This is a genomic window from Ruegeria sp. HKCCSP351 (assembly GCF_017872535.1).
In the GTDB taxonomy this organism is placed as follows: domain Bacteria; phylum Pseudomonadota; class Alphaproteobacteria; order Rhodobacterales; family Rhodobacteraceae; genus Ruegeria.
The window spans coordinates 568,690-794,535 of sequence record NZ_JAEDOV010000001.1 but is presented as its reverse complement, the minus strand read 5'-3'; the positions used below and the strand labels follow the sequence as shown (position 1 = coordinate 794,535).

The following is a 225,846-nucleotide window of genomic DNA, read 5'->3' as shown; positions in this document are numbered from 1 at the left end:
GCCTGACAACGGCGGCCAAGAACCCGGTGGTGGCGGTGGTGAACCCAGCGGTGGCGGAGAGCCCGGCGGTGGTGGTGGAGAACCAGGCGGTGGCGGTGGAGAACCCGGCGGTGGTGGCGGGGAATCCGGCGGTGGCGATGGTGAACCCGGCGGTGGCAAAGGCAATAACGGCGGCGGAAAGGGCCATAACGGCGGTGGCAAAGGTGGCGATAAGGGTAACAATGGCGGCGGCAATGGCGGCGAAGGCAGTAGTCCGGGTCGCGGAAACAACGCCAATGACGATGAAGGCGAAAGCGACCGGCCCGGTCGCGGAAAGGGACGTCAGTAGCCGTGCTGATTCCAAAATAGATACGGCCACCCAATCGGGTGGCCGTTTCCTGCTTTGCAATCAAAGGTGAAAGGGGCGTCAGCCCAGTTGCACCAATGCGTGGCGTTTCTTGCCTGCACTCAGCTTGATCGGAGACGTCAATGCACCCGCGTCGATCATCAAGCCCGCATCCGTCAGCGGAGCGTCGTCCAGTTTGGCCCCGTTTTCGGCAATCAGGCGCTTGGCCTCTTTGCCGGACTTGGCCAGGCCTGATTTGACAATGATCTGCACGATGGACATGCCGTCGCCCAGCTCGTCCGCGCTGAGGGTCAGGGTGGGCAGATCGTCTCCAACCCCACCTTTTTCGAACACTTCACGGGCTGTGGCTTCGGCCGTTACCGCAGCTTGCGCCCCGTGGAGAAGGGCTGTCACCTCATTGGCGAGGCGGATTTTGGCCTCATTGATTTCGGACCCGGCAAGCGCGCCAAGACGGTCACATTCATCCACGGGCAATTCGGTATAGAGCTTCAGGAACCGCCCGACATCCGCATCGGTGGTGTTGCGCCAGAACTGCCAGAATTCATAGGGTGAGCGCATCTCGGCGTTCAGCCAGACCGCGCCATCCTGCGATTTGCCCATCTTCTTACCGTCGCTGGTGGTCAGCAGGGGAGAGGTCAGGCCGTAGATTTCGTGATCCAGCACCCGGCGGGTCAGGTCGATACCGTTGACAATGTTGCCCCACTGGTCGCTGCCGCCCATTTGCAGAACACAGCCATAGCGACGGTTCAGCTCCAGAAAGTCATAGGCTTGCAGGATCATGTAGTTGAACTCGAGAAACGACAGCGACTGTTCGCGATCCAGCCGGGATTTCACCGATTCAAAGCTGAGCATCCGGTTGACGGAAAAATGCCGCCCGATGTCGCGCAGGAAATCGAGGTAGTTCAGATCATCCAGCCATTCGGCATTGTTCAACATCAGCGCCTTGTTTTCGGCGTCAGTGTCGTAATCGATATAGGCCGCGAACACTTTCTTGATGCCCGCGATGTTTTCGTCGATCTGTTCGGGTCCCAGCAGGGGGCGTTCATCCGCGCGGAACGAAGGGTCGCCCACCTTGGTGGTGCCGCCACCCATAAGGGTGATCGGCTGGTGGCCGGTCTTCTGAAACCAGCGCAACATCATGATCTGGATCAGGCTGCCCACATGCAACGACTTGGCCGTTGCATCAAAGCCGATATAGGCCGGCTTGCACCCACTGATCAGCGCGTCGTCAAGGCCCTGATAATCGGTGCAGTCGGCGAGGAAGCCGCGCTCGATCATCGTGGCGATGAAATCCGATTTGGGGTGGTAGGTCATATCGTGCCCTCGGGGTTTGTGTTGCGCGGCACTGTATAGGCGGCGCTGCGGATGAGGAAAAGCCACCTTTTCAATCTAAAAGCGCGTGCTGTGATATGCGCGCGCAACTAGGTGGCCGGGGTGTTGATCCTGAGGCGCGAAGTCGGAAAAAAACCGACACCCCCAATCAGAAGGCTTGCCAAGGCGGCATAACAAAAGCACCTTGACCAAGCTGCAACCCAGAGGTGAAGTCCAGAACTCCGGGCACGGCGGAAACAATGCCAGATCAGGAGGCGGGCGTGGGCCAAACCATCAAGAAACACGGAATGGTTCGGGCATTGGGCGCGATGTCCGGTACGTCGCTGGACGGGGTGGACGCTGCGGTGGTGGAAACCGACGGGCATTCCATCGCTGGATTCGGGAAAAGCGGCTATCGCGCCTATACCGACGCTGAACGCGATGTGCTGCGGGCGGCTTTGGGGCAATGGCACGGCCCGCAGGTCGATGCGGCGGCTGAAATGGTAACCATAGCCCATGCCGAGGCGCTGTCCGAGTTCGAAGATGTAGATCTGATCGGCTTTCACGGCCAGACGCTGGTGCATGAACCGCGCGGGCGTGGCACACTGCAGGTGGGCGATGGTCTTGGTCTGGCGCAGGCGCTGGGGCGCCCGGTGGTCTGGGACTTCCGGAGCGACGACGTGTCGATGGGGGGCGAGGGTGCTCCGCTGGCACCGTTTTTTCACTTTGCTTGCGCCAAGTGGTTTGGCGCGGACCGCCCGTTGTGCTTCCTGAACCTGGGTGGTGTTGGTAATCTGACCTATGTGGACCCAAGCTTTGATGGTCCCGAGGCGCTTGGGGCGCTGCTTGCCTTTGATACGGGGCCAGCGAACGCGCCGGTCGATGACCTGATGCAGGCCCGGCTGGGGCAGCCGATGGACCGGGATGGTGCGGTTGCGCGCAATGGCACCGTCGAAATGGGTGCGTTGGAGCTGTTTCTGGCTGAGCCTTTCTTTGCACGTATGCCGCCCAAGTCGCTAGACCGGAACGATTTCTCTGAGATGATCGACCTGGTGAAAGAACTGGGTGACGCTGACGCGGTGGCGACCCTGACCGGGATGTGCGCAGCTGGGGTGGTGCAGGGGATGGAACATTGTCCGCAACCGCCGTCTTGCGTGCTGGTTACAGGCGGTGGACGGCGCAATCCGGTTTTGATGGAGATGCTGCGCGTATCCCTCGACTGCCCGGTCGAACCGGTCGAGGCCGTGGGGTTGGACGGTGACATGCTCGAGGCGCAGGCTTTTGCCTATCTGGCCGTGCGCGTGGCGCGGGGATTGCCAACCTCGTGCCCGGGAACAACCGGGGTGAAAGCGCTGGTGGGTGGCGGCATGGTCAGTACAGTGAACGCTCAACCGGTGGGTTGAGGTTGCATACAGGTAACGGCTAACGCGTTATCGACACACAGGCTTGCCACTGCGACGGGCTGTGTCGAAGTGAAAATGCCCTTTGTGATACCGGTCAGCGTCAGGACCAAGAACAGTTCCAAACAGACCACAGGCTCCGCTGTGCAACTCTCGTAACACGGTGCTTTGATCGGTGTCGCTCCATCCGTCCTGAACGGTGATCTGCGTTCCGTCCTGCAACACGAAGGTCGAGATATCGATGGCCCGACCCCGCGCATGTTCGGAAATGCGCGCATAGGGCTGGTTGTTCTGCGTCTTGCAGGCATAGTGGCCAACAACCCGCATCCCCTTGAGCCCACCTCCCAGTTCGGCGAAGGCGGGTTTGGCTGTGTTTTCGATCCACGTTTTTAGCGTGACGGCTGTCTGACAGTCCATCAGCGAAAACTGGCTGAGCGCAATGTCCGAAATTCTGTAAATCCGGACCGGGTTAGCGATGCCGCAACCCTGCGCTTTTCCAGCCAAAGACGTGCGGGTTTCGCCCAAGATGGTCCAGTCACCACAGACCGCCCCGCGGTCACGCATACGCTGGCGACCCACTTCAAACTGGCGGAACTTGCAAGGGCGCAGCGCAGGGCGTTTCGAGATCAGCACCGCAGGTTCGACAGCCGCGGCAGGTTCGATGTGTTCGGTTGCGACTTCCTCCTCCAGATCGGGTAGCGCCAATTCGGATGAGAGGGGGGATTCTGCACAGGCGATCTCGGCGTTTGCAAGACCGGTGCTTGCGAACAGAAGCAGATGGATCAGGAAGATGCGTTTCACAATCACTCGATGCTCCGATACCTGCGGTTGCGTTTACAGAATGATAAATGCGTAACTTTCTGTAAACTCACCTTTTCAGAGCATTCCAAGATCAGCTTATCCCCGAGGGATATCAAACCCAGGTTCTGCCAGTTGAAACCCATCAAACTGAAATCCGGGAGAAACTGTACAGCTGACCAGTGTGTAATCACCGGTGCTGCGTGCGGCCTGCCAATGGCCGGCGGGAACAATCAGTTGCGGTGCGCCCCGAGACAAATCGGGCGACAGCACATGGTCAACCGCCGGACCCTTGTCTGTTGCGCTCAAGGACAGAATCAGTGGCGCGCCCGCGTGATAGAGCCAGATCTCGGTCGCGTCGACCCGGTGCCAGTGGCTGCTTTCCCCCGCTTGCAGCAAGAAGTAGATGCAGGTGCCGGTCGGGCGGCCCTTGTTCTCGGCGCGCCAGGTTTCCGCGTACCAGCCGCCCTCGGGGTGAGGTTGCAGGTTCAGGCGGTCGATGATCTCTTGTGCGGTCATGTGGCCCCTCGTGTGTTTGGCGCAATTATGCACGGCAAGGTGTGATCCGCTATGGTATTCGTGCGCACGGGGAATATGTTTGCCCCATGACACTGACCATTCCTTTCGATAACTCATATGCCCGCCTGCCGGACGCGTTTTTTGCGCGACAGAAACCGGCGTCTGTACGCGCGCCCAAGTTGATCGCGTTCAATGATGATCTGGCACGGCTGTTGCAGGTCCATCCGGGCGACGTGCAAGAGATGGCGGAAGCCTTTGCAGGTAATCGCATCCCCGATGGTGCGGACCCCATCGCGCAGCTTTATTCCGGGCATCAGTTTGGCCAGTACAACCCGCAGCTTGGGGACGGGCGCGCGGTGCTGTTGGGCGAAACTGTCGGAACGGATGGTGTGCGGCGGGATGTTCAGCTGAAAGGCTCGGGCCCGACGCCGTTTTCGCGTCGCGGCGACGGCAGGGCTTGGCTGGGTCCGGTTCTGCGCGAATACGTGGTGTCCGAGGCGATGCACGCGTTGGGCATCCCCACAACACGCGCACTGGCGGCGGTAGAGACCGGTGAAACCGTGTTCCGGGAGGGCCCGATGCCCGGTGCGGTGCTCACCCGGGTTGCAACCAGCCATTTGCGGGTAGGCACTTTTCAGGTCTTTGCTGCGCGGGGGCAGTTGGACAATCTGCGGCGTCTGACGGACTATGCCATCGCGCGCCACTATCCCGCAGCCCAAGGTCCAATGGGCCTGCTGCGGGCCGTTCGGGATGCGCAGGCCCGCCTGATCGCGCAGTGGATGGGCGTGGGCTTTATCCATGGGGTCATGAACACCGACAATTGCTCGATCGCGGGTGAGACCATCGATTATGGCCCCTGTGCCTTCATGGACGTTTATCACCCCAATACGGTCTACAGCTCGATAGATCGGATGGGCCGTTATGCCTATTCCAACCAGCCAGATATTGCTGTCTGGAATCTGGCGCAGCTGGCAACCTCACTGATCCAGCAGATGGACGACAAGGACGCCGCTGTTGAGGAGGCGACCGAGATCGTGCATGCCATGCCGGATCTGCTGCAACAGAACTGGTTGACCCGGTTCCGGGCAAAGGTCGGACTGACGACCGCTGAAGAAGGCGATCAGGCGCTGATCACCGATCTGCTAAAACGCATGGCCAAGGGGCAGGCTGATTTCACCAACACCTTCCGCGCGCTGGGCAAAGATACCGCGCGTGACCAGTTTATCGACCCGCAGGCCTTTGACAGCTGGGCAGAGGGCTGGCGTGCGCGTTTGGCGCGAGAGGCGTCACCGCATGAAGTGATGACCGCAGCGAACCCCGCCTATATTCCGCGCAATCACCGTGTCGAGCAGATGATCCAATCAGCGGTGGCGGGGGATTACCAGCCGTTCCTTCGGCTGAACGCCGTCCTCGCGCGGCCTTACGACGATCAGGCAGATGCGGAGGATCTGAAACAGCCCCCGGCTGATAACGAGGTCGTGCACGCCACGTTCTGCGGTACGTGACGATCAAACATCTCTGGATATCCCTCGCTGCGGAACGGTTCGCTGGGAGGGGCGAACGGATTTGTCCGGTCCAGATCGGTGTCAGATGCGCTGAGCCTGCGACATTTCCGTCCTTGTGAACCGAAATGATGCAGGTGGGGAACCCATCAGACTCAGGCCGACCACGTGCCGGGTTTTTAAGCGATATACCATGCCAAGGCGACTTCCCCAGTTGCCGTTGTTGCGACGTGAAACTGAAGGGTTGCGTCCGGCGGCAGGCGTGTCACTTTGGGTCAAGCCCACTGGTCAGATCTATATGCAGTTATCTTCCACCCTTCGAATTGCCAGCTATAACATTCAGAAATGCCTCGGGCTGGATTTTCGGCGCCAGCCGCAGCGCATTTTGCAGGTCATCGAACATATGCAGGCCGATATCGTTGTGTTGCAGGAGGCCGACAAACGTCTGCCGCCGCGCCCGGCGGCCCTGCCGCATTTCATGCTGGATGAAGCCGGGTGGCAGATCGTCGATCTGGGCGGTGCCGGCAGTCTGGGCTGGCATGGCAACGCGGTGATCTGGCGCGGCGAGGGCCTTTCGGTCCGGCGGACCGGACATCACGAATTGCCCGGGCTTGAACCGCGCGGGGCGGTCCGTGTCGAATTTGATACCCATATCGGGCCGTTGCGGGTGATGGGAATGCATCTGGGGCTGTTGCCTGCATCGCGACGTCAGCAGATCTCGCATATCAGGCGGTTTGATAAAGAGCTGGAGCAGATGCCGACAGTCTGGGCGGGGGATTTCAACGAATGGTCCCGACAGCCGGTTCTGGATCACCTTGCGCCGGAAATGCGTTTCCTGCCCCCCAAGCCAAGTTTTCCCGCCGCGCAGCCGCTGGGCGCGCTCGATCGGATCGCGCTGGGCGCGGGCGTCAGGGCCACTGCGCATGGTGTCCATGACGCGCGCCCTGCACATATCGCATCGGATCATTTACCGGTCTGGGCTGATTTGGCGCGCGTGGCTTAACTTCAACGGAAAAGAAGAAATCCCTGTGGCGCAAAGTGCGCAGACATACTAAGACAGACACCCGAGCAATTCTGAGGGGCATCATGTCGGAAACGATTATTGGACGTTGTGAGGCCAAGGGTCTGCGCATGACCGGTCAAAGAAGGATCATCGCGCAGGTATTGGAACAAAGCGACGACCATCCGGATGTCGAAGAACTGTACGCGCGTGCTTCTGCCATCGACACAGGCATCTCGATTGCGACGGTGTATCGTACGGTCAAACTGTTCGAAGAGGCCGGTATTCTGGAGCGTCTGGAGTTCGGCGATGGGCGGGCCCGTTATGAGGATGCCGAGCGTGATCACCACGATCACCTGATCGACATGCAGTCGGGCGAGGTCATCGAATTTGTCGATCCCGAAATCGAAGCCCTGCAGGAAAAGATCGCCGCCAAGCTTGGGTACAAGCTGAAAGGGCATCGGCTTGAGCTGTACGGCGTACCGCTCAAGCAGGAGTGATCCATCACAAATCGCGAACGGCCCCAACACGTTAATTCATTGAACGTGTCGGGAAATGGCTTGCCAGACGTCGCTGGTTGCGGTTCATGTGCCCGCATACTGCACCTCAAGTGCCCTTTTCCTGTGGACGCGCGCATGAATAACGTAAACGGCATCCTTTTGCTGATCGGATCGATGGCCGCCTTTTCGCTTGAGGATATGTTCATCAAGTTCCTGTCGGGCGCTGTGCCGACTGGTCAGATCATGGTGTGTCTGGGTGTGTTCTGCGGGCTTGTCTTTGCGGTGATGTCGGTGGTCACACGCAAACGCATCTTCGATCCCGTAGCGTGGAAACTGCTGCCGATGCTGCGCGCAGGGACAGAAGGATTCGGTGCCGTAACCTTTGTCACCGCGTTGTCGCTGATTGATCTGTCCACTGTCGCCGCCGTGTTTCAGGCCATGCCGCTTGCCGTGACCATGGGCGCGGCCCTGTTTCTGGGAGAGCAGGTCGGCTGGCGCCGCTGGAGCGCCATTGGTGTCGGCTTTATCGGTGTTCTGATGATCATTCGCCCCGGACTGGAAGGGTTTCAGCCAGATTCATTGTTTGTCGTGCTGACCGTGTTTGCGATTGCGGCGCGCGATCTGATAACACGCAGGCTGGATGTTCGGGTGGCCTCATCGGTTGTGGCGATGCAGGCGTATATCGCAGTGGCGCTGGCCGGGTTGCTGTTGATGGTTGTTTCAGGAACACCCTTCGTGCCGGTACAAAGCGGCCAGGCAGGGCCGTATTTGGGGGCGATCGGTTTTGGTGTTCTAGGGTATTACGGCATCGTCACGGCCATGCGGGTTGGCGAGGCTTCGGCCATGATGCCGTTTCGCTACACGCGTCTGGTGTTTTCGATCCTTGCCGGAATGCTGATGTTCGGTGAACGCCCGGATGCACTGACAATGGCTGGGGCGAGCCTGATCATCGGATCTGGCCTGTATACCTTTATCCGCGAGCGACGTCTGGCGCGCAATCTGGTCCCGGTGTGAACCTGTTGGCGCAAACAGCAAACTGTTAGCCCTAAAGGTCGGTAAATATACGTGTTAGCGATAACGGAACCGGTTTACTTTTGGTCGGTTGCTGCTATGACGCGTGCAACCGACTGCAGCCATAGGGACAGACCTCATGAGCACCATCATTGACATCCACGCGCGCGAAATTCTGGACAGCCGGGGCAACCCGACGGTCGAGGTCGACGTGATTCTGGAAGACGGCACCATGGGCCGCGCCGCCGTACCGTCCGGTGCGTCCACCGGCGCACATGAAGCCGTTGAAAAACGCGACGGCGACAAATCCCGCTATATGGGCAAAGGGGTTCTGGAAGCCGTGGCCGCCGTGAATGGTGAGATCGCCGAGGAACTGGTGGGTTTTGACGCGACAGAGCAAGTGGCCATCGATCAGGCGATGATTGAACTGGACGGAACCAATAACAAAGGCCGTCTGGGTGCCAACGCCATTCTGGGCGTGTCGCTGGCAACTGCCAAAGCCGCAGCGGATTTCACCACGCAGCCCCTTTATCGCTACGTCGGCGGCACCTCGGCCCGCGTGCTGCCGGTGCCGATGATGAATATCATCAACGGCGGCGAACATGCCGACAACCCGATCGACATTCAGGAATTCATGATCATGCCAACCTCGGCCGCGAATATTCGCGAGGCTGTGCGCATGGGGTCCGAAGTGTTCCACACCCTGAAAAAAGAGCTGTCGGCTGCCGGTCTGGCCACCGGTGTCGGTGACGAGGGCGGTTTTGCCCCGAACATCGCCAGCACCCGCGAGGCGCTGGATTTCATCCTGAAATCCATTGAAAAGGCGGGCTACAAACCGGGAGAAGAAATCCACCTGGCCTTGGATTGTGCGGCGACCGAGTATTACAAGGACGGCAAATACGTTTTGGCGGGCGAGGGGATCACCCTGACATCCGAGGAAAACGCAGCCTATCTGGCGGCTCTGGTCAATGACTATCCGATCATCTCGATCGAAGATGGCATGTCCGAGGATGACTGGGACGGCTGGAGAGCCCTGACTGACGCCATCGGCGACAAGGTGCAGCTGGTGGGCGACGACCTGTTTGTGACCAATCCGGCGCGCTTGGCCGAAGGGATCAAGCGCGGCTGCGCGAACTCGATGCTGGTCAAGGTGAACCAGATCGGATCGCTGACCGAAACCCTGCGCGCCGTCGATATGGCCCACCGGGCGCGATATACCAACGTAATGTCGCACCGTTCGGGAGAAACCGAGGATGCCACCATTGCCGATCTGGCGGTGGCGACCAATTGCGGTCAGATCAAAACCGGCTCGCTGGCGCGGTCGGACCGGTTGGCCAAATACAACCAGTTGATCCGCATCGAGGAATCGCTGGGCGAGGTCGCGGAATACGCAGGCGCGTCGATCCTTCGCAAATAACGCACTTGGTGCTAGGCTGGCCCCTGGGTTTAATCCGGGGGTCGCATTGTGCTGAACATCATCGAACCGGAAACGCCGGACCAGTTTGAAGCGGTTCGGCGTTTGTGTTGGGATTACAGGGATTTCCTGCTGGCGCTGGATGAAAGAACCGCCCAGATTGTGCAGGCTTTCTACCCAAGCGAAAAATACGCCCGTGTAATGGACAACATTGACGCGGAACACGCACCGCCGACCGGTGGGATCAAACTGGCATTGCTGCATGGGGAACCGGTCGGCTGCGGCATGTTTCACACGTACGAGCCCGGTGTGGCTGAAATCAAACGCGTATTTGTAACCGACGCTGCAAGGGGGACCGGCGCAGGCTGTGCCATCATGCTTTCGCTGATCGAAATGTGCCGTGGCCTTGGGTTCGACTGTATTCGAATGGACACCGGCAAACCCCTGGAAGTGGCGACTCGGTTATACCTGTCTTTGGGCTTTCACCTGCGCGACGCCTATTACGAAACTCCTGAAATCGCACGCGATCACCTGCTTTTTTTCGAGATGTCGCTTTTTGAGAAAGACATTGGCTTGCCTGAGAAAAGATAAAACTCTCAGGGGCATGGTCGTCTTGGACGTAGAAATTTGACAATAATTAAGTGGCTTAATTATTCTTATGTGTGAACTTGTTACTTATCGCGTTCACTCGAAATGCCGTAGTCTTTCTTCATCGCAGAAAGGAGACCACGATGTCTGTATCCAAATTCCTTCTGATAATCGCCACAGCGTCCATCACAGTATTGTCCGCCTGCGCGGGTCCAGGAACGTATCCGATAACCGGAGAACAGGTTTCGTCGAATGACCCGGTTCAGGACATGAACCCGGCTAATATCTTCCGTGGCGAGTCGCGCTAAAGTACCTTGCTCATCAGCATATAGCTGTCGCGTTGTCTGAACCCGGTGCGCAGATAGAGCTTTTGGGCAGTTTCATTGTTTCGGTCGACTTCCAGATGAAGAGCCATCAGGCCTGCCCCGGCAAGAGCTTTGGGCAGGTCCAATAGAACCTCGGTGGCGATGCCGCGGCCCCGAACGGCGGGGCGTATATAGATCTCGTCCACGAAACCGTCCATGCCGCCGAACTCGACTGACCAGCCAAAGGTCAGGATGATATATCCCAACGGCGCACGTCCGGGCCCGATCAGATAGACACAGCCATGAGGGATGCCATCCAGCATGGGGGCGAGGGCATTGCGTGTCTTGTCAGCGTCCTGTGTCAGCCCGGCCTCGGTATGAAAGGCGGTGACCAGCGTCATAAGGCGATCCAGATCTTCGGGGCGCGCAAGGCGGAGGGCGGCGCTCATAATCTGGCCAGCCTTTCTGTCAGCAAGGTGAAAAAGCCGTCAGCGTCGATTTCCCCCATGAACAACGCATTTGGTGCGCGGTTGGTGACACCCCACCAATCCGCAACGGTCATGCCCAGGGTCAGGTCGGACCCTGTTTCAATCTCGATATTTACGTGGCGACCCGAAAACAGCTCGGGGCGGATCAGATAGGCAGTGACGCAAGGGTCGTGCAGGGGGGCGCCTGCGCTGCCGTATTTCTCTTTGTCGAAGCGTTCAAAGAAATCCGTCATCTCGGCCACGGCATGTCCAACCTTGCTGTCCAATGCGCGGAACGCGTCGTTTCGTGATTTGGTCACCAGCGCTTTGTGTGTGACATCCAATGGCATGACAACGATTGGTTTTCCGGATTTAAAAACGATATCAGCGGCTTCTGGGTCGACATAGATGTTGAATTCAGCGGTGGGGGTGATGTTACCGACTTCGAAATATGCCCCGCCCATCAAGACGATTTCCTGCACGCGGTCGATAATATCGGGGGCTTTGCGAAATGCAGTCGCGATGTTTGTCAGCGGCCCCAGTGGACACAGGGTCACTGTTCCCGGCTCTTCAGCACGCAGGGTGTCGATGATGAAATCCACTGCGTGACCTTCGGCCAATGGCATCTGCGGATCCGGCAGGACCGGGCCATCCAGCCCGGTTTTCCCGTGCACGTGTTCTGCCGTGACAAGCGCGCGGTTCAGCGGTTTGTCGCAGCCCGCATAAACCGGCACATCCGTACGTCCGGCCAATTCACAAACGATTCGGGCGTTCTTGGCCGTGAGGGCGAGCGGAACGTTACCTGCGACGGCCGTGATACCCAGAACCTCAATCTCGTCCGGGCTGGCCAGCGCCAGCAGGATGGCGACGGCGTCATCCTGTCCGGGATCGGTGTCGATGATGATCTTGCGAGGGGGCATTGGCGTCTCCGGGGGTCGTGAAGGTGGGACACTCGCAAGTGTCGGATCGCTTGTCTACCCGTTTCTGGTCGTCGCCAGTGCATCCACCGGCGGGAGTTTGCCGTTGGCGCGATGCTCTTCAGTTTTGACCTCGTCCCACAGCGCATCCATCTCGGCCAGATCGCTTTGCGAGGGGGTCTTGCCCCGTTCGGCCAGCCGGGCTTCGACCTTTTCAAAGCGACGGGTGAACTTGGCATTGGTGCGACGCAGGGCGGCTTCGGGTTCGATGCCAAGATGACGGCCCAGATTGACCATCACGAACAGCAGATCTCCGAACTCGTCTTCCAGCGCGTCAACATCCATCTTGTCGCGCGCCTCTTCCAGTTCGGCCGCTTCTTCGGTGATCTTGGCCAGCACGTGGCTGGCGTCAGGCCAGTCGAACCCCACCCGAGCGGCGCGCTTTTGCAGCTTATGGGCCCGCAGCAGGGCGGGCAGGTTTGCGGCTACACCGTCCAGCGCACCTTTTTGTTCTTTGCCCGCCCGCTCGGCGGCCTTGATGGTTTCCCAATCTTTGGTTTGCTGATCGGCCGACTTGTCACGGGATTCATCGCCAAACACATGCGGATGGCGGCTGACCATCTTGTCGGACATGGTGCGCACCACGTCCTGAAAGGTGAAATGTCCTGCTTCTTCTGCCATTTGGGCGTGAAACACGGATTGGAACAGCAAATCCCCCAGCTCTCCCTTAAGCTCGTCAAAAGCTTCACGTTCGATGGCGTCCGCGACCTCATAGGCCTCTTCGATCGTATAGGGGGCGATGGTCGCGAAATCCTGTTCGATATCCCACGGGCAGCCGGATTGCGGATCGCGCAGGCGGCGCATGATTTCCAGCAGCCGTTCGATACCTGCATTGCTGTCATGGATCAGAGGATTTTCAGCCATTGCGAACCCTTTCATTCCGGTGTCAGATGCATCCATTCCGCAGTCCCGATCAGGAGTCCACCCCAGATGCCCGTCGTCAACCGAATTGCCGATTTCTCTGCCGACATGACCAGATGGCGCCAGTATCTGCATACCATCCCCGAGTTGGAATTCGAATGCCATGAAACGGCAGCCTTTGTGGCCGAACGTCTGCGTGAGTTCGGGGTTGATGAGTTGCATGAGGGGATCGCAAAGACCGGGATGGTCGCGATCATCAACGGGCAGGGCGACGGGCCGACGATTGGATTGCGCGCCGATATGGATGCGTTGCCAATTACCGAGGAAACGGGCGTTGACTATGCCTCTCAGAACCCCGGAAAGATGCATGCCTGCGGCCATGACGGGCATACTACCATGCTACTGGGCGCGGCACGTTATCTGGCCGAGACGCGAAATTTCAGCGGTCGCGTGGCGCTGATATTTCAACCCGCCGAGGAAGATGGCGGCGGTGCTGGTGTGATGGTCGAAGAAGGCATCATGGACAGGTTCGACATCTCGCAGGTCTATGCGCTGCACAACGCGCCGGGATTTGCCGTCGGGACATTCTATACCACGCCGGGGCCGATCATGGCGGCTGTCGATACATTCGAAGTGCATATTCAGGGTGTCGGCGGCCACGGTGCGATGCCGCATGAAACCCGTGATCCGGTTATGGCGGCCTGTGGGATTGCGCAGGCCATTCAGACCATTGTCAGCCGCAACCATTATGCGTTGGATGATCTTGTCGTCTCGGTCACGCAGATCCACACCGGCACGGTCAACAACGTTATCCCGGATACGGCCTATATCAACGGTACCGTTCGAACGTTCGATCCGAACGTCCAGCAGATGGTGATGCGGCGCATGGCCGAGATTGTCGAGGGGCAGGCCAAATCCTATGGGGTCGAGGCGCGATTGGAATACAATGTAGATTACCCTGCCACCATCAATGATGCCGAAAAGGCGGGCTTTGCGACCGAGGTGGCGCGTGAAATATCCGGTGACGACCGGGTCACCGGCAATACCGGGCGCGAGATGGGGGCCGAGGATTTCTCGTATATGCTGCAAAAGCGCCCCGGTGCTTATCTGTTCCTCGGGCAGGGTGAGGGCGCGGGGCTGCATCATCCGAAATACAACTTTAACGACGAAATTACACCGGTGGGCGCGTCGTTTTTCGCGCGGATCGTGGAAAAAGCGCAGCCGTTGAGCTGAAAAAAGGTTCGGGAAAGGGACTACAGAAGACATGGCACTGGAAGACGCAAGAAACCAGGTGGATGAGGCATTCACCAATCCGGACCTCAAGGGGTTGTCTTATGAAAATACGTTCGGCGGGGCGACGTCTTTTTTGCGGCGGCTTTACACCAAGAACCTGAAGGGCGTGGACATCGCCGTTACTGGCGTGCCGTTTGATCAGGCGGTTACGAACCGGCCCGGCACGCGCCTTGGCCCTCGGGCGATCCGTGAGGCCAGCGCGCTTCAGTCGCCCGATGCGCCTTATGGCTGGCCCTTTGATGCGCTGAGTGAGCTGGCGATCGTGGATTATGGCGATATGGCTTATGATTACGCCAATATCCCGATCTTTCCCGAAACGCTGACCGACCACATCCGAACCATTCTGGGCTCTGATGTGGCGTCAGTCGCGCTGGGTGGCGATCACTATATCAGCTTTCCGATCCTCAAAGCCTATGCCGAGAAATACGGGCCAATGTCCCTGCTGCAATTCGATGCGCATACCGACACATGGGCCGATGATGACATGTCCCGCGTGGATCACGGGACAATGTTCTACAAGGCTGTAAAGTCGGGCATCGTCGATCCGAAACGCTCGGTCCAGGTGGGTATTCGCACCACAAATGAGGATACGCTGGGCGTGAACATTATCGATGCGCGCGAGGTCTATGAATCGGGACCTGCTGTGGTCGCGCAGAAGATCAAAGGTATTCTTGGTGACAGCCCCGTTTACCTCAGCTTCGACATCGATGGTCTTGACCCGGCCTTTGCCCCTGGTACGGGCACGCCGGTCTGGGGTGGGTTAAGTTCGATTCAGGCGCAGATCATCCTGCGCGACATTGCTGGGATCAATATCAAGGGCGGGGATGTGGTCGAAGTATCGCCGCCCTTTGACACCTCAGGTGCGACAGCGATTGCTGGGGCCCATGTGGCGACTCAGATCATTTGCCTGTTGGGGTGGAACAAGCTGGAAAAAGCAGAAGGGTAAACCCGTACGGGTTCACGTTAACCAACAGTTAGCCATGCTTAAGGTATGTGCTGGATCAAGTGACAAACAGGGACGGGACCATTACGCACATGACCGAATTCAACCAACCACTTAGCGGGAATGATCTGGCCCGGTTTTCCGGGCCGAACACATTCATGCGCCTGCCGCAGGCCTCTTCGCTTGAGGGGTTGGATGTGGCAGTGTTGGGGGTGCCGATGGATATCGGCACGTCGTGGCGGTCGGGCACGCGCTTTGGCCCCAAGCAGATCCGCAGCGAAAGCGCGATGATCCGGCCCTATAACATGGCCACCAGAGCGGCCCCGTTCGACAGTTTGCAGATAGCCGATATTGGGGATTTGGCGATCAACACCTTCTCGCTGGCGGACAGCCTCAGGATCATCAAGGAAAGCTATGACGCCATTTTGGCGAAAGGCGTGGTCCCGGTGGCGATGGGGGGCGATCATTCGATCACCCTGCCGATCCTGCGAGCCATCAAGGCCAAACACGGGCCCGTGGCGTTGGTGCATGTGGACGCCCACGCCGATGTGAATGACGAGATGTTCGGTGAACGCGAAACCCACGGCACCGTTTTCCGTCGTGCATATGAAGAGGGGCTGATTGTTCCCGACAAGACGTTCCAGATCGGCATTCGGGGCTCGGGTTATGCAGCCTCGGATTTTACCGAAGCCAAGGACTGGGGCTTCCGCCAGTTCCCCGCATGGGAGCTATGGCAGCAGAATCTGACCCAGATCGGATCGCAGGTTCGCAAGATCATTGGGGACCACCCGGTTTACATCTCGTATGACATCGACAGCCTTGATCCCGCATACGCTCCGGGCACCGGCACGCCGGAAATCGCAGGGCTGACGACACCGCAAGCGCTGCAACTGATCCATGCCCTGCATGGGGTAAACGTGGTTGGATGTGATCTGGTCGAGGTTTCACCCCCTTATGATCCATCGGGCAACACTGCCCTGACAGCGGCCAACCTGATCTATGAGATGCTGTGTATCCTTCCGGGTGTAACGTCGCGGTAAGACGCGGTGGAATGTCTTGCCGCCGGTTTTGTTCCGCTTAGGGTTCACAAAAGGGATGGAGCGGGATGAAAAAGATGGCTTTGTGGGCAGTGGTTGCGCTTGTGGTTGGGGCAGGCGCCTATGTTCGGCTGGCACCGTCAGATCCTGCGCGGTGGCACGTCGCTTTGGTTTCGACCGAAAGCCAGAACTTGCCCGGCGGTGTGTTACGCGTTGTTGAAACCGGCCCCGACGGGTTGCAGCGTCTTGACGAGATTGCCCAAACCACACCGGGCACTAAGGTATTGGCCGGCTCGGTCAGCGAGGGCATGATAACCTATATCACCCGCACGAAATGGATCGGCTTTCCCGACTACACCACGGCTCAGCAGGACGGCGACACGCTGCGCATCCATGGCCGCCTGCGGTTTGGCCGCAAGGATTTCGGGGTAAACAGGGCGCGGGTCGATGGGTGGTTGGCGCAATTCTAGTCGTTGCGCAAACGGTCAGGACGCATCGTCTATATCAATGGGGTCGAAAGGCTCACTCTGTAATTTGGACGACAAACACCCCTCCTGAACCTCGCGCCACATGGGAACGTTCAGGGACATCTGGCATTGCGCGGTGAACATGCGTCCGTCGACCTGAAGGCAGATCATTTCACCCAGTTCGATGCGTGACCCGGATGTGTCGGTGCAATAGCAATCCCGCGTCTTGCCGTCAGGGCCGATGTAATCGGCGAATGCAGGCGTGGTCGTCACCAGCAGAGTAAGAAAAACCCGTTTCATGGCTGCCAGCTTAGCATGACGTTGCCCTTGACCAAAGCCCCCGGATGAGAGACACCGCCGGGATGATCCCCGAAGAACGTCTTGAACAGATCACCCAGCGTTTTCAGTACCTCGAAGCTGCCATGGCCGATGGCGCGTCGGGTGGTGATATTGCGGCGCTGGCCAAAGAATATTCCGACCTCAAGCCTGTCGTCGATCAGATCATGGCCTGGCGACAGCTGGTGGGAGATCTGGCCGAGGCGCAGGCGATGCTGACCGACCCGGACATGAAAGAGCTTGCCGAGGAGGAAATTCCCGAGTTGCAGGCTCGCATCCCCAAGGCGGAAAACGCGCTCCAACTGGCATTGTTGCCAAAGGATGCGGCAGATGCCCGTCCGGCGATGCTGGAAATTCGCCCTGGCACCGGCGGGGACGAGGCCGCTTTGTTCGCGAGTGATCTATTGCGCATGTATCAGCGTTACGCCGAGACGCGTGGCTGGAAATTCGAGATTATCGAAGAGCAGGCCTCGGATCTGGGCGGCATCAAGGAAGTGGTCGCCCATATCAAAGGCGACAACGTCTTTGCGCGCCTGAAGTACGAATCCGGTGTCCATCGGGTGCAACGCGTGCCCGAAACCGAAAGCGGGGGGCGCATTCACACCTCGGCGGCGACAGTGGCGGTTCTGCCCGAGGCCGAGGATGTAGACATCCAGATCGACGCCAATGATATCCGAATCGATACGATGCGAAGCTCGGGTGCCGGGGGACAGCACGTGAACACGACAGACTCGGCTGTGCGGATCACGCATCTTCCGACGGGATTGGTGGTGACGAGTTCCGAAAAATCTCAGCACCGCAACCGCGAAATCGCCATGCAGGTTCTGAAGACGCGCTTGTACGATCTGGAACGGCAGCGGATTGACAGTGAACGCTCGGCAGATCGTGCCAGTCAGGTGGGCTCGGGGGATCGCTCGGAACGCATTCGTACTTACAATTTCCCGCAGGGGCGCATGACCGACCACCGGATCAACCTGACGCTCTATAAGCTGGATCAGGTGATGCAGGGCGATCTGGACGAAGTGATTGATGCGCTGACGGCGGATGATCAGGCCCGGCTGCTGGCCGAGATGGCACTATGACGGGTCTGCAAACAGCGGCACAGGCGATGGTGGCGGCGACAGCGCGCCTGCGTGCGGCCGGTGTTGACGATCCGGCGCGCGACGCGCGTTTGTTGCTGGCCCACGCTGCACGGATTGAAGCCAGCCGCGTGACGCTGATTGCCCCGGAAGAATTACAGCCCGAAATTGCCGAGCGTTATGATCAGCTGATCTCGTTGCGTGCCATTCGGGTTCCGGTGTCGCATCTGTTGGGTGAGCGGGAGTTTTACGGCCGCAGGTTCCGCGTCAGCCGGGATGTCCTTGATCCGCGCCCAGAAACTGAAACCCTGATCGAAGCGGCGTTGAGCGAACCATTTGATCATGTCCTCGACCTGGGGGTGGGCTCGGGATGTATCCTGATAACCCTTCTGGCCGAACGCAGCAGTGCCACGGGCTTGGGTGTTGATCTGAGCGAAGCCGCCTGCCTGCAAGCCAGTGCCAATGCGGTTCAGCATCAGGTAGAGGCACGGGTTGAGATCCTTCGATCAAACTGGCTTGATAACATTGATGGTCAATTCGACCTTATTGTTTCCAACCCGCCGTATATCTCAGTGTCTGAGATGGAAGAGCTGTCGCCCGAAGTGCGTGAGCACGAGCCGCGTATGGCCCTGACGGATGAAGGGGACGGGTTGGGCGCGTATCGTCGGATCGCGGCGGCGACCCCGGATTTTCTGTTTCCGGGCGGGCGAATTCTTGTCGAAATTGGTCCGACGCAAGCGGCAAAAGTATCAGCCCTGTTCGACGCTGCCGGATTGGTGGATGTTCGGGTGATCCATGATCTGGACGGTCGCGACCGCGTTGTCGGCGCGAGAATGCCGGGTTGAGCGGCGGGTTTGCGGCAAAAACCGCCGACCTGAACAAAAAAGCTGGTGAAAACCCGAGATTCCTCTTGTCTGCGCCGTCAGGACATGTTTACTCAGGATTAGTCGGCGAGGTTGACGCTGTTGCAGCGCACCCCTGACGCCAAGCCCAAAAAGTCGACTTCCCGTCACGGCAAACGCCTTAGAGCAGTGCAAAACACGGGTTGAACGACATCGCATAGATAAGGCTGACGTAAAGTAAGATGAGATCTTCCAAACCCCGTTCGCGGGCCAAGAATAACCGCAATCGTCCTTCTGGCGGCAACGTCGTTAACCGGGTTTTTGACAGCTCGGGTCCTGAAGGCAAGGTCCGTGGCACGCCGCAACAGATTATTGACAAATATAACCAGTTGGCACGTGACGCTCAGCTGTCGAATGACCGCGTGGCGGCAGAAAACTTCCAGCAACACGCGGAACACTACCTGCGGATGCTGAGCGAGGCGCAGCGCGAGATTGATGCACGCCGTGAAGAGCAGGAGCGTCAGAACCGCGAACGCCAGGCCGAGCGCGACCGTGAACGTGCCGAACGTCAGGAACGCGAAGCGACCCGTCAGTCTGATCCGGCCGAGGCACCGCAGCCTGATGTGATGGACCTTACCCATCGGGCTTCAGAGCCCGATAGCGGTCTGGTAGAGACCCCGGAAAACAAAGAAACCCCGGCGGCTGAAACACCGGAAGAGGCACCGCGCAAGGAAAAACCCACGCGCAAGCCACGCGCCCGGAAGCCCAAACCAGCACCGGAGGCAAAAGAGGATGCTTCTGCCGACACAGGGGACGCACCGGAGGCGGCTGAATAAAGCCGATGTCCAATGAACCAAGCCCCGAGGTCAAACTCGGGGCCGTTTGTTTGATCAGGTTTTCTTGATTTCTCGCGCCAAAGCGCAGAACGCTTCCAGCGGGATTTGTTCGGCGCGGTCAGTGGGCTTGATACCAGCGGCCAGAAGGCGGTCTTCGATATCCGGGGCAAGACCTTTGAGTGAGGCGCGCAGCATCTTGCGGCGTTGGTTGAATGCGGCAGCCACGACACGTGACAAGGTGGCGGAGTCGGCGGGATAGCGCGGCTCGGGCAGGGCGTTCAGGTGGACCACAGCGCTTGAAACCTTGGGCGGCGGGGTGAAGGCCCCGGGGGGGAGCGACATGGCGATACGTGCCTCGGCCCGCCATTGGGCAAGGATGGCAAGGCGTCCATAAGCTTTGCTGCCGGGTTGGGCAACGATACGCTCGGCCACTTCGCGTTGGAACATCAGCGTCAGGCTCTGCCAGAATGGGGGCCATTCGGGCGGTGTCAGCCAACGCACCAGCAGCTCGGTGCCGACATTGTAGGGCAGGTTGGCCGCGACGCGGATTGGTGGTGTCAGATATTCAAGCGGGTTGATCTCCAGGGCGTCGCCGTTGATTACCTCAAGCCGACCCGGATACGCGGCGGCGATGTCGTTTAGGGCGGCAATGCACCGGGTATCTTTTTCGACGGCCACCACCTTGCGCGCGCCTTCGGACAGCAGGCCCCGCGTCAACCCACCGGGACCGGGGCCGATTTCAAGCACATCGCATTCTGACAAATCTCCGGCCTGTCGAGCGATCTTGGCGGTCAGGTTCAGATCCAGCAGGAAGTTTTGCCCCAGCGATTTGCGCGCTGAAAGCTGGTGGGTTGCGATGACCTCGCGCAGCGGGGGAAGCGTGTCTATAGCGCTCATGATCGGATTACCTTGGCGCCTGTGAAAGGGGCTGTGCCCGAGATTTTTGTGCCTCCGGCGGGGATATTTTCAGCCAGGTGAAGGATCAAGAGTTTTTTACCATCCGTTGGGCAAGTTTCAGGGCTTCGATCAGGCTGGTGGGGTTGGCGATGCCTTTACCTGCGATGTCCAGTGCTGTTCCATGGTCGGGTGAGGTGCGGATGAACGGCAGACCAAGGGTGACATTCACGCCCCGGTCAAAATCCAGCGTCTTGATCGGGATCAGGGCTTGATCGTGATACATGGCGATGGCGGCGTCATAGCGGGCGCGGGCGGCGGCGTGAAACAGCGTGTCCGCAGGGTGGGGGCCAGTAACGGTTGCGCCCTTGGGCTTCAGATCAGCCAGCATCGGAGCAATCCAGTCGAGCTCCTCTGTGCCCATTTTACCACCTTCGCCTGCATGTGGGTTCAGGCCTGCAACTGCTATGCGGGGATGCGCGATACCGAACTGATCACGCAAACCGTGCATAGTGATTTCAATCGTTTCGCGCAGAAGGTCAGGGGTAAGTGCAGCGGGAACCTGTGACAACGGAATGTGAATTGTCGCGGGAACGACGCGCAATTGCTCGCTGGCCAGCATCATGACAACCCGGCGGGCTCCGGAAAGGGCCGCCAGAAACTCGGTATGACCGGGAAAGGTGAAGCCTGCGCCGTCAAACAGGGCTTTCTTGTTGATCGGCGCGGTACAAAGCGCTGCGGCCTCGCCGGTCTGTACCAGTTCGGTGCCGGTTTCGATGGCGTCAACCACCGACGGCGCGTTGGCCGGGTTTGGCTGTCCGAATACGTTCGGGGCGGGAAAGTCCATCTGAAGAACGGGCAGGGCCCGATCACAAGTTTCTGCAACCTGACCGGGATGGTCGATTATTGCAACTGGAGTACCGGCGGGCAGGTGGCTGGCGTCTCCGATATAGAAGAACGGGCACGCATCGCGCAGGTCAGCCCAGGCTTTGGCCGCGATTTCCGGACCGATACCAGCCGGTTCACCGCAGCTGAGCGCGATGGGCCGTATCATTCCTGAGTAATGACAGCGTCAGCCCGCAGCTGCTCCACCAGACTGGCCGCAAACGCCTGAAGACGTTGCTGCGCCAGCGCGTTGGCGACATCGCCCCGAGAGGTGTCTTCACCAAGATCGCGCGTGCGGTTGCATAGCATCAGGAACAAAAGCGTTTGACCATTGTTGCGGGTCAGAGTCGCCGATGCTTCGTTCCGATCCAGCTTGGCCAGTTCCACGGCAATATCACCGGGCACCTCGGAAGGCGCGGCTTCGACCCGGTCCAGAACTTCGGCCGGCTGATCCTTGGCAATGCCATAGAGATCATCACAAGTGTCGATTTCTTCTTTCAGCTTCGCGGCACGTGAAAGGGTTTCGGCGCTGCGTCCGCCTGGCAGGTAATAGGCGGCATAATCCAGCTTTGAAATGCGCGGAGCGCCGGTTGCGACTTCGCGCAAGCCACGCATCTGAAACAGAGCAACCGCGTTCGGCAGGGTGATCGGGTCGGTGATCTCACCGGTCTGAAGCCCCAGTATAACAGGTTGAAGCGCCGGGGGCAGGTTCGAGATGTTCAGCCACTCCAGACGTCCGCCCTGACCCCGTGTTGCGGCTGCGGAATACTGAGCGGCGGCAGCAGAAAACGCGTCCTGCCCTTCAAGGCGCGAGATTTCTTCGGCCAACAGCTCGGTCTGGGCAACCGTTTGCGGGTTTACCGGGATAATGATTTCGGACAGCAAGACCTGCAATCCGCCTCCGCCCGTCTGGCCCAGTGCACGATCGATCTCATCCTCGGTCGGGCGGGCCTGCGAAAGATAACGAGAGCTAATATAGTCGCGCCATGCCAGTTGATCCGCGACATAATCCCGGACCGTTTCAGGGTCGACGCCAGCGTCGCCGAGAAGTTTCAGGAATTGTTCGGATGACAGTTGTCCGCGCGCGGCGAATTCGTCGATGCCCAGCTGAACGGCCTCGGGCGTCGCTTGCACGCCGGCGTCGCGCATGACTTGCTTGCGCAGTTTTTCATCAATCAGGGCATCCCTGACGTCAGCTTCGTTGTCACCGGGCAAACCCAGAACATTCAGGAATTGCAGGCGCTGTTCAAGCTCGTACCAGGTGACAATGTCCTGATTGACGCGGATCGCGGGTGAGAACAGGCTTTGCGTGCCACCCTGATGAGGCGCGATTGCAAAAACTGCGGCAACCAGTGCCGGTGTGACCGGTTTAAGCCAACCGGAACGGAGAAACCTGGAGAAACCTGATATCAACTGCATGTTCTCTTGTATGTCTTGCCACCGCCTTCAAGGGCGTACCCTGTCAGAGAAAGGGTAAAGCCGAATTCTGTCGAAGGCTCAATAGTGGATGTTGAAGTAAAGCGCCGACTTACGGACATGTTAACCCGAACGCATTCGTTCTGATAGGTCACACCCAGACCCAGCCGGATCGGTTCCGACTCGGCCAGATCGTAGCGCGCCAGGGCATTGGTCAGCCAGTTCTGATCGACCTGGTAGCGCCCAAGAAGCAGAATTTCCGAGATTTCTTCGGTGATGTTTTCCGCTGGGTCCGGCTCTTGCCAGATATAGCTGCCGGAAAGGCCGGCATTTTCGGATGCCCATGCGCCGCGCAGCTCGGCTTTGACAAAACTCAAATCCCCGTCTATCAGACCGCGCCCGGCAAGTGACCAGCCATTGGCCGTGCTGATCTGCCCGGCTACCAGCAAATCCGATGATGTGCCCTGCAAGCCCGATGTCAGCGTGAAGTTTGGATCGGCGTCGGCCCGAAACACTTGGCCCACAGTCGCCTGGGCCTGCCAACCACCCGCGCCATACCGGGCCCAGTTCAGGCCAACAACACCTGTGGCGCTGTTCTCGCGCTGATCTTCAGCAGGAAACCGCGAGAGGGACAGAAGGTTGCCCTGATCGAATTCCTGAAACGTGCTTTCATCATTCGGAACATCGGTATCCGATACATGTGTCCATCCGAACTGCGCGATCGGTTCGAGGAACTGAACAGCCCCCGATTCCTCGCGCCGGGTCATTGGATATCGGAGAGTCAAAGCCGCGCGCGGCGTAGATCGGGTCACATTGTTGGGGTAGTTGCTGTCGTGGCGAATGTTGAAAGTGTCAACCGACGCCCCCAGCGTGGTATCGACCCGCAGCCCCGATGAGAAAGTCCAGCTGCGCAGCCATTCGGCATCGAAGGTGGCCCGTGCAATGTCGCGACCAACAACATCTGTATCGCTGGTACGTTCGTGCGCATGACCGATGAAAGCCAGCCGAACCTCGCCACCTAGCGTGCTGGGAAAATAGCGTTTTTCATAGTTGAGATCGAAGACGCGAGACGGAATCTCGTCCTGATTTTCGCTGTCCCTTAGCGTTTTGTAGTAGATCACGCCGGTTTTGAACGCGCTGTCGCGTTTGATCCGCTCCAGCGCGATTTCGCTGCGCAAACGGTCCAGATCCGGCAAGCCATAGTCAGCCAGGTAGGCATCGTCGGATGTGGTTTCCAGATTGAAGGTCAGCCGGAAATCGTTTTTCAGATTGAACCAGCCTTTGGCAAACAGGTAGCCGCGATCCTGGTCGGGTTGCACATCATCCCGTGTATACGCGCCATCCACCTGAATACGTCCGTTTACGAAGGCCTGACGATAGCGGTATCCCAGAGTAGTCGTTTTTGCTGAGACGTAAGGCGTAAGTGTCAGGTCCTTGTGATCGCCAAGCTTGAAGAAATAGGGGACCTGAACCCCAGTGCCCAATTGCGAGGTGCTGCGGATCGAAGGAACCAGAAATCCGGTTGCCCTCTCGAGCGTTGGGTCGGGCAGGCGCAGATAAGGAAAGTAGAATACCGGATAATCCAACACCCGAAGCTGCGCGCCTTCGAAATATAGTTGCCGTTCCAGTTGATCATGCGTGACTTTGCGCGCCCGGATTTGCCAAAGAGGCGGCCTGCCGTCGTTGCAGACATGACAGGATGTGGCTGAAACCTTGCTGAATTGTGTATAACGGCCTGCGGCCCGTTTCGCCTGAACCGAGGCGATCTGTACCTGCTGTTCAAAAACCATGCGCGCACCAACCAGCAGCCCGTTCTGAATTCCGCTGTCCAGTTGCCCTGAATCCGCCAGCAGGGTGGTCTGACCACCCTGATCGATACGAATTGGGCCTTCCAGTGTCAGCTCGCCAGTCTCGCGGTCATATGTGATACGATGGGCGGACAATTTGGTGTCGCCCTGAAAGGCCTCGACATTGCCTTCAGCCACAAGTTTGCGCTCAGGCGTGATGAATACCTTGTCGGCCACCAGCAAGGCAGGCTCTTGCTGCGCTTGTGCGCCCTGTGGCTGTGGTTGGCCTTGAGAGGTCTGTGCCGCAAGTCCCGTCGGAATGGATAAAGCGAGTGCACTGGTAAGCAACACAGGAACGATATGCCGCATCAGCCGTCCTCCGCATGCAGTAGCAGACCAAGAGACAACAGAATTGCGGCAAAGGGCGGTGCCCAGGCAGCGATATAGATGGGCAATTGTCCGTTTTCCCCGAGGATTTGCGCGAAATTGCGCACGAAATAGATGGCAAATCCAAGCAGGACGGCTGTCAGGACGGCGATCCCTGTGCCGCCGAACCGAACGTGGCGCATGGTGAACGCGGCCCCGATCAGAACCATCGAGATCAGAAAGAAAGGCCGGGCCAGCTGTACCTGCAGCCAGACCTCATATTGCTTGGTCGAGAATCCCGCCTCGCGCAGGTCGCTGATCAACTGGGGCAGGTCGTATACCGAAACCGAATCCTGTTGCCCCAAAGTGTCCATGATCCGCTGCCGAGTCAGTGAGGTTGGCAGCTCCAGACGCTCGTGTGCAACCGAGTTGGATTCGGGGTTTTGCCCGTCCTGCAAAGCCCATACCTTTGCTTTGGAAAGAACCCAGTTCCCGCCTTCCAACTCTGCCCGGTCCGCAACAATTTGCTGGGTCGGTTTGCCATCCCGCCCAAAAGTGATGACGGTAACTCCGTCCAGCCGCAGCTTGTCTTGGTTCGACGTTGCCCGGGCGTGGATGACAGCCTGCCCATTCTCGGCAGACTGGCGCAGCCAAAGGCCCTCGCTGCTGATCGAAAGGGCCGAACTGCCGTTGTTTCGGTAGGAATCCGACAAGCGCCGGAATTCTTCGGATGTGGCTGCTGCAATAGGGTTCAGCAGTGCGACTGCCAGCGTGCCGATGATCAGCGACAACAGGACAGGCGCAACCAAGGCGCGGATGCCCGAGCGGCCAGTTGCACGGGTCACCACAAGTTCGGACGTACGTGCCAGCCCGACGAACAGCGCAATGGTGGACAGGATCACCAGCAGAGGCAGCATTTCGCTGATGGCGGCTGGTGTATTCAGCAGTGTGAGGTGCAGCAGCTGGGCAAAAGACAGGTCGAAATCGTCAAAGCGGCGAATCTGTTCGATCAGATCGATGAGAATCATCAAGGTCAGAAAAATACCTCCGATGACCATGAAGCTTTGCAGAAACCGGCGAGCGAAATAACGGTCCAGGATCATGGGCGCGAACCCATTGCGCCTGTAGCGCGAGGGTTCGGGCCGATATCGCGCCTGCGCAATGCTGCGCGCGACAGCGTATGCCTGCCCTGTCGTACCACGTTTTTCTCCCCCGAGCCTGCCGGTCATTTTTTCGGGACCTTAATGCAATTGAAAGGCGGGGAAAACTGCTATCTGGTCAATGCGTGCCCCGCGGGCTAGGTCTTGGGGAACAGAATTCGAGGAGTGTACAATGAGCAGTCTGATACCGATCCGTTTTCAGGAATTTGACCTTGAGGCTATGGCGCAGGCCGGGGGGCGCGTCGCCATCATCATTCCGGATGACGGTAAGATGAGCCCGGCAGCCCGCCGGGCAAACCGTCTGACGAAGGGCGGCTTGGCGCGGCTTGTTGAAAGCGAGAGTTTCAGAAAGTCGAAGACAGGTGATGTCGTCTCGATGGCATGGCCCACAGGGATGGCGGCGGAGGCGCTGGATGTTCTGGTTTTGCCACGTCGCCCCGAGGCCGGCGAAGCCCGCAAGGCAGGGGCGGCGCTGGCTAAGCTGGCCGGCGGCAAGGACATGCTGGTGATGGTGGGCAATCAGGCGCGGGCCAAGGATCTGGCACTGGGGATTGTTCTGCGCAGCTATGAGTTCGACGCGCATAAAACCAAGGAAAGCCAGAAGGCGGGCACAGTGACAATCAGCCACGCAAAGCCTGCGGAGGCCGAGGCAGATTTTGCACCTCTCTATGCAATTGCTGATGGCGTTCGGATGACGCGCGATCTGACCAATGAACCAGCAAATGTTTTGACCACCACCGAATTCGCGGACCGCCTGGTTGAGATGCAGGAGCTGGGTCTTGAGGTCGAAGTACTGGACGAAGACAAGCTGGCCGAGTTGGGAATGCGCACATTGCTAAGCGTCGGGCAGGGCTCGGACAGCCCTTCGAAAGTGGTGGTGATGCAGTGGAATGGCGGGGCCAAGGATGACGCGCCTTTGGCACTGGTCGGAAAGGGCGTGGTGTTCGACACGGGTGGTATCTCGCTCAAACCCGCTGCTGGCATGGAAGAGATGACCATGGACATGGGCGGCGCCGGCGTTGTTGCGGGCACCATGCGCGCGCTGGCCAAGCGCAAGGCAAAAGCCAATGTCGTGGCGCTGGTCGGTCTTGTCGAGAATATGCCATCAGGTAACGCCACCCGTCCGGGTGATGTGGTCAGGTCGATGAAGGGCGATACGGTCGAGATCATCAACACCGACGCCGAGGGCCGCCTGGTTCTGTGTGACGTGATGTGGTACGCGCAGGAACGATTCAAGCCGGTCGGTATGATTGACCTGGCAACTTTGACCGGTGCGATCATCATCGGGTTGGGCCATGAAAACGCTGGTGTCTTTTCGAACAATGACACGTTTTGTGATGCCTTCCTGAAATCTGCCAAGGCCGAGGATGAAGGCGCTTGGCGGATGCCATTGGGCGACGCCTATGACAAGTTGCTGAAATCGCGCATTGCCGACATGAAGAACGTGGGCGGTCGCCCCGCCGGTTCAGTCACCGCCGCGCAGTTCCTCCAGCGGTTCGTGAAAGAGGAAACGCCGTGGATTCACCTGGACATCGCGGGCGTCGCCTCGGTGGCTGAAGAGACCTCTTATGCGCCCAAAGGTGCCACCGGCTGGGGCGTGCGCGCATTGAGCCGGTTTGTGCAGGACAATTTCGAGTAAGCATATGGGCGCTGTCTATTTCTACCACCTGACCCGCCAGCCGCTGGAGCACACCTTGCCCGTGCTGCTGGACAAGGCGCGGCAAGCCGGGTGGCGGATAGCCGTGCGGGGTACTGACCCTGCGCGGATGGACTGGCTGGATGAAAAGCTGTGGCTGGGCCCCGAGGAGGGATTCTTGCCGCATGGTCGCGCTGGCGGCCCGCACGACGCGGACCAGCCGATCCTGCTGACCACCAGCGCCGTGGCGGGAAATGGTGCGACCTGTATCATGGCTGTGGATGGCGCGCCGGTCGAAGCAGAAGAAGTCGCCGCGTTGGAACGGGTTTGTATCCTGTTCGATGGCAATGACGACATGGCTGTACAACAGGCGCGCGGGCAGTGGAAAGCGCTGACGGATGCCGGATGTTCCGCACAATACTGGTCGGAGGAGTCCGGGCGGTGGGAAAAAAAGGCTGAAGCCTGACCGGCCCGCATTTTTCAGGAGATACGACAATGCAGAAAAAGCCTTTGGGCCGTACCGGAATTATCGTGAGCGATCTGTGCCTTGGCACGATGACATTTGGCTCTCAAACGTCTGAAACGGATGCGCACCGTCAGATGGATATGGCGTTGGACGCGGGGATCAACTTTGTCGATGCGGCCGAAATGTATCCGGTGAACCCTGTAGCGAAAGAAACGATCGGGCGCACCGAAGAGATTTTGGGAAACTGGAATGCCGCCAATCCTACCCGCCGGGGAGATTATGTTTTGGCGACCAAGCATTCCGGCGCGGGGCTGTCTTTTGTCCGTGATGGTGCGCCGATCACTGCCCGCACAATACCCGAAGCAGTTGAGGGGTCTTTGCGACGTTTGCAGACCGGGTACATCGACCTCTATCAGTTCCACTGGCCCAATCGGGGCAGCTATATGTTTCGGCAGAACTGGGATTATGCGCCGTCTGGCGAAAACACGGACGAAGTGCTGAGCAACATGCAGGAATGCCTTGAGGCATTGCAGGCTCAGGTGGACAAGGGCAATATCCGTGCCTTTGGCCTGTCTAATGAAAGCGCTTGGGGAACCGCGCAATGGCTGCGGCTGGCCAAACAGATGGGGGCGCCGCGCGTGGCATCGGTGCAGAACGAATATTCATTGCTGTGCCGCCATTTCGACACCGACCTGGGTGAGTTGAGTGTGCATGAAGATGTTGGGCTGATGGCGTTTTCCCCTTTGGCGGCAGGATTTTTGACCGGGAAGTATCAAAATGACTGCGTCCCCGACGGATCGCGTATGTCCTTTGTGCCCGAGATGGGAGGCCGGAAATCCGGTCGTGTTTTCGAGGCGGTTGCAGCTTATCTGGACATCGCCGCGCGGCATGGTCTGGATCCGGTGCATATGGCACTGGCGTGGTGCCGGACGCGCCCGTTCATGATGTCGGCAATCTTCGGGGCCACGACCGTTGCACAGCTGGATCATATTCTGGCGGGCGTGGATCTTGAATTACCCAAGGATGTGTTGGCCGAGATCAGCAGGGCGCATCGGGCGCACCCGATGCCGTTTTAGGGGCTCTGCCCCCGTCGCCTTTGGCGACGCCCCCGGGATATTTTTGGCCAGATGAAGGTGGATTCGGTCAGTGATGGGTGGGATGCGCGCGTTCGTGTCTCAGGTCGCGGGCCGATTGACCGTGGGCGGTGCGGAAAGCGCGGGCAAAGCTGGATTGTGAGGCAAAGCCGGTGGCGAGCGCCACATCCATCAATGGCATATCAGTGTCGGTGACCAGACGACGGGCCTCGGCCAGGCGCAGTTGCAGATAGTGGTCCTGCGGCGTCGTGTTCAGGCGCAGGCGGAATTGTTGTTGCAGCGTCCGCGGGCTGGTGCCTAGGCGATCTGCGATATAGGCCAGCGGCAGGGGATCATCCAGTGACGCCTGCATCATTGAGTTGGCCTTTGCGGTCAGTGCTGTGTGGCGATGTGGCGCGCCTGTGCGGCTTTGCGGTTTTCCAGGGTCCGGAGCGCCATCGTAAAGGAACAGGCCCGCAACACGCGCAGCGAAACTCGCGCCGTGACGGGCGGTGATGATGTGCAGCATCATCTCGACAGCCGGAATTGCGCCACCCGAAGTCAGGCGGTTGCCCGAAACGGTGAAGCGGTCGGTGCGCACATCAACTTCGGGAAACCGGGTGGCGAAATTTTCGAGGTCTTCCCAATGGGTTGTTGCCAGGTGGCCGTCCAGTAGCCCGGCTTCGGCCAGAAGCCAGGGACCGCCATCAATGCCTGCCATCGTTGCGCCGGTGCCGGCGATGCGGCGCAGACCAGCCAGAAGGCTGGGGGTGGCGTGGCGGGCCAGTTGGAACCCGGCGACCACGATCATCAGGTCGCAGGATTGCAGCCGGGCCAGTGGAATACCGGGCACTTGCAACGCACTTGTCAGCATTGCGGGTTCTGGCGTCGCGGTCACATAGTCCCAGTCAAAGGCCGGGCGGTCTGCCAGACGGTTCGCGGCCCGCATCGGATCCACCGCAGAGGCAAAGCTGAGCGTGTTGCATTCGTCCAGCACAAGCACCGCTGTTTTCAGGGCGCGGTGTTCCGGTTGCAGTATGTTTTTTGCGGATTTCATCAAGTTTGATTCGCATATTGCCAAGTGGGTTTTCCAAAGCTGCGCCAGAGTCGGGTCAGAACGCAAATCGGAATCCGGGGAAAAGCCTGGGGAAAACCCTTGGCACAAGCCGGTATAAGCTGGGGAAAACACCATGCCTTTGGAAATGAACCGCGAAGTCTTTATCACCTGTGCCGTAACCGGCTCGGGTGGAACGCAGGACCGCAGCCCGCATGTGCCGCGGTCACCACAGCAGATCGCCGACAGCGCAATCGCTGCAGCCAAGGCCGGGGCGGCAGTGGTTCACTGCCATGTGCGCGACCCCGAGACTGGAGCGCCAAGCCGCAGGCTGGATTTGTACCGTGAGGTGACAGACCGCATCCGTGACGCTGATGTGGACGCCGTTTTGAATCTGACCGCAGGGATGGGTGGCGATATCGTGTTTGGCGGTGTTGAAAACCCGTTTCCTGTGGCCGAGGGCACCGACATGGTTGGCGCTTCGGAACGTGTGGCGCATATTGCCGAGTGTTTGCCCGAGATATGCACCTTGGACTGCGGCACAATGAACTTTGCCGAGGCCGATTATGTTATGACGAATACGCCCGGTGCGCTGCGCGCAATGGGCAAGATGATGACCGATCTGGGTGTGAAGCCTGAAATCGAAGCCTTTGACACCGGCCACCTGTGGTTTGCAAAGCAACTGGTGAAGGAAGGGATTCTGGCGCCCAACGCTCTGGTTCAGCTGTGTATGGGGGTGCCGTGGGGCGCGCCGGATGATCTGAATACCTTTATGGCAATGGTGAACAACGTGCCGGATGACTGGACCTTCAGTGCGTTTTCGCTGGGACGGAACGAGATGCCGTTTGTCGCGGCTTCGGTTCTGGCAGGCGGCAACGTGCGCGTGGGGCTTGAGGACAACCTGTGGCTGGATAAGGGCGTAATGGCCGAGAACTGGCAACTGGTGGAACGTGCGGGATCCATCATCGAGAATATGGGCGCGCGCGTGATAGGCCCTGACGAAGTCCGTGCGAAGCTGGGGCTGACCAAGCAGGCACCGGTTGCAAAATAATGGGCACGCGGAGTTTGGGGGCCAGCCCCCAAGCCCCCGGAGTATTTCTAAAAAGATGAATCATGCGCAGCCAGTAGGTGGGAAATCATGAAAACGGCAGCAATTATTGGGGGCGGAGTTATCGGCGGTGGATGGGCTGCGCGGTTCCTGCTCAATGGCTGGGATGTGCGGGTGTTTGACCCTGACCCCGAGGCGGAACGTAAGATTGGCGAGGTGCTGGACAATGCAAGGAGGTCCTTGCCGGGGCTGAGTGATGTTCCGTTGCCAGCCGAGGGTGTGCTGAGCTTTCACAGCGAAATGGCCGAAGCGGTTAAGGGTGCGACTTGGATTCAGGAGAGCGTGCCGGAACGTCTGGATTTGAAACTGAAGGTTTACAAAGGCTTGCAGGAGGCTTGCGATCCAGGCGCGATCATTGGATCCTCGACCAGCGGGTTCAAGCCGTCCGAACTTCAGGACGGAGCGCTGCGCCCCGAGCAGATCGTGGTGACGCACCCCTTCAACCCGGTTTACCTGTTGCCTTTGATCGAGCTTGTACCAACAGACAAGAACCCGCCCGAGATGATCAAACAGGCGCAGGAGCTGTTGAAATCGCTTGGGTTCTTCCCGTTGCATGTCCGGAAAGAGATCGATGCGCATATCGCCGACCGGTTCCTGGAAGCTGTCTGGCGCGAGGCGCTTTGGCTGGTCAAGGATGGGATCGCGACAACCGAAGAGATTGACGAGGCCATCCGTATGGGGTTCGGCATCCGCTGGGCGCAGATGGGTCTGTTCGAAACCTACCGCGTGGCCGGGGGCGAGGCGGGGATGCGCCATTTCATGGCGCAGTTCGGGCCTGCTTTGAAATGGCCGTGGACCAAGTTGATGGATGTTCCTGAGTTCACTGACGAACTGGTCGATTTGATCGCCAATCAATCTGACGCACAATCCGGGATGCATTCGATCCGAGAATTGGAACGCATTCGCGATAACAACCTTGTTGGTATGATGCGGGCCCTCAAGGCGCAGAATTACGGCGCGGGGGCGGTGCTGAACCAACATGACGCACGGTTGAAACCCGTTGCGTTGCCGACGCTGGATCAAGCGGATCTGAGCCAGCCCATCCTGACCCTGTCGCGTGCCGTTCCGCTGGACTGGACGGATTACAACGGCCACATGAACGAAGCGAAATATCTGGAGGCCTTTGCCGCCGCCACCGATCGGTTCATGGAAATCATCGGATGCGATGCGGATTACATCGCCTCGGGTGGCAGCTATTTCACGGCGGAGAACCACATTCGCTATGTGGATGAAGCTCATGCTGGTGCCAAAATCGACGTGCGCACGCAGATGCTGTTGGGGCAGGGGAAGAAGCTGCATGTGTTCCACAGCATGTATGAGGGCGACAAGCTGCTGGCCACCGGCGAAAGTTTTCTGCTGCATGTCAGTCTGAAAACCCGCCGCCCCAGCCCGCCATCTGCTGAGATTGAGGCGGCGATGGCGCGGGTTGCCGAGGCTCAGGCCGGGTTGCCTTACCCCGAAGGCGCAGGCGCGGCGATCAGGAAGCCTTCATGACGCGCCGGGTTCTGGTGACGGCTGGCGCGTCAGGCGTCGGCCGGGCCATGGCCGAGGCGTTTGACGCTGTCGGCTATGACGTCCGGGTCACGGATATCGATCAGGCGGCGTTGGATTCTTTGCCCGAACATTGGACCAGGCACCGAGCGGATGTTGCGGACGAAGCTGACATGCGCGCGGTATTTGACGCCGTCCAATCGACGGGAGGGTTGGATGTGCTTTGTGCCAATGCAGGTATTGCTGGTCCGACCGATGCTATTGAGGATATCGATCTGGATGCCTGGCGTGCCTGTGTCGCGGTCAATCTGGATGGTGCTTTTCTGGCGGCGAAACATGCAGCGCCGCTGATGAAATCGGCGCGGGCGGGCAGTATCATTCTGACCTCGTCGACAGCCGGGCAGTATGGCTACCCGTTTCGCGCTCCCTATGCGTCGGCAAAATGGGCTGTCATCGGGTTGATGAAGACGCTGGCCATGGAGTTGGGGCCCTATGGCATCCGCGCCAATGCCATTTGTCCGGGCGCAGTTGAAGGCCCTCGGATGGAAGGTGTCCTGACCCGCGAGGCCGCAGCCAAGGGCATGACCCGTGACGAGGTCTATCAGGGCTATGCCTCGGGCACCTCAATGGGGCGCTTTGTTGAAGCGCAGGATATCGCCAATATGGCAGTCTTCCTTGCCTCAGATGCGGCGCGTCTGGTTTCAGGTCAGGTGATCGCGGTGGATGGTCACACGGTCAACCCGGACCCGAAACTGTAACTCAGCCCTGATTTGGGCCACGGATCTGGCGGATGGTCTGACGGACTGCCTGCCAGTCCTGGGCTTCTTGTCGGTTTCCGGCAGCTTCGCAGTCGCGCATTTTTTTCGCGGCTTCGGCTTCGGCTTGGTCTCCATGGGCGTCAAAAAGTGCACGTGCGTATTGAGCGGTTTGAATTGCGTCCATTCCTGTGCTCCTCCGTCTGTGTTCGGAATGCCTTATGGTTCGCGCCAAAGTAAAATAGCACAGGTTGAGCGTTGCTGCATCACCCGTCGCGGGAAACCGCCGTTCTGAGGCGACGCAGATGGTTTGGAAAGTCACGGGCTGCCACGTCGGCCTCACGTACCAGCGTGTCGAAATGGCGTGAGAACGTCTCGATCCGGTCCCGGTCGCGGAAGGCCATATAGTGACTTCCTGCGTAGAAGACACAAAGCAGCGGGCCGAAAATCGTCACCGGTGCCGAATAAAGCCGTTTTGCGTCAAACAGATAGATGCGCATCCGCGGATAGAGCTGTTCGCACAGCGCCAACAGGTGATCGATCTGTTCCAGCCGAACTTCGGGGCTGAGACCCTGATAATACCCGGTCGCGTATGCAAAGCTTTCGATTTCGAATAACGGCATAGCGATCTCATAGTCCGACTGGGCGCTGCGCATCCATGCCAGACGATCCGCCGACGCGCCGATGGCTTGATCAGCGGTCCGACCCAGATGCGGGGCGTATTCCCATTCCAGTATCGCACGCGTCTTCAGCATGTCGGGCAGGGTGGCCGGGACATAGCGGATCTTGTACCCGGCGGCCTCCTGATGCCACTCGAAGATACGTTCATCGACAAGGGCGCGGGGGGCCTCGGTAAAGGTCAGCGAGCTAGCCAGAAGCTCGGCCGCGCTTTCCGGCCTGTCAGAAAGGCTCAGCAACCAGTCAGCCGACACGCCAAGTGCCGCTGCGCATCCGCCAACGACATGCGCGTTGGGCAACCGCGCGCCATGATCTGTCAACAGTTGGGAAACGGTCGAGCGGTCAACGCCAATATTGCGCGCAAGGGCACTTTGGCTGACATGGCGCTCTTCCATTGCACGGGCGAGGCGGAGACGAAACTGGGCGGCTCGGTCGCGCTTGTCGATATTTTCCTGCATGTCGTGTTTTTTATCACATTTGATGAATTTTGTTAATCATATTCAGAATTTCCAATACCGGGGTCCGAATGTAACGCTTTTGAGTAAGAAAAAGAACGGGGTTCGGAATGGAAACGCGGCGAAGATCAGTCGTGAAAGCAATCGTTTGGAATGTGATGGGGTTGGCGATCATGACAGTGGTGGGCTTGATCGCAACAGGCTCGGCCGCTGTAGGAGGGGCGCTGGCGCTGGTGAACACGGCCATCGGCCTGACGATGTACGTGATTTACGAAAGAATCTGGGCGAACATTTCGTGGGGACGCAATGGCTGATCCCACTACACCCAAATCGCCTGAATGGGGTACGTTTTTCCTGATAGTCTTGTGTTATGCCGCGTGGCTTACCGGTCTGTACTGGCTGGCAAACACATCCTTGTGGGTGGCTGTCCCTGCTCTGGGTGTTGTTTCGGCTTTGCATTCGTCACTGACGCATGAGGCCCTGCATGGGCACCCTTTTCGTGCCAAATGGCTGAACGAGGCGTTGATGGCACTGCCGTTGACATTGGCCATTCCGTATAACCGCTTTCGGGACCTGCATCTGGCGCATCATCAGGATGCCACTTTGACGGACCCCTATGACGACCCGGAATCGAATTATCTGGATCCTCATATCTGGTCGGGGTTGCCGCGGCTGGCGCAGATGATCCTGAGCCTGAACAACACGCTGTTGGGGCGGATGGTGCTGGGACCCGTCCTTGGTCAGGTTCTGTTTATGCGGGACGAATGGCGCGGATTGATGCGCGGGGACAGGGCGATCCTGCTGGCATGGGCTGTGCATCTGCCCTGCGCGGTAGTGGTGCTGTGGGTTGTTGCGCAATCGGCCATGCCGGTTTGGGCCTATCTGATCGCGGCCTATCTGGGGTTGTCGCTTTTGAAGATTCGCACGTTTCTGGAACATCGTGCACATGAAAGATCCCGCGCCCGCACGGTAATCATCGAAGATCGCGGGCCTTTGGCTTTCCTGTTTCTGAACAATAACCTGCACGTCGTTCATCATATGAATCCGGCTGCACCATGGTATCGCCTGCCATCGTTGTACCGCGACGGAAAGGACAGGTATTTGGCTTGCAATGAGGCTTATGTTTACCGGTCCTATGCACAGATTTTCCGGCAGTATTTCTTTCGCGCAAAAGACCCTGTGCCACATCCGCTCTGGCCAAAGCCTTGATTTGACGACACAACGGGTGGCATGAGTCTCTGGATCCCTGTCACAATTGCTGCCGCCAGTTTCCAGACTGTGCGTTTCATGCTGCAAAAGTCGCTGGCCAACGTGAAACTATCCGCTGCAGGTGCAACTTTTGCGCGGTTTGCCTATTCCATGCCTTTGGCCGTTGTCGGGCTATATGTTGCGTTGCAGATAACTGGGGCGAGTATGCCTCGGCTTGGCAGCTTGTTCTGGCTTTATGCGGTCATCGGCGGGACAGCGCAAATCCTTGCCACGATCTGCGTGGTGGCGTTGTTCAAACAACGTAATTTTGCCGTTGGAATTACCTTCAAGAAAACCGAAGTGATCCAGACTGCGATAGTTGGCTTCCTGATCCTGGGGGACAGTGTTTCGCGCGGTGCGTTGATCGCGATCCTGTTGGGGTTGATGGCTGTGCTTTTGTTGTCAAAAACACCCGGTGGGGACGGACCCTGGTGGCGCCATCTGACCAATCGGGCCTCGCAATTGGGGCTTGGATCGGGTGTCTTGTTTGCGTTTTCCGCCGTCAGCTATCGTGGGGCTTCGCTGCAACTGGGCGATATCGATGCGTGGTTCCGGGCGCTGGTAACATTGGCAGCGGTGGTGACATTCCAGTTTACCAGCATGGGGATATGGCTGCTGTGGCGCGACCGGGCCGAACTGCATGCAGTCTGGCAAACGCGAAAGACCGGGGTATTTGTCGGCCTGACCAGCCTCGGTGGCTCGTTTTGCTGGTTCTGGGCCTTCACCTTGCAGAATGCGGCTTATGTCAAAGCGCTGGGGCAGGTAGAGCTGATCTTTAGCCTGATGGCGTCGATCCTGTTCTTCCGAGAAACAATCACCCGGCGCGAAATCGCCGGGATGATGTTGCTTGGGTTTTCGATTTTAGCACTTGTGCTGGCAATCTAGCTGGCGCGACGTTCGTCAAAGCTGAGCGCGATGAAACTGGGTAGGTGATCTCCCATGCCCACGACGGCCGGGCCGGTGTCTTCCTTGCGTCCACGACTGCGCCCTTTAGGCTCGCGAACCTTTTTGCCCTCTTTCGGGCTTTCGGGGGCTTTGGTCTTTTTCTCCGGCTTTGGCTGTTCGGGTCTAGGGTCTTCCTGAACCGGGTTGTCTATGCGCGGGATGTCTTTCTGGATCAGCTTTTCGATCGCAACCAGTGCTTTTTCGTCGCGTCCCGAACAGATTGTGATGGCCTTGCCTTCACGCCCGGCGCGACCGGTGCGGCCAATGCGGTGTACATAATCCTCGGGGTGGCCGGGGACGTCGAAGTTGAACACGTGGCTGACCGACGGGATGTCCAGACCGCGCGCCGCGACGTCCGATGCCACCAGCAGGCGCAATGATCCGTCACGGAAACCGTCCAGTGTTTTCATCCGCTGCGACTGGTCCAGATCACCATGGATGGCGGCAGCGTTGTAACCGTGTTTTTTCAATGACTTTGCGCAGATGTCGACATCCGTCTTGCGGTTACAGAAGATGATTGCGTTGGTGCATTTGTCACCTTCGGCATCGATCAGCGCGCGCAGAACCTTGCGTTTGTTGCTGGCCTCGCGGTCCCGACGCCCACTTTTGAACATGACGACGCCCTGTTCGATGGTCTCGGACGCGGTGGCCTGGCGGGCCACTTCGATCCGGGCAGGGGCCGACAGGAACGTGTCGGTGATCCGTTCGATCTCGGACGCCATGGTGGCCGAGAAGAACAGGGTCTGACGGGTGAAAGGTGTCAGTGAGAAGATGCGTTCGATATCGGGGATGAACCCCATGTCGAGCATGCGGTCTGCCTCATCCACCACCATGATCTGCACGCCGGTCAGCAACAGCTTGCCGCGCTCGAAATGATCCAGCAAACGGCCCGGCGTGGCGATCAGAACGTCGACACCGCGGTCGATAAGGGCTTCTTGCTCTTTGAAGCTGACACCGCCGATCAACAGCGCTTTGGTCAGTTTCAGGTGTTTGGTATAGGTGTCAAAATTCTCGGCCACCTGTGCGGCCAGTTCCCGCGTCGGGCACAGTACCAACGAACGTGGCATACGCGCACGCGCGCGGCCACGGGCCAGCAGTGTGATCATCGGCAGAGTGAAGCTGGCGGTTTTACCCGTGCCTGTCTGGGCGATGCCCAAAACATCTCGCCCTTCCAATGCGGGCGGAATCGCACCTGCCTGGATCGGAGTTGGGGTTTCGTATCCGGCTTCCTCAATGGCTTTGAGGACCTTCGGGTTCAGGTTCAGTTCGCTAAACTTTGTCATGTAAGTCCGGTTGAATGCGGACACTTGACCTGGCCCGCGCGTATAAGATGTGCCGGGCCCGGATGGCCATGCGCATGATGCGACATTTCGGCTTGGACGCGGACATAACAAAAACGTTGGTCGGGGTCAAATGAAGACCGCTGCATCCGGGTATCATTGAGACAGGTTCGAGTTTTGCGCAACAATTCAGCAGCTTCCGGGAAAGTGTTTCGCCAATTTCCCGTCCAGATTCAACACGCGGTGGCGGATTAGCCCATTCTGCTCCAGCCGGGCGCGGACATCTGGGTCAGCGCCGCTCATTTCGTTGAAGAACGCGCGCAGCCCACCCTCGCCGTGTTCGCTTTCAATCCAACTGAGCAATTCATTCTTGTTCAGCCCCCCCATCTCGCGCGGGGCATTCGGGGCCATACCTGCCTGATACGAGCCGCGATCCATGCGGAACGGATAATGTGCGATCCAGTGGTCCCAGTCCGGCGCATGGCGGTGGCATAGATCGACCTGCGCAAGCTCGTATTTGCACGGCAGCAATTTCCCGTTCTGAAACAGGTTGTGGATACGAAAACTCAGACGTTTCAATCCCGTGCGCGCAAACAACTTGCCCTGTACATGGCTGAGGAACCCGCCAAGGACGAAGGCCCCATAGTTGGAATAAAGCATCTCAATCAACTCTGTACGGGCCGGGCTTTGCGGCACATGCGCCTTGTACAGGTCGCCGCCGCCTGCCAGCGCCTCGATCGGGCGGACACGGGCGGCGTGAACCTTGTCCGGGACTTCGCGCAACACATCCGAGATTGGGGTCGGCGACCACAAAAACTCGTCAACATCGATATGGGCCAGCCAATCCAGATGCGTGTCACGATAGGCGTATGTGGCGTTGACCGATTGGCGAACCTGGTGCTTGTCCGGTCGCGTGCGTTTTAGTTTTTGCCAATAAGCATCATCGCAAACCTGTACGCAAACACTGGGATGCGCCTTCAGCGCCTCGAACGTGCGCTGGTTCGGCTCATCCAGATAGATATAGATGGTCTCGGCACCCAGATCGAGGTGATAGGCTACGAACCGAAGGACGTCTTCGGTCGGTCCCCTGACCATCGACACGACACCCCATGTGGTCATGTGCGCTGCGCGCGCGCTTCGCGCATGAGTTTCAGGCGGCGAAAGACACCGCCGGGATCACTGTTGAGCTCGGTCATCAAGTGATCGACCAGCGGCGCGATGGTGGTGTCGCTTAGGGCTTTGGTCCAGACCGGAGCAATCAGATTGACGTCCAGTCCGCCACTTCCAAGGGAAAACCCTTTCATCTGATAGGGCAGCGGGACGTGTTTCAATTTTTGATACGGAAATGGTGTTTCCGGGGGCAGCTGCGAAAAGCGCCTCTCGAACTCATAAAGCTTCATCATGCCGAACAACATGCGCAACGCATGACCAACCTCGCGCTGGGTTGCAGTTTGGCCGTGGTCCGCAAAGGTCTGAACCGACGAGACCAGCCACCGCAGATCAAGCGTGGACAGAAGGTGGTCCGGCTGTTCGTCCCAAAGGCGGCAAAACAGAAGCGGGGCGTGGCGCGGGAAGGACCGCTTTCGCAGGTTCGAGATCAACTGGGCATTCAGGAAAGCAAGTTCAGAATTTCCGACAAATTCCCGCGCTATCTGAGCGCGCTTGCGATCCCAGCTTGTATTAGGCTTTGGCGGGGGCACAGTCGCACTTTCGGGCAATGTACGACCGGCCAGTTCAATGAGGTCGATGTCAAGGTCAGGCAACGAGGTGGTGCCGAACTGAAACGGGCTGCGCCGGTTTTCATACCTGTCCAGCATGTCGGGCAGACCGCCGGGGAAAGTCAGTTCATTCTTGCTCATGCGCGCAGAATTGCACAGGCAGACTCGGCTGTGCAATCAGTGAGTTGGATCACACCATCATCTCTTTGGTGGCAGTCAGGTTCAGGGCGGGATAGTCCCGAACCACCCGGTCGATGTCCCATTGCAGCCGGGTCAGATAGACAATGTCGCCGTCATGGTCGTGCGCGATGTGCTGCTTGTTTGCATTCACAAACTTTTCGACCTCGGCCTTGTCACCGCTGACCCAGCGGGCCGAGGTAAACTGAGACGCCTCGAAACGCACGGGCAGGCCGTATTCCATCTCGATCCGGCTGGCGAGCACTTCGAATTGCAACGCACCGACAACGCCGACGATAAAGCCCGAGCCAATCGAAGGTTTGAACACCTTTGCCGCGCCTTCTTCTGCAAACTGCATCAGGGCCTTTTCCAGATGCTTGGCCTTCATCGGATCACCCGCGCGGACGCCTTGCAGCAGTTCCGGCGCGAAAGAGGGGATGCCGGTGACGCGCAGCGCCTCGCCTTCGGTCAGCGTGTCACCGATGCGCAGCTGGCCGTGGTTGGGAATGCCGATGATATCTCCGGCCCAGGCCTCTTCTGCCAGTTCCCGGTCAGAGGCCAGAAACAGCACCGGGTTTGAAATTGCCATCGGCTTTTTCGACCGAACATGGGTCAGCTTCATGCCGCGCTTGAAATGGCCGGAGGCCATGCGCACAAACGCCACCCTGTCACGGTGCTTGGGGTCCATATTGGCCTGCACCTTGAAAACAAAGCCGGCGACCTTCTTTTCATCCGGCGAAATCTGGCGGGGTTCGGCTGATTGCACCTGCGGCTGCGGGCCGTAAGCGCCGATGCCTTCCATCAGTTCCTTAACGCCGAACGAATTGATGGCCGAGCCGAACCAAATCGGGGTCATGTGCCCTTCAAGCACCGCCTGCGGGTTCAGCGCAGGCAGCAACTCGCGCGCCATCTCAACCTCTTCCAGCAGCTTTTCCAGCAGATGTTCGGGTACGTGTTCTGCGAGTTTCGGGTCATCAAGCCCGTTAATTTCGATGCTTTCGGCCACCTTGTTGCGGTCGGCGCGGTCCATCAGCTCCAGCCGGTCGCGCAACATGTCGTAGCAGCCGATGAAATCACGACCTACGCCAATCGGCCATGCTGCGGGGGTGACGTCGATGGCCAGCATCTCCTGAATTTCGTCGATGATTTCAAACGTATCGCGGCTTTCGCGGTCCATCTTGTTACAGAAGGTCAGGATCGGCAGGTCGCGCAGGCGGCAGACCTCGAACAGCTTTTGCGTCTGGCTTTCGACACCCTTCGCACCGTCGATCACCATCACGGCCGCATCCACGGCCGTCAGCGTGCGGTAGGTATCTTCCGAGAAATCGCTGTGGCCGGGCGTGTCCACCAGATTGAACCGGAAATTGCCATAGTCGAACGACATTGCAGACGCGGAAACCGAGATGCCGCGATCTTTCTCCATCTGCATGAAGTCCGAGCGTGTCCGCCGTGCCTCGCCCTTGGCGCGCACCTGACCGGCCATCTGAATGGCGCCCCCGTACAGCAGGAACTTTTCAGTCAGCGTCGTTTTGCCCGCATCCGGGTGCGAGATGATGGCGAATGTCCGGCGACGGGCAATCTCGGGCGGCAGGGCAGGTTGGTTCGAGGTATCAAGCATGAACGCGCGTATAGGCGGGGAATCCTGCCGAGGCAAGACAAAGGGGCTGGTTCGAATCACGGCCTTGTGGCTATAAGAACATATAGTGAACAAATAATGGAGTAATTCGATGGATTTGAAAGAGATTGCCAATGAATTGGTGGCCGGCTGCCGTGAGGACCGCGCCAAGGAAAACCTTGAGAAATTGTATGCGCCAGACGCGGTTTCGGTCGAAGCAGTCGATTACTCAGGCATGGGGCGCGAAATGCAGGGGCGTGAAGCGATCCGCGGCAAACATGACTGGTGGGAAGGCGCGCATGAAGTTTCGGGCGCTTCGGTCAGCGACCCGTTTGTGCACGGCGAGGACCGCTTTGCGGTGATTTTCGAAGTGCAGGGTAAGGTGAAGGAAACTGGCGAAGCCTTTGATATGCGTGAAGTGGGTGTCTATCACGTCGCAGATGGCAAGATCGTACGGGAAGAGTTCTTCTACTGACCCCAAGCCGTTTCTGGTCTTCCGTGTCTGGCCGATGCTAGACATGCGGCAATGACTGACAGGGAGGATCCGATGGACCTTGGAATAAAAGGGAAGCGCGCGCTGGTCTGTGCCAGCAGCAAAGGGTTGGGTTTGGGCTGTGCCGAGGCTTTGGCTGAGGCTGGCGTAAATCTTGTGATGAATGCGCGTGGTTCGGACGCTTTGGAGAGCGAGGCAGCACGCCTCAGGTCAGAGCAAGGTGTCGAGGTACAAACAGTCGCTTGTGACGTGACGACTGCGGAAGGGCAGGCGCAGGTGATCGAAGCAGCGCAGGGCGTTGATATTCTTGTGACAAATGCCGGCGGCCCGCCGCCGGGTTTATGGTCGGATTGGGGGCGTGATGATTTCATCAAGGCGCTGGATGCCAATATGTTGACCCCCATTGCGTTCATGAAGGCGCTGCTTCCTGGAATGATGGACAAAGGTTGGGGCCGGGTTGTGAACGTCACCTCACAATCTGTGCGCGCGCCAATTGCGGTGCTGGGGCTTTCGAATGCAGCCCGCACGGGTTTGACCGGATATGTCGCGGGAACTTCACGCCAGGTTGCACCGTATGGCGTGACCATCAACAACCTGCTGCCCGGCATTCACGCGACGGATCGTGCAGATGCGCTGGACAGCGGTGTGGCTTCACAGCAAGGCATCTCGATCGAAGACGCACGCGCAAACCGTTCGGCAACCATTCCCGCGCGACGCTATGGAACGCGGCAGGAATTCGGGGCAGCCTGCGCGTTCCTGTGCTCTCAACATGCGGGGTTCATCGTTGGTCAGAACATTCTGCTGGATGGTGGCGCAACCAATTTGACGATGTGACCATGGCGCAAGGGTTTTCGTTGAAAGATCAGATGTTCAACGCTGAGAAAGTAAATTATCTCAGTGGTTTGTTTTCCGAGTCTCATGCAGAATTTGATGCCCCGGCATTCCGATCTGCGGTCATGTCGCGATTGCTGGATCTAGAGCTGAAGGATCGGATCATCTGGATCGCCACTTGTCTGCAACAGGCGGTGCCCGGTGACTTGCCTGCTGTTGCCCCGACGATCCTGCGCGCCTTGCCTGCGCCTTTGGACCCAACGAAAACGGATGACGATTTTGGCGATTTCATCTTTGCGCCGGTCGGTGAGTGGGTAGCGGCCATAGGCCTTGAGCATGTTGATCTGGCTTTGGACGTGATGGAGGAACTGACACAGAGGTTTTCCATGGAGTGGGCGATCCGACCGTTCCTGAACCATGACCCGGACCGGGTGTTGCGGCGGATGCAGGATTGGTGCTCTCATGACAGTTACCACGTGCGCAGGTTGGTCAGCGAGGGGACGCGCCCCCGATTGCCATGGGGGCAGGCGGTCGCATTGGGTTTGCAGGACCCGCTGCCGTTGCTGGACAATTTGCACATGGATTCGACGCGGTATGTCACCCGGTCCGTATCCAATCACCTGAACGACATCACCAAGAAAGACCCGGATCTGGTATTGGATCGCCTGAAGGCGTGGCGCAACCAGGGTCATCAGACTCAGGACGAACTGGACTGGATGACGTCACACACCCTGCGCGGACTTGTGAAAGCGGGGCATCCTGAAGCAATGAAGATGTTAGGCTATGACCCGGACGCGGAAATCGAGGTCGCGGTCAACCTGAACTCCGAAGCTCGAATTGGGGACGCTCTGGCCTTTTCGGTCACTTTGAAAGGGGGCGGAGAGCTGCCAGTTCTGGTTGACTATGTCATTCATTTTCAAAGACCTGGCGGGAAAATCTCAGCCAAGGTGCACAAGTTGAAGCAGGCGGCTTTGAAGAACGGGAAACTGACGCTGGAAAAACGCCACAAGTTGAAGGGTGACGCCACAACGTTCAAGTTGGTCCCCGGCGCACATCGGCTTGAGGTTCAGGTGAATGGCAAAATTCGTGCGGGCGTGGACTTCGATCTGCTTGGGTAAAACCGCGCGGGACCACTCACGCTTTCGTCAAAAACGCCTTCGCCGGATTGCGAACTCCCGGCGCTTGCATTAGCTCGGACATGACCATTTGCGAGGGAAAAGCGCGATGAAACATGAATCGGTGCAGAACTATTACGGTGAAGTCCTGCAAAGCAGTGCTGACTTGCAGACCAATGCGTGCTGCACGCCCGACGACATGCCCGGTCATGTCAAAAAGATCCTTTCAAAGATTCATGACGACGTTCTGACTCGCTACTATGGCTGCGGTCTGATTACCCCACTTGATCTGGAAGGCATGTCGATCCTCGATCTGGGGTGTGGGGCCGGGCGGGATGTATATGCCTTGTCCGCCATGGTCGGCGAGACGGGCCGGGTGGTGGGGGTCGACATGACGCCCGAACAATTGGACGTCGCCCGCGCGCATCAGGAATATCACGCCGAAGCATTTGGATATGCCCGCAGCAATGTAGAGTTCCATCACGGCTATATCGAAAAACTGGATGAGCTTGATCTGGAACCCGGATCGTTCGATATCATCGTCTCGAACTGCGTGATCAACCTGGCCACGGATAAGAATGCGGTTCTGCGCGGCGCGCATCGGTTGTTGAAAAAGGGCGGAGAGATGTATTTCTCGGATGTCTATGCAGACCGCCGTATTCCGCAGGCGATGGCCGAAGACGAAGTTCTTTATGGCGAGTGCCTGTCCGGCGCGCTTTATTGGAATGATTTCCTGTCAATGGCTCGAACGGCCGGTTTCGGCGACCCGCGCCGCGTGACGCACCGTCCACTGACGATCGAAAATCCCGTACTGGAAGAGCGTGTTGCGCCATTGAAGTTCCTGTCCGCGACATACCGTCTGTTCAAGCTGCCAGCACTGGAACCGGCCTGTGAGGATTATGGGCAAGCCGTGATCTACAAGGGGACCGTGCCGAGTGCACCGCATGAATTTGTTCTGGATGACCACCACGTTATCGAAGCTGGCAAGGTGTTTCCGGTTTGCGGCAACACCTGGATGATGCTGAAAGACACGCGATTTGCCCGTCACTTTGACTTTTTCGGCGATTTTTCGACCCATTATGGCATTTTCGAAGGCTGTGGTGGCGAAAGCCCGTTTGAGGCCACGGGTGCATCTGTCGCTTCTGGCGGGTGTTGCTGATCCCTTGCGCCTGAGGGGCGGGGTTGCTATCCCCGCTCAAGCCCGATGGATTTGATCGGGAAAGGCAACGGGGTCCATCGGTGACAGGTAACGCAATTCCGCCGCGTCTGGAAATTCGCAACATTATCCGTCGGTTTGAAGGCCGGGTTGTTGTGGATGATGTTTCGCTGACCGTTCAAGCAGGCAAGGTGACCTGTCTTCTAGGGCCGTCGGGCTGCGGGAAATCCACCACGTTGCGCATGATCGCCGGGGTCGAGATGCAGGACTCGGGTGAGATTTACGTTGATGGTAAGCTGATCTGCGACACCGTGTTCCGGGTGCCTCCGGAACGGCGCGAGATCGGTCTGATGTTTCAGGACTTTGCGCTGTTCCCGCATCTGAGCGTGGCCAATAACGTGGCCTTCGGCCTGAAGGGCAGCAAGGACGAAAAACGCGTCCGGGTCGAGGAGTTGTTGCGCAAAGTCGACCTGATGCGGTTTATCGACGGTTTCCCGCATCAACTATCGGGTGGCGAGCAACAACGCGTTGCGTTGGCGCGTGCGCTGGCGCCGCGCCCACGCATCATGCTGATGGACGAGCCGTTTTCCGGCCTCGACAACCGTTTACGTGATGGTATCCGTGACGAAACGCTGGCCATTCTAAAGGAAGAAGATGCCGCCGTACTGTTGGTCACGCACGAGCCGGAAGAAGCGATGCGCATGGCCGACGAGATCGCCCTGATGCGGCGTGGCAAGATCGTGCAACAGGGCGCGCCCTATAACGTCTATACGCGTCCCGCAGACAAGGCAGCGGTAGCTTTTTTCAGTGATGTCAATGTTTTACGCGCACAAGTGAATGGTGCATTGGCGGATACGCCCTTTGGTCAGTTCCTGGCACCGGGCATTCCGAATGGTACGGATGTCGAGATCGTTTTTCGCCCTCAGCACATCAAGCTGGACTTTGACCGCAACGGCAAGGGGCCACTGCCGACGCCGACAGATGGTGTCGCGGCCCGTGGTGTCGTTGAACGTGCGCGATTTCTGGGCAATGAGAGTCTGGTAGAGTTCCGCATGGACTATGATGGTTCGATCCTAAAGGCGACGGTTCCGAACGTGTTTGTCCCCAACCCGGGCCGGGTCATGTGGCTGACCATCCGCCGCGACAGGTGTTTCGTTTTTCCCGAGACTAGGCGCTGATCCTTCGATTTCCGCCCAAGTGGTGCGCGAAATCCTCAGATTGCGGGGCCACGTCGCTTGCCGCAACGCAGGCCCGGGTCTATCAAGAGCCAAACGCGGGGGTAAATCGGGCACATGCGAATTCTTCTGACCAATGACGACGGGATCAATGCCCCGGGCTTGATCACGCTAGAGGCGATTGCGGCCGAGCTGGCCGGACCGGATGGAGAGGTCTGGGTGGTCGCGCCTGCGTTTGAACAGTCCGGGGTTGGGCATTGCATCAGCTACACGCATCCGATGATGGTCGCCAAGCTGGGAGAGCGGCGCTTTGCCGCCGAAGGATCGCCTGCCGACTGTGTTTTGGCAGGGCTTCACGATGTTATGTTGGATACCCCTCCCGATCTGGTTCTGTCCGGCGTGAACAGGGGTAATAACTCGGCCGAAAACACGTTGTATTCCGGTACGATCGGTGGCGCGATGGAGGCGGCATTGCAGGGCGTCCCGGCGATTGCTCTGTCGCAATATTTTGGCCCCCGCAACCTGGGCGTTGACGACCCGTTCGAGGCAGCCGCTCGGTATGGTGCAAATCTGGTGCGCCGGATTCTGGACGCAACTCCGGCAGAACAAGGTGATTACCGGCTGTTCTATAATGTGAATTTTCCCCCGGTTCCGGCAGCCGAAGTGCTGGGCACGCGGATTGCGGCGCAGGGGTTTCGGCGCGACACACGGTTTTCAGTCGAACCGCACAGTTCGCCTTCGGGGCGGCGGTTCCTGTGGATCAAGGGTGGCTATCAGCACAATCCGACCGCACCCGGAACGGATGCGGCTGTCAATCTGGAAGGCTATATCTCGGTCACGCCGATGCGCGCTGACCTGACTGCACATGACATGCTGGAGGCATTGAAGGCGGTCGAATGAGCGGACTGGACCCTGAAACCGTAATGCAATTCCTGTTTGCCCTGCGCAAACGGGGGGTCACGGATGCGCGCGTGCTGGCTGCGATGGAGCAGGTGGACCGCGGTCGCTTTGTCACCGGCCTGTTTGCAGGGCGTGCTTACGAGGACATGCCGCTGCCGATTTCCTGCGGTCAGACGATCAGTCAACCCTCGGTCGTTGGCCTGATGACGCAGGCCCTGAACGTGAGGCCCCGGGACACGGTGCTCGAGATTGGGACAGGTTCAGGTTATCAGGCAGCGATCCTGTCCAAGCTGGCCCGCCGGGTCTACACAGTGGAACGCCACAGGCGGTTGGTGAGCGAAACAAGCAAGCTGTTTGCCGACCTGGGCCTGACGAATATCACGTCGATGTTGTCGGATGGGTCATTTGGCCTTCCGGAACAAGCCCCTTTTGACCGGATCATTGTCACAGCCGCAGCCGAGGATCCTCCGGGCCCGCTCTTGGCGCAGCTGAAAATCGGGGGTATTATGGTTCTACCCGTGGGCCAGTCGGACGCGGTGCAGCAACTGATCAAAGTGACGCGCACCGAAGATGGTCTGGACTATGACGAATTAACGTCTGTCCGTTTCGTGCCCCTTCTGGAGGGGCTTGGAAAGGACGAGGCGTAATAGGCTTAAAGAATTGGTCGCCGGAACTCCGGGCAACAGGGGCAGGCGTTGAGGACAGAATTATGAGAGCAGTATCCAAATCAGCAATGCACCGCTGTGCGACCGGGGTGGCCGCTCTGGCCATTCTGGCCGGGTGCGAGGGGCCTCTGGATTATGACCTTCGCGGGCAGATCGGTGGATTTTCGACCACCAATGCAGCGCAATCCGCGACGGCATCCCGCCCGACACCGGACAACCGGGGCGTCATTACCTATCCGAATTACCAGGTGGTCGTGGCCCGCCGCGGCGATACGGTGCGGGACGTGGCCGCGCGGGTTGGCCTGCCCGAGGGCGAGCTTTCGCGCTTCAACGGCCTGCAGACAACGGACACGCTGAGAGAGGGTGAGGTTCTTGCATTGCCACGCACTGTTGGTGCTGGCAGCGGCGTGGACATCGCGTCGGTTGCCGGGTCTGCAATTGACCAGGTGCCGGCGTCGGGTTCGGTTCAGACCACAACACTGGAACCCGCGAAACCGGCAACAACGCCTGCGCCGATTTCAACAGGACCGGAGCCGGTCAGGCATAAGGTCAAGCGGGGTGAGACGGCCTATACAATCTCGCGCCTCTACCAGGTTCCGGTTGAATCGCTGGCGGAATGGAACGGGCTGGGATCAGATTTTACCGTGCGTGAAGGTCAATACTTGTTGATTCCGGTCAAGAACCAGCCAGCGCCCCGGCAAAATGCGGCTAGTGCCGCGCCCGTTCCCGCCACAGAGGTGACGGAACCGGGGCAGGGTTCTCCGACGCCGACGCCACCCAGCGCTACGCAGCCCTTGCCGGACGAAAAAATCGAGCCGCTGGCCGAGGCCCCCGATGTAACCGCCGAAGCGCCAACCAATACGCGCACAACTGCGCTGTCCCTGCCGGTTGGCGGCACTATCATTCGCGGCTATGACAAGGGCAAGAATGAGGGCATCGACATTGCTGCTGCTCCGGGTACGTCGGTTACAGCTGCCGAAGCCGGTACGGTCGCGGCGATCACCGCGGACGCGGATCAGGTGCCGATCATTGTGGTCAAGCACAACAACGATCTTCTGACTGTCTATGCAAATGTCGACAAGATCACTGTCAAGAAAGGCGATAAGGTACGCCGTGGCCAGAAGCTGGCGCAACTGCGGGGCGGCGACAATGCCTATGTGCATTTCGAAGTCCGCAAAGGGTTCGAGTCCGTAGACCCGGAACCTTATCTGAAGTGAGACTAGATAGCCCGTACCGGGCCATGCCTTCGGCGAGAGTATTTCTGAAAAGATGAAGCCTGTCAGGCGTACGGGTCATAGTCACTCAGGCGTTTTCCGGGTTCGTCGGCGAAGATCTCCGGAAGGGGTGAAACAGCTTCGATCAGGTCAATTCGAAAAACACGAAATCCGTTGCGCAACTCGCACCAGGCGGTAAGGGTCCAGACCCGCCCCCAGTATTCCATATGGAGCGGACGGATGATGCGTTCTGTCAAAACACCGTCAATGCGACGATAGGACAGGTGAAGCTTCTGACGAGATTTGATGGCTGCACGGATCGGGGCCATATGGGCAAGGCCCCTTGCGGCATCGGCAAACGGGTAGACCGCGAATTTCCAGCTGTCCGCCTCGGCCACGACCTGCGTTGGCAAAACAGCGTCGATCTTGTCGGCAAGCGATTGTGCGGCTGCTTTCAGGTCAGTATCCGCAGCCTCGGCCACGATGGCCATGCCAAGGTTCAGCGCCTCAAGCTCGGCTGGGGTCAGGTTCAACGGGGGCAGGGTGATCTGCTCGCGCACCATGTAGCCGACACCGCGCTCTCCCTCGACCGGAACGCCCGAGGCCACCAGCGTATCCATGTCGCGATAGATGGTGCGGACCGACACCTCAAGCCGGTCCGCAATGTCCTGCGCGCGGTGCAGTTTGCCGTCGCGCAGGATCTGGATGATATCGAACAGGCGGTCAGTGCGGCGCATGACATGCCGTTCTGACTGCGTTTAGGCAGTCATGTTCCATAGGACTTTCTCGTGACGCATCTGGATACTATCGGGATTGATGACCGCCATCATGCCTGCTGCACATTCCTGTTGCGGAAACTGCGCAGCAGCGTCCTGTGCCGCCTTCAAATCGGTCCAGACAACATAGTCGGTCCAGCGACCATCTTCTCCCTGGCTAAGCTGCCGATGGGCAAATCCCGGAGCGCTGCGCACAAAGGCCTCAGAGGCCTGACTGAGTTTCACGAACTCTTCCGGCGTGGTGCCATTGGCCAGCGTGAAAGTGACGATTTCAGCAACGTGGGTCATTTATTTCTCCATTGACCTTGTTTCGATGCCAAATCCCTAACGGATAGCAACTGACATAAACCTGTCAGTTGAGAATTGCGACCCCTTAGATCTCACGCGTTTGCTACAATTTTTACCCGCAATCCGGCGCAGATGTCTTTTGAGACCGGCGATCGAGGCGTAAAGACTGAGTCAGTTGATGTTCCCGGCGCGCAAACGTGCCGATGAAAAAGGAGAAAAGACATGCTCAACAATATCGGCCTTCCTGGCCTGCTGCTGATCGCCGTTGTGGTTTTGGTTCTGTTCGGGCGCGGCAAGATCAGTTCGCTCATGGGCGAAGTCGGCAAAGGCATCACTGCGTTCAAGAAGGGCGTAAAGGACGGTTCGGAAGAGCTGGAAAAGGACGCCTCAGAACTGGCCAAGGACGTCACACCTGAAACCGAGAAAGACAAGGCGTAAGCACGGATGTTTGATCTGGGCTGGACCGAGCTTCTGGTCATCGGCATCGTTGCCCTGATCGTTGTGGGGCCAAAGGACCTGCCGGTGCTGTTCCGCAATGTCGGACGTTTTGTCGGCAAGGCGCGTGGAATGGCGCGCGAATTCAGCAGCGCCATGAACGAGGCTGCCGATCAGGCTGGGGTGAATGAGATCAAGAAAGGTCTCAACGCTGCCGTGAATCCAGTGGGATCGGCCATGGACGGTGTCAAGCAAGCCGCGCAGGAGATGGCGAAAAGCATCGATCCTACAAAGTTCGACCCTGAAAGCGAAACGGGTAAACTGGCGGCCGAGCGGGCCGAGCAGGCCAAAAAGGTGCAGGCATCAGCCGCCCGTGCCACCGCCGAGCGCAAGGCCAAAGAAGCAGCCGATGCGCTGGCCAAGGCAGAAGAGGCCGAAGCCGCGCTGAACACTGAAAGCAAGACATGAGCAAAACCGACGAGATTGACGATTCTTCGGCCCCGTTGATTGAACATCTGGCCGAACTGCGCACACGGTTGATCCACTGTGTCGTGGCGTTTCTGATCGGTATGATCATCTGTTTTTCAGTGGCCAAGCCGATCTTTAACTTTCTGACAACCCCTTTGTGTGAGGCTCTTGCTGTACGCGGGCAGGATTGCGGGTTGATATTTATCGCCTTGCAAGAGGGCTTTTTCGTTTACATCAAGGTTTCTCTGCTGGGTGGGTTCGTATTGGCGTTTCCCTATATTGGGATGCAGATGTGGCGGTTCGTTGCGCCGGGCCTCTACAAGTCCGAGAAAAACGCGTTCCTGCCTTTCATGCTGGCTTCACCCTTCATGTTCTTGTTGGGGGCGAGCTTTGCGTTCTATGTCGTCACGCCGCTGGCTTATGATTTTTTCCTAGGGTTCCAACAGTTTGGAACAGAGGGAGAGGCGGTTGTCGATGCTGCAACTGCTGCGCCACATACCGTGGTGTTCCAGGGCTCAGCCCAGGAATATCTGAACCTGACGATCAAGTTCATTGTGGCCTTTGGATTATGTTTCCAACTGCCGGTTCTCCTGACCCTCATGGGTAAGGCAGGACTGGTCAGTGCCGAGGGGCTGGGCGCTGTTCGGAAATATGCGGTAGTTGGCATTCTGGTTCTGGCCGCAATTGTCACACCACCGGATGTCATCACACAGATCATTCTGTTTGTGGTGGTCTACGGCTTGTACGAGATTTCGATCTTCCTGGTCGCGCGGGTGGAAAAGAAACGCGAGGACCAGTTGCGCGCTGACGGTTATTACGATGATGAGCCGGAAGCGGATGATGACCTGATGCAGGAATTCGAAGACGACAAGTAAGTCTGCCGATGAAAACAAAAGGGCGCGCCATCCAAAGGCGCGCCTTTTTTGTTTGAAACTCTTGTTGTGCCAATTGGAACGTGCTTTGACCCCCTCAAGACAAAACCGGAGGCCCACATGGATGACCAAGCCCTGAACCGTATCGCCGAGGCGTTGGAACGCATGGCACCGGCTCCTTTGGCGGCGCCTGATTTCGCCGCTGCTCCGGCTTTTGTGTGGCATGTCGAACCGGATCGACTGGAACCTGTTGCGCATGTCAACCGGGTCGATCTGGACCTCTTGGTCGGCATCAATCGCTCTCGCGACACGTTGTTGGACAACACGCGCCGGTTTGCAGCGGGGTACAAGGCAAATAACGCGCTACTCTGGGGGGCGCGGGGGATGGGAAAGTCCAGCCTTGTAAAGGCGGTGCACGGCTCTCTGAGCGTTGAGTACGCCAACCTTAAGCTGGTCGAACTGCAGCGCGAGGATATGGGCACGGTCGCGCGGCTGCTGAACCATCTGCGCGCCGCGCCCTACAGGTTCATACTGTTTTGCGATGACCTGTCGTTCAGCCACGATGACCAGCACTATAAATCCCTCAAGGCTGTTCTGGACGGTGGTATTGAAGGCAGGCCAGAGAATGTGGTCTTCTATGCCACTTCAAACCGCCGTCATTTGATGCCGCGGGATATGATCGAAAACGAGCGCTCCAGCGCGATCAATCCTTCCGAGGCGGTCGAAGAAAAAGTCTCGCTGTCGGATCGCTTCGGCTTGTGGCTTGGGTTCCATCCCTGCGATCAGGACGAGTATCTGGCGATGATCGACCGCTATTGCGCCGCCTATGGCGTTTCAGTTGATGCAGAGACCCTGCGCGCTGAGGCAATTGAGTGGCAGGCCACGCGCGGTTCGCGCTCTGGCCGTGTCGCCTGGCAATTCTTCGTCGATCTGGCCGGGCGCAACGGCGTTCATATCACCTAATCCCGGCTTCACCTGGCTGCAAATATCCCCGCCAGAGGCATGGCCCGTCAGGGCCATTTCCTAAAGCAGTGCCAGAATCCGCGCAGCTTCATCCTTGGTGCTGTTCAACACGCTCCGGTCTTCCCCGGGATGAAACCGCGCGCGGACGACCGTGGGCATCGGCGCGGGTTCGACAACCGAAACCCGCGGGCCGGTGCGTTCGGTCTCGACGGCCCAACTGCGGGCTAGAGCCATCTGCGCGGCCTTGGTGGCACCGTAGATGCCATAAAACTTCTCGCCAGCTTTCGGATCGTCAAAAAACACCGCATGGCCGCTCTCGCCCAGAAGGGGTGAGACATAGGGGATCAGAACCGAGGTCGCGTTTGCATTTGTGTTGATCGCCTTGGCCCATTCCTTGGGGTCAACAAAATGCACCGGTGTCAGTGCTGATGTGTGGATGGCTGTGTGCATCCACAGGTCGACCTTACCCCAACGGTCATGGATGCCACGACACAGGGTCGCCATGGCGTTTGGATCGGTGATGTCCATGGGGGCCAAGGTGGCTGACCCGCCCTTGGCCTTGATACGGTCGTCCAACTCTTCCAGCCCGCCGGTGGTCCGGGCGACGGCGACGATATGGTATTCAGGTGCCAGCGCTTCGGCCAGCGCAGCGCCCAACCCGCGAGAGGCCCCGGTGATAAGGGCGATTTTTGTCTGATCGGTCATGGCTGCGGTTTGAACCCCTACGCGAGGGGCGTCAAGTCGCGATTAGCTTCCGGGAATGGCGATCCGCTTGGTCTGGCCGCTTTGTCGCAGCATGATGCCCTGTTCGTCGATTGCTATCACTGTACCCGAGGCGACACGGCTTCCGGGTTCAACCTCTTTTATACGGCCCGATGACAGGCGTACCAAGGCGTGCAGTTCGGTTTTGGGCCCGAACACTCCCAGGACAGAAACGGAGTTCTTGTTCAACGCGCCCTGCTGCGTGGCCGCGCTTTTGACATTGGTGTTTGACATGGTCCGTGGCCCGGCGCGAGATCCGAACCCCTTTTTTCGAGTGAGTGGTTGCCGCCCGATAACAAAACGATCAGGTAAGCAAAAGACCCTCACAGACACGGCGCTTCACGACGTAGCGACCTTTTTGTTAGTCCTTGTGATCGTGCAGGATTCGCCGCCGGGTTGTGGCAGATTTCCACTCATCAGTTGAACAGCACAAGTGAATGTCTCTTTGAACGGGGCTGCCCGTCTGCAAGTCGAACGGTTCGATTCGCCGTCCGAACAAAAACAGTACATGCCCTCAGTGGGCTAGGTCTTTCAGCCTGAGGCCAGTTTGGCCGCATTCCAGGACCCGCCCGGAACCTGCATATCCGCGCGTTTCTGGCTGACACGGCTGCTGTTTTCCAGACTGTCCAGATAATCCGCGCTGACGCTGCCAGTAATGTAATTGCCGTCAAAGCAGGAGCAATCAAATCCCTGGATGTCCGGGTTGCCTTCCTGGGCGGCCCAAATCAGGTCCTCCAGATGTTGATAGAACAGCGCATCGGCGCCCAGCTCGTCACGGATCTCTTCGATCTCTTTGCCATTTGCGATCAGTTCGGCCTTGGTCGGCATGTCGATGCCATAGACATTGGGGTATTTGACCGGCGGCGAGGCGCTGGCCACATAAACCTTTTTGGCCCCGGCGTCGCGGCACATCTGAACGATCTTTTTGATGGTGTTGCCGCGCACGATGGAATCGTCGATCAACAGAACGCTGTGGCCTTCGAATTCCAGCGGAACGGCGTTCAGCTTGCGGCGCACGGATTTCTGTCGCTCGGCCTGACCCGGCATGATGAAGGTACGCCCGACGTAGCGGTTCTTCACCAACCCCTCGCGATAGGGGATGCCGGTGATTTTAGCCGCTTCCAGTGCCACGGGGCGGGCGCTGTCGGGTACGGGAATGATCCGATCGATTTCCAGGCCCGAGTCCTGAATTTGTTTCGCCAGCGTCTGTCCCATACGCATCTGGGTTTTATAAACCGAGACACCGTCCAGCAGTGAATCCGGACGTGCCAGATACACATACTCGAAGATACAGGGCGTCAGCTTGCCTTGGACCGCCTGAAACTCGTGCATGTTGCCTTTCAGGTCGATCAGGATGGCTTCGCCCGGGCGCAGATCGCGTAGCTTTTCAAAACTGTTGATGCCAAAGGCCACGTCTTCCGAAGCAAAGGCATAATCGTCCCCCTGACCGTCGACATTGCGCTTTGCGACCGAAAGTGGCCGAATGCCAAATGGATCGCGGAACGCCAGCATGCCGACACCTGCCACCAGACAGATTACCGAATAGGCGCCCTGAACCCGCTCCATCGTCATCTTCACACCGGCAAAGATGTTTCGGATCGGATCCGAATTGCCGTTCACCTTGATGGCGTCAGCCACTTTGTCGGCCAGCACGTTCAGCAAGATTTCCGAATCCGATGTGGTGCGCAGGTGACGGCTGTATTTCCCGGTCACTTTCTCGCGCTGTTCCGCTGTGTTGGTGATGTTGCCGTTGTGAACAAGATAGATACCGTAGGGTGCGTTCACGAAGAAAGGTTGCGCTTCAGCCGCGCTGAGTGATCCGGCCGTGGGATAACGAACATGCCCCATGCCGACATGACCCAAAAGGGTTTCAGCATCCTGGGCGTTGAACACGTCCTTGACCAGACCATTGGCTTTCTTTTCCCGGAAGAATTCGCCGTTGTAGGTCACGATCCCCGAGGCATCCTGACCCCGGTGCTGCAACATCAGCAACCCGTCATAGATCTCAGCAAAGACATCATGTGTCCGGCTTGCGATTCCTAAAATCCCACACATCTACGGGGCTCCAACTTCTATGACGATTTCATTCGAGGATTGGCCGCAGTTCGGCACCGGACTTTCTGCATCTTCAAAGCGGAAATGTTCGCTACACAGGAACAAGACGCCGTTAGGGCGACCATCACTGCGATCAGCGCGCATTCATACAGAAAGGACAAGATCGGTGGCTCCGATTCCGTGGCGGGTTGGCCCCCACATAATGCCTATTGGCGTGGCTGTCATCAAAGGATCACAATAGCCAAATGCCGCAGGCCAAGTTTACGCATGTCGATGTAGAAAAACGAAGATGGTGACATGCGCAAACATATGTGCTGTCATGCATTGGATTGTATACATAACTGCTAAAACTCAGTACCTCGGGGGGACCTGAATGTGGCAACATAAACCTCCTCACAAGAACCAGGAACGGATCAGGCAGCGGTGCCATCGGTGCAGAGGATTGGGACGCGCGTCGTGTCAGATCTGTAACGGAGCGGGCGAGGTCGCCAAAAGCAGAGATATCTTTGGAAAACCAATCTTCAGTCGATGCGACGGGTGCTTTGGCTTGAAAACAATCCGCTGCACGGTGTGTGGTGGCGAGGGGTTTGTCTGATCTGCAACAAAAAAGCCCGGCAGCGCCGGGCTTTAATGAACTGGTGATCGGCCTCTATCAGCCGTTGGAAGGCGCAGTTGTTGTTGGTTCATCGTTTCCAGCCGTGCAACTGGCGACCAGCTCTTCATACTGAGTTGTAACCCACCCCAGAGCTGCCTCGGGGTTTTGTTCCTCAATCTGGCCGCTGAACTGTTCAAACACCTTCGCCGACCGGCTCTCATCAACAATTGTGTAAGACTGGCCGGTCATGACGGTGTCGTAAACGAAGAACGCAATCGCAACCAGAAGAATGCCACGAGCGATGCCGAAGAACAGCCCCAGAGCCTGATCCAGGCCGCCAAGGGCCGAGCGCTGAACCAGCGATGAAAACAGCGGCGTGAAGATACTGACCACGATCAGCGCCACCGCAAAGACCGCCGCAAACCCGGTGATCACAGACAGTTCGCAGCTGTCACGCAGGAAATCTCCGACGACCGGGATTTCCTTGACCAGAGGTACCGCCTGCGGGGCGAAGAGGAACGCCAGAACGGCCGCTGCGACCCAACCCGCGATGGCCAGAACTTCGCGCATAAAGCCGCGCGAATAGGCCAGCAAGCCTGACAGCACGATGATCAGGGCAACCACCCCGTCGACTATTGTAAAACCTTCCATGGCCCTCGCCTGTTCTTTTCTGCCCCTCAAGGCGCGACTTTAACCTGCTCCGAAGGTTTCGCCAACAAACCCCACCAAATCAGAGGGCCGGGTGAGTGTCAGACCTGCCACAGTACCGGTTTTGCCACCTGCCGGAGCTATTGCTGCTGTGAAACCAAGTTTTTGTGCTTCTTTCAACCTGTTTTCTGTCTGCGGAGCCGGTCTAAGTGCCCCGGATAGCGAGATTTCCCCGAAAACGACGGTGTCTGAGGGCAGGGCTGTGTCCTCGCGCGCGCTCAGCAATGCAGCTGCAACAGCCAGATCGGCGGCAGGTTCACTGACCTTCAGCCCTCCGGCCACGTTCAGATAGACGTCGAGACCTGCGAAGGGGATGCTGCAGCGGGCCTCGAGCACGGCGAGGATCATCGCCAGCCGCCCGCTGTCCCATCCCACCACTGTCCGGCGTGGTTGTGAATGGGGGGACGGGGCGACAAGGGCCTGCAATTCGACCAGAACCGGCCGTGTGCCCTCAATCCCGGCAAAGACCGCAGAGCCAGGGCTGGGCGTACCACGTTCCGACAGGAACAAGGCCGAGGGGTTGGTGACCTGCGCAAGCCCTTTGCCTGTCATCTCGAATACGCCAATTTCGTCGGCGGGACCAAAGCGGTTCTTGACTGCCCGCAGAATACGAAACTGATGGCCGCGCTCGCCCTCGAAATACAGCACCGTATCAACCATGTGTTCGACAACACGGGGCCCTGCGATCTGGCCTTCCTTGGTGACGTGCCCGACCATGATGATCGACACACCATGCCGTTTCGCAAAGGCGGTCAATTCATGAGCAGCCGCCCGGACTTGCGACACGGACCCCGGCGCGCTGTCGACATTGTCCGCCCACATGGTCTGGATCGAGTCGATGATCGCCAGACCGGGTTTCTCGGCTTCAAGCGTGGTGAGTATGTCGCGAAGGTTGGTTTCGGCAGCAAGTTGCACCGGAGCATTCTCCAGCCCAAGGCGCCGCGCCCGCATGCGAACCTGTGCACTGGCTTCTTCACCCGAGACATAGATCGTCTTGACGCCAGCACGGGCAAATCGGGCAGCCGCTTGCAGCAGCAGGGTGGATTTGCCGATGCCGGGGTCGCCGCCCACCAACAGGGCGGAGGCCGGGACCAGCCCGCCGCCAAGCACCCGGTCCAGCTCTTCCACTCCGCAGAGCGTGCGGGGTGGTGGCGTTTCCTCGGTTGACAGGTCGGTGAGCGTCATCGACCGCCCGCGTTTCGAGCCCAGCGATTTCTTGGCTGGGCCTGCCGACAGAGGTACGTCCTGGATGATCGAGTTCCACTCGCCGCATCCGTCGCAGCGGCCCGACCAGCGGGAATGGGATGCGCCGCAGGCGGAGCAGGAGAAGGTTGGTTTTGCCATGACGTCTTGGTGCCCGAGGACGGGCGGTTCTTCAAGCCCTTGCAGGGCTTTCTTCGTCGTCAGCGCCCTATGTCCGGGCGTTGGTTTTGCAGTGGCGTTCGGTGAGAAGACCCAAAGCGATGGAGGCAAGGATGCAGGCCGTGAACAGGTAGAGACCCCATGCGGTCTCAACAGTGGCGTAAGAGATACCTTTGGCCAGCGTGATGTAGAGCGCGATCAGGAAGATATCCCCCATCGCCAGCTTGCCTAGGATGTTGAGTGCAGGCTGCACACGGGCATCTAGCAGGTTCCACTGTATCAGGGCGGTGCCAATGGTTTTGATGTAGGGCGCGAAGAGGGCAAAGATGGTGACGATCAGCGCGAGGAAGATGTCGGATTTCCAAAGCGACTGGAGGCCGGTGATGACGCTGATTTCGGTAAGGCCAAAGATCGGCAGGAACCCCGCGCGCATCAGCGGGGCGAACCACGCAATGGGGTAGAGGATCAGGAGGGAGAGGGTGGCGAGGCGGAGGGGCAAATCTACATGCCAATTACAAACAGAAGAAGTGTGAACGCGAGGCTGCCGCAGTCATACTCAAGCATACTGCCGGTCCAGCGCTTTCGGAAGTTATGTCTGGTTTTGATAGCCAACACAAAAAACGAGATTCCGACGATTATATTCGCAACGGGATTCTGTAGCTTATTCGTCAGATACCACAGCAAGAAAATCGTGGCGGCCAGGAGTGCCCAGGTAAGAACACTTATTAGTAGAGAACCGTCCTTTGTCGCCTCGGCATGACGAGCTTCGGCGCCCCAGCCAAATTTCTGTCGTCTGAACGAAGCGACCGCGTCCGAGTACCTCTCGCGTGTGCCGGATGATGACATGAGACCGGGAAGGACACCGGAAGAAGCAAATCCAACACCAGCACAATAATAGATGCCAAGTTCTTTGACAGGTAAAGACAATTCAGCGATTGAGACGACGCCGGTCACCGCACCGCCTCAATCGGCCCCACTGCGCTCCCGCTGATGAACTGCTCCACATAAGGATCACCCGAGGCATCCATCTGGCTGACAGGGCCGGTCCACTGGATCACACCTCCGTGCAGCATGGCCACGTTGTCGGCAATCGCGCGGACCGAGCTCATGTCGTGGGTGATGGTCATCGCGGTGGCGCCCATCTCGGTCACGATTTCGCGGATCAGGTCGTTGATGACGCCGGACATGATCGGGTCGAGGCCGGTGGTGGGTTCGTCAAAAAAGATAATCTCAGGCTCGGCGGCGATGGCGCGGGCAAGGCCCACGCGTTTTTGCATCCCGCCTGACAGTTCCGCCGGAAAGCGGTCGGCCACGTCGGATTTCAGGCCCACGCGGCGCAGTTTTTCAATGGCGATTTCGCGGGCTTCCTCGGTCGGGCGTTTCAGCGAGCCGCGCAGCAGGCGGAAGGCGACGTTCTGCCAGACGGTCAGTGAGTCGAACAGCGCACCGCCCTGAAACAACATTCCAAACCTGGCCAGAAACGCATCCCTGTCACCGGATTGTGCATCTTTGCCGTCCACGTAGATCACGCCACTGTCAGGGTGGATCAAGCCCAGAATGCACTTCAATGCCACCGACTTGCCGGTGCCCGAGCCGCCAATGATCACCATTGAGGTGCCTTTGGGAATCTCAAGGTTCATGCCTTGCAACACACGGTTGTCGCCAAAGGCTTTATGTACGTTCTCCATCCGGATCATAGCGAGAAGAACACCCCTGTGAGAACAAAGTTTGCGGCGAGGATCAACACGGCTGCGGCCTCGACCGACCCTTTCGTAGCGCGACCGACACCCTGTGCGCCGCGGCCCGAATTCATGCCGTAATAGCAACCCATGATAGCCGCGATCACACCAAAGGCTGCGCCCTTGACCAGAGACGATACAATGTCGCGCATCTCAAGGAAATCGACGGTGTTTTTCAGATAGGCCGCCGGGTTGAAGCCCAGATTCTGCGTGGCGACAGTGTACCCGCCCGCAATCCCGATAACGTCACCCACCGCGACCAGCGCAGGTACGGTGATCAGGGCGGCCAGCACACGCGGAGCAGTAAGATACTTCATCGGGTGGGTCGACAGCGTGACCAGAGCGTCGATTTGCTCGGTCACTTTCATCGTGGCGATCTCGGCCGCGATGGACGAGGTCACGCGCGCGGCGATCATCAGGCCGACCAGAACCGGGCCAAGCTCTCGCACCATGCCGATGGCGACGATCTGGGGCACCACGGCCTCGGCGTTGAACCGTGCACCGCCCGCATAGATTTGCAAAGCCAGCGCACCGCCGGTGAAAATGGCGGTCAGGCCGACAACGGGCAGGGACAGCCAGCCGATATTCAGCAGGGCCATCCCGAATTCACGCGGATAGAAGGGTGGGCGCAGGATGTGCGACACTGCATCAAGCGCAAACAGGGCCACCCGGCCAAAGGCCGCGAGCAGGCCCAGCACGGTGCGGCCCAGCCCCCCCAGCGCGCTGATTGGGTTCATTCCACGTAGCCCCGCGAATAGCGATTGCCCATTGATGTCAGGATTTCATAGCCAATTGTACCAGCAGCCTCGGCCAGATCATCAACGGTTTGATGACCGTTGAGAATGCGCAAGCGCTCCGGGTCTTTCGGCAGGTCCGTGACGTCCACGGTTATCAGGTCCATTGAGATACGTCCAACAACCGGGCAGGGTTGGTCGCCCGCAAATGTGTCGATGCCGCCGCCAATAGCGCGATGCAGGCCGTCTGCATAGCCGGCAGCAACGGTGGCGATCCGGGACGGCCGTCGCGCCACCCAGGTGTTTCCATAACCCACGGTCTCGCCCACGGCCAACTTGCGCACCTGAATAACAGGAAGGTCAACGGTTACGACAGGCTTTGCACCGGCAAAGGGCATTCCGCCATAGAGACCGATACCCGGGCGACAGAAGTCAAAATGAAACTCAGGCCCCAAAAGCATCCCGCCCGTCGCTGCCAGAGAGCGCGGCGCAGCGACCCCATTAGTCATCTCGCGGAAGGTTTTCAGTTGTTGCTGGTTCATCGGGTGTTCCGGCTCGTCCGAGCAGGCCAGATGAGACATGATGAGCGCCGGGTTCAAGGCTTCGGCCTTGGGACGCAACTCAGCCCAGTCAGCAGGTTCAAGACCAAGCCGGTTCATACCACTGTCCAGTTGGATACCAAACGGGTGGTCGGGCAGGGCTTCTGTATGGCGTTGAAACTGTTCTGGCGAGTTGATCAGCGGTATCAGGTCGTTGCCGCGCAGCAGATCGGCATCGCCGTCCATATGTCCCGAAAAAACGAAAATCATCGGGCCGGGGCCAACTGCCTCGCGAACGGTTGTGCCTTCTTCTGCGGCAGCCACGAAAAACTTGCGAACGCCTTCTTCTGCCAACATGTCGCTGACAGGTCCTGCGCCCAGCCCATAGGCATCTGCCTTGACCACGGCACCGGTTTCGACCCCGGTTTTCGCGTCGAGTGCCCGCCAGTTTCTGGCGAGGGCCTGAAGATTGATCGTTAAACGTGCAGTACTCATGGGACTGTTCATGACATTGCGCCGTCCAAGGTCAAGAGGGAAAGGGCTTTTTCCGCGACAGATTGCGCCCATCAAACGACAGGTACGGCGGAAAACACCCAAAAAAGCAGACATTTTGGCGACTTACTGCTGTGCTAGGCCGTTTTCGGGATTGTCTTCACATAGGTGTTAAAGTGATCTTGTGAACAAGATCGTCCCATCGCGGCAAAAAACGGTGCGGCGGCATATCCCGAGGAAATCATGGATTTTTATATCGATCAAACGCCAGACCCGTTCGAAACAGCCCGGTTTTTCGCAGATGTGTTTTCGGCGTCGGAAGGCCCGGACGAGGGGACGGTTATCGAAGCTTTTGTTCAAGAGATGATCGATACCACCCCACCACAGGACCTGATGGTGTGCACCGCGCGTCGCGATCAGGTGCCGCTTGGCCGCGCCATCTTTTCCCGATTGCTGTTTCCAGAGGACGCGCGCCGGGTTTTTATCCTGTCGCCTATGGCTGTCAGAACAGACAGGCAAAAAGCCGGGATTGGTCAGGCTTTGATTGCCTATGGTCTGGATTGCCTGCGGGCATCAGGCGTGAACGTGGCGCTCACCTACGGTGATCCCGCTTACTATCGAAAAACAGGTTTCGAACAGATTTCTGAGGCCACTGCACAACCGCCGCTAAAGCTGAGCCATCCGCACGGCTGGCTGGGGCAGTCGCTGGATGGTCAGGCGCTTGCGCCACTCAGCGGCCCGTCGCAATGTGTTTCCGCGTTGAACAATCCGACGCTTTGGTGAGTGCAAGGTTCAAACTGTCAGTGAATAGGCGGGCAAAACTTATTCTTGGTTCGCGCATCAGATCCTGAATCGCGCGAAAGGTTCACAGAACCTTTTTTGCTTTGCCAACAATCAAAAGAAGGTCAGGAAAACCCAAGTAAGGCTGTCCTTTTCGCGATCAATAACCTTCGATTTCACCACCCTGCTGCCAAGGTTTGACAAGATTACCGAACCGGGTGAATTGCGCCTCGAACGACAGCTCGACCGTGCCGATTGGACCGTGGCGCTGTTTGCCAACGATGACCTCGGCCTTGCCGTGCAGGCGTTCCATGGCCTGTTTCCATTCTTCCATCTTCTCAAGCTCGTGATCGCCGGGTTTTTCACGTTCTTTGTAGTATTCCTCGCGGAACACGAACATCACAACATCGGCGTCCTGTTCGATCGAGCCTGATTCACGCAGGTCTGACAGCTGCGGACGTTTGTCGTCGCGGTTTTCGACCTGGCGGGAAAGCTGCGACAGGGCAATCACCGGAATGTTCAGTTCTTTGGCGATTGCTTTCATGCCCATCGAAATCTCGGCAATCTCGTTAACCCGATTGTCGGACATGCCGCGGCAGAGTTGCAGATAGTCGATCACTAGCAGGTCCAGCCCATGCGTGCGTTTCAACCGGCGCGCGCGTGCGGCAAGCTGAGAAATCGGAAGAGCGGGCGTGTCGTCGATAAAAAGCGGGCAGGCTTCAAGTTCTTTGGCCGCATCCACGAAACGGCGGAATTCGGCCTCGGTCATGTCGCCCTGACGGATTTTGTGGCTGGAGATTTCGGACGCCTCAGCCAGAACCCGCCCGGCCAGCTGTTCGGCGCTCATCTCAAGCGAAAAAAAGCCGACGACCCCGCCGTCAATTGCGCCTTCGGAACCATCCGGTTTCAGACCGCGTTTGTACGCTTTGGCCACGTTGAAGGCCACGTTGGTCGCCAGCGAGGTTTTGCCCATCGATGGACGACCCGCGAGAATGATCAGGTCCGAGGGGTGAAGACCACCCAGTTGTTTGTCGAGATCGACCAGACCGGTCGAGATCCCAGCCATGCCGCCACCGCGCTGGTAGGCTTCGTTGGTGACGTTGACGGCTTCTGTGACCGCCTTGAGGAAGGACTGGAACCCCTGTTCGGTCTGGCCCTGCTCGGAAAGCTGATAAAGCTGTTGTTCGGCCTCGACAATTTGTTCTTTCGGTTCGCTGGCTACATCGACCCGCGCGGCCTTGTCGGAGATGTCGCGGCCCAAGCGGATCAACTCGCGCCGGATGGCGAGGTCATAGATCATCTGGGCGTAGTCATGTACCGCAAAGGCGCTGATCGACGCGCCGGCCAGTTTGACCAGATAGGCGGGCCCGCCCAATTCCTTCAGGCCCTCATCCTCGGCCATGAAGGATTTCAGCGTCACAGGCGAGGCCAGCGCGTTCTTTGCAATGCGTGCGGCTGCGACCTCATAAATGCGGGCATGAACCGGGTCATAGAAATGCTCGGACCCAATGATCGAAGCGACCCGGTCGTAAAGGTCGTTATTCGTCAGAATTGCACCCAGAAGCTGCTGTTCAGCCTCAATGGAATGCGGCATGGTTTCGGCGTTCTGAATATGCGCCGCTGCCTGCTCGATACTGCTGATCTCGTTCATCATGTCCCCGCTGCCCGTTCCGAGGTTCTACACGCCACGCCCCGGTTCAAGCTATCTGCAAATGAATGGGGGTAAGTTGGTATAACTGCCCCCCGCCTTGGGATAACTGCCCACCTCAATGGGGATAACTTAGCACCAGTTTTACACGGGCGCAGCGTTATCGCAACATTTGGTGTGGTGGCTGGATATCTTGACTAGATAGGCGTGCTTTGATGCGATTCGAAAATCAACTATCCCCAAGCCGTCCACAGGCTGAAAATCACGATTTTCGCGCGTCCTGCCAGCCTCGCGGATCGTTCAGAAACGCCTCGACCCCGTCAAGTGTTTCCTGATCAAAGGCTTTTTGCGCCTTGGCCTCGGCCAGAACATCCCACCATGTGCAAAGGTGATGCAGCTTTACACCATGGTCGCCCAGCGTCTTCTCGGTTTCGGGGAAGATACCGTAATAGAAGATCACAGCCGTATGCCCGCAGGTGGCACCAGTTTCGCGAATTGCATCGACGAAGGACAGTTTCGAACCGCCATCGGTGGTCAGGTCCTCGACCAGCAGCACACGTTCGCCATCGCTCATCGCGCCTTCAATACGGGCGTTGCGCCCGTAACCTTTGGGCTTCTTGCGCACATAGGTCATCGGCAGCGCCATACGTTCAGCCACCATCGCGGCAAAGGGGATGCCAGCAGTTTCGCCGCCCGCGATATTGTCAAAGGCTTCGAAACCCGCGTCCCGCATTACCGTAACAGTCAGAAAATCCATCAGCGTGGAACGAATGCGCGGGTAGGAGATCAGCTTGCGGCAATCGATATAGGTCGGGCTGGGAAGGCCACTTGCCAGCGTGAACGGCTCGCGCGCGTTGAAGTGGACGGCCTTGATCTCCAGCAGCATCCGGGCCGTCAGGCGAGCGATTTCAGTGCTGTCGGGAAAAGAACTGGGGATCATGGCAGGACCTCGGCGATGAAATGATGTTTCGGGCTGATAGCCCGACCCTTGGCCCGGAGTCGAGAGCTGTTGGAACAAAAGAAAAGCGGACCCCCCTAAGGTCCGCTGTTTCCGGGCATACTGCTATGCGAACACCATCGTCGCTGTGTTACCCTTGCCCGAACATGTTGACCCACCGGATCAGCATTGGTGCCAGACAAATCAGCAATAGGACAGGCATCATGCACATGGCCATCACGGCAGACATCTGCACAGGCAGACGGTTTGCCTTTTCCTGGGCGCGAAGCTCTCGGTCAAGCCGCATGTCAGTGGCGAAGCGGCGTAACGATGCGGATATGCTGGTTCCGTACTGGTTGGATTGCAAAAAGGCGTTCGCGAACGAGTTCATCTCGTCGATACCGACCCGGTTCGCCATGTCCAGAAAGGCGGCCTGACGTTCTTTGCCTGCCTGCAACTCCAGTTGAAGAACCGAAAACTCCTGCGAGATTTCCGGAGCTGCCTTGGCCATTTCATGCGAGACCCGGATCATCGCCGCGTCAAAGCCCAGCCCGGCCTCGATGGCGACTTGCAACAGGTCAAGCGCGTTTGGCAGGCTGTGTTCGATGGCCTGGCGGCGTTTCTTTATGCGACGTCGCAACCACAGTGCCGGGCCATAAAAGCCCAAGACCATCAGTGCCGTCACGACCTGCATCGTGTTAACCCACGTAACACCCTGCAAAAGGTCGGCGATCCCTAACTGAACTTGCGTTTCGATCGGCAAAGCCATGGTTGCAACGAACGCGGCAGGCAACACAAATCCCAGGACGACCCGAAATGTATAATAGGTGCGAATGGCGTGCTTTTGCCGAATTCCGGCTTGTTTCAAAAGCTTGCCGATCCTGGAGCGTTCGCGTTTTGACGACGGGACAAAGGCCTTCAGCAGCCCGTGCGGGTCGCTGTTGTCACCCTGGATAAGGTCAAAATCCTGCCCATGCCCTTGTGAAATCGACCCAACGCGCATGCGACGTGCTGCTGTGTTTTCGCTTGTTGTAAATCCGGCAAAGCCCATGAAGACAAAGAAAACACTAAGGGCGATTCCGACCAACAGGATCAACTGCGGTGTGACGCGCGGATCGTTTAGAATGTCCTGAAGAATATCCATATCCCAATTCCCTTTAGAATCTGAACTTAACCAGCCGTTTCAGGATGAAACCCTGGGCAATTGTCAGGCCAATGATCACTTGGGCGAAGTACGGAAACAGCGGATCGCTGCGTACGTCGCCGTAAAATGTTGGGGTGGAGATCTCGATCGAAAGGTAAATGATGACCGGCAGAATCGTGAGAATAAGGCTGCTCAGGCGACCTTCGGCAGAGATTGCCTTGATCTTCTTTTGCATCGTGTGCCGGTCCCGGATGGTCTGGGACAGAATGCTTAGAACGCGGGACAGGTTGCCGCCGGTTCCATGCTGAATGCCGATACTTACAGCAAGATATTTTGCATCCTCTGTTCCGACGCGGTGCGCAAAGTCGTGAAAGGCGGTCGCGACGTCATCGCCATAGTTGATCTGGTCTTTGATGATGCCAAACTCTGACCCTATCGGATCCGGCAGATCAGAGGCAACGTTTCCAACCGTCACTGCAACAGGGTGGCCCACCTTCAACCCGCGGGCCATCAGGTCTAACGCGTCTGGCAGTTGTTTCGTCAGTTTCTTCGAACGGGCGTCTTTCATGGCGACCAACACGATAACCGGGCCGATGAGGCCGAACACAGCGCTCAGAATGACCGCCAGTTCCGGGGCAAGGAACCGGGAAGCCCCGAAAAAGATCATCAAAACCAGAAGGGAGACGGCGAGCACGACCCAAATCGGGCTGACCGCCAAACCGGCTTGCACAAGCAGACGGCGAAACCGCGTAATCAGCCCAGCTTTTTCACCAGCGGCCATCATTGCGGGATCGCGGAGCAGCTGCAACACCTGATCCGTCGAAGCCCCGTTCTGGATCAGTTTCATGCGGCGGTTTCTGGCTTCGCCATGCGTTTCCTTGCGCGCCAGAAGCTGGTGAACGCCTTCGTAGGCAAGCAGAATACCCAGAAAAATCGACACGTAGATCAGGATGTTCAGTATGTTGGGCTGAAGGTCAATCATGATGCCGTTGCCCCGTGAATAAACATGTTGGTGTCCACATCGACACCAGCCGCCACCAGTTGGTCGAAGCATTTTGGCCGTATGCCGGTCGGCAGGAACTCTCCCAAAACGTCGCCATTCTCAGACTTGCCACGGCGCTTGAAAACAAAGATGTCCTGCATCGTGATCGTATCGTCTTCCATGCCCGTGATTTCCGAGATGCTGACGACCCTGCGTGTCCCGTCGCTCAGTCGGCTGAGTTGCAGGACGATCTGAATGGCCGAGGCGATTTGAGACCGGATGGTTCTGACGGGCAGGTCCGCCCCCAGCATTGTCACCATCTGTTCGACCCGGCTGAGCGCATCGCGGGCCGAATTCGCATGTACGGTCGTCATGGAGCCGTCATGTCCCGTATTCATGGCCTGAAGCATGTCAAAGCATTCGGAACCACGGACTTCGCCGACAATAATGCGATCAGGCCGCATCCTGAGCGCGTTGCGCACCAGATCGCGTTGCGTGATCACCCCTTGACCTTCCGAGTTTGGGGGGCGGGTTTCCAAGCGTACGACATGGCTTTGCTGTAACTGAAGTTCCGCTGCATCTTCGATTGTCACGATACGCTGCTTGCCGTCGATATAGGATGAAACGGCATTCAGCATTGTTGTTTTGCCCGAACCGGTGCCCCCCGAGATCAGAATGTTCAGCCTGGCTTCGACCAGCGCGGCCAGAAGCTTGGCTGCCTGTTCGTTCATGCTGTCCCGCTGGACCAGCTTGTCGATGGTCAAAGGATTGCGCGAGAATTTGCGGATCGACAGCGCCGGTCCATCAACTGAACACGGGCGGATAATCGCGTTGACCCGGCTACCATCTTCCAGACGCGCATCGACCCATGGCTGGGATTCATCAATACGGCGGCCGACCCGGCTGACGATCTTGTCAATGATCCGAAGCAGATGGCGTTCGTCGCGGAAGCGTACGGAGGATTGTTCCAGCAGGCCGAAGCGTTCCACATAGACCTGATCATAAGAGTTGACGAGAATGTCGTTGATCGTCGGGTCTTCCAAAAGAGGTTCCAGCGGGCCCAGACCCATTACTTCGTGAATCAGTTCATCAACTAGGGCTGTAAATGCCTCGGAACGCAAATGCAGGCGTTCGGCCTCGATCAGCCCGGTAACCAGCGCGGCGATCTGACGTTTCAGTTCGGACCGTTCGACCTTGTCGATCACAGACAGGTTCAGACGGTCGAGAAGCTCGCTGTGCAGACGGCTTTTAAGCTCCAGATGCGCTTGCAGGTCAACGTCCACCGGTTCTGGTGTTGCCTTGGACTTTGGTACCTCGATCGGCCGTTCCAGAACCAACACATTCGACTTGGACGCGGCCCGGCGTGATTTGTACTCGTTAAACACGGCGATCTCCCATTATGCAGTTTTTCGTGTGGCTGGCCGGGTGCCTTCGGACATGGACGCAGCCAGTTTCGTCAGAGCCTTGCCAAGGTCCGAATGCGGCTTCATGTCCACAATCGGTCGTCCCAGATCGACTGCGTTTCGTGCAATCTTGGGATTGTCCGGCAGCCAGTGCTTCAGTTTCGTTTCCAGCACTTTTTCGGCCTCGCGTACATGTGCGGGTTTGATCATCGTCTTTCGTTCGCGGTTCACGACAACCTCGACCGGTAGGGCTACGTTTGCCTCGCGATAGAAATCGATCAGGCGCCGGGTCTGGCGAACGCATGGAACCGTCGTGTCAGTAACCAGCGCCAGTTGGTTCGCGCGTTTGAAAATGGGTTCGACCCATTCCACAACGGCACAGGGCAGGTCGATGACAACATAATCGTACCGGCGCTGAAGCAGGTCGAGCATCCCTTCGATCAAGCCCGGTCGTATGGACTGAAGCGGAACCAACGGCGCGGGCGCGCACAACACATCCATGCCGAGCGTGTGGTTCTGAAGGATTGATGTCAGGAAATGATCATCCGGCTCTTCCTGGTTTTCGATGAGCTGGAGGCATCCCCCATTATCTTCAAGATCCAGAAACACGTTCGCGTTTCCAAATTGCAGATCAAAATCCAGAAGCGCGACGCGGCTTTTCGCCTTTTTCCTAAGGAATGATCCTTTTCCGCCCGCCAGCGAGGAGGCAAGGTTTACCGCGACCGTCGACGCTCCAATCCCACCGCGGGATTTTGCAACCGGGATCACTGTACCAAGGGCAGAGGGGCCATTTTGAATGTATCCTTGCGGAAGTGAACGGGACGAAATTTTTTCTGCTACTGCGGCTTTCAGCCCATCCTCGTCAATGGACAGGGGCAGAACCTCGTCAATGCCGATTTTCCGCAACTCGCGGGCGACCGAGATCGAAACGTCATTCTGCGTCAGCGCAACAAACAAGGTGTCGTCTTGTCGATGGGTCAGCAGGTCTTTGACAGCCAGAACCTCGCCCGCGTCGCAGGGGTCGATTTCAAAAATAACCAGGTCATGCTTGAATGCCAGATTGCGCGCCGTGCCGTTCAACGCTTTGAACGAACCCGCATTCTCTGAGATTTCGTTATTTTGACCGGCGGGAAAAGCACTGGCGACCACCTGAGCGACGGTTTCGCTTTCAGATACAAGCATGACGGAATGTGAATTGAGATTAGAAACGTTCTTAACCATTAACCTGACTCTCCTGATGCCAGATCTTCGGCAGGCAGCGAAACGCTGAAATTGGAAAACCCGGCTGTTGAAGGAATTGTGCTGCTGGTTGCGCCCGCAGCGTTTGCAAGCGCGGCCAGCGGCGACACGAACTGAAAATCATTCAGGTTCAGCTCAACCGTGACCATGGGTGTGTAAGGGCCACCCAGGAAGCCCAGATTGGAATTGAAATCATAGGAAAACTGCAAGGCATCAATCGTCGTGCCGGGGGGCAGCAACGGGTTGATGCGCCCCCAGATTTCAGATGCTGTGGTGTTGGTAGCGTCACCCGCACAAGGTGGCGTTACCGGGTCGGCACACACGCCAGTCGACGCATTGCATGGGGTGCCAAAGCGAGGGGACAACGCGGATGTTCCCCGCGTGTGGGTCTGTGGCACACCCGGACACGCCGGAGGGCGCACCACAGCGATGCGCGCCGCCAGCTGTGCCGCCTTCTGCGCGTTCACTCCGCTGTATGACAGCCGACCAAAGTCCAGCAATGCCAGGAACAGGAAGGAAAACAAGGACACCACCACGGCAAATTCGACAAGAACCCCACCATTTTGGTCGCGCATCATCTTGTCCGCGACCTGGCGCCAGATGGCGCGATTATTCCGCAACCTTGTCATTGGCCAAATATCCGCGATGTGTCAGCGACGTCGGTGGTTATCGATGACGCGCCGCTGCCGAAAAGCTTCAGTATGCCCCCCAACGGGAACTGAACGGTGATATTGGCGCTTACCTGACCGACGGGCGCCGGGTTCATGCGATACGTGCCGGACACGCAGGATAGGCTGGGTGTTACCGAGTTGACGGTTATGCTGGGCGGAAACAGGCTGTTGCCATGAATGTCACGCTCGACGATCCCTTTCAGAGTTGTGCTGAGCCCCGCGACTGTTCCGCCAGACGAACAGATATCCGAGGGCGTGACGCGCGACATATAGCGGCTGGCATCCCGGACACCGGCAATGACCGACTGGTACGACCACATAAGGCGTGCGGATTCCAATGTCACCGCCAACAGCAGCAGCATAATCGGCATGACGAGGCCGAACTCGACAAGGATCGCTCCATCGTCGCTTTTGGCGAAGCGCTTGAAAGGGGATTTGAGGCGAATACACATGAACCCTCAGCCCCTACCGATACAACTGTACGACGTCGCGAAAGATGCCGCCAAACCCGTTGCCGCCGCTGCCAACGCCGGTCACATCGGGGAAACCGACGACCTCTCCGTGGATGTCGAAACTGGGGGGTGAGCCACCGTCATCACCGACCGGTTCAGTCAGGAACACGGCAACAAATTTGGTGACCGGAACCCCAGTTGTCGAACCAGATACTGGGTTCAGCGCGCAATCAATACCGGCAGCTGTTACAACGCGCCGTGCCGGGTCGTTGGACATCTGGCTGGAACACATTGGACGGCCGGTTTCGGCAAGTGAAGGGTCAAGAATGGAATTTGCGTTCGGTGCCGCGTAGGGGTTCGTGTTCCCGTAGGCTATTTCCCTCAGATACATTCCATACCGCGTCCCGGAAAAAACGGTATCCGACCCGGACAGTGGTGGCAGATGTGTGTCGCTGCCGATGCCGTCGGCAATCCCATCTGCCAGATCGTGGTTTCGATTAAGGTACCCGGTTCGATCCCAGTTGCCGTCACCGAAACGGTTGTTTCCACCGCAGGTGCCTGCCGTCATGCACAGATCGCGCCCTAGACCGGTTGTATCAGGGGTCGTCTGTTCATTGCCCTGAATGCAAGCGCCGCCACCGTTGCTTTCAATCCCCTTAATAACATTCGGTGCGGGCGCGAAATCGATATTGTTCTTCTCACCGTTGAGAACCGAGCGGTAGATGTCAAAGCGGACGTTGAACGCAGCATTGGTAATGCCGTTTTTCTGGCCGGGTTCGGTGTTCAGACCATTGGTCAGAACACACTGGGTGATCTGGCTTTGCGCCGCGATCAGACAGGCCAGTTTATTGCCCCCTTCGTCGGCACATACACCCGAGCTGTCTTGAAAATTCGCCAGATCAATAAAGCCGAAGTTACCCGGTCCCCAGGCCGTTCCGTTGCCGCCACTGCGCAACAGAATCTGGTCGCCCACAGTCAAAGTGGATTCCCAATTCGGGGGCAGGCAGAACATCAGGGGTGAGATATCGCACGCCGCTTTCGAGTATCCGGCCACTGCCTCGGCTGAAACGCTGGCAGCAGAAAACCCAGCCCCACCAAGCATTTTGTCCAGCGCCGAAGCCAGGCTCATCGTCAGGGACTTGGGTGTCAACACGATCTGCGCGAACCTGGCCTTTCGTGGATCGGTTGTAAGATCTGCGCCAAGCGGGGTCAGATCCGATGCCGGAAGCGCCGAGTGAAACAGGAGGGTATAATCCGACGATCCTGAAAGCGTGGTCGCCCCGTTGGCGAATGTCTGGCTGTCGCTGACAAGATTTGCTGCTGCATTTGTGGCGCGCGTAATCGCGTCCGGTTGGCCATCCAACTCTCCCGCTGCGGCCAAAGCTACGTTGTCGGCGAATGACTGAAGCTCTGCATGTGTCGAATTCAACCGGCCAACGTCCAGTGTGATCGCAAAGAACCCAAGGAATGCGACCAAGGCAGTGCCCCACAGGATCGCGACGGTGCCGTTCTCCTCTTGGGCGAATGCGGATATGATGGCGCGTGTTTGCATGGCTGAACTTATTGGCCAGGTGTCTGACTGACTTTGATTGGGCGAATGCGGGGTTTGACGCGTGGCGTCGTGGATGCCGGCGCAAGCTGCGCATCTTTTTGGGTATCAGGTTGCAATTCGGCGGCGGGCGCAGTTTCTGTTGCCTGTTCCGCTTCTTCCTGTTGCCGCTGGATGGTCACAACCTCGGTCTCGGTTCCCCGGCGCAGCTTTACAGTGGGTTGAATATCAACCTTTTCTACCGGCCCTTCTTCCTGCAACAGATCGCGCAGGCGAACCATTTCCATGGGTTCATCCTCGACGCTGTCCAGGGTGCGCAGTGTCAAACTTAGTGTTCCGGCCTTTTGAGCCAGGGCCAGACGTTGACCTTGCTGCGGGGTCACTTCCACCGTGATTGTGCGGGCGACCTCCGGCTGATCGCTTAATTCTTCCGACTGCTGGTCCACGCCAATGACGCGAATATTCTGCAAGATGGTGACCGCGCGCAGGTCCTGCTTGGCACCTTGGGTCAAGACGATATCAACGTGATCGCCCGGGGTAACAAAACCGCCCACGGCCGTTACAGCATCGACCTCAATCGCCATGGCGCGTGTGTTTTCACCCAACTTCTGAACAAGGGTGACTTTTTCTCCAAAGTTCGAAACCTTGGAAAGAAGCATTACTTCGCCGGGATAGAACCGGCCCTTGGCGCGCCGCAGCTGACGGCGATTGTTTGGAACAAGTACATCAATGTCCGTGAAAACTCCGGCCGGGAGCGCCTCGCGCGGCCAGGGGTGAATTGTGACGTCGTGCGCTTCGATCGTTTGGCCAAAAGCGATTTCTGATCGGGCCACGTAGATCTCAACCAGATCGGCATCTGGTGAGATACCGGCAGTGCTTGTCTTAAACTGAATGTGATCCTTCGCCAGGTAAACGGAACCGGACGCTATCGCAATTCCAAACAGTGTAGAAATGATTGGCCTGATACGCATCACTCTCTCCAACAATTACGTTCTGAAATATGGAACTTCGGTCGTCCTGCTTTCGCGAAATTCCTGGCGGTGAACTCTGCGCCGCAACAGTGGCGCGGCGGCGCAGAACTCTGTATTTTGGTAAGTGTGTTTGGGTCAGCAGGTCGCGCTACCCAGAGCAGCGCATGCACCAGTCACATTTGTGTTGGTAGTGGTGCCCAGGTACGAGAATGCGCCAACTGCAATCGACGCCACGACCAAAAGAGCCAGGCCATATTCGACAATTGCCGCACCGCTTTCATTCTTAACGAACTTCTTCATGAATTTAGTCATTATTTCCCCCAAATAGGTTAGACGTTTTCAGCGCTCTGTATTTCTGAGCGCAAGCCAGGCGAAAATGCATTAGCTCGGGGATCAGAATAGGTTCGGGGGATTTAGGTGCCTTCCTTCAAAGGTAAGTGAAATACACTCTATAATTGAAACATGCTAACAAAAATGCTCTTTGGGGCGAATACTTTTAACCCTGAATTAACAACATATTAACAAATTCCGAATCGCTTATTTTCGGAAACAATGAGAGGCGTGGGATCGGAATTGTGAGCGAGACGGGTGTTGATTTCTGCTGACTGACTAGGCGTTCACTGGATGGCGACGCGAGGTTTAGTGATGATGAGCTAAAGAAAAATATAATAAAAACAAATAACTATTTTGCACTCGAAGACTTTGCCAAAAAATATTGCCCCGCAGACAAGCTGATAATTCCGATTGCTGAGACTACCTGAGGGGTTCAAATTTGTTGTTGTAAGCCGAACCTGTTTGTTGGGTCGGTCTGTTTTGTTGAATGGTTAATTGTTATGAGTGTGAGTTTCTTAAAGAGCGCTCAGGCGAGGGAGAGTCTGAACTTCGTTGTTGAGTGGACTCAGGCCCTATGCGGTAATGGTTCCCTATCAAGGGCTGTAAATTGTTTAATGTGCCTGGCAAACGCTGATGCGGTTCTAATTGTCAGAACGTCCAAAAAGGATAGGAAAGCCAAGCATATTGCGCGCTGCTGCGTCCAGCAGGGAAAAATCTGGCCTTCACAGCCGCATACACAGGCAGAGTTGGTAATTGGGGATAGTATATCAACTGCGAAACCGGGTTCTGTATGGAAACTATCAGATCTGGTGTTTTCCGACACAACATCAATGACCCACAATCGGCTTCAAAGGCCTGAAGGGCTGGTGGAGGTTATACTAATTCCGCTGGACGTAACTGGGGTGCAAGTCGATTACATTGAACTGCATTACAGTATCCGCCCGCAGGCCTGCGAATTGGATCTGCTAACTGCTCTGGCACCAACACTATCTTCTGGCTGGGGCAAACGTTTGCCCGGAACGGTTGCTGCCTGTTCCGAGGTTCTTCGGAGTCACCGGTCCAAATTCAACAGCAACAATCGCTTTGTCCCGATCCTTGATCCACACAATCCGGCCGACCTCAGCAGATGCGAGTTTCGGGTGTGCGCGATGATGAAAGAGGGAATGACTGTGAAGACGATTTCGGAGACTCTGTCTATTGGCCCGACAACAGTTCGTTCGCACCTAAGTTCCATTTTTTCCAAGACAGGGGCGACGAGCCAGGTCGAGCTTTTGCATCTGTTAAACCGAAACGTTGATGCTGACAGGGGTTTTGCTCAGATCGCGGGTTAGTTAACCGAATGTATTGCTACCGGGACGACCTGAAGACCGTTTTGGTTGTCAAGGGATCCATCCGCCGTCATGGTCACGCCCTTAATGGTGCCGCGCAGATCGAACAACCGCTGAACTGTGTCGCAATTTCGTCGGCTGTTTCGTAAATTTCTTTTTCGGCCGCAGTTTTACCCCCTATTTCGGTATAGGAAACCTGACTCGCTCGCCATAGACGTATGTCGCTTTTGCTTGGGTTAAACAACCTTACGGAGTAGGGAGAGAGTGCTTGATTTTTTTGTCCATCCAGCCTGATTGTATCTGTTGGCGAAATAATATCCTTTTTTGTTAATTACTTAGTCGTTGTTCATGATTTCGCGACAACATTAACATAATGTGAACAATGTATTCTCTGAGTGTTCAACTGGTTCGGGGCATACTGATCGCACAGGCCGGGCAAACCACGTCCGGTTGAATGGAAGGGGAACAGCATGATCAAGACTGCTATTGAGGTTGCGCCGTATGCATGTGCGACAATGCAACCCCAAGATCCCGTCATGAACGGTGAAGTTTCAAACAATACGAATTCGAGCAGCAGTCGCTTCCCTCCTATCGAAAATGCACTATCGGAAATTGTTAATAACAAGCGACTTGAAGAGGCGAACCGGGACTTCTGAAAATCAGAACGTCCGATAGGCTTCCAGATCAACAAGGTCAGGAAAATTAGAGCCCGCTCCGAAATGGAGCGGGCTTAATCTTTTTTCAAGTTCCAATGCCAACGTGCGAAGGACATACGTGCCAAGCACCCTGGTGGACCGGTATCTTTTTAAGAAAGTCGGGCCAGCCAAACGGCTGGTAAACACTTAGCTGGCCCGGTCTTTTGCCCACTTCCTAAGAACGAGGACAAAAGCCGTTAGCTATCCAGGCCAAGCATTGACTTTACAGCAGCCTCAACCTCATCGGTGACCGGTTTGTTCGCTGCGTCTTCCAGTGCCGCGCGCTCATCGAGTGACTGTTGCTCAACGGCATCTGCCAGGTCTTCGACGTCTTGCACGGCTTCCTCGTATTCCAAGGCGGCCTGTTTTTCGGCATTCAGGTTGTCTGCCGTGTCTTTTGAAGCCTGCAGATCATCGTTTGCTGCCTGAAGGGCGTCCTCGATATCAGGATCGGTGCCTCCCGCGTCGGCCAGCTGCTGTTCAAGATCATCAACGATGTCCTGCTTTTCCTGAACATCGGCCAGAGCATCCTCTAGGTCGTCGTTTATTTCTTCACTGGAACGATCTGGTGGAGTCATCTCATCCAGAAGCTCTTGTTTTTCAGCAAGTTCTGCGCGGATACTTTCGCCAGCCAGAACTGTATCGCGATAATTTGCAATACGACCGACGCGCGAATTCGGGGCGGCGTTCTGAAGGGCCTTCTCACTTGCGTTGGCTGCGTTCAGTGCGCCCAGTTCCGAAGGGTGGACGCCCAGCGCGGCAGCCAGTTTATTCCCCTTCTTGCGGGTCTCGGTCAGGTCCGTTTCCTCGATCTGAACCTTAGGTTTTTTAGTGTGCGCGGCCGGTGCGGTTTTGGTCTGAGTTTTCCTAGACTTCTTACCGGTAAACAGTTCTTTCAAAGAGAACGATTTTCCCTTCGAGGTTTTTGACTTCGAGCCCTTTGCGCCAGAGGTTGTGCGCCCTGACTTGCCGGCGGATTTCGAACCGCCACCTTTGGTCGCGCCATTACCGCCGCTGTTGCCTTTGCCCTTTCCGGCACTGTCGCTGTTTCCTTTGCCACCACCGTTACCACCGCCGTTTCCGTTACCACCACCATTGCCACCGCCGTTTCCTTTACCGCCGCCTTTGCCATCTTTTGCATAAGCCACGTCAGGAAATGCAATCGCGCCAACAATTGCGGTGGAGCCTAACATTGCGATTGCGAGTGCAGAGGCTTTCAGCAAGCCGGTCATATTGGTTTTCATAGCGTTCCTCGTAAATCGAAGGCGTGTTTCAGTGGTCCGACATAGTTTTCCAAGATTCGCACACAGGGAAACCGCTTGCCGGCATCAAGATCTGACAGGTGCTATCTAAACCGATCATCATTGAACCTACGCCAAACTGGTCGTTCATCCCCAGTTCATGTTGAAATCGGTAGATTGTGTAGGTGGTTGCGCAGTAAAGAGTGCCGAAGATGAGAAAGCTCTTAACCATCATGTTTCTTATTGTCTTTCTCCAGCCCGGAGAAGGCAATTCAGCCGTTCGTGAGCTGAAGCAGGCAGAGCTGCGCAAAGCGACAACGTCTGGCAACGCAATCCGTCTGCAAAAAGTCATCAAAGGGGTCGAGCAGGTCTTTGGCGGCACGCCCATTGATGCGCGTGCTTTTCAGGCCGACAAAGTTTACTACCGAGTACTGGTCAAAAAACCGAACGGGAAGATTGTCAGTGTTATTGTTAACGCAAAAACCGGCGTCGTCGTTTCCAACAGGTCCAAAATCGGAAAACAAATCTCGGAAGCGGCAAAATCTGCGCCTGGAAACTCGGCCAGTGCAAGATCTCAAGGCAAGTCTTCAGCCAAAGCAAATGGTGGTCAAAGCGGCAACCGCGGGAACAGTGGTGGCGGTCGCGGCAACTCTGGTGGCAATGGCGGAGGCAACTCCGGAGGTAAAGGCGGCGGCAACTCCGGTGGTAACGGTGGTGGCAATGGCGGTGGCAATGGCGGTGGTAACGGTGGTGGCAATTCTGGCGGCAACGGTGGTGGAAACGGTGGCGGCAACGGCGGTGGCAAAAAGTAATGGTTAAACTGCCAATCGCGCGCCTATAATTCCCAAGTATGAGAGTCTTACTGGCAGAAGACGAGCCGCACCTTTGCGAGCAGATCAAGAAACTGTTGAACGCTGAAGGTCGGGTCGTGGACATTGTGAACAGCGGCCTAGAAGCTTTGCATCTGGGCGCAACAGAACCTTATGACATGATCATCCTCGATATTGGATTGCCGGAACGCGACGGCATTTCAGTTCTGCGGGAATGGCGCAGTGCGGGTATCAAGACACCTGTGCTGATCCTCACGGCCCGCGATGGCTGGAGCGAAAGGGTCGACGGGTTGGACGCGGGCGCGGACGACTACATGACCAAGCCGTTCCATATGCCCGAACTGGCAGCGCGGGTCCGCGCCATTCTGCGGCGGCAGAGCGGTCAGTTGAATCCCGTCGTTGAAATGGGAAATGTTGTGCTGGACACCCGCAACGGGCGTGTAACGGCGGATGGTGTGCCAATCGACCTGACTGCGCAGGAGCTGGCTGTTCTCACGTATCTCGCCCACAATGTTGGGCGTATGATTTCAAGGACCGAGCTGTCAGAGCATATCTACGAATACGACGGGGACAGGGATTCGAACACAATTGCCGTCTTTATAACCCGTCTGCGCAAAAAACTTGGCCCTGATCTGATCACAACGATTCGGGGCCGCGGATACATGATCGACTCCGCCTGATGTTATCCCTGCGTCAACGGGCTCTACTGGGGGGGACCGCGTCGGGTGCCCTTTCAGTGGGTGTCGGTACGCTGGCCGTGTTCTCGTTCATCAATGCCCGCGTTTCAGACAGGTTTGATACCGCATTGCTTGATCGTCACACGCAACTGGTCGTTGGGTTGAGCGTCACGACCCATGACCCGGATGCGCTGCGCGATTTGATGTTCGATCCAGCCTATGGCACACCGTATTCTGGCCGATACTGGCAAGTAAGCAACAGCGAAGGCGAAATCTTTACGTCGGCTTCCCTGTTCGACGGAGTCATCGCCGAACCCCCTGGCACCCCTGATGTAACGACGCTTTGGAATACTCGTGGTCCAGAAAACGAAGCTTTACGAGGAGCCTATCAGAAAATTACCTATGAGGACGGTACGGTCTGGGGGGTCAGCGTTGCCGAAAGTCAGGCCCAGCTTGTCGCAGAGCGTCACGCTGCACAACAAAGCCTGCTTCCGGTTTTTGCGCTGGTCGGTCTGATCGGTGTCGTTGGATCGCTACTTCTGACGTCAATCATCCTGACACCACTCAGAAAGCTAAGGTCGGATGTGGCGCACCGTTGGGATCGGGACGAAGACCTTAAACCAGGTGATTATCCTGAAGAGGTCTCTCCTCTGGTCGAGGATCTGAACCAGCTCTTGCGCCGAAACCGGGAAATTGTATCGGGATCACGTCGTCAGGCGGCAGATTTGGCTCATGCCCTGAAAACACCTACCGCGATCATGCGCAACGAATTGTTGCTGTTGTCCGAAGCGGGAGGTTCTACGGAGACCGCTGTGGAAGCTCTCGACCGTATTGACGCGCAGCTGGGCCGGTCGCTTGCCCGAATGCGGGCGCTGAATACTGCGGACTTGACCCATTCTCGTACCGAACTGTCTCATTCGATTGATCGACTGGCGCGTCTGTTCACGACCATGGCCGAGCGCGAAGGAAAGTCATTGGAAATTGAACGCGACCCCGGTCTTTGGGTGCGAATGGACGCGCAGGATATCGAAGAGGTCTTGGGCAACCTGCTGGACAACGCGGTCAAATGGTGCAAATCCAAGGTCCGATTGACGGCTGGGAGAACCCAGAACGGGATTGAAGTTGTGATTGACGACGATGGTCCGGGAATTCCTCAGGACGCTCACCGCGAGGCACTGCGATCGGGGGGGAGGCTGGATACCTCTGTCTCGGGCAGTGGCCTTGGGCTGGCCATCGCGGTTGATTTGTTGAAGGCCTATGACAGTCGACTTGATCTGGGTGCATCCAACTCGCTTGGCGGTCTGGAATGCCGGATCGTAATTCCGAAGGGAACCAATGCGCATCCTGCGTCAGGCTGATCATTTGCCCTGAAGGTTCAGGGTGTTTTGGGTGTGTCGTACGTGGACAAGATGCGAAAACAAGAAAAGCGGACCCGTGACAGGTCCGCTTTTGCCCCTACGGGCGATAGGCAGCCAAGGTGGGCTTAGCTGCTCATGTCATAGGCCCGCTCACCATGTACCGAGAGGTCGAGGCCATTTGTCTCGGTCTCGGCGTTTACGCGAAGTGGTGTGATCAGTGCAACCGCCTTGACCAGAACTATCGTGACAGCTGCCGTAAAGACACCCACGATAACCAGCCCGCCCAACTGTGCGGTCCATGTGCCAAGGCCAAACACGGCGATCATGATGGTGCCGAAGATGCCTCCGACGCCATGTACCGCGAACACGTCCAGCGTATCGTCGATATTCAGCTTGTTGCGCACCAGACTGACGGCTTCCTGACACAGAACGCCCGCAACAGCGCCGATGATAAGGGCCTGAACCGGACCCACAAAACCCGAAGCGGGCGTGATCGAGGCCAAACCTGCAATTGTTCCGGTAACAAGACCCACCATCGAGGCTTTGCCAAAGCGGATGCGTTCCCAAAGCGCCCATGTCAGCGAGGCGGTTGCGGCGGACAGGTGGGTAACGGTCATCGCCATCGCAGCACCACCGTCCGCGGCCAGTTGCGAACCGCCATTGAAGCCGAACCAGCCGACCCACAGCATCGCGGCGCCGACCATGACGTAGCCGGGATTATGCGGCGGGGTCGTGCGGTTTCGGCGCGGGCCAAGGATGACGGCGATGATCAGGGCTGCCAGACCAGCGGTTTCGTGCACCACGATACCACCTGCGAAATCACGCACGCCAATGTCGCCCAAAATACCTCCATCGGCCAGCATGCCACCGCCCCAGATCCAGTGAACCACCGGCGCATAGCACAGCAGCATCCACAGCGCCGAGAAGGTCAGCACAAAGCCAAAGCCCACCCGTTCGACATATGCGCCCACGATCAGGGCTGGGGTGATGATGGCAAAGGTCATCTGAAAGGCAAAGAACAGGATTTCCGGTAGAGTGCCAGCAAGGCTGTCCACATCAACACCGTTGAGGAAAGCCTTGCCCAAACCACCCCAAAGCCCACTTTCACCGGGCCCAAAGGCGATGGAGTACCCGGCGACCAGCCACAGAATGCTCATCAAACAGGCAATGGCAAAGCAATGCATAAAAACGCTGAGCACGTTTCGGGCACGTACAAGCCCGCCGTAAAACAAGGCCAGCCCCGGCAACGTCATGAAAAGGACCAGAGCTGTAGCAACAATGATCCAGGCTGTATCGGCTCCATTCATGGGCCGCTCTCCTTTTCCCTGCATGGTTTCCCGGGCAGGTCATCTGACAACGCTCCGGGGTCGAGTGAGTGTATGTGCAGAGCCTTGAAGCGGAGGGCAGGTGAGGAAAAAAGAGGCAACACCCGAAATGAGCGCCTGTTTTGTCACCTTTTGTTCAAGTGATGACAGTTTTGGCGGCTGTGGGCAGATAATGCCTAAAAATCGTGCGTGTTATGAAAGTCCAGTCAGAAGTAACGCCAGCGCATGGTCCCGCGCGGCGCGGCGCACCGCATCCCGCCCTTGCGCGCCAAACTCAATCGTTTCACTCCGGGTTTCCCGGCCTTCTCTGGCCAGTCCGAAACATACGCGCCCTTCGGGTTTAAATTCAGACCCGCCCGGCCCGGCAATGCCGGTAATCGCGACGGCAAGCTGCGCTTGTGAGTTGCGCAATGCGCCTTCGGCCATTTCGCGAGCGACCTGCTCGGACACTGCGCCGAAAGCCTCCAGGGTTTCTGCCAACACACCCAGCATGTCCTGTTTGGCCCTGTTGGTATAGGTGACAAAACCCCGATCCACGACAGCCGAACTGCCGGGTATATCCGTCAGGGCCGCAGCGACCATACCGCCGGTGCAGCTTTCCGCTGTGGCGATCATAACGCCCTGCGCTTTGGCGCGGTTCAGCAGGTCGGGCACGTTCATAGGCCCAAAATCCCGTGTGCGATGCCTGCCAGAACCATCACGCCAATGGCTGCGAGAATACCCGCAATCACGTCGTCCAGCATCACTCCCATAGGATCGCCGCGACGATCTGCCCAACCGACGGGGCCAGGTTTGGTGATGTCGAACAGGCGGAACAGGGCAAACCCGGCAACCCAACCGGGCCAGAGGGCGGTTATGTCGATCCCATGCGCCCAGGACGGATATGAGATCGCCCAGAGTGCAATGAACTGGCCTGCAACCTCATCAATAACGATTTCCGACGGGTCGTGATCGTCCTGACCGTCGGTCATCACGCGCGTGGCCCACAGGCCGCCTGCGAACACCACCAGTGTCGCGATTGCCAGCAATGGGAATCCCCCCAGCGTGTGCAGGCCCCAAGCCATCGGCAGCGCGGCCAGCGAACCCCAGGTGCCGGGGGCAGGGCGCATATATCCGACACCGCCAACGGTACCAATCAACTGCGCCGCGTTCATGATTTCACCAGACAGGCCGTCGCAATCGATGCGATGCCTTCACCGCGACCGGTGAAGCCCAGACGCTCGGACGTGGTGGCCTTGACCGAGACCTGATCGGCCCGCAAGCCCATGATTTTGGACATTTCTTCGCGCATGACAGCGGCGTGAGGGCCAATCTTCGGATATTCACAGACCAGCGTGCAATCCACGTTCGAGATGCGATACCCCATCTGTCCGGCCAGTTCGACCGCGTGACGCAGAAATATCTCGCTGGCGGCACCTTTCCATTGCGGATCCGAGGGAGGAAAATGCTGTCCGATATCGCCTTGCGCCAATGCGCCATAAATCGCGTCGGTTACAGCATGCATCCCGACATCCGCATCCGAATGCCCCTGCAACCCGCGATCATGGGGAACCTTCACACCGCAAAGGACCACATGATCCCCGTCGCCAAACCGGTGCACGTCATAGCCGTTGCCAAGTCTTACATCCATATCCATTCCCATGATGCGTTCCGCCCGGGCAAAATCCTCGGGGTGAGTGATCTTCAGGTTGTCCGCATCGCCCGGTACGATGCAGACATCTACCCCCGCAGCGCGTGCAACCTCAACATCATCGGCAGCACCGCCCGGATGCGCCGCATGGGCGGCGGAGATGGTGTCATAATGAAAGCCTTGCGGTGTCTGTGCCGCAAACAGGTTGCTGCGGTCTTGCGTGCCTGTCACGGCCCCGTCTTGTCCTGTCCACAAGGCATCGGTTACCGCCAGTCCGGGGGCTGCGGCCTGATGTGCATCCAATGCGGTCAAGACATCCTGAATGGTGCGCGACGAAACACAAGGTCGGGCAACGTCATGAATCAAGACGCGCGTCACTTCGAGATGTGTCAGGGCCTTCAAACCGTTGCGCACAGAACCCGCGCGATCCGTGCCGCCCGTCGCGAGGATCAGATCGTTGTTACGAAACTCCTCCCAGGCCAGAGTGTCTTCGTCGGATAAGACCAGAACGATATGGGCGACCTGTCCGCGGAACCGATCGATTGTCCAGTCTGCCACGCGGCGGCCTGCAAGGCTGCGCCACTGTTTTGGGACGTCGCCCCCGGCGCGTAGGCCGCGGCCTGCGGCGACTATGATGGCAGCTGTGGTCATGCCGGGCGCCCTCCATTTTGTTGCGTTTGTTTAGGCGGCGGTGATTGCAGAGGCAATCACCCATGGTCTTGTGATTAAAAAATAGGCATTTGATGGTTTTGCAGGCTTGTTGCGCGTCGTTTTGTTGTTCATATGCGCAGAATTCGATATCAGAACTGCAACTGCCCAAGGATTAAGCACGTTGACTTTGCGCTTCGCTGACAAACTCTTAACACCGCCGGTTTTGCTGGCCCCGATGGCCGGAATCACGGATCGCCCGTTTCGGGATCTGGTTATGCGCTTTGGCGCCGGCATGGTCGTCAGCGAAATGGTCGCCAGTCAGGAAATGGTGCAGGCCAAACCCGGAGTGCGGGAACGCGCCGAACTGTCCGCCGATGTGGAAAACACAGCTGTGCAACTGGCAGGGCGCGAGGCGCATTGGATGGCCGAGGCCGCGCGTCAGGTTGCTGATCGGGGCGCGCGGGTGATCGACATCAACATGGGGTGTCCCGCCAAGAAGGTAACAAATGGGTATTCCGGTTCGGCCCTGCTGAAAACACCGGACCACGCACTGACGCTGATCGAGGCCGTTGTCAGTGCAGTTGACGTTCCGGTGACATTGAAAACCCGTCTGGGGTGGGATGACACCCTGCTGAATGCCCCCGAGGTTGCGCGCCGTGCACAAGAGGTAGGCGTTCAGATGGTTACGATCCACGGACGCACGCGATGCCAGTTCTACAAGGGGCGCGCTGACTGGAGCGCGATCCAGGCCGTGAAACAGGCCGTGTCGATTCCGGTCATTGCGAACGGAGATATTGTAGACACAGCTGCCGCACGAACCGCTTTGGAACAATCTGGTGCAGATGGGGTCATGGTCGGGCGTGGCGCGCAGGGTAAACCCTGGCTTCTGGCGCAGATCAGTCACGACCTTTACGGGGCGGATGCGCCGGATATTCCGGTCGGGAATGACCTGATCGACATGGTGCGCACGCATTATCAGGCGATGCTGGGGTTCTACGGTGCCGATCTGGGCCTGCGTGTCGCCCGTAAGCATCTGGGATGGTATATGGATCAGGCCGCAACCCCTGCGCCGCTGCGCCGGGCGGTTCTGACGTCGCGCAACACGGATGATGTCCTGCGCCTTCTTGGGGATGCAATTGCCGAAACGGGCGAGGCGGCGGCATGAACTCCAACGCCAACATCTGGAACTCTTTGCCGGTTCCGGCTTTCATTATTGATGAAAACGACTGCATCGCAGATGTGAATTCGGCGGGCGAGGGGTTTTTGAATGCCTCGCGCCGGTCGGTAATCGGGCATCCGGTATGGGACCAGATCGCCGTTGACGCGCCGCTTGAGGAAGCATTCCTGCGCGCCCGGTCGCAAGGCACGCCACTGTTCGTTAATGACGTGGATGCGGGTTCTGGGAATCGTGCACCCTTGCAATGTGCGTTGCAAATCGCGCCTCTGGTCGGGCATCCGGGGTCGATGATCATGATCATATCGCCTCGTGAACTGGCGGGCCGGATGACCTTGGGCAACACGGTCAAGTCAGCGGCGCAGTCGGCGATTGGCATGGCCGAGATGCTGGCGCACGAAATTAAGAACCCACTGGCCGGGATTACCGGTGCAGCGCAACTGCTGAGCATGAATATTTCGTCACAGGATCTTGAACTTACAGACCTTATTGTGGCCGAAAGCCGCAGGATCGTGAAGCTTCTGGAACAGGTCGAGCAATTCGGCAACTTGCAGAAACCGGACCTCAGGCCGGTCAATATCCACGATGTACTGGACCGTGCAAGGCGGTCCGCGCTGCTGGGATTTGGCGCGGATATGACAATCATCGAGGATTACGATCCGTCATTGCCGCTGGCCTATGGCGATCCGGACCAGTTTCTTCAGGTGGTTCTGAACCTGCTGAAAAACGCATCCGAGGCCGCGGGGCCTCAGGGCGGAACAATCCGTCTGCGCACGTATTTCGAACATTCCTTCCGCCTGCGCCGAAGTGATGGATCGGGTCATTCCCTGCCGTTGCAGATCGAGATCATCGATGACGGTCCGGGCCTGCCCGAGGATATCCGCGGTGACATTTTTGACCCGTTCGTGTCGGGCAAGGAAAACGGCACCGGTCTGGGACTGGCGCTGGTCAGCAAGATCGTTTCCGACCATGACGGCTGGATTTCGGCCGACTCCGTGCCCGGCCGCACCGTTTTCAAACTGTCGCTGCGCCGCGCGCCGCGAGATGCAACAGAGCACAAGAAGGAGAGCACCTGATGGATGGCACCGTACTGGTTGCGGATGACGACCGCACAATCCGCACCGTTCTGACTCAGGCGCTGACGCGGGCCGGATGCAAGGTGCACGCAACGTCTTCGCTGACCACCCTGATGCGTTGGGTCGGCGAAGGCAAAGGCGACGTGGTGATCTCGGACGTTGTCATGCCTGATGGCAACGGTCTGGAAATGCTGCCGAAGATCGCAAAGGATCGCCCTGGATTGCCGGTTATCGTGATTTCCGCGCAAAACACGATCATGACCGCGATTCAGGCGGCTGAGGCTGACGCATATGACTATCTGCCCAAACCGTTTGACCTGCCGGATTTGATGAAACGCACGGCGCGAGCGCTTGATCAGAAGCAGCACGCACAGCCGGAACCCATACAGGCAGGTGGTGAGCGTCCGGATGAGCTGCCGCTGGTCGGCCGCACGCCAGTCATGCAGGCTTTGTATCGGTTGGTCGCCCGCGTGATGAACACCGACCTGCCGGTTATGATCTCGGGTGAAAGCGGAACGGGTAAATCGCTGATTGCCCGGGCAATTCACGACTTTTCGGATCGGCGTACATTACCCTTTGTCACAGTCACCGCAGCCGACCTAAGCGATCTGGAGGGCCCGGCCCGCGTGATGGCGCGGGTGCGTGGCGGTACGCTGCTGATAGATGAAATCGCGGATATCGGCGATGAAATTCAAGCCCGCGTGGTGCGTATGATGGACACGCCCGGCGATCATGTTCCGCGTTTCATGGCAACCAGCCAGACAAACTTGACCGATGGAATGGAAAACGGCCGTATCCGTCAGGACTTGTACTATCGTTTGTGCGGGGCGACGATCCACGTGCCCTCGTTGCGTGAAAGGGTCGACGATATTCAACTGCTGGCCGAACATTTCCTGGCCCGGGAAGAGAAGGAAAGCGGAAACAAGCGGTGGCTCAGCCCGGAAGCGGTTGAGTTGGTGCGGCGCTATTCATGGCCAGGGAACGTCCGGCAACTGGAAAACGCCGTTCGCCGTTTGGGGCTGACCAGCCGGGCAGATGAGATTTCGAAGGCCGAGGTGGAAATGGTGTTGGGCAGCCAGCCTGAGGCTGCGCCGGTTCTGAGCGGCGGCGAACGCGAGAAGCTTTCAACCTCGGTCGAGCGTCACCTGCGACGGTATTTCGATCTGCACGGCAATATATTGCCGCCGCCGGGCCTTTATCAGCGGATTTTGCGTGAGGTTGAGGCCCCGCTGATCGAAATCGCATTGGATGCAACTGGTGGGAACCAGGCAAAATGTGCTGATTTACTGGGGATTAACCGAAATACGCTGCGAAAAAAGATAACAGATCTCGATATACAGGTGACACGGCGCCGCAAACTGATGTAATATCGCCACACAAACCGTGGCATCCCGGCATCTGTCGGGAAAAGATCACGACATATGGCGGTAAGCCGCACAAGCGGCACATCAGGATGAGGGCAGACGGTGGCAACCCGAGCACAGAGCGGGATGATCCCATCGATTGGTCGATGGCGTAAATCACGGAAACTGCGCAATTTCGGCACCTTTGGGCTGGTCCTCATGGGGCCAGTTCTGGCGCTTGCCACATACCTCGTCATTGGTCCTTTTGACCTAGGTGCGACCGCGCCGACATTGCGGCTGATTCTGCTGGCTGATCTTGTCTATGTTCTGGTTGTGGCAGCTTTGGTGCTCAGTCAGTTGGGCAGCCTGATTGCTGCAAGGCGGGCCAAGTCGGCAGGCTCGCGTCTGCATTTGCGCCTGATCGGGGCGTTTACGCTGCTTGCGCTGGTTCCGACCGTTACGGTCGCCATTTTTGCTGGCCTGACCGTGAATATCGGTCTGGAAGGCTGGTTTTCGGATCGCGTGCGCCAGGTTGTCGGGTCTTCCCTTACGGCGGCAGAGGCTTATGAGCAGGAACATCGCAGCGGTCTGACGCAGGACGCAACCGTCCTAGCGCGGTTCCTGAACAATGCACGCTCAGTGGAATTTTACATTTCTGATGCCGAACTCCGCGAGGTTCTGGCGCAGGGGCAGGCCCGGATTCAGCGCGGATTGCGCGAGGCCTATGTCATCGACGGCACGGGCGAAATCCGGTCGCGCGGGGATCGATCCTATCTGTTCAACTACGAGGCGCCTACAGCGGAACAGATGACCGAAGCGGCAGATAAGGGGCTGCTGATCATTGCCGACTGGCCGAATAATGAATTCCGTGCGCTGGTGCCGCTTACTGCTTATCTGGACCGTTACCTGTATGTCAGCCGCGAGGTGGATGGGCAGTTGTTGACACTGCTGGATGACACCAAGGAAACGGCACAGTTTTATCAACAATTGGAGAGTGAACGGGGCAGGGTGCTGTTCGAGTTCGGCCTGCTGTATCTCGGCTTTGCGCTGATCCTGATCCTGGCTGCGATGTCGTTGGGGATGTGGTTTGCCGAACGCCTGTCGCGCCCGGTAGGACGTTTGACCACGGCGGCGCAGCGGGTCGGCGCCGGAGACTTGAGCGTTCAGGTGATCGAAGAGGCCAGCGACGACGAAATTGCGATGTTGGGCCGATATTTCAACCAGATGACCCGACAACTCAAAGGGCAGCGGGACACGCTGCTGGAAAACACCCAGCAAATCGAAAGCAGGCGTCGCTTGTTTGATTCCGTGCTCAGTTCGGTCACGTCCGGTGTTGTCGGCGTGGATCCCGATGGATGCGTTACCTTCGTCAACCGTTCGGCTGAACGCTTGCTGGACTGGTCGCGGGGCGAAGAACACCTGGCTATCGGCATTGCGGTTCCCGAGTTTCTGCCTTTGTTTGAGAGCCTCAAGGACAGCGGGCAAGAAGCCGTTCAGGGCGAGATCAAGGTCACACGCAAGGGGCGGCTAGAGAACCTGCTGGTCCGCATGGCCATCCGTCGCGGAGAGGATGGCGGGTTGGAAGGCTATGTGGTTGCCTTTGATGATGTAACCGATTTGGTCAGCGCGCAGCGAATGGCAGCGTGGGGTGACGTGGCCCGCCGCATTGCACATGAAATCAAGAACCCATTGACGCCGATCCAGCTCAGCGCAGAGCGCATCAAGCGCAAGTTTGCCCGCAAACTGGATGAGGAAGACAGCGGCAGCCTTGAATCGATGACCGGTGTCATCGTGCGGCAAACAAACGACCTGCGGCGTATCGTGGACGAGTTTTCCAAGTTCGCGCGGATGCCCGAACCCGTTCGCCGCGAAGAGGACTTAGTCGAACTGGTGCGCGAAGCCGTTCTTTTGCAGCACGCGGGACAACCGGACGTACAGATTGACGCTGACCTGCCGCAGCAGCCAATCATGGCGGATGTAGATGCGACCATGCTCAACCAAGCGTTGACCAACCTGATTAAGAATGCCGGAGAAGCTATTGTTACCTTGAAAGAAAAAGGGGCCCCGGAAAACCTGAAACCACAGATCAAGGTGGCTCTTTCAAGCGATGATGCAGGTACAGTCATCACCATTGCAGACAATGGGATCGGTCTACCGGAAGACCGGGCGCGTTTGTTTGAACCTTATGTAACGACACGCGACGAAGGGACCGGATTGGGCCTTCCGATTGTCAAGAAAATCATAGAAGAGCACGGCGGCGCGCTGACCCTTGAGGACGCGCCCGTATTTGACGGACAGGGCCATTTTGGCGCAATGGCTGTGATCCGTTTGCCTGGGGCAAGTATGTCCCCAACCGTTGCGCCACAGAAGCAGGCAATTAGAACCAACAAACTGAAAGCAGGCCAAAGATGAGCGACATTCTGATCGTAGATGACGAGCGCGATATTCGCGAGCTGGTGTCCGACATTCTGGAGGACGAAGGCTATTCAACCCGGCTGGCAGCCAACTCGGACGAGTGCATGGCGTCGATCAATTCCGAACCGCCGGGTCTGTTGATTCTGGATATCTGGCTGAAAGACAGCCGCATGGACGGGATCGATATTCTCAAGGCGGTAAAGCGTGATAACCCGGATGTGCCGGTGGTGATTATTTCCGGCCACGGCAACATTGAAATCGCTGTAGCGGCCATCAAACAGGGTGCTTACGACTTTATCGAGAAGCCCTTTAACATTGACCAGTTGATGGTGGTGATCCGCCGCGCGATGGAGACGTCTCGTCTGCGGCGCGAGAACGCGTCCCTGAAGCGGAAAGAGGTCAACAACTCGGATATGATCGGCAAATCCGCGTCGTTCCGGGCCATGCAGGGGCAGTTGGACAAGGTGACCAAATCAAACGGTCGCGTCATGTTGCGCGGGCCTGCGGGTTCTGGCAAGGAAATCGCTGCGCGTTATATCCATGCCCACTCCAACCGTGCGAACGCTCCGTTCGTGACCGTCAACTGCGCCGGGATTGAGCCTGAGCGTGTGGAAGAAGTTCTGTTTGGTCGGGAATCAGCCGAACGCGGCGTGGAATCTGGATTGCTGGAAGAAGCCCACGGCGGCGTGGTCTATTTTGATGAAGTGTCCGACATGCCATTGGGTACACAGTCCAAAATCCTGCGTGTGCTGGTAGATCAGCAATTCCAGCGCGTAGGTGGCTCGGACAAAGTGCGCGTGGACCTTCGGGTGATCTCATCGACCAACAAGGATCTTGATGATGAAATCGCGGCCGAACGTTTCCGGGAAGAGCTGTATCACCGTCTGAATGTGGTACCGATTACCGTTCCCTCTCTCGAGGACAGGCGCGAAGATATTCCGGTTCTGGCACAGCATTTCATTGAAATGTGTAATGAAACCCAAGGGTTGCCCATGCGGGAGCTGTCGGAAGAGGCGGTCGCTTTGCTTCAGACCATGACCTGGCCGGGTAACGTGCGTCAGCTGAAGAACCTGATCGAACGTGTTTTGATCCTGGGTGACGGCACCGGCCCGATTGAAGCGCGCGAGCTGCCAAACGAAGAAGACAAGGCCGAAGAGTCGGGCCGCGTTGTCTTGTCGGGTGCGCTGGCCACTTTGCCGCTGCGCGAGGCCCGCGAAGCGTTCGAGCGAGAATATCTGCTGACCCAGATCAACCGCTTTGGCGGCAATATCAGCCGCACCGCCAGCTTTGTCGGCATGGAACGCAGTGCGCTGCATCGCAAGTTAAAGTCGCTGGGTGTTGTGACCTCGAACAAATCCGGTGCGCGGGTCGCGCAAATCGACGAACCCGAACCGGCAGAATGAGTCTGGGGTCATAGTTCACGGACAGACGGATGTGTGGAAGTGATGGCGAGAACGGTAAACTCTGATCTGACTGGCCGGTTCGTCGAAGGCTACCCGGCTTTTGGCAGGCGGTTAAAGCGACTTCGACGGTCGATCGGATTGAAACAAGCAGCGCTGGCCGAGGTTCTGGAGGTCGATCAGACCACGGTTTCCAGATGGGAGAACGGGGTTCAGCTTCCAACGCCTGATCTGCAACACTCGGTGTTTGCTGCGCTGGCTCCTTTCAGGGCGGATGACAATGCGTTAAGAAAGCTTGTCGTGAACTCGACCGACTGCATCCATCTGGTTGAGGAGGCCGGCCACATGTGCCTGGCCTATTCCCGCCGGCGGGCGCGGGACTGGAAAACCTCCCAACGGGCACTGCTTGGCGTATCCCTTTGGCAATTTGCGACGGACGAAATCCGCCAGGCTGAGGCCGAGCTACAGGACGAGGGATGGTGGGATTTGCAAGCGCCCAACCCCAAGTCGTTTGTAACCTCCGAAGCGCGGCACGACCGTATCCGGATCAGCGCCGGACAGATCACTTGGGAACGCTTGTACCTGTCGGATGGAACGCCGGTCCGGCTGGTCAGTGGGGCACGGTCGGGACGCGCATAATTTATGCGTATTCCTGTGCGGTCGGGTGCAGTAGAACCGGCTTATGCCCCATCCATTACGCATCTTGTTACAGGTTTTGTTGCTTTGGCTTGCCGGGCTAGGTGCGGCGACCCAATTCGCCAAGATTGCGGTTCCTTTTGCTCAAGTCGCAGCCCTCTATCCTGCGCACGCGGACAAGATTGGCTGGCTTTTGTCAGTCATCAGCCTGATTGGCGCGATTCTTGGTGCATTGTCCGGCGCGATAGCCGGGCGAGTGGGGCCTGTCCGGCTGCTGATGTTTGGCTTGATCCTTGGCGGGGCGGTGTCCCTGTTTCAGGCCAGTATCCCCGGTTTGGGCCTGATGCTGGTCAGCCGCGTTGTCGAAGGGGTCTCTCATCTGGCTATCGTTGTCGCAGCACCAACACTGATTGCGCAAATCACGATTGGAAAATGGCGCAACGCGGCAATGGTTTTGTGGAGCAGTTTCTTTGGCGTCGCCTTTGCCCTGAACGCATGGCTTGGGCTTCCATTGATCTCTCGGGTCGGGCTTCCGGTTTATTTTGCTACCCATGGCGTGCTGATGTTTCTGATCGCCGGCTTGATCGTGTCTTTCCGTCCCAACAGTGCGTCGGCTTTGGCGAACAATCCTTTTTGGAACGTTCGAACACTGATTGACATACACGTAGAGACCTATCGTTCTGCGTTTGTGTCGGCCCCGGCGCTCGGGTGGTTCTTTTACACGCTGACCTTCGTCTCGCTGCTGGCCATTCTTCCGGGAAGATTGCCGGACGATGTCAGTGCGATGATTGCTGGTCTGATGCCGTTGGCCGGGATCGTGATTTCCTGGATTACCGTCCCAGTGTTGTTGAACGTTTGTTCTGCTGTTTTTGTTGTTACCCTCGGTTTCGGGCTGTCTATCCTTACGATAGGCGCCCTGTTTCTTGGCGCCCCGTTGCCCGTTGTCTGCATTGCGCTTTTTGCGGTGCTGGGGCTTGTTCAGGGCGGCAGCTTTGCGGCGGTGCCGCAGTTGAACTCGACACCCGAAAGCCAGGCGCTGAGCTATGGTGCGATGGCGCAGATGGGGAATGCGGGTAACCTATTGGGCACACCTGTTTTGCTTGCAATACTGTGGCGGACCAGTGAAGCAGGCATGTTGATTGCCGTGGTCGGGTTCTATGCTGTTGCCATGGCGCTTCATTTGTGGCTTACCGCGCGGCGCGAACGCGCTTGAACCGGACTGGAATGATCAATCGGAGGTACCGTGGTTTTGCTTACCCGGCTTGCCCCGGAGTGATGATCTGAAACGACCCGTCATCGAATTTCACAAAGCATGAAGCACTGTTGAGGGGCGGCAATGTTGTTGTTCGCGCCAATGGTACACGCGATTTCACATTTTGCTTGCAGGGCGGCAAACTGACAGGGCGAAATCCCTTTTCGGCCATGCATTGCGCCTCAACCGTGTTTCGCAGACCCTGATTCACATCGACGGTATAGACCCTGCCGGGCTGCCACCAGCCCGGGGATTGATAGCAACGACCCCTGCCGTCGCAATACGTGCGCCCGGGCCAATATGTCGGTGGACTTTGGCGGATCTGATTGGCAACTGGCACTTCTTTGACCGCCCTAAGCTGACACTGGGTGGTCTCTTTTTGCAGACGTGACACGGTTTCACCCTCGCGATAGTAAAGCGAGAGCGGCCCGCACGAGGACAGCACCATCAGGGGCACCAGCATAGGAAACAGCGTTTTCATATGCTTATCTTGCCGCAGCTGATCAGCGATGACAATTCAATTGACCGCTTTGGGGGCATCTGTCATTCAATCCTTTCAGGCAGAAGGGCCAGAAACATGAAGGTCATTATTTGCGGCGCGGGTCAGGTCGGCTGGCAGATTGCGCGGCACCTTTCGGGTGAATTGAACGACGTCACCGTTGTCGACAACAATCCCGACCTGGTTCGGCGGGCGACCGAAACGCTGGACGTGCAGGGGATCGCCGGGTTTGCAAGTTATCCCGATGTGCTTGAAAGGGCAGGCGCGCGCGATGCGGACATGATCATCGCTGCGACCCATTCGGACGAAGTGAACATGGTCACTTGCCAGATGGCGCATTCGGTCTTTTCGATCCAGCGCAAGATCGCGCGACTGCGGTCAAAATCCTATCTTGAGGCGATCCACTCGGACCTTTACCGGCGCGATCATCTGCCGATTGATGTGGTGATCAGCCCCGAACGCGAAGTGGCCGCAGCCGCGATGCGCCGCCTGTCGGCCCCGTCCGCCTTCGACACCGAGATTTTCATGGACGGCAAGGCGCAGCTTTTGGGTATTCGCGTGGATGAAGACTGCCCGATTGTGAACACACCCTTGCGGCAATTGACCGATTTGTTCTCGACGCTCAGTTCGATCGTAGTCGGGGTGCGTCGCGATGGCACGCTTTTTGCACCAGAATCCGAGGATCAGTTGTTTGTAGGCGATGAATGCTACGTCTTTACCAATGTAAAAGACGTGGATCGCACCATGGAAGTGTTTGGCAAGACCCAAAAGCGTCAGGATCGTGTGGTGATCGTGGGCGGGGGCAATGTCGGGCTTGAAGTGGCGCGAACTCTGGAAGAACAAAAGAGCCGCGTGCGCGCCAAGATTGTCGAGCGGGATCGGCGGTGTGCCGAGATCGCCGCCGAGGCGCTGGAACGAACGATTGTGCTGCACGGTGATGGTCTTGATGCCGGTTTGTTGAGCGAGGCCGGTATCGACAGGGCGGATGCAATGCTGGCGGTTACGGATGATGACCGCACGAACATGCTGGCCGCTGTACGCGCCAAGTCCGAGGGTTGTGCCCTGGCGATCGCTTTGATCAATGATCCCAGTATGGTGGCCCTGATGGGACCTTTGGGGATTGATGCGTATATCAATCCGCGCGCAACCACCGTCAGTTCGATCTTGCGCCACATCCGTCATGGCCGGGTGCGACAGGTCTACTCGATCGGAGATGCTGAGGCCGAAGTGATCGAGGCTGAGGTTCTGTCAACCTCTCCCATGGCGGGTCAAAGGCTGCGCGACATCGATTTTCCCGAGGGCGTATTGGTGGGGGCCGTGCGCAAAGGAGATGAGGTCATGCGACCGACGGGCAGCCTCAGGATCGATGAAAAGGATGTCGTCGCGATCTTTGCCATGGCCAACGACGTGCCAGAGGTCGAACGCCTGATGCAGGTTTCAATCGATTTCTTCTGATGGCGCGTGCGGGGATACAGCAGATCGGGCTATTGCGGCGGTTGCCGCTGTTTCTTCTGATCTGGGCTATTGCGTCACTGGCCATGTGGGTTCCGGCAGTTTACGCGCTGGCGCTGGATGATCACGACACATCCCGGTCGTTTCTGTATTCCGGCATAATCGGGTTGTTTCTGGTCGCCAGTATCGCATTGGCCTCGTCCAATCGCGTGCCACGGCGCGGGACTTTGGGGCAGTTGGCGGTGATGCTTGCATGTTTCACCATTCTTCCCGTCTTTCTAGCAATTCCATTTCACGATGCGCTGGGAACGACCACATTCCTGAACGCCTATTTTGACATGGTCAGTGCCCTGACAACCACGGGAGCGGATCTGTTTCCAGATCCAGATCGCCTGACGGCCCCGCTGCACCTGTGGCGCGCCTTGGTTGGTTGGATGGGCGGTTTGCTGATGTGGATTGCCGCCGCTGCGATCCTTGCCCCTTTGTCCTTGGGGGGGTTCGAGGTCACGGCCCGTGGTCAGCCGGGTCGCCCCGTGTCGGGTGTTGCGCAAAGCGAACGCGTTGATCCGCGCGGTCGATTGATCCGTGTGGCAAAGGGACTGACCCCGGTCTATGCCGGGCTGACGGCAGTGATCTGGATCCTTCTTCTGATTGCTGGCGAAAATGGTCTGACAGCCGTTTGCCACGCAATGTCGGTCATGGCGACGTCCGGAATTTCTCCGGTGGGTGGCATGGAAGGCGCGCAAGCGGGCTTCACGGGCGAGGCGATCCTGTTTCTGTTCCTGTTCTTTGCCCTTTCGCGCCTGACGTTTTCGACCGACACGGCATCGTCCGGTTATTCCCGCCTGGATACGGACCCGGAGTTTCGCATTGGCCTGATGATTGTTCTGGCCGTTGCAGCGCTACTGTTCTTTCGCGTTATTGCTGGTGTTACGGAAATCGGTGGGCAAATCGAGCCTTTACAGGCATTGCAGGTCATTTGGGGTATGCTGTTCACTGTTCTGGCCTTTTTGACAACCGCCGGGTTTGAGAGCGCAAACTGGGATGATGCGCAGCAATTGTCTGGTCTGGGAACGCCCGGATTGTTGCTGATGGGGCTGGCCCTGATCGGTGGCGGGGTTGCGACCACGGCTGGCGGCGTAAAATTACTGCGGGTCTTTGCCCTGTACCTGAACGGTGCGCGCGAGATCGACCGGTTGATCTATCCCTCGTCGGTCAGCGGGGTTGGGGGCGGCAACCGACGCATTCAAAGGGACGGCGCGTTTATCGCCTGGATTTTTCTGATGCTCTTCGCGCTGACATTGGCAGTGTTCAACGTTTTGCTGGCCGCAATGGGGGCAGGGTTTGAACAGGCCATGGTGCTCAGTGTCGCGACACTCAGCACAACAGGCCCACTGATTGAATTGGCCACTGATGTACCGATCCGGTTGATCGACCTGTCCGCAGGCGCCAAGCTGACGCTGTGCGCGGCGATGGTCATTGGTCGGCTCGAGACGCTTGCGATCATCGCCCTGATCACCCCTTCGCTGTGGCGGGATTGAACCGGTTGGATCCCGTCGTCTTTAGTGCTTAATTTTTCGTCTGGAATATCTTACCGCGGCACTCCATACTTACCGGGAGGGAGCGCGTTGGTCCGCAACGCGTAGCAAGAACAATGGCGAGATTATTAAAATATGGCTTCGGACAGACAGAATCTTCAGGATGCTTTCCTGAACAATGTACGGAAAGCTAAGGTTCCGGTTACAATTTTCCTGATCAATGGCGTGAAATTGCAGGGTGTGATCACCTGGTTCGACAATTTCTGTGTATTGTTGCGCCGCGACGGACAGTCGCAGCTGGTGTACAAACACGCAATATCAACCATCATGCCATCACAGCCGATCAACCTGTATGAGGGCGAAGACGCCTCTTGATGGAACATGACCGGACGCGCACCCGGGCCTGGGTGCTGCATCCCGAAATCAAATCAGATGAACAGCGCCGCGTTCCTGAACCAGCGCTGGCCGAGGCGGTTGCGCTGGCTGCTGCTTTGCCCGATCTGGATGTGATCGGGTCTGAAATCGTACGCCTGCAACGTGCCCAACCCGGCTATTTGTTTGGCAGTGGCAAGATTGAAGAACTGGGTGAGCGGCTTAGTGAAAACGAGGTTGAGCTGGTTCTGATCGATGGGCCAGTGACTCCGGTTCAGCAGCGCAATCTGGAAAAGGCATGGAAGGTCAAGATCCTCGACCGGACCGGGCTGATCCTTGAGATTTTCAGCGACCGTGCGCGTACCCGAGAAGGGGTGTTGCAGGTCGAAATGGCTGCGCTCAGCTATCAGAGGACACGGCTGGTGCGGGCCTGGACCCACCTTGAACGTCAGCGTGGCGGCTTGGGATTTGTCGGCGGACCCGGCGAGACCCAGATCGAAGCCGACCGTCGCGCCATTGACGAACAACTGGTGCGTCTGCGTCGCCAATTGCAGAAAGTGGTCAAGACCCGCACATTGCACCGTGCCGCGCGGGCCAAGGTGCCATACCCGATCGTTGCATTGGTTGGATATACCAATGCCGGGAAATCTACCCTGTTCAATCGGCTGACCGGGGCCGAAGTGTTGGCCAAGGACATGTTGTTTGCCACGCTGGATCCAACTATGCGCCGCGTGCAACTGCCCGATGGCCCGGAAGTGATCCTGTCGGATACGGTGGGTTTTATCTCGAACCTGCCGACCGAGCTTGTGGCGTCTTTTCGAGCCACGCTTGAAGAAGTGTTGGGCGCTGATCTGATTGTTCATGTGCGTGATATCAGCCATGAAGAAACCGAAGCACAGGCGCAGGATGTCGACGCAATCCTGACCTCGCTTGGTGTCGACGAAGAACGTCCCCGGCTTGAGGTTTGGAACAAGACTGACTTGCTGAGCGCCGAAGAAAAAAATGCCACATTGGCGAGGGCGGATCGCGATCCGGCCATATTTGCCATTTCGGCGGTTACCGGCGAAGGCGTGATCCCTTTGCTGACCGAGATTGCGGCAATCCTGCAAGGGGCCCGGCACGAGGTTGTTCTGAACCTGACCTTTGCGGAAGGTAACAAGCGGGCGTGGTTGTTCCGGCAGGATGTTGTACAATCCGAAAAGCAGACCGAAGACGGGTTTCGTATCACTGTCCTTTGGACGGATAAGCAGGCCGCCCAATTTGACACACTATAGAAACGGCGAAATGGCGGAACATGACTGATATATCGGATCAAAGAGTATTTCTGACCGGATTTATTGATGTTCCAGCGGACCGTCTGGACGATGTGCGCGCCGCTCTGCCCACGCATATCGCCCTCACAAAGGCGGAAGAGGGTTGCCTGTCGTTCGACGTTGTCGAGGACCAGATCACACCCGGACGGTTCACTGTATCAGAGGTTTTTGTGAATCAGCAGGCCTTTGATGTGCATCAGCAGCGGACGAAGGCATCCGAGTGGTTTCTGATTACACTGGGAATACCGCGGAGTTACAATATTGAAACCGCTGCCAAAAAGACGACCTAAGTCACGTGCCTTCAAGTTGTCGCTGTAAGTCATCGGTGTCGAACCAGCCGACTGATGACTGTACAAGATGATCGGGCGCAAGTTCCCATTCATCCCATCCGCGCGCGATAACATGGTTGCCAGTCTGAGCATGGTGCCCCTCACGTGTCCAGACAAACAGGGCGTGAGAGCCAGCCCATCGCATCATGTCGCACCGCACTTCCAGATCCGGAAAATCGGAATAGACATCTCGGGCCATCTCAGCAATTGCGGCACGCCCTTCGACAGGCTCACCCCGGTTGGTTGTGATCCGACCGTCCTGCGTGTAAAAACTGGCAACGGCATCGGCGTCACCTGAACTCCAGGCAATTGCGTAATCCCGGGCAAGGTTGTTCAGAGTATCCCGAATGCTGGCCATAGTTTCCCCCTAGTCCGAAACAGTTCGCCCGGTGATGGTAGGCGAAACTGCCGCATGGCGTCCACGGTCCGGGCAAAAAGGGGCGGGGAGTCGCCGAAACCCTGATGCTTAACGTGGGATCAGATTGGTCACTCCGACAGCAGCGGCGCGGGCAAGGTCAAGGTCCAGCGACATGGGAATATATTCGCCACGCCGCCACAGCTGCGCCTGATCATCGTAATAGCGCGACAGGAAATGGCCCGATTGGCCGGTAGCCGTGATAAAGACCGAACTGTTGGGATCAGCAAAGTCATACACACCGCGATAGCCCGCCCCGTGCACATTCTGAAACGGGTCGAGCCCTTCGCCCGACGTGCGCCCGCGCAGCAAGGTGTTGTCGCCGCCACTGGTCGATTGGCGAATGTTCACAAAATACCGAAGTATCGGCACGTTCCCCAGAACCGGATGGTCGTGGGTTGCCTGATGGGCATCACCCCAGCGCAGGGATTCCAGTGCGCTACCGTAACGTTCAGTGATCCAGATCAGGGCATCATCCAGCGCAAGTCGAGCCATTTCGGTACAGGTTTCAACCGGCGCGCTTTGTCGTACATCGCACCAGACACCGGCGCCATCAATGTCACGATAGACCCGCTCGATGAACAGGGGCTCGACATGTTTGAATTCGCTGGCCAGCGGCCCAAGTTCGTCCGAGATCAGGCGGATTTGAAGCGCCCGCACCCAGGCTGCGTAGATCAGCGGTTCGGGCAGGTGCTCGTTCATCTCGCCGTTCCAGTCGGCCAGCAGCGACAGCGCAATCTGGCGCTGGCGTTCGGGCGTCCCTTCGGGGGCCGAAGCACCGGTATACCACAGGTCAGCGCCGATCAGCGGCAGCAAAGAGCGCGCGGTGAAACTGACCGTATCCAGTTGCGCTTCGATGAAACTATCGCGGGTATGCACCTCACGCGATTGCATCAGACGTTCCCAGCGATGCACGCGCTGAGTGTCGCCCCATTCGTAGGACACATGATCCGGGAACGGGCGGTCGATGATCTTGTTGTTGGTGTTACCCAGAACGCCGCCGACGGGGGCCACGAATTCCGGGTTGTCGGCATAGGGCAGGCGGCCTTGCCAGCGATTGGCCTCGATCCAGCCGGGTGTCGGAATGCGTCCGCGGCTTTGGTTTTGCAGATCACGCCGGGGCATAGCGCCGATCAGTTTCATCCCTATTGTCGTTTTGTCGACCAGTGACAAGTTCTGCGAGGGCGCAATGAATTGCCGGGCCACGGTTACGGCGTCCTGCACGTTGTCCGCGTTCATCAGGGCCATGGACGCCGTCATCGAAGTGTCTTGCGGGCTGAGCGCCGTCCAGGACAAAGACGCCACATGGCCGGGCGGTGTGATGGTTTCTAGCTTGTAATCCGTACCGGGCAACACTGGCCCGTTCTCAGTCCAGCGCAGCGTCAGTGTAACCGGAGCTTCCCCTTTGATTTCAATGATCGAAGGACGGGTCTGGAATTCCTTATAGCCATCCGGGGTCAGGTACTCTTCGGGGTTTTCCGGGTTCAGCTGTTCAATATGAATGTCCTGGTCGTCAAGATAAGACGACGTCACCCCCCAACCCAAACGGTCACTGCGTCCGGTCATGATTGCGGGAATACCAGGGATCGAAGCCCCAATGACGCTTCCCTTTGCCAGACCAAGATGCGCCAGATACCACACGCCGGGTGCAGTGAAGCCCAGATGTGGGTCGTTGGCCAGCAACGTCCCACCGCTTGCCGAGCGCGAAGGCGCAGCGGTCCAGGCATTTGATGCGCCCGCCAGCCCGCGTTTGGGAAGGGGTGACAGAGGCGTTTCGGGAAAACTCGTACCAGCGGCATAGCGCGGAAGGTTGGGAAACAGCGAAGCGTATTCAGGCAGCGCAGCAATGCCGGGGCCGGGAACATCGGGCAGAATGTCTGCCAGTCTGTCAGGATTGCTCAGCATCAAAGACGTACGCGCCCGGAGCACCTCGTCTGTCAGGTGACCGGACAGTTGCAGTGCCATAAGTTTGATCACGGCAATACTGTCGCCCGGTTGCCAGGGTGAGACGGGGGCATTGAACAGGAACATTTCAGGCGCGCCGCGCCCCAATGCCTCGTCGTTGATCTCGGTCAGGCGTGCGTTGACCCCGGCCGCATAAGCACGAAGGGCGGCCTTGGTATAGTCGTCCTGTACCTCAACCGAGCGATGGGCAAGGCCGTACAGATCCAACCGGCGCAGCAGCTTGTCAACGCGCAGGGTGCGCGGTCCAAAGATCTCGGACAAGCGACCCTGTGCAGTGCGGCGCATGACCGTCATCTGCCACAACCGATCCTGCGCGTGGGCATATCCAAGACCGAAAAACACATCCGGGTCATCTTGGGCGAGAATGTGCGGCACATTGGCGGTGTCGCGCACGATCTCAACCGGAGCGGTCAACCCGTTGACTTCGAGCGTCTGGTCATAATCCGGCAGGGATTGGCTGGCCAGAAAATAGACAAGGCCCATTGCAGCGAGGATCAGCATGATCAGACCCGACACGATGCGCACCAGCCAGCGGAAAACAAGACCCATTACTGCCCCAAATTCTAGTACATGAAGGTTGCGCGGAGATTAGTGGATGGCGGGTCCAACCGAAAGAGGAACGCGGCAAGAACCTGTGCGGAAAGGATGAAAACAAACACCCCACCGCAGCATTCCGCCGTGATGGGGTTCGTCGGAAGAAGTGGGATGCCCGAATTATGGAATAATGCGGGTATATTTCGTGCCTTCCACGGTCGCACCGATCTGAAGCCCAGCCTGTCCGAAAATGGCAGCCAGAACGGGCGAGCGCAGTGTCGTTGTGTCTGTCGACAGGGAATCGCCCTGATCGCTGACCACATAGCCAATATCCGCTCCGGCTGTCCAACCACTGGAACGACGGAAGTCGTTTAGGGCGTCTTCGGTCATGAAAAACAGAACATGCGCATATTGCTGCGCACCGATCTGTAGCCCGGCCGTGCCCTTGACGGCCGAGTAAAAGTCAACTGTTGCACCGTTGATGCGCAGCGCGCCGCGACCGTAACCGCCACCGAACACGAAACCGGCTTCGGTAATCAGCGGCATGACCAGCATGCCGTTGGCCTTGTTCGCAATCTCAACCGTATTGGGATAGCGGCTGTACATCTCGGTCAGGGTGGCATCGACACGGGCGTCGATTGTTGCTGCGTTGGAATTGCCGACACCGTTGCCGCAGGCGGCGGTCAAGCTCAGACCTGCCATGCCCAAGGCAAAGCCGCGACGATTCAGTCGGGGGGAGTTGGAGCTGCTCATGGTTTTATATCTCTGTAACTGTGCCTGATATGCCGGGTGATCCCGGTCTTGGCGGCAAGGATACGCCGATCAGGGCGATGTGTCACGGGAAAGCTGCCCGTTCAGGCAATCTTATCGGCGAAATATCGCGAAACTTGCGGGCTTTATCCCTGCAGAATGCGTGCAACCTGAGGAGAGAAATAGGTCAGAATTCCGTCGCATCCGGCGCGTTTGAAGGCCAGAAGGCTTTCCAGCATCACCTTCTCGCCATCGATCCAACCGTTTTGGGCTGCGGCCTGAATCATCGCGTATTCGCCCGATACCTGATAGGCATATGTCGGCGCACCGAAACTGTCTTTCACGCGGCGGCAGATATCCAGATAAGGCATGCCCGGCTTGATCATCACCATATCCGCGCCTTCAGTCAGGTCGCGTTCGATCAGGCGCAAGGCCTCGTCCGAGTTTGCGGGGTCCATCTGGTAGGTCTTCTTGTCGCCCGTCAGGGCCCCCGATGCACCGACCGCATCGCGGAAGGGGCCATAAAACGCACTGGCGTATTTTGCGGCATAGCTGAGGATCGTCACGTTGTGATGGCCTGCACCTTCCAGCGCGCGACGCATTTCCCCGATCCGGCCGTCCATCATGTCAGACGGGCCGATGATATCCGCACCGGCGTCGGCCTGCGCCAGCGTCATCTTTACCAGAGCCTCGACGGTCTGGTCGTTCACGATTTCTCCGTCAACGACATATCCGTCGTGGCCGTTGATGTTATACGGGTCAAGTGCCACATCCGTCATTACGGCAATGTCCGGAGCCGCCGCCTTGATTGCCCGAATGGCCCGGTTTGACAGGTTGTCGGGGTTCCATGCCTCGGCGCAGTCTTCGGTTTTCAGCGCAGGGTCGGTATAGGGAAAGAGGCAAATCGCAGGAATCCCAAGGGCCTGGGCCTCGACTGCCGCTTTGGCAATCAGGTCAACCGATCTGCGAACCACACCAGGCATCGAAGGCACGGGCTCTTCAATACCTTCGCCATCGCGCACGAAAACCGGCCAGATCAGGTCATCCGTTGTCAGTGTGTTCTCACGCACCAGCGCACGAATTGCCTGTGATTGACGGGCGCGGCGAAAGCGGGTCATGGGAAATGGGGCAATGGTCGGTTTCATGGCGCGTTCTCCTTGAACATTCGTGCATTGGGTGGCATGAATTCACAAAGGTCTCAAGGGTATCAATGGACGCGCGCCTAGATGGAACCCCCCTGAGTAGTGCGAATAAAGGGTTGGGTTTGGACTGGTACTCTTCGATCTTTGAACTCATCGACATGCGCAGCTTTTCGAATCTGTGGTTCTGGATCGTACTGGCGGTACTCTGGTCGTCGGCCAGCCACTGGGTGATGGGCATCCCATACGATCTGGTTGTCCGCGCCCGCCGGATCGGAGGTCAGGTCGAAACCGATCTGCTCGACATCGTTCGCATCCATACAAACCGGATTCTGCTGATTGTCGACATGTCTGGAACCATCCTTCTGGCGTTTGGATGTTTTCTGTTTACCGGGATGGCTACGCTTGGGTTCTATTATGATGTTGAGTTCGCGCAGGCCCTTTTTTTGCTTTTGTTCCCAATGACCTTGGTGCTTTTGGTGAACATTGCACACGCAAGGCGCCTCAGGCGGCAGGACTTGACGCTCGAAACTGTCTCTAAAACAATTTCCCGCTGCCGACTGTATACCCAGATCATCGGTATGATCTCGATACTGGTCACTTCGTTCTGGGGCATGTATCAGAACCTTTCGATTGGCGTTCTGGGATAGAAGATTCTGAAAGGCGAGGCGATGAAGGCTCCGAACCACGTGACAGTTGGCGGTGCCCCCGAAGGGTTTGACGCGCAGCTGGTGCTGAACGAGATTGCCCGCAGCAAGGGGCCGGTGGCCCATGTCGCACGCGATGACAAGCGGATGGAAGCGATGCGCGCCGCACTGGCGTTCTTTGCGCCTCAGATGCCTGTCTTTGTGTTTCCGGGCTGGGATTGCCTTCCTTATGACCGGGTCTCGCCAAATGCGGATATCTCGGCGGCGCGCGTCGCTACTCTGGTGGCGCTGGTCCACCAGATGCCCCAACAGTATGTATTGCTGACCACGCTGAACGCCGCGACCCAACGCGTCCCGGCACGAGAGGTATTGCGAGAGGCGGCGTTTACAGCCCGAGTTGGCCATCGCATAGATGAAACCGCGCTGCGAAACTTTCTGGTGCGCATGGGGTTCACCCAGAGTCCAACGGTAATGGAACCCGGCGATTACGCCATCCGTGGAGGCATCATCGACATCTTCCCTCCGGGAGAGACGGGCCCGGTTCGGCTGGACCTGTTCGGTGACGTCCTGGACGGCGCGCGCCGCTTTGATCCGGCGTCTCAGCGAACAACCGAAAAGCTGGACATCGTTGAACTTGCACCAGTGTCTGAAGTCATCTTGGACGAGGCCGCGATAACCCGGTTCCGCCAGAACTATCGCATTGAATTTGGTGCCGCCGGTACAGATGACCCATTGTATGAGGCCGTAAGCGCGGGCCGCAAACATCAGGGGATCGAACACTGGCTGCCGTTCTTCCACGAAAAACTTGAGACGCTATTCGACTATTTGCCGGATGCGGTGATCACTGTCGATGATCAGGTGACGCCTGCGCGGCTGGCGCGTTGGGATACAATTGCCGATCAGTACGAAACCCGGCGGCTGGCGCTGGAAAACCGATCCCGCATGGACACGGTCTATAAACCCACACCTCCGGGGTTGCTGTATATTGACGATACCGCCTGGGAGGCAGCTGTCGCGGATCGCCGGGTATTGCAGTTCAGCCCGCTGCCGCAAGCCTCTGGCCCCGGTGTCATCGACGCAGGCGGGCGTATTGGGCGCAATTTTGCGCCGGAACGCCAGCAGGAAAGCATCAGCTTGTTCGGTGCTTTGGCCAGTCACATAACTGCAAAGCTCGACAAAGGCCCGGTGCTGATTGCCTCATATTCTGACGGTGCGCGGGAACGCCTGACCGGCCTGATCGAAGACGAAGGGTTGGCCGAGGCGATACATGTGGCCAACGGCACCCGTATTGGTAAACGCGGCTTGCACCTTGCCGTCTGGGCGTTGGAGAACGGGTTTGAAACTCCTGATCTAACAGTGATCGCTGAACAGGATGTGCTGGGCGACCGGCTGATCCGTCAGCCCAAAAAGCGCCGCAAGGCCGAAAACTTTCTGACCGAAACCCAATCGCTCAGCCCTAGTGATCTGGTTGTTCACGTGGATCACGGCATAGGTCGTTACATGGGAATGGAGGTCGTCACCGCAGCCGGTGCCGCCCATGAATGCCTGTTGCTGGAATATGCCGAACAGGCGAAGCTGTACCTGCCGGTCGAAAACATAGAATTGCTGTCGAAATACGGCCATGACGAAGGTCTGCTGGACCGTTTGGGCGGTGGCGCATGGCAGGCAAAGAAGGCCAAGCTGAAAGAGCGCATCCGCGAGATGGCCGATAAGCTGATCCGCATCGCCGCTGAACGCGCGCTGCGCAAAGCCCCGGTCATGGATCCGCCGCCCCACGCGTGGGAAGAATTCAGCGCGCGGTTCCCATATCAGGAAACCGAAGACCAGTTGCGAGCGATCTCGGATGTGATGGAAGATATCCATTCCGGCGCACCAATGGATCGTCTGATCTGCGGTGACGTCGGCTTTGGCAAGACCGAGGTTGCCATGCGCGCCGCATTTGTCGCCGCCATGTCGGGCGTTCAGGTTGCGGTTGTAGCGCCCACCACCCTGCTGTCCCGCCAGCATGCCGCGAGTTTCAGGGAGCGCTTTCGGGGATTCCCGCTGGAGGTGCGGCAATTGTCGCGCTTTGTTTCGTCGAAAGAAGCCCAGAAAACCCGTGACGGGCTGGCCCGCGGGACAGTGGACATCGTGATCGGAACGCACGCGCTTTTGGCCAAGAACATACGGTTCAACAATCTGGGGCTTTTGATCATCGACGAGGAACAGCATTTTGGCGTGGGCCATAAGGAACGGCTGAAACAGCTGCGCTCAGACATTCACGTGCTGACCCTGACCGCGACACCGATCCCGCGCACGCTGCAACTGTCGTTGACCGGCGTGCGCGACCTGTCGATTATCGGAACACCTCCAATCGACAGACTGGCGATCCGCACCTATGTCAGCGAGTTCGATGCCGTTACAATCCGAGAAGCGCTACTGCGTGAACACTATCGTGGGGGGCAGAGTTTCTATGTTGTACCGCGCATTTCGGACCTGCCTGAGATCGAAGAATTTCTGAAAGATCAACTGCCTGAGCTCACTTACGTGGTCGCCCATGGCCAGATGGCAGCGGGTGAGCTCGATGATCGAATGAACGCGTTTTATGACGGGAAATTCGACGTGCTGCTGGCCACGACAATCGTCGAAAGCGGGCTGGATATTCCGACGGCGAATACGATGGTCGTGCACCGCGCGGACATGTTTGGCCTTGCGCAGCTCTATCAAATCCGGGGCAGGGTGGGGCGCTCGAAAACCCGTGCCTATGCTTACCTGACCACCAAACCGCGTCAGAAATTGACCGCTGCCGCCGAGAAACGCCTGCGTGTTCTGGGCTCGCTGGATACGTTGGGGGCCGGGTTCACTCTGGCCTCGCAGGATCTGGACATACGTGGTGCGGGCAACCTGTTGGGTGAAGAACAATCCGGCCAGATGCGAGATGTCGGCTATGAGCTTTACCAATCTATGCTGGAAGAGGCGATTGCCAAAATCAAAGCCGGTGAAATGGAGGGGCTGTCGGATGCGGACGATCAATGGGCCCCGCAGATCAATCTGGGTGTGCCGGTTTTGATCCCCGAGAACTATGTGCCAGATCTGGATGTGCGCTTGGGGCTCTATCGCCGCCTGTCATCGCTGTCGACAAAAGTCGAACTGGAAGGCTTTGCTGCGGAATTGATCGACCGTTTTGGCAAATTGCCGAAAGAGGTGAATACCTTGATGCTGGTTGTGCGGATCAAGGCCATGTGTAAACGCGCCGGGATCGCAAAGCTTGACGGCGGGCCGAAAGGCGCGACCATCCAGTTTCACAATGACAAATTCGCCTCGCCGCAGGGACTGGTTGCGTTCATTCAGAATCAACGCGGTATGGCCAAGGTCAAAGACAACAAAATCGTCGTGCGCCGGGACTGGAAAAAGGACAGCGACAAGATCAAAGGGGCTTTTGCAATTGCCCGGGATCTCGCTGAAAAAGTGGTCGCGGCGCAAAAAAAGGTCAAAGCAGGTTGAGATGTGAGAGGGGGCTCTGCCCCCGCTGCGTGTTCCGCGCATCTCCCCCGGGATACTTACGGCCAGATGAAGAAGCGGATCCCTGCTTCATCTGGCTAAAAATATCCCCGCCGGAGGCATCGTGCGTCAGCACGATTCCCGCCTAAACACGCATTGCAGCCTGCGCACAGAAACAGGACGCTACAACCGCCCGATCAGCGCGGGCCAGAGTCAGATCCAGACGTTGTTTGACCTGTAGGATTTCAACATCTTCCCCGCGGGCTTTGAGACAATCGTACAGCCCCTTCAGGCTCCACACGTTGTCGGGATGGATCGAAGCGCGGCTGAGCGAGCCGCCAAGGCCTAGATCTTCGCGATAGACGGCCTCCGCTTCTGCCGCATGACCTTGTTCGAACAGCAACGCGCCAAGCGCGTGGCGGGTGGGCTGCATCCATCCCCAGGGTTCGTCATAGGGCAAGGTATCGTCCAGCTCGACCGAGCGGCGCAGATGGGCAAACGCGATTTCAAACTTGCCCTTGCGGTACTCGATCTCACCACGCAGCATTTCCCGCGCAATTTCCAGCAGGTCAATCACACGGTTGTTGTGCAGCCTACGTGTTTCCGGAACGCATTCTTTGGCGGCAAGAAACAGATTTTCTTCGGCCTCGGCATTGGCGATATCACCGGTTGCTGCATGAGCGATGGCGCGCGCGTAGTGCGTTGTGGCCGTCAGGGTGCGGAACAGGTCTGGGTCTGAGGGCAGTTCCAGCGCCTTGGCCTCGTCCCAGCGGCCAAACCGGATCAGGATATGAGGGCCCATGGACATGTAGCTTTCGAAGTAATCGGCCATCGGGGGGCTTTCGATGCGCAGCAATACTTCCGGCGTTGTGTCCCACAATGCCTGATTGGCACGTAGGGCCGGTTCCATCTGTCCAAGAAAAAGCGCACCGTATATGGCAAAGTGATAATTGTGCTGTCGATAGCCTGTGTAGATGTTGAACGCGCCTTCGCGCTCGTAATATTTCAGGTCGGCTTCCGAGGCTTTTTCGTTCCAGTGCACAACGTTGTGGTAATGTCCGCAGAGCACATCGATATGTGTCGGCATATGTACCAAGTGGCCTGCATCCGGAACCAATGTGCGCAGGATATCCCCTGCTTTCAGGGCTTTTTCTGGTGTTGGAGACATCTCCATCAAATGAACATAGAGGTGCAGCAGGCCCGGGTGAGACATCGCAGACGGATCGTTTGCCATGGCCCATTCAAGCGCATCCTGCGCTTCCTTCGTTGCCGCGCCCTGGGCGGGTTGGCCCGTTTTCAAATCCCACATCTGCCATGGTGTCAGGTTCAGCAGCGCTTCGACATAGATGGTACGCAAGTCGAGGTGGTCCGGGTGTGCCGCAAATGCCGCGCGCATCGCGTCGGCAAAATCGTGGTCCCATTGGTGCATGTCCTCCACCGGATCACGTTGCGGGTAACGCGCAGGCAGGGCCTGAATCAGGGCCTGTTCGACGGCAGTGCACCCTGTGAGCAGACCAAGGGCTTTCTGCATCGCGTCGTAAGACCGTGCCAACGCTTCTTCCCGACCTCTCTCATCCAGCAGGTCCCACGGGAGGTTGTAGTTTGGTCCGGCGGCATACGCGACACCCCAATAGGCCATTGCGCAATTCGGATCATGCTCGGCCGCGCGTTGAAAACAGACCACCGCCTCTTCGTGATTGTAGCCGTATGTCCAGTTCAGGCCACGGTCAAACCACAGCTGAGCTTCCGGGCTGGAAGTGGAAACCGGGCAGGAATAGTTGCCCAGATCGTAGTAATCGCACATCGCAGTTCCTCCCCTTAAGCTCTGGGTAGGATAGCGTGTTTCACCCCCGATTCACAGGTCAGGCTGGCAGCCGTTCTTCGATGCGACCCATGTGGATCATCAGGCCAAATGCCAGAACGCACATACTCAGAATGCCGATTGTCAAAGGCGCGATGGACCCGTTGAACAGAAGCCCGATCGGCGCGGCGATTGCCGCAGCCATTACTGTTGAGATCGACCCGACAACCGACGCGGCCATGCCTGCGATGTGGCCCATGGGTTCCATGGCAATGGCATTCAGATTGCCGATTGTTACACCAGCCATGAAAAAGACCATCGTCTGCCAGAAGACAAACAGGGCAAATGACATATCGGGCGAAAGGTTCGCCATGTTCAGGATGATGACGACAGACGTGATGGCTATCTGCGCGCCGAAGGCGAATGTGACCATCCGGCGCATCCCGACGCGCACCACCAAAGCTGCGTTCAAAAGGCTGGCCGAACCTGACATCAGGGCGACAAATCCGAACCAGAAGGGAAAGCTGTCGGCCCGATCATGGATCACGTCATAGACCGGCTGCACCATAGTCAGCATGGTGAACAAGGTCCCCATGCACAAGGTCTGCACGAAGATAGACAAGCGCACGGTGGGATGGGCGAACATTTCGTTCAAGGCCGCAATCATCAGATGCAGACGGAAGGGACGGCGGTTCTCGACAGCCAGGGATTCGGGCAGTCGTGTGCTCATCCACATCACGACGATCAGGGCAAACAGGATGAAGGACATGAATATCCCGCGCCAACCGAAGAGGGCAATAACGCCCGCGCCCAGCATCGGGGCCGCTGCTGGTACCAAAGTGAATATCATCATAGCGATTGAGATGATGCGCGCCATTTCCCGGCCCGAATACAGGTCACGGATGATGGCCATCGCCACGACACGTGGCCCGGCAGCGCCCAGACCCTGCACAACACGCGCAATCAGCACAAGCTCCAGCGAAGAACTAGCCCAGGCCACAGCCGAAGCCGCAATGTACAAAAGCGCACCGCAAAAGATCACTGGCTTGCGCCCCAGCGCATCCGATAGCGGGCCGGTAAAGAATGTACCGATACCCATTCCCAAAACGAAGGATGTCAAGATCAGTTGGGCGCGATTGACGTCATCGGGGCTAAGCTGCGCGCCGATTTCGGGCAGGGCAGGCAGCATTGAATCGATCGAAAACGCGATAGTGGCGAACATCATTGCGATCAGCGCAATGAATTCCGCCTTCGACATGCGGTTGGCCATGAAGCACTCCTAACCTGTTCGCGCTATCACGGTGAATCGGGTTAGACCAGACTGGAAATTCGCACAGACCTCTGTGCTATTCTGCAGGAGAAGCCTCAAGTTGAGACATGATCTCGGCGATCACTTTCTCCCACATTTCAGGCGGTTGAGCACCCGGAACGGCATGTTGGTTGGCAACTATGTAGGTCGGGACCGAACTGACGCCCATTTCGCGTGAGTGGGTGTCGCGGTTTCGAATATCCTCGCGGTCAGCGTCGGATTTCAGCAGCTTCATGACCACTGCGGCGTCCATTCCGGCACTGTCTGCGATGTCGGACAGAACCTCAGGGTCGCCGATATCGCGGGCCTGAACAAAGTAGGCGACAAACAGCGCGTCAACCACGGCATTCTGTTTGCCTTCGATCCCGGCCCAATGGATCAGACGATGTGCATCCAGCGTGTTGGGCGTGCGCTTCATGCCTTCGAAGTCGATCTTTAGACCGGCGTTTTCAGCATGTTCAACCACGGGCGCATAAGCACGCACGGCACCGTCCTTGCCGCCGAACTTGCGTTCCAGATATTCGCGACGATCCATACCTGCGTCCGGCATATCAGGGTTCAACTGAAACGGATGCCATTCGATGACAAAAGGGTGCTCGGGCACATTGGCCAATGCTTTGTCCAGATGCGTTTTGCCGATATAGCACCACGGGCAGATCGGATCGGACAGGATGTCGAGCTTGACGGTCTGGGTCATGTGGCTGGTGCCTCGAAATAGGCCGGCAACGCCCGGCGCAGGAGTTTCCCATTGCCGCCGGTGGGCAGCGCTGACAGGTGGATGAAGGCGCGCGGTTGTTTGTAACGTGCCAGATTGGCCTCGACATAGGCGCGCAGGGCCGCATCGTCCAGCTTTTCCGGGCCGGTATAGAAGGCTGCTATCACAAATGTGTCCGGTTTGACCTCGACCGCAGCCGCGCCGACCTGCGTGATGCCGGGAAAACGGGACAGGGCAGCTTCGACCTCGACCGGGGACACGCGGTAGCCTCCGGCATTCATCATGTCGTCGTCCCGGCCCAGATAACTGATCTGGCCGTCCACTGCCATTGCCCCTTGATCTCCGGTCAGGAACCATTCGCCTTGCATCCGGGTTTCAACTTCATCGGGTGCATTGAGGTAGGTCAGCATCAATCCGGGGTCAGACCGATGAATGGCAATGGTGCCTTCTTGCCCCTGCGGCACCGGGCCGTCCGGGCCCAGAATGGCCACGCGACGACCCGGTTGCGGGTGCCCCAATGCGTCGCCGCGCGCAGGGTGGGCCGGGCTGGAGGATATGAAGGTCGAGCATTCCGACATGCCATAGGCTTCGAACAACTCCGTACCGGTGGCGCTTGACCATTTCTCGTGCAGGGCGCGCGAAAGCTTTTCCCCCGCGCATAAACCGTGGCGCAGGTCAGGCAAGCTGATTTGCTCATACTCCTGCACCAACTTGCGAAAGACCCCCGGTGCCGCAGCAAAGATCGTTGCGCGATGCTGGCGGAGCAGAGCGGGCAAGGCGGAGATGTCCGTGCCCGGTTCCGGGATCAAGGCGGTTGCGCCGATGGTCCACGGGTCCATCAGCCCGGTGCCAAGTGTATAGGTCCAGTTGAACGCTCCGGCGTGACACAGCCGATCGGACGCGCGCAGACCATACCAACCATCGACCATCATCTGCCGCGCCCAGATTGCCCGATGGGCGTGGGCCACGGCACGCGGACTGCCCGAGGTTCCCGAGGTGTAGACGACATATGCCATGCGCTCGGGGTCGCCCAGGTCATAGCTGGCGGGTGGAATGTCGCGCATGGCCTTTAATGCATCCAACTCGATCTGTCTGGGATGAGGCGCGCATGAGACAGCGGGATCACGAAGAACCGCAGCCGGGGACAGATCGTCGATCATTCTGGCGGTTTCGGGTTCCGTCAGTTGCGACGAAGTCGGCACCGGAATGATACCCACTGAAATCGCGCCCAGATAGGCAATCGGGAATTCCACCGTATTGCCGAGCCGCATCAGAACGGTATCGCCGGGTGTCAGACCTGATTGCAGCAACCCCGCGCCTGTGCCCAACACGGCAGATTGCAGGTCGCGATAGGTCCAGTCCTGCGCGCCGTGGGGCATTAATACCGACAAAGCCACTTTGTCAGGAACCTGATCGGCACGGCCAAGGACATGCGCCGCAAGATTGAACGGTGCGGGGCAGGGCGCGGGCGCCCCCTGATCGAAGACAGATAACATGGCCATTGGCTAACGCGGTGTCTGGCGCGTTGCAAGCGCGGCTGGCCAAGCCTATAGAGAATGGCATGAGCACCCAAGATCCCAAATCCCTGATCCGAATTGCCCGCGATTCCGGCGATCACACCGAAGTTGAACCGCTGGACCTTGGCGCGCGCGTGCGCGAATTGCGAAAAGCGCGGAAATGGACGCTGGAGCAGGCCGCCAGTCAGGCCGGTTTGGCCCGTTCGACCCTCAGCAAGATCGAGAACGGGCAGATGTCACCTACCTATGACGCGCTCAAAAAGCTTGCGGTTGGGTTGGAAATCTCGGTGCCTCAGCTTTTCACACCGCCGCAGCGGGACCAGGTCATCGGTCGGATGGCGATTACCCGGATGGGCGAAGGGGCGGCCCATGCGACAACGACCTACGAGCATGAGTTGCTGGCTGAAACCCTGACCAAGAAGCACATGCTGCCCTACCGTGCGCGGGTTCGGGCACGGTCCATGGACGAATTCGACGGCTGGGTGCGCCACGATGGCGAAGAGTTCATGTATGTTCTGACTGGTGTTGTCCGGCTCTATACCGAGTTCTATGAGCCGGTCGAAATGCGTAGGGGTGACAGCGCCTATTACGATGGCAGCATGGGCCATAACGTAATCTCCGTCAGTGACGAAGATGCGACAATCCTTTGGGTCACATCACTTGCTTAGCGAGGCGCGGCAGAATTCTCTGTTCAGACCTTCGGTGAACAGGAAATCTTCGACCTCTTCATGAGCTTCGTTCATGGTTAACTGGTGACGCTCTGCCAGATAGGCTTCGAACCCTTTACGATCTTTTGATACGCGCATCATGTCCTGGTCACGCAAATTCGGAAAACGCCGCTTTGCACGTGCGTAGGCCGCATTCCAGTCTTGTGTCAGATCCGTCCAGTTCATCATGTATGAGCTTTCCTTATGTAGCGTTTAGGACTGCTCTCCCCCTCTTTAGGGTACGTAATGGGTGCCGTTAGGGAAGACATGACAAAATGTCGCAGCATGCCACTGCATTCCTTTTACAAGATTGTGCCTCTGCAATACCTGCCGCAACAGGGCGGCAGGCTTGAAACTGTTTAAAGCACCTGCGGATCAGGAGACCTGTTTGGTGCGGAACCGGGTATTCCCGGCGCGCGAGTTGTAAAGGCGACCTCCATCTTTGGGCTATGTCTAAATACCGCGATTCAATGCAGCTTTTAACGTTGACCGAAGCAGGCTGAAGGTGCGTCTCATGGGATCATCCGGCATCCGATATGGCCTGCATCTGATGCTGCGACCTGCTGTCGCGAAACGTATCCCTAGTGTGACGGCCATGTGCTGAATTCCGCCGACAGGCGTGGTTTTCCGGGGCCAATCGTGCTGGAAGCGCGAAGGAATCGCGTTTTTCAAGGGGTCCGCCAACACCGTGCGGAGAACAGCCGGTGTCGTGCAAAGCCCGGCTGCCCTGATGTTCAAGTGATTACCCGGCGTCGTACCACCACACTTCCGGCATGTATTGCGGTCCGTCGCCATAGATTGGCACAGTCTCAGGGAACTTGAGCTCGCGGATATGGGCAATCCGCCCAACATCAAAACTCCAGATCGGGATGACATAGCGACCGGCCGTCAGAACCCGGTCAAGCGCGCGGGTTGCAGCGGTAAAATCTTCAGGTGTTTCCGAGGCAAGCATGGCGTCAATCATAGCATCAACAGCGGGCGAGGCCACGCCCATCAGGTTGCGTGTACCGGGTGTGTCCGCGTTCTCGCTTCCCCAATACAAACGCTGTTCGTTGCCGGGAGACAGTGAAAGAGCACGCCGGAAAGGCGTAACATCAAAATCCAGTTCCCCGGTGCGCCCGACATACTGCGCGTTGTCGACCTGTTCCGTCATGACCTGAATGCCAAGTCGTTCCAGCGCGCGGGAATAAATCTCGACCACCGACGCCATCTCGCTATCCCCCTGCTGTAGCAAGACCGTCATTTTGAACGGGTCACCATTCGTGTTGCGCAGAACCCCGTCCTGAACGGTCCAACCCGCTTCGGTCAACAGTTTGGTGGCTTTGCGAATATTTGCGCGGTTGCGGGCTGAACCGTCGCCCTTCGGCAGCTCATACCCCTCCAGCGTGCCGGGGATCAGATCCGAGGCAAAGGGTTCCAGCAGGGCTTTTACCTGCCCTTGGGCCGGTCCGGGCTGCATGGCCAAGTCTGAGCCCGAGAAGTAGGACGTAATCCGTGGCTGCGCCCCACCAGTGATCGTGTCGTTGATGAACTCGAAATTGAAGGCCAGCGTCAGGGCCTCGCGAACGCGCCAGTCGTCGAACGGGGCCTTGCGGGTGTTCATCACGAACCCGGTCATGCCTGACGGTTTGCCATGCGGGATCTCGGTCTTGATGACATCGCCGCGCTGAACGGCGGGGAAGCTGTATTGCGTGTCCCATTTGTCGCCGTTGAACTCACGCACCGCTGATAGCTCACCGGCTTTGAAGGCTTCGAACAGGACGCTGCCGTCGCCGTAGAACTCGATCCGCATTTCATCCAGATTCATGGTGCCGCGACGGAACGGGATATCCTGCCCCCAATATTCGGGGTTGCGACGAAGGTTCACATAGCGCCCCGCCTCATAGCTTTCGATCACATAAGGGCCGGTGCCGATTGGGACATCGTGCAAAGCGGCGTCGGCAAATTCCTTGTCCTGCCACTGCGCCTTTTGCAGGATCGGACGCATCCCTGCGAGAAGGGCAAGTTCGCGATCCGGCACGTTGAAAGTAATCCGAACCGAACGCGGGCCAGTCTGTTCGATCCTGTCGATCTTGTCCCAAAAACCGCGATAGCGCAGATGCCCCTGAGTACCGAGCGTATCGTATGACCAGATCACGTCGTCAATCGTGACCGGGGTGCCGTCAGAAAAACGGGCCTCTTCCCGTAGGGTAAATTCAACCCACGACCGGTCCGGAGCCGTCTCAACTGATTCGGCTAACAGCCCGTAAAGTGTGAAAGGTTCGTCCCAGGATCGCCCCATCAGGCTTTCATGGGTCCAAAAAGGCAATTGCCAGGGCGAGGTGCCTTTTTGCAAAAACGGGTTCAGGCTGTTATAGCCGCCGGTATTTCCGAAAACGACTTTACCGCCTTTGGGCGCATCGGGGTTGGCATAGGGTAGGGACACAAAATCCGGTGGTAGGGCCGGGTCCCCATACATAGCTATGCCATGAGACGATTCTGCATGGGCGACAGAGATCATGAAAATGCTGGCGATTCCCGCCACAAGTGGTCGAAACGGTCGGAGAAAATCCGGGCTCATTTTGGAAACAATCCTGCTCTGGCCTTATTTTGTTGGGATTCACCGTAGTGATGATTTTTCATATTATCAAACTTTTAGCTTGGACGAAGGCGTGGAATTGCTTATAAAGGATGCACTGCTCGATAGGTTTCTTGCCTGTATGAAACCTGCCTCAATAACTTAACGCCCGCTTCGTGCGGGCGTTTTTTTTGGCTGCTTGAGAAGTGTCAGGCTGGGATTTCGGACCGGTGTGTTTCCCCGTTTTCTTTGCAGGTGCAGCATGGCATTGTGCACCAAATCATCGCATCAGGGAGAACGGTCATGAGCCTTTCCGGCAAAACAGCAATCATCACGGGATCTAATTCTGGCATCGGTCTGGGGGTCGCGCGTGAGCTGGCGAAGGCCGGAGCGGATGTCGTCCTGAATTCCTTTACGGACCGTGACGAAGATCACGCGCTGGCCGCTGAGATTGCCAAAGAGACCGGAACCAAAGCACGTTACATCAAGGCGGACATGTCAAAAGGTGAAGAGTGCCGCGCGCTGATTGAACAGGCCGGATCTTGCGACATTCTCGTGAACAACGCGGGCATTCAACATGTATCCCCGATCGATCAGTTCCCGGTGGATAAATGGGATGCGATTATCGCGATCAACATGAACTCGGCCTTTCACACGACCGCTGCCGCGCTGCCGATGATGCGCAAGGCGGGATGGGGTCGGATAGTGAATATCGCATCGGCTCACGGCCTGACGGCGTCGCCGTTCAAGGCAGCCTATGTTGCCGCCAAGCACGGGGTGGTAGGGATGACCAAGACCGTTGCACTGGAAACCGCGCAAGAACCGATCACCTGCAACGCTATTTGCCCGGGCTATGTGCTGACGCCTCTGGTCGAGGCCCAGATCCCGAACACAATGAAAGAATATAATATGAGCCGCGAGGAGGTTGTGAAAAACGTGCTTCTGGAACGGCAACCTTCCAAGGAATTCGCCACGGTTGAGCAACTGGGCGGAACAACCATTTTCCTGTGCTCAGACGCGGCGGCGCAGATCACAGGAACCACGATTTCTGTCGATGGCGGTTGGACCGCCTTGTGATTGGCCTTGGGGGCGCTGCCCCCAAACCCCCGGAGTATTTTTGAAAAGATGAAGGGTGAGGGCTGTGATACGGATCAATCTGGCTTTGCAGGGCGGCGGTGCGCATGGGGCGTTCACCTGGGGTGTGCTTGACCGTCTGCTGGATGAAGAAGACATCGAGGTTGCCGCTATCACCGGAACATCTGCCGGTGCGTTGAATGGTGCGGCGTTCAAATCGGGGATGGTTCATTCAGGACGCGAGGGCGCGCGCGCGCAACTGGATGGGCTTTGGAGGCGTATGGGCGCGATTGGTGACATGCGCATTGCCAATTGGTTTCGCGGGTTGGAACCGGCCGCAATCGCGCAGGCGATGGAATATTCGGTGCCGTTTTCCATTGGTGATGCCTGGTCGCGGATGGTGTCGCCTTATGCCTATGGTCCATTCTACAGCAATCCGCTGGAGCCGGTGGTGGACAGGTTCAATTTTGCGGAAGTTTGCGCCGATGCGGGACCCCGCCTGTTTGTGTGCGCCACCTGTGTGAGAAGCGGTAAGATCCGAGTGTTTACCGGCGAGGAGGTCTCGACAGATGCTATTCTGGCTTCGGCCTGCCTGCCGACCCTGTTCAAGGCTGTCGAGATATTTGATCCAAAGACGAACCGGATCGAGGCTTATTGGGATGGCGGTTATACTGGTAATCCGGCGCTCTATCCGCTGTTCAACACTGATCTGCCGGATGATGTGGTGATCGTGAATATCAATCCGTTGGAGCGCGACGCGGTGCCGGTCACACCGCAGCAGATCCAGAACCGGATCAACGAGATCAGCTTCAATTCATCCCTGTTTCGCGAATTGCGGGCAATCAGCTTTGTTCAGCGGCTTTTGAAAGAGGGCAAGCTGAAGGCCGGGGACATGAGCCGCGTCCTGGTGCATATGATTGCGGATAACGAGTTGATGAGCAGCCTGTCTGTTGCCACAAAAACCGTGCCCAACCCGGTTATATTGCACAAGCTGAAACAGGCGGGGCAGGCGGCGGCGGATCGTTTTCTGGCCAAGCATAAGAGCGATCTGGGTCAGACCAGTACTGTCGATCTGCCAGCCATGTTCGGTTAATCACTCGGGCGGTTGCGTGGGGTCTTTTTCGTTGGGATAAACGAGCCCGGCCGAGATCACCAGTTTCGCGGCATCCTCAATTGTCATGTCCAGCATTATGACGTCTTCCGCCGGAAAAAACAGCAAAAAGCCCGAGGTCGGGTTGGGGGTGGTCGGAACAAAGACGCTGAGCAGCTCTCCTCCGGTTTCCGCGCGTTTGCTGATTTCGCCTTTGGCGGTTGTCGAGACGAACCCAATGGCCCAGATCCCACGGCGGGGGTACTGGATCAGGCAAGCCTTTTCAAAAGAGCGTTCAGTTTGGGCAAATACGGTTTCCGAGATTTGTTTGATCCCGGAATAGATCGAGCGGACGACCGGCATCCGATCTACCACGCTTTCAGCGAACAGGATCAGGGACCGCCCCAGGATTCCTTTGGCGATCCACCCTACGATCACGGTAAAGATCAGGAAGATCACCACACCTACACCGCGCAGGTTGATACCAACGTATTGTTCCGGTTGGAACTGATGAGGCACCAGCGGCAGGACCGCGCTGTCGATCCAACCGACAACTGACCAGATCAGCCAGACCGTCAGCCAGACCGGGGCAATGACAACCAGCCCCGTCAGGAACGACGCGCGCAGCCGTGCCAGCATGCCGGGGCGGCGATGATGCGGTTCTTCGTCGAACGGTGTATTCATCTTGGTTCCGAGTGGTTGTCGGGGTTTAGGTAGTCAATCAGTGGCTTTGGCACAATAGGCTTGCGTTATCCCTGTTCTACCAGTGCGCGTGCAATCGCCGCAGCGAGGCGCGCATTGTTGCGCACAAGGGCAATGTTGGCGGTCAGCGAACGGCCTTCGGTCATTTCAAAGATACGTTGCAGCAGATAAGGCGTCACATCTTTTCCGGTAATCCGATGCGCATCTGCATCAGCCTGCGCCTCGGCGATGATGGGGGCCAGTATTTCGGCAGGGATCTGATCCGCGATCGGGATCGGGTTGGCCACCAGCTGCCCGCCGGGCAGGCCCAACGCGCGACGGGTTGCGTGGGCCTTGGCGATAGCTTCTGGCGTGTCCATGCGCAGGGGGGCGGCATAGGGTGATTTTGCAGACCAGAAGGCAGGGAACGCGTCCTGACCATGGGCGATGACGGGCACCCCCAGTGTTTCCAGAACCTCAAGAGTTTTGGCCAGATCGAGGATGGCCTTGGCCCCAGCTGCGACAACGGTGACCGGTGTATGGCCAAGTTCGTGCAGATCAGCCGAGATGTCGAACGTCGTCTCAGCCCCCTGATGCACACCACCGATGCCGCCAGTAGCAAATACCTCGATCCCGGCGTAATGTGCGGCGATCATGGTGGCGGCCACGGTTGTGGCGCCGGTTTCACCGGTCGAGATGCAGGCCGCCATATCCGCGCGCGAGATTTTGGCAACGCCTTGAGCCTGACCCAGCCATTGCAACTGGTCGGGCTCGAGCCCCACGTGTAGTTTGCCTTCAATCACCGCCATGGTTGCCGGAACTGCGCCGGCATCACGGATGTCCTGTTCGACCTGCGCCGCAACTTCGATGTTTTGCGGGTAGGGCATTCCATGGGTGATGATGGTGCTTTCCAGCGCAACGATGGGACGGCCTGCGTCCTTGGCAGCGCGGACCTCGGCTGAATATTGAATGTCGATCACAGTGGGGTTTCTCCGGAAACGTAGGTTGCTGCGGCATGCAGAGCGCGGGTCAGAGCCTCATCACTCGATGCGCCGCCGGATTCGGAGGCGATATGAGCCGCCATGAAGGTATCCCCGGCACCGGTCACACGGGTGACCAGAACGGATGGGGGTGTTTGGGTCAGAATTTCGTCGGAACTGCCGACCGTAGCTGAGTTTCCACCGTCAGTCACCAGCACGCGTAGCGCGCCACGATCCAGAAGGCCTTTTGCAGCAGTTTCAGAATCGGTGAATTCGCGTTGGCAAAGTATTCCTGCCTCTTCCAGGTTCACATAAAGCGTGGCGCGGGCAAGTTTCAGGAAGGGCAATAGGCGCTCGGCCTTGCCGGGAGAGGCCGGGGCAACACGCAGATCGGCACGGGCAAATGCAGGGCTTTGGGCGATTTCTTCCAGCAGGTTCAGGGTCAGGTTGCCGTCAAGCGCAATAGGTCCCTCAAAGGGCGTGTTTTCATAGCCAAGCGGGCCGTGCATCAGCGGTCGCAGGATCTTAGCGCCAGCGGCTTCCAGTGAATGCGCATCGGCAATGGCCGCGATCAACCCGTTGGCACCTTCGACAGCCATATACCGGTCGGTCGGCAGGTCCTGCGAGCGATAGATGTGATCCGTGATCATTCCGAGGCGGGAACAGGCATGTATCAGCTCGTCGCCCTCGGGGTCGCGGCCAATGGCGGTCAGCAGGGTTGGCGTCATACCAAAACGTACCAGCGTCATGGCTATGTTCATCGCAACACCACCCGGCAGGCGGGTAATCCGGCCAGGCACGTCCGAGCCTTGCCGCATGGCACTGGCCGATCGTCCGATCACGTCCCACAGGACCGAGCCGATACACAGGATATTACTGTTCTGAGTCATAAAGGACGTCATGCCGCAGCGGTGATGCCCATGCAAGTCAGAACGTTACCGCAATCAGAGATTTGCGGTGCACAGGTCCCATATGCCCTTTGGGCTTGCGATCTGCGGCCTTCGCGGGAACAATTGAAGGCAATGATTGGTGATTTGATTTTCCTGTTGGAGCTTTTCGTATGAATGGCCCTGTTTTCCGCGCCATCTTTCGAACCCTCAAAACCTGTGCCCTGAGTTTTCTTGTTCTTGTAACTTTGCATCCCGGATCGGGCAGGGCGCAATCCGCCCCGCCGACCGTCGTTGATTTCTGGGTCAAGTCCGACACTTTGTTTCTTGAGTTGAAATGGAATGCCGAGGCTATGTTGACCGGGAACAATCCCGCGCAGCCCGGTTCATTTTCCGACGATCCAAACTACAAATCCTTGCGGCGACTGGTTTCCTCTGAACTGGAGCCCCAGATCAAAGAGTTCGTTCAGCTATGGAAACAAAATCTTGTGGTAGAGGCACCAGAGCGATTGAGTTTGTCTTATGAAGGTGTGCGTATTCCTGTAGTGGGAGATACGGAAAAAGTACGCATTTCCAAACTGTTGCTGACTGCACCTTTACCCGATCAGGTGTCAAACCTGCGTCTGACCTGGCCGTCAGAAAGCGGGCCAATCGTTCTGCGACAGCAAAATGTTGCAGCCCCATACACCGGGTATTTGGCTGCCGGTGAAACCAGCCCGCTGATCCCCTTGCAAGGGGGGGCATCTCTGACAACGCAACAAACATTGCAGACATATTTCACAAAAGGGGTCGATCAGTTTCTCCGAAACCCAATTAAGCCATCCATTCTTGTTTTGGCGCTAGTGTTTCTGTCTTTGAAATTGCGCCCAGTGGTGTCCCAACTGGTGTTCCTGTCAGCGGGCGCCCTGATCGGGCTTGGGCTGGGATTGTATGGCGTATTGGATGCGGGAAAGGTGAACGAGGCCCCGGTTCTGGTGGCTTCGACCATCGTTCTGGCGCTGTGGAACCTGGTTGCCCGGCGATTGCAGGTCTGGCGTTTGCTGGCGGTTCTCGCCATTGGCGGTCTTCAAGGTCTGGTAATTGCGTCGGCCCTGATCGGCATCGGGGTGCCGCCAGATCATCTGCCTCCGGCCATCCTGGGCTTTGGCGCCGGGAATATTCTGCCGCTTGTTGTTGTAGCCTTTGCGGGGCTTGCTCTGGCGCTTTTGTTTTCTGGCGGCTCACACCGTAAACGAGGCCGGATATCGGTTCTGGCCTCGATGCTGATTGCAGGTGCCGGGGTCTATTGGATTGTCGAGCCTTGGGTGCTGGGTTAAGGCAACGCGGCCAGCAGCGTTTTCAGCGCGCCCAGAGGATCGTCACTGCCCCATATCTCATCGCCAATGCCAAAGAAATCGGTGCAGGGGGCTAGGTCGCGGATCAATTCGGGCGTCAACCCACCTTCGGCCACAACCGGAACCTCGATCATCTCGGACCACCATTGGAACAGATCCTTTTCGGCGCGGGTCCCATCTCTCAGTTTGGCCGAGCCGACAGGACCGAAGGCCACATAATCCGCTCCGTTTTCGCCAGCAGTCATACCATCATGGCTAGACGCGCCGCAAAAGCTTCCGACGATTGCATCGGCGCCCAGTTCCTTGCGCGCGGTGCGGACCGAGCGTGCAGCATCATCCAGATGCACCCCGTCCAGCCCCAGGCGCTGCGCCAGCAATACATGGTTCGAGATCACGATGGCCACGTCGCGCGTATGGGCGACTTCGCGGCAGGCGTCCGCCGCGCGGGCGATGGTATCTTCGTCACTTCCGGCCAACGCGAGACGGATACAGGCAATCTCGACCCCGTCCAGAACCGATGCCAGCTTGTTCGTGAATGTGCTCAACTCGATGGTCGGAGGCGTGATCAGGTAAATCTGCGGCTGCTCGGGGGTGTCCATGGGCGCGTCCTTCGGCTTTCAGTCTTTGGCGCGGTTTAGCGGATTGCGGCTGGGAAGCAAACTTTTATGGTCCAGAGCCTGCAAATAACGCTCCTGCGCCTTGCCCTGCAAGAGCCTGCCAATTACAGCAGGCCAAGTTTTCTTAAGGTGAGCCATGCCCAGCGACAAACCCCAGCCTTCCTTCGTGCTTGTGCGCCCGCAGATGGGCGAAAACATCGGTGCTGCTGCGCGGGCGATGTGGAACTTTGGGCTGGACCGGATGCGTATCGTAGCCCCTCGTGACGGCTGGCCGAACCCCAAAGCGGTGGCAATGTCCAGCGGCGCAGGGCGCTTGCTGGATGAGGCGCAGCTGTTTGACGACTTGGCCGGGTCGCTGGCCGACAGCACGTTTGTCTTCGCCACGACAGCCCGTCAGCGGGGCTTGACCAAACCTGTCTACAGCCCCGAACACGCAATGAAGATTGCCGCCGAAAAGATCGCTGCGGGCGAGAAGGTTACCGTTCTGTTCGGCCCTGAACGTGCAGGGCTAGAGAATGAAGACATCGCCAAGGCAAACGCAATCATCTCGGTGCCGGTGAACCCGGAATATGCTTCGCTGAACCTTGGTCAATGCGTATTGCTGACCGCTTATGAGTGGATGCGCCAGACCGGCGATGTGGTGCATGAATCGACCGACCTGGGCAAAGGTGACTGGGCCACTGGGATCGAAGTTGAAAAACTTGTCGAACATTACGAGGACAGGCTGGAAGAGGCGGGGTTCTTCTACCCTCCCGAAAAGGCCGAAGGGATGAAGGTAAACCTGCGCAACCTGTGGTCGCGGATGCGGATGACGCGGGCCGATGTGCAGATGTTGCACGGGATCATGCGTCAGATGGTCCGCTGGAAGGATAAAGGCTGAGGCTGGACCTATCTTTGCCCAAGCCATAGCTTGCGACGAAATCAGGACATGAGGACAGCATGAGCGGTAAGCGCAGCATCTTCGAAGAGGTTACGGACACCGAAAAACAACAGGCGGTTCAACCCGGTATGATCGACCGGGGGCGCGGCGGCGCGCGCAATGCGATCCGCGTCTGGCTGATGATCCTGTTTGCACTGGTCGTTGTGATGATTGCGGTTGGCGGCTTGACGCGCCTGACCGACAGCGGCCTTTCGATCACTGAATGGCGCCCGATCACCGGAGCCTTGCCACCGATGACCGAAGCGGACTGGCAGGCAGAGTTCGACAAGTACAAGCAGATTGACCAATGGCGCATCCAGAACCAGTGGATGGAGTTGGGTGACTTCAAGTCCATCTATTGGTGGGAGTGGGGCCATCGTCAGTTGGGTCGCATGATCGGTCTGGTCTGGGCCGTTGGATTTCTGACCTTTCTTCTCACCCGCAAGATCCCGACAGGGTGGACGGGAAAGTTGATCATTCCGGGTCTTCTTGGCGGTCTGCAGGGCGCTGTTGGTTGGTGGATGGTGGCTTCGGGTGTCACTCAGGGTGAAGGCATGACCGCCGTCGCAAGTTACCGTCTGGCAACACACTTGGGGCTGGCTTTTGTGATCCTGGGATTTTTGGCCTGGTACATCTTTGAACTGGGCCGCGAAGAACGCGACCTGATGCAGGCGCGCCGCGCGAAAGAGGCCAAACTGTTCTCACTGTCCACCGGTCTGATGCATTTCGCCTTTTTACAAATACTCATCGGCGCGCTGGTTGCTGGGATTGACGCCGGGCGGTCTTACACCGACTGGCCGCTGATGGGGGGGCAGTTGCTTCCACCGGATGCGACTATGTTGGAGCCGATGTGGCGAAACTTTTTTGAAAGCCCCGGTCTGGTACAATTTATCCACCGGTGTACGGGGTATCTGCTGTTCATCTTTGCCGTCATAGTCTGGCGGAGTGGTGGCGGCAGCGCGCATCCGCAGACGCGTTTTGCCTTCAACGCTGCTTTCGCCGCGCTTTCGTTACAGGTCGTTGTCGGCATCGTGACCGTGGTTTATGGCGCGCCATGGCAGATCGCTATCTTCCACCAGTTTATAGCGGTTGTCGTCTGGACCCTGATCCTGCGCGCGCGGTTCCTCACGGCTTATCCAGTCGCAACATCTGTGCGCGGAGTTTAAAATTATGACCGCTTTCAACGAACTGATGAGCTTTCAGCGGGAAACTTCGGCTTTGAGCCAGATCGCTGGTCGGCTTGGCTGGGATCAGGAAACCGTGATGCCGCGCGGCGCAGCGCCTCAGCGCGCCGAAGAAATGGCAGCAATCGAATCTGTCCTGCACGCACGCCGTTCTGATCCTCGTGTTGCCGAATGGCTGGATCAGGCCGCACCTCAGGATGAGGTCGGCAAGGCGCAGATGCGAGAAATCCGGCGCGCGTATGATCGCGCGGTAAAGGTACCTGCCGATCTGGCGACGGCGATTGCCCGTATGACGTCCGCTGCGCAGGGAAAATGGGCGCAGGCGCGCGCGGACGAAGATGTCTCGGCCTTTCTTCCGGTTCTGGAAGAGGTCGTATCGCTGAAACGACAGGAAGGCGAGGCGCTGGCACAAGGGGGCGACGTATACGACGCCATGGTCGAAGATTACGAGGCTTACACGACCAGCGCACAGATTGCGGATATCTTCGACCAGATGCGCCCACGACTGGTGGCCCTGCGCGCCGCTGTGCTGGAGCGACCCGAACCCGCTGCCCTGAACCGCAGTTTTGATGAGCAGACCCAGATGCGTCTGACACAAAAACTGGCGATCGCTTTTGGCTATGACCTGAACAATGGCCGCGTGGACAAGGCGGTTCACCCGTTCAGTTCCGGCAGCGGTCTTGACGTCCGCATCACCACGCGAACCAGCGAAACCGACCCGTTCAACTGTTTCTATTCCACCATTCACGAGGTGGGCCACGCCGCCTATGAACAGGGGATCGACAGGAAATACCTGCTGACACCGCTCGGCTCTGGTGTGTCGATGGGCGTGCATGAAAGTCAAAGCCGGATCTACGAAAACCAGTTGGGTCGGTCGCGGGCCTTTACCGGTTGGTTGTTCGAACAAATGAAAGAGGCGTTCGGCGATTTCGGCATTGCCGACCCGGATGCGTTTTATGCGACGGTCAACCGCGTCCATAACGGCTATATCCGCACCGAGGCGGATGAGGTCCAATACAATCTGCACATCATGTTGCGGTTTGATCTGGAACGCGCGCTGATGGCCGGAAACTTGCAGGTCGGCGATCTGGAGGCCGCCTGGAATGATCGGTTCAAGGCAGATTTCGGTTATGCGGTCGACAAGCCCTCGAACGGTTGTTTGCAGGATGTGCACTGGTCGGTTGGGTTGTTCGGTTACTTTCCGACATACTCGCTGGGCAATGTCTATGCTGGGTGCCTCTACCAGGCCTTGCGCGGTTCAGAGCCCGATCTTGACGCGCAACTGGCCCGCGGCGACACCACCGGCGCAACCGGCTGGCTGCGTGAGCATGTGCAGCAGCATGGTGGCCTTTATGCACCGCGCGAGGTGATTGCCCGTGCAAGCGGCATCGAGCCCGGACCGGACCCATTGCTAAGCTATCTCGAGGCCAAGTTCGGCGCGCTCTACGATTTGTGAGTTTCCGAATTGCAGCTCAGGCGTTAGAATCGGTGCACCGATACCATCGCCTGGGAGGCTTCGATGACCGGAAAAGCCCGCAAGAAAGCCAGTGATTTTGATCCGCGTATCCTAGAGATATTCGACGGATATGTGCACGGTACGATGTCCAAGCGTGAGTTCATTTCAAAAGCCGGTAAATACACGGCTGCCGGAATGACAGGCGCAATGATTCTGGACCAGTTGCAACCCAATTACGCCTGGGCGCAACAGGTGGCCCCGGACGATCCCGCGATCCAAACCATGGTGGTCGCATATGACAGCCCGGATGGGCATAGCGAAACCAGCGGCCTGATGGCGATGCCGGCAAATGCCGCGGGTAAACTGCCAGCGGTACTGGTCGTGCACGAGAACCGGGGTCTGAACCCTTATATTGAGGACGTTGTGCGCCGCGCGGCCAAGGCCGGTTTCCTTGCTTTTGGACCTGATGGGTTGTCCCCCCTTGGCGGCTATCCCGGTACTGATGAAGAAGGGCGCGAGATGCAGCGCTCGATGGACCGGGAAAAACTGATGGCGGATTTCTTCGCCGCCTTTGAATTCCTTCGTGATCATGATCTTTCAACCGGCAAAGTTGGCGCTGTCGGCTTCTGCTATGGCGGAGGTGTTTGCAACGCGTTGGCCGTGGCCTATCCGGACCTTGCAGCCTCGGTGCCATTCTACGGTCGGCAACCACCAGCCGAAGATGTTCCGTCCATCGTAGCACCCCTTATGATTCACTATGCCGGTCTGGACGAGCGTATCAACGCTGGATGGCCTGCATATTCAGAGGCGTTGAAAGCCAATCAAAAGAAGTTCAGCGTGCACTTCTATCCGGATGTCAATCACGGTTTTCACAATGATACGACGCCCAGGTATGACGAAGCTGCGGCAAATCTGGCTTGGAGCCGGACCATTGCATTGTTCAATGCCTACCTGACATGAACTGAACCCCGGGAACCGTCGAACCGGTGCCCGGGGTTACTGTCATTCTTCCTCGTCGCCCTGATCGGCGATCCACGCGACGCTGACGACTTCTTCGCCCTTGCCGGTATTGAAGACTTTCACGCCGCCCGCGGAGCGTGAGCGGAAGGAGATGCCATCGACCGGCACCCGGATAGATTGGCCTTTTGACGTGGCCAGCATGATCTGATCATCGATCTCGACCGGGAAGGATGCAACCAGATCGCCACCGCGCATCGCCTTGTCCATCGCGGCCACGCCCATGCCGCCACGTCCGCGCACGGGGTAGTCGTGGCTTGAACTCAACTTGCCTGCACCTCCGGCGGTTATGGTCAGGATCAGGTTTTCGGCCGCCGACATCTCGGCATATTTTTCCTGGCTGAAATCGCTGCTTGCTGCGGCTTCCTCGTCGTCACCGGCATCTTCTTCGGTAAGCCCCGCAACCGCACGCCGCATCTTGAGATAGGCCACACGATCTTCGGGGGTCGCCTCGAAATGGCGGATTACGGACATCGAAACGACACGATCACCGTTGGTCAGCCTGATCCCCCGGACACCTGTGGATTCGCGCGAGTTGAAGACACGCACGTCAGTTGTCCGGAAGCGGATCGCGCGGCCGGAATTGGTGACCAGCATCACGTCTTCGTCTTCCGAACAGATGCGCGCATTCACCAGTTCAACGCCGTCAGGCAGTTTCATGGCAATCTTGCCGTTGCGACGGACATTGGTGAAGTCCGACAACCGGTTGCGACGCACGTCACCTGCGCTGGTGGCAAAGACGATCTGGAGGTTTTCCCATTCCTCGTCCGGTACATCCACGGGCATGATCGCGGCGATGGAAACGCCGGTTGGGATCGGAAGGATGTTGACGATGGCCTTACCTTTGCCGGTGCGCCCGGATTGGGGCAAGCGCCAGGTCTTGAGCTTGTAGACCATCCCGTCTGTTGTGAAGAACAGCAATTGTGTATGGGTGTTCGCAACAAAGAGGTTGGTAACAACATCCTCTTCCTTGGTCTGCATCCCCGAAAGGCCCTTGCCACCGCGTTTCTGGGCGCGGAAATCTGCCAGCGGCGTGCGTTTGATATAGCCGCCCGAAGTGACAGTCACGACCATGTCTTCACGTTCGATCAGGTCTTCGTCTTCCATGTCGCCCGACCAGTCGACGATCTCAGTGCGGCGGTCGACCGCGAACTGTTCACGCACGCTGCGCAGCTCATCAGCGATGATGCTCATTATCTGTTCGCGCGAGGAAAGAATATCAAGGTATTCCTTGATCTTGGCAGCCAGTTCTTCCAGTTCGTCCGTGACTTCTTTGACGCCCAGTTGAGTCAGTCGTTGCAAGCGCAACTCCAGAATGGCACGGGCCTGCACCTCGGTCAGGTTATAGGTGCCATCGTCATTCATCTTGGACAAAGGATCATCGATCAGGCGCAGATAGCCAGCGATGTCGGAGGCAGGCCAGCGGCGGGTCATCAGTTTTTCGCGCGCTTGCGCCGCGTCCGCAGACGACCGGATCGTTGCAACCACTTCATCGACATTGGACACCGCGACAGCCAGGCCACACAGGATGTGGCTGCGTTCGCGCGCCTTGCGCAGGTCATAGGCGGTACGGCGGGCAACGACATCTTCACGGAAATCGATGAACGAGGTCAGGAACCGGCGCAGGGTCAGCTGTTCGGGGCGGCCACCATTCAACGCCAGCATATTGCAGCCAAAGGAGGTCTGCATCGGCGAAAAGCGGTAGAGCTGGTTCAGCACCACCTCGGGCGTCGCATCGCGCTTGAGCTCGACCACAACGCGTACGCCGTTGCGGTCGGATTCGTCCTGTACATGGGCCACGCCTTCGATCCGCTTCTCGCGCACGGCCTCGGCGATCTTTTCAATCATCGCGGCCTTGTTCACCTGATACGGGATCTCGTCCACGACAATCGCATACCGATCTTTGCGCAGTTCCTCGACACGGGTCTTGGCCCGGATGATGACGCTGCCACGGCCTTCCAGATAGGCTTTACGCGCACCGGAACGACCCAGCATCACGCCACCGGTCGGGAAATCGGGGCCGGGGACGTATTCAATCAGCTGTTCTGACGTCAGGTCGGGGTCGTCGATCAGCGCAAGCGTGGCGTCGACCACCTCGCCGAGGTTGTGGGGAGGGATATTCGTCGCCATCCCCACGGCGATACCACCGGCACCATTGACCAGCATGTTCGGGAAACGGGCCGGCAAAACCGTTGGCTCTCGGTCCTTGCCGTCATAGTTGTCCTGAAAATCGACCGTTTCTTTTTCGATATCAGCCAACAGGGAAGCAGCGGGCTTGTCCATCCGCACTTCGGTATACCGCATCGCCGCCGGGTTATCGCCGTCCATCGAGCCAAAGTTGCCCTGACCATCCAGCAGCGGCAGCGACATCGAAAAATCCTGCGCCATCCGCACCAGCGCGTCGTAAATCGCACTGTCACCATGCGGGTGGTACTTACCCATCACGTCGCCCACCGGACGGGCCGATTTGCGGTACGCCTTATCGTGCGTATTCCCCGTTTCGTGCATTGCATAAAGGATACGCCGGTGCACCGGTTTCAGCCCGTCGCGCAAATCAGGGATCGCGCGGCTGACGATGACCGACATGGCATAGTCCAGATAGGACGTGCGCATTTCGGATTCGATGGAAACCGTCGGGCCGTCATAGACTGGGCGCTCGGGCGGGATTTCATCCATGTTTTCGGGGATTTCTGGCGTGTCGCTCACGTAAACTGCCCGTGTCTTGTTCTGGGTCTATATCTTGTGGGTGTATCTTATCAGACCCGGCACATAAGGTGCAAGCAAGCAGCGCCTTTATGGGGAATTTCCCCGGTAATACTCAAGTAACATATTGTTATATAAGTATTGGAAGGTTTTCGTGGTATCTTGAATGGACCTTGTATCAAACAGGAGGTCTGCATGAAGCCAAGCGAAACCGAACTGATGCTCAAGGGGTATGGGCTGACGACGGCGGAGTTTTTCTATCATCTGCCCGATTACATCCACGTGTTGAACACGTTCATCTGGCAGGATTACGACCTTGCGCCGGATCATCCGAAATTGTTCAAATTCATCGACTTCTGGCAGCGCGAAATCGAAGGCCCGTTGCATTCTGTTAAGTTCACCCATCGCAAAATGATCGCACCCGGAGAGTGGCGCAACATGGTGGGCGAGTTTCGTGTGAATTGAGCGAGGGGCAAGTGCAGGTTCTGATGCTGCATTCTCTCAAGGTGAAAAAGCCAAGGGATCGGCGCGTACACACTATTACAACTGGAACGAAGTCCGGTAATTCCTGAACTGATCACCCAGAACAACTGGCTCCGCCCAGCACACAGAATTTGGCGCAATGGGGATGGTTCAGGTGAACGTCTGCTTCGGATTCGGCCAGAGAATGACCCATCTCGAACTCAGGCTCGTAGGGCAAAAGGGTACAGGCCAGCACCGCCGGGTGATCAGCGCCTTTCCGTTTCACCACCATGCGGGCGCTGGCGCACATCAACGCATCGGGTGACTTGTTCAGTATATCCCAGCAAGCCGTCGTAATCTCGGGCACTTCGACAGTTTCGTCCATTTCTGGGAACAGGACGGTCTGTGTCGGATCATACGGGTCTATGCCAAAGCCGTGTTCTGAAAAGAATGCGGCGTAACCCGCGCGGCTTTCCGTGTCAGACTCATCCCAAACGGTGCGTCCGGCGACAGACATGTTAAAGCCGTGATCGTGCAGCCACTTCATACCCGTCAGGGTTTTTTCAAAGCTTCCTTTGCCGCGTTCAAGGTCGTGCAGTTCTGCCCGGTAATGATCTACGGAAACACGCAGGGTCAGCTTGTCATTGAATGTCTTTTGCAATGCCAGCAGCCCGTCGCGTATCTTGAAGCGCATCATCGGGGCCATCGCGTTGGTCAGGATCAGAACTTCGTACCCACGCTCCAGCGCGGCGCGTGTCATGTCGATCATCTCGGGGTTCATGAAGGGCTCGCCGCCCGTAAAACCAACTTCACGCACCGGCCAATTGCGGGCTTTGATCTGATCAAGATAGTCACGAACCTCGTCCGCAGTGATATAAACCAGCGCATCATTGGTCGGGCTGCTGGCGATATAGCAGTTGACGCATTCAATATTGCACAGCGTGCCGGTATTGAACCACAGCGTCTGAGGGTTGGTAAGGGAAACCTTTGCGCGGGTCTGGCCGTCGGCCGTTACCAGTTTACGCTGAAACTTGCCGACATTGGCAAGCTGAGGGGCGTTGTCTTTCATTCCCACATCCGGTTCGTTGAAGTTATCAAACTGATCTAGCCCTTTGTCGCGGATTTGGTAAGTCTGGCGCAGAGGTTCTGACAGAGTTTTGAACAGCGAGATTTATTAAGCTTTGGTTGCGCTAACATTGGACATGCCGGAAGGGTCAGGGTAAGGACAACTCATGGTTTCACGTGTCATCCCTGTTGATCCATTTGATCTGATCATTTTCGGCGGCACCGGTGATCTGGCGCAGCGCAAAATCCTGCCTGCGCTTTACCGTCGGTATTGTGCGGGTCAGTGGCACGAGGATGCCCGGATAATAGCAGCCGCGCGTGCCGGTCATTCGGCGGATGATTTTCGTAACATGGTTGCTGCGTCGCTGCATCGGCACGCTTCGGAACGGGCGCAGGATTCGCAAGCCCTGAACCATTTCCTGCAACGGGTCGACTATGTGTCGCTGGATGCCCTGACGACGGATGGTTGGGATGTACTGAGTGAAAAACTCTCGCCCGACCGGGTTCGCGCTTTCTATTTCTCGGTCGGTCCCAGCCTGTTCGGGCCATTGGCCGAACGGGTTAGGGCGTATGATCTGGTGACAGAAGAAACCCGTATCGTGGTCGAAAAGCCGTTTGGACATGATTTGGCAAGCGCACGGGACTTGAATGCCACATTGGCCGCGCATTTTGATGAAAATCAGATTTACCGGATCGACCATTATCTGGGCAAGGAAACCGTCCAGAATCTGATGGCGGTCCGGTTTGGCAATATGCTGTTCGAACCGCTGTGGAACAGCCAGTATGTCGACCATATCCAGATAACGGTTGCGGAAACTGTCGGTATCGCAGGGCGCGAAGATTATTATGAGCGCGCGGGCGCGATGCGGGACATGGTGCAAAACCACCTGATGCAGCTGCTGTGCCTGATAGCGATGGAACCTCCGGCCAAATTTGATCCTGACGCAGTTCGGGATGAAAAGCTCAAGGTGATCCGTGCGCTTGATCCGGTTGAACCGCACCACATCGTGCGGGGGCAATTTGCGGCCGGCTCGGACGGGCCGGGATACCGGGACTGCGTTGGCAACCCGCGATCAACCACCGAAAGCTATGTGGCGTTGAAGGCCCATATCAGCAATTGGCGTTGGGCAGGTACGCCGTTCTACCTGCGCACCGGTAAGCGTCTGGTGGCGCGCTCGTCGGTGATCAACGTGATGTTCAAGGACGCGCCGCATTCGATATTCGGGGAAGAAGCGGGGCGCCATGCAAATACGTTGTCGATCCGGTTGCAGCCGAACGAAGGGATCACGCTGAAGGTGACGATCAAGGAACCGGGGCAGGGTGGGATGCGTCTGATCGACGTTCCCTTGGACATGAGCTTTGCCGAAGCCCTGGGCCCCGAAAATCAGGACCCGCCAGATGCGTATGAACGCCTGGTGATGGACGTGATCCGCGGAAACCAGACCCTGTTCATGCGCGGGGATGAGGTTGAGGCCGCCTGGGCCTGGACTGATCCGATAATCGCCGGATGGTTGGCGCGCGGGGATGTGCCAAAGCCTTATGACAGCGGCAGCACGGGGCCGGGCGACGCTGAACTGCTGATGAAACGTGACGGACGCCACTGGCAAGGGATAAAGCCATGAAAATTCAGGAATATGCTGATCGCGAAATGCTTGCCATCGACGTGGCTAACGTGCTGGCGGGCGACCTTGAGGCCGCATTGCTGCACCATGATACCGTTGCAATGGCTGTTCCGGGGGGAACAACTCCGGGCCCCGTTTTTGACAGCCTGTGTGCTGCCGATCTTGAGTGGGATCGCGTGCGTGTGTTGCCCACGGATGAACGCTGTGTGCCAGCGGACCATGAGCGCTCGAACGAGCGTTTGATCCGCGAAAGGTTGCTGACCAGCCGGGCTTCAGTGGCGCAATATATTCCGCTTTATGTCCCTGGTTCAGAACCTGAGGCAGCGTTGCCCGAAATCGAATCGCTGATTGCGCCGGTATTGCCATTGTCGGTGCTGGTACTGGGAATGGGCGAAGACATGCACACGGCCTCATTGTTTCCGGGGATGGAAGGGCTGGACGAGGCATTGCGCAGTGATGCACCTACGTTGATCGTCGCCCGGACCGAAACGCAGCCAGAGGCGCGAATTTCCCTGACCGCTCCGGTCCTGGACGGGGCGCTGTCGAAACATCTGATCATCTATGGACAGGCAAAACGCGCCGTTCTTGAAAAAGCCATGTCGCTACCACCGGAAGAGGCACCGATCGCCGCAGTTCTTGGTGGCATGACCGTACATTGGGCGGAGTAAAGCAATGCATCTGGATGCTTTGAAAACACTGGCTCAGACGAAAAGTGACCGTCGTATCCCTGACCTGTTTGCGACAGATGCAAACCGGGCCGAAGTATTTTCAGCCTCAACCGGGGATGTGGTATTCGACTATTCAAAGACACAGATTGATGATGAGGTGCGATCCGCGCTCATTCAATTGTGTGCAGAGGCTGGTCTTGCGTCTCGGCGTGATGCGATGTTTGCGGGTGAGAAGATCAACGAGACCGAAGGCCGCGCGGTGCTGCACACGGCCTTGCGCAACCTTGATGGCGGGCCGGTTGAAGTGGACGGTCAGGATGTCATGCCCGAGGTTCTGGACACGCTGCAACGGATGCGCGTGTTCGCTGAGGAGGTGCGTGGCGGTGCTATCGCTGGAGCGGGGAGCAACTTTACCGATGTGGTCAATATCGGCATCGGCGGGTCAGACCTCGGCCCTGTCATGGCCACATTGGCGCTGGCACCTTATCACGATGGACCACGGGTGCATTACGTCTCGAACGTGGATGGGGCGCATATCGCGGATACGTTGCGGCAGCTCGACCCGACGCGTACGCTGGTCATTGTCGCCTCAAAAACCTTTACCACAATCGAAACGATGACCAATGCGCGCACCGCCCGCGCGTGGATGTCCGAAGGCGGGGGCGATCCGTCGCGCCAGTTTGCCGCCGTTTCCAGCGCTTTGGACAAGACGAAAGCCTTCGGTATTCCCGAGGCGCATGTATTTGGTTTCTCCGATTGGGTCGGTGGGCGTTATTCGGTTTGGGGTCCGGTCGGCTTGCCGGTCATGATTGCAGTTGGTTCAAACGCATTTGACGCGTTTTTACGCGGTGGGCAGGCGATGGACCTGCATTTCCGCTCGGCTGACTGGGATGAAAACATGCCTGTGATGCTGGCATTGGTTGGCATCTGGCATCGTCAGGTTCTGGGGCATACCAGCCGTGCGGTGCTGCCTTATGACCAGCGGCTTTTGCGCCTGCCCGCATATTTCCAGCAGTTGGAAATGGAATCGAATGGCAAATCCGTGGCGATGGATGGCTCAACCCTCGCCATGCCTTCAGGTCCTGTCGTCTGGGGTGAGCCGGGCACCAATGGACAACACGCGTTTTACCAGCTGATCCATCAGGGTACGGATGTCATTCCCTGCGAATTCATGGTTGCGGCCGAGGGGCATGAACCCGAACTGACCCATCACCACCGTCTGCTTTTGGCTAATTGTCTGGCGCAGTCCGAGGCCCTGATGCGTGGCCGTTCGTTCGAAGAAGCGCGTCAGCGTATGGCGCAGCAGGGGTATCTGGGGGATGAACTTGATCGACAGGCCCGGCACCGGGTTTTCCCCGGCAATCGTCCCTCGACAACATTGATTTACCCCAAACTCACACCGTTTGTGTTGGGTCAGATTATTGCGCTTTACGAACACCGGGTGTTTGTCGAAGGCGTGTTGCTGGGCATCAACTCATTCGACCAATGGGGGGTTGAGCTGGGCAAGGAACTGGCCAACTCGCTTGGTCCCATCGTGGACGGTGAAGAAAGCGCCGAGGGCAAGGATGGATCGACCGCAGCATTGGTCGCCTACGCGCTGAAACACCGGGATTAAGCGGTGGGAATGTAGTCCGCTATCGGTGTGGGCTGCATTCTTCTATTGTCAGACAATTAAATGATTGGCAGGGTTCCGTCTTAGGAAACGCCTGAACTGACAGTACGGGAGACACCCCTGCTTGTCAGTGCCAGACAGAACAGGCAGGGGCCAGGCAAGGCCCCGCCTATGACGGGAGGAAGTCCATGCTGGGACAGATGATGACGCAGCCTTTGCTGATTTCGTCGCTGATTGATCACGCACAGCGTTACCACGGTCAGACCGAGATCATCTCGGTCGAAACGGATGGAACGGTGACCGAAACTAATTGGTCCGAGATAGCTGTGAACGCCCGGCGTTTGGCGTCGGCCCTGACGCGGCTGGGTCTGGAGCCGCAGGACAGGGTCGGAACGCTAGCTTGGAACAATCGTCGCCATCTGGAGATCTATTATGCCACTTCGGGTGCGGGGTATGTCTGTCACACAGTCAATCCAAGGCTTTTTCCTGAACAACTGACTTATATTATCAACCATGCTCAGGATCGGGTGCTTTTCTTTGATGCAACCTTCATTCCGCTGGTTGCCGCCTTGCACGGTGCGCTGACGGATGTTCACCATTTTGTTTTGATGGGCCCCCGCAGTGATGAGGCTGCAGCACAAATACCCGACTTGAAATTCTACGATGAACTGATCGAAACCGGTGACGCGGCTTTTGAATGGCCTGAACTGGATGAAAACACCGCGTCAGGGCTGTGTTACACTTCCGGCACAACAGGCCACCCCAAAGGGGTTCTTTATTCCCACAGATCGACGGTCCTGCACAGCTTCGCGTCGAATACGCGCGATGTGATCGGCTTTTCGGCGATGGATGTCGTGATGCCCGTCGTTCCTATGTTCCACGTTAATGCATGGGGGTCGCCTTATGCCTGCGCCATGTCAGGTTCACGTCTTGTGCTGCCCGGCCCGGATTTGCATGGCGAGGCGCTGGTCAACCTGATCGACACCTATGGTGTGACGCTGGCAATGGGGGTGCCAACCATCTGGCAGGGACTGTTGGCGCATGCCGCCAAATGCGGGACGAGTTTGAAAAGCCTCGAACGGACCGTGATTGGGGGTGCCGCTTGCCCACCCTCGATGATGGATATCTTCCGGAATAAATATGACGTCGATACGGTCCATGCGTGGGGCATGAGCGAGATGAGCCCGCTAGGCACCGCCAACCACCCATTGGCCAAACATCTGGTGCTGCCGTTGGACGAACAACACCTTATCCGTCTGAGTCAGGGCCGGCCACCGTTTGGGGTTGAACTGAAAATCGTAGATGATGACGGCAACGATCTGCCGCATGACGGTGAAACGCAGGGCGATCTGATGGTGCGGGGGCATTGGGTGCTGGACAGCTATTTCCTGATGCAGGATCAGGATCTGTTGCAAGACGGTTGGTTCGCCACAGGCGATGTCGCAACGCTGGACGCCGATGGTTACATGACCATCCGGGATCGATCCAAGGACATCATCAAGTCCGGAGGGGAGTGGATCAGCTCGGTCGAACTTGAAAACATCGCTGTTGCGCACCCGAAACTGGCAACTGCCGCCGTTGTCGGTGTTCCGCATCCGAAATGGGACGAACGGCCCTTGCTGGTCGCTGTAAGGGCCGAAGGTGAGAATCCAAGCGAAGAAGAGGTTCTGGCCTTCTTCGAAGGGAAAATCGCCAAATGGCAGATTCCTGACAAAGTCGTCTTTGTTGACGCGCTGCCACTGAACGCAACCGGAAAGGTGCTGAAACGAAACCTGCGTTCGGATTTCAAGGATGCCCTAGCGGGGTGAGATGTGATCTTGCGGGGTGAATTGGCTCCGGCGGTAGGGATCGAACCTACGACCAATTGATTAACAGTCAACTGCTCTACCGCTGAGCTACGCCGGAACGGTCCGCGCCGTATAGCAACCGGAGTATCCGGCGTCCAGAGGGCGGTCATCATTTTTTCAACGAAAAAGCCCCAGAATACCGATGTGGTTTCTGACTCTGACGAAAGATTGAATATTGGGTAATTTTGGCTCCGGCGGTAGGGATCGAACCTACGACCAATTGATTAACAGTCAACTGCTCTACCGCTGAGCTACGCCGGAACTGAGGGGCGTATAACAATCCGGATTCCCGGCGTCCAGAGGGTAAGCGCATCAACCACAAAAATTTTTGGCGGTATTAAGAAACTCTGCGAAAAACTGCATTGGCAGATAATTCGCCGTGCGGTGATACCTGCTTTTTTCCAGTCAGATCAACGAGGTGGGCAAAAACGTTCCGCTCTGCGGCCGGCAGCAGGGTCGCGGGTGTGTCGGTGTAGATACGCTCGGCCAATTGCCGTGCCGTTCCGTGTGCATCCCCCAAGGCAGACAGAATCTGTGCTTCTCGGTTTTGCCTGTGTCGGATCAGCCAGTCCAATCGCGCGGCTGGGTCTGTAATCGGTGCACCGTGGCCCGCGTGAAAAAACGACCAGTCGCGCGCGCGCAGGCGGTGGCAGGCCGTCATGAAATCAGTCAGGTCTCCGTCCGGCGGCGACACCAGCGAACTGGCCCATCCCATCACATGATCAGCGGTGAAACAGGTATCCTTCCATGCCAGCGCAATGTGGTTTCCCAGATGCCCCGGGGTGTGAATAACCTCAAGCTGCCAGTCATCGCCCAAGATGACCTCACCATCCGCAACCTCGACATCCGGTCGAAACGCGGTGTCGATGCCTTCGCCACCTCCGGCCAACCCACGCGCTGCAAGGGTTGTCATAACAGCGCTGCGACCGGCTTCCGGGCCACCAAACGCATAGATCGCAGCCCCTGTTCGGGCGGCCAGGGGTGCAGCCAGGGGTGAGTGATCCAGATGGGTGTGCGTCACGACTATGTGGCTGATTCTCTGACCAGGTCGCAGTTCATTCAGGATCGCGTTCAAATGCACCTCGCTTGCAGGGCCGGGATCAATGACGGCAATGTCGCGATCGCCCAGCAGATAGGTGTTGGTGCCGCGATAGGTCATCGGTGACGGGTTAGGAGCCAGAATGCGCCGTAAACCCGGTTGTAGTTCCGTCGCAACACCCGAAGGCGGATTGAATTCGTCAGGTGCCTGCATTCTGTGCTCTTCCTCTTGTACGGGCAGCCCGCTAGGTTTAGCGCATGTCCACGCACTGGCTCAAACCCTATATGCCACGCAGCCTTTACGCCCGGGCAGCATTGATTCTGGTTCTTCCTGTGATCGTGCTGCTTCTGGTCGTTGGAGTTGCTTTTCTTCAAAAGCATCTGGAAGATGTCACTGACCAGATGACGCGCGCAGCCTCAAGGGAAGTGATGCTGATCACCACCATGATGGAGGGGGCCGAGACGCAGCACCAGGCATTGGCCGAAGTGCGCCCGGATCTTCTGGCGCTGGAAATGCAGGCCAGATTTCTGCCCGCCAACGAAACTCCCAAAATTGACCGTCCACGGTGGTACGACTTCATAGCACCGCAGGTCGAGGCCGAACTTCGTGCAAGGTTGCCAGAGCTGAGTGCTGTAGCGTTGCCAAGCAGCCGCGAAGCGCGTCTGTACCTAGATACACATCTGGGGGTGCTGGAACTGACCTTTGACCGGCGCAGATTGTCGCCAGCGGCGCCGCATCAGTTGATCGTGACGATGCTGTTTTTCGCGATCATAATGACCTCGATTTCATTTCTGTACATGCGAAACCAGTTGCGCCCCATCACACGGCTGGCCAATGCGGCGCAGGCGTTTGGACGAGGGCGGAGCGTACCATATACACCGGGCGGTGCCATCGAAGTACGCGCGGCGGGGAATGCGTTTTTGGATATGCGGTCACGGATCGAACGTCAGATCGAACAACGGACGCTGATGTTATCAGGCGTAAGCCATGATCTGCGCACGCCTTTGACGCGCCTGAAGCTTGGACTGGCCATGCTGCCCGAGGATGAGGCACGACCTTTGCTACAGGATGTAAAGGAAATGCAGTCCTTGGTTGATGCATTCCTCGAATTTTCGCGCGGGGCGTCCGAAGGATCGCCAGAGGAAATCAACCCGGCGGAATTTGTTCGACAGATTGTGGATGACGCCAATCGGGCAGGGCATCGGGCCGAGTTGGTCACTGTCGAGGGGGAGGGAACGGCAATGCTGCGCCCTATGGCTGTTCGTCGGGCCATTGAAAACCTGATCGGCAACGCCGTGCGCTACGGCAGCCGTGCTGAGGTCAGCCTGTCGCTGAACGCCAAGTCGATGCGCATCCGTGTCGAAGATGATGGCCCTGGAATTCCCGCAGAGCAGCGCACAGAGGCGGTCAAAGCCTTTACGCGGCTTGACCCTGCGCGCAACCAGAATCAGGGCAGTGGCGTGGGTTTGGGTTTGGCGATCGTGGCGGATGTTGCGCGCGCGCATGGTGGCACTCTGCGATTGGCCAAAAGTGAACGCCTGGGCGGTTTGTGCGCGGATATAATTATTGGACGGTAAACGCCTGACACCTTTGCCGCTCCAAACCTGCACCAATATGACGATTTTCTGAGCCGAGGCGCTGGATTTCTCGCGAGATGATTTCGGAGTTTTTAGTAAGACCTGTCATCCCACGGCTATTAAACCGAAAGCGAAAATCGATGAACTGAATAAATTCGTCTGATTTCCAAGCGTATGTGGACAGGGTACGCAAGACGTGACGAACGCCTGAGGTCATAAATACAAACAAAACCAGCAGGATGGGCGGTGTGTTCAAGGAACGTGGCGGTGATTTGGTAGGCCCGGAGGGACTCGAACCCCCAACCAAAGCGTTATGAGCGCTCTGCTCTAACCAATTGAGCTACAGGCCCGCCTAGGCGCATTGCGTATCACGGTGAACAGCCGCGTCAAGCCTGACCGTTGCAACAAACGCCACAATCGAATAACCCGCCCGCAAAGCATTCAAAAGGAACTGGCCATGACAGCGGGCAAGAACGGAATCACCTATGCCGATGCAGGCGTGGATATTGACGCGGGCAATGCTCTGGTTGACCGGATAAAGCCCGCAGCAAAGCGAACCAACCGCCCCGGCGTGATGAGCGGTCTGGGCGGTTTTGGCGCACTGTTCGACCTGAAAGCTGCTGGGTATCAGGATCCCATTCTGGTTGGTGCCACGGACGGGGTTGGTACAAAACTGCGAATTGCGATCGATACCGGCGTCGTGGATGGGGTTGGCATCGATCTGGTGGCCATGTGTGTCAATGACCTGATCTGTCAGGGGGCCGAGCCCCTGTTTTTTCTCGACTATTTCGCGACAGGCAAGCTGGACACAGATACAGCCGCGCGGATCATTGAAGGAATTGCCGAAGGCTGTGCACAATCCGGTTGTGCTCTGATTGGTGGCGAAACTGCCGAGATGCCCGGCATGTACCCTGATGGCGATTTCGATCTGGCCGGATTCTCGGTCGGGGCAATGGAACGCGGTGCCGATCTGCCTTCGGGGGTGCAGGCGGGGGATGTGCTGCTTGGTCTGGCCTCGAACGGAGTGCATTCCAACGGGTACTCACTGGTACGTAAACTCGTCGAACTGTCTGGGCTGGGCTGGGATGCACCGTGCCCCTTTGGTGAAGGTTCGTTGGGCGAGGCGCTGCTTACACCGACGCGCCTTTACGTCAAACCGGCCCTGTCCGCGATCCGCGAAGGTGGCGTTCATGCACTGGCCCATATCACCGGTGGCGGTCTGACCGAGAACCTGCCGCGCGTATTGCCGGAAGGGTTGGGGGCCCAGATTGATCTGGACAGCTGGCAATTGCCGTCTGTATTCAGCTGGATGGCGCAGATTGGCGGTATTGCGGAAGCCGAGATGCTCAAGACCTTCAACTGTGGCATCGGTCTGATCATTGTGTGCGACCCGGATAGGGCCGATCAGCTTTCGACATTGCTGGCCGAGGCCGGCGAGACGGTGGCGCGGATCGGCACTGTCACCGAAACCCCCGGAGTTGCCTATTCGGGCAAACTGTTGTGAGCCCCAAGCGCGTCGCGATCCTGATTTCGGGGGGCGGGTCCAACATGGTGTCGCTTGTCGACAGCATGACCGGTGATCATCCGGCGCGGCCCTGTTTGATTCTGTCCAACAATGCGCAGGCGGGCGGGCTGAAAAAAGCTGCGGACCGTGGCATTCCGACCGCAGTGGTCGATCACCGGCCATTCAAGGGCAATCGCGCAGCCTTTGAGACTGAGTTGCTGAAGCCTTTGGAAGAAGCGCGGCCGGATATTGTCTGCCTGGCCGGGTTTATGCGGGTCCTGACCGCGGATTTCGTGACGCGCTTTCAGGGGCGAATGTTGAATATCCATCCGTCATTGCTGCCCAAATACAAGGGGTTACATACCCACGCGCGCGCAATTGAAGCGGGTGATGCGGAACATGGCTGCTCGGTCCATGAGGTGACGGCGGCCCTGGATGATGGCCCGATTTTGGGGCAGGCGCGGGTGGATATCGAACCAGCAGATACCCCGGACACTTTGGCCGCAAAAGTTCTGATCTGGGAACATGAACTTTATCCGGCGGTGCTGCGCCGCTTTGCCGAAGGCAACAGGTCACCTGTTCTCATGCCCTGAGGTTCCGAGGGTGATTTACACTCGTCTGAAAATCGTCCTATGGTCGTCGGTATCGCTTGGGGGCGAGGGAAATTACGGGCACTCACAAGAGCAAGAGCAAAACTAGTACGGCGCATGAAAACTCTGACGACGACGCAAGAACTGGCCGATTTCTGCAAGGCGGCCGCAAGCTATCCATATATCACAGTCGATACCGAGTTTCTGCGCGAGCGGACCTATTATTCGAAACTGTGCCTCGTGCAACTGGCGGTTCCCTCTGATGATGAAGACAGCGCGGTTCTGGTCGATCCGTTAGTGGATGGCCTGTCCCTCGAACCTCTGTATGAGCTTTTCCGAAACGAGAACGTGGTCAAGGTGTTCCACGCCGCGCGTCAGGATCTTGAGATATTCTGGGTCGAGGCGGGTGTGTTCCCCAACCCGTTGTTCGACACACAGGTCGCCGCAATGGTCTGCGGGTTTGGTGAGCAGGTCGGCTATGAGACGCTGGTACGGAAAATCTGCAAGCAGGGCGTGGACAAGACGTCGCGGTTCACCGATTGGTCCCGTCGTCCTTTGACGGAAGCCCAGAAAACGTATGCATTGGCAGATGTGACGCATCTGCGCAGAATCTATGAACACCTCGCTGCGGAACTCAATAAAACGATGCGTAACCACTGGGTGGCTGAAGAGTTGCGTACACTGACGCAGCCTGCCACGTATGATATCCGTCCCGAAGAGGCGTGGAAGCGGGTCAAAACGCGAACGAACTCGGCCAAGTTCCTGGCCGTCGTACGCGAGTTGGCGCAGTTTCGCGAAGGGTATGCGCAGGAGCATAACGTGCCGCGCAACCGGGTCTTTAAGGATGACGCCTTGGTCGAACTGGCGTCGACCAAGCCTAAAACAATCGCCGATCTCGGTGCGTCTAGGCTTTTGCTGCGCGAGGCGCGCAAAGGCCCGATTGCCGAAGGTATTCTTGCTGCGGTGACGAAGGGCGTGAATTGTCCGCAGGAAAATCTGCCGAAGATCGACAATTCCCGTGACAACCTGAAGGTCAACCCGGCTTTGGCCGACTTGCTTCGGGTTCTGCTGAAATCCAAAACCGAAAGTTCGGGCGTTGCGGCCAAACTGATCGCAACAAGTTCCGAACTGGACCAGATTGCCGCTGGCGAGCGAGAATTGCCCGCAATGTCGGGGTGGCGTTACGAGGTCTTTGGTGAAGACGCGCTGAAACTGTGCGAGGGGAAAATCGCGCTGGCGGCCAAAGGGCAGGCGGTCAAGGTCGTCTCGCTTTAACGGCGATTACCGCCGCCGCGATTCCAAAGTGTTCTGTTGCCCGACGACACGGATCAGGCGAATGCCTTCAAGATCCTGGGTCGAGACATTTATTGCATCCGACACCATTCGTGTGCGTTCAGATCCTTGCGGGGTCTGTGAGCTGGGGTAATTCACTCGGAAAACAAACTCCAGAACTCCCTTTTCTTTGTTTTCTTCTGAATTAACCGAAACCAAGCGTGCGTTATAGGCACCCTGCCGAAGCGCGGTGCCAGAGGAGTAGATGATCGCGCCTGATGGTATTGGTTCGATCCGCAGTTCGTCGATCTTGGCGATTGGAACACTGGTGTCTTCGGCATCTGGGCGCGAAAACAGGCCGCTTCCCTCTCTTGTCTTGGGAACTAACGCATCGGCGGCATTTGGGTCCGGCGGCGTTTCAGACTTCACAGACCGGCTGGAGCCAAACCAGTTTGACGGATTCACCCGCGAGTCGCGCCAGCTGCCGCAGGCAGTCAGGGTCAGCATGGCGATGATAAGAACGGACAGAGACTTTTGCATGGACCCACTGCTTTTCACACGAATTCAGACAATGGGTTAGCGCAATTTCTTCGCGTTGAAAAGCCACAGCTGGGGCTGGACAGCAGGTGGTCGTCGGCTTAGGTCACATTGTGATTTCAACGAAAGGATCACTGCGCCATGGCCACGCCTGCCTTTGAAGACATTGTCGAGGATTTCGAGTTTCTCGAAGACTGGGAAGACCGGTATCGCCATGTCATCGAACAGGGCAAGGCGATGGAGCCTTTGGATGACGCGTTGAAAGTTCCGGCGACAAAGGTTCATGGTTGCGCCAGTCAGGTCTGGCTGCACCCGATAATCGAAGCTGGCGTGTTCAAATTTGATGGCGACAGTGACGCGCTGATCGTTCGCGGGCTGATCGCCGTGCTTCGGTCCCTTTACAACGGGCTGCCGGTGTCCGAGGTGCCGCAGGTCGATGCGGCGGCGGAACTGGCCCGATTGGGTCTGAACGATCATCTGTCGGCGCAGCGGTCCAATGGATTGCGGGCCATGATCGAGCGCATCCGGCAGGTCGCGCAGGAAAACGCCTGAGGTCACACGGGGCGGTTTGCCCAGTCTGACAAAGTGGTTTCCAGATCACCGTAGCCGGTGAAACGCCGTTCGAACGCCAATCCCATGCGGTCCGCGCATTCCCGTGCGCGTTCGGTCAGTTTCGGATCGTCGATCTGGGCCTGATAAATCAGTTTGGTGTAATTGCCGAAATACATGTCCCGCAGTTCCGGGTGGCGATCCAGGCCCAATGGTTTCCAGACAAACGCGTCGAACTGGCGGGCCAGAAAGTCAGTGAGGTAGAAGGCAGTTGTTTCGTCCTCACCGCGTTCTTGAAAGGCCTGATTGCCTTCGAAGAACGAATAGCAGTGAGGGCCTTCTACCATCTCGACACCCAGTTTTTTGCAGGCGGATTGCAGCAGGCCTCCGGTTCCGCAATCGGCATAAACCACATAGATTTTTTCGAACCCGTCGCGGTGTTTGGCCACGGTATCTTCAACTGCCTGTGTGATCCGTTCCGGATGAACATGCAAGATTGCAGGCAGGCAGGTCAGCGCCATGTGATCCCAGCCGTTGCGCGTTTTGATATCCAGAATTTCGCGCGCAAGCGCCCCACAGGCGATCAGCAGGATGCTTGCGTTTTCCACGCCGTCATAGCCTTTGGTCGTCAGGCTTGCATCATCTGGTAGCGTATCGCTTGGCATGGATCGGCATCCTTATGGGCTCATGGCACAAAAGAATGAAAACAGCTTGCAGGCAAGCCTTCTTCCGACATCTCGTGTCAGGCTGCCGACGTTCGTGTTTCGAATGCCGATAACGGAGGTCGCGCGGGCGGGCCGTAGGCGGCGATACCTTGCTTCGATAACTCGGGGAATAAGGACAGAATCTCCTGTCGGGCTGACTGTTCAAGGGCGTTCCAGATTTGGGCGCCGGGATGAAAGCTCTCGCTCAGGCAGCCTTCAGCCCAGAGCAGCTCATGCTGATCAAACAGCAGATGAATGTAGGTTACGACCCCGCCGGGATTGAGGATGATGTCATGTCCGTTAATCAGATGCTTGGCCGGGGCCAGTGCTTCGATTTGGCCGGTATGCAGTTCCAAGCGCCAGTTCTGGATCAGTATCCGGTGTTGCTGCGACACTAGCAGATCGCGGGTGTTCCCAAGCGCACCTGCCTTGAACAGGACCGGCGCGAACGCGCCAATCGCCTGAACCCGCCGCTGCCCGGCCCAGCGTACCTTTTGAAACCCGTGATCAAGGGTTTCCACCCAGTCGCCGGGGTGCAGCGTTTCCACCGGGCGTTCACCCTTGCGGGTTCTGATCTGCATTGGCCGAGAACTCTGGTACCAGATATGTGTTGCCATCCACATCCTGCGCGACAACGGCAGTAATATTTGCACTTCTGCCGTCGAAATAAGTGACGGTGGCGTGGTAAACTGACGTGCCATCAAAGGTTTGCGGTGCGCCGCCATCGATCGAAAACCGATCATTGGCAGTCACGTTGTTCAAATCAAAGGTGGATCCGGGGTTTCCAATCGCGTTCCATGTTACGTTGTTGTGCGCCAACGGCGCGTCCGTGTTACCAAAGGTTTGCCCAACAAGCGCGGAAGCATTCTCAGCAACGTAATTGCCCTCAACACGGTCGATGTCGGCGAGTTTGCCCAACGAAATGGCTGTGAATGACTGCGGCACAGAACCCCCGAAACTTGGATGTTTCGGTTTTTAGCCGTACTTTCGTTTACAAACGGATAATCGATACACTCCAGGAGGGATAGCGCGCTAAAACGAAAAAGACCGCCCGAAAAGGGCGGCCTTTCAAGAATACCTTAAGGGTCTTAGCCAGCCAGTTGGTTGTGCTTGCGGCCCACGAAATCCTTGGCGGTTTCCACTGCAACCGCAGCATCACGGCAGTAGGCGTCTGCACCGATGGCTTTGCCGAACTCTTCGTTCAGCGGCGCGCCACCGACCAGAACAATGTAATCGTCGCGCACGCCCTGTTCGACCAGAGTGTCGATAACGACTTTCATGTAGGGCATCGTCGTGGTCAGCAGGGCGGACATGCCCAGAATGTCGGGCTGTTCCGTTTCCAGTGCTTCCAGATAATTCTCGACCGGGTTGTTGATTCCCAGATCGACAACTTCGAAGCCCGCGCCTTCCATCATCATCGACACAAGGTTCTTGCCGATATCGTGGATGTCGCCTTTCACTGTGCCGATGACCATTTTGCCAACACGCGGAGCACCGGTTTCGGCCAGCAGCGGCTTGAGGATCGACATGCCGCCTTTCATTGCGTTGGCCGCCAGCAGAACCTCGGGAACAAACAGAATGCCGTCGCGGAAGTCATGGCCCACAATGGTCATGCCGCCAACCAGGGCTTTGGTCAGGATGTCATACGGCGTCCATCCGCGTTCCAGCAGAATATTGGTGCCTTCTTCGATCTCTTCTTTCAATCCGTCATAGAGATCGTCGAACATCTGATCGACCAGTTCGTCATCATTCAGTTCGGACAGGACGATATCTTCTTCGTCGGACATGGGGTATTCCCTGTGCTGGGCGGGCTATCGGCCCGTGGTGGCATTTTTTCCGTTTTGGCCAAAACGTCGCATTCTGACTGTGACGATTGCGACGTTGGTCGTTTCGGGACCGACCTATATGCCAAAAATGGCACCGGCTCGATTGAAAAGTCTGCAATATTATCCTGTTTGTTTTTCATCTATGCGTTCCTTTTTCTTCGTTGGGTTGGCTTGCACTGGTTTTGGTTCAGGCCTATCGTGCAAAAAGAACAAATAGGGAACAAATGTGCCGTGAGCATCGGGTATGTCGTCAAGGCAAGGGGGGTGGCGTCCAATACAACCGGGCGGTTTGAACGGTTTGCAACGCACGCCGTTGACGATGGGTGGTATATCGATGAAGACTTGCCGCCCCTGCGAACCGAGATGCGGGATGAGGTGGCGCGCAGTGCCATCACCTATAACCGCTCACCCGATTTGCCTTTTGACCGTTCGATCAACCCGTATCGAGGGTGCGAGCATGGCTGCGTCTATTGTTTTGCCAGACCCAGCCACGCCTATCTGGGTTTGTCCGCAGGACTGGATTTCGAAACCCGCCTTGTTGCGCGCCCCAACATGAGCGTTGTTCTGCGCAAGGAACTGTCGGCAAAGTCCTACAAGGTCGCCACGCTCGCGATCGGGACAAACACTGACCCATACCAGCCCATTGAAAAAAACCGCCTGATTACAAGGTCGTGCCTTGAGGTCTTGCAAGAGTTCAACCACCCCGTCGCAATCGTGACCAAAGGAACACTGATCGAGCGTGATCTGGATATTTTGGCTGACATGGCCAGCCGGGGATTGGTGCGGGTCGGTGTATCGCTCACCACGCTGGATGCAGGTCTGTCCCGGCGGATGGAGCCCCGCGCACCGTCTCCGGCGCGTCGGTTGCAGACGATCAGAGCGTTGACCGATGCGGGTGTTCCGGTTCGCGTAATGACGTCGCCTATTGTGCCCGGGCTGACAGATCATGAGTTGGAGAACCTGTTGGGTGCTGGAAAAGAGGCGGGCGCAGATGCGGCAAGCTGGATCATGTTGCGATTGCCGCGCGAAGTCTCTCAGCTTTGGCAGGACTGGCTGGCAGAGTACGAACCCGCCCGTGCAGAGAAGGTCATGTCCAAGCTGCGCGAAATGCATGGCGGGCGGGATTATGACCCGCGCTGGGGGCACAGGATGCGGGGTGAGGGGGACTATGCCGAGCTCATCGCCCTGAGGTTTGCTAAAACCTGCAAAAGACTGGGGCTTTCGAACAAATCCGCCCCATTACGATGCGATCAGTTTGCAGTTCCGCCGCAGCCCGGGGATCAAATGAGCTTGTTCTGAAACCAAACGCCGAACCGTCCGCTGCTTCAGTATCGAAAGCAAAAGACCCCGGTTTTACCGGGGCCTTCTGGATTGGTTGCGAACCCTAATGGATTAGCGGTTTTCGATGTCCACGTAGTCGCGCAGTGTCTCACCCAGATACAGCTGACGCGGGCGGCCGATTTTGTTTTGTGGATCGGCGATCATCTCTTTCCACTGGCTGACCCAGCCAACAGTACGTGACAGGGCGAAGATCGGCGTGAACATCGAGGTTGGGAAACCCATCGCTTCGAGGATGATACCCGAATAGAAGTCGACATTCGGGAACAGCTTTTTCTCGGCGAAATACGGGTCTAACAGCGCTTCGCGTTCCAGTTCCTTGGCAACCTGCAACTTCGGGTTGTCTTCAACACCCAGCAGATCAAGAACTTCGTCTGCCGATTGCTTCATCACTTTGGCGCGTGGATCGAAGTTCTTGTACACACGGTGGCCAAAGCCCATCAGGCGGAACGGGTCATTCTTGTCCTTGGCGCGGGCGATGAATTCGGGAATGCGGTCTACGGTACCGATCTCTTCCAGCATTTCCAGGCAGGCCTGATTTGCGCCGCCATGTGCCGGACCCCAAAGGCAAGCGATGCCAGCGGCGATACAGGCAAACGGGTTTGCACCCGAGGACGACGCCAGACGCACGGTCGATGTCGAGGCATTCTGTTCGTGGTCTGCATGCAGCGTAAAGATGCGGTCCATGGCCCGGCTGAGGATCGGGTTGACCTCATATTCCTCGGCAGGGACGCTGAAACACATGCGCAGAAAGTTCGACGCATAGTCCAGATCGTTGCGTGGATAAACGAAAGGCTGACCGGTGTGGTACTTGTAGGCCCACGCAGCAATTGTCGGCATCTTGGCGATCAGACGATGCGATGCGATTTCGCGCTGCTGAGGGTCCGAGATATCCGTTGAGTCGTGATAGAAGGCCGACATCGCGCCAACAACGCCGACCATGATAGCCATCGGGTGCGCGTCACGGCGGAAACCACGATAAAAATACTGCATCTGCTCGTGCAGCATGGTGTGGCGTGTGATCGTGGTCTCGAACTTCTCAAGATCCTTTGCCGCCGGTAGTTCTCCGTACAGCAGAAGATAACAGACTTCGAGGAAATGCGATTTCTCGGCCAGTTGGTCGATCGGATAGCCCCGGTGCAGCAGTTCGCCTTTTTCGCCGTCGATATAGGTGATGGTGCTGTCGCAACTGGCGGTCGAAGTGAATCCAGGATCGTAGGTGAAGACGCCGGCCTGACCGTAAAGCTTTCGAATATCAATGACATCCGGACCGGCGGTCGGGGAATGAACCGGCAACTCATACTCTTTGCCGTGAACGGTCAGAGTGGCTGTTTTGTTGCTGTCAGTCATGGTTATCCCTTCTTCATTCATGCGCATGCCAAAGGAACCTCTGGCAGTGCGGGCAACGACTGCGCGCTCTCGCGCAGTCCGGGTGTTAGCGGAGCAGCGTTACCCGTTTATGAAGCTCGGGTTATTTCGCTGCTTCTGAAAGCCGCGCCAGGGTTTCATCCCGCCCCAGCACAAGCATCATGTCAAAAACCGAAGGTGTGACGGCGCGACCAGCCAAGGCGGCCCTGAGCGGGCCAGCCAGCTTGCCGAACGTGAGCTCCTTTGACTCGGCAAAGGAATTCAGGGTCTCCTCCAGTTCGTTCCGAGACCAGCTAGCATTTTGCAGCTGCGGCGTCAATTCACCCAGTATACCGTCGGATACAGATGCCAGCGCCTTTGCAGCTTTCTCGTCGGGAGAAATTGGGCGTTCGGTTAAGACAAAGTGAGCTTTTTCAAGGAGTTCAGGAAAGGTTCGCGCTCGATCCTTGAGGCAATACATCGCACGTTCCAAATCACTCGATTGTGTATCTGTCAGGGGGGATAAAGCGGCTGCGGCCAAGTACGCTTCGATTTCATGCCGCAATGCAGCATCATTGGAGATGGCGATGTGTTGACCACAAAGGTTTTCAAGTTTTTTCAGATCAAACCGGGCCGGACTTTTGCCGATGCCGTTCAGATCAAACCATTCCTTTGCCTGCGCATCGGTAAAGAACTCATCGTCACCATGACTCCAGCCCAGACGGGCCAGATAGTTGCGCATCCCGGCGGCAGGATAGCCCATGGCCTGATATTCCTGCGCGCCAAGCGCACCATGGCGTTTGGACAGTTTCTTACCGTCTGGCCCGTGGATCAGCGGAATATGGGCCCAGACCGGAACATCCCATCCCATTGCCTCATAGATCATCATTTGGCGCGCCGCGTTATTGAGGTGGTCATCGCCGCGAATGACATGGGTAACACCCATATCATGATCGTCAACCACCACGGCCAGCATGTAGACCGGTGTCCCGTCGGAACGCAGCAAAACCATGTCATCCAGTTGGTCGTTGCGAATGGTCACGTTGCCCTGAACCTGATCGCGGATTACTGTTGTGCCGTCCTGCGGAGCCTTGATGCGAATGACAAATGGCAAGTCGGGATGTGCGGAAGGATCAGCGTCACGCCAAGGGCTGCGGAACAGGGTCGACTTGCCCTCGGCCCGCGCCTGTTCCCGAAAGGCGGCAATTTCGTCCTGCGTCGAGAAGCATTTATATGCCTTTCCCTCGGCCAGAAGCTGGTGCGCGACTTCGGCATGCCTGGCAGCTCCTTCGAACTGGCTGACTACATCACCATCGTGATCCAGTCCCAACCATTCCATGCCCTGGAGGATCGCGTCGGTTGCCTCGGGGGTCGAGCGTTCCCGGTCGGTGTCTTCGATCCGCAGCAGGAACTTTCCGCCACGTCCGCGGGCATAAAGCCAATTGAACAATGCGGTGCGCGCGCCGCCGATGTGCAGAAAACCTGTGGGCGAGGGGGCAAAACGTGTGACGACCTGTTCGGACATGTTGAGGATTAACCTTTTGGTAACCGTATCTGGCATAGTTTGACGCCTGTCTAACGAGCCCGAAGGACGGGGGCAACCATGCGTGTTCTTACACGGGTCGAGGCCGCGCTGCTGCACCAGACTGGGTATCTGTTTCCGTGGACGCCAGTGATGCTGGCAACGGGGATCGGTCTCTATTTCGGTGCCCGGAGCGAGCCTGGCTGGCCGGTATACGCAGGTCTGTCTTGCTTGTTCCTGGCTCTTGTCGCCCTGAGCCGCCGGCTGCCACCGGGGGTGGGAACGTTAGCGACCGGGGGGGCGCTGATTGCGGTCGGTTTCATAATGGCAGGCACTCGCGCTCATATGGTGGCAGAACCGGTTCTGTCCTGGCGGTACTATGGCCCTGTCGAGGGGAGGGTCGTCGCCATGGATCGGTCTGCCTCGGATGCGTTGCGGTTGACGCTCGATCAGGTGCGCGTAGGGGACGTGCCGCAGGAGCGCAGGCCTCAACGCATCCGTCTTTCTGTTCATGGCGCAACAGGACCTTTTGCACCTGGGCAACGGATCATGACCACAGCGCATCTTTCGCCGCCGCAGGGCCCTGTTGAACCCGGCGGGTTCGATTTTCGCCGCCATGCCTGGTTTCAGGGGTTGGGCGCGGTCGGGTATACCCGCGTTCCTGTTCTGAGGATTGCGCCAGCCAAAGCCGGTATCGACGGTGTTCGGATTACGGCAATCCGAATGGCGATATCGCATCAAGTGAAACAAGTCCTGCCCGGAGAAATTGGTGGGTTTGCCGCTGCCGTCACCACAGGCGATCGCAGCGGTATGGGGCAAGAGACGCTCTTGTCCCTGCGCGCGTCGAACCTGGCACACTTGCTTGCCATTTCCGGGCTTCACATGGGGTTACTGACGGGTTTTGTTTTTGTGGCCTGTCGCATTGGTTTGTCACTGATCCCCTTCGTGGCATTGCGGCTACCTGTTCGAAAAGTTGCGGCTGTGTTCGCGCTGGTCGCGGCAACGCTTTATTTGCTGTTGTCCGGTGGGAATATCGCAACCGAACGCGCCTATGTCATGGTCAGTGTGATGCTGGGGGCCGTGTTGATCGACAGGCGTGCGATTTCATTGCGCGCGGTTTCTGTCGCTGCGCTGATCGTTCTGGTTCTTTGGCCCGAGTCGCTGCTGAGCCCGGGGTTTCAGATGTCCTTTGCCGCAACGACAGCCTTGGTCGCCGTCTTCGGTGCATTGCAAAAGGTGGGTCCGTTACCCGGCCCGAACTGGTTGAAACCGATTGCTGGCTTGGTGATGTCCTCGGCGATTGCCGGGCTTGCTACGGCCCCAATTGGCGCAGCGCATTTCAATACAATGTCTCACTATGGGTTGCTGGCGAATCTGCTGTCCGTGCCCGTGATGGGCCTTGTCGTTGTACCTGCGGCAGTTGTCGCCGCACTGGCGGCCCCGTTTGGGTTGGAAACTTTTCCGCTGACCGTTATGGGCTGGGCGCTGCATTGGATCCTTGGGGTTTCAAACTGGGTGTCGCACCTGGATAGTGCTCAGGGTTTCGTCGTCAGTCCGCCCTGGTATGTATTGCCACTTGTTGCTGTTGGAGCTTTGTGGCTTGCCTTGTGGCAAGGGCGCGCGCGTTGGTACGGGGTCGGGCTCGTCATTTTGTCGTTTTTGCTTTGGAACTCCGGCCACAGGCCAGATGTTCTGATCGCGGAAAACGGGGGGTTAGTTGGCGTGATGACCTCTCAGGGCCGGGCCCTGAGTAAAAGCAAAGGCAGTGGGTTTGTTGCCAGCGTCTGGCTAGAGAATGACGGCGACGGTGCCGATCAGATCGCGGCAGCAGGCAGATGGCCTGATAGCAGCACCGTTCGTCGGTACCCTTATCAGGACATGGAAATCATCCATATCTCGGGCAAAAGGGCTGCGCGCAAGTTCGACGAATGCGAAGGCAACCAGATCATTATTTCGACAGTTGCGCTGCCACTTGAGGGCGCGTGCGCCATCTTCGATCCGGATCACCTGAGCGAAACCGGCAGCCTGTCATTGTCGGATGGAAAGCTGACTTCAAGCGCAGAACTGATAGGTCACCGTCTCTGGTCCCCGAATCCTGTCGGGGACCGTCGTTTGAAGCTGGGTCAATAGGTGCGGATCAGACCGACTAGGCGACCTTGAACCTTGACCTTTTCTTCGGGAAGAACGCGTGTCTCATAAGCCGGGTTGGCCGCTTCGAGCGCGATAGCGTTGCCGCGGCGGAAAAAGCGTTTCAGCGTCGCTTCTTGATCTTCTACCAGTGCAACTACGATATCACCGTTATCAGCAGTCGCGGTTTCGCGGATAACAACCACATCCCCGTCATTGATGCCCGCGTCACTCATCGAGTCGCCGCGAACCTCAAGCGCATAGTGCTGGCCCTTCCCGGACACCATGGGGCCGGGGACCGCCACGTGATGCGACACGTGGCTGATCGCCTCAATGGGGACACCCGCTGCGATCCGGCCCATCACCGGCAATTCCAGCGCGTCCACCGCAACCGGCTCAATATTGGCCGGGCGGGGGCCTTTGGGTCGATCGCCTTCGATCACGCGGGGTGAAAATCCAGCAGTTGGTTCACCGCCTAGGCTTTCGGGAAGCTTTACGATTTCAATCGCGCGGGCACGATGCGCGAGGCGACGGATAAAGCCGCGTTCTTCCAGCGCAGTGATCAGCCTGTGGATGCCGGATTTCGACCGAAGATCAAGCGCGGCCTTCATTTCATCGAAACTGGGCGGAACACCGTCCGCCTGCACGCGTTTTTGGATGAATTTCAACAAATCCAATTGCTTCTTGGTCAGCATTGCTCACACCTCGTCGCTCATGCGTTTTCTTTTGTTCTACGCATGTTCACGTTTTGTGTCAATGAATTTGGGCGAAGTTCAGATAGGCAGGTACTGAACCGTTTCCCCGGTCTTGCGGGCGGGATCGTTCGGGGGACGGACCAAAAGGGCGTTTGCCTGCGCCAGAACGCTAAGGAGAGAGCTGTCCTGATCTGCACAGGCCTGGATGCCTGTTTCGCCCAGAACCGCGCGCATGTAATGCTCGCGCGGACCGTTTTCTGTCAATGGTTCGGTCAATCGGGCAGAGTGAAACGGCGGCAGAACCATTTCCAGCCCCAGCATCCGGCGCACCATCGGGGCAAGGAACAGATAGCCACAGACCATCGCGCTGACCGGGTTTCCCGGAAGTCCGACCATCGCGGTGTCACCCATGCGACCAGCCATCAGGGGTTTTCCGGGGCGCATTCGGATCTTGTAGAACGACCGATCCATCGCCAAGCCCTGCGAAACGTCAGACACGAGGTCGTAGTCACCAACCGACGCGCCGCCAATTGTCACGATGAGATCGGCCCCTCGCGCCAGATCAAACGCAGTCTCAAGCGATGAAACCGTGTCCCGTGCAATCGGAAGGACACGAACTACAGCACCGAGCCCCTCAAGCAATGCCCGCAATCCAAACGTGTTAGACGCGATAATCTGGTCCGGTCCCGGTTCTTCGCCGGGCATGACAAGTTCGTCGCCGGTCGAGATCAGAGCAATGACGGGTTTTCGAGAGACCGGGACCCACGCGATATTCATCGCAGCCATCAGGGCAACGTCTTCGGCGCGGATCAAACGCGGTGCCGTGATGGGCGTGCCTGCCATAAAATCCACACCGGCAGGGCGGATGTTCGTTTTGGGGCCGGGGTGGTCTGTGATCGTGATCAGATCGCCACGCCGGTCGGTATCTTCCTGAATCACAACGAAATCCGCGCCATCGGGAACCGGAGCGCCGGTAAATATACGCACGGCCTGACCGGGGCCCACCGAGCCGTCGAAACGACGACCCGCAGCGGATTCGCCCACCACTTTGAACATGGCATGAAGCTCGACTTCGTCGGCTTTGACGGCATAGCCATCCATCGAAGATGCGGCGAAAGGAGGTTGGTCGCGCGTTGCCACAACCGCGTGCGACAGAACACGTCCCGCGGACTGGGCCAGTGGAACCTGTTCCGAAGGTAGAGGGCCGACAAGATCGAACAGCAGGGCGCGCGCTTCTTCGACGGTAATCATTTCGCCTCGTAACGCCCTGATTTTCCGCCGTCTTTAAGACTTACATGAATGCCGCCAATTTCCATCGCTTTGTCGACGGCTTTGGTCATGTCGTAAACAGTCAAGGCCGCGGTGGAAACGGCGGTCAGGGCCTCCATCTCAACTCCGGTTTGACCTGACGTCTTGACCGTTGCTTCGATCTGAACTCCTGGCAGATCCGGGTCGAGGGTCAGCTCAACTGCAACCTTGGTCACTGGCAAAGGATGGCAGAGCGGGATCAGATCCGGCGTCTTCTTTGCACCCATGATGCCGGCCAGACGGGCAACGCCCAAAACGTCGCCCTTTGCCGCGCGTTGTTCTGAAATGATTTCATAGGTTTCCGGTGCCATCTTCACGTGACCCACAGCCACGGCTATGCGATCTGTGACCTCTTTGCCCGAGACGTCGACCATATGCGCCTGACCTTGAGCATCGAAATGGGTCAGCGGCATTACATCACTCCGGGGATAAGCGGATTGGACAGGATGTGGCGCGTGGCCGCTTCGACATCGTCCTGGCGCATCAGGCTTTCGCCGATCAAAAAACACCGGGCGCCATAGCGCGCAATATCCCGCAAGTCTTCTGGCGTGCCCAACCCACTTTCACACACGATAGTACGGTCCGCTGGCACCAGTTTGGATAGGCGGCGTGTTGTGTCAAGAGTGGTCTCGAAGGTCTTGAGATTGCGGTTATTTATACCGATCAATGGACTTCTCAGTTGGGCTGCGCGTTCAAGCTCGGCTTGGTCGTGAACTTCAATCAGAACATCCATCTCCCAATCGAAAGCGGTTTGTTCCAACTCGGCTGCCTGATCATCGCTGACGGATGCCATGATGATCAGAATACAGTCGGCTTCCAAAGCACGTGCCTCGACCACCTGATACGGGTCATACATGAAATCCTTGCGCAAAGCCGGCAGAGATGTCGCGTTACGCGCTTGTGTCAGATATTCCTTTGCACCCTGAAAGCTGGGCGTGTCGGTGAGCACGGACAAACACGCAGCACCGCCTTCTTCATAAGCCTTGGCTAAGGCAGGGGGATCAAAATCAGGCCGGATCAAACCCTTGGAAGGGCTGGCTTTTTTGATCTCAGCGATCAGGCCGTAACCTTGCCGGGACGCAGCTTGAAGCGCTGCGGCAAACCCGCGGGTTTCCGAAGCGGCACGTGCTTCACTTTCCAGCGTTTCCAAGGACTTCTGAGCCTTGTCTGCTGCGATTTCTTCCAGTTTGTAGGCTTTGATCTTGTCCAGAACGGTTTCGGTCATGCGGCCTCCTGAGTCTTGGCGGCCAAGGCCGTGATTTTGTTTTTGGCTTCACCGCTGTCGATGCTCGCAGCGGCCATGGCCACACCTTCGCGCAGATCACTTGCCGCATCAGCGACAACCAATGCGGCGGCAGAGTTCAGCAACACGGCATCACGATACGCTGACCGAGCACCGTCCAGCAGAGCACGAAATGCGATGGCGTTCTCTTCAGGGGTTCCGCCGAGGATGTCTTCGAAAGGGTGCACAGGCAGGCCAGCATCCTCGGGGTGCAACTCGACCTCTTTGATCACGTCATCCTCCAAAGCGGCGACCCAGCTGATACCGGTGATCGTCAACTCGTCAGTCCCGTCCGATCCGTGTACCAACCACGCGCGGTCTGACCCCAGCAAGCCTAGTGTTTCAGCCATGGGGCGGATCAGCTCGCGGCTAAAGGCGCCGGTCAATTGCCGTTTGACGCCAGCAGGGTTGGTCAGCGGGCCCAGGATATTAAAAATCGTGCGCGTTCCCAGTTCCTGCCGCGAAGGCATAACATGCGCAATGGCCGGGTGATGCATCGGTGCCATCATGAAACCGATGCCGACATCTTTCAGAGCACTTTCAACAACTTGCGGGCCAACCATAACGTTGATACCCATTTGCCCCAATGCGTCCGCTGCACCGGATTTGGAGCTTAGGTTGCGGTTGCCGTGTTTGGCGACTGTCACACCAGCGCCTGCGACGACAAATGCAGTCGCGGTCGAGATGTTCAGGGTGCCTTTTCCGTCTCCGCCTGTGCCTACGATGTCGATCGCCCCTTCGGGCGCCCGCACGGCATTGCATTTGGCGCGCATGACAGCCGCGGCCGCGGCATATTCATCAACCGTTTCCCCCCTTGTGCGCATGGCCATCAACAGCCCGCCGATCTGGCTTGGCGTGGCTTCGCCGTTGAACAGGATGCCAAAGGCTGTCTCGGCCTCTTTACGGGTCAGCGGACGATCGGCGGCTGCTCCGATCAGCGGTTTCAGCGCGTCGCTCATGCGGGGACTTTCAGTTCTTGCAGGAAATTCTTGAGAAGGGCGTGACCATGCTCGGACGCAATCGATTCAGGGTGGAACTGAACACCGTGAATAGGCAGTTCCTTGTGTTGCAGCCCCATGATCGTGCCGTCTTCCAGCTCGGCTGTGATCTCAAGACAGTCGGTCAGCGTCTCGCGCTCGACGACCAGCGAATGGTAGCGTGTGGCTTCAAAGGGTGACGGAAGGCCAGCAAGGACGCCTTTCCCGGTGTGATGCATGATGCCCATCTTGCCATGCACAATTTCGTGGCATCTAACAACCTTGCCACCGAAAGCCTGGCCGATGGTCTGATGCCCAAGGCAAACCCCCAAAAGGGGTGTTTTGGTTTCGGCCGCGGCTTCGGTCAGAGCCAGACAGATGCCCGCCTGATCCGGGTCGCAGGGGCCGGGACTTAGCAGGATGCCAGCCGGATTCATGGCCATTGCTTCCTGTACATCCAGCGCATCATTGCGTCGAATTACCATTTCGGCACCAAGTTCGCCCAAATAATGTACCAAATTGTAGGTAAACGAGTCGTAGTTGTCGATCAGCAGCAGCATATGGGCACTTATCTTCGCTTGGGCATTTCGGGCTGGCGATGCAACCCCGGGCCACGGTATAATGTCCGCACATACATGCTCAGGCTTGGGCGGCAGCGTCAAGAGGACATACGGTTTCTGACGCCTCCAATTGACCGAGCGCCACACCAGATGGCGCTGAGCAGGGCGAGGCAGGGAAAAGAGGCGAAAGGCAGGAAATATGGGCGGATTTTTCGGAGGAATGGTCGCAGGGGCGATCGTTGTTTTGATCTTGGGTGCGGTCGTGTCGCTCAACACGCCGATGGTCAACACACCGGTTGTCGCGACCGAAGCACCAGCGCCGACAATTTCAGAAACACCAGAGGCGCCTAATGAACTTGCCGAGGATGTTTCTGATGCCGATCTGGTGGAACTGGCCCCGCGTGCGCCAGAAGCCGCCGATAATGCCAGCGAAGATCTGGCCGACCTGTCCGGGCTGGAAGCGTCATCCGAGCCGCAGCCCGAGGTTGGTAAAGCGGCTGAGGCCCCGAACGAGCCCGCTGCAACGGTGGCGACCGAAGTGTCTGTCATGACCGAAGCCCCTGCTGCGCCGCCCGAGCCCAGCCAGGTGCCCGCAGTTCAGCAGGAACAGACCTTGCCGGTTGTAATTGATGAAACCCCCGCGCCGCCGACCGAGTCCGACACATCCGAGGTCGCAGTTCTTGAGCCCGAGCCAAATCCGTTGCTTAAGGTTGAGGCCGAACCACAAACAAATGAAACAACGACTGAAAATTCATTTGAAAGCAGTCCGATTGCGGTGGAAGGGGATGAAGACACCTTGCCCCGCGAGCTTCCGCGCATTGCTGCGCTGCCTCAGATCGGGGGAGAACAGGAAGAAAGTACCAGTTCGATTGTCGGAAAACGTATCCTGCCATTGACGGAACGAGATGATGAGCCTGTTGCAGAACAGGCGATTTCCGAACAGCCATCTGCGGAAAAACCGATTGAACGTTTTGCCGCCAAGTTCGAGAACCCGGAAGCTAAGCCGCTGATGTCGATCATTCTGATTGATGACGAAGGCGCATTCGGTGCCGAAGCGTTGCAGGATTTCCCTTACCCGATCAGCTTTGCCGTAAACCCGTCTGATCCGGATGCGGCGGAAAAGATGGCACGGCACCGCGCGGCCGGGTTCGAAGTTCTGGCCCTTGCGGACCTGCCCGAGGCAGCAAGCGCGCAGGATGCCGAAGTTTCCCTGTCTGTGTGGCTGGACACGTTGCCGGAAACCGTTGGTATTCTGGAAGGCGTGAACAGCGGCATTCAGGGAAATCGCAAGCTGGCCGATCAGGTCGCGGCGATTGCCGCCGGAACCGGACGAGGGTTGATCACTCAGGACAATGGGCTGAATACTGTCCAAAAGCTGGCGGTTCGCAATGGCATTCCGTCCAGCGTAGTGTTTCGCGATATCGATGGGGCACGACAGGATCCCAGAATCATGCGCCGGTTCCTGGATCAGGCCGCGTTCCGGGCAGGTCAGGAAGGAACCGTTGTCATGCTGGGGCGGGTACGGCCCGAGACAATCTCGGCCCTTTTGCTGTGGGGTCTTGAGGATCGTGGCAGCCGGGTAGCGATGGCACCGATCTCGGCCGTCTTGATGAAACAGGTTCAGTGACTGTTTGAATCAGGCGGCGATCGCCGCCTTGTTCTTTAACCGTTGCCGTTTCCAGTGAACCGTGCGGCATCTTCCGCTGCGCGCCGTATGGCGTTTGACTTATGGACAGTCTCCATGAACTCGGCCTCAGGGTCGCTGTCATAGACAACACCGCCACCAGCCTGAATATAGAGTTTCTGATCCTTCACGATGGCGGTGCGCAGGGCAATGCACATGTCCATGTCACCGCCCGCACTGAAATAGCCGACACCTCCGCCATAGACGCCGCGTTTTTCCGGCTCAAGCTCGTCAATGATCTCCATCGCGCGCACTTTTGGCGCGCCCGAGACGGTGCCCGCAGGCATCCCGGCAAAGAAGGCGTCCAACGCATCTTTGTCTTCCGCCAATTCACCCACCACGTTCGAGACAATGTGCATCACATGGCTGTAGCGTTCGATGATGAACTCTTCGGTGGGACGTACAGTGCCGATTTTGGACACGCGGCCGGTATCATTGCGCCCGAGGTCCAGAAGCATGAGGTGTTCGGCCAGCTCTTTCTTGTCGGCCAGCAGGTCAAGCTCGTTTGCCTTGTCCTCCTCGGGGGTCGCGCCACGGGGACGGGTGCCTGCGATCGGGCGAATGGTGACTTCGCTGCCGAAAACACGCACCAGAATCTCGGGGCTGGCACCAACGACCTGAAAACCACCGAAGTTGAAATAGAACATAAACGGCGAGGGGTTGGTGCGTCGCAGCGAACGATAAAGCGCAAAAGGCGGCAGCGGAAAATCCTGCGTCCAACGCTGCGCCGGAACAACCTGGAAGATATCGCCAGCGCGGATGTATTCCTTGGCCTTTTCAACCGCTTCCATGTAGCCCGACTTGGTAAAGTTTGACACCGGTTCCGCAATTTCGCGCGCGTCGCCCAGATCACGGGTTTCGGCGGGCATCGCGCGCTCCAGATCGCGGACCGCATCCATTACACGCTCGGCCGCCTGCGCATAGGCAGCCTTGGCAGATTGACCGTCGCTGGCCCAGGCGGGTGAGACCACGGTCACCTCGCCTTTGACACCATCCAGTACTGCGACAACAGACGGGCGCAACATGATCGCATCTGGCAGCCCCAACGGATCGGGGTTCACGTCCGGCAGGTATTCGACCAGCCGAACCATGTCATAGCCCAGATATCCAAACAGCCCGGCAGCGGCCTGAGGCAGGTCGTCTGGCAACTCGATACGGCTTTCGGCCAGCAAGGCACGCAAGTTGTCCATCGGATTGCCGTCCTGCGCAGCAAAGGCGTCGGCGTCGAACCGCGCCGAGCGGTTCAATTCGGACGCTTCACCGTGACAGCGCCAGATCAGGTCCGGTTTCATGCCGATGATCGAATAGCGGCCACGCACCTCACCGCCCGTAACCGACTCCAGCATGAACGCATCTTTCTGCGCTCCCGTCAGTTTGAGCATCAACGACACGGGTGTGTCCAGATCGGCGGCGAGACGTGTGTAAACCACCTGGTTTTCGCCCGCTTCATAGGCGCGTGCGAAGGTATCGAAATCGGGTGTCAGGGCCATCTTGGTCTCGCTTAAAAGCTCGCCTGCACGGCGTTCAGCGCCTGCTGATCCACGACCGGGCGGGCGCGGGTCTGAGCGTCCCGTACGTATGCGTCAAAAATATTCTGTGACAGCGCCTGATCCATCTGCGTTGCCAGTGCGTCGCGCAACCGGCGCAGTTCGTCGGAATCCTCGGGGGGCAGAACCTCGTCCAGACGCACTAGAAACGCTGCACCATTTCCGCCAACGACGCGCAACTCACCGAGTTCCATCTGGAACACTTCGTTCATGAAACTGGCGGGAACGTCATCAAGAAACGCGGTGCGTGTCAGTGCGTTTTCAACGCGGAATGGCAGGCCAGTCGCTGCGAAGTCACCATCGGTGGCCAGTTGGCTCAGTGCGGCGTTTGCTTTGTCCAACAGGGCTTTATTGGTCTCTGCCTGTACCCAAGCCGCAGCGACACTGTCTCGTGCGCTTTCCAGCGGTTCGGGGCGACGCGGCAGAACGTCGTTCAGGCGCAAGGCAAAGATCGATCCGTCTTCGAGAAATGTGATTTCAGGGAAATCTCCCTCTTGAACGGCCTCGGCGGCAGCGCGGAACCCGTCATAGGCCGCTATGTCCTCGGCGCTGTCGCGGGTCCAGTCGATCTGACCCAGTTCCATTTCGGTTTCATTTGCCAGTTCTTCCAGAGTCGCGCCGCCAGCCAGCATGTCGTTTATGTCTTCGGACTGTGCCTCGATCAGGCGGCGGGCGCGTTCTGTCGCCAGTTCTTCGCGCAGGGCCGGTTCGGCCTCTTCAAAGGGAACGCTGTTTGCAGCCAGGGATCCGTTGACACGGAACAGGGCGGGGCCAAATACCGATGGCAGAGGGCCGACAACAGCGTCAAGCTCTGCCGCGAACACGGCGTCGGCGGCCTCGCCCAGATCCTCACGTGTCAGGTCGCCGAGATCGATATCGGAAAGTTCCAGATCACGGTCGCGAACCAGTTGTTCAAAAGTCGTTCCGCCGACCTCAAGTTGCGCCTTGGCGTCATTGGCTGCTTGCTCATCCGGGAAATTCAGGCGCTCGACCAAACGGCGTTCCGGTTGATTATATTCGTCCGACCGCTCTTCAAAAAGTTTGCGAAGGGCTTCTTCGTCAACCTCAACCGTGTCCACCAACATGGCCGGAGACAGAATCGCATACGTCAGCTGTTTCGTGCGGGGCAGGGTGAACTGCTCAGCGTTTTCGTCATAGTAGGTCTGAATCTGTGCGTCAGTCGGCTCGGCCACGGGGTCTTCCAATGCCTCGGCCCCTGCGGTTGCAACAGTAAAGCTGCGACGGGCACCGATGTAGTTGGCCATTGTGTCTGTCACGGTTGCGGGCATTTCCACACCTCCCATGATCGCACCTTGAACGATCGTACGGGCAGATTCTTTGCGCAGGTCCGACTCGAACTCGGAATCCGTCATGCCGACCTGTTCAAGCTGAAAGCGGTATGCCTCGCGGTCGAAATTGCCGTCTACGCCCTGAAAGGCCGGGACAGACACGATCTCTTTTTGCAGGTTTTCATCCCCTATGGAAATCCCGAGCTGGCTCACCTCGTTGTCCAACGCCGCCAAGGCCGTCAGGCGGGCAAGCGCATTGCGATCCAGCCCCAGATCGCGTGCCTGCGACATTTGCAGGGGCTGACCCGATTGCGCCTCAACCGCGCGGATCTCGCGCTGTAACTCGCGGACAAAATCATCGATCGAGATGCTTTCATCACCAACTTGCGCCACAGTACGGACTGTGCCGCTCAGGTTGACCGCGCCGAACCCCGCAAGCCCCAGCATCAGCATGCCCATCAGAATCCAGACAAAGGTTTTCGAAAGACTTTTAGCGCCTGCGGCCATGGTGCCCTCTTGTTATTTCGGCAGCGTTCTGCCCTGTCGGTTGCCGCCTTGAATACGACGCACACCGCCGGGGGGCAAGCTTAGAAGGACAGGCCCTGCAATCGTTTGAACAATTGGCCCAAACCTGTGCGGTCGAGGTTGGCGAATGCAATGCGCACTTGCCGTTTTCCGGCCGGGTCATGATCGGGCATGAACATGGTGCCGGGCAACAGCAGCACGCCAGCTTCGCTGACCAGACGGCGCGCAAGCTCGTCTGACGGCATGTCGAACGGATGCTCCAGATAGGCGAAATACGCCCCAAGTCCCAAAAGGCGCCAACCTTCGGATTCCAGCGCGGGCATACCCTCAAGGATGGCAGCACGACGGTCGAGTATTTCGTCGCGTTCCCCTGCCAGCCATTGCGACAAGTATTGCATACCCCAAAGCGCGGCGAACTGTCCGATCTGACCAGGGCAAATGGCAACGGTGTCAAGAAACTTTTCGACCTCAGCCAAAAGTGCAGGTCCCGTTGCAATGGCACCGACCCTGTGACCCGTCAGCCTGTAGGCCTTAGAGAAGGAATAAAGGTGGATCAGCGTCTGATCCCAGTCTGGTTGCAGGAACAGATCATGTGGCGGCCCGCTGCGACTGTCGAAGTCACGGTAGGTTTCGTCGACGATTAGGTGAATCCCGGTTTCGCGCGCCAGCTCAAAGAAGGCGCGGACAAGGTCCGCCGGGTATTCAACGCCGCCGGGATTATTGGGCGTGACCAGAGCGATGGCACGTGTTTTGTCCGTGATCAGCGCGCGTGCGCTCTCAGGGTCGGGCAGCAAATCGTCGCCGGACTTCAGGTCCAAAGCGTGGACACCCGACATATCCAGCCACATCTTATGATTGAAATACCATGGGGTTGGAAGAATAACCTCATCCCCTTCACCTGTGATGGCCGAAATCACTGCTGAAAACGCCTGATTGCAGCCTGAGGTGATAGCAACCTGAGGTGCCTCAACACTTGCTGCGTAATGCGCGCTGATCTGCGCAGCCAGTTCCGCGCGAAGATCATTATTTCCCAGCACAGGGCCATAAAGATGCGCATGGTTTTCGCGCACGGTAAATTCGGCCATAGCCTCGCGCAACGCCAGCGGCGGCGGGTCAACCGGTGCCGCCTGGCTGACGTTGATCAACGGACGTTCGGGCGGGAACGTAACACCCTCGAGCCATCGGCGCGCTTCCATCACTGGCGGCGCGAATGTTGCGGCGGTCCGGCTGAGCGTCATGTGCTGCCTACTGATCTGAATTCAATCGGTGCCGCGATAGGGCTCGACATATTGAAGGGCCATGTCCCACGGGAAAAAGATCCATGTGTCCTGACTGACTTCGGTGATGAACGTATCCACCATTGGGCGTCCCTTGGGTTTTGCATATACCGTCGCAAAATGCGCTTTCGGATACATCTCCCGAACCAATTCCAGTGTTTTCCCGCTGTCTACCAAGTCGTCGATGATCAAAATTCCGGTTCCGTCGCCCATTAATTTGGCATCGGGTGCTTTCAGAACTTCGGCCTCACCCTGAGCCTGATGATGGTAGGATTTGACGCTGACCGTATCGACAGTACGAATATCCAATTCCCGGCTTACGATCATCGCAGGGGCCATGCCGCCGCGGGTGATCGCCACCACAGCACGCCAGCTGCCGTCATCGGGGCCTTGTCCGTCCAGACGCCACGCCAATGCGCGCGAATCGCGGTGGATCTGGTCCCAGCTGATGTGAAATCCTTTTTCGTGCGGCAGGCGATCCTTAGCGCTCATGTTCTTAACCTTTTTCCACGTCTGGGGCGTCAACGGCCTTCATTCCGACGATATGGTAGCCCGAATCCACGTGCAGGTTCTCACCGGTGACGCCGCTGCTTAGGTCTGACAGCAGGTACAGGGCCGACTTGCCGACATCGTCAATGGTCACGTTGCGGCGCAGCGGAGAGTTGTACTCGTTCCATTTCATGATGTAGCGGAAATCGCCAATGCCGCTGGCGGCCAGCGTTTTGATCGGACCGGCGGAAATCGCGTTCACGCGAATGCCGTCCTTGCCCAGATCCTCGGCCAGATACTTGACTGACGCTTCCAGAGCGGCCTTTGCAACACCCATCACATTATAATGCGGCATGACCTGCTCGGCTCCGTAATAGGTCAGCGTTATCGCGCTGCCGCCTTCGGACATCAACTTTTCCGCGCGCTGCATAACCGCAGTGAACGAATAAACGGATACATCCATTGTCAGCGTGAAATTGGCCCGGCTTGTATCCACATAACGTCCACGCAATTCGTTCTTGTCAGAAAAACCGATGGCGTGAACGACGAAATCCAGTTTGCCCCATTTCTCTTCCAGCGCCGTAAAGAGTGCATCAATAGATGCCTCATCGCTCACGTCGCAGGGCAGAACGATTTCGCTCCCGAGCTGCGCAGCCAGTGGGTCCACACGTTTCTTTAAAGCATCACCCTGGTAGGAAAAGGCAAGTTCAGCTCCGGCTTCGGACAAGGCGCGGGCGATTCCCCATGCAATCGATTTGTCATTGGCCAGTCCCATGATGAGGCCACGTTTGCCGGCCATCAACTGATTTGACATGTTTGGTTCTCCGCCTGTCTTCGCGTTATGTTGAGTTGGTTTATGCCATTGGTTGCGCTGCATCAAGGCCGTGCGCTCTTGCTCGCAGCGGGTTCTCGCCTTAGGTTCGTCGTTAATACTTTCCAGGGGATGGAAATGACCGAGCGTGAAGGCATCTTTGCTGGCTCCGATCCGTTTGAAATTGCGGCCCGGTGGTTAGCTGAGGCTGAAGAAACTGAGGTGAATGATCCGAATGCGATTGCGCTTGCAACCGTAGACCCGGATGGTTTGCCAAATGCACGCATGGTCTTGCTAAAGGAAATTGAGGCGGATTCGTTTGTATTTTATACAAACTACGAAAGCGCCAAAGCGAACGAGCTGGATACGTCGGAAAAAGCTGCATTTGTAATGCATTGGAAATCTTTGCGGCGTCAACTTCGCGTTCGTGGTACAATATGTCGTGAAAACGGGCCCCAAGCTGATGCATATTATGCATCAAGGTCATTGAAAAGCCGGTTGGGTGCCTGGGCTTCAAAGCAGTCACAACCGCTTTCAAGCCGCACAGCTTTGATGGCAGAGGTCGCGAAAGTGACCGCTAAACTAGGGCCGAATCCACCACGCCCTCCGTTCTGGGGCGGGTACCGATTAACGCCGACAGAAATTGAGTTCTGGGCCGATGGAGCATTTCGCTTGCATGACCGGTTCAGATGGAAACGAATTGAGCCGGGATCGGCATGGCATGTTGAAAGGTTGAATCCATGACGTTCACGTGTCGTGAAATGCAACAGGCAGAAAGTAAACGATTTTTTCAGCTTGAATTTGCCCGCCAATCCCATAAACAACAGACCCTTAACGAACTGCTAAAATTCGCGATGGGAAAACCGTGCCAGAAGACCTGAACAATATGTATCGCGTCCGTGGACACGTGAAATGGTTCGATCCCGCTAAGGGATACGGCTTTGTTGTGTCGGACGAAGGCGGGCCAGACATCCTGTTGCATGTGAATGTTTTGCGCAATTTCGGTCAGAGTTCCGTCGCGGACGGTGCGGGTATCGAAATCATGACACATCGCACGGACAGAGGTGTCCAAGCGGTTGAGGTTGTTGCAATCGACCCGCCAGCGCGCGCCGAGTCGATGATGCTGGCTGATTTTGCCGAGTTGGATCCGGACGCTATCGCAGAAGCCCCTTTGGAGGCTGCGCGGGTGAAGTGGTTCGACAAAGGCAAGGGCTTCGGGTTCGCAAATGTTTTTGGGCGCGGAGAAGACGTGTTCTTGCACATAGAAGTGCTGCGGCGCTCGGGGCTTGCTGACCTTCAGCCCGGAGAGGCGCTTGCGATGCGCGTAATTGATGGCAAGCGCGGCCGAATGGCGGCGCAGGTTCTCGCCTGGGAAGCCGCGCTGGACGGCTGACGGTTCCATGACTCGTTTTCTGGTATTCTGGACCCTTCTGATCACGCTGTGGACAGGGGGGGCGTTTGCTGCATGCAGCGCCGACCATGTCACACTCCGAAACGACAGCGCGACAATCCGATTTGACGTGGAAGTGGCGATTACGCCACAGGAACGGTCAAGGGGTTTGATGTTTCGCGAGTCGTTGCCGAATCGATCGGGTATGTTGTTCGTGTTTGATCCACCGCAACCCGTCGCGTTCTGGATGAAGAACACACTGATTCCGCTCGACATGATATTTCTGGACCGTACGGGCACGGTGACACATGTACATGAGAGAGCGATTCCCGGCGATCTGACACCGATTGAAGGTGGTGATGCCATTTTTGCGGTGCTGGAAATCAATGCGGGATTGTCCGCGCGCTACTCTATCGGCGTCGGCACTCAGATGCAGCACGAAATTTTTTCGCAAGGCCCTGCGATTTGGCCCTGTTAGGGCTTTTCAAATCAGATTGGCATCGTTAGGAAGGCGCACGGTCCGGGGCGTGGCGCAGTCTGGTAGCGCACCTGTTTTGGGTACAGGGGGTCGTAGGTTCGAATCCTGCCGCCCCGACCACTTCCTTCACATTCTCATGTGGGCGTTCCGCCCATCGCCCGATACAAGGAGCTGATCGCCTGATCCAGCGTGTCACTTTCCAATGGTACTTCAACGATCAAACCGCTTTTCTGCGGTACTTTAAAGTACGAACGTGTGTCGACGCGATAGCCGGAACCTGTTTTTGACGATGTCAGGCGCATGACACTCTGGGGCAGGTCCTGCGGAAATCCGTCATAGTTCAGAATCAAATAGGCCGCCGCTTTTGGGGGCAGATACTCGCTACATTCAAAAGCCTGTTCGCCGATTTTCTCAAAGACCTTGCCGGGACCAGAACAACTGGTTTCGAAAGCCTCAAATAACCTTTTGGGATGGGTTTCGAACAGTGCGCTACGTGACGGGGTGGGCATTTCTTGTGGCGTGCAGGCCACGATGCAGGCCAATGCGGGGATAAAGCGAAGCAACTTCATTCGTTTGGCCTTTCTCAATCCGGAGTGAACCTTTGGTCGTTCAGCGTGGGTTCGACAGACCCGGCGAAGGTGATTCCATTGCAACCTAATCAGTGCGGCGTTGGTTGATCAATTACAGATAACTATGTTGGTAAAAACGGTAATTCGATTTGAGACTTCGGGTTGTGATCGAAAACTTACCGCGGGCAAGCCTGTGGAGGAATCATGCCCTGAGTCTCGCCCCCTTCCTGTCACGGTCAGGTCAACAAAAAAGATTTCAATTTTGGCTGAAAAAGGGCGTTGACCTTCTATGGTAAGATACGTCAGATTGTATGAGCCGAAGAAATTGCCACAATATCTGGTGTTCAAGCTGGGACGGCAACGGGCGAGGGTCGGATACGCACAGTCTAATGTCGTGCAGCCGTAGTGACGGCTTTTTCGCTGCACAAAGCAGCGACCTGTACCTTTGTGCGCTTCTGTCGGCGTTGCGGTGGTGCTCCGCAACTCAATATGAAGTGCCGTAAACCGAAAATTGGGCGGAATTTAACTAGGGCTGCGGACATGAAGATTGAAAGAAAATTCACCAAACCAGGTCAGGATGCCTATTCAGAACTGGATTTTGTGTCCGCTACGTCTGAAATCCGCAATCCTGATGGAACCATTGTATTCCGTCTGGAAGGGATCGAAGTTCCATCACCCTGGTCGCAGGTGGCAAGTGACGTAATCGCCCAGAAGTACTTTCGCAAAGCTGGTGTTCCGTCCAAACTGAAGAAAGTTAAGGAAAAAGACGTACCCGAATTCCTTTGGCGGTCGGTTCCCGCTGAAGATGCTGAATTCGAGGGCGAGACTTCCTCTAAGCAGGTCTTTGACCGACTGGCCGGTGCGTGGGCATACTGGGGATGGAAAGGTGGTTACTTTTCTACCGAGGAGGATGCGCGCGCCTATTTTGACGAGATGCGGTACATGCTGGCGACCCAGCGCGCCGCGCCAAATAGCCCGCAATGGTTCAACACTGGCCTGCACTGGGCCTATGGGATCGACGGTCCGGCGCAAGGGCACCACTATGTCGACTTCAAAACCGGCAAACTGACCAAATCCAAGTCCGCCTACGAGCATCCGCAGCCGCACGCCTGCTTCATCCAGTCTGTCGATGACGACCTGGTCAATGAAGGCGGCATCATGGATCTGTGGGTGCGCGAGGCGCGCCTGTTCAAATACGGCTCGGGCACCGGGACCAACTTCAGCCATCTGCGGGCCGAAGGCGAGGCACTGTCGGGTGGTGGCAAATCCTCGGGCCTGATGGGCTTTCTCAAGATCGGTGACCGCGCCGCCGGCGCAATCAAATCAGGCGGGACAACCCGTCGGGCAGCAAAGATGGTTATTGTCGATGCGGATCACCCCGATATCGAACAATTCATCGAATGGAAGGTGATCGAAGAGCAGAAAGTGGCATCGATCGTTGCCGGATCGAAGATGCACGAGAAGATGCTGAACGGCATTTTCGAGGCCATCCGTTCGTGGGATGGATCTGCGGATGACGCCTATGATCCGAACAAGAACGACGCGCTGAAAAAGGCGGTTCGCGAGGCGAAAAAGGTAGCGATCCCCGAAACTTATATCAAACGCGTGCTGGACTATGCCAAGCAGGGTCACGACAGTATCGAATTTCCGACCTATGACACGGACTGGGATTCGGAAGCCTATAGCTCGGTTTCGGGCCAGAACTCGAACAACTCCATCCGTGTCACCAATGCGTTTCTGACCGCTGTTGAGAAAGACGCCGATTGGGAACTGATCAACCGAACTGACGGTAAGGTCGCCAAGACGGTCAAGGCGAGGGATCTGTGGGAAAAGGTCGGCCACGCCGCTTGGGCCTGTGCCGATCCGGGCATCCAGTTCCATGACACGGTGAACGAGTGGCACACATGCCCCGAAGATGGTGAGATCCGCGGCTCAAACCCGTGCTCGGAATACATGTTCCTCGATGACACGGCCTGTAACCTTGCCTCGATGAACTTGCTGACCTTCCTTAAGGATGGCGAGTTCCAGGCGGCGGATTATATGCATGCCTCTCGCCTGTGGACCCTGACGCTGGAAATCTCGGTGACCATGGCGCAATTCCCGTCAAAGGAAATCGCGCAACTGTCCTATGACTTCCGCACGCTGGGTCTGGGTTATGCCAATATCGGCGGTCTGCTGATGAACATGGGCTACAGCTATGACTCGGATGAGGGCCGGGCGATCTGCGGCGCACTGACCGCGATCATGACCGGTGTGGCCTACGCGACCTCGGCTGAGATTGCGGGGGAGCTGGGTCCGTTCAAAGGCTATGAGCGCAACGCCGAGCATATGCTGCGCGTCATCCGCAACCACCGCCGCGCGGCGCAAGGCGTGACCGACGGGTATGAGAAACTGGCCGTCAAGCCCGTGCCTCTGGACCATGGTAACTGCCCCGACAAGCGTCTGGTCGATCTGGCCATGTCCGCTTGGGATGAGGCGCTGAGCCTTGGCGAGAAAAACGGCTACCGCAACGCACAGGCCACGGTGATTGCGCCCACCGGCACCATTGGTCTGGTGATGGATTGCGACACCACCGGGATTGAGCCAGACTTTGCTCTGGTGAAGTTCAAGAAGCTGGCCGGTGGCGGTTACTTCAAGATCATCAACCGCTCGGTCCCGTCGGCGCTGGAAAAGCTGGGCTATTCCTCGTCACAGATCGAAGAGATCGTTTCATATGCCGTTGGTCACGGCACCATCGGCAACGCGCCGGGGATTAACCACACCTCGCTGACCGGCCACGGCTTTGGCCCGAATGAGCTGGCCAAGGTGGATGCCGCACTGGAAAGCGCATTCGACATCCGGTTCGTCTTCAACCAGTGGACACTGGGCGAAGATTTCTGCACCGGTGTTCTGGGCATTCCAGCGACCAAGCTGAATGACCCAACGTTTGATCTGCTGCGCCATCTGGGCTTTACCAAGGCGGATATCGACGCAGCGAACGATCACGTCTGCGGAACCATGACGCTGGAAGGCGCGCCGCATCTGAAGGAAGAACACTACTCGATCTTCGACTGCGCCAACCCGTGCGGAAAAAAAGGCAAGCGTTTCCTTGGGGTTGACAGCCACATCACCATGATGGCTGCGGCACAGAGCTTCATCTCGGGCGCGATTTCGAAAACGATCAACATGCCGAATGACGCGACCATCGAGGATTGCCAGAAAGCCTATGAACTCAGCTGGTCGCTGGGTGTGAAGGCCAACGCGCTGTATCGCGACGGCTCGAAGCTATCGCAACCTCTGGCGGCAGCACTGGTCGAGGACGACGACGAGGCGGCCGAAGTGCTGGAAAGCGGCTCTGCTCAGGAAAAAGCCGTCGTTCTGGCCGAGAAGGTGATCGAGAAGGTTGTGGTCAAGGAAATGATCCGCAGCCATCGCGAGAAACTGCCACATCGCCGCAAGGGGTATACTCAGAAGGCCATCGTTGGCGGCCACAAAGTGTACCTGCGCACAGGTGAGTTTGAAGACGGTCAATTGGGCGAGATTTTCATCGACATGCACAAGGAAGGCGCAGGCTTCCGGGCGATGATGAACAACTTTGCCATCGCCGTGTCGGTCGGTCTGCAATATGGCGTGCCGCTGGAGGAGTTTGTCGACGCCTTCACCTTTACCAAGTTCGAACCGGCAGGGATGGTGCAGGGCAACGACTCGATCAAGAACGCAACCTCGATCCTGGATTACATCTTCCGCGAACTGGCCGTGTCTTATCTGGACCGTACCGATCTCGCCCATGTGAAACCCGAGGGTGCTACCTTTGATGATCTTGGCCGCGGAGAAGAGGAAGGCGTTTCCAACGTCTCGGAAATCAGTGAAACTGCGGCATCCAAATCATTGGAAGTGTTGAAACAAATCAGCTCGACAGGGTATCTTCGCAAGCGTCTGCCGCAGGATCTGATGGTGTTAAACGGCAGTTATGGCGACGTGGCCGGAATGTCGGAAACGGCAACTGTGTTCGAAGCGCCTGCCACCGAAACGGCAGTGGCAACCGGGATGGACGCCCGCACCAAAGCCAAGATGCAGGGCTATGAGGGCGACCCCTGTGGCGAATGCGGAAACTACACGCTGGTGCGTAACGGCACTTGCATGAAGTGCAATACCTGCGGCGCGACAAGCGGGTGTAGCTGACTTTAGCGCCCCGGCGCCCCGGGGCGTAGGGGTCGGACGCTGCCCTAAGTAACCGACCCCGACGAATAAGGAGAACAGGTCTGAGACTTACCAAGTGACCTTTCTCCACTCGGCCGACATGCCCGTGTTGGCCGGGAACAGGGTGGGGCGGAATATTTGCTCCCTCCCACTCTTTCACGGGGCGGGTGCGCTCGCCCCATGCGCAGTCCAGGCCGCAGGCAAAAAAACACCGGGCGGTCAACGAAATGAGCCTGGAAGGCGAAACTGACAGGGGGCTTCGGCCCCCTTTCTTTTTTGTCCTTCCGAGTCGTCCCGGATAAGCGCCACATTGCCGGATTGAGGTGGTCCTGTCGGGCAAGAGCCGCCGATACAGGTTTTGCCGGCTTCTTCAGGCGGAGGGCCGCAAACCCGACTCGGGCAAACACGCAAAGATTGGCGTGAAATCACGAAACTCTACCAAAGCGCGTGACGCGCAGGGGGGGTCATGTGCTTCTGGGCGTCGTCCGGACGTAAACACAAACACACCTTTCAGGAGGCACTGAAATGAAATCGCATTATTTGATCGGGCTTTCCATGGCCGTTCTGGGCTTGCCCGGCGTTGCTTCGGCCCAATCCTCAGCCGATACCAACGGTGATGGTCTGCTGACCATCGAGGAAATTCAGGCAGTCGTACCGGAAGTCAACGCCGATACCTTCTCGGCCATGGATGCCAATGGTGACGGAGCGCTGGATGCAGACGAGGTCGCGATCGCGCAGGAGGCAGGATTGTTGCCGCCCAGCGACGGGTAGGCATTGTATGAACAGGCGGCCCGATCCCTTTCGGGCCGCCTTTTCCATCAACTTAAGCGGGAAGATGGATTTTGAATTTTTTCCGAAGTTCGGCGTCCAGAACCGGGTCGAACCTTGCTGGGGAAGGGGTGGAAAGGATTTCCTCTTTCCTTGCTACGGCTTTTTCCACCAGATCGGGCTTGCCAAGCTCCACCCACTCTTTCGGTGAGGAGCGATCTCCGTATGTCGGATAGACGTAATCTGACTGCATCCGGCTCAGTGTTGCGTCAGTTCCCAGATAGTGGCCTGGGCCGCCCATGCATACCGCCGCCATTTGATCCAGTGCCAGCGTGTCATCCGTCACTTCGATCCCGCGTACACAGCGTTGCGCCTGTCCGATCAAATCATCGCTGAGGATTAGACTTTCCAGGCAGAACCCCAGCAACGAGGCATGCATCCCGGCTGCCTCATATACCATGTTCAGACCGGACAGACCTGCCATGACATTCGAACACATCTGTTCCCATCCGGCTTGCATATCGGGCAGTTTCGAATCCGATGCGCCAGCCGCAGCTCCGCCCGGAAGGTCGTAGAACCGGTGCATCTGGGCACATCCGGCAGTCAGAAGGGCCTGTTCCCCTGAACCGATCGACATGGCACCGGTTCGCAGGTCCAAACCAAACGGCCAGGAGCCAAAAATCGCCGGAGCACCGGGACTTACGGCATTAACATAAACCAATCCCGCCAGGCATTCCGCAGTTGCTTGCGTGATCGCACCGGCGATGGTCGACGGCGCTGTGGCTCCGGCCATACCAGCAGATAGCAGCAAGACAGGCATTCCGGCCTTGATGCATGCTTCCATCACTTCGCAGCTTTCGGTTGCGAATTTCATTGGAGGAACAACAAAGCAGTTCGAGTTCGACACGAAGGGTCGTTCGCGAAATTTGTCTTCACCGCCCGCAATCATATAGATCATCTCCATCGCTGGAGCGACGTGGCTTGGTTCGGTGAAAGATGTCCCGATGTGTTTGAATGACCCTGAACAGCATGCGTAAATCGTGTTGAGGTCCATTTCGAGGTTGTCCGCGATGTCACGACAGACCATTGGCCGCTGCACAAAGTGTATATTATCAAGCTGTTGGCAGATGCGTGCGGCATCGTGCAGATCTTGCACGGTGGAATGGCGATATTCCCGACCGTGGACGTCGACCATGGACACGGCCGCTCCGGCCGTACCGTAGTGCACCTTGGTGCCCGACAGTTCTAGATCGGTGTTACCGTCCCGGCTGTACAAAGTGACTGAACGGTTCGCCTTAGCAACCGTGTCCTCGACAAGGGCACGGGGGAAACGGATACGTCCATCGTCGCCCAAGGTGCAGCCCGCACCGACCAGATAGTCAATGCCACTTTGCGGCGCGTCCGCCAGGCCAATGGTTTCAAGCGCGGTCAGTGCTGCTTCGTGGATGCGTTCGATCTGTGCCTGTGTCAGTACATTCAGGACGCCGCCTTCCATTCCGGGGCGGACAGGTCGCAGGTGCTCGGGCAGTGCAGTTGCACGGGCAGCTCGGCGCGCGGCACGGCCGCCACTGCGCGAAGAATTGCGGGGTTGGTCGTTCATTTCAAGAATCCGGTCGTTGAGTGATGTCTTAAGGTGTCAGCAAGCACACCTTTACGGCCGTCCTCGTGCGGCACGCCCACGATCTGCCCCAATGGTGCGGCTGATCAGGCTGATTTTCCAGTCGTCGTCTGCCATTTTGCCCCTCAACGTCTTGCGCGAGCATTCCAAAACACTGCGACACAATCTGTTCTATTTGCGACCTTTGAAAATTATTCACGCGGACAAATCTCGCCGTCACTTTGCCAGATAATCATGCGCCGATATTTTCACCCATTTTGGCGGGAATCTGTTACACTGCATTCACTTACTTCTGAGGCCTGCGCCTGTGAGTTGAATTATGAACCAGTAGGCCACAGATTGAATTGAAGTCATGCCTCTGATCGAAACCAGAGCGGTGTTGCATTGAACCCGACTGTGAAACCTTTTTCCGTCCTTGTTGTTGCGATAATGTTCGCCGGTGCTGACCCTGTTGCCGCCGAGGACTGGACTGGCGGGTATGCCGGTTTCAGTTTTGGATTTGCAGATGCCGATGGTCCGGGTGGTGCAAATGGCGATGATACGGCCTTTGGTGCGCATCTGGGCTATGATCAGGATTTTGGGAATTTTGTGCTGGGCGGTGAGTTGGAGTATAATCGGCTGTCCCTGAACCTTGGCCAATCTCAGGGCAGTCTCGACAGCATGACCAGCTTGAAGCTGCGTGGCGGATATGATTTCGGTAACGCTCTGGGATACGTGGTCGTAGGCGCGGCGCGGGCTGATACATCGGTCGACAGTGACACAGCCGCCGTTTACGGGATCGGATTGGCCTACCCGATTGGCGAGAATTTCGTTATCAGCGGTGAAGCGCTGCGGCAGAATTTCGACGATGTCACCCGATCCAGCGGCAGTCTGGACACCAATGTTTTCAACCTGCGTACGACATTTCGGTTTTAGATGCGGCTATTCAGCCGCGTGTCGCTTGGCGAGTTGTGCTGAAAACGCGCACAGGGTTCTCAAGGCACTGACAAATTTCTCATCATCCACGGTCATGGCGACACGAATGTGCCCTGCAGCGGCTTTGCCAAAGCTTTCGCCCGGCATGACGGCAATCGCATGAGTGTCCAGCAGGGCGTTCGCAAACTCTTCACCCGTCAGGCCGGTCGCCCGCACATCCAGCATCAGATACATAGAACCCTGCGCCGGGACGAGCCCCACTGTGTTCTGTGCCGCCAATACGTTTATCGCCAATGAACGGCGGCGACGGAATGGCGCGGCGATCTTGTTTTCAAGTTCGTGTCCTGCGGTCAGTGCAAAGCTGGCCGCGTCCTGAATGAACCCCGGTACGCCATAGGTTGTGTGAGTAGCCAGATCTATCAGGTGACGGATCACGTATTCCGGACCAACGATCCACCCGCATCGGGACCCGGTCATGGCATGTGATTTGGACATTGATCCAATCACCAAGGTACGGTCGGCCATTCCGGGCAGCGCGCGGGCGGACAGGTGCTCGCCCTCCCAGATCTGGGTGTCATAGACTTCGTCTGATATCAGCCACAGGTCACGGCGTTGGCAAACATCGGCAATGGCTTCAAGTGACTGACGGGAATACACCACTCCGGTTGGGTTGTTCGGCGTGTTGATCAACAGCGAAACCGCGCCCTCCGCGGCTGCATCAATCAAATCGGCGCGCGGTTGAAATGCATCCTCTGCAGCGGTCCGAACAGCGCGGGCAATGGCCCCGGCGCCGCGAATCGTCCCGGGATAGGTGGCATAATACGGGTCCAGAAACAGCCCGGTGTCGCCGGGATCGCATACCGCCATATGCGCCGCGAACAGGGCGGACTGCCCACCGGGCGTGATCAGTACATTGTTGCGCGTCGTTGGGATGCCTGTGCGGGACTGAACCCGGGCAGCAACCGTATCGCGCAGCAAATCTGTTCCGGGCACCGTGGCATAACCGGTGTGACCGTTGCGGGCTGACAGGTCCATAGCGTGCAGGATCGACGGGTCAGTACGAACGTCATGCTCGCCGATTGTCAATTCTGTCACGGCATGCCCTTCATTCAGCATCCGTCGGGCGCGGTTGAACACCTCCCACCCGTCGCTGCCGCCGGTGATCTGCGTGATGCGCTTGGACAATTCCATGACAAGGGTCCCGGTTACTCTGCGCTGAATGGGACAGAGCGGCGGGCGTTTGTCAATCAGCTTCGCGGCGCTATCGAGGCCTGAAGTTTTTTGGTCAATGATGCGCGGACAAGGTCATAGGACACAGTCAAACGATGGCGCATTTCGTCAGCGCCGGTGTCAAACGGAAGACGCACCCAGCTGCGGTGGAAATAGGGGGCTTTTACGCCGATCCCGGCGTCTATCAGCATCTGCGCCGTCTCGATATCGGGCGTTTTGACGGAAACACCGTCATTTGCGATTCCGATACAGGCGAACATCTTGCCACCAATTTTCCAGGCGTCATGGCCACCGCCCCAGGGATCGGAAAGTTCAGCGCCGGGAAGCGTTTTGCAGATGGAATTGACGAAATCTCGGTCCATGTTTGGCACTGTGCCCAACGGGGGTGGCAAACTCAACACTTGGCTTGCGAATGATCCCATGCTAACCGATGTCCCATGAACCCGGTGACCTGCATCATAATCTGCTGCATTACCTGCTGATTTATCAAGCGGGCCGGTTTCTTTCGTTTTCATCCCAGAGACAAGTTGCTAAGCCCGCGCCAACGCGCAAGCCTTTGCTGTTTCTTAGGAGCCCGACCGATGACGACGATCAAGCTGCACAACACACGGACGCGGACGAAGGAAGACTTCGTACCGATCGATCCTGAAAACGTGCGGATGTATGTCTGTGGCCCAACGGTCTATGACCGCGCCCATTTGGGTAATGCCCGTCCGGTGGTTGTTTTCGATGTGCTCTATCGCCTTTTGCGCTACGTTTATGGCGCAAAGCATGTGACCTATGTGCGCAACTTCACCGATGTGGACGACAAGATCAATGCGACGGCGCTGGCGCGCAAGCAGGCTGGTGCAGAAGGCACGCTGGAACAATTGGTGCAGGAGCGGTCGGACGAGACCATCGACTGGTACTTGCACGACATGGGGGCGTTGGGAGCGTTGGAACCCAACCAGATGCCACGCGCGACCCAGTATATCGCCCAGATGATCGCGATGATCGAAGACCTGATCGCCAAGGGCCACGCCTATGCCGCCGAAGGCCATGTTCTGTTCGCAGTCGACAGGTGGAAAGAAAGCTATGGCAAGCTGTCTGGCCGGTCGGTCGATGACATGATCGCAGGTGCGCGGGTCGAGGTGGCACCATACAAGAAAAACCCGATGGATTTCGTGTTGTGGAAGCCTTCGACCGATGAACTGCCGGGCTGGGACAGCCCATGGGGCAGGGGACGTCCGGGCTGGCACATCGAATGCTCAGCCATGAGCTATGAACTGCTGGGCGAGAGCTTTGATATCCATGGTGGTGGCAACGACCTGATGTTCCCGCATCATGAGAACGAGATCGCCCAAAGCAAATGCGCGCACCCGCATGGCGAATTCGCGCGGGTCTGGCTGCATAACGAGATGTTGCAGGTTGAAGGAAAGAAAATGTCCAAATCGCTGGGTAATTTCTTTACCGTGCACGATCTGTTGGAGCAGGGCGTTCCGGGCGAAGTGATCCGCTTTGTCTTTTTGCAGACGCATTACCGCAAGCCGATGGACTGGACCGAGAAAAAGGCCCATGAGGCCGAGGCGACGCTGCGCAAATGGCGGGCGCTGACAGCAGGTATCGAACCTGCCGCCAGCGCGGCACCTGAAGTCATCGCAGCACTAAGTGACGATCTGAATACGGCAGGTGCCATGAGCGAGCTTTACCGTCTGGCTTCAGATGGTGACGCCGCAGGCCTGTTGGCAAGTGCGCAACAGCTGGGTTTGCTTATGCCTGAGATGGGCGACTGGGCCGATACCGCATCTGTCGACCTGACCGCCCATGCGGACCGTTTGGCGAAAGCACGAGCCACCGCGATGCAAAGCAAGGACTTCTCGGAAGTTGATCGCTTGAAGGCAGCATATGTAGCGGCGGGGCTTGAGGTTCGAATGAGCAAGGAAGGTGTCGAACTGGTGCCGGGCGCCGGTTTTGACGCTGCCAAGCTGGAGGAGGTCTGATGACCAAGGAACGCCTCTACCTCTACGACACAACCCTGCGCGATGGGCAGCAAACACAGGGCGTGCAGTTTTCGACCGCTGAAAAAGTGCAGATCGCACAGGCGCTGGACGCATTGGGCGTGGATTACATCGAAGGCGGTTGGCCCGGCGCCAACCCGACCGATAGCGCGTTTTTCGAGGTGGCCCCAAAGACCTCGGCCCGGTTGACGGCGTTCGGCATGACCAAACGCGCAGGACGATCAGCCGAGAATGACGATGTGCTGGCTGCGGTGATGAATGCGGGAACGCAGGCTGTTTGTCTGGTCGGCAAGTCGCATGATTATCACGTCACCCACGCGCTTGGCATTTCACTGGAAGAAAACACGGAAAACGTGCGTGCCTCGGTCGCGCATATCGTCGCGCAGGGGCGTGAAGCGCTGTTTGATGCGGAACATTTCTTTGATGGCTACAAGGACGATCCGGAATATGCCGTGGATGTTTGTCGCGCAGCGCTTGAGGCGGGCGCGCGGTGGGTTGTCCTGTGTGACACAAATGGTGGCGCTTTGCCGTCCGAGGTCGGGCGGATCGTATTCGAGGTGATCGCAGCCGGGCTGCCCGGTGATCGGCTGGGCATTCACACCCATAACGACACCGAAAATGCCGTTGCCTGTTCTCTGGCTGCTGTTGAGGCAGGTGCACGGCAAATTCAGGGCACATTGAATGGTTTGGGCGAGCGTTGCGGCAATGCAAATCTGACCGCTTTGATACCGACGCTGTTGCTGAAGGAACCCTATGCGTCGCAGTTTGATATTGGTGTCAGCCGTGAGGCTTTGGCTGGTTTGACCCGCATCAGCCGGATGCTGGATGATGTTTTGAATCGGGTGCCCAGCAAGCAGGCGGCTTATGTTGGGGCGTCGGCTTTTGCGCATAAGGCCGGACTGCACGCCAGCGCGATCCTCAAGGATCCATCGACATATGAGCATGTGGAACCCGCAAGTGTCGGGAACTCCCGCATCATTCCGATGTCGAACCAGGCTGGTCAGTCAAACCTGCGCAAGCGTTTGACCGAGGCCGGTTTACGTGTTGAAGAAGGTGACCCCGCACTTGGCCGCATCCTTGACCAGATAAAGGCCCGCGAGGCGGATGGATATTCCTATGACACCGCTCAGGCCAGTTTTGAACTGCTGGCGCGGGAAGAGCTGGGTCAGTTACCTGAGTTCTTCGAGGTCAAGCGTTACAAAGTCACCGTTGAAAGGCGTAAGAACAAATACAACAAGATGGTCAGCCTATCCGAGGCCGTTGTTGTCGTAAAAGTGGATGGTGAAAAGAAGCTGTCTGTGAGTGAATCCATGGACGAGTCAGGCAGCGACAGAGGGCCAGTGAACGCCCTTGCGAAGGCGCTGGCTAAGGATCTGGGCCAGTATTCGCAGGTGCTGTCAGATATGCGTCTGGTCGACTTCAAGGTGCGTATTACGCAAGGCGGCACCGAAGCGGTCACGCGTGTCATCATCGACAGCGAAGACGGTCAGGGGCGGCGCTGGTCGACCGTGGGCGTCAGCGCGAACATAGTCGATGCGTCTTTCGAGGCGCTTCTGGATGCGATTCAGTGGAAACTGGTGCGCGACTGTGATCCGAAAAAGGCAGCAGCCGAGTGAGCGTGGTCTTTGACCAAGACGTCAAAGCCTGCGCGGCACTTGTGCAGCGGGCTGATCCAGATCGTTTCCGCGCAGCGATGGCTGCACCGGTTGCAGATCGTGCAGTTCTGTTCCCGATTTACGCGCTGAACGTCGAAGTTGCCCGCGCGCCCTGGGTGACGCAAGAGCCGATGATCGCCGAGATGCGGCTGCAATGGTGGCGAGACGCGCTACAGGAAATTGCAGAAGGGGCAACCGTACGGCGGCACGAGGTGGTAACACCCTTGTCACGGGTTCTTTCGCCCCATCTGGCTGGTGTTTTGGATGAATATGTGGCTGTAAGGCGTTGGGATATATGCCGTGATCCGTTCGAGGATCAGGATCACTTTGACGCCTACATCGATCACAGTACGGGCTCATTGGTTGTTGCATCAGCTCAGGCGCTGGGGGCGGCCGATGAAACTGTGTTGCGTGACTTTGGATATGCGGTTGGGGTGTCGAACTGGTTGAGGGCTATTCCTGAATTGGAACAACGCGGGCGGATACCGCTTTTGGACGGTACCATTGAAGGGGTGCGTGCCTTGGCCGGAACCGCTTTGAATCGCCTGCAAAAAGCTAGATCGCATCGGGCTGAGATTTCGGCCGAGGCACGGCCAGCATTATATTCCGGTTGGTTGGCCGAACGGGTTTTAAAGCAAGCCATAGCCCGACCCGAACGTGTCGCCTCCGGTGATCTTGTACCGCGAGAAATACAGCAGCGGCTGTCCTTGATGTGGACTGCGGGCAGCGGGCGCTGGTGATCAGGCCCGTTCCGGGTCGGCAGGTCGCAGAACCAGCCACAACAGGGCCCCGCCTGCCAATGTCAGCAACGGAATCATGGCAAGGTTGACTGCTGTCCACCCTTCAACCGGGGACCCACCCGAGCAGTTCATCAATCCACCCGAAGCCAGCGAGGCCATAGTCACTCCGCCAAACACCAGCAGGTCGTTAAGACCCTGCATCCGACCGCGTTCCTGCGGTTCATGCGATGCGGCCAGCATCGTGGTCGCGCCGATAAAGCCAAAGTTCCACCCAACACCAAGAAGAATGAGAGCAACGAAAAAGTTCCCTAAATCAACGCCCTGCAAGGCGACCAGTCCAGCGGCTGCAAGAATCGCCAGACCCAGCGCCACGATCCTTTCGATGCCAAACCGGGCGATCAGGTGACCCGTAAAGAAACTGGGCACATACATGGCCAGCACGTGGCTGGTGACGATGTCAGCCGCGTCATTGGCCGAGTAACCACAACCCACCACGGCCAACGGAGTTGAGGTCATCACAAGATTCATCAGCGCGTAAGATACCATGGCACATATGATGGCCACGGCGATGCGGGGTGTTTTCAGCAACTCCAGTCGCGACCGCCCCTTGGGCTCGGTGTCGGTGGGTTTTGCAGGCGTTGGGATGTCAAGAAAGAAGAACAGGGCGGACCCCAGAACATTGATCCCAATGACGGCCAGATAGGTGCCCAGAAACGGGATGACATAGGCTTCTGATGTGAGCTTGACGATCTGCGGGCCAATGATGGCGGCCGCCAGCCCTCCAGCCATGACATAGGAAATCGCTTTGGGGCGGTAATCGTCTGATGCGGTGTCTGCCGCTGCAAAGCGATAGAACCCGTGCGCGCTCATGTAGATGCCGGTCAGCAGGCTGCCGACAAGAAAAATGGGAAACGAGCCCAGGAACAGCCCATAAGCGCTGATCAACCCGCCCAGAGCACCGGCGGTTGCCCCGACAAGGAACCCAACCCGACGCCCCCATTTTTGCATGATGGCCGAGATTGGCGTGGCTGCCAGCATCGATCCCAGAACAATCAGCGAAATGGGCAATGTTGCCAGGCAGGGATTGGTCGCCAGCGACTGGCCTGCCAGCCCACCGACGATGAACATCACGGGCATCTGCGCGCCCAGAATGGCCTGCGCCGCCACCAAGACGGCGACGTTGCGTTTGGCCTGGCGGTCATCGGGAAGGGTCGAGATCATGGTCATGGCCGAATGGTTATCGGCTAAGTGTTTGCGGCACAACCCGGTTGCATCTGCGGCACATGCGCCTAACGTGCCAGTGACAACCGAGCAGGGAGACCAGATGCCTGTTGGCCGCATCATCGAAACGCCGGATTGTGTGGCGGAAGGGGCTGAATGGCTGGCCCAGAGCTGTCCGCGCATGGCCTATGCAATGGAACAGACTGGCCCATTGCCGTTACGTCGCCGTCCCGACGGGTTCGCGCAACTGCTGAGTGCCATTGTCAGCCAACAGGTCAGTGTGGCTTCGGCCAATGCAATATGGAAACGCCTGCAAGAGGCCAAACTGACGGGTCCGCGTAAGATCATGTGGGCAACGGATGACGATCTTCGGGCTGTAGGGTTAAGCCGTCAGAAGATCCGCTATGCAAGGGCTTTGGCGGAAGCGCGTATAGATTACAAAGCGTTACGTGATGCCTCTGATGCGGAAGTTTTGACCACGCTGACGCAAGTGTCAGGCATTGGCGTCTGGACCGCGGAGATATACGCCATGTTCTCACTTGGTCGCGCTGATGTGATCGCCCCCGGTGATCTGGCGCTGCAAGAGGCCGCGCGCATCCTTTATGACCTGCCCAACCGTCCAACGGACAAAGAACTGCGCAAGATGGCCGAGGCCTGGTCGCCCTGGCGCTCGGTTGCAGCGCGGGTGCTGTGGGCCTATTACCGGGTTGCAAAGCAAAGAGAAGGGATCAGATGACACGGGTTTTGAATGCGCTCCGGAAAGAGCCTGTTTCGGGCGACACGCGCTCGGTTGTGGTGTTCGTACATGGCTATGGCGCAAACGGTGCCGATCTGCTGGGTTTGGCCGACCCGTTGGGTGAACACCTGCCCGACACGTTGTTCGTGGCCCCGGACGCGCCCGAGCAGATCCCGGGAATGCCCAATGGTTTTCAGTGGTTTCCCATTCCCTGGATTGACGGTTCGTCTGAGGAAGAGGCGCGCAGGGGCATGGAAATGGCGGTCGAGGATTTCAATGCCTTTCTGGATGCTCTGATGGTGGATGAAGACCTGTTGCCCGAACAGGTTGTCCTTTTTGGTTTCAGCCAGGGTACGATGATGAGCCTGTATGTCGCGCCCCGCCGCGAAGACCCCGTGGCAGGAATTGTCGCTTTCTCTGGACGTTTGCTAGAGGCGGACCTTCTGGCAGACGAAACCATCAGCCGGATGCCGGTATTGCTGGTGCATGGCGATGCCGACGACGTCGTCCCGCCGCAATCCTTGCCCGAAGCGGCAGAGGCCCTGCAATCCGCCGGTTTCAAAGAGGTCTATGCTCATGTCATGAAAGGCACCGGGCACGGCATCGCCCCGGACGGGCTGAGTGTGGCCCTGGCCTTCATGCGCGACAAGCTGAGCCTTTAGCCGGTAAGATCAAATCAGCGGAACACCGGTGTTTCGCATCGGATCAAGACCAAAGATGCGCTTCCGCAAACTCGACTGAGTTTCCGGCCGGGTCGCGCACGTACAAGGAACGCGCGCCTCCGGGCCAGTCAAACTCTGCGTCTACGGGGACATTCCAGTCCAGAAGGTGCTTGCGCATCACTGCGATTTCATCACGGGTCAGTACAAGACACACATGCCCGGCACCGCGGGCGCCGTGGGGCGGAACGGGCATGTCCGGGTTGAGGGGCGGCTGTTCCGTCTGTTCCGGGTTAAAGATCAGCAGGACCGATCCGCCAATTCGGTAAAACACGTGGCGGTCGGCGACGCGCTGAATGCGGTCCAGGCCCAGTACTTCGCCGTAAAACTGTTCCGCTGCGTCCAGATCATCGACATAAAGCGACGCTTCCAGAATCGCCGAAGGGGCCGGTATTCCGGGAGTTAGTTTCATGACCTAAGTTTAGCAGATCAGGGCAGGGTATGTCACCGGCGTGGTCGACGGTCGCGTTTTCGTTGCGGTGTGGTGTTCAGGGATGGCATGGGCAGGCTGTCCCACTGGCCCGGTTCCAGATCGTCCAACGTCCAGTCACCAATGCGACAGCGGATCAGGCGCAGGGTCGGCAAGCCCACGGCGGCCGTCATTCGACGCACTTGACGGTTTTTGCCTTCGCGTATGGACAGTTCTATCCAACTGTCTGGTACCGTCTCGCGCTCGCGGATTGGCGGGGTACGGGGCCACAGGTTGCCTGGCTCGTCGATCTGGCGCACCTTAGCCGGACGGGTCAGGCCGTCTTTTAACTCGACGCCGTTTCGCAGAGCTTTCAGGGCAGTTTCGTCCGGAATGCCCTCGATCTGAACCCAATAGGTTTTTGCCATCTTGTGCTTGGGGTCCGAGATCTGCGCCTGCAACTTGCCGTGGTCAGTCAGAAGCATCAAACCTTCGCTGTCACGGTCCAGTCGACCGGCGGGATAAACCCCGGGCAGATCGATGAAATCGGACAGTGTACTGCGCGGAGTATCCGCATTGTCGCAGTCGGTGAACTGCGGCAGCACATCGTAAGGTTTGTTGAAGCGAATGAACCAGGACATGACGTGCGCATACCCCGAAGAGTGCACCCCGCGCAAGCTGTGGATAACTGTCATGTGCCTGTTACGGATTCGCATTACCCAGTTTGCGACATATTGTGGAAAATCAGGGCTTGTCAGAGTATTAACACGATATATAGTCATACTAAGGCCGGGGCGGGTGTTCCCCGCTCTGATGTCAAAAAGGGCAGAGCAGAGCGAGGAGCGATTCTGATATGGACGGAGACTTCAGGACCGAATTTGTCAGGGAGCCAGGTGCATTGAAGCATCATCCGGCATTGGTTTTGAACGCCGATTATCGCCCCCTGTCTTATTACCCGTTGTCCCTGTGGCCCTGGCAAGAGGCGATCAAGGCGGCCTGGCTGGATCGGGTCGACATCGTGGCCGAATACGATGAAGTGGTTCGCAGCCCGAGTACGCAGATCCGAATACCTTCGGTCGTTGTTTTGAAAGACTATGTAAAACCCAGAAAGCGCGTGGCCTTCACGCGCTTTAATTTATTTCTGAGAGACGAGTTCCGGTGCCAGTATTGTGGCAGTCGCGGTGATCTGACCTTTGATCATGTGGTGCCACGCGCCGCTGGTGGGGTGACCAGCTGGCAGAACGTTGTGGCGGCGTGCAGCCCGTGCAATCTGCGCAAAGGGTCGAAATCGCTCCGTCAGGCAGGAATGAGCCTGCGTAAGCCACCCCGCCAGCCTGACGCCGAAGCACTGCGCAATGTTGGTCGGAAATTTCCCCCCAATCACTTGCACGAAAGCTGGATCGATTTTCTGTATTGGGATGCGGAACTGGACGAATTCTAGGCTCTGCCTGACCGCCATGCCGCGAGCCAGATCAGCACCAGAACAGCCGAGGCAATGGCATTCCATCCAGCCATCGAGATGTTGAACAGTTCCCAAGGGATATCGTCGCAGCGAACCAAAGGCGCGGACATAATCTGATCGAACAGGTCGTCATTCGACATCCCACTAATGCTACCGGATGTGCAACTGGTCGGACCTTCCCACCATCCTTGCTCAACACCGGCGTGATAGAACCCGATGCCCGAAGTGGTGGCAGCGGCCATTGCGCCACAGAGGGGCAGGAAACTTAGCCTTGGTAAGGCCAGCGCCAAAACGCCAATCGCGATTGCGACCCCATGCGGGTAGCGCTGCCAGATACACATTTTACACGGGGCAAGGCCGCCCAGATGCTGAAAGCCAAAAGCTGCCAGCAGAAGGGCCAGCGACCCAAGACTTGCCAGTGCGATAAGTTGTGAACGTCTCGTCATAGGTATTTCACCACCAGGAAGCCGCCAAACAACAGGATGATGAACAAGGTGAACATCAGCCCCAGGCGTTTTTCGATAAATTCACGGATCGGCTCGCCAAAGCCCCAAAGCAGGGCCGCAACAAGGAAGAACCTGAGCGCGCGTGCCAGTATCGACGTTGCGATGAATGTTCCAAGCGGCATTCCTGTCCAGCCTGACATGATGGTGATGACCTTGTAGGGGAAAGGCGTCACTCCGGCGGCCAGTACCGCCCAGAACCCGAAATCGTTGAAGCGGGTGTTGAATTCTTCCATCGCATGGGCCTTGCCCATGGATTCAAGAATGGGCTGCCCAAGGCTTTCATAGAAAAACGCACCAATCGCGTAGCCCAGCATCCCGCCCAGAACCGAAGCCACCAGGGCTACGGTTGCAATCAGCCAGGCGCGCGACGGGCGCGCCAGGATCATTGGAATCATCAGAACGTCGGGGGGTATTGGAAAGAACGAGCTTTCGACAAAAGCCACTACGGCCAGCGCCCAAAGCGCATGAGGGTGTTCCGCCAGACGAATTGTCCAGTCATAAAGCGATCGCAACATTTAGCACTCAAATCCCGTTCTCGACCCGGGAAAGCCAAACCACGCACCTGACGGCCCGTCAACCATCACGGCAGTAACAAATGGAATAATGGATGATTTTTGCCTCTGGACCTTCCCTTTGATGGGCGCTAATCCAGTGTCCGGGCCCAAGTGGCGGAATGGTAGACGCAGGGGATTCAAAATCCCCCGGTAGTGATACCGTGCCGGTTCGAGTCCGGCCTTGGGTACCAAAGTAAAAACAGGGGGTTAGGGGAACCTGCTTCCTGTTTTTTCTATTCGGGATTATCGAGTGCTTGGGCACTTAACTCTCAATTCTTCGTTCTGGTCTGGTTCTTTTCCTGCCTCTGGTATCACCCTCATCCCGGATGAGGGTGCCGTATACGATCCGCTGTTGAACAAACCTGAACAAAAATGGGCGCAAAGATAAAGTAGACCGATCAGGCGGGTTTTCCTGTGTGCCAGAGGGGAAAATTCAAAAATTACGCTCATATATGCGGATTGATGCGAGTCAGGCCGGCGCTGGCCTTGACATTGAAAGTATCTGGATGAACCCTCAAAGGGGTTGGGAGAAACTGGAAAATTCAACAGGTTGCACCTGCTGTGAGGCGTGCCGATCATCGTTATCGGCACAGTTTCATGGGCAGGTCATCGATTTGAATTCCAACTGCCAGACAAAAATATGTGGGAGTATTGAAATGAAAAACAGCAGCAAATTGAGCCTCGGCGCGTTTGTAACCGCAGCCATGTTGGCTCCGGCGGCCTATGCCGAAGAGTTCATTACAATTGGTACCGGCGGCGTGACCGGTGTTTACTATCCGACAGGTGGCGCGATCTGCCGTCTGGTGAACAAGGGCCGGAAAGAGCACGGCGTGCGCTGCTCGGTCGAATCGACCGGTGGCTCGGTCTACAACATCAACACCATTCGCGAAGGCGAGCTGGAATTCGGCGTTGCCCAGTCCGACTGGCAGTATCACGCGTATAACGGCTCCTCTAAATTTGAAGAGGCAGGTCCCTTCGAAAAGCTGCGTGCCGTGTTCTCGGTCCACCCCGAGCCATTTACGGTTGTGGCCCGCGCCGATGCGGGCATCACAAACTTTGAAGACCTGAAAGGCAAGCGCGTGAACATCGGGAACCCCGGTTCCGGTCAGCGGGGCACCATGGAAGTTCTTCTGAGCGAAATGGGCTGGACCACCGATGATTTCGAACTGGCGACAGAGCTGAAAGCGGCTGAACAATCGGCTGCCCTTTGCGACAACCAGATCGATGCTATGGTTTATACCGTTGGTCACCCGTCGGGTTCGATTCAGGAAGCCACCACAGCCTGTGACTCGGTTCTGGTGAATGTCAGCGGTGAAGCCGTGGACAAGCTGGTCAATGACAATTCGTTCTACCGCACTGCAACCATCCCCGGTGGCATGTATCGTGGTTCTGACGGCGACACCCAGACATTCGGCGTAGGCGCGACTTTCGTAACTTCGGCAGATGTGTCGGAAGACGCGGTATATGCGGTGGTCAGCTCGGTCTTTGAAAACTTCGAAGACTTCAAAAAGCTGCATCCGGCGTTTGCCAACCTCAAGCCCGAAGAGATGATCGCAGATGGCCTGTCGGCGCCGCTGCATCCGGGTGCCGAGAAGTATTACAAAGAAAAAGGCTGGATTCAGTAAACCAGTCCTGACGCAGGGTGCTTTTGGGGCGCCCTGCACAACGCCTGTACCAAGCAGGTGAATCAGAAGGTCAAAATGGCCGCGACGGGGAGACATTTAATGAATTCCGACACTCAATCCAATCGTCCGCTTTCCGAAGAAGAGCTTCAGGATCTGGTCGCATCATCTGACGCGGGCGGGCGTAATCCGGTCGGGAATGTAGGTGTCTTCCTGGCGATTGTAGCCGCGATTTGGTCGATTTTTCAGGTTATCCTGGCGTCGCCGCTCGCAAACTACGTGTTGCCGGGCAGCGTGGTAAACAATGCGCGGCAATTCCACCTTGCCTTCGCTCTGTTTCTGGCCTTTGCGGCTTACCCCGCTCTGAAATCCAGCCCGCGCGGCTATATTCCGGTTCAGGATTGGATCATGGGCTTGGTCGGTGCGTTCGTCGCGCTTTATGGCTATTTTTTCTATGACAAGATCGTAAATGCGGGCGGTTTGGCCGACGATACGGACAAATGGGTCGCGTTGCTTGGGTTGCTACTTTTGTTCGAGGCGGCGCGTCGAGCGCTCGGCCCGGCCATGGCAATTATCGCGACGATTTTTTTGGCCTATGTCTTCTTTGGCGCATCCGAATGGGTGCCGGAAGTAATCCGATGGAAGGGTGCAAGTCTGAAAAAGGCCATGAGCCATATGTGGATCACGTCGGAGGGCGTGTTTGGCATCGCCTTGGGCGTTTCCACCAAATTCGTGTTCCTGTTCGTGCTGTTTGGTGCGCTGCTGGATAAGGCAGGGGCAGGGAACTATTTCATCAAGATGGCCTTTGGTGCACTCGGACACCTGCGTGGTGGTCCGGCGAAAGCGGCCGTCGTTGGTTCCGCTGCAACCGGCCTGATCTCGGGCTCGTCGATTGCCAACGTTGTGACAACCGGGACATTCACCATTCCGCTGATGAAGCGTGTGGGCTTTAGCAGTGAACAAGCCGGATCGGTCGAAGTGGCCTCATCGGTCAACGGTCAGATCATGCCACCTGTGATGGGTGCTGCGGCGTTCCTGATGGTGGAATATGTGGGCATTTCGTATGTCGAGGTGATTACCCACGCGTTCCTGCCAGCAGCGATTTCTTACATCGCGCTGGTCTATATCGTGCATTTGGAAGCCGTGAAGCGGAACATGCCGACTTTAGGTGACCGTGACGTGCATCTGGCGCGAACCGTTGTGGGTATGTTGGCTTTCTTCCTGGTGTTTGCAGGGCTTTGTTATGGCTCGCAATTCCCGGTCGATGCTGTAACGAGCTGGGTTCCGTCTGCAGCAGGCCTTGTGCTGAGCCTGATCGTCTGCGCGATTTATGTCGGATTGCTTTATCTGGCCGCTCAGGTGCCGGACCTTGAGCCGGACGACCCGAATGCAAAAGAGGTCACGCTTCCTGTTATCGCTGATATTTATAAGGCAGGTTTGCATTACCTTCTGCCGATCATCGTTCTGGTTTACTTCCTGATGATCGAACAAAAATCGCCGGGACTGTCGGCGTTCTGGGCGACCGCCCTGCTGTTCGTAATCCTGTTGACGCAGAAACCGCTCAAGGCTCTTTTCCGGGGGCAGAGCAATCTCAAGAACACCTTTGTCGATGGCGTCGCTGACCTGTGGCAAGGGTTGATTGATGGCGCACGGAACATGATCGGTATCGCGCTGGCAACCGCCACTGCGGGCGTGATCGTAGGCACGGTGACCTTGACGGGCGTAGGTCAGGTTATGGCTGATCTGGTAGAGTTCCTGTCGGGAGGCAATCTTATCCTGATGCTGGTTATGGTTGGGCTGCTAAGTCTGATTCTGGGCATGGGTCTGCCGACCACGGCGAACTATATCGTTGTCAGTTCGTTGATGGCCGGGGTAGTCGTTGAGCTGGGCGCGCAAAGCGGGCTGATTGTACCGCTGATCGCTGTACACCTGTTTGTGTTTTACTTCGGGATCATGGCCGATGTTACACCGCCCGTTGGGCTTGCAAGTTTTGCGGCTGCTGCCGTGTCGGGCGGTGATGCGATCAAAACCGGCTTCACGGCGTTCTTCTACAGCCTGCGCACTGTGGCACTGCCTTTCGTGTTCATCTTCAACACTGATCTTCTTTTGATCGACGTTACATGGCTTGAAGGGATCACGGTGGCCGTTTTCGCGACCATAGCGATTCTGGTCTTCACGGCGGGCACGATGGGGTATTTCCTGACCCGGAGCCGTATCTATGAAAGTGTCGCGCTCGTTCTGGTGGCATTTGCCCTATTCCGACCAGACTTTTTCATGGATCGTATCTCGCCTCCGTTCAAATCAGTTGAACCCGCTGCATTCGAAGAAACCATTGGTCAGACACCACCGGGAACAGATGTACGCCTGGTCGTTGCGGGCCCCGATTTCGATACGCTCGAGATGGTGGACACAACTGTTGTTGTCACTGTGGGCGACGAAGAAGGAGGTGCTGCACGGATTGAGGCGATGGGCCTGCTGCTGGTTCCCGAGGACGGGCTGGTCAAGCTTGACGAGCCGCTGTTTGGCACGCCGGTCGCCGACGATCTGGGCATCTTTGACTACTATGGCGATGAACCCGTACGCCTGGCCTCGGTCAGCTTACCGTCCGAACAGCTGCCCAAGCAGCTGGTGTATATCCCAGCGATGATCTTCTTGGGTCTTATCGCGTTCCTGCAACGCGGCCGTGCCGCCAGACAAGGGGTGCCCGCATGACACGTTCTGTTCTGTGTGCCATTGATATCAGCAATGGCGAGATTGATGCTCCGGTCTTGCAAAAAGCCGCAGCTTTGGCGGATCTGGAGGGGGCACAGTTGGATGTCGTGACTGTGCTGCCCGATTTTGGGGAAAGCTGGGTGTCCGGGTTCTTTGAATCCGATTTTCACGAAAAGGCGTTGGCAGAGGCGCAAGCCAAACTGACGGCGTTGTGCATTTCAGCATTGGGGGCGGAGCGCAATGAAAGTATCCGGCATGTGGTTGCGACAGGTACAGCCTATCAGGAGATCCTGAAAACCGCCGAAAACGCGGGTTCCGATCTGATCGTGATCGGCGCGCATAAGCCGGATTTGAAGGACTACCTGCTTGGTCCGAATGCCGCGCGTGTGGTTCGGCATTCCAACGTTTCGGTGTATGTCGTACGCTGACTGATCCTCCAGCGCGCAAAAGATCGCGTCGCCGGTCGTGAACGAATATCGGGTGGGTTCAGTAGCCTGTCATCTCAAGATAGCCAGCGCCTTTTTGGCTGCCGGTTACGGTGACAGGACCTTCCCAGTATTCGAAACTGGTTCCCATCCACGCATCAGGTGTGAGGGCTGAGACCTGAATGTCTATGCCCCGGTCCGGAAGATTGACGTGCCAGTGTGTCGGGATATTGCGTCCGGCGACCTCATCGGTACTCAGCGGCAAGAGGCTGATTGAGCCGTTGGGGATGGCCTCAGTACTGCCGTCTGAATTGACCCAGGTGGCCGAGGTGAAATCGCCACGATCCCCGCGCAGGCGAAAAGCCATCAGTTTGTCGCCGTCCTCAAAGCTGAGCGAGAACCAATCCCAGCCCCTCTGATCCGTCGCCAAAGGTTGTGAGGACCATTCCCGATCCAGCCAGCCCTGACCGGTTACACGGACTTCACTATCCGGCAAATGCAGCACGCCTTCGACTGTATAGAAGGGCTGTGAGTAATAGTAACTCGCCTGTCCATCAGCGGATTTGACCGAATAGCCCGCGTTGCCGTGAAGAACCAATGGCCCTTGCGCAGTCAGTGAAAGATCATAGCCGAAGTCTTCACCATTTGCTGTAAGCGACAGGCTGTCCAGATCCGATCCGGCCATGCGCCATTCATCAATCCAGGCCTCAAACGGTTGTGCGGTTACACCGGCCTGGCCAATCCCCCCGCGTGACAATCGCTCGGTAAAAAAATGATTCTTGGGGGTCGTAACAGCAGCATGACCCATCCAAAGTTGCGGACTTTGCCACCCGTCGCTGTCATAGGGTTTCAGGGCTGACCGGAATAGGGTCCATTGAATGCCATAGTCCAGGCCGTCGTCCCCTTGGAGATTGGCGGTCAGATACCACCATTCGACGCGGTAGGCCGGATGTGGGCCGTGATCCATTGGGAATTCAAACTCATACCCGGCTGATGGCACGTCAAAGCCTTCGGCCGACCCGCCGAGACCTGCATAGCCCTGCGCCCATAGTGGTATTGGGTAGAGCCACAATAGAAGGAACAGGAGGATCCTAACGTTCATTGGCGAACACTCTCAGCAGATCGGCGGGTGGCAGGCGGAGCATCCGTAGCGCAGGCAGGGTGGCGGCAAGCAGGGCGGCAAGAAGGGTCAACAGGAACAACCACAGCCAATCCCATGGGAACACGAACATCGGCAGGCGCCAACCAAAGGCCTGAACGTTGATCACCGTCAGCAGAACCCAAGCCAGAACAAGCCCAAGTGGCAGCGCCAGACAGGCGGTCAACGCCGCCAGCAAAAGGCTACGCAACAGTTCCAACCCCGCAAGTTGCACCCTGTTTAGCCCCAGCGCCCAGACCGGTGCGATCTGTGGCAGGCGCTGGGTCCACAGGGTCAGCAGACTGGTGAGAATGGCAAATCCCGCCACGCCGAGGGTCAGCACATTCAAAGCCGAGGTCACGACAAAGGTCTTCTCAAATATCGCAAGCGACTGCGCCTTCATTGCGGCTTGCTGCACGACAGCCTGACGTGGAAGGTTGAACCGTTCCCTCAGGGTTTGCGCCATTTCCGTTGCTTTTTCGGTGTTTAGACGAATGCCAAAGCGGCGGGTTTCCGCACCCGGCGCGACCCAGTCCAGTTGGTCCATCGAGACGATGGCTTGCCCAGTAGGATTTCCATAATCCGAATAAACCCCGGCGATGGTCAGGATGTGGTCCGGCAATAAGGCAAGTACATCCTCGGGCCAAAGGTCGGCACGTCGGGCAAGCTGTTCGTTGATCAGAACCGCACGCCCGGCCATGACGTCATCCCATGCATTCGGCGTGGAGGTGATCACTGGCCAGTTCTGCCGATAGACCGGATCATCCACGATACCGTAAAGAAACAGAGGCCCCGTCTCGTGCGACAATTCCACATTTCGGATTGGCAGAATGGCTTCGACCTGAGGGCGCAGCCAATCGGTGATTTCCCGCCCCTGATCGTCGTCGCTGGCAGTCAGGTAGAGTTCTGAGGTCAGGCGCTGGTCCAGCCACCCGACGAATGTCAGCCGGAAACTGGATACCATTGTGCCTACGCCGACATTCGCTGCCAAGGCCAGCAACAGGGCCATCAGGGCAAGTGACAATCCGGGCAATTGTGCCCGCATATCTGCCCAAACCCATTGGGCAACAGGCCCCCGCGCCGCGCGGCCGCAGAGTGAAAGCGTTAGAGACAAAAGCGCAGGCAACATCAGCGCTGAACCGGTTAGCAAGCCAGCCAACAGGGCAAACCCGGCGATCAGCCCCCCGAAAGTGACATAGGCCAAACCGCCACCCAGGATCATGATCAGACCTAATACCGCCGCAAGATGGCGCGCGCGGGGGTCGCCCCGCCATGCTTGAACGCCCGGACTTGCCAGCAGGGGCATACGCGACAGGCGCCACAATGCGTGACCGCTGGCCAGTAAAGTGCCAAAGACTGCCATGGCGATCCCTGCCAAAACCCATTGCAGTTGCAGCGTCAGTTGCCCTGTTACTGGTGCGCCGTAAAGGCCACGCAACGTGGCTGCGACATCAGGCAGAAGTGCTCCGGCCAGAAAGTAGCCCAAAAGCAACCCGACAAGCCCACCGATCAGGGCCAGAAAAGTCAGCTCGGCAAGGATCAGCCAGACCAACAATCGCATCGAAACACCCAATGCCCGCAGGGTACGGATGATGCCTCTGCGTTGTGCAAAGGCCAGCCCGACCGTGCCGTTCACGATAAAAAGGCCGACCGCAAAGGACAGCAATCCAAAGGCTGACAGGTTCAGATGAAAACTGTCGGTCAGCTGAGCAGTGTCGATCTTTTGTGAGGGGCTGATGCGTTCCAGCTCTGGCGCGATCGCGGTCAGGGGATGAAGCCCGCGGGGTTGATCAGGCAGGATAATGAGCCGCGAGATTGCACCGGGCTGATTCAGAAGACGTTCGGCAACGCCGATATCCGTCAGGATCACATCTGGCGGTAGTGCAGAGGTACTGAGAACTGGGGGCAGAGTATCGTGACCGCGCAACAAGTGCTCCAACTCTGTCGAAACCAGCAGGCGGCCCGGAGCAGTCAATATGTCCGCCGGGTCGGGCGGCGCATCGCTTTGCTGGGCCTCGGTAACTGCGGGCAGGGCGGGATAGGCCACCATATCCACGCCCATCAAACGTAACGTACGTCCAGCGACCCGATAAGGGCCTTCCAGTACGGCGGCCACCTGCCATCCTGCGCGACGCAGGTCGACATAACGGGACATGGGGATGAAACCGGCTGGATCGCGCAATTCGTCAAACTGCCCAAGTGCCAGCTGGGCGTTGGCACGGGAATAGCTGGCGCGGGCCTCGGCATTGATGGCCTGTACAGCGGACCACAGACCAGTTGCCAGGGCGATACCGATCAGCAGCGTTGCCAGTTGCAACCAATGCACCCGCCAATGGGACAGCAGGGCCTGGACGACGGCCAATGTCATTGGATGCACCCGCCGCTCAGGCGCAGGTGCGCGTCCAGACGGCCCGCGATCTGCGGGGAATGCGTCACCAGCAGCAAAGCTGCGCCAGTATCAGACACAAGTGACAGCATCAGGTCCAGCACTTTGGCGCTGGCGGTTTCGTCAAGATTGCCCGTCGGCTCGTCCGCCAGCAACAGTTTCGGGCGCGCTGCCATGGCGCGTCCGATGGCCACCCGCTGTTGCTGCCCGCCTGACAAGCTTTCGGGGTAGCGGTCCAGCATATCCAAAAGCCCAAGCCGGTCTGCCAGTTGCCCGGACCATTGGGCATCTTCGGTACCAGCAAGGCGGGCATGAAAGGACAGGTTTTGCCCCACGGTCAGCGATGGGATCAGGTTGAACTGCTGGAACACCAGCGAAACCTTACTGCGCCTCAACTCGGCCCGGCCAGCATCATCTAAAGGGGATAGCGGCGTGCCATCCAGCGTGATTTCTCCACCGTCGAAACTGTCCAGGGCGGCGGCCAGGTTCAGCAAAGTGCTTTTTCCACTACCGCTTTCACCGGTCAGTGCAAGCGTTTGTCCCTGATCCAGTGTCAGAGACACGTCGCGCAGAACGGGCCGCCCGCCAGGGTAGGTTTTCTGAACTCGGTCGATGATCAACAGCATGAAGCGCCCTTTTTGCACAGGATGTGCGTTGGACTTCCCAACTGTCCAGTGCAGACCTTACTCCGGTTCCTTTCGCCGCAGGCTACCTTTTCCGGTGGCAGGGTTGTGCCTTGCGTTTTGAAAGGTCATTGTGCCTTGACAGTTCGTGGCCGAAAATCAGGGTGTAAATACATGACGTTGCTGCATCAGATCGTTTGGGGCAGTACCTTTCTGGGTATCTGTATCCTGATCGAGATTCTCTTTCTGACCTGGTGCACGATGTCCATAATCAAGATGGACAAAAAATGGGTCACACGCGGGGTGTTTGTGGCAACCGCGGGGCCAATTGCCGTTGCCTTGGGCTTCATTATCGCAACGCACACCATTCAGGTCTGGATCTGGGCTATCGTCTGGGTATTGCTGAATGTTCTGCCGGACTGGAACTCGGCCATTTATTTCTCGTTGGTGACGTTTACGACGCTCGGATACGGCGACATCGTTTTGGGTGAAGGGCTGCGCATTTTCGGCTCGTTTGCCTCGGTCACTGGGCTGTTGGCGTTTGGATTGTCTACCGCGTATCTGGTCGCACTGATGACACGCGTCTTTCAAGAGAGGTTCTTTTCCTAAAGGATCGGAGCAAACAACCGCGCCAGCGGCGCACCAAAGCGGATGTGGGCCGGTTGTTGACGTAACCTGCGGGTCAATTCGTAACTGGTTTCGAAATCTTCTTGTAACATCTGGTCGACGGCCTGCGCGGCCCGGGCATCAAAGAACAGCGCCATTGCTTCGAAGTTCAGGCGGAAGGATCGGTTGTCGAGGTTTGTTGTTCCAACAGCGGCCAGTGTCTCGTCGACAACGAACGCCTTTTGATGCATGAACCCGCCGGTATAGCGGAACACGCGCACGCCGCAGTCGCGGATTTCATCGAAATAGGCAAACGCGGCCAGCCAGGGCAGGCGATGGTCGATCATGTCAGGAACAAGGATGCGTACATCCACCCCGCGCATCGCGGCATGTTGCAGCGCTGTCATGACATCGATGTCGGGTACGAAGTAAGGCGACGCAATCCACAACCGTTCTTTTGCCTCGGCGATTGCCGCAAAGAACATCATGGCACCAGTTTCGGTTTCATCTCCGGGCCCGGTCGCAACCAGCAGGGCATTCATGTTCTGTTCGGATTCACTGCCTGCCCAGTCAAGTTCATCAATCAGGTCTTCGTTATGCGCCCAATGCCAATCTTCGGTGAAGATTAGCTGTAATTGCCGGACGACATGACCGGACATCATTATGTGAGTGTCGCGCCAGTGGCCGAAATGCGGGTGTTTGCCCAGATATTCCTCGCCTACATTGTGGCCACCGATAAAGCCTGTCTCGCCATCGATAATGACAGTTTTGCGGTGGTTTCGGTAATTCAGTTGAAACCGGAAATTCGGGCCGCGTTGCTGACGAGGGTCGGCGACATCAATCCCGGCTTCACGCATGGTATCCAGATACGCGCGCGGCAAACCATAACTGCCGACTGCATCGGTCATGAAACGGACGTGAACCCCACGCTTCGTCGCCTCGATCAGCTTGGATTGCAGTTTGCGGCCAAGCGTATCGTCTCTGATAATGTAGAATTGAATGAGGATATAGTTCTTGGCCTTGTCGATGGCGTCGAAAATGGCGTCGAATGTGGCGTGCCCGTCAACCAGTAGCCGGGCACCGTTTCCGCTGGACACAGGGAGATGCGCCAGAAACTCGAACGGGCGCGGATTGATCGACATTGTGGAGGGATCGGGCCTTGAATAATCGGCAAAGGTTTTGATCCCTTCAACAACCCGCTCACTTTTCTGGCGCGCGATGCGATATCCGTGAAAGCGATGGTGCCCCAGAAAAAGGTACAATGGCACCGCCAGGAAAGGTGCTGACACCAAAAAGACCACCCAACCAACTGCACCTTGCGGTGTCCGCGCGGTTTGCGCCGCTCGGATCGAAAACACAAATGCAGCCACGTACAACGTGAATACAAAGATAGATACCAGCGCTGTCCACATGGGGTCTTACGTCTTTCGGGCCGTTCAGTTTGCCCCAGTGTAGATGCGCGACCAGTCTTGCGCCATATCGACGATGATCCATCCCTTGTCAGGACCCTGATCCAGCCCGTCTGACAGCTTTCCGATCGGGCTTTCGCGGTCATAGGCCCATTCGCGTTCCGCGTCCGTGTGGTGGATCAGAATTCCCAAACGCGGGCCATCACCCGACGTTGTCCAATCCAGCATAGCGAAATCTCCGTCCGAATTGCCTGCGGCCAGAATCGGGCGTCTGCCAATCGTGCGTTCGATGTTGATCGGCTTGCCTTCCTTGTCGTCGATGAAGGCTAACCCCGGCGCCTTGATAATCGTCGGGCTGCCGTCGATCACCTTATAGGTGCTGTCTGCGTAACTTCCCAATATCTGTTCCGGCGGGATACCATAGGCATCCTCGGCGAAGACGCGCATGAAATGAATGCCTCCGCCGGATACGATGTAGGTCTTGAAACCTTCATCACGTAGATAACGCAGCAACTCGACCATCGGTTGGTAGGTCATTTGGTCATAGGGCAGGCCGGTGCCAGGGTGGCGTTCGGTTTCCAGCCATTGCGCAACACCTGCCTGAAAGTCATCGACGCTGGTGCCCGAATGCGAGGCGTTGACAACTTCGATCAGCGCCTCATGCCCGCCTTCAAGAATCGCCGCAAGATCACCCTTTGCAGCAGCTTCCAGTGCAGGCGTTGTCAGGATCGACGGGTCCTGCTCGGCCAGATCGGCCAGTCGGTCCATGGCAAAAACAAACTGGAAATACACAGGCTGTTCGGCCCAAAGCGTTCCGTCATTGTCGAATACGGCGATCCTGTCATCCGGCGTCACGTAATGAGCAGAGGCAGGGTCGGTTACTTCGTCAACAAACGAAACGATTTTCTCTTTGGATTCTATATTGTTCCAAGAGGGCAAGGGGTCAGCGATGGCGACCGTCGCTCCTAGCACACTGCACAATATCAAAAACAGACGCACGGATTATTCCTCAATTTTCAACCGACAATGAGAGGGGCCGGAGCCCCGATATCGGGACTCCGGCGTTTCTGTGTCTTGGATCAAACAGCCAGGTTCACGGTGCGCCCGGAGGTGACGTCAACTTCTCCATCACCTTGTCGAGGCTGAAGCTCGCCGCTTCCTGTCGGGGTGGGTATTCCTTGAAGGTTTCAAGGAACTGCGCGACATAGGCCTGCGCAGGTACCAGCATGTAGGCACGGTCGAGCATCCAGTCATAGTAGGTGTTCGATGTGCGATAGCCACGCTCGTATGGGTCGCGTCGCAAGTTGGCGATCAATGGCACACGCAGAGGGGTCAGCGGCTCCATCCAGGCGCGCAAGGTCGCCCATGCCTTCTGTTCCAGGAAGGTGATTTTCCAATCACCGAAGCGCAGTGCCGCAAGGTCACCATCGTCCGTGAAATAGAAGATTTCCCTGCGCGGGCTCTCGTCTGTTTCGCCGGTCAGCAACGGCAAGATGTTGTAACCATCCAGGTGCACGCGATAGTCACGCCCGCCGCCAACTTCGGTCACGGTGACACCTTCCAGAAGATCTTCTTTCACGGTTTCGTTGCCAGCCGCCGCCAAGAATGTCGGCAACCAATCCATATGGTGCACGATCTCGTTCGACACAGCGCCTTCGGCAATTTTGCCGGGCCACCGAACCATGGCAGGTACGCGCCATGCACCTTCCCATTGGGTGTTTTTCTCACCCCAGAACGGTGTCATCGCGGCATCTGGCCACGTATTCATGTGCGGACCATTGTCAGTCGAGTAAAACACGATGGTTTTGTCGGCAATGCCTAGCTCGTCCAGCGCAGTCAGGAAGTCACCGATATGCATATCGTGTTCGATCATGCCGGCCGTATACTCATCCACCTGCTTGCCGACGATTTCATTGGCTTTTGCCCATTTCTCTTCGGAAACATGCGTGCGGAAATGCATCCGGGTGCCTGACCACCAGACGAACCACGGTGTACCGCTTTCCTCTTGTTTGCGTATGAATTCAATCGCTGCCGCCGCGGTTTCATCGTCGACTGTTTCCATGCGCTTCTTGGTCAGCGGGCCGGTATCCTCGATCTCACCACCTGCTGTCGACTTGATTACACCGCGCGGTCCGAAAGCTTGCCGAAAGGTTCTGCCATCGGGCAGAACAGCATCATTGGGATAGTCGATGTTTTCCGGCTCTTCCTCGGCATTGAGGTGGTAGAGATTACCAAAAAATTCGTCAAAACCGTGGTTTGTCGGCAGATGTTCATCTCGGTCGCCCAGGTGGTTTTTTCCGAACTGACCTGTGGCATAGCCTTCTGCTTTCAGAAGTCCCGCAATGGTCGGGTCTTCGATCTGCATGCCTTCCTTAGCACCTGGCAGGCCAACTTTGGACAGGCCCGTGCGGAAAACGGATTGCCCCATGATGAAAGATGATCGCCCGGCCGTGCACGACTGCTCACCGTAGTAATCCGTGAACATCATGCCTTCTTCGGCGATGCGGTCGATATTGGGTGTCTGATACCCCATCAGACCCCGCGTGTAGGCCGAGATGTTGGACTGACCAACATCGTCGCCCCAGATCACAAGGATATTCGGTTTCTGGTCTTGCGCCCAAGCGGGTATGGCCAGCGTCAACGTGGCGGTTACCACGGCAAGTCGGCGCAAGTTACTGCGCCAGGTGCCGGATGGCGAACATGGAGGTAACATGGTTTGCTCCTGATCTGATAGGATCTTAGTGACCCTTGGATAATTAAATCTCCGGCGTTCAAACGCATGAACAACACGGCAGCAATGTGTTGATTCCCATGTCGAAAATATCAGGATCTGGGAATCGAACGTTTTCAGCATAGGTCAGTTCTTGCGTCGGAAACTCATCATATGATTATATCTCAAAGTACAAATGTGAGACAAAATGAATAATCTGACGCTATTACGAAACACCGGATGGTTCAGTGAACGCTCGTCAGCGTTTCAGGCCGATTTGGCAGCCCTTGGCATGGCGAAATCGGTAGAAGCAGGAGAGACGCTGTACCACTACGGTGATCCGGCAAATGGAATCTACGCGATTCTCAGCGGTGGTGTGCAGATAACGGCCCCCGCGGATGACGGTCAGGAGTTTGTTTTGCACCGCGATGGCGCTGGGTTCTGGATTGGCGATCTTGCATTGTTTGCAGGTGCACTGCGTCTGGTCAGTGTTGTCACGACGCAAGCCACTCAAGCCTTGTTTTTCCCTAACCTGAGCATCTCGCGATTGATTCAGAACAATCCTGACTACATCCGGGATTTCTATGCGTTAACGCATGAGAATATGCGAACCGCTTTGCGCATCATGGCAAATCTGGCCGTGACGGGAACGGAAAAGCGGCTGGTCCTGAGGTTGCTTCACTTGGACGAAGGAACCTCGAAAACCGAGAGCTGGATTGATGTTTCCCAAGACGATCTGGCGGCGATGATTGCTGTATCGCAACCGACGTTGCACAGGAACCTTCACCGGCTTGTGGATTTGGGGTTAATCGAACTGGGGTATGGTCGGGTTCGACTGCTGGATCGGGGCGCATTGATAGCCAGTTGTCAGACCTGAGGTTTCGGGTCGCGACACCGCTATGCGGTCCAATACTCGCGGACAGGCTGGCCGCTGTGTACGGCACCCGACGAACTTAAGCCTACGCCACACGCCGCGGTTCAGTTTTTCGCACGCGCCTGACTGTCCTCCTCGCCCAATTGGCCGTCCAGAGACATCAGGATTGCAACCGGGCGCAAAGCGGGGATGTGGCTGAACACGATCAGGATGCAGACCGTCAGCGGTACGCTGAGGAAAGCACCGATCAGGCCCCAGACAGTTGTCCAGAAGGTCAACGCCAGAATGACAAGGAATGTCGACATGTTCAGCGAACGGCCCAGCATGGCCGGATCAAGGAAGTTACCGATCAGGAATTGAAGGGTGCCGCACCCAAACAAGATGATCAGAAACGGAACGATCGTATCAAACTGTACAAGCGCGATCATGGCCGGAAAAAACACTGCTATAATCGACCCGATCGAGGGAATGAAGTTCAGAGCAAAGGTCAAAACGGCCCAGGTTTCCGCATATTCCAAACCAAGGACCCTGAATACAAAATAACTGATGCCTGCTGTGATCAGGCTGATCAGCGTCTTAACCCCAACATATCGTTGCAGGCTGATCGATATGGCATCAAGCATGGTCGCAAAATCCGCGCCGGTTTGGGGGTCGCCAGCCGCAAGTTGAATTTTCTTGCGAAAGGCCAGACGCTCGGCCATCAGGAACGCGACATAGAGGCTGATCAGAAAGAACTGGTTTAGCAGGGACGTAGCGCTGCCCAGCAACAGGCGTGCGACATAGGTCATGTCGATGCTGACCAGATTGTCGCGGATGAAAGTGGTGACATCGTTGCCGACAAGACCGGTTATGCGCTCAACCGCCCCGTCGAACTGGTTTTCGTAGGTGCTGACGGACCGAGCAAACTGCGTTGCCTGACTGCCCAGCACGTACATGATCATGAACAATCCCACCAGAACCACGGTCACTCCGGCGATATTGGCCAACCAGACCGGAGCACGGGTCAGCGCGGTAACGCGGTCGCTCAGCGCAATGATCAGAACATTGACCAGCAGCGCCATGGCAAGTGGGATCAGGAAGTTCGCCCCGGCATAAAGCCCCAGCACTATCAGCGTCGCGATAATGCAGGTGTCGCGGACAACAGACAGTTTTAGCCTGGGGCGAGCCGTGAAATCTTCCTGTTCCGGGATCATTCAGTATCCTGTTTATCTGTTCTTACGCAGGCTGGTGATCGCCCGTCTTTACCCAATCCTGCACCTGCAATCCGTTTTTAGCAATGCAGTCAGCCGTTTGCAGATCGGCATTTGTCACTTTGATATCGATGACGGGTTCTGAGTTTTATTTCGGCAGGTTAGGGTTGCAGGATGACAAAGCCCACGATTCCCCCGTTTGGCCGCCCGCTGCAGGCGCTATGGCTGGCACTTCGCCGGTTCGTCAGGAAAAACGGACCTGTCATGAGCAGCCACGTCGCCATGTCGTTGATGATGGCCCTGTTTCCCTTTGTGTTGTTCACCGTGGCGCTGGCCGGGGCATTGTCGCAGGACTATGTCACTGATGAGTTGATTGATCTGCTGTTCGGGGCATGGCCCAAGGATGTTGCGGACCCGATCGTGGCCGAATTGCGTGCCGTTCTGGCCGGGGCGGGGTCGGGCGTGATTACGCTGGGTGGCCTGCTTGCGATCTACTTTGCCTCCAACGGGGTTGCTGCAGTACGCGCAGCGATGAATCAGGCCTATCACGATCAGGACAGTTGGCCTTTTTGGAAAACCCGGCTTTTGTGTCTGGTCCTGGTTATCCTTGGCGGTTCGGCAATCCTTGTTATTGCAACGGTCGAGGTGGTTCTGCCGGTCTACACGAAACTGGTGGCAGAGCATACCGAAGCTCAGGTTGCGGACTGGCTGTCCGTAGATCGCCTGCGCTGGACGTTTACCGTGGCCATCCCGGCCGGCACCGTCCTGCTGGCACATCTTATTCTGCCGACCCGAAGGCACAGCCTGGCCCAAATCCTGCCTGGTGTCATTTTGACATTGGTTTTGTGGGCAGCCGGTGGATGGGCGTTTTCGGTCTATATCAGCCAGTTTGCCACCTACAGTGCCACATATGCCGGTTTGGCCGGGGCAATGGCCGCGCTGATCTTCCTGTATCTGTGCTCTGCGATGCTGATCCTTGGCGCCGAATACAATGGCGCGTTGATCGACCTGCGAAACGCTGGCGAAGGAGATGTGGAATGAGATTTGCCATTCTGGCGGCTTGCTTGATCTTCGCAAGTGAAGGGCTGGCGCAGTCACCGGAGTATGTCGGCTCGGATCAATGTTCGGACTGCCATCAGCACGAGGCTGAGGCCTGGGCTTCGTCTCATCATGCCTTGGCCTGGACGGAAGTCGGCGACGGTCATCTGGACGCCGATTTCGATGGAACCCGGTTCGTACAGAACGGGATGACAGTTGAATTTGAAAGACAGACAGACAGGTTCACAGCTCGTGTAACGGAAAAAGACGGTGCGACGACGGCATATGATGTGCATTCCGTTGTCGGGATCACGCCTCTGCAGCAATATCTGTTTGAAACCGAACCGGGGCGGTTGCAAAGTTTTGATGTGGTTTGGGATACCGAGCAGAAGCGCTGGTATCACTTATACCCCGATCAGGATCTGCCGCCAGAAGACGGGCTGCACTGGACGGGCCCTTACAAGAACTGGAACGCGCGCTGCGCCGAATGTCACGCCACAGGGTTTGAAAAGAACTACGTCGCGCAATCCAGAACATACTCTTCCCAACAGGCCGAGATTGGTGTTGGCTGCGAAGCCTGCCATGGACCGGGATCGGCACATATCGATTGGACCAAAGGGCAGGGCGTTGCCGAGGAGCTGAGTGATAGAGGCTTCTCGATGAGCTGGGGCAAGGGCCAGACCGAGACCGAGATCCAGCAATGCGCAGGGTGTCATTCGCGGCGCGAGGCGCATGGCAACGGAAACCCTTTGCCGGGAACCCCGTATCATGATGCCTATAACCTGGCTGTGTTGCGGCCCGGTTCGTATCATCCGGACGGGCAGATACTGGATGAGGTCTACGTTTATGGCTCATTCCTGCAATCCAAAATGTATGCTCGAGGGGTCGGATGCATGAACTGCCACGAGGCACATAGCGCGCAGTTGAAGACCGAAGGCAACGGTATTTGCACGCAATGTCATTCCACGGCCGGAAACCCAGATTTCCCGACGCTAGCGAAAAGGGAATACGATACACCCAATCACCATCATCACGTCATGGATAGCGCGGGGGCCCAGTGTAAAAGCTGCCACATGATCGAACGCACATATATGGGTGTGGACGGTCGCCGGGATCACAGCTTTCGCGTGCCGCGACCGGATCTGGGATTAGGGGCTGATGCCTGCACTGATTGCCACCAGAATAAGGATCAGGCCTGGGCTGCCAGCCGGATCAAAGGGTGGTTTCCTGACACAGCCAATCGAGGGGCGCATTTTGGTACGGTATTCAAAGCTGCTGCCGATGGTCAGTTGAATACGCCAGAGGGTTTGATTGCTGTCGCAATGGATCCCTCGCAACCCGCTATCGTGCGCGCAACAGCGGCGTATTTGCTGCAACCCTTCAGCTCGCCCGAGGTTGCCGCGCATACAGCGCCACTGTTGCAGGAAGACGATCCGCTGATACGCGCAAATGCAGCAGCCTTGCAGCGTCAGGCGAGCCCAACGGATCGTGCCCAAAGGTTAGAGCCCCTTTTGTCTGATCCTTTTCGCAACGTTCGCATAGCCGCCGCCAAGGAATTTCTGAGTATCCCTCCTCAAGCTCTGACACCTCAGCAACAGGGTCTGGCCGGGCAGGGGATGGCCGAGTGGCAGGCGGCGATCTCGAACAGGCTGGATGCCCCTGAAACGCATCTGGTTCTGGGGGGCATGGCGTTGACGCTGCGCAACGCCCCGGCCGCCGAACGGGCCTTTCGCGAGGTTGTAGCGCTGGACCCTCAACGCGCCGAAGCGTGGCCCATGGTGGTACAGCTGGCTCAGATCAACAGCGGCCCGGAAGCCGCACGTATCGCCTTACGCGAAGCCTTGATCAGGTTGCCCGATGACCCGACCTTGCTGCAGTTGTTGCAACAACTGGGCCCCTGATCCGGCACAGGTTTGCCCGAATTGTTCCATCTTCACGGCAAGATTTCACGATAATAGCATTTCAGAACTGTTGTTTTGAGGTGACGTATGGCCACTGAGTCAACAAGACAGAAAGCAACCGGAGCGAACCCTGCTTCGTTGGCGCAGCGCATTGAAGAGCTGCGCAATCGCGAGCCTGTATATGTTTCGCATGGGGACACACTGATGTTGCAGGGTATGGCCGCCACGTCGTTGCGCGAACAACGGCTAACCGGGAACCGTATCCGGTTGGAAGATTAAGTTCAGCCGCGAAATCCGGTTGCCACAACGAATTTTTCCGAACTGTCGGAACGGGACGCGGGAGGTTTCACATGCGCTACTTTCTGAAATTTCTGCTTCAGAAGTTTTTGCAAATCGCCCTCGGCACCACCGGCAAGAACCTTGGCTACGAATGTGCCACCTTCTTCCAGCACGTCAAAGGCAAAATGGGCCGCAGTTTCACACAGTGCAATGATCCGAAGATGGTCGGTCTGCTTGTGACCCGAGGACGCCGCGGCCATATCCGACATTACCACATCCGCCTTGCCACCCAGCCAGTCCTTGACCTTCTGGTCGGCGTCATCCTCCATGAAGTCCAGCACATGGGTATCGGCACCCGCAACCGGTTCCACTTCCTGCAAGTCGATACCCAGCACCGTTCCGACCCGTTTTCCTGACTTTTCGCCAAGCGCGTTTACCCGTTTGACAGCAACCTGGCACCAGCCACCAGGCGCGCACCCCAGATCAACAACCCGTGCTCCGGGAACGAGAAAGCGGAACTTGTCGTCAAGCTCCATGATCTTATACGCGGCGCGCCCACGGTATCCTTCGGTCTGGGCGCGCTTGACATAGGGGTCGTTCAACTGCCGTTCGAGCCAACGGGTCGAACTCAGCTTGCGACCCCGTGCGGTCTTTACCTTTACCTTCAAGTCACGCTGCCCGCGCCCCGAGTTGTTTTTGCCAGTTGGTGTCTTCGCCATCAGAACGGTCCGTCTTCCAGTACCCCGTCCGCGCTCATCTGTGCATAAAGCAGGCCCTCGCGCAGCCCCCGATCTGCCACGGAAAGGCGATCAGTGGGCCAACAGCGCAACAATGCCTGCAAAATGGCCGAGCCGGACATGATCAGGGCCTGCCGGTCTTCACCAATCCGAGGATCCCGGCGGCGCCCATGAGGGCCGAGTTCTAAATACCCGCGTATGACTTTGTCAATCTGATCGCTGGTCATGCGCAGCCCGTCAACTTTGGTCCGGTCATACCGCTTGAGGCCCAGATGCGATGCCGCAACCGTTGTGACAGTTCCGCTGGTGCCGACGATCTGAAAACCTTCACGGGTCTGTTCGTCTTTGTAAGGTGCGAAATCGGCCAGGTTTTCTTCGAAAAACCAGCTCATCAACGCAAACCGCGCGGCGTCGTTTTCGACATCATTGAACTGATCCCGCAACGTGGCAACGCCCAGTGGCACGCTGATCCAGTCCACAACTTTTGCAGCCGGAAAAGGGCTGTCGACCGTGTGAAATCCGTTATGCAAACGCATGATCGCAGCCGGGCGGTCACGGCGAGGGACGGACGAAATGTCGATCCAGACCAGCTCGGTCGAACCGCCGCCAATATCGACAACCAACAGCTGTTCGGTCTTGGTGGACACCAGCGGGGCGCAGGAGATCACCGCCAAACGGGCTTCTTCTTCGGGTTGAATGATTTCGAGCGTCAGCCCGGTTTCGCGTTTGACCTGCCGGATGAATTCGCGGGAATTCTTGGCGCGGCGGCAGGCCTCGGTTGCGATCAGACGCATCCGTTTTACTTTGTTCCGCTTCAGCTTTTGTTGACAGATTCGCAGCGCCTGAACGGTGCGTGCCATCGACGCCCGCGACAGACGTCCGGTGCGTTCCAGACCCGCGCCCAGCTGCACGGACTTGGAGAAGCTGTCAACCACATGAAACCCGCTGCCCTTGGGCTGGGCTATCAACATGCGGCAACTATTTGTTCCCAAATCCAGAGCCGCATACAGGGCATCCGGATCGGGTCTTGCCGGCGCGGGGCTTTCGACCGCTTTCGGGAACGCGCCCGCACCTTTGGGACGCTTGGGCGCCATCGTAACGCCCTCCGATTTTCGAGTTGATTTGACCCTAGGTGGGACGTCGTCGTCGTGCAAGCGATTTCCATTTCAAATTTGGTTTGGATGTCACACGCCGTTCATACTGAGGTGCGATTTGATCTTTGATCCCGGTTGAGGGATTCTTGATTGCAATTAGCCGCAGACGGAGCCTGCCATGAAAGATGAACGTATCCTGACCTTTGACGAATTCGATGAAATGGTGAACCCGCGCCCAGAGGAATGCGAGTTTGACCGCGTCGTTGAGCGTGCCCTGTCACGTCGGGGATTTCTGGGCGGCGTATTGGCGACGGGAAGTTTCACGGCTTTGGCTGGGTCGCTGCTTCCGACTGGTGCGCGCGCAGCCGCAGATCGTTTTGCGTTCGAGGCGATTCCGGCGTCAACTGCCGACGACGTCATCGTGCCGCCGGGCTACAAGGCCGAGGTGTTGGTGCGCTGGGGCGATCCGCTTTGGTCTGATGCGCCCGAATTCGATCCGGCAACCCGCGGAACTGCCGCCAGTCAGGAGCGCTCATTCGGTGATAACACCGACGGTCAGGATGTGTTTCTGCACGAGGGGCACGTTCTGCTGGTTGTGAACAACGAATACACCAATCGCGATATCCTTTGGGGCAACAATCCGGACGCCAAAGCCGCCTCGGATGACGATGTTGCCAAAGGCATGATGGCGCATGGTGTGACGGTGGTCGAGATTGCTGCTACCGACGGCAAATGGGGTATCGTCAAGGATAGCCCGTATAACCGCCGCATCACGCCGCAAACAGACATGTCACTGACCGGTCCTGCCGCGGGCCATGATCTGTTGAAAACTGCCGCTGATCCGACAGGCACCACCTCTAAAGGCACCTGGAACAACTGTGGCAACGGCATGACCCCATGGGGGACGTATTTGGCCTGTGAAGAGAATTTTAACGGTTACTTCTCGGCTGAGGACGAAAACCATGAAGTCAGCGCCGAACTTCAGCGCTACGGCGTTTCGTCCAAGGATTGGGGATACGGATGGGCCGGAATTGACGAGCGTTTCGACGTCTCGAAAAACCCTAACGAGCCGAACCGCGCAGGCTATGTAGTCGAAATCGATCCAACCGATCCGGCCTCGATCCCTCGCAAGCTGACCGCGCTCGGTCGGTTCAAGCATGAAAACGCCGAGGCCATTGTGAACAATGACGGTCGTGTCGTCGTCTACATGGGTGATGATGAACGGGGTGAGTTCCTGTACCGCTTCGTCTCGGAAGGTGTTTATGCCGCTGGGGTGGACACGCATGCATTGCTTGAGAACGGTACGTTGTCAGTTGCAAAGTTCAACGATGACGGGACCGGTGAGTGGCTGGACCTGACACCTGAAGCAACCGGTTTGGCGTCGCAGGCCGAAATCTGCATCCATACGCGGCAAGCAGCGTCGGCCGTGGGCGCGACCACTATGGACCGCCCGGAATGGGTTGCGGCCAATCCGAACGCGCCCGAGGTCTATTGCTGCCTGACCAACAACAAGAATCGCGGTGTCAAACCGAATGCCGGTGGCGACGACACTTCGGTCAACGGGCCGAATCCGCGCGAGGCGAACAATTACGGTCAGATCGTGCGCTGGCGTCCTGAAGGCGGAGACCATGGCGCATCGGGTTTCGAATGGGACCTGTATGTGCTGGCCGGAAACCCGACCGTGCATCAGGATGCTTATGGCGGCTCGGACAATGTCAACGCCGACAATATGTTCAACTCACCCGACGGTCTGAAGTTTGACAGCAACGGCCTGCTGTGGATCCAGACCGACGGCAAATACAGCAACGAAGGCGACTTCGAAGGGCAGGGGAACAACCAGATGCTGGCAGGCGACCCCGTTACCGGTGAAATCCGTCGTTTCCTCGTTGGCCCGAACGAGTGTGAGATCACTGGCCTCAGCTGGTCGCCGGATCGCCGCACCATGTTTGTTGGTATTCAGCACCCCGGTGAAGACGGCAATAGCCACTGGCCCGACGGTGGAAACTCGGTTCCTCGTTCTGCCATCATTGCGGTTTCTCGTGAAGACGGCGGGCTGGTCGGTTAACCCCGGCAAGACGCGTTGAAACAAGCCTCGGGCGGGTCATGCTGTCCGGGGCTTTTGTTCATTATGCAGCGCTCTCATAGTGACAATGAGAATTTTGGTATGCGTTTTCGCCGCGAGACGGGTTAAAACCCCGCCACGCCACCGTGGGCGAAAACGTCGCTTGAAAAGCGCCGGGTGTCGAAAACCGACCGACCCATCCCCACATTGAAGTTTAGAACCGGCCCATCGGGTTAGGAGGAATCACAGTAATGCCTGACGTCACCATCGTGTACTGGCGCGACATTCCCGCTCAGGTCATCGTCGGCAAAGGCCGTCGCGGCGCGAAGCGGCAATTGGAAGAACGGTTCGAGCAGGCCATCGACCGCGCCGCCATGAAGGTAAACGCCAAGGACAGTGATGCCTATCTGGCCGAATGGCGCAAGGCCGAGCCTTTTGCGGTCGATGGCGACCCGGCAGAAGTAGCAGAGGCCGAGGCCCTGCGTCTGGAAAAGGAATACGATCAGGACCGCATCAAAGCGCTGATCGCAAATGACGGTTGGGCATAAGCCCTAATCTTAATGGGAGGCCTCAATGGCTTTGCTGAACTTCAAGAAACGTGATGTGGTCGAAAACAGCCCTGTGAACCCGACCGTCGAAGCCTTCCTGCAAGGCTATTCGATCGAGGTCATGCCGCGGACCGCCGAAAAGGTCGAGGATTTCCGCGCGCTGCTGCCCGAAGGCACACGCGTCTACATTGCCCATATCGAAGGCACCCCGATTGAAGACATGGTCAAGACAGCCAAGCGGATTGCGGCCGAAGGCTATCCTGTCATGCCCCACTTCCCGGCGCGGATCATCAAAGATGCGGCAACCTTGGACAACTGGATTTCGATGTACCAGGGCGAGGCTGGCGTCGAGCAGGCGCTGTTGCTGGCCGGCGGCGTGACAAAACCGCATGGCGATTTCGACAGTTCCATGCAGCTGATGGAAACCGGTCTGTTTGACAAGGCAGGGTTCAAGCGTCTTCATGTTGCGGGCCACCCTGAGGGTAACAAGGACATCGATCCGGATGGGTCCACCAAGAATGTCGATGACGCCCTGCGCTGGAAACAGAAATTTAACGAGACCACGGATGCCGAGATGGCGCTGGCAACCCAGTTTGCCTTCGATGCCAAGCCGATCATCGCCTGGGCAGATAGTCTGAAAGAGGCAGGGATCGACCTGCCCATCCACATCGGCATCGCCGGTCCGGCCAAACTGCAGACCCTGATCAAGTTCGCAATTGCCTGCGGTGTCGGCCCGTCGCTGAAAGTTCTGCAAAAGCGCGCCATGGATGTGTCGAAGCTTCTGCTGCCCTATGAGCCGAACGATGTTGTGACTGAATTGGCCAATCACAAAGCGGCCAACCCGGATTTCAACATCACCAACGTGCACTTCTTCCCGCTGGGCGGGATCAAAACCAACGCCAACTGGGCGATCAATAACGGCGGTGCCTCGGCGCAGCCTGCAAACTCCTAAGGAACGGACATGACCCGAACAGTCGTAGAATCAAAAACAAAAACAGCCGTCCTGGGCTTTGACGAACCGTTCTGCGTGATCGGTGAGCGGATCAACCCGACCGGTCGGAAAAAGCTGGCGGCCGAACTGGAAGCAGGCGATTTCTCGACCGTCGAGAAGGATGCACTGGCGCAGGTGATGGCGGGCGCGACCGTTCTGGATATCAATGCGGGCGTCGTCTACAACTCGAACCCCAACCCGAACGAGACCGAACCGCCACTGATGCGCAAGATCGTTGAGCTGGTGCAGGGTCTGGTCGAAGTTCCGCTGTGTATCGACTCGTCGGTTCCCGGTGCTCTGGAAGCGGGTCTTGAGGCGGCGGAAGGTCGCCCGCTGCTGAACTCGGTCACAGGTGAGGAAGAGCGTCTGGAGCTGGTTCTGCCGCTGGTCAAAAAATACAACGTTCCTGTTGTGGCGATCTCGAACGACGACACAGGCATATCGGAAGACCCCGATGTCCGTTTCGAAGTGGCCAAAAAGATCGTTCAGCGCGCTGCCGATTTCGGCATCCCCGCGCATGACATCGTTGTTGACCCGCTGGTCATGCCGATTGGCGCGATGGCAACTGCCGGTCAGCAGGTGTTTGCTCTGGTCCGCCGCCTGCGCGAGGAGCTGGGCGTGAACACCACCTGTGGCGCGTCCAACATCTCGTTCGGCTTGCCGAACCGCCACGGCATCAACAATGCCTTCCTGCCGATGGCTATGGGTGCCGGCATGACCTCGGCGATCATGAACCCGGTGGCACTTCCAGTGACGCAGACAAAGATTGCCGAGAAAAAAGAAGCCGTTGCCGCGGCGGGCATCATCCTGCCCGAAGGCATGGATGACGAGGCGTTCGTTCAGATGTTCGGCCTGGGCTCCACCAAGCCGCGCGCCGGTAAGGAGATGGAGGCCATCCGCGCTGCCAACCTGCTGACCAACAACGACCCGCATGGTGGCGAGTGGATCCGGTTCAACAAATCACCTGACGAGGCCGGTGGCGCAGCCGGTAGTCGTCGCGGTGGTGGCCGTCGTCGCCGCGCCTGATTGCATCAACAAAAAACAGCAAAGGCCGGGCACTGTGCCCGGCCTTTTTCGTTTGCCCCTGATCAATGTCGATTTTACGCAAGGGTTCAGGATATCCTGATCTGGGACGCAACGATCAGGTGGCACCATGCGCAAACATCACCCCCCGAACCTCTCAGAAGCGGATCTGACCAAGCGGTTGGGCAAAAAGGAGTATTTCGAGCAACTGATTGATCTTCAGGCCAAACTGGCCAGGATTCAGCAAGCGTATCTGTTTCACGGGCTCAAGGGTGTGCTGGTGTTCGAGGGTTGGGATGCGGCAGGCAAGGGGGGAACCATTCGTAGGATCAGCCAGGCTTTAGACCCGCGCAGCTTTAAGGTCTGGCCAATTGGGGCACCCCGGAACTACTACCTCAACCGGCATTACCTGCTGCGGTTTTGGGAACGTTTGCCACCGTCCGGTGCGATATCCGCGTTCGACCGCAGCTGGTACGGGCGCGTGTTGGTCGAGAGGATCGAGAACCTGACCCCGGAAACACGCTGGCGCGCTGCCTATCAGGAAATCAATGATTTCGAGCGCATGCTGGTCGATGATGGTGCCCGGATCGTCAAGCTGTTCTTTCACATCTCTGAAGATGAACAGATGAAGCGGTTTACAGAACGGCTGAGAAACCCGCTGAAGCGCTGGAAGCTGACGTACGAGGATTTCAGGAATCGCGAGAAATGGGATGATACCGAGGTCGCCGTGGATGAAATGCTGGCCCGGACGTCAACCGATCTGGCGCCGTGGCACGTGATACCAGCCAATAACAAAAGATACGCACGTATCAGCGCCATAAAGGCCATTGTCAAAGCGTTTTCAGCCGGGGTCGATCTGAACCCGCAACATCTGGACAGCCGCACGCTTGAGGCGGCCATCCAGGCTTTGGATGTTGATGACTCGCTGATCGACAGTCTTCGTGCGCGGACCGAGTGACATTTTCCGGGCCACCTGAAACGATCCGGCTTGCGCGTCGGGGAACTCTGGTTATATCTCAGGGTGCGGCGGGTATGATGTAATGGTAGCCTGTCAGCTTCCCAAGCTGAACGCGCGGGTTCGATTCCCGCTACCCGCTCCAGAACTCTCAGGTCAGACGGCGATTTCCGGTGAAGGTCTGCTCTGGCAGGCATTGCAGCCGTGTCGGGACGTTCCACCAAATTGACTTGTGCCTGTAGATATTTCCGGTTATGGGCATCCCCCTTGCGATTGGTAGGATTCCGGGCGTCTTATGATAGAGTGACCCCATCACTGTTGAGCAGAGCCCAACTATGCGGGAAATGGATCAGATCGGCGCGAAAACGCCCCAAGAGCCTTGCGCAGGTGATGTTCATGCCTTTCTGGAGAGCCTGACGGGCCCGTCCCGAGGAACTGTTTCCTGGCTTGTCGACAGCGCATTGACTGTTTCTGTCGGCGAAGCCCGTGCGCTAGGCCTGCGCCTAAAAGACAACACGCCGCCTCATGACGAAGACATCGCAACGCTTCAGTGGTCCGAGGGGGGCTATGTGCTCAACGCGCTGGCTGGGCAAGACATCTGGGTCAATGGCCACAAGATTGTATCAGCATCGCTGAAACACGGCGACATGATCGAATTTGGCGAATTGGGCCCGATCTCACGGTACCGCATATGTACTCAGAGGTTTCCCATTCGTCATACGGTCGAAGATATCCTGAGTGACGCCTATGCCTATGCGCGGTCAAGTCGCCGGCCCTTTGCCCAAAGAATGTCGGGTGCGCTACGTGAGAGTGGGCGACGGCTTGTTTCTCAAACCACTATGTTCTTCAGGATTACGGTGGTTGCCGCGATTGCGCTGATCGCAGGTCTGCTGTTCCTGCTTTATCAAAACGACCGGAGACTGGCCGACAGTCTACAACAGGAAGCCCGCAAGATCGAAGCAGTGGCTTCCATGCTTAGCCAGACGCGGGAAGATGTGCTGACCCCCGAAGACCTTGTGGCGTTGAGGGATGCCTTTCAGAAGCAGCTGATATCTACCGAGCAGCGGTTGGGTACCCTTGAACAGCGCGCAGGGGCGTCCACGCGGGTCATCACCGCGTCTACTCAATCCGTGGCTTTCATTCAGGGTGCCTACGGATTGCGTCATGTCGAAAGCGGCAAACTGCTGCGCCATGTGTTGGGGCCAAACGGAGAGAAGTTGCAAACACCCTTCGGACAACCCTGGATCGAACCGGACGCAACGGGTGAGCCCGCAGAGTTCCAGTTCACCGGCACCGGGTTTCTGCTGGAGGGTACACCGCTGATGGCCACCAACCGCCACGTTGCCTTGCCCTGGACAACCGGCGACAAGGCTCAGGCACTGAAAAACGCAGGTCTTGAGGCCGAGATGCTGCAGTTGCTGGCCTATCTGCCAGGTCAGACCGATCCGATCGAGGCTACTTTGGACCGCTTCAGTGAAACCGCCGATCTGGCGCTTTTGTCGGTTGATCCAAGCCGAATTGAAGGGCAGGGATTACGACTGGCCGATGACCTTCCTCGCAGCGGTGACGAAGTCTTTCTGCTGGGGTATCCCACTGGCCTGAAAGCGTTAATTGCGCAGGCGGGGCCGGAATTTCTGAAAACGCTCGAGAAAGACGAGTCCGTCAATTTCTGGACGATCGCCGCACGGTTATCTGCGCAAAACCAGGTTCAACCTCTCGCCAGCCGAGGAATCGTGGCGCAGACAAGTCCGGGGGCAGTTGTTTATGACGCAGAAACAACCTCAGGAGGAAGCGGAGGACCGGCCCTGAACCGCAAGGGTGAGGTGGTCGCGATTAACGCCGCGATCCTGCCAGAGTTCGGAGGCTCGAACATCGGGGTTCCGGTCTTGCACCTGAAAACCTTGCTGAATGAAACTGCCAGCCAGTAATCAATCACTGGTCTGGAACGGCGATTTTTGAACAAAGAATACGACTGCCAACGGAACGATCACAGAAATCACGGCCACGGCGATCAACAGGTGCCCAAGTTGGCCGTAATCGGCAATTGATGAGACGACACCGGTTTCCGGATCGGTTACTGCGCGCGACACCACGAAAATCTGGTTCAGGTATTTCGTTGCCAAACTGCTGGCCGATAAGGCCATGTTGGTGAATGACGCCATGACGGCAAAGAAAGTTGCCTTCAGATGCACAGGAGCATTGCGTGCGATCCAGGCCAGCATAGGAACCATCGCAATTTGGCCCAGTGGAGATTCAACTGCGGTGTCGAGGATTGCGATGAACCTTGCGTCTACGATCCCGCCGGTATGCGCAGACGTCCATTCATGCACGCCGTAATACAGCGCAAGGTTGGGCAGGGCGAGGACCCCCGACGCGATGGTTAGAATGATGACGACCTGCGCAATCGAGCGGTTGGCCATAAACGGTCTCAGGACGATCAGCCCGACCAATGCAAGCAGGGACGTCAGAAGCGCCAGGATAGCCAGGAACTGCTCGTCAAACCCCAACTCGTCAATTTCGAACCAGGTCAACCCTGGCCCGGGCAGGGGAACCGCGCGAAACACGAAGATGATTATTGCGGTACCAATCAGGGCCTTTGCCTGATTTAGGTTCAGTTCCTTCACCAAGCGTGACATCAGGTACAAGATCACACTCAGTGAGACTGCAAAAATAGTTTCCTGAGCGAGTTGGAAATTCGATGTTCCCAACACAATGCTCAGTACGACAAAGGCGAGACCGCCCAGCAGGATCGGCCATTTGACCTCGGTGGTTTCGTCAGGGGTATGCGGGGGATGACCTAGGCGAAGACGTTGACGCTGTATCAAACTGTGCAAGACCACGCCGCTGACGGACAACAGAGGAATGACAAGTGCAATCAGATAGACGTTGCCATACAATGCAAGGCGGTCTGATTTCTGCATGCCTTCGGTTCCCGAGAACACCCAGATGTTGACCGCCGCAACGGCTGCGAATCCGGAGATAATGGCGATCCTGCCCAGTGTTTGCATTGTTGTATGCTGAGCACGGGTTTCCTCGGGTGAAAACGGCTGCCCGTCGGGATTGATCTTTGGAACGGCTTCGACCGTCATCGCGTCGGCGACAACATCCTGAATGGCATAGCCGGAAGGCGCCAAGAGCAGGGCAATGATGTACCAGTGTTCCAGCGGAATCACATCAGCCATATGCCCGGGAAAGGCTACAAGCCCGTACATGGTGAGCAGGGACAAGGTAATCAGGGTTGCCCCCAATAGAATCAGCAATGACTTCCACCGCCAAAACAGATCAACGATATGACCCAGCGGCATTTTCAGGATCCAGGGAAGCCCGGCCCAAAATGCCAGCCCCGCAACAAAGGATGCGGATAGGTTAAGGTAGTCCTTAAGAAAGAAGGCGCCGACGACCGATGTCAGGCCAGAAACACCGGCGGCAAAATAGACCATGAGCGGTGGCAGGTAGGACCATTGCATCTGTCGGGCCAGATCAACAAAGGTTCTATGCCACCATGCAGAAAGCATCGCTCCTGTAGAAGGCTGGTCAGTGGTCATGTTCACGTAAATCGCATCGTAGGATTTCCTTGACCTAATGATACAGGCTTACAGAAACGCGGACGCAAAAAGCAACAAACTGGTCACTACCCCAAAGAGAGGAACAACAAGTGGCACACGGAACTGCGGTTCTTCGAATTCAGCCCGGGTCTTCAAAAGGATCAGTGAAAGATTGACCAGCACAAAGACACCCAGAACAATTTGCGACGTGCGCTCGGCCAGAATGGCGATTGGAAGCGTTTGGGTCAGCAACAGGATTATCGCCATGACCACGATTGTCGCTACCGTTGGTGTCTGAGTGACCTGAGATACCTTAGCCAGAAGCTTTGGCAAATGATCCCGGTCCGCGAGCCCGTAGATCACGCGGGATGCCATGATCATCTGGATCAGAACACCATTGATTGTGGCTACGATGGCAATGGCCGAAAACCCCTGCTGGACAACCTCGGGCGCGTCCGTGAAAATCAGGGCTAGCGGCGCGGCGGACGCTGAAAGGACATCGATCGGCACTACATAAAGAACAGTCATGGACGTACCAAGATACAAGACCGTGGCTAGAATAAGCGTCAACAGGATTGCTTTCGGGATTGTTCCGGCGGGGTCTTTAACCTCTTCAGCGACATTTGCCATGTCCTCGAAACCCACAAAGGCGAAAAACGCCAGAAGCGAAGCCGCCAATATCCCTCTCCAGGCGTTTGGGTCCAGCCCGGGAACCATCTGGGTGAGGGCATAGCCCTGAGGGTCTGGAAGGGACAGACCCCAACCAATAACGACGAGTAACCCGCTGATTTCTATGATGGTAATGACTGCCGCCACCAATACCGATTGCGAGATTCCCCAAAGGGCGATCAGCCCCATGACCAGAACAACACCGATTGTCAGACCTGAAATGCCCAAACCGGTGAGTGTATGAAGGTATGAGGCGGCCCCGATAGCCACGGCCGAGGCAGAGATGATGCCCGAGGCGGCCACCGCGAGACCGACCAGCACGGCCATCCAGCTTTTCTGAAACCCAGCTTCGACATAAGCGGCCTCACCCGCACTCACAGGATATCGGGTTGCCAGTTCTGCGTATGACAGGGCGGTCAGCGCAACAACAAGCGCAGCAATCAGGAACGAAACCGCGGCATATGGGCCCGCTATCCCGGCCGTCGCACCAACAAGCACATAAATGCCAGCCCCCACGGTCACTCCAAGCCCATAGAGCGTGAGCAGCGGGGTCGTCAGCGCCCGTCGCAGCTTTGGTGTCTTTTGTTCAACGATGGACATCATCTATCCGCCAATTGGATTGCATCGCGTGTTTTAAGTTGGCATCGACGTTTCCGTGCTTGGTCCCGTCGCCTTGATCATATGCACTTACTGGCATGCGGTAAGTGCCGAGTAGCCAGAGGGTAGCCGGCAGAAGAGCGCGCAGCGCGTTCGCCGCGCCCACGGAGCGAACTTTCACACCACTGAATCACTGATCACCGGAAAATTTGCTTGGGGTCAGGCAAGTGAGCGTCGGGCCCGATGATATATTCGTACTTCACTATGTGGTCGCATTGCGTGCCTTGATTCAGGTCAATGAAAGCGGAACGTCACACAGAATCGCAGCCCGGTGCGCCTTTCACACGCAATGAACTCGGGGATAAATCGCCGACCTTTCTGAGCGTTAGGGTATGCGGCCAAGCAAGGAGTCTCGGGTAACCAAATGGGTCGACAGTTCCAAAGACTGGCCCGAAGAGTTCGTTTCGATCATCCGTATCAACTCTTGCGCAGCTTTTTGACCCATTTCGCGGTGGGGCACGTGAACCGTTGTCAGGGCAGGGATGACAATGCGCGCGATTTCGATGTCGTCAAAGCCGGTAATTGACACATCATCAGGCACTCGGAGCCCCATTTTCTGCGCCTGTCTCAATGCGCCGACAGCCAGAACATCGTTTCCGCACAAAACTGCGGTCGGCGGTGTGTCACTCGCCATGAGATCCCTGAACGCCGTCGCGCCGTTTTCGAACTCATATGTGGCTTCGATCACCATTAGGTCATCCGGCTGCAAGCCGTGCTCAGCCATGGCGCTTTTTATCCCTGCGATCCTGAGCCGCGCCCGATCATTACCCGAACTGATACCCGATATCGTCGCAAGACGCGTATGTCCTTGTCTGATGATCTGGTCTGCCATCGCTTTCATGGCCTTGCGGTTGTCGAACCCAACTGACGGCACAGGTTTATCCGGCAGAAAGGACCAGGCAACCAGCGCGGGCACTTTCCGTCTGTCCAGATAATCGTAAATATCTGCGTCCCTGTCATGACCGATCAGCAACAGCCCATCCGCACCCCGTGCGACCAGGGTTCGGATCTGATCCTTTTCCGCTTCGGGTTCATAAGCTGAGCTGGAGACCAGCAGCGTGTAGCCACGCTGATGAATTTCTTCCTGAAACGCTTGTAACCCTCTTGCGAATATCGCGTTCTCCATGGTGGGGATGATGGCACCAATGGTAAATGACCGCTTTGCCGCCATCACACGGGCCGCGAAATTCGGCGTGTACCCCAATTCTTCGACCGTCGAAAGGACACGTTTGCGCGTAGCTTCAACAACTTGCTGCGGGTTGTTCAGACAGCGGGACACTGTCGCGGTCGATACGCCCGCGGCCTTGGCAACGTCATCCAGTGTCGGAGCAGACCGATGTTTTGACATTCTCGAACTCTCAATTCCGGTTGGCTTAAGTTAATCGCATTTTTGAAATGATGAAAGCATCAATGTAAGCGCTTGCAATATTGATGTAAGCGCTTACAAAGGTGTTGAGCCGATTCTGAAAGGGAGTCCCGGAAATGGTCCTTGCTGCATCCATCGTCGTTTTCGCGATCTATTTCGCAAACGTTGCACTGGGTGCTTTCGCAGGCAGCGCATTTCTCGGCGACGTAGGAGAGATGTTGGTTCTGTTCGCGGCCTCGATTTTGTTCGTTGTCGCAATTCTGAAAAAGGAAGCTGACCGAAACGCAACAGACGGCGGCTGAACTTTTGCTTGGGAGGGCAATTCATGAACAACGACAAGATTGAACTGGCGTCAGCGGAACGTCGCAACTTTCTGAAGCTGAGCGCAAGTGGCGCCTTCACGGCCGCATTGGTTGCCGGGGCCGGGGGTGTATTGTGGTCTTCCGAGGCTGCCGCGCAAACCGCAAAAGAAGAGAGTGAGCGCGAAAAAGCCGCAGACCACGTTATGACGGTGGCTACAGCCTACGTGCTGGGCGCGTCGCGCAGCTATCCGATCATGCAGCTGGACCTGAAGGAAAACATCCAGAATGCTACCAACGGCAAGGTCTATGTCAAATTGGCCCCCGGCGGCCAGCTTGGCGCAGGCGGCGCGCTGGTGCAGAAAGTACAGGGTGGAACCATTCAGGCCGCGCAGCACTCGCTGTCGAATTTTGCACCTTTCGCGTCCACGGTCGACCTGATCAACATGCCGTATCTGTGCGGATCGAACCAGCGCTTCACCAACCTTGTCCATTCGGACACGTGGAAAAGCGAAGTCCACCCCAAGGTCGAAGCGGCAGGCTTCAAGGCCCTGTTTTACGTGAATATCGATCCGCGTGTTGTCGCTGTCCGGCAGGGTGGCAATGCGGTCATAACCCCGGGCGACATGAGTGGGATCAAGTTCCGTGTTCCCGGATCAAAGATGCTGCAACAATACTATCGTATGGTCGGTGCCAACCCGACACCTGTGGCATGGGGCGAAACACCTTCTGCGATCAAGCAGGGTGTTGCCGACGCGCTCGATCCGTCGGTCGGGGCGCTTTATGTTTTCGGTTTCAAGGACATCCTTAGCCATGTGACCTTTACGCAGGCCGTTCCGGACAGTCAGGTTTATTCCTGTAATCTGGAGTGGTTCAACTCGATGCCTGCAGACGTGCAGGAAGGCATCATGTGGGGTGCCGAGATGACCGGTCATCAGAACCTGTCCAAAGTTCCGTCGGCCCGCGCCTATGCCATGGCCGAGTTGAACAAAGCTGGTGTTGAATTCCATTCGCTCAGCGATGATCAGCTGGCGGAATGGCAGGATGCCGGTGGGTATCAGCGTTCGGAATGGGATCCGTTCAAGACGGAACTGGCCGGTTCGATGGACAACTTTGAGAAGCTGGTCGAAGCGGCTGGTACGCAGGGCAAATACTACGTCCACGACGCCTAAGGCGAAACCCGTGGGCGCCTGCGGGCGTCCACGATCTTGTACTGCGCGGCCGACAGTGGCCCGTCAAGGCAGGTGCGGACTTGGCTGTTCCATCGCCGGAGGATCAGATGACCGTTCTTCAGAACATTGACCGAAACGCCGAACGCTGGTTGCTGCTGGTGTTCTACGTGATGCTGGTAATCACCATGGCCATCGAGGTGCTGCGGCGCGAGATATTCGCCTATTCCTCGATCTGGGGCGAAGAAATCGTACGGTATTCCTTTATCTACCTTGCCTGGATCGGTGCGGCTGCCGCGGTGAAAGAGCGCGCCCATATCCGGATCGACGTGATCATGCACTACGTCGGGCCGCGCCCCAAAGCACTGCTTTATATCTTCGGCGATCTGGTGATGTTCATGGTGGCGATCATCGCACTCTACTGGTCGTATGAAGCGGTTCACATTTCGGCCAAGTTTGGTTCCGTTACGGACGGTTTGCGGATTTCCAAGGTTTGGTTCCTGATGGCTGTGCCGACCGGGTTTGCCCTGATGATCTGGCGGCTGATCCAATCCCTGTTACGCGATCTGAAATGCCTTCGCGACGGCACGCCCGTCTTCGAAGGTGACAAGCTGTTTGACTGAGGAGAGACCGGATGCTTTGGAATTCCCTCAATCAAACCGTTGAACTGGGTTGGGATTTTTACCTGCCGGTGATCCTGTTCGTAGGCCTGATTGCCTTGGCCGTGCCCGTTTGGGCTGCCATTGGGACAGCAGCGATTGTAATGCTGATCATGTCCGGTGACCTTCCTCTCAGCCTTGTCGGAGAGAGCCTGTTTACTGGCATTGACGCTTTTGCCCTGACTGCTGTGCCCTTGTTTATCCTGACCGGGGATGTTTTGGTTCGGACAGGGTTGTCACGCAAGTTTCTGGATGTTGCCGAGGCTTTGACATGCTTCGCCAAGGGGGGCTTTGGATCGGCCACGGTGCTGGTCTGCGGAATGTTTGCCGCGATTTCGGGATCAGACGCTGCCGGGGCTGCTGCGGTAGGCCGGATGACCATCAACCGGTTGGTGGAAAGCGGGTATCCGCGCCCCTACGCCTGTGCTCTGGTCGCGGCCGGTGCCTGCACCGGCATCCTGATACCGCCCTCAATCGCCTATATCATCATCGGCCTTGTGCTGGGTATCTCCGCATCGACGCTTTTTCTGGCCGCTCTGATCCCGGGTCTGGCTATCCTGGTGTCGATCCTGATCACCAACATCATCATGAACCGCCTTTATGCATACGAAGGCGGCGGGATGATGACCATGGGTGAATGGTTGGCCAATCTGGGCAAGGCGCTCAGGTCCGGCTGGTATGCCTTTATCGTACCGGGTATTATCTTTTACGGTATCTTCTCGGGGCGCCTGACACCGACTGAGGCTGGTGCCACAGCTGTTGTCGTCACCATCATCATGGGCTTCATCCTGCGTACACTGACACTGGCCGACTTTCCGTCGATGCTGGTCAGCTCTGCCAAGGTGAACGGGGTGATCCTGCCGATCATCGCATTTTCGGCACCGCTGGCCGAGGCGCTGGCGATCATGGGTGTTCCGCAGGGGTTTGTAACTTCGGTGACCTCGCTGACAGACGATCCGTATCTGCTGATCCTGTTGATGATTGGCATCCTGATCGCCGCGGGCTGCGTCATGGAGACGACGCCGAATATCGTGATCCTGGCACCGATCCTGAAACCACTGGCGGACAATATCGGCATGAACGAGATCCAGTTCTGCATCATGATGATCACCGCGCTGGGAGTGGGCTTTATCACCCCGCCGCTGGGGCTGAACCTGTTTGTCGTATCTGGCATTACCGGTGAATCCATTCTGAAGATTGCCGCCCGAGCCGTGCCTTTCGTATTGACCATGCTGATCGTGGTGATCCTGATCGCTTACGTGCCAGCCGTGTCGACAACATTGCTACCTGAAATCTACCAATAGGACCTGCTGAACATGCCTCGTGAATATCTGAAAAAGGCAACTTTAACGGCTCAATCACACGCCTCAGAGGTGCATGATACGGTGAAGACCATTCTTACCGATATCGAGGCGGGCGGTGATGCAAAGGCAAGAGAATACGCCGCCAAGTTCGACAAGTACGAAGGGAATGTCTTGCTGACCCCGGCTGAGATTGAGGCCGCCTGTGCAAAAGTGTCCGAAAAGCTGAAGGCCGACATCCGTTTCGCCCACGACAATGTGCGGCGCTTTGCCGAGACGCAGAAAGCGACCGTATCTGACGTTCAGACCGAGATCGTTCCGGGCTTCGTTGCCGGGCAGAAGGCAATTCCAGTGGATGCTGCAGGGTGTTACGTGCCAGGGGGGCGATACAGCCACATCGCCAGTGCGATTATGACAGTGACCACAGCGAAAGTTGCGGGATGTCGCCACATCACGGCGTGCTCGCCTCCGCGCCCTGGCGAAGGGGTTGCGCCTGCCATCATTTATGCGGCGCATATCTGCGGGGCCGACAGCATTCTGGCCATGGGGGGCGTGCAGGGTGTTGCCGCCATGACTTACGGTCTGTTCGGTTTGCCGCGCGCCAACATCCTTGTGGGCCCCGGCAACCAGTTCGTGGCCGAAGCCAAGCGCATCCTTTACGGCAAGGTTGGTATCGACATGATCGCAGGTCCGACCGACAGTTTGATCCTTGCCGATCAGTCTGCCGATGCGCATGTCGTCGCCACCGATTTGGTCAGTCAGGCCGAGCACGGATACAACTCGCCGGTCTGGCTGGTCACTGATGATCGCGACCTTGCGCAAAAGGTGATGGAACTGGTACCTGCGCTCATCGCCGATCTGCCGGAACTGAACCGCGAAAACGCCTCGGCCGCATGGCGCGATTATGCTGAGGTTATCGTCTGTTCCAACCGCGAAGAGATGGCCGCCTGTTCCGACGAATATGCACCCGAACATCTGACGGTTCAGGCTGAGGATCTGGATTGGTGGCTGGAACGACTGACCTGTTATGGATCGCTGTTTCTGGGCGAGGAAACAACCGTGTCATACGGAGATAAGGCGACCGGTACGAACCATGTTCTGCCAACCTCGGGCGCGGCCAGCTATACTGGCGGGCTGAGTGTCCACAAATACATGAAGATCGTGACGTGGCAGCGGGCTACGCGCGAAGGGTCGAAGCCCATTGCCGAAGCGACCGCGCGGATATCGCGGTTAGAAGGAATGGAGGGTCACGCCCGTGCAGCAGATGTGCGTCTTGCGAAGTATTTCCCGGACGAGCAGTTCGACTTGACTGCCGATGGATGACCCGCGCACTTTATTTGACCTGACAGGCCGGGTGGCGTGTATCACCGGTGCCAGCTCGGGACTTGGGCGGCAAGTGGCACGGACTCTTGCCGCAGCAGGTGCCCGTGTTATCGGCGTGGCCCGGCGCAGCGATGCGTTGGCGGAGATGCAGGCCGAGATTGGCACGCGTGCTGCAACGGTTGTTGCAGACGTTGCAGATCGCGCTGGGGTAGATGCGTTGACACAGGCCGTCGCTTCCAAGTTTGGCCCCCCCGACATTCTGGTTCATGCGGCTGGCCTGAATGCGCGTGAGGCTGCTGATTATGTTACTCCTGAGGGGTGGGATGCCACGCTTGCCCTGAACCTGAGCGCGCCGTTCTTCCTTAGTCAGGCGATGGTTCCGTCGATGAAGGAAAAGGGGTGGGGGCGTATTGTCAATTTCGCCTCGCTGCAAACAACGCGCGCTTTTCCAGGTGGTATCGCCTATGGCGCATCCAAGGCGGGGATCGGGCAGTTGACACGCGCCATGGCCGAGGCGTGGTCGCCTTTCGGCATAACCGCCAACGCCATCGGCCCGGGGTTCTTTCCCACCGAACTGACTCAGGCCGTGTTCGACGACCCCAAGCGCGCAGAACGGAACGCCGCGCAAACCTGTATCGGACGCAACGGACGAATGCAGGATATCGACGGACCGATCCTGTTCTTGTGCTCACAGGCTTCTGACTATGTCACAGGGCAGGTCCTTATGGTTGACGGAGGTTTCACAGCTAAATGAAGGCTCTGGTTTACAAAGATGTTGAACACATGGTGTTTGACGATGTGCCGAATGCCGAACCGGGCGCATCGGAACACCTGATCCGGGTCGAGGCGGTCGGCATCTGCGGATCGGACATGCACGCCTATCTGGGCCATGATGCACGTCGCCCAGCGCCCCTGATCCTAGGGCACGAGGCAGCCGGTGTCATTGTCGACGGATTACGTGCGGGTGATCGGGTAACGATCAATCCGCTGGTAAGCTGCGGTCAATGCGCTGCATGTCGGACGGGTCGCGAAAATCTTTGCCCGGATCGTCAGATCATCTCGATGCCACCGCGCGAAGGCGCTTTCGCGCAATACGTCTCGATGCCCGGCAGAAATCTTGTCGATGTGCCCGAGGATGTCTCTTTCGCCAAGGCTGCGTTGGCCGAACCTCTGGCGGTAGGCTGGCACGCAGTCAGATTGGGAATCGAGGCTCTGCATTCTGCGATGGACCGCCGCGCGT

At 57.5% G+C, this 225,846-nt stretch carries 216 protein-coding genes and 6 tRNA genes (2 of these 222 cut by a window edge); 114 read left to right on the top strand and 108 right to left on the bottom strand.

Going from position 1 to position 225,846, the window contains the following annotated elements; translation table 11 throughout:
- A protein-coding gene (locus I9182_RS03920; protein ID WP_209596639.1) for a hypothetical protein crosses the window boundary here: on the top strand, nucleotides 1–328 show its final stretch. Its footprint begins 389 nt before the window's first position; only the last 328 of its 717 coding nucleotides appear in the window; the start codon falls outside the window, past its left edge; it ends in the stop codon at nucleotides 326–328.
- Nucleotides 329–406: 78 nt separating this feature from the next.
- On the opposite strand, the gene tyrS is transcribed toward I9182_RS03920, so the two are convergent.
- Nucleotides 407–1,660, bottom strand: coding sequence for a tyrosine--tRNA ligase (gene tyrS / locus I9182_RS03915; RefSeq protein ID WP_209596637.1), 1,254 nt, complete (start codon nucleotides 1,658–1,660; stop codon nucleotides 407–409).
- Nucleotides 1,661–1,917: 257 nt separating this feature from the next.
- Between tyrS and I9182_RS03910 the strand changes: the two genes are divergently transcribed.
- Nucleotides 1,918–3,060, top strand: a complete 1,143-nt coding sequence (locus tag I9182_RS03910; RefSeq protein ID WP_209596635.1) for an anhydro-N-acetylmuramic acid kinase — start codon at nucleotides 1,918–1,920, stop codon at nucleotides 3,058–3,060.
- 27 nt (nucleotides 3,061–3,087) lie between these two features.
- On the opposite strand, the gene I9182_RS03905 is transcribed toward I9182_RS03910, so the two are convergent.
- Together I9182_RS03905 and I9182_RS03900 are read right to left on the bottom strand one after the other, a co-directional pair.
- Nucleotides 3,088–3,864, bottom strand: a complete 777-nt coding sequence (locus I9182_RS03905) for an extensin family protein (protein ID WP_209596633.1) — start codon at nucleotides 3,862–3,864, stop codon at nucleotides 3,088–3,090.
- Nucleotides 3,865–3,954: 90 nt separating this feature from the next.
- Nucleotides 3,955–4,374 (bottom strand): cupin domain-containing protein, encoded by a 420-nt coding sequence (locus I9182_RS03900; protein ID WP_209596631.1) that lies wholly within the window; start codon nucleotides 4,372–4,374, stop codon nucleotides 3,955–3,957.
- Between the two features lie 86 nt (nucleotides 4,375–4,460).
- Here I9182_RS03900 and I9182_RS03895 point away from each other — a divergent pair, with 86 nt between their 5' ends.
- The 7 genes from I9182_RS03895 (at nucleotide 4,461) to I9182_RS03865 (ending at nucleotide 10,697) form a co-directional block, all read left to right on the top strand.
- Nucleotides 4,461–5,879, top strand: coding sequence for a protein adenylyltransferase SelO (locus I9182_RS03895; protein WP_209503685.1), 1,419 nt, complete (start codon nucleotides 4,461–4,463; stop codon nucleotides 5,877–5,879).
- Between the two features lie 295 nt (nucleotides 5,880–6,174).
- Nucleotides 6,175–6,879 carry an endonuclease/exonuclease/phosphatase family protein gene (locus tag I9182_RS03890; protein WP_209504871.1) on the top strand — a complete coding sequence of 235 codons (705 nt, stop codon included), beginning with the start codon at nucleotides 6,175–6,177 and terminating at the stop codon, nucleotides 6,877–6,879.
- 83 nt (nucleotides 6,880–6,962) lie between these two features.
- The gene (locus I9182_RS03885) at nucleotides 6,963–7,376 is read left to right on the top strand and encodes a Fur family transcriptional regulator (protein WP_209503686.1); all 414 of its coding nucleotides are present in this window, start codon (nucleotides 6,963–6,965) and stop codon (nucleotides 7,374–7,376) included.
- A 135-nt stretch (nucleotides 7,377–7,511) separates the two neighbouring features.
- The gene (locus tag I9182_RS03880) at nucleotides 7,512–8,390 is read left to right on the top strand and encodes a DMT family transporter (RefSeq protein WP_209503687.1); all 879 of its coding nucleotides are present in this window, start codon (nucleotides 7,512–7,514) and stop codon (nucleotides 8,388–8,390) included.
- Between the two features lie 136 nt (nucleotides 8,391–8,526).
- Nucleotides 8,527–9,804, top strand: a complete 1,278-nt coding sequence (eno, locus tag I9182_RS03875) for a phosphopyruvate hydratase (RefSeq protein ID WP_209596629.1) — start codon at nucleotides 8,527–8,529, stop codon at nucleotides 9,802–9,804.
- Between the two features lie 48 nt (nucleotides 9,805–9,852).
- Nucleotides 9,853–10,392 carry a GNAT family N-acetyltransferase gene (locus I9182_RS03870; RefSeq protein WP_209596627.1) on the top strand — a complete coding sequence of 180 codons (540 nt, stop codon included), beginning with the start codon at nucleotides 9,853–9,855 and terminating at the stop codon, nucleotides 10,390–10,392.
- 140 nt (nucleotides 10,393–10,532) lie between these two features.
- Nucleotides 10,533–10,697, top strand: coding sequence for a hypothetical protein (locus tag I9182_RS03865; RefSeq protein WP_209596625.1), 165 nt, complete (start codon nucleotides 10,533–10,535; stop codon nucleotides 10,695–10,697).
- Here the strand turns inward: I9182_RS03865 and I9182_RS03860 are convergent.
- The 3 genes from I9182_RS03860 to mazG are packed head-to-tail and all read right to left on the bottom strand — an operon-like array spanning nucleotide 10,694 to nucleotide 13,002.
- A complete protein-coding gene (locus I9182_RS03860) occupies nucleotides 10,694–11,143 on the bottom strand; it encodes a GNAT family N-acetyltransferase (protein ID WP_209596623.1) in 450 nt (149 codons plus the stop codon). The genes I9182_RS03865 and I9182_RS03860 overlap by 4 nt on opposite strands.
- On the bottom strand, nucleotides 11,140–12,081 hold the full coding sequence (locus tag I9182_RS03855; RefSeq protein ID WP_209596621.1) for a nucleoside hydrolase: 942 nt from the start codon (nucleotides 12,079–12,081) through the stop codon (nucleotides 11,140–11,142). The genes I9182_RS03860 and I9182_RS03855 overlap by 4 nt, the downstream gene beginning before the upstream one ends.
- 54 nt (nucleotides 12,082–12,135) lie before the next feature.
- The gene (gene mazG, locus I9182_RS03850; protein WP_209596734.1) at nucleotides 12,136–13,002 is read right to left on the bottom strand and encodes a nucleoside triphosphate pyrophosphohydrolase; all 867 of its coding nucleotides are present in this window, start codon (nucleotides 13,000–13,002) and stop codon (nucleotides 12,136–12,138) included.
- Between the two features lie 66 nt (nucleotides 13,003–13,068).
- Here mazG and I9182_RS03845 point away from each other — a divergent pair, with 66 nt between their 5' ends.
- The 4 genes from I9182_RS03845 to I9182_RS03830 all read left to right on the top strand — a co-directional run bounded on the left by I9182_RS03845 (nucleotide 13,069) and on the right by I9182_RS03830 (nucleotide 16,742).
- A complete protein-coding gene (locus tag I9182_RS03845; RefSeq protein ID WP_209596619.1) occupies nucleotides 13,069–14,232 on the top strand; it encodes a M20 aminoacylase family protein in 1,164 nt (387 codons plus the stop codon).
- 31 nt (nucleotides 14,233–14,263) lie between these two features.
- On the top strand, nucleotides 14,264–15,238 hold the full coding sequence (gene speB, locus I9182_RS03840) for an agmatinase (RefSeq protein WP_209596617.1): 975 nt from the start codon (nucleotides 14,264–14,266) through the stop codon (nucleotides 15,236–15,238).
- Nucleotides 15,239–15,327: 89 nt separating this feature from the next.
- A complete protein-coding gene (gene speB / locus I9182_RS03835) occupies nucleotides 15,328–16,275 on the top strand; it encodes an agmatinase (RefSeq protein WP_209596615.1) in 948 nt (315 codons plus the stop codon).
- Between the two features lie 65 nt (nucleotides 16,276–16,340).
- The gene (locus tag I9182_RS03830; protein ID WP_209596613.1) at nucleotides 16,341–16,742 is read left to right on the top strand and encodes a DUF1499 domain-containing protein; all 402 of its coding nucleotides are present in this window, start codon (nucleotides 16,341–16,343) and stop codon (nucleotides 16,740–16,742) included.
- A gap of 15 nt (nucleotides 16,743–16,757) precedes the next feature.
- Here the strand turns inward: I9182_RS03830 and I9182_RS03825 are convergent, their stop codons facing one another.
- On the bottom strand, nucleotides 16,758–17,039 hold the full coding sequence (locus tag I9182_RS03825) for a hypothetical protein (RefSeq protein ID WP_209503696.1): 282 nt from the start codon (nucleotides 17,037–17,039) through the stop codon (nucleotides 16,758–16,760).
- A 62-nt stretch (nucleotides 17,040–17,101) separates the two neighbouring features.
- Between I9182_RS03825 and prfA the strand changes: the two genes are divergently transcribed.
- The 3 genes from prfA to I9182_RS03810 all read left to right on the top strand — a co-directional run bounded on the left by prfA (nucleotide 17,102) and on the right by I9182_RS03810 (nucleotide 19,832).
- A complete protein-coding gene (gene prfA, locus I9182_RS03820) occupies nucleotides 17,102–18,157 on the top strand; it encodes a peptide chain release factor 1 (RefSeq protein ID WP_209596732.1) in 1,056 nt (351 codons plus the stop codon).
- A complete protein-coding gene (gene prmC / locus I9182_RS03815) occupies nucleotides 18,154–18,999 on the top strand; it encodes a peptide chain release factor N(5)-glutamine methyltransferase (RefSeq protein ID WP_209596611.1) in 846 nt (281 codons plus the stop codon). The genes prfA and prmC overlap by 4 nt, the downstream gene beginning before the upstream one ends.
- A 239-nt stretch (nucleotides 19,000–19,238) precedes the next feature.
- On the top strand, nucleotides 19,239–19,832 hold the full coding sequence (locus I9182_RS03810) for a DUF4167 domain-containing protein (protein WP_209596609.1): 594 nt from the start codon (nucleotides 19,239–19,241) through the stop codon (nucleotides 19,830–19,832).
- Nucleotides 19,833–19,886: 54 nt separating this feature from the next.
- On the opposite strand, the gene rsmA is transcribed toward I9182_RS03810, so the two are convergent.
- From rsmA to lptG, 5 genes are all read right to left on the bottom strand, one after another.
- Nucleotides 19,887–20,729, bottom strand: a complete 843-nt coding sequence (gene rsmA, locus I9182_RS03805) for a 16S rRNA (adenine(1518)-N(6)/adenine(1519)-N(6))-dimethyltransferase RsmA (protein WP_209596607.1) — start codon at nucleotides 20,727–20,729, stop codon at nucleotides 19,887–19,889.
- A gap of 85 nt (nucleotides 20,730–20,814) precedes the next feature.
- On the bottom strand, nucleotides 20,815–21,780 hold the full coding sequence (gene pdxA / locus I9182_RS03800) for a 4-hydroxythreonine-4-phosphate dehydrogenase PdxA (RefSeq protein ID WP_209596605.1): 966 nt from the start codon (nucleotides 21,778–21,780) through the stop codon (nucleotides 20,815–20,817).
- A complete protein-coding gene (locus I9182_RS03795; RefSeq protein WP_209596602.1) occupies nucleotides 21,777–23,030 on the bottom strand; it encodes a peptidylprolyl isomerase in 1,254 nt (417 codons plus the stop codon). The genes pdxA and I9182_RS03795 overlap by 4 nt, the downstream gene beginning before the upstream one ends.
- Entirely contained in the window at nucleotides 23,021–25,183 is a 2,163-nt protein-coding gene (gene lptD, locus I9182_RS03790; protein WP_209596600.1) for an LPS assembly protein LptD, read from the bottom strand. Before lptD ends, I9182_RS03795 begins: the two co-directional genes overlap by 10 nt.
- Nucleotides 25,183–26,283 carry an LPS export ABC transporter permease LptG gene (lptG, locus tag I9182_RS03785; RefSeq protein ID WP_209596730.1) on the bottom strand — a complete coding sequence of 367 codons (1,101 nt, stop codon included), beginning with the start codon at nucleotides 26,281–26,283 and terminating at the stop codon, nucleotides 25,183–25,185. Before lptG ends, lptD begins: the two co-directional genes overlap by 1 nt.
- A 229-nt stretch (nucleotides 26,284–26,512) precedes the next feature.
- On the opposite strand from lptG, the gene I9182_RS03780 reads away from it, so the two are divergent.
- From I9182_RS03780 to I9182_RS03770, 3 genes are read left to right on the top strand one after another with little or no spacing between them, the layout of a single operon-like run.
- A complete protein-coding gene (locus tag I9182_RS03780; RefSeq protein ID WP_209596598.1) occupies nucleotides 26,513–27,979 on the top strand; it encodes a leucyl aminopeptidase in 1,467 nt (488 codons plus the stop codon).
- A gap of 4 nt (nucleotides 27,980–27,983) precedes the next feature.
- Nucleotides 27,984–28,442, top strand: coding sequence for a DNA polymerase III subunit chi (locus tag I9182_RS03775; RefSeq protein WP_209503705.1), 459 nt, complete (start codon nucleotides 27,984–27,986; stop codon nucleotides 28,440–28,442).
- A gap of 29 nt (nucleotides 28,443–28,471) precedes the next feature.
- On the top strand, nucleotides 28,472–29,518 hold the full coding sequence (locus tag I9182_RS03770; protein WP_209596596.1) for an aldo/keto reductase: 1,047 nt from the start codon (nucleotides 28,472–28,474) through the stop codon (nucleotides 29,516–29,518).
- A gap of 67 nt (nucleotides 29,519–29,585) precedes the next feature.
- Here the strand turns inward: I9182_RS03770 and I9182_RS03765 are convergent, their stop codons facing one another.
- A complete protein-coding gene (locus tag I9182_RS03765) occupies nucleotides 29,586–30,572 on the bottom strand; it encodes a GlxA family transcriptional regulator (RefSeq protein WP_209596594.1) in 987 nt (328 codons plus the stop codon).
- Between the two features lie 133 nt (nucleotides 30,573–30,705).
- Here I9182_RS03765 and I9182_RS03760 point away from each other — a divergent pair, with 133 nt between their 5' ends.
- The 3 genes from I9182_RS03760 (at nucleotide 30,706) to I9182_RS03750 (ending at nucleotide 33,926) form a co-directional block, all read left to right on the top strand.
- Entirely contained in the window at nucleotides 30,706–31,620 is a 915-nt protein-coding gene (locus tag I9182_RS03760) for a 3-keto-5-aminohexanoate cleavage protein (RefSeq protein WP_209503708.1), read from the top strand.
- Between the two features lie 84 nt (nucleotides 31,621–31,704).
- A complete protein-coding gene (locus I9182_RS03755) occupies nucleotides 31,705–33,171 on the top strand; it encodes a carnitine 3-dehydrogenase (protein WP_209596728.1) in 1,467 nt (488 codons plus the stop codon).
- Entirely contained in the window at nucleotides 33,168–33,926 is a 759-nt protein-coding gene (locus tag I9182_RS03750; RefSeq protein WP_209503709.1) for an SDR family oxidoreductase, read from the top strand. Before I9182_RS03755 ends, I9182_RS03750 begins: the two co-directional genes overlap by 4 nt.
- A 1-nt stretch (nucleotide 33,927) precedes the next feature.
- Here I9182_RS03750 and I9182_RS03745 read toward each other — a convergent pair whose 3' ends face one another.
- Together I9182_RS03745 and I9182_RS03740 are read right to left on the bottom strand one after the other, a co-directional pair.
- Nucleotides 33,928–34,110, bottom strand: a complete 183-nt coding sequence (locus I9182_RS03745) for a hypothetical protein (protein WP_209503710.1) — start codon at nucleotides 34,108–34,110, stop codon at nucleotides 33,928–33,930.
- A gap of 79 nt (nucleotides 34,111–34,189) precedes the next feature.
- Nucleotides 34,190–35,059, bottom strand: coding sequence for a helix-turn-helix transcriptional regulator (locus tag I9182_RS03740; protein ID WP_209503711.1), 870 nt, complete (start codon nucleotides 35,057–35,059; stop codon nucleotides 34,190–34,192).
- Between the two features lie 107 nt (nucleotides 35,060–35,166).
- Between I9182_RS03740 and I9182_RS03735 the strand changes: the two genes are divergently transcribed.
- From I9182_RS03735 to I9182_RS03725, 3 genes are read left to right on the top strand one after another with little or no spacing between them, the layout of a single operon-like run.
- A complete protein-coding gene (locus I9182_RS03735) occupies nucleotides 35,167–35,370 on the top strand; it encodes a DUF2061 domain-containing protein (RefSeq protein ID WP_209503712.1) in 204 nt (67 codons plus the stop codon).
- Nucleotides 35,363–36,265, top strand: coding sequence for a fatty acid desaturase (locus I9182_RS03730; protein ID WP_209596592.1), 903 nt, complete (start codon nucleotides 35,363–35,365; stop codon nucleotides 36,263–36,265). Before I9182_RS03735 ends, I9182_RS03730 begins: the two co-directional genes overlap by 8 nt.
- 21 nt (nucleotides 36,266–36,286) lie before the next feature.
- Complete coding sequence (locus I9182_RS03725; protein ID WP_209596590.1) at nucleotides 36,287–37,189, top strand: EamA family transporter; 903 nt, start codon at nucleotides 36,287–36,289, stop codon at nucleotides 37,187–37,189.
- Here I9182_RS03725 and I9182_RS03720 read toward each other — a convergent pair.
- The 4 genes from I9182_RS03720 to I9182_RS03705 form a co-directional block, all read right to left on the bottom strand.
- Nucleotides 37,186–38,532, bottom strand: a complete 1,347-nt coding sequence (locus I9182_RS03720) for a DEAD/DEAH box helicase (protein WP_209596588.1) — start codon at nucleotides 38,530–38,532, stop codon at nucleotides 37,186–37,188. The genes I9182_RS03725 and I9182_RS03720 overlap by 4 nt on opposite strands.
- Nucleotides 38,533–38,718: 186 nt before the next feature.
- Nucleotides 38,719–39,648 carry a glycosyltransferase family 2 protein gene (locus I9182_RS03715; RefSeq protein ID WP_245222468.1) on the bottom strand — a complete coding sequence of 310 codons (930 nt, stop codon included), beginning with the start codon at nucleotides 39,646–39,648 and terminating at the stop codon, nucleotides 38,719–38,721.
- Entirely contained in the window at nucleotides 39,645–40,388 is a 744-nt protein-coding gene (locus I9182_RS03710; protein WP_209596586.1) for a hypothetical protein, read from the bottom strand. The genes I9182_RS03715 and I9182_RS03710 overlap by 4 nt, the downstream gene beginning before the upstream one ends.
- 49 nt (nucleotides 40,389–40,437) lie before the next feature.
- Nucleotides 40,438–42,042 (bottom strand): peptide chain release factor 3, encoded by a 1,605-nt coding sequence (locus I9182_RS03705; protein ID WP_209503717.1) that lies wholly within the window; start codon nucleotides 42,040–42,042, stop codon nucleotides 40,438–40,440.
- A 109-nt stretch (nucleotides 42,043–42,151) separates the two neighbouring features.
- On the opposite strand from I9182_RS03705, the gene I9182_RS03700 reads away from it, so the two are divergent.
- The 8 genes from I9182_RS03700 (at nucleotide 42,152) to I9182_RS03665 (ending at nucleotide 49,591) form a co-directional block, all read left to right on the top strand.
- Nucleotides 42,152–42,514 carry a nuclear transport factor 2 family protein gene (locus I9182_RS03700; RefSeq protein ID WP_209596584.1) on the top strand — a complete coding sequence of 121 codons (363 nt, stop codon included), beginning with the start codon at nucleotides 42,152–42,154 and terminating at the stop codon, nucleotides 42,512–42,514.
- Nucleotides 42,515–42,586: 72 nt separating this feature from the next.
- Nucleotides 42,587–43,366 carry an SDR family oxidoreductase gene (locus I9182_RS03695; protein ID WP_209596724.1) on the top strand — a complete coding sequence of 260 codons (780 nt, stop codon included), beginning with the start codon at nucleotides 42,587–42,589 and terminating at the stop codon, nucleotides 43,364–43,366.
- A 2-nt stretch (nucleotides 43,367–43,368) separates the two neighbouring features.
- Complete coding sequence (locus I9182_RS03690; protein ID WP_209596582.1) at nucleotides 43,369–44,481, top strand: hypothetical protein; 1,113 nt, start codon at nucleotides 43,369–43,371, stop codon at nucleotides 44,479–44,481.
- 106 nt (nucleotides 44,482–44,587) lie between these two features.
- A complete protein-coding gene (locus I9182_RS03685) occupies nucleotides 44,588–45,637 on the top strand; it encodes a methyltransferase domain-containing protein (RefSeq protein WP_209596580.1) in 1,050 nt (349 codons plus the stop codon).
- A gap of 80 nt (nucleotides 45,638–45,717) precedes the next feature.
- Nucleotides 45,718–46,812: an ABC transporter ATP-binding protein gene (locus I9182_RS03680; RefSeq protein WP_209596578.1), complete on the top strand. Its 1,095-nt coding sequence runs from the start codon at nucleotides 45,718–45,720 to the stop codon at nucleotides 46,810–46,812.
- A 114-nt stretch (nucleotides 46,813–46,926) separates the two neighbouring features.
- Nucleotides 46,927–47,709, top strand: a complete 783-nt coding sequence (gene surE / locus I9182_RS03675; protein ID WP_209503722.1) for a 5'/3'-nucleotidase SurE — start codon at nucleotides 46,927–46,929, stop codon at nucleotides 47,707–47,709.
- Nucleotides 47,706–48,356 (top strand): protein-L-isoaspartate(D-aspartate) O-methyltransferase, encoded by a 651-nt coding sequence (locus tag I9182_RS03670; protein WP_209503723.1) that lies wholly within the window; start codon nucleotides 47,706–47,708, stop codon nucleotides 48,354–48,356. Before surE ends, I9182_RS03670 begins: the two co-directional genes overlap by 4 nt.
- A gap of 62 nt (nucleotides 48,357–48,418) precedes the next feature.
- Entirely contained in the window at nucleotides 48,419–49,591 is a 1,173-nt protein-coding gene (locus I9182_RS03665) for a peptidoglycan DD-metalloendopeptidase family protein (protein WP_209596576.1), read from the top strand.
- 62 nt (nucleotides 49,592–49,653) lie between these two features.
- On the opposite strand, the gene I9182_RS03660 is transcribed toward I9182_RS03665, so the two are convergent.
- Both I9182_RS03660 and I9182_RS03655 read right to left on the bottom strand, forming a co-directional pair.
- Nucleotides 49,654–50,325, bottom strand: a complete 672-nt coding sequence (locus I9182_RS03660) for a YafY family protein (protein WP_209503725.1) — start codon at nucleotides 50,323–50,325, stop codon at nucleotides 49,654–49,656.
- Between the two features lie 21 nt (nucleotides 50,326–50,346).
- The gene (locus tag I9182_RS03655) at nucleotides 50,347–50,652 is read right to left on the bottom strand and encodes a hypothetical protein (protein WP_209503726.1); all 306 of its coding nucleotides are present in this window, start codon (nucleotides 50,650–50,652) and stop codon (nucleotides 50,347–50,349) included.
- A gap of 222 nt (nucleotides 50,653–50,874) precedes the next feature.
- Between I9182_RS03655 and I9182_RS03650 the strand changes: the two genes are divergently transcribed.
- The 4 genes from I9182_RS03650 to I9182_RS03635 all read left to right on the top strand — a co-directional run bounded on the left by I9182_RS03650 (nucleotide 50,875) and on the right by I9182_RS03635 (nucleotide 53,390).
- Entirely contained in the window at nucleotides 50,875–51,090 is a 216-nt protein-coding gene (locus I9182_RS03650; RefSeq protein ID WP_209503727.1) for a twin-arginine translocase TatA/TatE family subunit, read from the top strand.
- A gap of 6 nt (nucleotides 51,091–51,096) precedes the next feature.
- Nucleotides 51,097–51,555, top strand: coding sequence for a Sec-independent protein translocase protein TatB (gene tatB, locus I9182_RS03645; protein ID WP_209503728.1), 459 nt, complete (start codon nucleotides 51,097–51,099; stop codon nucleotides 51,553–51,555).
- On the top strand, nucleotides 51,552–52,430 hold the full coding sequence (tatC, locus tag I9182_RS03640; RefSeq protein ID WP_209503729.1) for a twin-arginine translocase subunit TatC: 879 nt from the start codon (nucleotides 51,552–51,554) through the stop codon (nucleotides 52,428–52,430). The genes tatB and tatC overlap by 4 nt, the downstream gene beginning before the upstream one ends.
- A gap of 117 nt (nucleotides 52,431–52,547) precedes the next feature.
- Nucleotides 52,548–53,390 (top strand): ATP-binding protein, encoded by an 843-nt coding sequence (locus I9182_RS03635; RefSeq protein ID WP_209596574.1) that lies wholly within the window; start codon nucleotides 52,548–52,550, stop codon nucleotides 53,388–53,390.
- Between the two features lie 60 nt (nucleotides 53,391–53,450).
- On the opposite strand, the gene I9182_RS03630 is transcribed toward I9182_RS03635, so the two are convergent.
- From I9182_RS03630 to alr, 10 genes are all read right to left on the bottom strand, one after another.
- Nucleotides 53,451–54,095, bottom strand: a complete 645-nt coding sequence (locus I9182_RS03630; protein ID WP_209503731.1) for an SDR family NAD(P)-dependent oxidoreductase — start codon at nucleotides 54,093–54,095, stop codon at nucleotides 53,451–53,453.
- 42 nt (nucleotides 54,096–54,137) lie between these two features.
- Nucleotides 54,138–54,386, bottom strand: coding sequence for a hypothetical protein (locus tag I9182_RS03625; protein ID WP_209596571.1), 249 nt, complete (start codon nucleotides 54,384–54,386; stop codon nucleotides 54,138–54,140).
- Between the two features lie 297 nt (nucleotides 54,387–54,683).
- Nucleotides 54,684–56,207, bottom strand: a complete 1,524-nt coding sequence (purF, locus tag I9182_RS03620; protein WP_209596569.1) for an amidophosphoribosyltransferase — start codon at nucleotides 56,205–56,207, stop codon at nucleotides 54,684–54,686.
- 652 nt (nucleotides 56,208–56,859) lie between these two features.
- Nucleotides 56,860–57,453 carry a CvpA family protein gene (locus tag I9182_RS03615; RefSeq protein ID WP_209596567.1) on the bottom strand — a complete coding sequence of 198 codons (594 nt, stop codon included), beginning with the start codon at nucleotides 57,451–57,453 and terminating at the stop codon, nucleotides 56,860–56,862.
- 39 nt (nucleotides 57,454–57,492) lie between these two features.
- Complete coding sequence (gene radA, locus I9182_RS03610; protein WP_209596565.1) at nucleotides 57,493–58,854, bottom strand: DNA repair protein RadA; 1,362 nt, start codon at nucleotides 58,852–58,854, stop codon at nucleotides 57,493–57,495.
- A 67-nt stretch (nucleotides 58,855–58,921) separates the two neighbouring features.
- Nucleotides 58,922–59,371, bottom strand: a complete 450-nt coding sequence (locus I9182_RS03605; protein WP_209596563.1) for a paraquat-inducible protein A — start codon at nucleotides 59,369–59,371, stop codon at nucleotides 58,922–58,924.
- A 2-nt stretch (nucleotides 59,372–59,373) separates the two neighbouring features.
- On the bottom strand, nucleotides 59,374–59,826 hold the full coding sequence (locus I9182_RS03600) for a hypothetical protein (protein WP_209596561.1): 453 nt from the start codon (nucleotides 59,824–59,826) through the stop codon (nucleotides 59,374–59,376).
- Complete coding sequence (locus tag I9182_RS03595; protein WP_209596559.1) at nucleotides 59,823–60,569, bottom strand: ABC transporter ATP-binding protein; 747 nt, start codon at nucleotides 60,567–60,569, stop codon at nucleotides 59,823–59,825. The genes I9182_RS03600 and I9182_RS03595 overlap by 4 nt, the downstream gene beginning before the upstream one ends.
- Nucleotides 60,566–61,348, bottom strand: a complete 783-nt coding sequence (locus I9182_RS03590) for an ABC transporter permease (protein WP_209503739.1) — start codon at nucleotides 61,346–61,348, stop codon at nucleotides 60,566–60,568. The genes I9182_RS03595 and I9182_RS03590 overlap by 4 nt, the downstream gene beginning before the upstream one ends.
- A complete protein-coding gene (gene alr / locus I9182_RS03585) occupies nucleotides 61,345–62,379 on the bottom strand; it encodes an alanine racemase (protein WP_209596557.1) in 1,035 nt (344 codons plus the stop codon). The genes I9182_RS03590 and alr overlap by 4 nt, the downstream gene beginning before the upstream one ends.
- Before the next feature lie 240 nt (nucleotides 62,380–62,619).
- On the opposite strand from alr, the gene I9182_RS03580 reads away from it, so the two are divergent.
- Complete coding sequence (locus tag I9182_RS03580; RefSeq protein WP_209596555.1) at nucleotides 62,620–63,159, top strand: N-acetyltransferase; 540 nt, start codon at nucleotides 62,620–62,622, stop codon at nucleotides 63,157–63,159.
- Nucleotides 63,160–63,316: 157 nt separating this feature from the next.
- On the opposite strand, the gene I9182_RS03575 is transcribed toward I9182_RS03580, so the two are convergent.
- The 11 genes from I9182_RS03575 to I9182_RS03525 form a co-directional block, all read right to left on the bottom strand.
- Entirely contained in the window at nucleotides 63,317–64,807 is a 1,491-nt protein-coding gene (locus I9182_RS03575) for a replicative DNA helicase (protein ID WP_209504877.1), read from the bottom strand.
- Nucleotides 64,808–65,066: 259 nt separating this feature from the next.
- Nucleotides 65,067–65,744 (bottom strand): orotate phosphoribosyltransferase, encoded by a 678-nt coding sequence (locus I9182_RS03570; RefSeq protein WP_209596545.1) that lies wholly within the window; start codon nucleotides 65,742–65,744, stop codon nucleotides 65,067–65,069.
- Nucleotides 65,745–65,892: 148 nt separating this feature from the next.
- Nucleotides 65,893–66,885 (bottom strand): type II secretion system F family protein, encoded by a 993-nt coding sequence (locus tag I9182_RS03565; protein WP_209503743.1) that lies wholly within the window; start codon nucleotides 66,883–66,885, stop codon nucleotides 65,893–65,895.
- Between the two features lie 13 nt (nucleotides 66,886–66,898).
- Nucleotides 66,899–67,867: a type II secretion system F family protein gene (locus tag I9182_RS03560; protein ID WP_209596543.1), complete on the bottom strand. Its 969-nt coding sequence runs from the start codon at nucleotides 67,865–67,867 to the stop codon at nucleotides 66,899–66,901.
- Nucleotides 67,864–69,252 carry a CpaF family protein gene (locus tag I9182_RS03555; protein WP_348540371.1) on the bottom strand — a complete coding sequence of 463 codons (1,389 nt, stop codon included), beginning with the start codon at nucleotides 69,250–69,252 and terminating at the stop codon, nucleotides 67,864–67,866. The genes I9182_RS03560 and I9182_RS03555 overlap by 4 nt, the downstream gene beginning before the upstream one ends.
- 12 nt (nucleotides 69,253–69,264) lie before the next feature.
- Entirely contained in the window at nucleotides 69,265–70,452 is a 1,188-nt protein-coding gene (locus I9182_RS03550; RefSeq protein WP_209596541.1) for an AAA family ATPase, read from the bottom strand.
- 38 nt (nucleotides 70,453–70,490) lie between these two features.
- The gene (locus I9182_RS03545) at nucleotides 70,491–71,138 is read right to left on the bottom strand and encodes a TadE/TadG family type IV pilus assembly protein (protein ID WP_245220402.1); all 648 of its coding nucleotides are present in this window, start codon (nucleotides 71,136–71,138) and stop codon (nucleotides 70,491–70,493) included.
- Nucleotides 71,135–71,632, bottom strand: coding sequence for a TadE family protein (locus I9182_RS03540; RefSeq protein ID WP_209503746.1), 498 nt, complete (start codon nucleotides 71,630–71,632; stop codon nucleotides 71,135–71,137). Before I9182_RS03540 ends, I9182_RS03545 begins: the two co-directional genes overlap by 4 nt.
- A gap of 13 nt (nucleotides 71,633–71,645) precedes the next feature.
- Nucleotides 71,646–73,184, bottom strand: coding sequence for a Tad domain-containing protein (locus I9182_RS03535; RefSeq protein WP_209503747.1), 1,539 nt, complete (start codon nucleotides 73,182–73,184; stop codon nucleotides 71,646–71,648).
- Between the two features lie 8 nt (nucleotides 73,185–73,192).
- The gene (gene cpaB / locus I9182_RS03530) at nucleotides 73,193–74,152 is read right to left on the bottom strand and encodes a Flp pilus assembly protein CpaB (RefSeq protein WP_209596539.1); all 960 of its coding nucleotides are present in this window, start codon (nucleotides 74,150–74,152) and stop codon (nucleotides 73,193–73,195) included.
- A gap of 135 nt (nucleotides 74,153–74,287) precedes the next feature.
- Nucleotides 74,288–74,464, bottom strand: coding sequence for a Flp family type IVb pilin (locus tag I9182_RS03525; RefSeq protein WP_209503749.1), 177 nt, complete (start codon nucleotides 74,462–74,464; stop codon nucleotides 74,288–74,290).
- 851 nt (nucleotides 74,465–75,315) lie between these two features.
- Between I9182_RS03525 and I9182_RS03520 the strand changes: the two genes are divergently transcribed.
- Both I9182_RS03520 and I9182_RS03515 read left to right on the top strand, forming a co-directional pair.
- Entirely contained in the window at nucleotides 75,316–75,816 is a 501-nt protein-coding gene (locus tag I9182_RS03520) for a helix-turn-helix transcriptional regulator (RefSeq protein WP_209596537.1), read from the top strand.
- Nucleotides 75,817–76,283: 467 nt separating this feature from the next.
- Nucleotides 76,284–76,469: a hypothetical protein gene (locus I9182_RS03515; protein WP_209503751.1), complete on the top strand. Its 186-nt coding sequence runs from the start codon at nucleotides 76,284–76,286 to the stop codon at nucleotides 76,467–76,469.
- Nucleotides 76,470–76,705: 236 nt separating this feature from the next.
- Here I9182_RS03515 and I9182_RS03510 read toward each other — a convergent pair whose 3' ends face one another.
- A complete protein-coding gene (locus I9182_RS03510; RefSeq protein ID WP_209596536.1) occupies nucleotides 76,706–77,752 on the bottom strand; it encodes a hypothetical protein in 1,047 nt (348 codons plus the stop codon).
- Between the two features lie 209 nt (nucleotides 77,753–77,961).
- Between I9182_RS03510 and I9182_RS03505 the strand changes: the two genes are divergently transcribed.
- Genes I9182_RS03505 through I9182_RS03495 form a run of 3 tightly spaced genes read left to right on the top strand, consistent with a single transcriptional unit; the run spans nucleotide 77,962 to nucleotide 80,614 of the window.
- Nucleotides 77,962–78,561 (top strand): PepSY domain-containing protein, encoded by a 600-nt coding sequence (locus I9182_RS03505; protein ID WP_209596533.1) that lies wholly within the window; start codon nucleotides 77,962–77,964, stop codon nucleotides 78,559–78,561.
- Nucleotides 78,562–78,599: 38 nt separating this feature from the next.
- The gene (locus tag I9182_RS03500) at nucleotides 78,600–79,259 is read left to right on the top strand and encodes a response regulator transcription factor (RefSeq protein WP_209503754.1); all 660 of its coding nucleotides are present in this window, start codon (nucleotides 78,600–78,602) and stop codon (nucleotides 79,257–79,259) included.
- Nucleotides 79,259–80,614: a HAMP domain-containing sensor histidine kinase gene (locus tag I9182_RS03495; protein WP_209596531.1), complete on the top strand. Its 1,356-nt coding sequence runs from the start codon at nucleotides 79,259–79,261 to the stop codon at nucleotides 80,612–80,614. The genes I9182_RS03500 and I9182_RS03495 overlap by 1 nt, the downstream gene beginning before the upstream one ends.
- A 125-nt stretch (nucleotides 80,615–80,739) precedes the next feature.
- Here the strand turns inward: I9182_RS03495 and I9182_RS03490 are convergent, their stop codons facing one another.
- The 5 genes from I9182_RS03490 to I9182_RS20360 form a co-directional block, all read right to left on the bottom strand.
- The gene (locus tag I9182_RS03490; RefSeq protein WP_209596529.1) at nucleotides 80,740–81,921 is read right to left on the bottom strand and encodes an ammonium transporter; all 1,182 of its coding nucleotides are present in this window, start codon (nucleotides 81,919–81,921) and stop codon (nucleotides 80,740–80,742) included.
- A gap of 210 nt (nucleotides 81,922–82,131) precedes the next feature.
- Nucleotides 82,132–82,599, bottom strand: a complete 468-nt coding sequence (locus I9182_RS03485) for a CinA family protein (protein WP_209503757.1) — start codon at nucleotides 82,597–82,599, stop codon at nucleotides 82,132–82,134.
- Entirely contained in the window at nucleotides 82,596–83,093 is a 498-nt protein-coding gene (locus tag I9182_RS03480; protein WP_209596528.1) for a phosphatidylglycerophosphatase A, read from the bottom strand. The genes I9182_RS03485 and I9182_RS03480 overlap by 4 nt, the downstream gene beginning before the upstream one ends.
- Nucleotides 83,090–84,220, bottom strand: coding sequence for a bifunctional 2-C-methyl-D-erythritol 4-phosphate cytidylyltransferase/2-C-methyl-D-erythritol 2,4-cyclodiphosphate synthase (locus I9182_RS03475; protein ID WP_209596526.1), 1,131 nt, complete (start codon nucleotides 84,218–84,220; stop codon nucleotides 83,090–83,092). Before I9182_RS03475 ends, I9182_RS03480 begins: the two co-directional genes overlap by 4 nt.
- Nucleotides 84,221–84,250: 30 nt before the next feature.
- Nucleotides 84,251–84,469: a hypothetical protein gene (locus I9182_RS20360; protein ID WP_245222467.1), complete on the bottom strand. Its 219-nt coding sequence runs from the start codon at nucleotides 84,467–84,469 to the stop codon at nucleotides 84,251–84,253.
- Between I9182_RS20360 and dusB the strand changes: the two genes are divergently transcribed.
- The 7 genes from dusB to I9182_RS03440 all read left to right on the top strand — a co-directional run bounded on the left by dusB (nucleotide 84,456) and on the right by I9182_RS03440 (nucleotide 93,477).
- A complete protein-coding gene (gene dusB / locus I9182_RS03470) occupies nucleotides 84,456–85,385 on the top strand; it encodes a tRNA dihydrouridine synthase DusB (protein WP_245222466.1) in 930 nt (309 codons plus the stop codon). The genes I9182_RS20360 and dusB overlap by 14 nt on opposite strands.
- Entirely contained in the window at nucleotides 85,382–86,470 is a 1,089-nt protein-coding gene (locus I9182_RS03465) for an ATP-binding protein (protein ID WP_209596522.1), read from the top strand. The genes dusB and I9182_RS03465 overlap by 4 nt, the downstream gene beginning before the upstream one ends.
- Nucleotides 86,470–87,837, top strand: a complete 1,368-nt coding sequence (locus tag I9182_RS03460; RefSeq protein WP_209596513.1) for a response regulator — start codon at nucleotides 86,470–86,472, stop codon at nucleotides 87,835–87,837. The genes I9182_RS03465 and I9182_RS03460 overlap by 1 nt, the downstream gene beginning before the upstream one ends.
- A 123-nt stretch (nucleotides 87,838–87,960) precedes the next feature.
- Nucleotides 87,961–90,225 (top strand): PAS domain-containing sensor histidine kinase, encoded by a 2,265-nt coding sequence (locus I9182_RS03455; protein ID WP_209596510.1) that lies wholly within the window; start codon nucleotides 87,961–87,963, stop codon nucleotides 90,223–90,225.
- Complete coding sequence (locus I9182_RS03450; RefSeq protein WP_209596509.1) at nucleotides 90,222–91,631, top strand: sigma-54 dependent transcriptional regulator; 1,410 nt, start codon at nucleotides 90,222–90,224, stop codon at nucleotides 91,629–91,631. Before I9182_RS03455 ends, I9182_RS03450 begins: the two co-directional genes overlap by 4 nt.
- A gap of 42 nt (nucleotides 91,632–91,673) precedes the next feature.
- Nucleotides 91,674–92,267 (top strand): helix-turn-helix transcriptional regulator, encoded by a 594-nt coding sequence (locus I9182_RS03445; protein ID WP_209596507.1) that lies wholly within the window; start codon nucleotides 91,674–91,676, stop codon nucleotides 92,265–92,267.
- Nucleotides 92,268–92,310: 43 nt separating this feature from the next.
- A complete protein-coding gene (locus tag I9182_RS03440; RefSeq protein ID WP_209596505.1) occupies nucleotides 92,311–93,477 on the top strand; it encodes an MFS transporter in 1,167 nt (388 codons plus the stop codon).
- 40 nt (nucleotides 93,478–93,517) lie between these two features.
- On the opposite strand, the gene I9182_RS03435 is transcribed toward I9182_RS03440, so the two are convergent.
- On the bottom strand, nucleotides 93,518–93,997 hold the full coding sequence (locus tag I9182_RS03435) for a hypothetical protein (RefSeq protein ID WP_209503766.1): 480 nt from the start codon (nucleotides 93,995–93,997) through the stop codon (nucleotides 93,518–93,520).
- A 96-nt stretch (nucleotides 93,998–94,093) separates the two neighbouring features.
- Here I9182_RS03435 and trkA point away from each other — a divergent pair, with 96 nt between their 5' ends.
- The 5 genes from trkA to I9182_RS03410 all read left to right on the top strand — a co-directional run bounded on the left by trkA (nucleotide 94,094) and on the right by I9182_RS03410 (nucleotide 98,980).
- Nucleotides 94,094–95,470 carry a Trk system potassium transporter TrkA gene (gene trkA, locus I9182_RS03430; protein WP_209596503.1) on the top strand — a complete coding sequence of 459 codons (1,377 nt, stop codon included), beginning with the start codon at nucleotides 94,094–94,096 and terminating at the stop codon, nucleotides 95,468–95,470.
- Nucleotides 95,470–97,008, top strand: a complete 1,539-nt coding sequence (locus tag I9182_RS03425; protein ID WP_209596501.1) for a TrkH family potassium uptake protein — start codon at nucleotides 95,470–95,472, stop codon at nucleotides 97,006–97,008. The genes trkA and I9182_RS03425 overlap by 1 nt, the downstream gene beginning before the upstream one ends.
- 132 nt (nucleotides 97,009–97,140) lie before the next feature.
- Complete coding sequence (hfq, locus tag I9182_RS03420) at nucleotides 97,141–97,380, top strand: RNA chaperone Hfq (protein ID WP_005982826.1); 240 nt, start codon at nucleotides 97,141–97,143, stop codon at nucleotides 97,378–97,380.
- Entirely contained in the window at nucleotides 97,380–98,651 is a 1,272-nt protein-coding gene (hflX, locus tag I9182_RS03415) for a GTPase HflX (protein WP_209596499.1), read from the top strand. Before hfq ends, hflX begins: the two co-directional genes overlap by 1 nt.
- Nucleotides 98,652–98,671: 20 nt before the next feature.
- Nucleotides 98,672–98,980: a putative quinol monooxygenase gene (locus I9182_RS03410; RefSeq protein ID WP_209596488.1), complete on the top strand. Its 309-nt coding sequence runs from the start codon at nucleotides 98,672–98,674 to the stop codon at nucleotides 98,978–98,980.
- A 1-nt stretch (nucleotide 98,981) separates the two neighbouring features.
- Here the strand turns inward: I9182_RS03410 and I9182_RS03405 are convergent, their stop codons facing one another.
- The 4 genes from I9182_RS03405 to hemB all read right to left on the bottom strand — a co-directional run bounded on the left by I9182_RS03405 (nucleotide 98,982) and on the right by hemB (nucleotide 103,828).
- Nucleotides 98,982–99,377, bottom strand: a complete 396-nt coding sequence (locus I9182_RS03405; RefSeq protein ID WP_209596485.1) for a nuclear transport factor 2 family protein — start codon at nucleotides 99,375–99,377, stop codon at nucleotides 98,982–98,984.
- A gap of 108 nt (nucleotides 99,378–99,485) precedes the next feature.
- Nucleotides 99,486–101,948 carry a penicillin acylase family protein gene (locus I9182_RS03400; protein ID WP_209596483.1) on the bottom strand — a complete coding sequence of 821 codons (2,463 nt, stop codon included), beginning with the start codon at nucleotides 101,946–101,948 and terminating at the stop codon, nucleotides 99,486–99,488.
- A 165-nt stretch (nucleotides 101,949–102,113) separates the two neighbouring features.
- Nucleotides 102,114–102,686 (bottom strand): YSC84-related protein, encoded by a 573-nt coding sequence (locus I9182_RS03395; RefSeq protein ID WP_209596481.1) that lies wholly within the window; start codon nucleotides 102,684–102,686, stop codon nucleotides 102,114–102,116.
- 143 nt (nucleotides 102,687–102,829) lie between these two features.
- Complete coding sequence (gene hemB, locus I9182_RS03390; RefSeq protein WP_209596478.1) at nucleotides 102,830–103,828, bottom strand: porphobilinogen synthase; 999 nt, start codon at nucleotides 103,826–103,828, stop codon at nucleotides 102,830–102,832.
- 119 nt (nucleotides 103,829–103,947) lie between these two features.
- Between hemB and I9182_RS03385 the strand changes: the two genes are divergently transcribed.
- Both I9182_RS03385 and mfd read left to right on the top strand, forming a co-directional pair.
- Nucleotides 103,948–104,472: a component of SufBCD complex gene (locus I9182_RS03385; protein WP_209596720.1), complete on the top strand. Its 525-nt coding sequence runs from the start codon at nucleotides 103,948–103,950 to the stop codon at nucleotides 104,470–104,472.
- A 21-nt stretch (nucleotides 104,473–104,493) separates the two neighbouring features.
- Complete coding sequence (gene mfd / locus I9182_RS03380; protein ID WP_209596477.1) at nucleotides 104,494–107,952, top strand: transcription-repair coupling factor; 3,459 nt, start codon at nucleotides 104,494–104,496, stop codon at nucleotides 107,950–107,952.
- Nucleotides 107,953–108,094: 142 nt separating this feature from the next.
- Here mfd and I9182_RS03375 read toward each other — a convergent pair whose 3' ends face one another.
- The 4 genes from I9182_RS03375 to I9182_RS03360 all read right to left on the bottom strand — a co-directional run bounded on the left by I9182_RS03375 (nucleotide 108,095) and on the right by I9182_RS03360 (nucleotide 113,270).
- On the bottom strand, nucleotides 108,095–109,753 hold the full coding sequence (locus I9182_RS03375) for a hypothetical protein (protein WP_209596475.1): 1,659 nt from the start codon (nucleotides 109,751–109,753) through the stop codon (nucleotides 108,095–108,097).
- 58 nt (nucleotides 109,754–109,811) lie between these two features.
- Nucleotides 109,812–111,020, bottom strand: a complete 1,209-nt coding sequence (locus I9182_RS03370) for a multidrug effflux MFS transporter (protein WP_209596465.1) — start codon at nucleotides 111,018–111,020, stop codon at nucleotides 109,812–109,814.
- A gap of 76 nt (nucleotides 111,021–111,096) precedes the next feature.
- Entirely contained in the window at nucleotides 111,097–111,756 is a 660-nt protein-coding gene (locus I9182_RS03365; protein WP_209596463.1) for a DsbA family oxidoreductase, read from the bottom strand.
- A complete protein-coding gene (locus tag I9182_RS03360; RefSeq protein ID WP_209596461.1) occupies nucleotides 111,753–113,270 on the bottom strand; it encodes a class I adenylate-forming enzyme family protein in 1,518 nt (505 codons plus the stop codon). The genes I9182_RS03365 and I9182_RS03360 overlap by 4 nt, the downstream gene beginning before the upstream one ends.
- A gap of 65 nt (nucleotides 113,271–113,335) precedes the next feature.
- Between I9182_RS03360 and I9182_RS03355 the strand changes: the two genes are divergently transcribed.
- A complete protein-coding gene (locus I9182_RS03355; RefSeq protein WP_209503779.1) occupies nucleotides 113,336–113,959 on the top strand; it encodes an XRE family transcriptional regulator in 624 nt (207 codons plus the stop codon).
- On the opposite strand, the gene I9182_RS03350 is transcribed toward I9182_RS03355, so the two are convergent.
- Both I9182_RS03350 and I9182_RS03345 read right to left on the bottom strand, forming a co-directional pair.
- Nucleotides 113,948–114,187, bottom strand: coding sequence for a hypothetical protein (locus tag I9182_RS03350; RefSeq protein WP_209503780.1), 240 nt, complete (start codon nucleotides 114,185–114,187; stop codon nucleotides 113,948–113,950). The genes I9182_RS03355 and I9182_RS03350 overlap by 12 nt on opposite strands.
- Nucleotides 114,188–114,740: 553 nt before the next feature.
- Entirely contained in the window at nucleotides 114,741–116,558 is a 1,818-nt protein-coding gene (locus I9182_RS03345) for an extracellular solute-binding protein (RefSeq protein WP_209596459.1), read from the bottom strand.
- Nucleotides 116,559–116,858: 300 nt separating this feature from the next.
- On the opposite strand from I9182_RS03345, the gene I9182_RS03340 reads away from it, so the two are divergent.
- Together I9182_RS03340 and I9182_RS03335 are read left to right on the top strand one after the other, a co-directional pair.
- Nucleotides 116,859–117,632, top strand: coding sequence for a 3-hydroxybutyrate dehydrogenase (locus I9182_RS03340; RefSeq protein WP_209503782.1), 774 nt, complete (start codon nucleotides 116,859–116,861; stop codon nucleotides 117,630–117,632).
- Between the two features lie 64 nt (nucleotides 117,633–117,696).
- The gene (locus I9182_RS03335; RefSeq protein ID WP_209596457.1) at nucleotides 117,697–118,722 is read left to right on the top strand and encodes a patatin-like phospholipase family protein; all 1,026 of its coding nucleotides are present in this window, start codon (nucleotides 117,697–117,699) and stop codon (nucleotides 118,720–118,722) included.
- Here the strand turns inward: I9182_RS03335 and I9182_RS03330 are convergent, their stop codons facing one another.
- The 3 genes from I9182_RS03330 to I9182_RS03320 form a co-directional block, all read right to left on the bottom strand.
- Nucleotides 118,723–119,403 (bottom strand): DUF502 domain-containing protein, encoded by a 681-nt coding sequence (locus I9182_RS03330; RefSeq protein ID WP_209503784.1) that lies wholly within the window; start codon nucleotides 119,401–119,403, stop codon nucleotides 118,723–118,725. It lies immediately after the preceding gene.
- A gap of 65 nt (nucleotides 119,404–119,468) precedes the next feature.
- Entirely contained in the window at nucleotides 119,469–120,380 is a 912-nt protein-coding gene (locus I9182_RS03325; protein ID WP_209503785.1) for a pseudouridine-5'-phosphate glycosidase, read from the bottom strand.
- On the bottom strand, nucleotides 120,377–121,270 hold the full coding sequence (locus I9182_RS03320; RefSeq protein WP_209596456.1) for a PfkB family carbohydrate kinase: 894 nt from the start codon (nucleotides 121,268–121,270) through the stop codon (nucleotides 120,377–120,379). The genes I9182_RS03325 and I9182_RS03320 overlap by 4 nt, the downstream gene beginning before the upstream one ends.
- Nucleotides 121,271–121,440: 170 nt before the next feature.
- Here I9182_RS03320 and I9182_RS03315 point away from each other — a divergent pair, with 170 nt between their 5' ends.
- Nucleotides 121,441–122,583 carry a HupE/UreJ family protein gene (locus tag I9182_RS03315; protein WP_209596454.1) on the top strand — a complete coding sequence of 381 codons (1,143 nt, stop codon included), beginning with the start codon at nucleotides 121,441–121,443 and terminating at the stop codon, nucleotides 122,581–122,583.
- Here I9182_RS03315 and I9182_RS03310 read toward each other — a convergent pair.
- Nucleotides 122,580–123,200 (bottom strand): thiamine phosphate synthase, encoded by a 621-nt coding sequence (locus I9182_RS03310; RefSeq protein WP_209596452.1) that lies wholly within the window; start codon nucleotides 123,198–123,200, stop codon nucleotides 122,580–122,582. The two genes, I9182_RS03315 and I9182_RS03310, sit on opposite strands and share 4 nt — an antisense overlap.
- A gap of 154 nt (nucleotides 123,201–123,354) precedes the next feature.
- On the opposite strand from I9182_RS03310, the gene I9182_RS03305 reads away from it, so the two are divergent.
- From I9182_RS03305 to yghX, 4 genes are all read left to right on the top strand, one after another.
- The gene (locus I9182_RS03305) at nucleotides 123,355–124,098 is read left to right on the top strand and encodes an RNA methyltransferase (protein ID WP_209596450.1); all 744 of its coding nucleotides are present in this window, start codon (nucleotides 123,355–123,357) and stop codon (nucleotides 124,096–124,098) included.
- Between the two features lie 59 nt (nucleotides 124,099–124,157).
- Complete coding sequence (gene ctaA, locus I9182_RS03300; protein ID WP_209596448.1) at nucleotides 124,158–125,303, top strand: heme A synthase; 1,146 nt, start codon at nucleotides 124,158–124,160, stop codon at nucleotides 125,301–125,303.
- 4 nt (nucleotides 125,304–125,307) lie between these two features.
- Nucleotides 125,308–126,777 carry a carboxypeptidase M32 gene (locus tag I9182_RS03295; protein ID WP_209596446.1) on the top strand — a complete coding sequence of 490 codons (1,470 nt, stop codon included), beginning with the start codon at nucleotides 125,308–125,310 and terminating at the stop codon, nucleotides 126,775–126,777.
- 63 nt (nucleotides 126,778–126,840) lie between these two features.
- Nucleotides 126,841–127,737: a YghX family hydrolase gene (yghX, locus tag I9182_RS03290; RefSeq protein WP_209596445.1), complete on the top strand. Its 897-nt coding sequence runs from the start codon at nucleotides 126,841–126,843 to the stop codon at nucleotides 127,735–127,737.
- Nucleotides 127,738–127,779: 42 nt separating this feature from the next.
- On the opposite strand, the gene gyrA is transcribed toward yghX, so the two are convergent.
- Entirely contained in the window at nucleotides 127,780–130,500 is a 2,721-nt protein-coding gene (gene gyrA / locus I9182_RS03285) for a DNA gyrase subunit A (RefSeq protein ID WP_209596443.1), read from the bottom strand.
- 192 nt (nucleotides 130,501–130,692) lie between these two features.
- Between gyrA and I9182_RS03280 the strand changes: the two genes are divergently transcribed.
- Nucleotides 130,693–130,962, top strand: a complete 270-nt coding sequence (locus I9182_RS03280; RefSeq protein ID WP_209503794.1) for an usg protein — start codon at nucleotides 130,693–130,695, stop codon at nucleotides 130,960–130,962.
- 112 nt (nucleotides 130,963–131,074) lie between these two features.
- Here the strand turns inward: I9182_RS03280 and I9182_RS03275 are convergent, their stop codons facing one another.
- Nucleotides 131,075–132,028 (bottom strand): radical SAM protein, encoded by a 954-nt coding sequence (locus I9182_RS03275; protein WP_209596441.1) that lies wholly within the window; start codon nucleotides 132,026–132,028, stop codon nucleotides 131,075–131,077.
- Between the two features lie 163 nt (nucleotides 132,029–132,191).
- On the opposite strand from I9182_RS03275, the gene zwf reads away from it, so the two are divergent.
- The 4 genes from zwf to I9182_RS03255 all read left to right on the top strand — a co-directional run bounded on the left by zwf (nucleotide 132,192) and on the right by I9182_RS03255 (nucleotide 137,734).
- A complete protein-coding gene (gene zwf / locus I9182_RS03270; RefSeq protein ID WP_209596439.1) occupies nucleotides 132,192–133,646 on the top strand; it encodes a glucose-6-phosphate dehydrogenase in 1,455 nt (484 codons plus the stop codon).
- Nucleotides 133,643–134,314, top strand: a complete 672-nt coding sequence (pgl, locus tag I9182_RS03265) for a 6-phosphogluconolactonase (protein WP_209596437.1) — start codon at nucleotides 133,643–133,645, stop codon at nucleotides 134,312–134,314. The genes zwf and pgl overlap by 4 nt, the downstream gene beginning before the upstream one ends.
- A 4-nt stretch (nucleotides 134,315–134,318) precedes the next feature.
- A complete protein-coding gene (gene pgi / locus I9182_RS03260) occupies nucleotides 134,319–135,929 on the top strand; it encodes a glucose-6-phosphate isomerase (protein WP_209596435.1) in 1,611 nt (536 codons plus the stop codon).
- 185 nt (nucleotides 135,930–136,114) lie between these two features.
- Entirely contained in the window at nucleotides 136,115–137,734 is a 1,620-nt protein-coding gene (locus I9182_RS03255; RefSeq protein WP_209596433.1) for a long-chain-fatty-acid--CoA ligase, read from the top strand.
- Between the two features lie 22 nt (nucleotides 137,735–137,756).
- Here I9182_RS03255 and I9182_RS03250 read toward each other — a convergent pair.
- The 3 genes from I9182_RS03250 to I9182_RS03240 form a co-directional block, all read right to left on the bottom strand.
- A tRNA-Asn gene (locus I9182_RS03250) sits at nucleotides 137,757–137,831 on the bottom strand.
- A gap of 128 nt (nucleotides 137,832–137,959) precedes the next feature.
- A tRNA-Asn gene (locus I9182_RS03245) sits at nucleotides 137,960–138,034 on the bottom strand.
- A 76-nt stretch (nucleotides 138,035–138,110) separates the two neighbouring features.
- Nucleotides 138,111–139,025, bottom strand: coding sequence for an MBL fold metallo-hydrolase (locus I9182_RS03240; protein ID WP_209596431.1), 915 nt, complete (start codon nucleotides 139,023–139,025; stop codon nucleotides 138,111–138,113).
- Between the two features lie 44 nt (nucleotides 139,026–139,069).
- On the opposite strand from I9182_RS03240, the gene I9182_RS03235 reads away from it, so the two are divergent.
- Nucleotides 139,070–140,389, top strand: a complete 1,320-nt coding sequence (locus I9182_RS03235) for an ATP-binding protein (protein ID WP_209596429.1) — start codon at nucleotides 139,070–139,072, stop codon at nucleotides 140,387–140,389.
- Nucleotides 140,390–140,662: 273 nt separating this feature from the next.
- Here the strand turns inward: I9182_RS03235 and I9182_RS03230 are convergent.
- Nucleotides 140,663–140,739 (bottom strand) — tRNA-Ile (locus I9182_RS03230).
- A 107-nt stretch (nucleotides 140,740–140,846) separates the two neighbouring features.
- Between I9182_RS03230 and purM the strand changes: the two genes are divergently transcribed.
- From purM to rnd, 3 genes are all read left to right on the top strand, one after another.
- Nucleotides 140,847–141,893 (top strand): phosphoribosylformylglycinamidine cyclo-ligase, encoded by a 1,047-nt coding sequence (gene purM / locus I9182_RS03225; RefSeq protein WP_209503802.1) that lies wholly within the window; start codon nucleotides 140,847–140,849, stop codon nucleotides 141,891–141,893.
- Nucleotides 141,890–142,486, top strand: coding sequence for a phosphoribosylglycinamide formyltransferase (gene purN / locus I9182_RS03220; RefSeq protein WP_209596427.1), 597 nt, complete (start codon nucleotides 141,890–141,892; stop codon nucleotides 142,484–142,486). Before purM ends, purN begins: the two co-directional genes overlap by 4 nt.
- 114 nt (nucleotides 142,487–142,600) lie before the next feature.
- Entirely contained in the window at nucleotides 142,601–143,758 is a 1,158-nt protein-coding gene (gene rnd, locus I9182_RS03215) for a ribonuclease D (RefSeq protein WP_209503804.1), read from the top strand.
- A 6-nt stretch (nucleotides 143,759–143,764) separates the two neighbouring features.
- On the opposite strand, the gene I9182_RS03210 is transcribed toward rnd, so the two are convergent.
- Nucleotides 143,765–144,295: a hypothetical protein gene (locus I9182_RS03210; protein WP_209503805.1), complete on the bottom strand. Its 531-nt coding sequence runs from the start codon at nucleotides 144,293–144,295 to the stop codon at nucleotides 143,765–143,767.
- 138 nt (nucleotides 144,296–144,433) lie between these two features.
- Here I9182_RS03210 and I9182_RS03205 point away from each other — a divergent pair, with 138 nt between their 5' ends.
- Nucleotides 144,434–144,844, top strand: a complete 411-nt coding sequence (locus I9182_RS03205) for a SufE family protein (RefSeq protein WP_209503806.1) — start codon at nucleotides 144,434–144,436, stop codon at nucleotides 144,842–144,844.
- A 2-nt stretch (nucleotides 144,845–144,846) separates the two neighbouring features.
- Here the strand turns inward: I9182_RS03205 and I9182_RS03200 are convergent, their stop codons facing one another.
- The 4 genes from I9182_RS03200 to I9182_RS03190 form a co-directional block, all read right to left on the bottom strand.
- Nucleotides 144,847–145,506 carry a DUF1638 domain-containing protein gene (locus I9182_RS03200; protein WP_209596425.1) on the bottom strand — a complete coding sequence of 220 codons (660 nt, stop codon included), beginning with the start codon at nucleotides 145,504–145,506 and terminating at the stop codon, nucleotides 144,847–144,849.
- A 77-nt stretch (nucleotides 145,507–145,583) separates the two neighbouring features.
- Nucleotides 145,584–146,126 carry a Hint domain-containing protein gene (locus I9182_RS20355; RefSeq protein WP_245222465.1) on the bottom strand — a complete coding sequence of 181 codons (543 nt, stop codon included), beginning with the start codon at nucleotides 146,124–146,126 and terminating at the stop codon, nucleotides 145,584–145,586.
- Nucleotides 146,101–146,490, bottom strand: coding sequence for a hypothetical protein (locus tag I9182_RS20350; protein ID WP_245222464.1), 390 nt, complete (start codon nucleotides 146,488–146,490; stop codon nucleotides 146,101–146,103). Before I9182_RS20350 ends, I9182_RS20355 begins: the two co-directional genes overlap by 26 nt.
- Before the next feature lie 143 nt (nucleotides 146,491–146,633).
- On the bottom strand, nucleotides 146,634–147,332 hold the full coding sequence (locus I9182_RS03190; protein WP_209503809.1) for a B12-binding domain-containing protein: 699 nt from the start codon (nucleotides 147,330–147,332) through the stop codon (nucleotides 146,634–146,636).
- A 270-nt stretch (nucleotides 147,333–147,602) separates the two neighbouring features.
- Here I9182_RS03190 and I9182_RS03185 point away from each other — a divergent pair, with 270 nt between their 5' ends.
- Complete coding sequence (locus I9182_RS03185) at nucleotides 147,603–148,670, top strand: PA0069 family radical SAM protein (RefSeq protein ID WP_209596423.1); 1,068 nt, start codon at nucleotides 147,603–147,605, stop codon at nucleotides 148,668–148,670.
- A gap of 93 nt (nucleotides 148,671–148,763) precedes the next feature.
- On the opposite strand, the gene gltA is transcribed toward I9182_RS03185, so the two are convergent.
- Together gltA and gltX are read right to left on the bottom strand one after the other, a co-directional pair.
- Nucleotides 148,764–150,059, bottom strand: a complete 1,296-nt coding sequence (gene gltA, locus I9182_RS03180; RefSeq protein ID WP_209596421.1) for a citrate synthase — start codon at nucleotides 150,057–150,059, stop codon at nucleotides 148,764–148,766.
- Nucleotides 150,060–150,180: 121 nt separating this feature from the next.
- Entirely contained in the window at nucleotides 150,181–151,581 is a 1,401-nt protein-coding gene (gltX, locus tag I9182_RS03175; RefSeq protein ID WP_209504883.1) for a glutamate--tRNA ligase, read from the bottom strand.
- 78 nt (nucleotides 151,582–151,659) lie between these two features.
- Between gltX and I9182_RS03170 the strand changes: the two genes are divergently transcribed.
- Complete coding sequence (locus tag I9182_RS03170) at nucleotides 151,660–153,708, top strand: ComEC/Rec2 family competence protein (RefSeq protein ID WP_209596419.1); 2,049 nt, start codon at nucleotides 151,660–151,662, stop codon at nucleotides 153,706–153,708.
- Here the strand turns inward: I9182_RS03170 and lexA are convergent.
- From lexA to I9182_RS03140, 6 genes are all read right to left on the bottom strand, one after another.
- The gene (gene lexA, locus I9182_RS03165; protein WP_209596417.1) at nucleotides 153,702–154,400 is read right to left on the bottom strand and encodes a transcriptional repressor LexA; all 699 of its coding nucleotides are present in this window, start codon (nucleotides 154,398–154,400) and stop codon (nucleotides 153,702–153,704) included. The two genes, I9182_RS03170 and lexA, sit on opposite strands and share 7 nt — an antisense overlap.
- A gap of 78 nt (nucleotides 154,401–154,478) precedes the next feature.
- Nucleotides 154,479–155,651: a gephyrin-like molybdotransferase Glp gene (gene glp, locus I9182_RS03160; protein WP_209596415.1), complete on the bottom strand. Its 1,173-nt coding sequence runs from the start codon at nucleotides 155,649–155,651 to the stop codon at nucleotides 154,479–154,481.
- A complete protein-coding gene (moaC, locus tag I9182_RS03155) occupies nucleotides 155,648–156,121 on the bottom strand; it encodes a cyclic pyranopterin monophosphate synthase MoaC (protein ID WP_209596413.1) in 474 nt (157 codons plus the stop codon). Before moaC ends, glp begins: the two co-directional genes overlap by 4 nt.
- Nucleotides 156,121–156,933 carry an indole-3-glycerol phosphate synthase TrpC gene (gene trpC, locus I9182_RS03150; RefSeq protein WP_209596411.1) on the bottom strand — a complete coding sequence of 271 codons (813 nt, stop codon included), beginning with the start codon at nucleotides 156,931–156,933 and terminating at the stop codon, nucleotides 156,121–156,123. The genes moaC and trpC overlap by 1 nt, the downstream gene beginning before the upstream one ends.
- Nucleotides 156,930–157,949: an anthranilate phosphoribosyltransferase gene (gene trpD, locus I9182_RS03145; RefSeq protein ID WP_209596408.1), complete on the bottom strand. Its 1,020-nt coding sequence runs from the start codon at nucleotides 157,947–157,949 to the stop codon at nucleotides 156,930–156,932. The genes trpC and trpD overlap by 4 nt, the downstream gene beginning before the upstream one ends.
- Complete coding sequence (locus I9182_RS03140; RefSeq protein WP_209596407.1) at nucleotides 157,946–158,527, bottom strand: aminodeoxychorismate/anthranilate synthase component II; 582 nt, start codon at nucleotides 158,525–158,527, stop codon at nucleotides 157,946–157,948. Before I9182_RS03140 ends, trpD begins: the two co-directional genes overlap by 4 nt.
- Before the next feature lie 199 nt (nucleotides 158,528–158,726).
- On the opposite strand from I9182_RS03140, the gene I9182_RS03135 reads away from it, so the two are divergent.
- Nucleotides 158,727–160,154: a divergent polysaccharide deacetylase family protein gene (locus tag I9182_RS03135; protein WP_209596405.1), complete on the top strand. Its 1,428-nt coding sequence runs from the start codon at nucleotides 158,727–158,729 to the stop codon at nucleotides 160,152–160,154.
- Between the two features lie 35 nt (nucleotides 160,155–160,189).
- On the opposite strand, the gene trpE is transcribed toward I9182_RS03135, so the two are convergent.
- The 5 genes from trpE to fabI form a co-directional block, all read right to left on the bottom strand.
- On the bottom strand, nucleotides 160,190–161,701 hold the full coding sequence (gene trpE / locus I9182_RS03130; RefSeq protein ID WP_209503820.1) for an anthranilate synthase component I: 1,512 nt from the start codon (nucleotides 161,699–161,701) through the stop codon (nucleotides 160,190–160,192).
- 11 nt (nucleotides 161,702–161,712) lie between these two features.
- Entirely contained in the window at nucleotides 161,713–163,554 is a 1,842-nt protein-coding gene (locus I9182_RS03125) for a SurA N-terminal domain-containing protein (RefSeq protein ID WP_209596403.1), read from the bottom strand.
- An 80-nt stretch (nucleotides 163,555–163,634) separates the two neighbouring features.
- Nucleotides 163,635–164,810 carry an aminotransferase gene (locus I9182_RS03120; protein WP_209596401.1) on the bottom strand — a complete coding sequence of 392 codons (1,176 nt, stop codon included), beginning with the start codon at nucleotides 164,808–164,810 and terminating at the stop codon, nucleotides 163,635–163,637.
- Nucleotides 164,811–164,831: 21 nt separating this feature from the next.
- A complete protein-coding gene (gpt, locus tag I9182_RS03115) occupies nucleotides 164,832–165,341 on the bottom strand; it encodes a xanthine phosphoribosyltransferase (protein ID WP_209503823.1) in 510 nt (169 codons plus the stop codon).
- A 4-nt stretch (nucleotides 165,342–165,345) separates the two neighbouring features.
- A complete protein-coding gene (fabI, locus tag I9182_RS03110) occupies nucleotides 165,346–166,152 on the bottom strand; it encodes an enoyl-ACP reductase FabI (RefSeq protein ID WP_209503824.1) in 807 nt (268 codons plus the stop codon).
- A 135-nt stretch (nucleotides 166,153–166,287) separates the two neighbouring features.
- Between fabI and pdxH the strand changes: the two genes are divergently transcribed.
- The 4 genes from pdxH to I9182_RS03090 all read left to right on the top strand — a co-directional run bounded on the left by pdxH (nucleotide 166,288) and on the right by I9182_RS03090 (nucleotide 168,137).
- The gene (gene pdxH / locus I9182_RS03105; protein WP_209503825.1) at nucleotides 166,288–166,893 is read left to right on the top strand and encodes a pyridoxamine 5'-phosphate oxidase; all 606 of its coding nucleotides are present in this window, start codon (nucleotides 166,288–166,290) and stop codon (nucleotides 166,891–166,893) included.
- A gap of 121 nt (nucleotides 166,894–167,014) precedes the next feature.
- Nucleotides 167,015–167,542 (top strand): cold shock domain-containing protein, encoded by a 528-nt coding sequence (locus I9182_RS03100; RefSeq protein WP_209503826.1) that lies wholly within the window; start codon nucleotides 167,015–167,017, stop codon nucleotides 167,540–167,542.
- A 7-nt stretch (nucleotides 167,543–167,549) separates the two neighbouring features.
- Nucleotides 167,550–168,017, top strand: a complete 468-nt coding sequence (locus tag I9182_RS03095) for a DUF192 domain-containing protein (RefSeq protein WP_209503827.1) — start codon at nucleotides 167,550–167,552, stop codon at nucleotides 168,015–168,017.
- 43 nt (nucleotides 168,018–168,060) lie between these two features.
- Nucleotides 168,061–168,137 (top strand) — tRNA-Pro (locus I9182_RS03090).
- Nucleotides 168,138–168,151: 14 nt separating this feature from the next.
- On the opposite strand, the gene I9182_RS03085 is transcribed toward I9182_RS03090, so the two are convergent.
- Nucleotides 168,152–168,586: a hypothetical protein gene (locus I9182_RS03085; RefSeq protein WP_209503828.1), complete on the bottom strand. Its 435-nt coding sequence runs from the start codon at nucleotides 168,584–168,586 to the stop codon at nucleotides 168,152–168,154.
- A 540-nt stretch (nucleotides 168,587–169,126) separates the two neighbouring features.
- Here I9182_RS03085 and I9182_RS03080 point away from each other — a divergent pair.
- Together I9182_RS03080 and I9182_RS03075 are read left to right on the top strand one after the other, a co-directional pair.
- Complete coding sequence (locus tag I9182_RS03080; RefSeq protein WP_209596400.1) at nucleotides 169,127–172,747, top strand: vitamin B12-dependent ribonucleotide reductase; 3,621 nt, start codon at nucleotides 169,127–169,129, stop codon at nucleotides 172,745–172,747.
- Between the two features lie 543 nt (nucleotides 172,748–173,290).
- The gene (locus I9182_RS03075; protein WP_209596397.1) at nucleotides 173,291–173,536 is read left to right on the top strand and encodes a hypothetical protein; all 246 of its coding nucleotides are present in this window, start codon (nucleotides 173,291–173,293) and stop codon (nucleotides 173,534–173,536) included.
- Between the two features lie 52 nt (nucleotides 173,537–173,588).
- Here the strand turns inward: I9182_RS03075 and I9182_RS03070 are convergent, their stop codons facing one another.
- Nucleotides 173,589–175,133 carry a trimethylamine methyltransferase family protein gene (locus tag I9182_RS03070; protein WP_209596395.1) on the bottom strand — a complete coding sequence of 515 codons (1,545 nt, stop codon included), beginning with the start codon at nucleotides 175,131–175,133 and terminating at the stop codon, nucleotides 173,589–173,591.
- 414 nt (nucleotides 175,134–175,547) lie between these two features.
- On the opposite strand from I9182_RS03070, the gene I9182_RS03065 reads away from it, so the two are divergent.
- Nucleotides 175,548–176,066 carry an outer membrane beta-barrel protein gene (locus tag I9182_RS03065; RefSeq protein WP_348540370.1) on the top strand — a complete coding sequence of 173 codons (519 nt, stop codon included), beginning with the start codon at nucleotides 175,548–175,550 and terminating at the stop codon, nucleotides 176,064–176,066.
- 6 nt (nucleotides 176,067–176,072) lie between these two features.
- On the opposite strand, the gene I9182_RS03060 is transcribed toward I9182_RS03065, so the two are convergent.
- Entirely contained in the window at nucleotides 176,073–177,257 is a 1,185-nt protein-coding gene (locus I9182_RS03060; protein WP_209596391.1) for a pyridoxal phosphate-dependent aminotransferase, read from the bottom strand.
- A gap of 56 nt (nucleotides 177,258–177,313) precedes the next feature.
- A complete protein-coding gene (locus I9182_RS03055; protein ID WP_209596389.1) occupies nucleotides 177,314–177,658 on the bottom strand; it encodes an MmcQ/YjbR family DNA-binding protein in 345 nt (114 codons plus the stop codon).
- A gap of 219 nt (nucleotides 177,659–177,877) precedes the next feature.
- On the opposite strand from I9182_RS03055, the gene cysS reads away from it, so the two are divergent.
- From cysS to I9182_RS03040, 3 genes are read left to right on the top strand one after another with little or no spacing between them, the layout of a single operon-like run.
- Entirely contained in the window at nucleotides 177,878–179,275 is a 1,398-nt protein-coding gene (gene cysS, locus I9182_RS03050) for a cysteine--tRNA ligase (protein WP_209596387.1), read from the top strand.
- Nucleotides 179,275–180,909, top strand: a complete 1,635-nt coding sequence (gene cimA / locus I9182_RS03045; RefSeq protein WP_209596385.1) for a citramalate synthase — start codon at nucleotides 179,275–179,277, stop codon at nucleotides 180,907–180,909. Before cysS ends, cimA begins: the two co-directional genes overlap by 1 nt.
- Before the next feature lie 2 nt (nucleotides 180,910–180,911).
- Nucleotides 180,912–181,688 carry a squalene/phytoene synthase family protein gene (locus I9182_RS03040; RefSeq protein ID WP_209596384.1) on the top strand — a complete coding sequence of 259 codons (777 nt, stop codon included), beginning with the start codon at nucleotides 180,912–180,914 and terminating at the stop codon, nucleotides 181,686–181,688.
- Here the strand turns inward: I9182_RS03040 and I9182_RS03035 are convergent, their stop codons facing one another.
- Nucleotides 181,689–182,915 carry an MFS transporter gene (locus I9182_RS03035; RefSeq protein ID WP_209504886.1) on the bottom strand — a complete coding sequence of 409 codons (1,227 nt, stop codon included), beginning with the start codon at nucleotides 182,913–182,915 and terminating at the stop codon, nucleotides 181,689–181,691. It abuts the gene before it with no gap.
- A 97-nt stretch (nucleotides 182,916–183,012) separates the two neighbouring features.
- On the opposite strand from I9182_RS03035, the gene I9182_RS03030 reads away from it, so the two are divergent.
- Both I9182_RS03030 and I9182_RS03025 read left to right on the top strand, forming a co-directional pair.
- Nucleotides 183,013–183,645 (top strand): DNA-3-methyladenine glycosylase 2 family protein, encoded by a 633-nt coding sequence (locus I9182_RS03030; RefSeq protein WP_209596382.1) that lies wholly within the window; start codon nucleotides 183,013–183,015, stop codon nucleotides 183,643–183,645.
- Nucleotides 183,642–184,307: an alpha/beta fold hydrolase gene (locus tag I9182_RS03025; protein ID WP_209503837.1), complete on the top strand. Its 666-nt coding sequence runs from the start codon at nucleotides 183,642–183,644 to the stop codon at nucleotides 184,305–184,307. Before I9182_RS03030 ends, I9182_RS03025 begins: the two co-directional genes overlap by 4 nt.
- 43 nt (nucleotides 184,308–184,350) lie before the next feature.
- Here I9182_RS03025 and I9182_RS03020 read toward each other — a convergent pair whose 3' ends face one another.
- Both I9182_RS03020 and I9182_RS03015 read right to left on the bottom strand, forming a co-directional pair.
- On the bottom strand, nucleotides 184,351–184,776 hold the full coding sequence (locus tag I9182_RS03020) for a VOC family protein (protein ID WP_209596380.1): 426 nt from the start codon (nucleotides 184,774–184,776) through the stop codon (nucleotides 184,351–184,353).
- Nucleotides 184,777–184,808: 32 nt separating this feature from the next.
- On the bottom strand, nucleotides 184,809–185,414 hold the full coding sequence (locus tag I9182_RS03015) for an rRNA large subunit pseudouridine synthase E (protein WP_209596718.1): 606 nt from the start codon (nucleotides 185,412–185,414) through the stop codon (nucleotides 184,809–184,811).
- Between the two features lie 212 nt (nucleotides 185,415–185,626).
- Between I9182_RS03015 and I9182_RS03010 the strand changes: the two genes are divergently transcribed.
- A complete protein-coding gene (locus I9182_RS03010) occupies nucleotides 185,627–186,214 on the top strand; it encodes an HNH endonuclease (RefSeq protein WP_209503840.1) in 588 nt (195 codons plus the stop codon).
- Here the strand turns inward: I9182_RS03010 and I9182_RS03005 are convergent.
- Both I9182_RS03005 and I9182_RS03000 read right to left on the bottom strand, forming a co-directional pair.
- Nucleotides 186,211–186,681: a disulfide bond formation protein B gene (locus tag I9182_RS03005; RefSeq protein WP_209503841.1), complete on the bottom strand. Its 471-nt coding sequence runs from the start codon at nucleotides 186,679–186,681 to the stop codon at nucleotides 186,211–186,213. The two genes, I9182_RS03010 and I9182_RS03005, sit on opposite strands and share 4 nt — an antisense overlap.
- Nucleotides 186,678–187,256: a YqaA family protein gene (locus I9182_RS03000; RefSeq protein ID WP_209503842.1), complete on the bottom strand. Its 579-nt coding sequence runs from the start codon at nucleotides 187,254–187,256 to the stop codon at nucleotides 186,678–186,680. The genes I9182_RS03005 and I9182_RS03000 overlap by 4 nt, the downstream gene beginning before the upstream one ends.
- 144 nt (nucleotides 187,257–187,400) lie before the next feature.
- Here I9182_RS03000 and I9182_RS02995 point away from each other — a divergent pair.
- The 4 genes from I9182_RS02995 (at nucleotide 187,401) to I9182_RS02980 (ending at nucleotide 192,057) form a co-directional block, all read left to right on the top strand.
- Nucleotides 187,401–187,486 (top strand) — tRNA-Leu (locus tag I9182_RS02995).
- Between the two features lie 465 nt (nucleotides 187,487–187,951).
- A complete protein-coding gene (locus I9182_RS02990; RefSeq protein ID WP_209503843.1) occupies nucleotides 187,952–188,920 on the top strand; it encodes a TAXI family TRAP transporter solute-binding subunit in 969 nt (322 codons plus the stop codon).
- A 99-nt stretch (nucleotides 188,921–189,019) separates the two neighbouring features.
- Nucleotides 189,020–191,629, top strand: coding sequence for a TRAP transporter permease (locus I9182_RS02985; protein WP_209596378.1), 2,610 nt, complete (start codon nucleotides 189,020–189,022; stop codon nucleotides 191,627–191,629).
- Entirely contained in the window at nucleotides 191,626–192,057 is a 432-nt protein-coding gene (locus tag I9182_RS02980; RefSeq protein ID WP_209503845.1) for a universal stress protein, read from the top strand. The genes I9182_RS02985 and I9182_RS02980 overlap by 4 nt, the downstream gene beginning before the upstream one ends.
- Before the next feature lie 58 nt (nucleotides 192,058–192,115).
- Here I9182_RS02980 and I9182_RS02975 read toward each other — a convergent pair whose 3' ends face one another.
- The 3 genes from I9182_RS02975 to I9182_RS02965 are packed head-to-tail and all read right to left on the bottom strand — an operon-like array spanning nucleotide 192,116 to nucleotide 196,204.
- Nucleotides 192,116–193,156 (bottom strand): lipocalin-like domain-containing protein, encoded by a 1,041-nt coding sequence (locus I9182_RS02975; RefSeq protein ID WP_209596376.1) that lies wholly within the window; start codon nucleotides 193,154–193,156, stop codon nucleotides 192,116–192,118.
- Nucleotides 193,146–195,560, bottom strand: a complete 2,415-nt coding sequence (locus I9182_RS02970; protein WP_209596374.1) for an FtsX-like permease family protein — start codon at nucleotides 195,558–195,560, stop codon at nucleotides 193,146–193,148. The genes I9182_RS02975 and I9182_RS02970 overlap by 11 nt, the downstream gene beginning before the upstream one ends.
- Nucleotides 195,557–196,204: an ABC transporter ATP-binding protein gene (locus I9182_RS02965; RefSeq protein ID WP_209596372.1), complete on the bottom strand. Its 648-nt coding sequence runs from the start codon at nucleotides 196,202–196,204 to the stop codon at nucleotides 195,557–195,559. The genes I9182_RS02970 and I9182_RS02965 overlap by 4 nt, the downstream gene beginning before the upstream one ends.
- Nucleotides 196,205–196,375: 171 nt before the next feature.
- Between I9182_RS02965 and I9182_RS02960 the strand changes: the two genes are divergently transcribed.
- The gene (locus I9182_RS02960; protein WP_209596371.1) at nucleotides 196,376–196,810 is read left to right on the top strand and encodes an ion channel; all 435 of its coding nucleotides are present in this window, start codon (nucleotides 196,376–196,378) and stop codon (nucleotides 196,808–196,810) included.
- Here the strand turns inward: I9182_RS02960 and cls are convergent.
- From cls to I9182_RS02945, 3 genes are all read right to left on the bottom strand, one after another.
- Complete coding sequence (gene cls / locus I9182_RS02955; protein WP_209596368.1) at nucleotides 196,807–198,219, bottom strand: cardiolipin synthase; 1,413 nt, start codon at nucleotides 198,217–198,219, stop codon at nucleotides 196,807–196,809. The two genes, I9182_RS02960 and cls, sit on opposite strands and share 4 nt — an antisense overlap.
- 24 nt (nucleotides 198,220–198,243) lie before the next feature.
- Entirely contained in the window at nucleotides 198,244–199,215 is a 972-nt protein-coding gene (locus I9182_RS02950) for an HAD family hydrolase (RefSeq protein WP_209596366.1), read from the bottom strand.
- A 94-nt stretch (nucleotides 199,216–199,309) separates the two neighbouring features.
- Entirely contained in the window at nucleotides 199,310–200,929 is a 1,620-nt protein-coding gene (locus I9182_RS02945) for an arylsulfatase (protein WP_209596364.1), read from the bottom strand.
- 205 nt (nucleotides 200,930–201,134) lie between these two features.
- Between I9182_RS02945 and I9182_RS02940 the strand changes: the two genes are divergently transcribed.
- Entirely contained in the window at nucleotides 201,135–201,803 is a 669-nt protein-coding gene (locus tag I9182_RS02940; protein WP_209596356.1) for a Crp/Fnr family transcriptional regulator, read from the top strand.
- A gap of 101 nt (nucleotides 201,804–201,904) precedes the next feature.
- On the opposite strand, the gene I9182_RS02935 is transcribed toward I9182_RS02940, so the two are convergent.
- Nucleotides 201,905–202,993 carry an AI-2E family transporter gene (locus tag I9182_RS02935; protein WP_209596355.1) on the bottom strand — a complete coding sequence of 363 codons (1,089 nt, stop codon included), beginning with the start codon at nucleotides 202,991–202,993 and terminating at the stop codon, nucleotides 201,905–201,907.
- A gap of 171 nt (nucleotides 202,994–203,164) precedes the next feature.
- Here I9182_RS02935 and I9182_RS02930 point away from each other — a divergent pair, with 171 nt between their 5' ends.
- The 3 genes from I9182_RS02930 (at nucleotide 203,165) to I9182_RS02920 (ending at nucleotide 206,208) form a co-directional block, all read left to right on the top strand.
- Nucleotides 203,165–204,031: a YihY/virulence factor BrkB family protein gene (locus I9182_RS02930; RefSeq protein WP_209596353.1), complete on the top strand. Its 867-nt coding sequence runs from the start codon at nucleotides 203,165–203,167 to the stop codon at nucleotides 204,029–204,031.
- On the top strand, nucleotides 204,028–205,929 hold the full coding sequence (locus I9182_RS02925) for a multiheme c-type cytochrome (protein WP_209596351.1): 1,902 nt from the start codon (nucleotides 204,028–204,030) through the stop codon (nucleotides 205,927–205,929). Before I9182_RS02930 ends, I9182_RS02925 begins: the two co-directional genes overlap by 4 nt.
- Before the next feature lie 87 nt (nucleotides 205,930–206,016).
- On the top strand, nucleotides 206,017–206,208 hold the full coding sequence (locus tag I9182_RS02920) for a hypothetical protein (RefSeq protein ID WP_209596349.1): 192 nt from the start codon (nucleotides 206,017–206,019) through the stop codon (nucleotides 206,206–206,208).
- A 2-nt stretch (nucleotides 206,209–206,210) separates the two neighbouring features.
- Here I9182_RS02920 and I9182_RS02915 read toward each other — a convergent pair whose 3' ends face one another.
- The gene (locus I9182_RS02915; RefSeq protein ID WP_209596348.1) at nucleotides 206,211–206,927 is read right to left on the bottom strand and encodes an RlmE family RNA methyltransferase; all 717 of its coding nucleotides are present in this window, start codon (nucleotides 206,925–206,927) and stop codon (nucleotides 206,211–206,213) included.
- Complete coding sequence (locus I9182_RS02910) at nucleotides 206,927–208,039, bottom strand: Ppx/GppA phosphatase family protein (protein WP_209503859.1); 1,113 nt, start codon at nucleotides 208,037–208,039, stop codon at nucleotides 206,927–206,929. Before I9182_RS02910 ends, I9182_RS02915 begins: the two co-directional genes overlap by 1 nt.
- 178 nt (nucleotides 208,040–208,217) lie before the next feature.
- On the opposite strand from I9182_RS02910, the gene I9182_RS02905 reads away from it, so the two are divergent.
- The 7 genes from I9182_RS02905 (at nucleotide 208,218) to I9182_RS02875 (ending at nucleotide 215,546) form a co-directional block, all read left to right on the top strand.
- The gene (locus I9182_RS02905; protein ID WP_209596345.1) at nucleotides 208,218–210,104 is read left to right on the top strand and encodes a PhoX family phosphatase; all 1,887 of its coding nucleotides are present in this window, start codon (nucleotides 208,218–208,220) and stop codon (nucleotides 210,102–210,104) included.
- A 248-nt stretch (nucleotides 210,105–210,352) separates the two neighbouring features.
- Nucleotides 210,353–210,649 (top strand): virulence factor, encoded by a 297-nt coding sequence (locus I9182_RS02900; protein WP_209503861.1) that lies wholly within the window; start codon nucleotides 210,353–210,355, stop codon nucleotides 210,647–210,649.
- 25 nt (nucleotides 210,650–210,674) lie between these two features.
- Nucleotides 210,675–211,601, top strand: a complete 927-nt coding sequence (locus I9182_RS02895; protein ID WP_209503862.1) for a methylenetetrahydrofolate reductase — start codon at nucleotides 210,675–210,677, stop codon at nucleotides 211,599–211,601.
- A 9-nt stretch (nucleotides 211,602–211,610) separates the two neighbouring features.
- On the top strand, nucleotides 211,611–212,666 hold the full coding sequence (locus I9182_RS02890) for a methyltetrahydrofolate cobalamin methyltransferase (RefSeq protein ID WP_209596344.1): 1,056 nt from the start codon (nucleotides 211,611–211,613) through the stop codon (nucleotides 212,664–212,666).
- Between the two features lie 127 nt (nucleotides 212,667–212,793).
- Nucleotides 212,794–213,621, top strand: coding sequence for a polyphosphate kinase 2 (locus I9182_RS02885; protein ID WP_209596342.1), 828 nt, complete (start codon nucleotides 212,794–212,796; stop codon nucleotides 213,619–213,621).
- A gap of 68 nt (nucleotides 213,622–213,689) precedes the next feature.
- Nucleotides 213,690–213,763 (top strand) — tRNA-Gly (locus tag I9182_RS02880).
- A 190-nt stretch (nucleotides 213,764–213,953) separates the two neighbouring features.
- Nucleotides 213,954–215,546 (top strand): trypsin-like peptidase domain-containing protein, encoded by a 1,593-nt coding sequence (locus I9182_RS02875; protein ID WP_209596340.1) that lies wholly within the window; start codon nucleotides 213,954–213,956, stop codon nucleotides 215,544–215,546.
- Here I9182_RS02875 and I9182_RS02870 read toward each other — a convergent pair whose 3' ends face one another.
- The 3 genes from I9182_RS02870 to I9182_RS02860 form a co-directional block, all read right to left on the bottom strand.
- A complete protein-coding gene (locus I9182_RS02870) occupies nucleotides 215,547–217,163 on the bottom strand; it encodes a hypothetical protein (protein ID WP_209504887.1) in 1,617 nt (538 codons plus the stop codon).
- A 48-nt stretch (nucleotides 217,164–217,211) separates the two neighbouring features.
- The gene (locus I9182_RS02865; RefSeq protein ID WP_209596338.1) at nucleotides 217,212–218,435 is read right to left on the bottom strand and encodes an amino acid permease; all 1,224 of its coding nucleotides are present in this window, start codon (nucleotides 218,433–218,435) and stop codon (nucleotides 217,212–217,214) included.
- A gap of 379 nt (nucleotides 218,436–218,814) precedes the next feature.
- On the bottom strand, nucleotides 218,815–219,837 hold the full coding sequence (locus I9182_RS02860) for a LacI family DNA-binding transcriptional regulator (RefSeq protein ID WP_209596336.1): 1,023 nt from the start codon (nucleotides 219,835–219,837) through the stop codon (nucleotides 218,815–218,817).
- Between the two features lie 134 nt (nucleotides 219,838–219,971).
- Between I9182_RS02860 and I9182_RS02855 the strand changes: the two genes are divergently transcribed.
- From I9182_RS02855 to I9182_RS02825, 7 genes are all read left to right on the top strand, one after another.
- A complete protein-coding gene (locus I9182_RS02855) occupies nucleotides 219,972–220,157 on the top strand; it encodes a hypothetical protein (protein WP_209596334.1) in 186 nt (61 codons plus the stop codon).
- Between the two features lie 23 nt (nucleotides 220,158–220,180).
- Nucleotides 220,181–221,326: a TRAP transporter substrate-binding protein gene (locus I9182_RS02850; protein WP_209596332.1), complete on the top strand. Its 1,146-nt coding sequence runs from the start codon at nucleotides 220,181–220,183 to the stop codon at nucleotides 221,324–221,326.
- Between the two features lie 107 nt (nucleotides 221,327–221,433).
- The gene (locus tag I9182_RS02845; RefSeq protein WP_209596330.1) at nucleotides 221,434–221,946 is read left to right on the top strand and encodes a TRAP transporter small permease; all 513 of its coding nucleotides are present in this window, start codon (nucleotides 221,434–221,436) and stop codon (nucleotides 221,944–221,946) included.
- 11 nt (nucleotides 221,947–221,957) lie between these two features.
- Nucleotides 221,958–223,286, top strand: a complete 1,329-nt coding sequence (locus I9182_RS02840; RefSeq protein WP_209503871.1) for a TRAP transporter large permease — start codon at nucleotides 221,958–221,960, stop codon at nucleotides 223,284–223,286.
- 12 nt (nucleotides 223,287–223,298) lie between these two features.
- The gene (gene hisD / locus I9182_RS02835; protein WP_209596328.1) at nucleotides 223,299–224,606 is read left to right on the top strand and encodes a histidinol dehydrogenase; all 1,308 of its coding nucleotides are present in this window, start codon (nucleotides 223,299–223,301) and stop codon (nucleotides 224,604–224,606) included.
- Nucleotides 224,599–225,360, top strand: a complete 762-nt coding sequence (locus I9182_RS02830) for an SDR family oxidoreductase (RefSeq protein WP_209596326.1) — start codon at nucleotides 224,599–224,601, stop codon at nucleotides 225,358–225,360. The genes hisD and I9182_RS02830 overlap by 8 nt, the downstream gene beginning before the upstream one ends.
- Nucleotides 225,357–225,846, top strand: partial view of an alcohol dehydrogenase catalytic domain-containing protein gene (locus I9182_RS02825; RefSeq protein ID WP_209596324.1) — the beginning only. The gene runs 491 nt beyond the window's last position; the window shows 490 of its 981 coding nt (coding positions 1–490); the start codon lies at nucleotides 225,357–225,359; its stop codon lies off the right edge, out of view. The genes I9182_RS02830 and I9182_RS02825 overlap by 4 nt, the downstream gene beginning before the upstream one ends.

What these genes read in the sequence shown, in the direction of transcription:
- I9182_RS03405 (WP_209596485.1), bottom strand. Translation starts at nt 99,377, where the DNA reads ATGGCCAGCATTCGGGATACTCTGAACAACCTTGCCCGGGATTACGCA.
- I9182_RS03035 (WP_209504886.1), bottom strand. Translation starts at nt 182,915, where the DNA reads ATGACCATGATCTCGACCCTTCCCGATGACCGCCAGGCCAAACGCAAC.
- I9182_RS03895 (WP_209503685.1), top strand. Translation starts at nt 4,461, where the DNA reads ATGACACTGACCATTCCTTTCGATAACTCATATGCCCGCCTGCCGGAC.
- I9182_RS03255 (WP_209596433.1), top strand. Translation starts at nt 136,115, where the DNA reads ATGCTGGGACAGATGATGACGCAGCCTTTGCTGATTTCGTCGCTGATT.
- tyrS (WP_209596637.1), bottom strand. Translation starts at nt 1,660, where the DNA reads ATGACCTACCACCCCAAATCGGATTTCATCGCCACGATGATCGAGCGC.
- I9182_RS02895 (WP_209503862.1), top strand. Translation starts at nt 210,675, where the DNA reads ATGGCTTTGCTGAACTTCAAGAAACGTGATGTGGTCGAAAACAGCCCT.
- I9182_RS03340 (WP_209503782.1), top strand. Translation starts at nt 116,859, where the DNA reads ATGAGCCTTTCCGGCAAAACAGCAATCATCACGGGATCTAATTCTGGC.
- I9182_RS03670 (WP_209503723.1), top strand. Translation starts at nt 47,706, where the DNA reads ATGAGCGGACTGGACCCTGAAACCGTAATGCAATTCCTGTTTGCCCTG.
- I9182_RS02970 (WP_209596374.1), bottom strand. Translation starts at nt 195,560, where the DNA reads ATGACATTGGCCGTCGTCCAGGCCCTGCTGTCCCATTGGCGGGTGCAT.
- mfd (WP_209596477.1), top strand. Translation starts at nt 104,494, where the DNA reads ATGAAGGCTCCGAACCACGTGACAGTTGGCGGTGCCCCCGAAGGGTTT.
- I9182_RS02990 (WP_209503843.1), top strand. Translation starts at nt 187,952, where the DNA reads ATGAAAAACAGCAGCAAATTGAGCCTCGGCGCGTTTGTAACCGCAGCC.
- I9182_RS03650 (WP_209503727.1), top strand. Translation starts at nt 50,875, where the DNA reads ATGCTCAACAATATCGGCCTTCCTGGCCTGCTGCTGATCGCCGTTGTG.
- I9182_RS03655 (WP_209503726.1), bottom strand. Translation starts at nt 50,652, where the DNA reads ATGACCCACGTTGCTGAAATCGTCACTTTCACGCTGGCCAATGGCACC.
- I9182_RS02940 (WP_209596356.1), top strand. Translation starts at nt 201,135, where the DNA reads ATGAATAATCTGACGCTATTACGAAACACCGGATGGTTCAGTGAACGC.
- I9182_RS03695 (WP_209596724.1), top strand. Translation starts at nt 42,587, where the DNA reads ATGGACCTTGGAATAAAAGGGAAGCGCGCGCTGGTCTGTGCCAGCAGC.
- I9182_RS03720 (WP_209596588.1), bottom strand. Translation starts at nt 38,532, where the DNA reads ATGACAAAGTTTAGCGAACTGAACCTGAACCCGAAGGTCCTCAAAGCC.
- prfA (WP_209596732.1), top strand. Translation starts at nt 17,102, where the DNA reads ATGATCCCCGAAGAACGTCTTGAACAGATCACCCAGCGTTTTCAGTAC.
- I9182_RS02865 (WP_209596338.1), bottom strand. Translation starts at nt 218,435, where the DNA reads ATGATGTCCATCGTTGAACAAAAGACACCAAAGCTGCGACGGGCGCTG.
- I9182_RS03125 (WP_209596403.1), bottom strand. Translation starts at nt 163,554, where the DNA reads ATGGCCGCAGGCGCTAAAAGTCTTTCGAAAACCTTTGTCTGGATTCTG.
- I9182_RS03020 (WP_209596380.1), bottom strand. Translation starts at nt 184,776, where the DNA reads ATGAAACTAACTCCCGGAATACCGGCCCCTTCGGCGATTCTGGAAGCG.
- I9182_RS03330 (WP_209503784.1), bottom strand. Translation starts at nt 119,403, where the DNA reads ATGAATACACCGTTCGACGAAGAACCGCATCATCGCCGCCCCGGCATG.
- radA (WP_209596565.1), bottom strand. Translation starts at nt 58,854, where the DNA reads ATGGCAAAACCAACCTTCTCCTGCTCCGCCTGCGGCGCATCCCATTCC.
- I9182_RS03730 (WP_209596592.1), top strand. Translation starts at nt 35,363, where the DNA reads ATGGCTGATCCCACTACACCCAAATCGCCTGAATGGGGTACGTTTTTC.
- gltX (WP_209504883.1), bottom strand. Translation starts at nt 151,581, where the DNA reads ATGTCCGAACAGGTCGTCACACGTTTTGCCCCCTCGCCCACAGGTTTT.
- cls (WP_209596368.1), bottom strand. Translation starts at nt 198,219, where the DNA reads ATGTGGACAGCGCTGGTATCTATCTTTGTATTCACGTTGTACGTGGCT.
- I9182_RS03750 (WP_209503709.1), top strand. Translation starts at nt 33,168, where the DNA reads ATGACGCGCCGGGTTCTGGTGACGGCTGGCGCGTCAGGCGTCGGCCGG.
- I9182_RS03745 (WP_209503710.1), bottom strand. Translation starts at nt 34,110, where the DNA reads ATGGACGCAATTCAAACCGCTCAATACGCACGTGCACTTTTTGACGCC.
- I9182_RS03735 (WP_209503712.1), top strand. Translation starts at nt 35,167, where the DNA reads ATGGAAACGCGGCGAAGATCAGTCGTGAAAGCAATCGTTTGGAATGTG.
- speB (WP_209596615.1), top strand. Translation starts at nt 15,328, where the DNA reads ATGACCGAATTCAACCAACCACTTAGCGGGAATGATCTGGCCCGGTTT.
- I9182_RS03740 (WP_209503711.1), bottom strand. Translation starts at nt 35,059, where the DNA reads ATGCAGGAAAATATCGACAAGCGCGACCGAGCCGCCCAGTTTCGTCTC.
- I9182_RS03865 (WP_209596625.1), top strand. Translation starts at nt 10,533, where the DNA reads ATGTCTGTATCCAAATTCCTTCTGATAATCGCCACAGCGTCCATCACA.
- I9182_RS03625 (WP_209596571.1), bottom strand. Translation starts at nt 54,386, where the DNA reads ATGTCAAACACCAATGTCAAAAGCGCGGCCACGCAGCAGGGCGCGTTG.
- I9182_RS03490 (WP_209596529.1), bottom strand. Translation starts at nt 81,921, where the DNA reads ATGAATGGAGCCGATACAGCCTGGATCATTGTTGCTACAGCTCTGGTC.
- I9182_RS02830 (WP_209596326.1), top strand. Translation starts at nt 224,599, where the DNA reads ATGGATGACCCGCGCACTTTATTTGACCTGACAGGCCGGGTGGCGTGT.
- I9182_RS03275 (WP_209596441.1), bottom strand. Translation starts at nt 132,028, where the DNA reads ATGAAAGACAACGCCCCTCAGCTTGCCAATGTCGGCAAGTTTCAGCGT.
- eno (WP_209596629.1), top strand. Translation starts at nt 8,527, where the DNA reads ATGAGCACCATCATTGACATCCACGCGCGCGAAATTCTGGACAGCCGG.
- I9182_RS03010 (WP_209503840.1), top strand. Translation starts at nt 185,627, where the DNA reads ATGGACGGAGACTTCAGGACCGAATTTGTCAGGGAGCCAGGTGCATTG.
- I9182_RS03810 (WP_209596609.1), top strand. Translation starts at nt 19,239, where the DNA reads ATGAGATCTTCCAAACCCCGTTCGCGGGCCAAGAATAACCGCAATCGT.
- I9182_RS03305 (WP_209596450.1), top strand. Translation starts at nt 123,355, where the DNA reads ATGCCCAGCGACAAACCCCAGCCTTCCTTCGTGCTTGTGCGCCCGCAG.
- I9182_RS20355 (WP_245222465.1), bottom strand. Translation starts at nt 146,126, where the DNA reads ATGCAGATCAGAACCCGCAAGGGTGAACGCCCGGTGGAAACGCTGCAC.
- pgi (WP_209596435.1), top strand. Translation starts at nt 134,319, where the DNA reads ATGCATCTGGATGCTTTGAAAACACTGGCTCAGACGAAAAGTGACCGT.
- I9182_RS03280 (WP_209503794.1), top strand. Translation starts at nt 130,693, where the DNA reads ATGAAGCCAAGCGAAACCGAACTGATGCTCAAGGGGTATGGGCTGACG.
- hisD (WP_209596328.1), top strand. Translation starts at nt 223,299, where the DNA reads ATGCCTCGTGAATATCTGAAAAAGGCAACTTTAACGGCTCAATCACAC.
- I9182_RS03630 (WP_209503731.1), bottom strand. Translation starts at nt 54,095, where the DNA reads ATGACCGATCAGACAAAAATCGCCCTTATCACCGGGGCCTCTCGCGGG.
- I9182_RS02855 (WP_209596334.1), top strand. Translation starts at nt 219,972, where the DNA reads ATGGTCCTTGCTGCATCCATCGTCGTTTTCGCGATCTATTTCGCAAAC.
- hfq (WP_005982826.1), top strand. Translation starts at nt 97,141, where the DNA reads ATGGCTTCGGACAGACAGAATCTTCAGGATGCTTTCCTGAACAATGTA.
- I9182_RS02960 (WP_209596371.1), top strand. Translation starts at nt 196,376, where the DNA reads ATGACGTTGCTGCATCAGATCGTTTGGGGCAGTACCTTTCTGGGTATC.
- pdxA (WP_209596605.1), bottom strand. Translation starts at nt 21,780, where the DNA reads ATGATACGGCCCATCGCGCTCAGCTGCGGTGAACCGGCTGGTATCGGT.
- I9182_RS03070 (WP_209596395.1), bottom strand. Translation starts at nt 175,133, where the DNA reads ATGAACGACCAACCCCGCAATTCTTCGCGCAGTGGCGGCCGTGCCGCG.
- prmC (WP_209596611.1), top strand. Translation starts at nt 18,154, where the DNA reads ATGACGGGTCTGCAAACAGCGGCACAGGCGATGGTGGCGGCGACAGCG.
- surE (WP_209503722.1), top strand. Translation starts at nt 46,927, where the DNA reads ATGCGAATTCTTCTGACCAATGACGACGGGATCAATGCCCCGGGCTTG.
- I9182_RS03855 (WP_209596621.1), bottom strand. Translation starts at nt 12,081, where the DNA reads ATGCCCCCTCGCAAGATCATCATCGACACCGATCCCGGACAGGATGAC.
- I9182_RS03535 (WP_209503747.1), bottom strand. Translation starts at nt 73,184, where the DNA reads ATGCAAACACGCGCCATCATATCCGCATTCGCCCAAGAGGAGAACGGC.
- pdxH (WP_209503825.1), top strand. Translation starts at nt 166,288, where the DNA reads ATGACCGAGCGTGAAGGCATCTTTGCTGGCTCCGATCCGTTTGAAATT.
- I9182_RS03360 (WP_209596461.1), bottom strand. Translation starts at nt 113,270, where the DNA reads ATGTTATCTGTCTTCGATCAGGGGGCGCCCGCGCCCTGCCCCGCACCG.
- I9182_RS03440 (WP_209596505.1), top strand. Translation starts at nt 92,311, where the DNA reads ATGCCCCATCCATTACGCATCTTGTTACAGGTTTTGTTGCTTTGGCTT.
- I9182_RS03080 (WP_209596400.1), top strand. Translation starts at nt 169,127, where the DNA reads ATGAAGATTGAAAGAAAATTCACCAAACCAGGTCAGGATGCCTATTCA.
- I9182_RS02870 (WP_209504887.1), bottom strand. Translation starts at nt 217,163, where the DNA reads ATGACCACTGACCAGCCTTCTACAGGAGCGATGCTTTCTGCATGGTGG.
- I9182_RS03435 (WP_209503766.1), bottom strand. Translation starts at nt 93,997, where the DNA reads ATGAAAACGCTGTTTCCTATGCTGGTGCCCCTGATGGTGCTGTCCTCG.
- I9182_RS02915 (WP_209596348.1), bottom strand. Translation starts at nt 206,927, where the DNA reads ATGGCGAAGACACCAACTGGCAAAAACAACTCGGGGCGCGGGCAGCGT.
- I9182_RS03825 (WP_209503696.1), bottom strand. Translation starts at nt 17,039, where the DNA reads ATGAAACGGGTTTTTCTTACTCTGCTGGTGACGACCACGCCTGCATTC.
- I9182_RS03710 (WP_209596586.1), bottom strand. Translation starts at nt 40,388, where the DNA reads ATGAGCAAGAATGAACTGACTTTCCCCGGCGGTCTGCCCGACATGCTG.
- I9182_RS03880 (WP_209503687.1), top strand. Translation starts at nt 7,512, where the DNA reads ATGAATAACGTAAACGGCATCCTTTTGCTGATCGGATCGATGGCCGCC.
- lexA (WP_209596417.1), bottom strand. Translation starts at nt 154,400, where the DNA reads ATGCTGACCAAGAAGCAATTGGATTTGTTGAAATTCATCCAAAAACGC.
- I9182_RS03635 (WP_209596574.1), top strand. Translation starts at nt 52,548, where the DNA reads ATGGATGACCAAGCCCTGAACCGTATCGCCGAGGCGTTGGAACGCATG.
- I9182_RS03540 (WP_209503746.1), bottom strand. Translation starts at nt 71,632, where the DNA reads ATGTGTATTCGCCTCAAATCCCCTTTCAAGCGCTTCGCCAAAAGCGAC.
- I9182_RS03525 (WP_209503749.1), bottom strand. Translation starts at nt 74,464, where the DNA reads ATGACTAAATTCATGAAGAAGTTCGTTAAGAATGAAAGCGGTGCGGCA.
- I9182_RS03760 (WP_209503708.1), top strand. Translation starts at nt 30,706, where the DNA reads ATGCCTTTGGAAATGAACCGCGAAGTCTTTATCACCTGTGCCGTAACC.
- I9182_RS02975 (WP_209596376.1), bottom strand. Translation starts at nt 193,156, where the DNA reads ATGAACGTTAGGATCCTCCTGTTCCTTCTATTGTGGCTCTACCCAATA.
- hflX (WP_209596499.1), top strand. Translation starts at nt 97,380, where the DNA reads ATGGAACATGACCGGACGCGCACCCGGGCCTGGGTGCTGCATCCCGAA.
- I9182_RS03345 (WP_209596459.1), bottom strand. Translation starts at nt 116,558, where the DNA reads ATGAGCCCGGATTTTCTCCGACCGTTTCGACCACTTGTGGCGGGAATC.
- I9182_RS02890 (WP_209596344.1), top strand. Translation starts at nt 211,611, where the DNA reads ATGACCCGAACAGTCGTAGAATCAAAAACAAAAACAGCCGTCCTGGGC.
- I9182_RS03845 (WP_209596619.1), top strand. Translation starts at nt 13,069, where the DNA reads ATGCCCGTCGTCAACCGAATTGCCGATTTCTCTGCCGACATGACCAGA.
- I9182_RS03705 (WP_209503717.1), bottom strand. Translation starts at nt 42,042, where the DNA reads ATGCTTGATACCTCGAACCAACCTGCCCTGCCGCCCGAGATTGCCCGT.
- I9182_RS03700 (WP_209596584.1), top strand. Translation starts at nt 42,152, where the DNA reads ATGGATTTGAAAGAGATTGCCAATGAATTGGTGGCCGGCTGCCGTGAG.
- cpaB (WP_209596539.1), bottom strand. Translation starts at nt 74,152, where the DNA reads ATGCGTATCAGGCCAATCATTTCTACACTGTTTGGAATTGCGATAGCG.
- I9182_RS03000 (WP_209503842.1), bottom strand. Translation starts at nt 187,256, where the DNA reads ATGTTGCGATCGCTTTATGACTGGACAATTCGTCTGGCGGAACACCCT.
- purM (WP_209503802.1), top strand. Translation starts at nt 140,847, where the DNA reads ATGACAGCGGGCAAGAACGGAATCACCTATGCCGATGCAGGCGTGGAT.
- I9182_RS03005 (WP_209503841.1), bottom strand. Translation starts at nt 186,681, where the DNA reads ATGACGAGACGTTCACAACTTATCGCACTGGCAAGTCTTGGGTCGCTG.
- I9182_RS02935 (WP_209596355.1), bottom strand. Translation starts at nt 202,993, where the DNA reads ATGATCCCGGAACAGGAAGATTTCACGGCTCGCCCCAGGCTAAAACTG.
- I9182_RS03550 (WP_209596541.1), bottom strand. Translation starts at nt 70,452, where the DNA reads ATGCTTGTATCTGAAAGCGAAACCGTCGCTCAGGTGGTCGCCAGTGCT.
- I9182_RS03795 (WP_209596602.1), bottom strand. Translation starts at nt 23,030, where the DNA reads ATGCAGTTGATATCAGGTTTCTCCAGGTTTCTCCGTTCCGGTTGGCTT.
- I9182_RS03235 (WP_209596429.1), top strand. Translation starts at nt 139,070, where the DNA reads ATGTCCACGCACTGGCTCAAACCCTATATGCCACGCAGCCTTTACGCC.
- I9182_RS03660 (WP_209503725.1), bottom strand. Translation starts at nt 50,325, where the DNA reads ATGCGCCGCACTGACCGCCTGTTCGATATCATCCAGATCCTGCGCGAC.
- I9182_RS03455 (WP_209596510.1), top strand. Translation starts at nt 87,961, where the DNA reads ATGATCCCATCGATTGGTCGATGGCGTAAATCACGGAAACTGCGCAAT.
- I9182_RS03320 (WP_209596456.1), bottom strand. Translation starts at nt 121,270, where the DNA reads ATGACTCAGAACAGTAATATCCTGTGTATCGGCTCGGTCCTGTGGGAC.
- zwf (WP_209596439.1), top strand. Translation starts at nt 132,192, where the DNA reads ATGGTTTCACGTGTCATCCCTGTTGATCCATTTGATCTGATCATTTTC.
- I9182_RS03590 (WP_209503739.1), bottom strand. Translation starts at nt 61,348, where the DNA reads ATGAACCCAATCAGCGCGCTGGGGGGGCTGGGCCGCACCGTGCTGGGC.
- I9182_RS03510 (WP_209596536.1), bottom strand. Translation starts at nt 77,752, where the DNA reads ATGAAAACCAATATGACCGGCTTGCTGAAAGCCTCTGCACTCGCAATC.
- I9182_RS03410 (WP_209596488.1), top strand. Translation starts at nt 98,672, where the DNA reads ATGACTGATATATCGGATCAAAGAGTATTTCTGACCGGATTTATTGAT.
- I9182_RS03085 (WP_209503828.1), bottom strand. Translation starts at nt 168,586, where the DNA reads ATGAAGTTGCTTCGCTTTATCCCCGCATTGGCCTGCATCGTGGCCTGC.
- I9182_RS03205 (WP_209503806.1), top strand. Translation starts at nt 144,434, where the DNA reads ATGGCCACGCCTGCCTTTGAAGACATTGTCGAGGATTTCGAGTTTCTC.
- I9182_RS03120 (WP_209596401.1), bottom strand. Translation starts at nt 164,810, where the DNA reads ATGACGCTCAGCCGGACCGCCGCAACATTCGCGCCGCCAGTGATGGAA.
- cimA (WP_209596385.1), top strand. Translation starts at nt 179,275, where the DNA reads ATGACCAAGGAACGCCTCTACCTCTACGACACAACCCTGCGCGATGGG.
- I9182_RS03565 (WP_209503743.1), bottom strand. Translation starts at nt 66,885, where the DNA reads ATGGATATTCTTCAGGACATTCTAAACGATCCGCGCGTCACACCGCAG.
- I9182_RS03480 (WP_209596528.1), bottom strand. Translation starts at nt 83,093, where the DNA reads ATGAACGCGGCGCAGTTGATTGGTACCGTTGGCGGTGTCGGATATATG.
- I9182_RS03910 (WP_209596635.1), top strand. Translation starts at nt 1,918, where the DNA reads ATGCCAGATCAGGAGGCGGGCGTGGGCCAAACCATCAAGAAACACGGA.
- I9182_RS03025 (WP_209503837.1), top strand. Translation starts at nt 183,642, where the DNA reads ATGACACGGGTTTTGAATGCGCTCCGGAAAGAGCCTGTTTCGGGCGAC.
- I9182_RS03830 (WP_209596613.1), top strand. Translation starts at nt 16,341, where the DNA reads ATGAAAAAGATGGCTTTGTGGGCAGTGGTTGCGCTTGTGGTTGGGGCA.
- I9182_RS02875 (WP_209596340.1), top strand. Translation starts at nt 213,954, where the DNA reads ATGCGGGAAATGGATCAGATCGGCGCGAAAACGCCCCAAGAGCCTTGC.
- I9182_RS03595 (WP_209596559.1), bottom strand. Translation starts at nt 60,569, where the DNA reads ATGATCCGGATGGAGAACGTACATAAAGCCTTTGGCGACAACCGTGTG.
- I9182_RS03140 (WP_209596407.1), bottom strand. Translation starts at nt 158,527, where the DNA reads ATGCTGCTGCTGATCGACAACTACGACTCGTTTACCTACAATTTGGTA.
- purF (WP_209596569.1), bottom strand. Translation starts at nt 56,207, where the DNA reads ATGTGTGGGATTTTAGGAATCGCAAGCCGGACACATGATGTCTTTGCT.
- I9182_RS02920 (WP_209596349.1), top strand. Translation starts at nt 206,017, where the DNA reads ATGGCCACTGAGTCAACAAGACAGAAAGCAACCGGAGCGAACCCTGCT.
- I9182_RS03775 (WP_209503705.1), top strand. Translation starts at nt 27,984, where the DNA reads ATGGGCGCTGTCTATTTCTACCACCTGACCCGCCAGCCGCTGGAGCAC.
- fabI (WP_209503824.1), bottom strand. Translation starts at nt 166,152, where the DNA reads ATGTCAAATCAGTTGATGGCCGGCAAACGTGGCCTCATCATGGGACTG.
- ctaA (WP_209596448.1), top strand. Translation starts at nt 124,158, where the DNA reads ATGAGCGGTAAGCGCAGCATCTTCGAAGAGGTTACGGACACCGAAAAA.
- I9182_RS02930 (WP_209596353.1), top strand. Translation starts at nt 203,165, where the DNA reads ATGACAAAGCCCACGATTCCCCCGTTTGGCCGCCCGCTGCAGGCGCTA.
- I9182_RS03520 (WP_209596537.1), top strand. Translation starts at nt 75,316, where the DNA reads ATGACCCACAATCGGCTTCAAAGGCCTGAAGGGCTGGTGGAGGTTATA.
- I9182_RS03685 (WP_209596580.1), top strand. Translation starts at nt 44,588, where the DNA reads ATGAAACATGAATCGGTGCAGAACTATTACGGTGAAGTCCTGCAAAGC.
- I9182_RS03135 (WP_209596405.1), top strand. Translation starts at nt 158,727, where the DNA reads ATGGGCGGATTTTTCGGAGGAATGGTCGCAGGGGCGATCGTTGTTTTG.
- I9182_RS03190 (WP_209503809.1), bottom strand. Translation starts at nt 147,332, where the DNA reads ATGTCCGACGAAGAAGATATCGTCCTGTCCGAACTGAATGATGACGAA.
- I9182_RS03465 (WP_209596522.1), top strand. Translation starts at nt 85,382, where the DNA reads ATGAACTCCAACGCCAACATCTGGAACTCTTTGCCGGTTCCGGCTTTC.
- I9182_RS03505 (WP_209596533.1), top strand. Translation starts at nt 77,962, where the DNA reads ATGAGAAAGCTCTTAACCATCATGTTTCTTATTGTCTTTCTCCAGCCC.
- I9182_RS03725 (WP_209596590.1), top strand. Translation starts at nt 36,287, where the DNA reads ATGAGTCTCTGGATCCCTGTCACAATTGCTGCCGCCAGTTTCCAGACT.
- I9182_RS03770 (WP_209596596.1), top strand. Translation starts at nt 28,472, where the DNA reads ATGCAGAAAAAGCCTTTGGGCCGTACCGGAATTATCGTGAGCGATCTG.
- gpt (WP_209503823.1), bottom strand. Translation starts at nt 165,341, where the DNA reads ATGAGCGCTAAGGATCGCCTGCCGCACGAAAAAGGATTTCACATCAGC.
- I9182_RS03560 (WP_209596543.1), bottom strand. Translation starts at nt 67,867, where the DNA reads ATGATTGACCTTCAGCCCAACATACTGAACATCCTGATCTACGTGTCG.
- yghX (WP_209596445.1), top strand. Translation starts at nt 126,841, where the DNA reads ATGACCGGAAAAGCCCGCAAGAAAGCCAGTGATTTTGATCCGCGTATC.
- I9182_RS03765 (WP_209596594.1), bottom strand. Translation starts at nt 30,572, where the DNA reads ATGAAATCCGCAAAAAACATACTGCAACCGGAACACCGCGCCCTGAAA.
- moaC (WP_209596413.1), bottom strand. Translation starts at nt 156,121, where the DNA reads ATGCCGCTGACCCATTTCGATGCTCAAGGTCAGGCGCATATGGTCGAC.
- speB (WP_209596617.1), top strand. Translation starts at nt 14,264, where the DNA reads ATGGCACTGGAAGACGCAAGAAACCAGGTGGATGAGGCATTCACCAAT.
- I9182_RS03500 (WP_209503754.1), top strand. Translation starts at nt 78,600, where the DNA reads ATGAGAGTCTTACTGGCAGAAGACGAGCCGCACCTTTGCGAGCAGATC.
- tatC (WP_209503729.1), top strand. Translation starts at nt 51,552, where the DNA reads ATGAGCAAAACCGACGAGATTGACGATTCTTCGGCCCCGTTGATTGAA.
- I9182_RS02885 (WP_209596342.1), top strand. Translation starts at nt 212,794, where the DNA reads ATGCGCAAACATCACCCCCCGAACCTCTCAGAAGCGGATCTGACCAAG.
- I9182_RS03545 (WP_245220402.1), bottom strand. Translation starts at nt 71,138, where the DNA reads ATGACAAGGTTGCGGAATAATCGCGCCATCTGGCGCCAGGTCGCGGAC.
- lptG (WP_209596730.1), bottom strand. Translation starts at nt 26,283, where the DNA reads ATGATCCTGGACCGTTATTTCGCTCGCCGGTTTCTGCAAAGCTTCATG.
- mazG (WP_209596734.1), bottom strand. Translation starts at nt 13,002, where the DNA reads ATGGCTGAAAATCCTCTGATCCATGACAGCAATGCAGGTATCGAACGG.
- I9182_RS03445 (WP_209596507.1), top strand. Translation starts at nt 91,674, where the DNA reads ATGGCGAGAACGGTAAACTCTGATCTGACTGGCCGGTTCGTCGAAGGC.
- I9182_RS03210 (WP_209503805.1), bottom strand. Translation starts at nt 144,295, where the DNA reads ATGCAAAAGTCTCTGTCCGTTCTTATCATCGCCATGCTGACCCTGACT.
- I9182_RS02845 (WP_209596330.1), top strand. Translation starts at nt 221,434, where the DNA reads ATGACCGTTCTTCAGAACATTGACCGAAACGCCGAACGCTGGTTGCTG.
- I9182_RS03310 (WP_209596452.1), bottom strand. Translation starts at nt 123,200, where the DNA reads ATGGACACCCCCGAGCAGCCGCAGATTTACCTGATCACGCCTCCGACC.
- I9182_RS03495 (WP_209596531.1), top strand. Translation starts at nt 79,259, where the DNA reads ATGTTATCCCTGCGTCAACGGGCTCTACTGGGGGGGACCGCGTCGGGT.
- I9182_RS03425 (WP_209596501.1), top strand. Translation starts at nt 95,470, where the DNA reads ATGGCGCGTGCGGGGATACAGCAGATCGGGCTATTGCGGCGGTTGCCG.
- gltA (WP_209596421.1), bottom strand. Translation starts at nt 150,059, where the DNA reads ATGACTGACAGCAACAAAACAGCCACTCTGACCGTTCACGGCAAAGAG.
- I9182_RS03780 (WP_209596598.1), top strand. Translation starts at nt 26,513, where the DNA reads ATGAGCAGTCTGATACCGATCCGTTTTCAGGAATTTGACCTTGAGGCT.
- I9182_RS03715 (WP_245222468.1), bottom strand. Translation starts at nt 39,648, where the DNA reads ATGACCACATGGGGTGTCGTGTCGATGGTCAGGGGACCGACCGAAGAC.
- cysS (WP_209596387.1), top strand. Translation starts at nt 177,878, where the DNA reads ATGACGACGATCAAGCTGCACAACACACGGACGCGGACGAAGGAAGAC.
- trpE (WP_209503820.1), bottom strand. Translation starts at nt 161,701, where the DNA reads ATGGCCCTGACACCCGATTTCGATACCTTCGCACGCGCCTATGAAGCG.
- I9182_RS02910 (WP_209503859.1), bottom strand. Translation starts at nt 208,039, where the DNA reads ATGGCGCCCAAGCGTCCCAAAGGTGCGGGCGCGTTCCCGAAAGCGGTC.
- I9182_RS03015 (WP_209596718.1), bottom strand. Translation starts at nt 185,414, where the DNA reads ATGTCCTGGTTCATTCGCTTCAACAAACCTTACGATGTGCTGCCGCAG.
- I9182_RS03450 (WP_209596509.1), top strand. Translation starts at nt 90,222, where the DNA reads ATGAGCGACATTCTGATCGTAGATGACGAGCGCGATATTCGCGAGCTG.
- I9182_RS03900 (WP_209596631.1), bottom strand. Translation starts at nt 4,374, where the DNA reads ATGACCGCACAAGAGATCATCGACCGCCTGAACCTGCAACCTCACCCC.
- I9182_RS03370 (WP_209596465.1), bottom strand. Translation starts at nt 111,020, where the DNA reads ATGGCCAACCGCATGTCGAAGGCGGAATTCATTGCGCTGATCGCAATG.
- I9182_RS03460 (WP_209596513.1), top strand. Translation starts at nt 86,470, where the DNA reads ATGGATGGCACCGTACTGGTTGCGGATGACGACCGCACAATCCGCACC.
- I9182_RS03515 (WP_209503751.1), top strand. Translation starts at nt 76,284, where the DNA reads ATGATCAAGACTGCTATTGAGGTTGCGCCGTATGCATGTGCGACAATG.
- I9182_RS03575 (WP_209504877.1), bottom strand. Translation starts at nt 64,807, where the DNA reads ATGAACGAGATCAGCAGTATCGAGCAGGCAGCGGCGCATATTCAGAAC.
- I9182_RS03690 (WP_209596582.1), top strand. Translation starts at nt 43,369, where the DNA reads ATGGCGCAAGGGTTTTCGTTGAAAGATCAGATGTTCAACGCTGAGAAA.
- I9182_RS03885 (WP_209503686.1), top strand. Translation starts at nt 6,963, where the DNA reads ATGTCGGAAACGATTATTGGACGTTGTGAGGCCAAGGGTCTGCGCATG.
- I9182_RS02860 (WP_209596336.1), bottom strand. Translation starts at nt 219,837, where the DNA reads ATGTCAAAACATCGGTCTGCTCCGACACTGGATGACGTTGCCAAGGCC.
- I9182_RS03355 (WP_209503779.1), top strand. Translation starts at nt 113,336, where the DNA reads ATGAGCACCCAAGATCCCAAATCCCTGATCCGAATTGCCCGCGATTCC.
- I9182_RS03485 (WP_209503757.1), bottom strand. Translation starts at nt 82,599, where the DNA reads ATGAACGTGCCCGACCTGCTGAACCGCGCCAAAGCGCAGGGCGTTATG.
- pgl (WP_209596437.1), top strand. Translation starts at nt 133,643, where the DNA reads ATGAAAATTCAGGAATATGCTGATCGCGAAATGCTTGCCATCGACGTG.
- I9182_RS03665 (WP_209596576.1), top strand. Translation starts at nt 48,419, where the DNA reads ATGAGAGCAGTATCCAAATCAGCAATGCACCGCTGTGCGACCGGGGTG.
- rnd (WP_209503804.1), top strand. Translation starts at nt 142,601, where the DNA reads ATGAAAACTCTGACGACGACGCAAGAACTGGCCGATTTCTGCAAGGCG.
- tatB (WP_209503728.1), top strand. Translation starts at nt 51,097, where the DNA reads ATGTTTGATCTGGGCTGGACCGAGCTTCTGGTCATCGGCATCGTTGCC.
- hemB (WP_209596478.1), bottom strand. Translation starts at nt 103,828, where the DNA reads ATGAAACCGACCATTGCCCCATTTCCCATGACCCGCTTTCGCCGCGCC.
- dusB (WP_245222466.1), top strand. Translation starts at nt 84,456, where the DNA reads ATGGCCGGAATCACGGATCGCCCGTTTCGGGATCTGGTTATGCGCTTT.
- I9182_RS02900 (WP_209503861.1), top strand. Translation starts at nt 210,353, where the DNA reads ATGCCTGACGTCACCATCGTGTACTGGCGCGACATTCCCGCTCAGGTC.
- I9182_RS03365 (WP_209596463.1), bottom strand. Translation starts at nt 111,756, where the DNA reads ATGACCCAGACCGTCAAGCTCGACATCCTGTCCGATCCGATCTGCCCG.
- alr (WP_209596557.1), bottom strand. Translation starts at nt 62,379, where the DNA reads ATGAGTACTGCACGTTTAACGATCAATCTTCAGGCCCTCGCCAGAAAC.
- I9182_RS02925 (WP_209596351.1), top strand. Translation starts at nt 204,028, where the DNA reads ATGAGATTTGCCATTCTGGCGGCTTGCTTGATCTTCGCAAGTGAAGGG.
- trkA (WP_209596503.1), top strand. Translation starts at nt 94,094, where the DNA reads ATGAAGGTCATTATTTGCGGCGCGGGTCAGGTCGGCTGGCAGATTGCG.
- I9182_RS02840 (WP_209503871.1), top strand. Translation starts at nt 221,958, where the DNA reads ATGCTTTGGAATTCCCTCAATCAAACCGTTGAACTGGGTTGGGATTTT.
- I9182_RS03375 (WP_209596475.1), bottom strand. Translation starts at nt 109,753, where the DNA reads ATGTGCGATTACTACGATCTGGGCAACTATTCCTGCCCGGTTTCCACT.
- rsmA (WP_209596607.1), bottom strand. Translation starts at nt 20,729, where the DNA reads ATGAGCGCTATAGACACGCTTCCCCCGCTGCGCGAGGTCATCGCAACC.
- I9182_RS03350 (WP_209503780.1), bottom strand. Translation starts at nt 114,187, where the DNA reads ATGATGAACTGGACGGATCTGACACAAGACTGGAATGCGGCCTACGCA.
- I9182_RS03860 (WP_209596623.1), bottom strand. Translation starts at nt 11,143, where the DNA reads ATGAGCGCCGCCCTCCGCCTTGCGCGCCCCGAAGATCTGGATCGCCTT.
- I9182_RS03400 (WP_209596483.1), bottom strand. Translation starts at nt 101,948, where the DNA reads ATGGGTCTTGTTTTCCGCTGGCTGGTGCGCATCGTGTCGGGTCTGATC.
- I9182_RS03615 (WP_209596567.1), bottom strand. Translation starts at nt 57,453, where the DNA reads ATGGAAGGTTTTACAATAGTCGACGGGGTGGTTGCCCTGATCATCGTG.
- I9182_RS03890 (WP_209504871.1), top strand. Translation starts at nt 6,175, where the DNA reads ATGCAGTTATCTTCCACCCTTCGAATTGCCAGCTATAACATTCAGAAA.
- I9182_RS03075 (WP_209596397.1), top strand. Translation starts at nt 173,291, where the DNA reads ATGAAATCGCATTATTTGATCGGGCTTTCCATGGCCGTTCTGGGCTTG.
- I9182_RS03060 (WP_209596391.1), bottom strand. Translation starts at nt 177,257, where the DNA reads ATGGAATTGTCCAAGCGCATCACGCAGATCACCGGCGGCAGCGACGGG.
- I9182_RS03095 (WP_209503827.1), top strand. Translation starts at nt 167,550, where the DNA reads ATGACTCGTTTTCTGGTATTCTGGACCCTTCTGATCACGCTGTGGACA.
- I9182_RS02905 (WP_209596345.1), top strand. Translation starts at nt 208,218, where the DNA reads ATGAAAGATGAACGTATCCTGACCTTTGACGAATTCGATGAAATGGTG.
- I9182_RS03240 (WP_209596431.1), bottom strand. Translation starts at nt 139,025, where the DNA reads ATGCAGGCACCTGACGAATTCAATCCGCCTTCGGGTGTTGCGACGGAA.
- trpC (WP_209596411.1), bottom strand. Translation starts at nt 156,933, where the DNA reads ATGACCGAAACCGTTCTGGACAAGATCAAAGCCTACAAACTGGAAGAA.
- lptD (WP_209596600.1), bottom strand. Translation starts at nt 25,183, where the DNA reads ATGCGGCATATCGTTCCTGTGTTGCTTACCAGTGCACTCGCTTTATCC.
- I9182_RS03295 (WP_209596446.1), top strand. Translation starts at nt 125,308, where the DNA reads ATGACCGCTTTCAACGAACTGATGAGCTTTCAGCGGGAAACTTCGGCT.
- I9182_RS02985 (WP_209596378.1), top strand. Translation starts at nt 189,020, where the DNA reads ATGAATTCCGACACTCAATCCAATCGTCCGCTTTCCGAAGAAGAGCTT.
- trpD (WP_209596408.1), bottom strand. Translation starts at nt 157,949, where the DNA reads ATGAGCGACGCGCTGAAACCGCTGATCGGAGCAGCCGCCGATCGTCCG.
- I9182_RS02850 (WP_209596332.1), top strand. Translation starts at nt 220,181, where the DNA reads ATGAACAACGACAAGATTGAACTGGCGTCAGCGGAACGTCGCAACTTT.
- I9182_RS03315 (WP_209596454.1), top strand. Translation starts at nt 121,441, where the DNA reads ATGAATGGCCCTGTTTTCCGCGCCATCTTTCGAACCCTCAAAACCTGT.
- I9182_RS03055 (WP_209596389.1), bottom strand. Translation starts at nt 177,658, where the DNA reads ATGGACCGAGATTTCGTCAATTCCATCTGCAAAACGCTTCCCGGCGCT.
- I9182_RS03200 (WP_209596425.1), bottom strand. Translation starts at nt 145,506, where the DNA reads ATGCCAAGCGATACGCTACCAGATGATGCAAGCCTGACGACCAAAGGC.
- I9182_RS02980 (WP_209503845.1), top strand. Translation starts at nt 191,626, where the DNA reads ATGACACGTTCTGTTCTGTGTGCCATTGATATCAGCAATGGCGAGATT.
- glp (WP_209596415.1), bottom strand. Translation starts at nt 155,651, where the DNA reads ATGATTACCGTCGAAGAAGCGCGCGCCCTGCTGTTCGATCTTGTCGGC.
- I9182_RS03395 (WP_209596481.1), bottom strand. Translation starts at nt 102,686, where the DNA reads ATGAGCAGCTCCAACTCCCCCCGACTGAATCGTCGCGGCTTTGCCTTG.
- I9182_RS03580 (WP_209596555.1), top strand. Translation starts at nt 62,620, where the DNA reads ATGGATTTTTATATCGATCAAACGCCAGACCCGTTCGAAACAGCCCGG.
- I9182_RS03570 (WP_209596545.1), bottom strand. Translation starts at nt 65,744, where the DNA reads ATGATCCCCAGTTCTTTTCCCGACAGCACTGAAATCGCTCGCCTGACG.
- I9182_RS03030 (WP_209596382.1), top strand. Translation starts at nt 183,013, where the DNA reads ATGCCTGTTGGCCGCATCATCGAAACGCCGGATTGTGTGGCGGAAGGG.
- I9182_RS03170 (WP_209596419.1), top strand. Translation starts at nt 151,660, where the DNA reads ATGCGTGTTCTTACACGGGTCGAGGCCGCGCTGCTGCACCAGACTGGG.
- I9182_RS02945 (WP_209596364.1), bottom strand. Translation starts at nt 200,929, where the DNA reads ATGTTACCTCCATGTTCGCCATCCGGCACCTGGCGCAGTAACTTGCGC.
- I9182_RS03475 (WP_209596526.1), bottom strand. Translation starts at nt 84,220, where the DNA reads ATGACCACAGCTGCCATCATAGTCGCCGCAGGCCGCGGCCTACGCGCC.
- I9182_RS02965 (WP_209596372.1), bottom strand. Translation starts at nt 196,204, where the DNA reads ATGCTGTTGATCATCGACCGAGTTCAGAAAACCTACCCTGGCGGGCGG.